The organism is Pantoea sp. PGP6 (genome assembly GCF_053474785.1).
On record NZ_JBQBMA010000001.1, the window covers coordinates 2,172,792 to 2,395,945 of the forward strand.

225 protein-coding genes, 1 tRNA gene and 5 pseudogenes (2 of these 231 cut by a window edge) are annotated in these 223,154 nt (G+C 56.9%); 104 read left to right on the forward strand and 127 right to left on the reverse strand.

The annotated features are described in order from the left end of the window. Window positions 1-82, reverse strand: partial view of an FNR family transcription factor gene (locus ACLIBF_RS10490; RefSeq protein ID WP_009090088.1) — the 5' end (the start) only. 671 nt of this gene lie to the left of the window's left edge; the window shows 82 of its 753 coding nt (coding positions 1-82); it begins with the start codon at window positions 80-82; its stop codon lies beyond the left edge, outside the window. A 313-nt stretch (window positions 83-395) separates the two neighbouring features. Between ACLIBF_RS10490 and smrA the strand changes: the two genes are divergently transcribed. Beyond that, window positions 396-962, forward strand: coding sequence for a DNA endonuclease SmrA (gene smrA / locus ACLIBF_RS10495; protein ID WP_031376766.1), 567 nt, complete (start codon window positions 396-398; stop codon window positions 960-962). On the opposite strand, the gene ACLIBF_RS10500 is transcribed toward smrA, so the two are convergent. After that, entirely contained in the window at window positions 959-1,879 is a 921-nt protein-coding gene (locus tag ACLIBF_RS10500) for a LysR substrate-binding domain-containing protein (protein WP_031376765.1), read from the reverse strand. The two genes, smrA and ACLIBF_RS10500, sit on opposite strands and share 4 nt — an antisense overlap. A gap of 323 nt (window positions 1,880-2,202) precedes the next feature. Between ACLIBF_RS10500 and ACLIBF_RS10505 the strand changes: the two genes are divergently transcribed. The 4 genes from ACLIBF_RS10505 (at window position 2,203) to ACLIBF_RS10520 (ending at window position 8,847) form a co-directional block, all read left to right on the forward strand. Further along, window positions 2,203-3,537 (forward strand): MFS transporter, encoded by a 1,335-nt coding sequence (locus ACLIBF_RS10505; protein WP_448309723.1) that lies wholly within the window; start codon window positions 2,203-2,205, stop codon window positions 3,535-3,537. 67 nt (window positions 3,538-3,604) lie between these two features. Then, window positions 3,605-4,948, forward strand: a complete 1,344-nt coding sequence (hglS, locus tag ACLIBF_RS10510; RefSeq protein ID WP_448309724.1) for a 2-oxoadipate dioxygenase/decarboxylase HglS — start codon at window positions 3,605-3,607, stop codon at window positions 4,946-4,948. 507 nt (window positions 4,949-5,455) lie between these two features. Continuing rightward, complete coding sequence (locus ACLIBF_RS10515) at window positions 5,456-6,976, forward strand: carboxylesterase/lipase family protein (RefSeq protein ID WP_279809826.1); 1,521 nt, start codon at window positions 5,456-5,458, stop codon at window positions 6,974-6,976. 203 nt (window positions 6,977-7,179) lie between these two features. Then, window positions 7,180-8,847, forward strand: a complete 1,668-nt coding sequence (locus ACLIBF_RS10520; RefSeq protein WP_031376761.1) for a methyl-accepting chemotaxis protein — start codon at window positions 7,180-7,182, stop codon at window positions 8,845-8,847. Here the strand turns inward: ACLIBF_RS10520 and ACLIBF_RS10525 are convergent. After that, on the reverse strand, window positions 8,805-9,686 hold the full coding sequence (locus ACLIBF_RS10525) for a LysR substrate-binding domain-containing protein (protein ID WP_279809828.1): 882 nt from the start codon (window positions 9,684-9,686) through the stop codon (window positions 8,805-8,807). The genes ACLIBF_RS10520 and ACLIBF_RS10525 overlap by 43 nt on opposite strands. A gap of 125 nt (window positions 9,687-9,811) precedes the next feature. On the opposite strand from ACLIBF_RS10525, the gene ACLIBF_RS10530 reads away from it, so the two are divergent. Both ACLIBF_RS10530 and ACLIBF_RS10535 read left to right on the forward strand, forming a co-directional pair. Continuing rightward, on the forward strand, window positions 9,812-10,978 hold the full coding sequence (locus tag ACLIBF_RS10530; RefSeq protein ID WP_069728354.1) for a methionine aminotransferase: 1,167 nt from the start codon (window positions 9,812-9,814) through the stop codon (window positions 10,976-10,978). Window positions 10,979-11,063: 85 nt separating this feature from the next. Continuing rightward, window positions 11,064-11,840, forward strand: a complete 777-nt coding sequence (locus tag ACLIBF_RS10535) for a transporter substrate-binding domain-containing protein (protein WP_031376758.1) — start codon at window positions 11,064-11,066, stop codon at window positions 11,838-11,840. Between the two features lie 36 nt (window positions 11,841-11,876). Here ACLIBF_RS10535 and pepT read toward each other — a convergent pair whose 3' ends face one another. After that, window positions 11,877-13,103 carry a peptidase T gene (gene pepT, locus ACLIBF_RS10540; protein ID WP_279809829.1) on the reverse strand — a complete coding sequence of 409 codons (1,227 nt, stop codon included), beginning with the start codon at window positions 13,101-13,103 and terminating at the stop codon, window positions 11,877-11,879. Between the two features lie 127 nt (window positions 13,104-13,230). Here pepT and ACLIBF_RS10545 point away from each other — a divergent pair, with 127 nt between their 5' ends. After that, window positions 13,231-14,826, forward strand: a complete 1,596-nt coding sequence (locus tag ACLIBF_RS10545) for an ABC transporter substrate-binding protein (RefSeq protein WP_089561583.1) — start codon at window positions 13,231-13,233, stop codon at window positions 14,824-14,826. Between the two features lie 54 nt (window positions 14,827-14,880). Here ACLIBF_RS10545 and ACLIBF_RS10550 read toward each other — a convergent pair. After that, window positions 14,881-15,801 (reverse strand): annotated as a pseudogene (locus tag ACLIBF_RS10550) (LysR family transcriptional regulator). A 164-nt stretch (window positions 15,802-15,965) separates the two neighbouring features. Here ACLIBF_RS10550 and ACLIBF_RS10555 point away from each other — a divergent pair. Both ACLIBF_RS10555 and ACLIBF_RS10560 read left to right on the forward strand, forming a co-directional pair. After that, on the forward strand, window positions 15,966-17,387 hold the full coding sequence (locus ACLIBF_RS10555) for a M20 family metallopeptidase (RefSeq protein WP_448309727.1): 1,422 nt from the start codon (window positions 15,966-15,968) through the stop codon (window positions 17,385-17,387). Further along, entirely contained in the window at window positions 17,384-18,652 is a 1,269-nt protein-coding gene (locus ACLIBF_RS10560; RefSeq protein WP_279809832.1) for an MFS transporter, read from the forward strand. The genes ACLIBF_RS10555 and ACLIBF_RS10560 overlap by 4 nt, the downstream gene beginning before the upstream one ends. Before the next feature lie 35 nt (window positions 18,653-18,687). On the opposite strand, the gene aldA is transcribed toward ACLIBF_RS10560, so the two are convergent. After that, entirely contained in the window at window positions 18,688-20,124 is a 1,437-nt protein-coding gene (aldA, locus tag ACLIBF_RS10565) for an aldehyde dehydrogenase (RefSeq protein ID WP_279809833.1), read from the reverse strand. Window positions 20,125-20,320: 196 nt separating this feature from the next. Here aldA and ACLIBF_RS10570 point away from each other — a divergent pair, with 196 nt between their 5' ends. Then, window positions 20,321-20,587 carry a DksA/TraR family C4-type zinc finger protein gene (locus ACLIBF_RS10570; protein ID WP_031376754.1) on the forward strand — a complete coding sequence of 89 codons (267 nt, stop codon included), beginning with the start codon at window positions 20,321-20,323 and terminating at the stop codon, window positions 20,585-20,587. Window positions 20,588-20,590: 3 nt separating this feature from the next. Here the strand turns inward: ACLIBF_RS10570 and ACLIBF_RS10575 are convergent, their stop codons facing one another. Together ACLIBF_RS10575 and ACLIBF_RS10580 are read right to left on the reverse strand one after the other, a co-directional pair. Continuing rightward, the gene (locus ACLIBF_RS10575) at window positions 20,591-20,689 is read right to left on the reverse strand and encodes a YoaK family small membrane protein (RefSeq protein ID WP_008925225.1); all 99 of its coding nucleotides are present in this window, start codon (window positions 20,687-20,689) and stop codon (window positions 20,591-20,593) included. 46 nt (window positions 20,690-20,735) lie between these two features. Continuing rightward, complete coding sequence (locus tag ACLIBF_RS10580; RefSeq protein WP_031376753.1) at window positions 20,736-21,059, reverse strand: hypothetical protein; 324 nt, start codon at window positions 21,057-21,059, stop codon at window positions 20,736-20,738. Between the two features lie 360 nt (window positions 21,060-21,419). Between ACLIBF_RS10580 and rhaT the strand changes: the two genes are divergently transcribed. Continuing rightward, window positions 21,420-22,454 (forward strand): L-rhamnose/proton symporter RhaT, encoded by a 1,035-nt coding sequence (rhaT, locus tag ACLIBF_RS10585; RefSeq protein ID WP_046288307.1) that lies wholly within the window; start codon window positions 21,420-21,422, stop codon window positions 22,452-22,454. A gap of 49 nt (window positions 22,455-22,503) precedes the next feature. On the opposite strand, the gene rhaR is transcribed toward rhaT, so the two are convergent. Both rhaR and rhaS read right to left on the reverse strand, forming a co-directional pair. After that, window positions 22,504-23,376, reverse strand: coding sequence for an HTH-type transcriptional activator RhaR (gene rhaR / locus ACLIBF_RS10590; protein WP_031376751.1), 873 nt, complete (start codon window positions 23,374-23,376; stop codon window positions 22,504-22,506). A gap of 11 nt (window positions 23,377-23,387) precedes the next feature. Further along, window positions 23,388-24,209, reverse strand: a complete 822-nt coding sequence (rhaS, locus tag ACLIBF_RS10595; RefSeq protein WP_031376750.1) for an HTH-type transcriptional activator RhaS — start codon at window positions 24,207-24,209, stop codon at window positions 23,388-23,390. Between the two features lie 295 nt (window positions 24,210-24,504). Here rhaS and rhaB point away from each other — a divergent pair, with 295 nt between their 5' ends. Genes rhaB through rhaM form a run of 4 tightly spaced genes read left to right on the forward strand, consistent with a single transcriptional unit; the run spans window position 24,505 to window position 28,383 of the window. Further along, window positions 24,505-25,977 (forward strand): rhamnulokinase, encoded by a 1,473-nt coding sequence (gene rhaB / locus ACLIBF_RS10600; protein WP_279809834.1) that lies wholly within the window; start codon window positions 24,505-24,507, stop codon window positions 25,975-25,977. Continuing rightward, entirely contained in the window at window positions 25,970-27,226 is a 1,257-nt protein-coding gene (locus ACLIBF_RS10605) for an L-rhamnose isomerase (RefSeq protein ID WP_279809835.1), read from the forward strand. The genes rhaB and ACLIBF_RS10605 overlap by 8 nt, the downstream gene beginning before the upstream one ends. 10 nt (window positions 27,227-27,236) lie before the next feature. Next, window positions 27,237-28,079 (forward strand): rhamnulose-1-phosphate aldolase, encoded by an 843-nt coding sequence (gene rhaD, locus ACLIBF_RS10610; RefSeq protein WP_031376747.1) that lies wholly within the window; start codon window positions 27,237-27,239, stop codon window positions 28,077-28,079. Further along, window positions 28,069-28,383: an L-rhamnose mutarotase gene (rhaM, locus tag ACLIBF_RS10615; RefSeq protein WP_448309732.1), complete on the forward strand. Its 315-nt coding sequence runs from the start codon at window positions 28,069-28,071 to the stop codon at window positions 28,381-28,383. The genes rhaD and rhaM overlap by 11 nt, the downstream gene beginning before the upstream one ends. A 48-nt stretch (window positions 28,384-28,431) precedes the next feature. Here rhaM and ACLIBF_RS10620 read toward each other — a convergent pair whose 3' ends face one another. Continuing rightward, entirely contained in the window at window positions 28,432-29,082 is a 651-nt protein-coding gene (locus tag ACLIBF_RS10620) for a TetR/AcrR family transcriptional regulator (RefSeq protein WP_069728344.1), read from the reverse strand. 298 nt (window positions 29,083-29,380) lie between these two features. Between ACLIBF_RS10620 and bhsA (ACLIBF_RS10625) the strand changes: the two genes are divergently transcribed. Beyond that, window positions 29,381-29,638: a multiple stress resistance protein BhsA gene (bhsA, locus tag ACLIBF_RS10625; RefSeq protein ID WP_031376744.1), complete on the forward strand. Its 258-nt coding sequence runs from the start codon at window positions 29,381-29,383 to the stop codon at window positions 29,636-29,638. A 24-nt stretch (window positions 29,639-29,662) separates the two neighbouring features. Beyond that, the gene (gene bhsA, locus ACLIBF_RS10630) at window positions 29,663-29,920 is read left to right on the forward strand and encodes a multiple stress resistance protein BhsA (RefSeq protein WP_031376743.1); all 258 of its coding nucleotides are present in this window, start codon (window positions 29,663-29,665) and stop codon (window positions 29,918-29,920) included. 64 nt (window positions 29,921-29,984) lie between these two features. Here the strand turns inward: bhsA (ACLIBF_RS10630) and ACLIBF_RS10635 are convergent, their stop codons facing one another. The 4 genes from ACLIBF_RS10635 to ACLIBF_RS10650 all read right to left on the reverse strand — a co-directional run bounded on the left by ACLIBF_RS10635 (window position 29,985) and on the right by ACLIBF_RS10650 (window position 33,613). Beyond that, window positions 29,985-31,169, reverse strand: a complete 1,185-nt coding sequence (locus ACLIBF_RS10635; protein ID WP_031376742.1) for a sugar transporter — start codon at window positions 31,167-31,169, stop codon at window positions 29,985-29,987. Window positions 31,170-31,344: 175 nt separating this feature from the next. Next, entirely contained in the window at window positions 31,345-31,887 is a 543-nt protein-coding gene (gene cybB, locus ACLIBF_RS10640) for a cytochrome b561 (protein ID WP_279809837.1), read from the reverse strand. Between the two features lie 102 nt (window positions 31,888-31,989). After that, entirely contained in the window at window positions 31,990-32,250 is a 261-nt protein-coding gene (locus tag ACLIBF_RS10645; protein ID WP_069728341.1) for a hypothetical protein, read from the reverse strand. Between the two features lie 172 nt (window positions 32,251-32,422). Continuing rightward, on the reverse strand, window positions 32,423-33,613 hold the full coding sequence (locus ACLIBF_RS10650; protein WP_181955990.1) for an MFS transporter: 1,191 nt from the start codon (window positions 33,611-33,613) through the stop codon (window positions 32,423-32,425). A 158-nt stretch (window positions 33,614-33,771) separates the two neighbouring features. On the opposite strand from ACLIBF_RS10650, the gene ACLIBF_RS10655 reads away from it, so the two are divergent. The 4 genes from ACLIBF_RS10655 to ACLIBF_RS10670 all read left to right on the forward strand — a co-directional run bounded on the left by ACLIBF_RS10655 (window position 33,772) and on the right by ACLIBF_RS10670 (window position 38,396). Beyond that, a complete protein-coding gene (locus ACLIBF_RS10655) occupies window positions 33,772-34,665 on the forward strand; it encodes a LysR family transcriptional regulator (protein WP_159222958.1) in 894 nt (297 codons plus the stop codon). 130 nt (window positions 34,666-34,795) lie between these two features. Next, window positions 34,796-36,013: a sugar metabolism global transcriptional regulator Mlc gene (mlc, locus tag ACLIBF_RS10660; RefSeq protein ID WP_069728338.1), complete on the forward strand. Its 1,218-nt coding sequence runs from the start codon at window positions 34,796-34,798 to the stop codon at window positions 36,011-36,013. Window positions 36,014-36,127: 114 nt separating this feature from the next. Next, window positions 36,128-36,826, forward strand: a complete 699-nt coding sequence (bioD, locus tag ACLIBF_RS10665; RefSeq protein ID WP_031376736.1) for a dethiobiotin synthase — start codon at window positions 36,128-36,130, stop codon at window positions 36,824-36,826. A gap of 181 nt (window positions 36,827-37,007) precedes the next feature. Then, window positions 37,008-38,396, forward strand: a complete 1,389-nt coding sequence (locus ACLIBF_RS10670; protein ID WP_279809838.1) for a nucleobase:cation symporter-2 family protein — start codon at window positions 37,008-37,010, stop codon at window positions 38,394-38,396. Window positions 38,397-38,440: 44 nt separating this feature from the next. Here the strand turns inward: ACLIBF_RS10670 and osmV are convergent, their stop codons facing one another. From osmV to ACLIBF_RS10690, 4 genes are read right to left on the reverse strand one after another with little or no spacing between them, the layout of a single operon-like run. Next, window positions 38,441-39,577 carry an osmoprotectant ABC transporter ATP-binding protein OsmV gene (gene osmV / locus ACLIBF_RS10675; RefSeq protein WP_069728336.1) on the reverse strand — a complete coding sequence of 379 codons (1,137 nt, stop codon included), beginning with the start codon at window positions 39,575-39,577 and terminating at the stop codon, window positions 38,441-38,443. Further along, window positions 39,577-40,224, reverse strand: coding sequence for an osmoprotectant ABC transporter permease OsmW (gene osmW / locus ACLIBF_RS10680; protein ID WP_069728335.1), 648 nt, complete (start codon window positions 40,222-40,224; stop codon window positions 39,577-39,579). Before osmW ends, osmV begins: the two co-directional genes overlap by 1 nt. Before the next feature lie 9 nt (window positions 40,225-40,233). Next, entirely contained in the window at window positions 40,234-41,145 is a 912-nt protein-coding gene (locus ACLIBF_RS10685; protein ID WP_448309736.1) for a glycine betaine ABC transporter substrate-binding protein, read from the reverse strand. Window positions 41,146-41,162: 17 nt separating this feature from the next. Then, on the reverse strand, window positions 41,163-41,879 hold the full coding sequence (locus ACLIBF_RS10690) for an ABC transporter permease (RefSeq protein WP_031376732.1): 717 nt from the start codon (window positions 41,877-41,879) through the stop codon (window positions 41,163-41,165). A gap of 391 nt (window positions 41,880-42,270) precedes the next feature. Between ACLIBF_RS10690 and ACLIBF_RS10695 the strand changes: the two genes are divergently transcribed. Continuing rightward, window positions 42,271-43,737 carry an MDR family MFS transporter gene (locus ACLIBF_RS10695; protein WP_069728333.1) on the forward strand — a complete coding sequence of 489 codons (1,467 nt, stop codon included), beginning with the start codon at window positions 42,271-42,273 and terminating at the stop codon, window positions 43,735-43,737. 34 nt (window positions 43,738-43,771) lie between these two features. Here the strand turns inward: ACLIBF_RS10695 and ACLIBF_RS10700 are convergent, their stop codons facing one another. Together ACLIBF_RS10700 and ACLIBF_RS10705 are read right to left on the reverse strand one after the other, a co-directional pair. Further along, window positions 43,772-44,068, reverse strand: a complete 297-nt coding sequence (locus ACLIBF_RS10700) for a DUF1161 domain-containing protein (protein ID WP_279809839.1) — start codon at window positions 44,066-44,068, stop codon at window positions 43,772-43,774. Window positions 44,069-44,113: 45 nt separating this feature from the next. Then, on the reverse strand, window positions 44,114-44,437 hold the full coding sequence (locus ACLIBF_RS10705; protein ID WP_031376730.1) for a DUF1283 family protein: 324 nt from the start codon (window positions 44,435-44,437) through the stop codon (window positions 44,114-44,116). A gap of 133 nt (window positions 44,438-44,570) precedes the next feature. Between ACLIBF_RS10705 and ACLIBF_RS10710 the strand changes: the two genes are divergently transcribed. After that, complete coding sequence (locus tag ACLIBF_RS10710; protein WP_031376729.1) at window positions 44,571-44,897, forward strand: YnfA family protein; 327 nt, start codon at window positions 44,571-44,573, stop codon at window positions 44,895-44,897. A gap of 28 nt (window positions 44,898-44,925) precedes the next feature. Here the strand turns inward: ACLIBF_RS10710 and ydfG are convergent, their stop codons facing one another. Continuing rightward, window positions 44,926-45,672, reverse strand: a complete 747-nt coding sequence (gene ydfG, locus ACLIBF_RS10715; RefSeq protein ID WP_031376728.1) for a bifunctional NADP-dependent 3-hydroxy acid dehydrogenase/3-hydroxypropionate dehydrogenase YdfG — start codon at window positions 45,670-45,672, stop codon at window positions 44,926-44,928. 410 nt (window positions 45,673-46,082) lie between these two features. On the opposite strand from ydfG, the gene guaD reads away from it, so the two are divergent. From guaD to dcp, 5 genes are all read left to right on the forward strand, one after another. Next, window positions 46,083-47,411: a guanine deaminase gene (gene guaD, locus ACLIBF_RS10720; protein WP_448309737.1), complete on the forward strand. Its 1,329-nt coding sequence runs from the start codon at window positions 46,083-46,085 to the stop codon at window positions 47,409-47,411. Then, a complete protein-coding gene (gene xdhA / locus ACLIBF_RS10725) occupies window positions 47,408-48,850 on the forward strand; it encodes a xanthine dehydrogenase small subunit (RefSeq protein WP_448309738.1) in 1,443 nt (480 codons plus the stop codon). The genes guaD and xdhA overlap by 4 nt, the downstream gene beginning before the upstream one ends. Continuing rightward, window positions 48,840-51,206 carry a xanthine dehydrogenase molybdopterin binding subunit gene (gene xdhB, locus ACLIBF_RS10730; RefSeq protein ID WP_448309739.1) on the forward strand — a complete coding sequence of 789 codons (2,367 nt, stop codon included), beginning with the start codon at window positions 48,840-48,842 and terminating at the stop codon, window positions 51,204-51,206. Before xdhA ends, xdhB begins: the two co-directional genes overlap by 11 nt. Next, complete coding sequence (xdhC, locus tag ACLIBF_RS10735) at window positions 51,193-51,969, forward strand: xanthine dehydrogenase accessory protein XdhC (protein WP_069728330.1); 777 nt, start codon at window positions 51,193-51,195, stop codon at window positions 51,967-51,969. The genes xdhB and xdhC overlap by 14 nt, the downstream gene beginning before the upstream one ends. A 61-nt stretch (window positions 51,970-52,030) precedes the next feature. Then, entirely contained in the window at window positions 52,031-54,073 is a 2,043-nt protein-coding gene (gene dcp, locus ACLIBF_RS10740) for a peptidyl-dipeptidase Dcp (protein ID WP_448309740.1), read from the forward strand. 51 nt (window positions 54,074-54,124) lie between these two features. Here dcp and hpxO read toward each other — a convergent pair whose 3' ends face one another. Together hpxO and ACLIBF_RS10750 are read right to left on the reverse strand one after the other, a co-directional pair. Further along, entirely contained in the window at window positions 54,125-55,282 is a 1,158-nt protein-coding gene (gene hpxO / locus ACLIBF_RS10745; RefSeq protein ID WP_279809844.1) for an FAD-dependent urate hydroxylase HpxO, read from the reverse strand. A 413-nt stretch (window positions 55,283-55,695) separates the two neighbouring features. Continuing rightward, the gene (locus tag ACLIBF_RS10750) at window positions 55,696-55,884 is read right to left on the reverse strand and encodes a hypothetical protein (RefSeq protein ID WP_279809845.1); all 189 of its coding nucleotides are present in this window, start codon (window positions 55,882-55,884) and stop codon (window positions 55,696-55,698) included. 41 nt (window positions 55,885-55,925) lie between these two features. On the opposite strand from ACLIBF_RS10750, the gene ACLIBF_RS10755 reads away from it, so the two are divergent. From ACLIBF_RS10755 to ACLIBF_RS10775, 5 genes are all read left to right on the forward strand, one after another. Further along, the gene (locus ACLIBF_RS10755; protein ID WP_089561568.1) at window positions 55,926-57,113 is read left to right on the forward strand and encodes a glycosyltransferase family 4 protein; all 1,188 of its coding nucleotides are present in this window, start codon (window positions 55,926-55,928) and stop codon (window positions 57,111-57,113) included. A 67-nt stretch (window positions 57,114-57,180) separates the two neighbouring features. Then, the gene (locus tag ACLIBF_RS10760; protein WP_031376720.1) at window positions 57,181-57,426 is read left to right on the forward strand and encodes a hypothetical protein; all 246 of its coding nucleotides are present in this window, start codon (window positions 57,181-57,183) and stop codon (window positions 57,424-57,426) included. A 31-nt stretch (window positions 57,427-57,457) separates the two neighbouring features. Beyond that, window positions 57,458-58,597, forward strand: a complete 1,140-nt coding sequence (ampC, locus tag ACLIBF_RS10765; RefSeq protein ID WP_094106451.1) for a class C beta-lactamase — start codon at window positions 57,458-57,460, stop codon at window positions 58,595-58,597. Window positions 58,598-58,804: 207 nt separating this feature from the next. Continuing rightward, entirely contained in the window at window positions 58,805-59,257 is a 453-nt protein-coding gene (parS, locus tag ACLIBF_RS10770; RefSeq protein WP_031376718.1) for a type II RES/Xre toxin-antitoxin system antitoxin, read from the forward strand. Next, window positions 59,257-59,730: an RES family NAD+ phosphorylase gene (locus ACLIBF_RS10775; RefSeq protein WP_031376717.1), complete on the forward strand. Its 474-nt coding sequence runs from the start codon at window positions 59,257-59,259 to the stop codon at window positions 59,728-59,730. The genes parS and ACLIBF_RS10775 overlap by 1 nt, the downstream gene beginning before the upstream one ends. 24 nt (window positions 59,731-59,754) lie before the next feature. Here the strand turns inward: ACLIBF_RS10775 and ACLIBF_RS10780 are convergent, their stop codons facing one another. From ACLIBF_RS10780 to ACLIBF_RS10790, 3 genes are all read right to left on the reverse strand, one after another. Then, window positions 59,755-61,578, reverse strand: a complete 1,824-nt coding sequence (locus ACLIBF_RS10780; protein WP_069728325.1) for a glycoside hydrolase family 15 protein — start codon at window positions 61,576-61,578, stop codon at window positions 59,755-59,757. Between the two features lie 92 nt (window positions 61,579-61,670). Then, entirely contained in the window at window positions 61,671-62,564 is an 894-nt protein-coding gene (locus ACLIBF_RS10785) for an SDR family oxidoreductase (protein WP_448309742.1), read from the reverse strand. Window positions 62,565-62,829: 265 nt separating this feature from the next. Then, the gene (locus ACLIBF_RS10790; protein ID WP_046288311.1) at window positions 62,830-63,864 is read right to left on the reverse strand and encodes a LacI family DNA-binding transcriptional regulator; all 1,035 of its coding nucleotides are present in this window, start codon (window positions 63,862-63,864) and stop codon (window positions 62,830-62,832) included. 213 nt (window positions 63,865-64,077) lie between these two features. Here ACLIBF_RS10790 and ACLIBF_RS10795 point away from each other — a divergent pair, with 213 nt between their 5' ends. The 4 genes from ACLIBF_RS10795 to ACLIBF_RS10810 all read left to right on the forward strand — a co-directional run bounded on the left by ACLIBF_RS10795 (window position 64,078) and on the right by ACLIBF_RS10810 (window position 69,291). Next, a complete protein-coding gene (locus ACLIBF_RS10795) occupies window positions 64,078-65,106 on the forward strand; it encodes an ABC transporter substrate-binding protein (protein ID WP_069728324.1) in 1,029 nt (342 codons plus the stop codon). A gap of 88 nt (window positions 65,107-65,194) precedes the next feature. Further along, complete coding sequence (locus ACLIBF_RS10800) at window positions 65,195-67,414, forward strand: ABC transporter permease (RefSeq protein ID WP_279809846.1); 2,220 nt, start codon at window positions 65,195-65,197, stop codon at window positions 67,412-67,414. Beyond that, window positions 67,411-68,472, forward strand: a complete 1,062-nt coding sequence (locus ACLIBF_RS10805; protein WP_279809847.1) for an ABC transporter ATP-binding protein — start codon at window positions 67,411-67,413, stop codon at window positions 68,470-68,472. Before ACLIBF_RS10800 ends, ACLIBF_RS10805 begins: the two co-directional genes overlap by 4 nt. 24 nt (window positions 68,473-68,496) lie before the next feature. Then, window positions 68,497-69,291: an inositol monophosphatase family protein gene (locus ACLIBF_RS10810; protein ID WP_279809848.1), complete on the forward strand. Its 795-nt coding sequence runs from the start codon at window positions 68,497-68,499 to the stop codon at window positions 69,289-69,291. Between the two features lie 48 nt (window positions 69,292-69,339). Here ACLIBF_RS10810 and ACLIBF_RS10815 read toward each other — a convergent pair whose 3' ends face one another. Next, a complete protein-coding gene (locus ACLIBF_RS10815; RefSeq protein WP_279809849.1) occupies window positions 69,340-69,774 on the reverse strand; it encodes a GNAT family N-acetyltransferase in 435 nt (144 codons plus the stop codon). A gap of 188 nt (window positions 69,775-69,962) precedes the next feature. Between ACLIBF_RS10815 and hipB the strand changes: the two genes are divergently transcribed. From hipB to ACLIBF_RS10840, 5 genes are all read left to right on the forward strand, one after another. After that, the gene (gene hipB / locus ACLIBF_RS10820) at window positions 69,963-70,211 is read left to right on the forward strand and encodes a type II toxin-antitoxin system antitoxin HipB (protein WP_031376882.1); all 249 of its coding nucleotides are present in this window, start codon (window positions 69,963-69,965) and stop codon (window positions 70,209-70,211) included. Next, window positions 70,211-71,524: a type II toxin-antitoxin system HipA family toxin gene (locus tag ACLIBF_RS10825; protein WP_448309744.1), complete on the forward strand. Its 1,314-nt coding sequence runs from the start codon at window positions 70,211-70,213 to the stop codon at window positions 71,522-71,524. Before hipB ends, ACLIBF_RS10825 begins: the two co-directional genes overlap by 1 nt. A 67-nt stretch (window positions 71,525-71,591) precedes the next feature. After that, complete coding sequence (locus ACLIBF_RS10830; RefSeq protein ID WP_448309746.1) at window positions 71,592-72,992, forward strand: M24 family metallopeptidase; 1,401 nt, start codon at window positions 71,592-71,594, stop codon at window positions 72,990-72,992. A 62-nt stretch (window positions 72,993-73,054) separates the two neighbouring features. After that, complete coding sequence (locus tag ACLIBF_RS10835; protein WP_279809851.1) at window positions 73,055-73,696, forward strand: LysE family translocator; 642 nt, start codon at window positions 73,055-73,057, stop codon at window positions 73,694-73,696. A gap of 146 nt (window positions 73,697-73,842) precedes the next feature. Then, complete coding sequence (locus ACLIBF_RS10840) at window positions 73,843-75,888, forward strand: FUSC family protein (RefSeq protein WP_031376886.1); 2,046 nt, start codon at window positions 73,843-73,845, stop codon at window positions 75,886-75,888. A 65-nt stretch (window positions 75,889-75,953) separates the two neighbouring features. Here ACLIBF_RS10840 and ACLIBF_RS10845 read toward each other — a convergent pair whose 3' ends face one another. Next, a complete protein-coding gene (locus ACLIBF_RS10845; RefSeq protein WP_031376887.1) occupies window positions 75,954-77,333 on the reverse strand; it encodes an MFS transporter in 1,380 nt (459 codons plus the stop codon). Between the two features lie 240 nt (window positions 77,334-77,573). Next, a complete protein-coding gene (locus ACLIBF_RS10850) occupies window positions 77,574-78,800 on the reverse strand; it encodes a LysR family transcriptional regulator (RefSeq protein ID WP_031376888.1) in 1,227 nt (408 codons plus the stop codon). A gap of 129 nt (window positions 78,801-78,929) precedes the next feature. Between ACLIBF_RS10850 and ACLIBF_RS10855 the strand changes: the two genes are divergently transcribed. The 5 genes from ACLIBF_RS10855 (at window position 78,930) to ACLIBF_RS10875 (ending at window position 83,494) form a co-directional block, all read left to right on the forward strand. Then, complete coding sequence (locus tag ACLIBF_RS10855; protein ID WP_425028393.1) at window positions 78,930-79,667, forward strand: PIG-L deacetylase family protein; 738 nt, start codon at window positions 78,930-78,932, stop codon at window positions 79,665-79,667. After that, window positions 79,664-80,386, forward strand: coding sequence for a 4-carboxy-4-hydroxy-2-oxoadipate aldolase/oxaloacetate decarboxylase (locus ACLIBF_RS10860; RefSeq protein WP_069728314.1), 723 nt, complete (start codon window positions 79,664-79,666; stop codon window positions 80,384-80,386). Before ACLIBF_RS10855 ends, ACLIBF_RS10860 begins: the two co-directional genes overlap by 4 nt. After that, entirely contained in the window at window positions 80,383-81,471 is a 1,089-nt protein-coding gene (locus tag ACLIBF_RS10865) for a 4-oxalomesaconate tautomerase (protein ID WP_279809852.1), read from the forward strand. Before ACLIBF_RS10860 ends, ACLIBF_RS10865 begins: the two co-directional genes overlap by 4 nt. 7 nt (window positions 81,472-81,478) lie before the next feature. Next, window positions 81,479-82,348, forward strand: a complete 870-nt coding sequence (locus tag ACLIBF_RS10870; RefSeq protein WP_046288315.1) for an NAD(P)-dependent oxidoreductase — start codon at window positions 81,479-81,481, stop codon at window positions 82,346-82,348. 177 nt (window positions 82,349-82,525) lie between these two features. Next, window positions 82,526-83,494 (forward strand): VOC family protein, encoded by a 969-nt coding sequence (locus tag ACLIBF_RS10875; RefSeq protein ID WP_279809853.1) that lies wholly within the window; start codon window positions 82,526-82,528, stop codon window positions 83,492-83,494. A gap of 341 nt (window positions 83,495-83,835) precedes the next feature. On the opposite strand, the gene ACLIBF_RS10880 is transcribed toward ACLIBF_RS10875, so the two are convergent. The 4 genes from ACLIBF_RS10880 to ACLIBF_RS10895 form a co-directional block, all read right to left on the reverse strand. Next, complete coding sequence (locus ACLIBF_RS10880) at window positions 83,836-84,171, reverse strand: gamma-glutamylcyclotransferase family protein (RefSeq protein ID WP_031376892.1); 336 nt, start codon at window positions 84,169-84,171, stop codon at window positions 83,836-83,838. Window positions 84,172-85,111: 940 nt separating this feature from the next. Continuing rightward, on the reverse strand, window positions 85,112-86,125 hold the full coding sequence (locus tag ACLIBF_RS10885; RefSeq protein WP_084227789.1) for a hypothetical protein: 1,014 nt from the start codon (window positions 86,123-86,125) through the stop codon (window positions 85,112-85,114). Window positions 86,126-86,149: 24 nt separating this feature from the next. Next, a complete protein-coding gene (locus ACLIBF_RS10890) occupies window positions 86,150-86,320 on the reverse strand; it encodes a hypothetical protein (RefSeq protein ID WP_158087049.1) in 171 nt (56 codons plus the stop codon). Window positions 86,321-86,727: 407 nt separating this feature from the next. Further along, the gene (locus ACLIBF_RS10895; RefSeq protein WP_159222974.1) at window positions 86,728-87,747 is read right to left on the reverse strand and encodes an alpha/beta hydrolase; all 1,020 of its coding nucleotides are present in this window, start codon (window positions 87,745-87,747) and stop codon (window positions 86,728-86,730) included. A gap of 432 nt (window positions 87,748-88,179) precedes the next feature. Between ACLIBF_RS10895 and uraH the strand changes: the two are divergent. Further along, a pseudogene (gene uraH, locus ACLIBF_RS10900) lies at window positions 88,180-88,386 on the forward strand (hydroxyisourate hydrolase); the annotation flags it as partial. 37 nt (window positions 88,387-88,423) lie between these two features. Here uraH and ACLIBF_RS10905 read toward each other — a convergent pair. Further along, window positions 88,424-89,335 carry a LysR family transcriptional regulator gene (locus tag ACLIBF_RS10905; protein WP_279809854.1) on the reverse strand — a complete coding sequence of 304 codons (912 nt, stop codon included), beginning with the start codon at window positions 89,333-89,335 and terminating at the stop codon, window positions 88,424-88,426. A gap of 153 nt (window positions 89,336-89,488) precedes the next feature. Here ACLIBF_RS10905 and ACLIBF_RS10910 point away from each other — a divergent pair, with 153 nt between their 5' ends. Both ACLIBF_RS10910 and ACLIBF_RS10915 read left to right on the forward strand, forming a co-directional pair. Next, window positions 89,489-90,238 (forward strand): glucose 1-dehydrogenase, encoded by a 750-nt coding sequence (locus ACLIBF_RS10910; RefSeq protein WP_069728307.1) that lies wholly within the window; start codon window positions 89,489-89,491, stop codon window positions 90,236-90,238. 255 nt (window positions 90,239-90,493) lie between these two features. Then, window positions 90,494-91,597, forward strand: coding sequence for an NADH:flavin oxidoreductase/NADH oxidase (locus tag ACLIBF_RS10915; protein ID WP_279809855.1), 1,104 nt, complete (start codon window positions 90,494-90,496; stop codon window positions 91,595-91,597). A 43-nt stretch (window positions 91,598-91,640) separates the two neighbouring features. On the opposite strand, the gene ACLIBF_RS10920 is transcribed toward ACLIBF_RS10915, so the two are convergent. Then, window positions 91,641-92,225 carry an NUDIX domain-containing protein gene (locus ACLIBF_RS10920; protein WP_031376899.1) on the reverse strand — a complete coding sequence of 195 codons (585 nt, stop codon included), beginning with the start codon at window positions 92,223-92,225 and terminating at the stop codon, window positions 91,641-91,643. An 82-nt stretch (window positions 92,226-92,307) separates the two neighbouring features. On the opposite strand from ACLIBF_RS10920, the gene ACLIBF_RS10925 reads away from it, so the two are divergent. Continuing rightward, window positions 92,308-93,057: a DeoR/GlpR family DNA-binding transcription regulator gene (locus ACLIBF_RS10925; protein WP_279809856.1), complete on the forward strand. Its 750-nt coding sequence runs from the start codon at window positions 92,308-92,310 to the stop codon at window positions 93,055-93,057. On the opposite strand, the gene ACLIBF_RS10930 is transcribed toward ACLIBF_RS10925, so the two are convergent. Next, complete coding sequence (locus ACLIBF_RS10930) at window positions 93,050-93,679, reverse strand: glutamate racemase (protein WP_371316225.1); 630 nt, start codon at window positions 93,677-93,679, stop codon at window positions 93,050-93,052. The two genes, ACLIBF_RS10925 and ACLIBF_RS10930, sit on opposite strands and share 8 nt — an antisense overlap. A gap of 57 nt (window positions 93,680-93,736) precedes the next feature. Further along, window positions 93,737-94,645, reverse strand: a complete 909-nt coding sequence (locus ACLIBF_RS10935) for a LysR family transcriptional regulator (RefSeq protein ID WP_031376902.1) — start codon at window positions 94,643-94,645, stop codon at window positions 93,737-93,739. A gap of 110 nt (window positions 94,646-94,755) precedes the next feature. Between ACLIBF_RS10935 and ACLIBF_RS10940 the strand changes: the two genes are divergently transcribed. Both ACLIBF_RS10940 and ACLIBF_RS10945 read left to right on the forward strand, forming a co-directional pair. After that, on the forward strand, window positions 94,756-96,132 hold the full coding sequence (locus tag ACLIBF_RS10940; protein ID WP_279809857.1) for an MFS transporter: 1,377 nt from the start codon (window positions 94,756-94,758) through the stop codon (window positions 96,130-96,132). Further along, a complete protein-coding gene (locus ACLIBF_RS10945) occupies window positions 96,129-96,503 on the forward strand; it encodes a DUF4440 domain-containing protein (protein WP_031376904.1) in 375 nt (124 codons plus the stop codon). Before ACLIBF_RS10940 ends, ACLIBF_RS10945 begins: the two co-directional genes overlap by 4 nt. Here the strand turns inward: ACLIBF_RS10945 and ACLIBF_RS10950 are convergent, their stop codons facing one another. Beyond that, window positions 96,504-96,896 (reverse strand): VOC family protein, encoded by a 393-nt coding sequence (locus ACLIBF_RS10950; RefSeq protein ID WP_279809858.1) that lies wholly within the window; start codon window positions 96,894-96,896, stop codon window positions 96,504-96,506. 95 nt (window positions 96,897-96,991) lie between these two features. Here ACLIBF_RS10950 and ACLIBF_RS10955 point away from each other — a divergent pair, with 95 nt between their 5' ends. Then, on the forward strand, window positions 96,992-97,525 hold the full coding sequence (locus tag ACLIBF_RS10955; protein ID WP_279809859.1) for a GNAT family N-acetyltransferase: 534 nt from the start codon (window positions 96,992-96,994) through the stop codon (window positions 97,523-97,525). Between the two features lie 126 nt (window positions 97,526-97,651). Beyond that, window positions 97,652-98,290, forward strand: coding sequence for a LysE family translocator (locus ACLIBF_RS10960; RefSeq protein ID WP_279809860.1), 639 nt, complete (start codon window positions 97,652-97,654; stop codon window positions 98,288-98,290). Here ACLIBF_RS10960 and ACLIBF_RS10965 read toward each other — a convergent pair. Continuing rightward, the gene (locus ACLIBF_RS10965) at window positions 98,266-99,078 is read right to left on the reverse strand and encodes an AraC family transcriptional regulator (RefSeq protein WP_279809861.1); all 813 of its coding nucleotides are present in this window, start codon (window positions 99,076-99,078) and stop codon (window positions 98,266-98,268) included. The genes ACLIBF_RS10960 and ACLIBF_RS10965 overlap by 25 nt on opposite strands. A gap of 249 nt (window positions 99,079-99,327) precedes the next feature. Between ACLIBF_RS10965 and ACLIBF_RS10970 the strand changes: the two genes are divergently transcribed. Beyond that, the gene (locus ACLIBF_RS10970; protein WP_279809862.1) at window positions 99,328-100,359 is read left to right on the forward strand and encodes an NADP-dependent oxidoreductase; all 1,032 of its coding nucleotides are present in this window, start codon (window positions 99,328-99,330) and stop codon (window positions 100,357-100,359) included. Window positions 100,360-100,399: 40 nt separating this feature from the next. On the opposite strand, the gene ACLIBF_RS10975 is transcribed toward ACLIBF_RS10970, so the two are convergent. The 7 genes from ACLIBF_RS10975 to ACLIBF_RS11005 all read right to left on the reverse strand — a co-directional run bounded on the left by ACLIBF_RS10975 (window position 100,400) and on the right by ACLIBF_RS11005 (window position 109,398). Beyond that, window positions 100,400-101,260 carry a PfkB family carbohydrate kinase gene (locus ACLIBF_RS10975; protein WP_279809863.1) on the reverse strand — a complete coding sequence of 287 codons (861 nt, stop codon included), beginning with the start codon at window positions 101,258-101,260 and terminating at the stop codon, window positions 100,400-100,402. A 2-nt stretch (window positions 101,261-101,262) separates the two neighbouring features. After that, window positions 101,263-102,120, reverse strand: coding sequence for a MurR/RpiR family transcriptional regulator (locus tag ACLIBF_RS10980; protein WP_031376910.1), 858 nt, complete (start codon window positions 102,118-102,120; stop codon window positions 101,263-101,265). Continuing rightward, on the reverse strand, window positions 102,120-103,091 hold the full coding sequence (locus ACLIBF_RS10985; protein ID WP_046288319.1) for an ABC transporter permease: 972 nt from the start codon (window positions 103,089-103,091) through the stop codon (window positions 102,120-102,122). Before ACLIBF_RS10985 ends, ACLIBF_RS10980 begins: the two co-directional genes overlap by 1 nt. 44 nt (window positions 103,092-103,135) lie before the next feature. Next, complete coding sequence (locus tag ACLIBF_RS10990; RefSeq protein ID WP_069728300.1) at window positions 103,136-104,626, reverse strand: sugar ABC transporter ATP-binding protein; 1,491 nt, start codon at window positions 104,624-104,626, stop codon at window positions 103,136-103,138. Window positions 104,627-104,642: 16 nt separating this feature from the next. Then, entirely contained in the window at window positions 104,643-105,683 is a 1,041-nt protein-coding gene (locus ACLIBF_RS10995; RefSeq protein ID WP_069728299.1) for a sugar ABC transporter substrate-binding protein, read from the reverse strand. A gap of 62 nt (window positions 105,684-105,745) precedes the next feature. Continuing rightward, window positions 105,746-106,726, reverse strand: coding sequence for a TIM barrel protein (locus ACLIBF_RS11000; protein ID WP_046288320.1), 981 nt, complete (start codon window positions 106,724-106,726; stop codon window positions 105,746-105,748). A 314-nt stretch (window positions 106,727-107,040) separates the two neighbouring features. Continuing rightward, window positions 107,041-109,398 (reverse strand): membrane-bound PQQ-dependent dehydrogenase, glucose/quinate/shikimate family, encoded by a 2,358-nt coding sequence (locus ACLIBF_RS11005; RefSeq protein WP_448309754.1) that lies wholly within the window; start codon window positions 109,396-109,398, stop codon window positions 107,041-107,043. 689 nt (window positions 109,399-110,087) lie between these two features. On the opposite strand from ACLIBF_RS11005, the gene ACLIBF_RS11010 reads away from it, so the two are divergent. Together ACLIBF_RS11010 and ACLIBF_RS11015 are read left to right on the forward strand one after the other, a co-directional pair. After that, on the forward strand, window positions 110,088-111,068 hold the full coding sequence (locus tag ACLIBF_RS11010) for a GT-D fold domain-containing glycosyltransferase (protein ID WP_031377396.1): 981 nt from the start codon (window positions 110,088-110,090) through the stop codon (window positions 111,066-111,068). 207 nt (window positions 111,069-111,275) lie between these two features. Then, window positions 111,276-112,601, forward strand: a complete 1,326-nt coding sequence (locus tag ACLIBF_RS11015; protein ID WP_031377395.1) for an MFS transporter — start codon at window positions 111,276-111,278, stop codon at window positions 112,599-112,601. Between the two features lie 33 nt (window positions 112,602-112,634). On the opposite strand, the gene ACLIBF_RS11020 is transcribed toward ACLIBF_RS11015, so the two are convergent. The 4 genes from ACLIBF_RS11020 to ACLIBF_RS11035 form a co-directional block, all read right to left on the reverse strand. Then, window positions 112,635-113,276, reverse strand: a complete 642-nt coding sequence (locus ACLIBF_RS11020; protein ID WP_279809867.1) for a DapH/DapD/GlmU-related protein — start codon at window positions 113,274-113,276, stop codon at window positions 112,635-112,637. A 612-nt stretch (window positions 113,277-113,888) separates the two neighbouring features. Next, complete coding sequence (locus tag ACLIBF_RS11025; protein WP_031377393.1) at window positions 113,889-115,190, reverse strand: PQQ-dependent sugar dehydrogenase; 1,302 nt, start codon at window positions 115,188-115,190, stop codon at window positions 113,889-113,891. Between the two features lie 12 nt (window positions 115,191-115,202). Continuing rightward, window positions 115,203-115,610 carry a DUF2231 domain-containing protein gene (locus ACLIBF_RS11030; protein WP_031377392.1) on the reverse strand — a complete coding sequence of 136 codons (408 nt, stop codon included), beginning with the start codon at window positions 115,608-115,610 and terminating at the stop codon, window positions 115,203-115,205. A gap of 165 nt (window positions 115,611-115,775) precedes the next feature. Continuing rightward, window positions 115,776-116,891: an ABC transporter substrate-binding protein gene (locus tag ACLIBF_RS11035; protein WP_279809868.1), complete on the reverse strand. Its 1,116-nt coding sequence runs from the start codon at window positions 116,889-116,891 to the stop codon at window positions 115,776-115,778. Between the two features lie 470 nt (window positions 116,892-117,361). On the opposite strand from ACLIBF_RS11035, the gene ACLIBF_RS11040 reads away from it, so the two are divergent. The 6 genes from ACLIBF_RS11040 to ACLIBF_RS11065 all read left to right on the forward strand — a co-directional run bounded on the left by ACLIBF_RS11040 (window position 117,362) and on the right by ACLIBF_RS11065 (window position 123,826). Next, window positions 117,362-118,516, forward strand: a complete 1,155-nt coding sequence (locus ACLIBF_RS11040; RefSeq protein WP_031377389.1) for a mandelate racemase family protein — start codon at window positions 117,362-117,364, stop codon at window positions 118,514-118,516. Between the two features lie 136 nt (window positions 118,517-118,652). Continuing rightward, a complete protein-coding gene (locus tag ACLIBF_RS11045; protein ID WP_046288323.1) occupies window positions 118,653-120,284 on the forward strand; it encodes an ABC transporter substrate-binding protein in 1,632 nt (543 codons plus the stop codon). After that, on the forward strand, window positions 120,281-121,312 hold the full coding sequence (locus tag ACLIBF_RS11050; RefSeq protein ID WP_069728294.1) for an ABC transporter permease: 1,032 nt from the start codon (window positions 120,281-120,283) through the stop codon (window positions 121,310-121,312). Before ACLIBF_RS11045 ends, ACLIBF_RS11050 begins: the two co-directional genes overlap by 4 nt. Further along, window positions 121,309-122,214, forward strand: a complete 906-nt coding sequence (locus ACLIBF_RS11055; RefSeq protein ID WP_046288324.1) for an ABC transporter permease — start codon at window positions 121,309-121,311, stop codon at window positions 122,212-122,214. The genes ACLIBF_RS11050 and ACLIBF_RS11055 overlap by 4 nt, the downstream gene beginning before the upstream one ends. Next, entirely contained in the window at window positions 122,186-123,052 is an 867-nt protein-coding gene (locus ACLIBF_RS11060) for an ABC transporter ATP-binding protein (protein ID WP_089561588.1), read from the forward strand. Before ACLIBF_RS11055 ends, ACLIBF_RS11060 begins: the two co-directional genes overlap by 29 nt. Before the next feature lie 9 nt (window positions 123,053-123,061). Next, window positions 123,062-123,826, forward strand: coding sequence for an ABC transporter ATP-binding protein (locus ACLIBF_RS11065; RefSeq protein WP_279809869.1), 765 nt, complete (start codon window positions 123,062-123,064; stop codon window positions 123,824-123,826). Window positions 123,827-124,072: 246 nt separating this feature from the next. Here the strand turns inward: ACLIBF_RS11065 and ACLIBF_RS11070 are convergent, their stop codons facing one another. Together ACLIBF_RS11070 and ACLIBF_RS11075 are read right to left on the reverse strand one after the other, a co-directional pair. After that, window positions 124,073-125,893 (reverse strand): methyl-accepting chemotaxis protein, encoded by a 1,821-nt coding sequence (locus ACLIBF_RS11070; RefSeq protein WP_448309756.1) that lies wholly within the window; start codon window positions 125,891-125,893, stop codon window positions 124,073-124,075. A gap of 569 nt (window positions 125,894-126,462) precedes the next feature. Next, window positions 126,463-127,101, reverse strand: coding sequence for an RpiB/LacA/LacB family sugar-phosphate isomerase (locus ACLIBF_RS11075; protein WP_031377996.1), 639 nt, complete (start codon window positions 127,099-127,101; stop codon window positions 126,463-126,465). A 139-nt stretch (window positions 127,102-127,240) separates the two neighbouring features. Between ACLIBF_RS11075 and ACLIBF_RS11080 the strand changes: the two genes are divergently transcribed. The 3 genes from ACLIBF_RS11080 (at window position 127,241) to ACLIBF_RS11090 (ending at window position 129,006) form a co-directional block, all read left to right on the forward strand. Continuing rightward, window positions 127,241-127,570 (forward strand): cupin domain-containing protein, encoded by a 330-nt coding sequence (locus tag ACLIBF_RS11080; protein WP_031377997.1) that lies wholly within the window; start codon window positions 127,241-127,243, stop codon window positions 127,568-127,570. A 390-nt stretch (window positions 127,571-127,960) separates the two neighbouring features. Continuing rightward, window positions 127,961-128,194, forward strand: a complete 234-nt coding sequence (locus tag ACLIBF_RS11085; RefSeq protein WP_031377998.1) for a hypothetical protein — start codon at window positions 127,961-127,963, stop codon at window positions 128,192-128,194. Between the two features lie 314 nt (window positions 128,195-128,508). Further along, window positions 128,509-129,006, forward strand: coding sequence for an AAA family ATPase (locus ACLIBF_RS11090; RefSeq protein ID WP_031377999.1), 498 nt, complete (start codon window positions 128,509-128,511; stop codon window positions 129,004-129,006). A gap of 121 nt (window positions 129,007-129,127) precedes the next feature. On the opposite strand, the gene ACLIBF_RS11095 is transcribed toward ACLIBF_RS11090, so the two are convergent. Beyond that, window positions 129,128-130,021 (reverse strand): dihydrodipicolinate synthase family protein, encoded by an 894-nt coding sequence (locus ACLIBF_RS11095; RefSeq protein ID WP_448309760.1) that lies wholly within the window; start codon window positions 130,019-130,021, stop codon window positions 129,128-129,130. 127 nt (window positions 130,022-130,148) lie between these two features. On the opposite strand from ACLIBF_RS11095, the gene ACLIBF_RS11100 reads away from it, so the two are divergent. The 5 genes from ACLIBF_RS11100 (at window position 130,149) to ACLIBF_RS11120 (ending at window position 133,975) form a co-directional block, all read left to right on the forward strand. Then, entirely contained in the window at window positions 130,149-130,463 is a 315-nt protein-coding gene (locus tag ACLIBF_RS11100; RefSeq protein WP_031378238.1) for an antibiotic biosynthesis monooxygenase family protein, read from the forward strand. A gap of 1 nt (window position 130,464) precedes the next feature. Beyond that, window positions 130,465-130,875, forward strand: coding sequence for an amino acid-binding protein (locus tag ACLIBF_RS11105; protein WP_031378239.1), 411 nt, complete (start codon window positions 130,465-130,467; stop codon window positions 130,873-130,875). After that, window positions 130,853-131,563: an ArsR/SmtB family transcription factor gene (locus tag ACLIBF_RS11110; protein WP_448309761.1), complete on the forward strand. Its 711-nt coding sequence runs from the start codon at window positions 130,853-130,855 to the stop codon at window positions 131,561-131,563. Before ACLIBF_RS11105 ends, ACLIBF_RS11110 begins: the two co-directional genes overlap by 23 nt. Before the next feature lie 269 nt (window positions 131,564-131,832). Then, on the forward strand, window positions 131,833-133,143 hold the full coding sequence (gene tcuC / locus ACLIBF_RS11115; RefSeq protein ID WP_089561543.1) for an MFS transporter: 1,311 nt from the start codon (window positions 131,833-131,835) through the stop codon (window positions 133,141-133,143). Between the two features lie 10 nt (window positions 133,144-133,153). After that, window positions 133,154-133,975: a molybdate ABC transporter substrate-binding protein gene (locus tag ACLIBF_RS11120; RefSeq protein WP_201306399.1), complete on the forward strand. Its 822-nt coding sequence runs from the start codon at window positions 133,154-133,156 to the stop codon at window positions 133,973-133,975. On the opposite strand, the gene ACLIBF_RS11125 is transcribed toward ACLIBF_RS11120, so the two are convergent. Together ACLIBF_RS11125 and ACLIBF_RS11130 are read right to left on the reverse strand one after the other, a co-directional pair. Next, entirely contained in the window at window positions 133,950-134,846 is an 897-nt protein-coding gene (locus ACLIBF_RS11125; protein WP_448309764.1) for a LysR family transcriptional regulator, read from the reverse strand. The genes ACLIBF_RS11120 and ACLIBF_RS11125 overlap by 26 nt on opposite strands. A 24-nt stretch (window positions 134,847-134,870) precedes the next feature. Next, the gene (locus ACLIBF_RS11130; protein ID WP_046288327.1) at window positions 134,871-135,356 is read right to left on the reverse strand and encodes a MarR family winged helix-turn-helix transcriptional regulator; all 486 of its coding nucleotides are present in this window, start codon (window positions 135,354-135,356) and stop codon (window positions 134,871-134,873) included. 72 nt (window positions 135,357-135,428) lie between these two features. On the opposite strand from ACLIBF_RS11130, the gene ACLIBF_RS11135 reads away from it, so the two are divergent. After that, on the forward strand, window positions 135,429-136,364 hold the full coding sequence (locus ACLIBF_RS11135) for a quinone oxidoreductase family protein (protein ID WP_448309765.1): 936 nt from the start codon (window positions 135,429-135,431) through the stop codon (window positions 136,362-136,364). A 14-nt stretch (window positions 136,365-136,378) separates the two neighbouring features. On the opposite strand, the gene ACLIBF_RS11140 is transcribed toward ACLIBF_RS11135, so the two are convergent. The 8 genes from ACLIBF_RS11140 to ACLIBF_RS11175 form a co-directional block, all read right to left on the reverse strand. Continuing rightward, window positions 136,379-136,819 carry a thiol-disulfide oxidoreductase DCC family protein gene (locus tag ACLIBF_RS11140; RefSeq protein WP_448309766.1) on the reverse strand — a complete coding sequence of 147 codons (441 nt, stop codon included), beginning with the start codon at window positions 136,817-136,819 and terminating at the stop codon, window positions 136,379-136,381. Beyond that, window positions 136,788-137,411, reverse strand: coding sequence for an AAA family ATPase (locus tag ACLIBF_RS11145; protein WP_046288328.1), 624 nt, complete (start codon window positions 137,409-137,411; stop codon window positions 136,788-136,790). The genes ACLIBF_RS11140 and ACLIBF_RS11145 overlap by 32 nt, the downstream gene beginning before the upstream one ends. Beyond that, window positions 137,408-137,845: a PTS sugar transporter subunit IIA gene (locus tag ACLIBF_RS11150; RefSeq protein WP_031377541.1), complete on the reverse strand. Its 438-nt coding sequence runs from the start codon at window positions 137,843-137,845 to the stop codon at window positions 137,408-137,410. Before ACLIBF_RS11150 ends, ACLIBF_RS11145 begins: the two co-directional genes overlap by 4 nt. A gap of 9 nt (window positions 137,846-137,854) precedes the next feature. Next, the gene (locus tag ACLIBF_RS11155; protein ID WP_031377540.1) at window positions 137,855-138,124 is read right to left on the reverse strand and encodes a hypothetical protein; all 270 of its coding nucleotides are present in this window, start codon (window positions 138,122-138,124) and stop codon (window positions 137,855-137,857) included. Between the two features lie 116 nt (window positions 138,125-138,240). Continuing rightward, window positions 138,241-139,083, reverse strand: coding sequence for a class II fructose-bisphosphate aldolase (locus ACLIBF_RS11160; RefSeq protein WP_031377539.1), 843 nt, complete (start codon window positions 139,081-139,083; stop codon window positions 138,241-138,243). Next, window positions 139,070-140,437 carry a PTS sugar transporter subunit IIC gene (locus ACLIBF_RS11165; RefSeq protein WP_031377538.1) on the reverse strand — a complete coding sequence of 456 codons (1,368 nt, stop codon included), beginning with the start codon at window positions 140,435-140,437 and terminating at the stop codon, window positions 139,070-139,072. The genes ACLIBF_RS11160 and ACLIBF_RS11165 overlap by 14 nt, the downstream gene beginning before the upstream one ends. Continuing rightward, complete coding sequence (locus ACLIBF_RS11170; protein ID WP_031377537.1) at window positions 140,430-140,744, reverse strand: PTS sugar transporter subunit IIB; 315 nt, start codon at window positions 140,742-140,744, stop codon at window positions 140,430-140,432. Before ACLIBF_RS11170 ends, ACLIBF_RS11165 begins: the two co-directional genes overlap by 8 nt. 10 nt (window positions 140,745-140,754) lie before the next feature. Next, window positions 140,755-141,735 (reverse strand): 6-phosphofructokinase, encoded by a 981-nt coding sequence (locus ACLIBF_RS11175; protein WP_069728280.1) that lies wholly within the window; start codon window positions 141,733-141,735, stop codon window positions 140,755-140,757. A 458-nt stretch (window positions 141,736-142,193) separates the two neighbouring features. Between ACLIBF_RS11175 and dld the strand changes: the two genes are divergently transcribed. Next, entirely contained in the window at window positions 142,194-143,891 is a 1,698-nt protein-coding gene (gene dld / locus ACLIBF_RS11180) for a D-lactate dehydrogenase (protein WP_046288329.1), read from the forward strand. 44 nt (window positions 143,892-143,935) lie between these two features. Here dld and ACLIBF_RS11185 read toward each other — a convergent pair whose 3' ends face one another. From ACLIBF_RS11185 to ACLIBF_RS11220, 8 genes are all read right to left on the reverse strand, one after another. Further along, window positions 143,936-144,520, reverse strand: coding sequence for a YceI family protein (locus ACLIBF_RS11185; protein WP_069728278.1), 585 nt, complete (start codon window positions 144,518-144,520; stop codon window positions 143,936-143,938). A gap of 119 nt (window positions 144,521-144,639) precedes the next feature. After that, complete coding sequence (gene pqqF / locus ACLIBF_RS11190) at window positions 144,640-147,003, reverse strand: pyrroloquinoline quinone biosynthesis protein PqqF (protein ID WP_448309769.1); 2,364 nt, start codon at window positions 147,001-147,003, stop codon at window positions 144,640-144,642. 2 nt (window positions 147,004-147,005) lie between these two features. Then, entirely contained in the window at window positions 147,006-148,148 is a 1,143-nt protein-coding gene (gene pqqE, locus ACLIBF_RS11195) for a pyrroloquinoline quinone biosynthesis protein PqqE (protein WP_031377895.1), read from the reverse strand. Then, window positions 148,135-148,413, reverse strand: coding sequence for a pyrroloquinoline quinone biosynthesis peptide chaperone PqqD (gene pqqD, locus ACLIBF_RS11200; RefSeq protein WP_031377894.1), 279 nt, complete (start codon window positions 148,411-148,413; stop codon window positions 148,135-148,137). Before pqqD ends, pqqE begins: the two co-directional genes overlap by 14 nt. Before the next feature lie 3 nt (window positions 148,414-148,416). Next, the gene (gene pqqC, locus ACLIBF_RS11205; protein WP_031377893.1) at window positions 148,417-149,172 is read right to left on the reverse strand and encodes a pyrroloquinoline-quinone synthase PqqC; all 756 of its coding nucleotides are present in this window, start codon (window positions 149,170-149,172) and stop codon (window positions 148,417-148,419) included. Between the two features lie 3 nt (window positions 149,173-149,175). After that, window positions 149,176-150,093, reverse strand: coding sequence for a pyrroloquinoline quinone biosynthesis protein PqqB (gene pqqB / locus ACLIBF_RS11210; protein WP_046288331.1), 918 nt, complete (start codon window positions 150,091-150,093; stop codon window positions 149,176-149,178). A 54-nt stretch (window positions 150,094-150,147) separates the two neighbouring features. Beyond that, complete coding sequence (gene pqqA / locus ACLIBF_RS11215; protein ID WP_009090272.1) at window positions 150,148-150,219, reverse strand: pyrroloquinoline quinone precursor peptide PqqA; 72 nt, start codon at window positions 150,217-150,219, stop codon at window positions 150,148-150,150. Window positions 150,220-150,365: 146 nt separating this feature from the next. Then, window positions 150,366-151,382: a dipeptidase gene (locus ACLIBF_RS11220; RefSeq protein WP_448309771.1), complete on the reverse strand. Its 1,017-nt coding sequence runs from the start codon at window positions 151,380-151,382 to the stop codon at window positions 150,366-150,368. A gap of 208 nt (window positions 151,383-151,590) precedes the next feature. Between ACLIBF_RS11220 and leuA the strand changes: the two genes are divergently transcribed. Continuing rightward, window positions 151,591-153,306 carry a 2-isopropylmalate synthase gene (gene leuA / locus ACLIBF_RS11225; RefSeq protein ID WP_448310391.1) on the forward strand — a complete coding sequence of 572 codons (1,716 nt, stop codon included), beginning with the start codon at window positions 151,591-151,593 and terminating at the stop codon, window positions 153,304-153,306. On the opposite strand, the gene ACLIBF_RS11230 is transcribed toward leuA, so the two are convergent. Both ACLIBF_RS11230 and ACLIBF_RS11235 read right to left on the reverse strand, forming a co-directional pair. After that, window positions 153,227-154,009 (reverse strand): AraC family transcriptional regulator, encoded by a 783-nt coding sequence (locus ACLIBF_RS11230; RefSeq protein ID WP_316553080.1) that lies wholly within the window; start codon window positions 154,007-154,009, stop codon window positions 153,227-153,229. The two genes, leuA and ACLIBF_RS11230, sit on opposite strands and share 80 nt — an antisense overlap. Continuing rightward, window positions 154,006-154,869 (reverse strand): NAD(P)-dependent oxidoreductase, encoded by an 864-nt coding sequence (locus tag ACLIBF_RS11235; protein WP_031377889.1) that lies wholly within the window; start codon window positions 154,867-154,869, stop codon window positions 154,006-154,008. The genes ACLIBF_RS11230 and ACLIBF_RS11235 overlap by 4 nt, the downstream gene beginning before the upstream one ends. A 327-nt stretch (window positions 154,870-155,196) precedes the next feature. On the opposite strand from ACLIBF_RS11235, the gene ACLIBF_RS11240 reads away from it, so the two are divergent. From ACLIBF_RS11240 to pqqA (ACLIBF_RS11250), 3 genes and pseudogenes are all read left to right on the forward strand, one after another. Then, entirely contained in the window at window positions 155,197-155,775 is a 579-nt protein-coding gene (locus ACLIBF_RS11240; protein WP_069728274.1) for a diguanylate cyclase, read from the forward strand. A 228-nt stretch (window positions 155,776-156,003) separates the two neighbouring features. Next, window positions 156,004-156,267, forward strand: a pseudogene (locus tag ACLIBF_RS11245) (TonB-dependent receptor plug domain-containing protein); the annotation flags it as partial. Window positions 156,268-156,433: 166 nt separating this feature from the next. After that, window positions 156,434-156,505, forward strand: coding sequence for a pyrroloquinoline quinone precursor peptide PqqA (pqqA, locus tag ACLIBF_RS11250; protein WP_010617686.1), 72 nt, complete (start codon window positions 156,434-156,436; stop codon window positions 156,503-156,505). A gap of 431 nt (window positions 156,506-156,936) precedes the next feature. Here pqqA (ACLIBF_RS11250) and ACLIBF_RS11255 read toward each other — a convergent pair whose 3' ends face one another. The 40 genes and pseudogenes from ACLIBF_RS11255 to ACLIBF_RS11450 all read right to left on the reverse strand — a co-directional run bounded on the left by ACLIBF_RS11255 (window position 156,937) and on the right by ACLIBF_RS11450 (window position 188,520). Continuing rightward, window positions 156,937-158,115 (reverse strand): phage tail fiber protein, encoded by a 1,179-nt coding sequence (locus tag ACLIBF_RS11255; protein ID WP_448309650.1) that lies wholly within the window; start codon window positions 158,113-158,115, stop codon window positions 156,937-156,939. Window positions 158,116-158,176: 61 nt separating this feature from the next. Next, window positions 158,177-158,461, reverse strand: a complete 285-nt coding sequence (locus tag ACLIBF_RS11260) for a TonB family protein (protein WP_448309774.1) — start codon at window positions 158,459-158,461, stop codon at window positions 158,177-158,179. Window positions 158,462-158,543: 82 nt separating this feature from the next. Continuing rightward, window positions 158,544-159,194, reverse strand: coding sequence for a hypothetical protein (locus tag ACLIBF_RS11265; RefSeq protein WP_448309775.1), 651 nt, complete (start codon window positions 159,192-159,194; stop codon window positions 158,544-158,546). A 311-nt stretch (window positions 159,195-159,505) separates the two neighbouring features. Beyond that, a complete protein-coding gene (locus tag ACLIBF_RS11270; RefSeq protein WP_448309777.1) occupies window positions 159,506-162,709 on the reverse strand; it encodes a host specificity protein J in 3,204 nt (1,067 codons plus the stop codon). Between the two features lie 56 nt (window positions 162,710-162,765). Continuing rightward, entirely contained in the window at window positions 162,766-163,383 is a 618-nt protein-coding gene (locus ACLIBF_RS11275) for a tail assembly protein (RefSeq protein ID WP_448310393.1), read from the reverse strand. Further along, complete coding sequence (locus ACLIBF_RS11280) at window positions 163,376-164,095, reverse strand: C40 family peptidase (protein WP_448309779.1); 720 nt, start codon at window positions 164,093-164,095, stop codon at window positions 163,376-163,378. The genes ACLIBF_RS11275 and ACLIBF_RS11280 overlap by 8 nt, the downstream gene beginning before the upstream one ends. Before the next feature lie 2 nt (window positions 164,096-164,097). After that, the gene (locus ACLIBF_RS11285; RefSeq protein ID WP_448309781.1) at window positions 164,098-164,841 is read right to left on the reverse strand and encodes a phage minor tail protein L; all 744 of its coding nucleotides are present in this window, start codon (window positions 164,839-164,841) and stop codon (window positions 164,098-164,100) included. Window positions 164,842-164,893: 52 nt separating this feature from the next. Then, complete coding sequence (locus ACLIBF_RS11290) at window positions 164,894-165,235, reverse strand: phage tail protein (protein WP_448309782.1); 342 nt, start codon at window positions 165,233-165,235, stop codon at window positions 164,894-164,896. A 9-nt stretch (window positions 165,236-165,244) separates the two neighbouring features. Then, window positions 165,245-168,520, reverse strand: coding sequence for a phage tail tape measure protein (locus ACLIBF_RS11295; protein WP_448309783.1), 3,276 nt, complete (start codon window positions 168,518-168,520; stop codon window positions 165,245-165,247). A gap of 34 nt (window positions 168,521-168,554) precedes the next feature. After that, a complete protein-coding gene (locus ACLIBF_RS11300; RefSeq protein ID WP_448309785.1) occupies window positions 168,555-168,818 on the reverse strand; it encodes a phage tail assembly protein T in 264 nt (87 codons plus the stop codon). A 23-nt stretch (window positions 168,819-168,841) separates the two neighbouring features. Beyond that, window positions 168,842-169,252 (reverse strand): phage tail assembly chaperone, encoded by a 411-nt coding sequence (locus tag ACLIBF_RS11305; RefSeq protein WP_448309787.1) that lies wholly within the window; start codon window positions 169,250-169,252, stop codon window positions 168,842-168,844. Window positions 169,253-169,325: 73 nt separating this feature from the next. Next, a complete protein-coding gene (locus ACLIBF_RS11310) occupies window positions 169,326-169,796 on the reverse strand; it encodes a phage tail protein (protein WP_448309789.1) in 471 nt (156 codons plus the stop codon). Window positions 169,797-169,856: 60 nt separating this feature from the next. Beyond that, a complete protein-coding gene (locus ACLIBF_RS11315; protein ID WP_448309790.1) occupies window positions 169,857-170,204 on the reverse strand; it encodes a DUF3168 domain-containing protein in 348 nt (115 codons plus the stop codon). Beyond that, a complete protein-coding gene (locus ACLIBF_RS11320) occupies window positions 170,201-170,647 on the reverse strand; it encodes an HK97-gp10 family putative phage morphogenesis protein (RefSeq protein ID WP_448309792.1) in 447 nt (148 codons plus the stop codon). Before ACLIBF_RS11320 ends, ACLIBF_RS11315 begins: the two co-directional genes overlap by 4 nt. Next, entirely contained in the window at window positions 170,644-170,982 is a 339-nt protein-coding gene (locus tag ACLIBF_RS11325) for a phage head closure protein (RefSeq protein ID WP_448309794.1), read from the reverse strand. Before ACLIBF_RS11325 ends, ACLIBF_RS11320 begins: the two co-directional genes overlap by 4 nt. A 9-nt stretch (window positions 170,983-170,991) precedes the next feature. Beyond that, entirely contained in the window at window positions 170,992-171,318 is a 327-nt protein-coding gene (locus ACLIBF_RS11330) for a head-tail connector protein (RefSeq protein WP_448309796.1), read from the reverse strand. Window positions 171,319-171,371: 53 nt separating this feature from the next. Next, the gene (locus ACLIBF_RS11335; RefSeq protein WP_346545232.1) at window positions 171,372-172,580 is read right to left on the reverse strand and encodes a phage major capsid protein; all 1,209 of its coding nucleotides are present in this window, start codon (window positions 172,578-172,580) and stop codon (window positions 171,372-171,374) included. 9 nt (window positions 172,581-172,589) lie between these two features. Next, complete coding sequence (locus ACLIBF_RS11340) at window positions 172,590-173,441, reverse strand: head maturation protease, ClpP-related (RefSeq protein WP_448309798.1); 852 nt, start codon at window positions 173,439-173,441, stop codon at window positions 172,590-172,592. Between the two features lie 8 nt (window positions 173,442-173,449). Then, a pseudogene (locus ACLIBF_RS11345) lies at window positions 173,450-174,752 on the reverse strand (phage portal protein). After that, complete coding sequence (locus ACLIBF_RS11350; RefSeq protein WP_448309799.1) at window positions 174,752-176,482, reverse strand: terminase large subunit; 1,731 nt, start codon at window positions 176,480-176,482, stop codon at window positions 174,752-174,754. Before ACLIBF_RS11350 ends, ACLIBF_RS11345 begins: the two are co-directional and overlap by 1 nt. 3 nt (window positions 176,483-176,485) lie before the next feature. Further along, window positions 176,486-176,983 carry a phage terminase small subunit P27 family gene (locus ACLIBF_RS11355; protein WP_084937878.1) on the reverse strand — a complete coding sequence of 166 codons (498 nt, stop codon included), beginning with the start codon at window positions 176,981-176,983 and terminating at the stop codon, window positions 176,486-176,488. 199 nt (window positions 176,984-177,182) lie between these two features. Further along, the gene (locus tag ACLIBF_RS11360; RefSeq protein WP_448309800.1) at window positions 177,183-177,533 is read right to left on the reverse strand and encodes an HNH endonuclease; all 351 of its coding nucleotides are present in this window, start codon (window positions 177,531-177,533) and stop codon (window positions 177,183-177,185) included. Between the two features lie 2 nt (window positions 177,534-177,535). Beyond that, on the reverse strand, window positions 177,536-177,730 hold the full coding sequence (locus ACLIBF_RS11365) for a hypothetical protein (RefSeq protein WP_448309802.1): 195 nt from the start codon (window positions 177,728-177,730) through the stop codon (window positions 177,536-177,538). Continuing rightward, on the reverse strand, window positions 177,727-178,314 hold the full coding sequence (locus tag ACLIBF_RS11370) for a hypothetical protein (RefSeq protein WP_448309804.1): 588 nt from the start codon (window positions 178,312-178,314) through the stop codon (window positions 177,727-177,729). The genes ACLIBF_RS11365 and ACLIBF_RS11370 overlap by 4 nt, the downstream gene beginning before the upstream one ends. A 96-nt stretch (window positions 178,315-178,410) precedes the next feature. Next, entirely contained in the window at window positions 178,411-178,614 is a 204-nt protein-coding gene (locus ACLIBF_RS11375; RefSeq protein WP_448309806.1) for a hypothetical protein, read from the reverse strand. A gap of 100 nt (window positions 178,615-178,714) precedes the next feature. Continuing rightward, window positions 178,715-180,172 (reverse strand): glycosyltransferase family 2 protein, encoded by a 1,458-nt coding sequence (locus ACLIBF_RS11380; protein ID WP_448310395.1) that lies wholly within the window; start codon window positions 180,170-180,172, stop codon window positions 178,715-178,717. 32 nt (window positions 180,173-180,204) lie between these two features. Continuing rightward, a complete protein-coding gene (locus tag ACLIBF_RS11385; protein ID WP_448309807.1) occupies window positions 180,205-180,864 on the reverse strand; it encodes a hypothetical protein in 660 nt (219 codons plus the stop codon). A 144-nt stretch (window positions 180,865-181,008) separates the two neighbouring features. Further along, window positions 181,009-181,281, reverse strand: a complete 273-nt coding sequence (locus tag ACLIBF_RS11390; RefSeq protein WP_448309809.1) for a hypothetical protein — start codon at window positions 181,279-181,281, stop codon at window positions 181,009-181,011. Between the two features lie 123 nt (window positions 181,282-181,404). After that, the gene (gene lysC / locus ACLIBF_RS11395) at window positions 181,405-181,641 is read right to left on the reverse strand and encodes an Rz1-like lysis system protein LysC (protein WP_448309811.1); all 237 of its coding nucleotides are present in this window, start codon (window positions 181,639-181,641) and stop codon (window positions 181,405-181,407) included. Next, window positions 181,538-181,993, reverse strand: a complete 456-nt coding sequence (locus tag ACLIBF_RS11400) for an Rz lytic protein (RefSeq protein WP_448309813.1) — start codon at window positions 181,991-181,993, stop codon at window positions 181,538-181,540. Before ACLIBF_RS11400 ends, lysC begins: the two co-directional genes overlap by 104 nt. Beyond that, window positions 181,981-182,613 (reverse strand): glycoside hydrolase family 19 protein, encoded by a 633-nt coding sequence (locus ACLIBF_RS11405; RefSeq protein ID WP_448309815.1) that lies wholly within the window; start codon window positions 182,611-182,613, stop codon window positions 181,981-181,983. The genes ACLIBF_RS11400 and ACLIBF_RS11405 overlap by 13 nt, the downstream gene beginning before the upstream one ends. Further along, window positions 182,597-182,950 carry a phage holin, lambda family gene (locus tag ACLIBF_RS11410; RefSeq protein ID WP_448309816.1) on the reverse strand — a complete coding sequence of 118 codons (354 nt, stop codon included), beginning with the start codon at window positions 182,948-182,950 and terminating at the stop codon, window positions 182,597-182,599. Before ACLIBF_RS11410 ends, ACLIBF_RS11405 begins: the two co-directional genes overlap by 17 nt. A gap of 206 nt (window positions 182,951-183,156) precedes the next feature. Next, complete coding sequence (locus tag ACLIBF_RS11415; protein ID WP_448309818.1) at window positions 183,157-183,285, reverse strand: DUF3927 family protein; 129 nt, start codon at window positions 183,283-183,285, stop codon at window positions 183,157-183,159. Next, the gene (locus ACLIBF_RS11420; RefSeq protein ID WP_089561478.1) at window positions 183,285-183,716 is read right to left on the reverse strand and encodes a tellurite resistance TerB family protein; all 432 of its coding nucleotides are present in this window, start codon (window positions 183,714-183,716) and stop codon (window positions 183,285-183,287) included. Before ACLIBF_RS11420 ends, ACLIBF_RS11415 begins: the two co-directional genes overlap by 1 nt. Window positions 183,717-184,169: 453 nt before the next feature. Next, a tRNA-Asn gene (locus ACLIBF_RS11425) sits at window positions 184,170-184,244 on the reverse strand. A gap of 115 nt (window positions 184,245-184,359) precedes the next feature. Then, window positions 184,360-185,139, reverse strand: a complete 780-nt coding sequence (locus ACLIBF_RS11430; protein WP_448309821.1) for an antitermination protein Q — start codon at window positions 185,137-185,139, stop codon at window positions 184,360-184,362. Beyond that, window positions 185,136-186,509 carry a replicative DNA helicase gene (locus ACLIBF_RS11435; RefSeq protein ID WP_448309823.1) on the reverse strand — a complete coding sequence of 458 codons (1,374 nt, stop codon included), beginning with the start codon at window positions 186,507-186,509 and terminating at the stop codon, window positions 185,136-185,138. Before ACLIBF_RS11435 ends, ACLIBF_RS11430 begins: the two co-directional genes overlap by 4 nt. Beyond that, window positions 186,506-187,387 carry an ATP-binding protein gene (locus ACLIBF_RS11440; RefSeq protein ID WP_448309824.1) on the reverse strand — a complete coding sequence of 294 codons (882 nt, stop codon included), beginning with the start codon at window positions 187,385-187,387 and terminating at the stop codon, window positions 186,506-186,508. The genes ACLIBF_RS11435 and ACLIBF_RS11440 overlap by 4 nt, the downstream gene beginning before the upstream one ends. Continuing rightward, window positions 187,384-188,235: a helix-turn-helix domain-containing protein gene (locus ACLIBF_RS11445; RefSeq protein ID WP_448310396.1), complete on the reverse strand. Its 852-nt coding sequence runs from the start codon at window positions 188,233-188,235 to the stop codon at window positions 187,384-187,386. The genes ACLIBF_RS11440 and ACLIBF_RS11445 overlap by 4 nt, the downstream gene beginning before the upstream one ends. Before the next feature lie 39 nt (window positions 188,236-188,274). Further along, window positions 188,275-188,520 carry a transcriptional regulator gene (locus ACLIBF_RS11450; RefSeq protein ID WP_089561472.1) on the reverse strand — a complete coding sequence of 82 codons (246 nt, stop codon included), beginning with the start codon at window positions 188,518-188,520 and terminating at the stop codon, window positions 188,275-188,277. A gap of 105 nt (window positions 188,521-188,625) precedes the next feature. On the opposite strand from ACLIBF_RS11450, the gene ACLIBF_RS11455 reads away from it, so the two are divergent. From ACLIBF_RS11455 to ACLIBF_RS11525, 15 genes are all read left to right on the forward strand, one after another. Beyond that, window positions 188,626-189,291 carry a LexA family protein gene (locus ACLIBF_RS11455; RefSeq protein ID WP_089561506.1) on the forward strand — a complete coding sequence of 222 codons (666 nt, stop codon included), beginning with the start codon at window positions 188,626-188,628 and terminating at the stop codon, window positions 189,289-189,291. Between the two features lie 487 nt (window positions 189,292-189,778). Then, complete coding sequence (locus ACLIBF_RS11460; protein WP_448309825.1) at window positions 189,779-190,036, forward strand: hypothetical protein; 258 nt, start codon at window positions 189,779-189,781, stop codon at window positions 190,034-190,036. A 109-nt stretch (window positions 190,037-190,145) separates the two neighbouring features. Next, window positions 190,146-190,364: a hypothetical protein gene (locus ACLIBF_RS11465; RefSeq protein WP_448309827.1), complete on the forward strand. Its 219-nt coding sequence runs from the start codon at window positions 190,146-190,148 to the stop codon at window positions 190,362-190,364. Continuing rightward, entirely contained in the window at window positions 190,348-190,692 is a 345-nt protein-coding gene (locus tag ACLIBF_RS11470; RefSeq protein ID WP_448309828.1) for a hypothetical protein, read from the forward strand. Before ACLIBF_RS11465 ends, ACLIBF_RS11470 begins: the two co-directional genes overlap by 17 nt. Next, window positions 190,689-190,910, forward strand: a complete 222-nt coding sequence (locus tag ACLIBF_RS11475; RefSeq protein WP_448309668.1) for a ParE family toxin-like protein — start codon at window positions 190,689-190,691, stop codon at window positions 190,908-190,910. The genes ACLIBF_RS11470 and ACLIBF_RS11475 overlap by 4 nt, the downstream gene beginning before the upstream one ends. Beyond that, window positions 190,907-191,299: a hypothetical protein gene (locus ACLIBF_RS11480; RefSeq protein WP_448309830.1), complete on the forward strand. Its 393-nt coding sequence runs from the start codon at window positions 190,907-190,909 to the stop codon at window positions 191,297-191,299. The genes ACLIBF_RS11475 and ACLIBF_RS11480 overlap by 4 nt, the downstream gene beginning before the upstream one ends. Window positions 191,300-191,309: 10 nt before the next feature. Then, the gene (locus tag ACLIBF_RS11485; protein ID WP_448309832.1) at window positions 191,310-191,885 is read left to right on the forward strand and encodes a hypothetical protein; all 576 of its coding nucleotides are present in this window, start codon (window positions 191,310-191,312) and stop codon (window positions 191,883-191,885) included. 15 nt (window positions 191,886-191,900) lie between these two features. Further along, window positions 191,901-192,728, forward strand: coding sequence for a hypothetical protein (locus tag ACLIBF_RS11490; protein WP_448309834.1), 828 nt, complete (start codon window positions 191,901-191,903; stop codon window positions 192,726-192,728). Window positions 192,729-192,732: 4 nt separating this feature from the next. After that, entirely contained in the window at window positions 192,733-193,152 is a 420-nt protein-coding gene (locus ACLIBF_RS11495; RefSeq protein ID WP_448309835.1) for a hypothetical protein, read from the forward strand. Then, on the forward strand, window positions 193,142-193,363 hold the full coding sequence (locus ACLIBF_RS11500) for a hypothetical protein (protein ID WP_448309837.1): 222 nt from the start codon (window positions 193,142-193,144) through the stop codon (window positions 193,361-193,363). Before ACLIBF_RS11495 ends, ACLIBF_RS11500 begins: the two co-directional genes overlap by 11 nt. Beyond that, window positions 193,360-193,761, forward strand: coding sequence for a hypothetical protein (locus tag ACLIBF_RS11505; protein WP_448309839.1), 402 nt, complete (start codon window positions 193,360-193,362; stop codon window positions 193,759-193,761). Before ACLIBF_RS11500 ends, ACLIBF_RS11505 begins: the two co-directional genes overlap by 4 nt. After that, window positions 193,754-193,996: a hypothetical protein gene (locus tag ACLIBF_RS11510; protein ID WP_448309840.1), complete on the forward strand. Its 243-nt coding sequence runs from the start codon at window positions 193,754-193,756 to the stop codon at window positions 193,994-193,996. The genes ACLIBF_RS11505 and ACLIBF_RS11510 overlap by 8 nt, the downstream gene beginning before the upstream one ends. Continuing rightward, window positions 193,996-194,352 (forward strand): hypothetical protein, encoded by a 357-nt coding sequence (locus ACLIBF_RS11515; protein WP_448309841.1) that lies wholly within the window; start codon window positions 193,996-193,998, stop codon window positions 194,350-194,352. The genes ACLIBF_RS11510 and ACLIBF_RS11515 overlap by 1 nt, the downstream gene beginning before the upstream one ends. Beyond that, on the forward strand, window positions 194,349-194,690 hold the full coding sequence (locus ACLIBF_RS11520; RefSeq protein WP_448309842.1) for a phage protein NinX family protein: 342 nt from the start codon (window positions 194,349-194,351) through the stop codon (window positions 194,688-194,690). Before ACLIBF_RS11515 ends, ACLIBF_RS11520 begins: the two co-directional genes overlap by 4 nt. Next, on the forward strand, window positions 194,683-194,874 hold the full coding sequence (locus ACLIBF_RS11525; protein ID WP_448309844.1) for a helix-turn-helix transcriptional regulator: 192 nt from the start codon (window positions 194,683-194,685) through the stop codon (window positions 194,872-194,874). Before ACLIBF_RS11520 ends, ACLIBF_RS11525 begins: the two co-directional genes overlap by 8 nt. Here ACLIBF_RS11525 and ACLIBF_RS11530 read toward each other — a convergent pair. Continuing rightward, the gene (locus ACLIBF_RS11530) at window positions 194,855-196,033 is read right to left on the reverse strand and encodes a tyrosine-type recombinase/integrase (RefSeq protein WP_448309845.1); all 1,179 of its coding nucleotides are present in this window, start codon (window positions 196,031-196,033) and stop codon (window positions 194,855-194,857) included. The genes ACLIBF_RS11525 and ACLIBF_RS11530 overlap by 20 nt on opposite strands. A gap of 210 nt (window positions 196,034-196,243) precedes the next feature. Here ACLIBF_RS11530 and pqqU point away from each other — a divergent pair. After that, window positions 196,244-198,121: pseudogene (pqqU, locus tag ACLIBF_RS11535) on the forward strand (TonB-dependent receptor PqqU); the annotation flags it as partial. 51 nt (window positions 198,122-198,172) lie between these two features. On the opposite strand, the gene ACLIBF_RS11540 reads toward pqqU, so the two are convergent. The 3 genes from ACLIBF_RS11540 to ACLIBF_RS11550 all read right to left on the reverse strand — a co-directional run bounded on the left by ACLIBF_RS11540 (window position 198,173) and on the right by ACLIBF_RS11550 (window position 199,798). Then, a complete protein-coding gene (locus ACLIBF_RS11540) occupies window positions 198,173-198,733 on the reverse strand; it encodes an isochorismatase family protein (RefSeq protein ID WP_316553085.1) in 561 nt (186 codons plus the stop codon). Window positions 198,734-198,744: 11 nt separating this feature from the next. Continuing rightward, window positions 198,745-199,176 (reverse strand): MarR family winged helix-turn-helix transcriptional regulator, encoded by a 432-nt coding sequence (locus tag ACLIBF_RS11545; RefSeq protein ID WP_031377886.1) that lies wholly within the window; start codon window positions 199,174-199,176, stop codon window positions 198,745-198,747. A gap of 67 nt (window positions 199,177-199,243) precedes the next feature. Continuing rightward, window positions 199,244-199,798, reverse strand: coding sequence for a helix-turn-helix domain-containing protein (locus ACLIBF_RS11550; RefSeq protein WP_031377885.1), 555 nt, complete (start codon window positions 199,796-199,798; stop codon window positions 199,244-199,246). A 119-nt stretch (window positions 199,799-199,917) separates the two neighbouring features. Here ACLIBF_RS11550 and ACLIBF_RS11555 point away from each other — a divergent pair, with 119 nt between their 5' ends. From ACLIBF_RS11555 to ACLIBF_RS11570, 4 genes are all read left to right on the forward strand, one after another. Then, complete coding sequence (locus ACLIBF_RS11555; RefSeq protein ID WP_152659087.1) at window positions 199,918-201,096, forward strand: benzoate/H(+) symporter BenE family transporter; 1,179 nt, start codon at window positions 199,918-199,920, stop codon at window positions 201,094-201,096. Between the two features lie 157 nt (window positions 201,097-201,253). Next, entirely contained in the window at window positions 201,254-202,570 is a 1,317-nt protein-coding gene (locus tag ACLIBF_RS11560) for an SrfA family protein (protein WP_069728271.1), read from the forward strand. Between the two features lie 2 nt (window positions 202,571-202,572). Next, window positions 202,573-205,536, forward strand: coding sequence for a virulence factor SrfB (locus ACLIBF_RS11565; RefSeq protein WP_089561528.1), 2,964 nt, complete (start codon window positions 202,573-202,575; stop codon window positions 205,534-205,536). Further along, complete coding sequence (locus ACLIBF_RS11570; RefSeq protein ID WP_089561527.1) at window positions 205,533-207,899, forward strand: virulence factor SrfC family protein; 2,367 nt, start codon at window positions 205,533-205,535, stop codon at window positions 207,897-207,899. Before ACLIBF_RS11565 ends, ACLIBF_RS11570 begins: the two co-directional genes overlap by 4 nt. Here ACLIBF_RS11570 and ACLIBF_RS11575 read toward each other — a convergent pair. The 3 genes from ACLIBF_RS11575 to ACLIBF_RS11585 all read right to left on the reverse strand — a co-directional run bounded on the left by ACLIBF_RS11575 (window position 207,896) and on the right by ACLIBF_RS11585 (window position 209,027). Further along, on the reverse strand, window positions 207,896-208,162 hold the full coding sequence (locus ACLIBF_RS11575; RefSeq protein ID WP_031377981.1) for a barstar family protein: 267 nt from the start codon (window positions 208,160-208,162) through the stop codon (window positions 207,896-207,898). The two genes, ACLIBF_RS11570 and ACLIBF_RS11575, sit on opposite strands and share 4 nt — an antisense overlap. A gap of 2 nt (window positions 208,163-208,164) precedes the next feature. Beyond that, the gene (locus ACLIBF_RS11580) at window positions 208,165-208,599 is read right to left on the reverse strand and encodes a ribonuclease domain-containing protein (protein WP_031377980.1); all 435 of its coding nucleotides are present in this window, start codon (window positions 208,597-208,599) and stop codon (window positions 208,165-208,167) included. An 86-nt stretch (window positions 208,600-208,685) separates the two neighbouring features. After that, entirely contained in the window at window positions 208,686-209,027 is a 342-nt protein-coding gene (locus ACLIBF_RS11585; protein ID WP_009090299.1) for a helix-turn-helix domain-containing protein, read from the reverse strand. Between the two features lie 299 nt (window positions 209,028-209,326). Here ACLIBF_RS11585 and ACLIBF_RS11590 point away from each other — a divergent pair, with 299 nt between their 5' ends. Together ACLIBF_RS11590 and oqxB are read left to right on the forward strand one after the other, a co-directional pair. Further along, a complete protein-coding gene (locus ACLIBF_RS11590) occupies window positions 209,327-210,481 on the forward strand; it encodes an efflux RND transporter periplasmic adaptor subunit (protein ID WP_046288335.1) in 1,155 nt (384 codons plus the stop codon). Between the two features lie 12 nt (window positions 210,482-210,493). After that, a complete protein-coding gene (oqxB, locus tag ACLIBF_RS11595) occupies window positions 210,494-213,646 on the forward strand; it encodes a multidrug efflux RND transporter permease subunit OqxB (protein ID WP_031377624.1) in 3,153 nt (1,050 codons plus the stop codon). Between the two features lie 206 nt (window positions 213,647-213,852). Here oqxB and ACLIBF_RS11600 read toward each other — a convergent pair whose 3' ends face one another. The 4 genes from ACLIBF_RS11600 to ACLIBF_RS11615 form a co-directional block, all read right to left on the reverse strand. Then, the gene (locus ACLIBF_RS11600; RefSeq protein ID WP_279810286.1) at window positions 213,853-214,278 is read right to left on the reverse strand and encodes a hypothetical protein; all 426 of its coding nucleotides are present in this window, start codon (window positions 214,276-214,278) and stop codon (window positions 213,853-213,855) included. 24 nt (window positions 214,279-214,302) lie between these two features. Further along, on the reverse strand, window positions 214,303-214,485 hold the full coding sequence (locus ACLIBF_RS11605) for a type II toxin-antitoxin system HicA family toxin (RefSeq protein ID WP_031377622.1): 183 nt from the start codon (window positions 214,483-214,485) through the stop codon (window positions 214,303-214,305). A 137-nt stretch (window positions 214,486-214,622) separates the two neighbouring features. After that, a complete protein-coding gene (locus ACLIBF_RS11610) occupies window positions 214,623-215,117 on the reverse strand; it encodes an RrF2 family transcriptional regulator (protein WP_031377621.1) in 495 nt (164 codons plus the stop codon). A 207-nt stretch (window positions 215,118-215,324) separates the two neighbouring features. Continuing rightward, window positions 215,325-216,509: an MFS transporter gene (locus tag ACLIBF_RS11615; protein ID WP_069728264.1), complete on the reverse strand. Its 1,185-nt coding sequence runs from the start codon at window positions 216,507-216,509 to the stop codon at window positions 215,325-215,327. A 204-nt stretch (window positions 216,510-216,713) separates the two neighbouring features. Here ACLIBF_RS11615 and tus point away from each other — a divergent pair, with 204 nt between their 5' ends. Continuing rightward, window positions 216,714-217,643, forward strand: a complete 930-nt coding sequence (gene tus / locus ACLIBF_RS11620) for a DNA replication terminus site-binding protein (protein ID WP_046288336.1) — start codon at window positions 216,714-216,716, stop codon at window positions 217,641-217,643. 57 nt (window positions 217,644-217,700) lie between these two features. On the opposite strand, the gene fumC is transcribed toward tus, so the two are convergent. Further along, window positions 217,701-219,098, reverse strand: a complete 1,398-nt coding sequence (gene fumC / locus ACLIBF_RS11625; RefSeq protein WP_448309851.1) for a class II fumarate hydratase — start codon at window positions 219,096-219,098, stop codon at window positions 217,701-217,703. A 200-nt stretch (window positions 219,099-219,298) separates the two neighbouring features. Here fumC and manA point away from each other — a divergent pair, with 200 nt between their 5' ends. After that, on the forward strand, window positions 219,299-220,474 hold the full coding sequence (gene manA / locus ACLIBF_RS11630) for a mannose-6-phosphate isomerase (RefSeq protein WP_069728262.1): 1,176 nt from the start codon (window positions 219,299-219,301) through the stop codon (window positions 220,472-220,474). 134 nt (window positions 220,475-220,608) lie between these two features. Next, complete coding sequence (locus ACLIBF_RS11635) at window positions 220,609-222,108, forward strand: YdgA family protein (protein ID WP_031377618.1); 1,500 nt, start codon at window positions 220,609-220,611, stop codon at window positions 222,106-222,108. A gap of 55 nt (window positions 222,109-222,163) precedes the next feature. Here the strand turns inward: ACLIBF_RS11635 and malI are convergent, their stop codons facing one another. Further along, window positions 222,164-223,154, reverse strand: partial view of a Mal regulon transcriptional regulator MalI gene (gene malI, locus ACLIBF_RS11640; protein WP_279810283.1) — the 3' portion only. Its footprint extends 35 nt past the window's final position; only the last 991 of its 1,026 coding nucleotides appear in the window; the start codon falls outside the window, past its right edge — the gene reads right to left on this strand; it ends in the stop codon at window positions 222,164-222,166.

The following is a 223,154-nucleotide window of genomic DNA, read 5'->3' on the forward strand; positions in this document are numbered from 1 at the left end:
GCTGACTGATGCTGCAATCCTGGCAGTGAATGGCACAACCGCCCGACTGAATACGACGAATGCTGCGTTTTTCAGGGATCATAATGGTTTGCTCGACGATAATTGACTGGTGTCAATTTTAACATTTTTTGTGCTGAAGGGAACTCATCCGAGCAGTTTTAGGCGCACAAAAAGTATGGACGTCAGACCGGGCACCAAAGATAGCTGTGACGGGCTTCTCAGAATGCCAAAATGGCTACTGTCACGAAAACTTGCCGCTTTTTGATCTAAAACCTGAATTGTCTGATACAAAAAATCACCAAAAACAGGGTTAGCGCAGTGCCGTTAGCTTTTGCTACGCTTTCACCCTAAGCCTGTTTTGCCCTCCATCAATTTTAATCAGGTGTGAGAAAACCATGAACCTTGATGATAACGATCTTTTTCGAGACGCCATGGGAGATGTCACTCCGTTAAAAGACACTACCAGCACCTTATGGCTCAAATCGCCCTCAACCAAAGCGCCGCGCCATCCACCGCGCGATCCTGAACAGGAGAATTTCCTGACCCGTGGCTATCTGGATATCGTGCCGCTGAACACGCCGCTGGAATACAAGGCTGATGGCATACAGCAGGGCGTGCTGGATAAACTGCGCAAAGGGGAGTACCGGCTGGATGCCAGCCTGAATCTGCTGCGGCAGCCGGTGGAAACATGCCGCCAGGCGCTGTTCAATTTTATGGTGCAGGCGCACAAGCAGGGATTGCGCAATCTGCTGATCATTCACGGCAAAGGCCGCGACGATGAGTCGCATGCCAATATTGTGCGCAGCTATCTGGCGCGCTGGCTGACCCAGTTTGACGATGTACAGACCTTCTGCGCCGCCCAGGCGCAACATGGCGGCGCGGGGGCGCTGTATGTTGGCCTGCGTAAAACCGATAAAGCGCGGCTGGATAACCGTGAGCGGCATGCTAAACGCAGCCGCTAGCTGTGGAATTTGCGCATGGTTGACATCAGCACTTCGGCGCTCAGGCTGAGCTGACTGCCGGTGCGGGTAATAATCCCTACCGGCTCGCCCGGACCGGATGAGTTAATCGGCAGAGCGCAGACCGCATTGTGGCTAAGGTCTTCTTTAATTGCGCCGGAAGGCACAAACCAGATGTAGTCGTAACGCAACGCCAGTTGCCGCGCCAGCGAGGTCGAAGAGGTCTCAATACAGTGGGGCGGCAGCGAACAACCCTGTTCGTCGAGCATCTGCTGCGCTATACGGCGCGGTGCGGTGCCTTCAGGCGAAATCACCACCGGCCACTGCATGGCGCGCGACAGGGTGACGTTGTCACTTAAGAGCGGGTGTTCCGGACGCACCACCAGCTTGAGCGATTCAAGAAACAGCAGTTCATAGGTCAGCCCGGTCATCATTTCACTGTCGGCCATCCGGCCAACGCCAATATCGAACTCACCGGCCCGTAATCCCGCCAGCAGCACATTATTATGTAAGGTCGCCACCTGAATGGTGGTATTGGGTTGCAGTTGATGAAACCGGTCCAGGATCTGCGGCAACATGCCCATTGCGGCGGTGGTCAGCGCGCCCAGCCGGATAATGGCCGGCTGATCGGCAGGCTGCTCATTAAAGCTTTGTCCGGCGTGGTTGAGCGCGTCAAGTACCCGCACCGCATGCGTCAGGAACTGTTCACCCATTGTGGTGAGTTGCGCGCCGAGCCGGCCACGCTCAAACAGCCTGACGCCGGTCAGCTCTTCCAGTTCATTAAGGGTTTTTGACAGGGCAGGCTGGCTCAGGCTAAGCGTTTCGGCCGCCCGGCCCAGCGTGCCTTGCTGCGCGACCGCAACAAAGGTATGTAAATGGCGCAAGCGAATGCGCTGATTGAAAAGGATATTTTTTTCCATCCCTTAAACTTAATGAGGATCACCGGTAACAGGCAACCATTTAAAATGGATTTTGTTAACTTAGCTGCAAAATTATATTAACAAATATCGCGGTGCAACCATCTCGCCAGGTAAGCCGCTGAAAAGAAACGTGTCATATGGGAATGCGGCCAGCAGGCCAGCCAGCAGGGCAACCGCAGATCAACGGGTTAGCGATTAAAAGTTGAATAATTCTCAATATCATATAAAAATCTGACGTCTTAACGTTAACGATCGGCTATCATTGGCGCCGTTTTTTTTACTAAATCTGATGTCCGATGGCGGGTGCCCGAGAGGAGTTTTCATTGACCAGCGTAGAGGCGGTAGATGTACGCCAGCTCATTAACCAGCAGGCGCTGAGTCGCTGGCAAAAGCGGTTAATCGCGCTCTGCTTTATTGTGGTGGCGCTTGATGGCATGGACATCGCTATTATGGGCTTTATTGCGCCGACCCTCAAAACCGCGTGGGGCGTCAGCAACCATCAGCTGGGGATGGTGATCAGTGCCGCACTGATTGGCCTGGCGCTCGGCGCGATGGTAGCCGGCCCGCTAGCCGACCGCTACGGCCGGCGGATGATGATTATTCTTAGCGTCTTCTTTTTTGGCCTCTGGATGCTGGCAACCGCGCTGTCTCAAAACATCGAACAGATGATGCTGTTCCGCTTCCTCACCGGGCTGGGGCTGGGCGCAGCGATGCCAAACGTCGGCACGCTGGTGGCTGAATACGCGCCAGAACGACGTCGGGCGTTCATCATCACCGTGGTATTTTGCGGCTTTACCTTTGGCGCGGCCAGCGGGGGATTTGCTGCCTCGTGGCTGTTACCGCGTTACAACTGGCACTCAGTGCTGCTGCTCGGCGGGATCCTGCCGCTGCTGGTCCTGCCGTGTTTGATCCGCGGGCTGCCGGAATCGGTGCGCTTCCTGATTAGCCGCGGCGCGCCTGCGGCACGAATTCACGCTATCGTTGACCGGATGATGCCGGGCGTCACGCAGCCGGATAGCGCGTTTCATGCGCCTGAAGCCAGCGTTGCCACGCGCGGGGCGATCGCGACCGTGCTGTCGCGTAGCTACCTGTTTGGCAGCACTATGCTGTGGGGCGGCTACTTCATGGGGCTGTTTCTGGTCTACCTGATTGGCAGCTGGCTGCCGTCGCTGGTCAATACGCTGGGGATGTCGGTTACTGAAGCCGCGATTATCACCGCGATGTATCAGGCTGGCGGGACGCTGGGTTCGCTGTTTGCCGGCTGGCTGATGGATCGCTTTAATGCCAACCTGGCACTGGCGGCGATCTACTTTTGTGGCGGGCTGTTTATCGTCGCGCTGGGGTACTCTCCGGCGGAAGTGGGCATCATGAGCGGCATCGCCTTCTGTAGCGGCTTCTGTTTCAACGGTGCCAATACCGGGATGAATGCGCTGTCGGCCAGCTATTATCCGACGCATGCCCGCGCCACCGGCTCTAGCTGGATGCATGGCGTCGGCCGCGTCGGCGCAATTCTTAGCGCATTTGTCGGAGCAGAAATGCTGTCACTCGGCTGGTCGTTCAGCTTTATTTTTCTGCTGCTGGCCATTCCGGCGGTGATCACTACCCTGATGCTGCTGCTAAAAAACCGCTACGGCTTTAAGCCGATCACAAATTCGTGATTTTTTCCGCTGGCGCCAATCCGTTGCATTACATTAGCAGCAACGCTCACGGTGTCAGGTGGAACAGATGGACAACTTTCTCACTGCGGATGCAATCCGCACCCGCTTCTCTCAGGCGATGTCCGCCATGTATCAGCAGGAAGTGCCGCAATACGGCATGCTGATGCAGTTGGTGATGGCGGTTAACGACCGCACGCTGGAATCAGAACCCGCACTGAAAGATCGTCTGGCAGCGGCAGATGAACTCAGCCGGCTCAATATTGAACGTCACGGTGCCATCCGGGTCGGCAGCGCCAGCGAACTCGCCACGCTGCGGCAGATGTTTGCGGTGATGGGGATGTATCCGGTCGGCTATTACGATCTCTCCCAGGCCGGCGTGCCGGTGCATTCCACCGCGTTCCGGCCGGTCGACGAAGCTGCCCTGCGGCGTAATCCTTTCCGCGTCTTTACCTCACTGTTACGACTGGAGCTGATAGAAGAGCCTGAGCTGCGTGAAAGGGCGGCGGCGATTCTGGCGGCGCGCGATATCTTCACGCCGCGCTGTCGGCAACTGCTGCAGCTACATCAGCAGCAGGGTGGATTCACCGCCCCGCAGGCGGCGGAGTTTGTCACCGAAGCACTGGAAACTTTCCGCTGGCACGCCCACAGCAGCGTCGATAGCCAGACCTATCAGGCATTGAATCAGCAGCACCGGCTGATTGCTGACGTGGTCTGTTTCTCCGGCTGTCACATTAACCATCTCACTCCCCGCACGCTGGATATCGATCGGGTGCAGCAACTGATGCCGTCGCGCGGAATCGAACCGAAAACCCTGATTGAAGGACCACCGCGTCGTCAGGTGCCAATTCTGTTACGCCAGACCAGTTTCAAGGCGCTGGAGGAAGCGATCACCTTTCGGGATGGTCATAAGGGCACCCACACCGCGCGCTTTGGTGAAATCGAGCAGCGCGGTGCGGCGCTGACGCCGAAGGGCCGGGCGCTGTATGACCGTTTGCTGCATCAGGCGGGCAGCGGTCAGGATAACCAGCAGCATCAGCAGCATCTGAGCGATGTGTTCCGGGATTTTCCAGACGATGAGCAGACGCTGCGTCAGCAGGAGCTGGCGTGGTTCCATTACCGGCTCAGCGAAAAGGGGATGGCGAGCCCGCCAGCACGTGGTGAGACGCTCGACAGCCTGATTGCTGAGGGACGAATCATTGCAGAACCGATTATCTATGAGGATTTTTTGCCGGTCAGCGCCGCGGGCATCTTTCAGTCAAACCTTGGCGATCACGCACAGGTCTGGTCGGCAGGCCAGGCCAGCCGGGAAGCGTTTGAAACGGCGCTGGGCAGTGCGGTGGTGGACGAGATGGCACTGTATGCGGAGCGTCAGCAACGCTCGCTGGCACGCTGTGGCGTGGTGACTTTATAGCCCATGCCGTCGCAACAGGACAATTATCCCGCCAGGGTAGCAGCCTCCTTCAGCGGCGATTATATTATCGCCGCTGAAGGGTGTTAGTACGAAACGGGATAGAATTACGTGCGCGCCGGGCTTAATAAGCTGAGCCGGACTGGCGCGCAGTAATCGAAGAGGTGTTCCCTGATGCTGGTGCGAAACTAATAAAATAATATTAACGATACGGTCGATGAACAGCAGAAGAGGATCTGCGCTACGCCGTTATGATTTGTTGTAATTATCTGTGTGCAGTCTTCTTTTTTGCTGTCTTCCCACAGGGTAAACGAGCCGGCAGGTGCCGGTGCAGGCTGGAAAGCATAAGCAAATATAATCAAAAACCCTCCTGTTGCCTATTCAAACCTTTTGATGAAGTTGTTCAGTCCTTTGCTACAACCTTCGGCATAATCTGCAAATCCGTCTCAGACATAGACATTGTCTCAAGGCCTGCAAATAATGGAGTGTCGTTAGAACAGGGATACAGGAATGAAAAACGAAACAGGTCTGCGGATTATGACTGCAGAGGGTGAGTTACGTGGATGCATGGATGATGACCTTTTCGTATTCAAAGGCATACCTTATGCCGCCGCCCCGGAAGGGCCACTACGCTGGCGTCCGCCGCAGCCGGTCACGCCGTGGAACGATCTGCGTGATGCCACACAATTTTCAGCATCAGCCTGGCAAAACCGCGATTATTGCCGGGCAGTTGGCGGTGGCGATCCCGGCGAATTTAGTGAAGATTGCCTTTACCTTAATGTCTGGACCCCGGATGTCGAACCGACAAAACCGCTGCCGGTGATGGTCTGGTTACACGGCGGCGGCTACACCATCGGCGCGGGCGGTCTGGCGCCCTACAGCGGTAAACCGCTGGCCTCGCGTGGCGCGGTGGTGGTCACCATCAACTACCGACTCGGCCATCTCGGTTTCTTCTCCCATCCGGCTTTAGATGCGCAATATCCTGTTGCCAGCACCATAAATAATTTTGGTCTGCTCGATCAAATTGCGGCCCTGCAGTGGGTACAGCGCAACATCCCGGCCTTTGGCGGAGACCGCCGCAATGTCACGCTGTTTGGCGAATCATCCGGCGCGCGCAGCGTGCTGTCGCTCTGCTGTTCGCCGCTGGCCGAAGGGCTGTTTCACAAGGGGATTGTGCAGAGCGCCTACAGCTTACCGGATACGCCGCTGAAAAAAGCGCGTCAGCAGGGCATGGCGGTTGCACAGCATCTGGGGCTGCCGCCCGACGCCAGTGCCGATGCGTTGCGTGCTTTACCCGCCGACGCCTTCTGGTCGCTGGATGGCCCGCTGTCGATCCAACCGGTGCCGATTTCCGGCGATGCGGTGCTGCCGGAACCGATGCTGAAAACCTTCCTCGCGGCCCGACAGCACCGTCTGCCGCTAATGGCGGGCAGCAACAGTGATGAAGCCAGCGTGCTGGACTATTTTGGCGTTGATGCCACCGCGGTGCTGCATCAGTTGCGCGACAAAAATCGGGTGATCTATCGGATGCTAAAATGGATGTATGACATCCATGACGATCAGCGCCTCGGTCGTGCGGTGGCGCGCGACATGGCGTTCAGCGTGGTGCCGTGGCTGGTGATGCGCGCCCAGCATAATGTTGGCATGCCGGGCTGGCGCTACTGGTTTGATTATGTCTCTGAGAATGCGCGCGATCTCTATCCTGACGGGACCTGGCATGGCAATGAAGTGCCATATGTCCTTAACACCCTGAGCCAGATGCCGGATCCGAATGAAAACCGGCCTTTCAGCGACGCCGATCGGGCATTTGCCTCGCGCGTCAGCGACTACTGGTTCAGATTCGCCTGCGATGCCAGCGAATACAAGCAGCAGCTGGAAGGCGAAGTGGTATGGCCCGCGTGGCATCCAGGCGACGATGTGACAATGTCACTCGGTGATCATCGCCAGAGTGGTTTAGTCCTGAAACGGAACTTTATGCGCGCCCGAATGCGCCTGTTCCGCCTGCTGATGAGTAAAATGGTGCGTCTTTAATTAGTCCGCTAATCATCAAATTGCGCGAATGGAATTACTGGAGCCATTCGCGCATACTCCATTGAATATACAACTAATTCCCACCGGCTCCCACTAATGACGCTGTAAAACTATAGCTAACAAAAGTGTTACATCTTCACTATTCGCTGCCGATAGATCTCCTATGCCCGATACTTACGGGTCAACGTGTATAGGATTTTTGTATGGGAATGCTCAAAAATTTCACCATTCGCGCTGTGATGCTCACTATTCTGGGCCTGTTCTGCTTACTCTGGAGCGGAGTCGGGCTATTCAGCATTCATTCTCTTGGCGCGCTGAGCGAAGGGAATGATGTTGACCGCCATCTGGTAGAGCAAATGACGGTGCTGAGTAAAGGCAACGACCAATATTTCCGGGTTATTACCCGGCTGTCGCGTGTGATGGACAGCAAAGCCGGTGGCAAAACGCTAACCGACGACGCTTATGCGCCGGTTCAGCAGGCGCTGGATAACATGACCCAGCAGCTGGCGGCTTTTAAACAGCTGGCTCCGGGTCCGATGAATCCGGACATGGTCGACAGCGTGATTCAGAGCTGGCAGAAATTGCTGGATGAAGGTGTGACGCCGCAGCTGCGGCTGGCCCGACAGGATTCAGCGGACGCCTATCGTCAGCAGGCCAACAATGTGACGCCGCAGCTCAGTCGGGCATTTGGTGCCAGCGCCGAAAAATTCAATCAGGGGGCCGCGCTGATCCTCGATCATACCCGGGTTGAAGTTGACCGCTTAACCGCACTGACCAGGATGATTATCACCGTGACGGTAATTATCGGCCTGCTTATTCTGCTGTTTACCGATCGCTACCTGGTGGCGATGCTGGTGCGGCCGCTGGAAACCATCCGCAACCATTTCGCCACTATCGCTACCGGCGATCTGAGTCAGCCGGTGGCGGACTTTGGCCGCAACTGCGTCGGTAAACTGGTACCGTTGCTGAGCGCGATGCAGGAGAGTTTACGTGAAGCGGTGAGCGCGATCCGCAGCGGTACCGAGAATATCTCGCGCGGTGCCGCAGAGATTTCGGCCGGTAACAACGATCTCTCTTCGCGTACTGAAGAGCAGGCGGCCGCGCTGGAGCAGACCGCTGCCAGTATGGAGCAGCTGACCGCCACGGTGAAATTTAACGCCGACAATGCGCGTCAGGCCAGCCTGCTGGCTGAAACCGCCACCACCACCGCGCAACAGGGCGGCCAGCTGGTGAGTGAAGTGGTCAGCACCATGAACGGGATTTCCGGCAGTTCGAAGAAAATTGCTGAGATCACTAATGTGATTAATGGTATCGCCTTCCAGACCAACATCCTGGCGCTGAACGCGGCGGTTGAAGCCGCTCGCGCCGGTGAACAGGGACGCGGTTTTGCTGTGGTGGCCTCAGAAGTGCGTAATCTGGCCCAGCGCAGCGCCAACGCCGCCAAAGAGATTGCCACCCTGATTGAAGATTCCGTTCAGCGGGTCGGAAAAGGAGCGGAGCTGGTGGGCACCACCGGCGGCACCATGAATAATATTCTGAAATCGGTGCAGGATGTCGACGCGATCATGAAGCAGATTGCTGCCGCATCGGAAGAGCAGAGTAAAGGCATCTCCCAGGTCGGCGCAGCGGTGACCGAAATGGATAGCGTGACCCAGCAAAACGCCTCACTGGTCGAAGAAGTCTCCGCCGCCGCCAACGCGCTGGCGTTGCAGACCGAAGCGTTACAGGCCTCAGTGGCGAAGTTCCGCCTCTCCGGCAAGGGGACAGCAATCTCGCCGGCTGCACCTGTCAAGCCGAACGCGCCAAAAGCACCAGGCCGGGCGGGTGGTCAGGCTACGCCAGCTGACAACGGTGACTGGGTAACGTTCTGATCCTGACTCAGCCACGCCACCAGCGCCGCCAGCAACGGTGGCGCATCGGCGGGCGATCGCTGCAGTAAGCTGTAGGTCGCCCCGGTTTTTACCTCTCCAGCGAACGGTTTAATCAGCCTGCCGCTGGCAATATCACTCTCCACCAGATTGCTGTCAGCAATCGCCACGCCAAAACCCTGAATCGCTGCGCTAATCGCCAGGTCCATGGTGGCAAAGTGCTGGTTGCGTTGCATCGTAACCGCCACGCCTTGCCCTTTCAGCCAGCATTGCCAGTCGCGCATATCGTCGGTGGGATGCAGAAAAGTCATGCCCGCCAGGTTTTGCGGCGACGCGGGGATCGGCTGCCCGGTAGCCATTACCGGCGTCAGCGACTCTTCAAACAGCGTCAGTGCGTCAGTACGCGGTTTGCCATAGACGATGGCAGCATCAAAATTGTCGAGCTGTGTGGCGTGATCCAGCGTGGTAGTGAGCGCCACATGCAGTTCTGGCCGCAGCTGCTCCAGTGTCACCAGGCGCGGCACCAGCCAGCGCATCGCACAGGTCGGCGCTTTCAGGCGGATACTGGCCTGAGTGCGACGCGCTTTTTCGCTGGCCTGCGCCATCAGTTCATAGCCCTGACGCAGTTCTGGCAGCAGCGCCGCGCCCTGCGGTGTCAGACGCAAACCACGGGCGTGTCGATCAAACAGCGTCAGGCCGAGCCAGTGCTCCAGCGCAGCAATTTTGCGGCTGACTGCGCCCTGGGTAATGCACAGTTCCCGGGCCGCATGGGTCAGATTAAGGTGACGGGCCGTCACCAGAAAAGCGTGAATCGCATTGAGCGGCAGGGTTGTACGTGACACAGAGCACCTCAGCTATGCATTTTAATCATGGCTATTATGACGACATTTCGCTTGCCGACTCAAGTCACAGCCCGTTGAATAGCTCTTAATTGCATTCAGCTCGCTATGTCACTGACGGAGAGAACATGTCCCTGAAAACGCCTGTCGCAGTCACCTCGAAGTTGCCCGATGTCGGCACCACCATTTTCAGCGTTATCGGACAGCTTTCGGCGCAGCATCAGGCGATCAATCTGTCGCAGGGCGCACCGAATTTCCCCTGCGATCCGTTGCTGGTTGAAAGTGTCAGCCAGGCGATGCGCGACGGCCATAACCAGTACGCGTCGATGACCGGCTTGCCGGCACTACGGGAAATTTTAGCCAGTAAGGTCGAATCGCTCTACGGCCAGAAATACGATCCGGCCAGTGAAGTGCTGATCACCGGCAGCGCCAGTCAGGGCATTTACATGGCGATTTCCGCGCTGGTGCATCCGGGGGATGAGGTCATTTTCTTTGAACCGGCATTCGACAGCTACGCACCGGTGGTCCGGTTACAGGGCGGCAAGCCGATTGGCCTGAAGCTGCAGGTGCCGGCTTTCGCCATCGACTGGCAGCAGTTGCGCGCCGCCATTACGCCGCGTACCCGGATGATCATCATCAATACGCCGCATAACCCCAGTGCCCAGGTGCTGACGCCGGACGATCTCAATCAGCTGGCGGCCCTGACCCGCAACACTGACATCGTGGTGTTATCCGACGAGGTGTATGAACATATTCTGTTTGATGGCCGTCCGCACTGCGGCATGGCGACCCATCCGGAGCTGGCGGCGCGCAGCGTCATCGTCTCTTCGTTTGGCAAAACTTTCCACGTCACCGGCTGGCGGGTGGGTTACTGCCTGGCACCGGCGGAACTGATGACCGAGCTGGTGAAAGTGCATCAGTTTATGATGTACGCCGCAGATACGCCGATGCAGGTGGGATTCGCCCATTATCTGCAGACGCCGCAACACTATCTGTCACTGTCATCTTTCTACCAGCAAAAGCGCGATCGGCTGATTGCGCTGATGCAGGATTCACCGTTTAAGCTGCTGCCGTGCGCCGGCTCGTTCTTTATGCTGGCCAGCTACGGACATTTCAGTGACGAACCGGACAGCGAGATGGTAAAACGTCTTATCGTCGATCACGGGGTGGCGACCATCCCGCTGTCGGCGTTTTATATGGATGGCACCGACAACAAACTGATCCGTCTTTCCTTTGCCAAAGACGAGGCAACATTAGAGGCTGGCGCCGCTGCGCTGTCGGCGTTCCGGCAGTAAGCGACTGGCGGACGCAAGGTTGCCCGACTGACGCACGGTAAAGCAGGGCAGCGATCGGTTAAAAACAATAATTTCGGGGTAAATGATGAAAAAACGCAACGCACTGTTTCTGGCACTCGGCATGATGACGTCGGTATCGGCGCTGGCGCAGGATTTACGTTATGGCCTGGAGTCACAGTATCCGCCGTTTGAAAGCCGCAACGCTCAGGGGGAACTGGAAGGTTTTGATATCGAACTGGGTAACGCGATCTGCCAGGCCGGTAAGTTTAACTGCCACTGGGTGGAGAGCAGCTTCGACGCGCTGATCCCGGCGCTGCAGGCGAAGAAGTTTGATGCGATCAACTCGGCGATGAATATCACCGAAGCGCGGGCGAAAAGCATCGGCTTCACCCAGCCGATCTACCGTATTCCGACCATGCTGGTGGCGAAAACCGGCCAGAAGCTGGCACCCACGGCCGACGCGCTGAAGGGCAAAAATATCGGGGTATTGCAGGGATCGATTCAGGAAACCTACGCCAAAAAACACTGGGAGTCGCAGGGCGTTACCGTGACCTCGTATCAGGATCAGAACCAGGTCTATAACGACATGGTCGCCGGGCGTCTGGACGGTACATTGGTGATGTCAGCCGCCGGTCAGTCGGGCTTCCTCGACAAACCACAGGGTAAAGGCTTCGGCTTTATCGGTAAGCCGGTCGAGGATGATGCGATTCTCGGGTCGGGTATCGGCTTTGGCCTGCGTAAAGATGATACGCAGCTCAAACAGTCGCTGGATACGGCGATCGCCAAAGTGCAGACCGATGGCACCGTGAAGAAGCTGGCTGAGAAATATTTCCCGGGCATTGATGTCAGCGTGAAGCCATAACTGACAATCGGGCGCGTGCTGCGCCCGATTTAATCGTTATTCCGCTGCCAGGTAGCAGAGTTTTTCCGTCACCTGATAGGATTTCACAAACGACGGCAGCGGTAAGAACTCAAAGCGCGAATGGAAGTTATGCGCACCGGTGAAAAAGTTCGGCGTCAGTAAGCCCTTAGCCGACAGCGCTGCACCGTCAGTGCCGCCCCGCATCGGAATCACCTTTGGTTCGATATCCAGCGCGCGGAACGCTTTGAAAATCAGGTCGATCGCCCGACGATCCTCGCCCAGCGCATTGCTGATATTGCTGTAGATATCGGTAATGGTGATCTCAACCTTGCCGGTCGGGTAGCGGGCAGCAATTGCCTGCGCCTGCTGCTGTAGTTGCTGCTTACGCTCGGCAAAACTGGCCAGATCAAAATCACGGATAGAGGCTTTCAGGATCGCCTGGCTGGCGTTGGCCTGGATCTCATTGAACCAGATATAGCCTTCACGGCCCTCGGTCTGTTCCGGGGTCTGCTGACGATCAAACTGGCTGATGTAGTCATGCGCCATCAGCAGCGGGTTAACCAGCACCCCTTTACCCGACATCGGATGCGCCGGTACGCCGGTAAAGCGGATTTCGGCGGCGGCACCATTGAAGTTCTCATACACCACTTCGCCCAGTTCGCAGCAGTCGATGGTCCAGGCGAAGTCCACATTAAATCGCGTTTCCAGATCGAGCGCTTTGGCTCCGCGCAGGCCAATCTCTTCATCGGGCACAAACGCCACCACGATATCGCCGTGGTCGCCGTTAAGGTTCTCCATCAGCGTCATTACCACCGTCACTGCCGCTTTGTTATCAGCGCCCAGTACGCTGGTACCGTCGCTGAAAATCACCTGCTGACCGATATAGGGAGCGATCTCCGGATGCTGATCGCGGCGTAGCCAGATATCCTGGTCGGCATTCAGGCAGAGATCCTGATCCTCCCAGCGCAGAATCTGCGGTTTGATATCGGGTGACAGACCGACGTCAACGGTATCGATATGGGTGATAAAGCCGATACGCGGCGCAGCGGGACGATTACCCGGTTTCACCGCCGTTACCGTCGCATGCTGGTCAATCACCACCTGTTCCAGCCCCAGCGCACGCAGCTCGGCCGCCAGCAGTTCCGCCATCGCGTGCTGGCTCGGGGTACTGGGCAGAGTGGTCGATTTCGCATCACTCTGACTGCTGACGGCGAGGTAACGGAAAAAGCGCTCGGTAAGTTGCGTCTCAAGTTTGTCGGTCATCACTATTCCTTATTAGTCAGCCACGGGCAGGGTTCGCTATGGTGCCGAATCGTGCTATCAATGAAGCATCTGAATGATTCATTTAGGTATTCTGATCACCGGAAGTCAATACAAAGCGAGGATGATAATGAAAATGAAGATAGCCACCTTAGCGCTTGTTACGGCTGGGATGACGCTGGCGGCCAGCGTGAACGCCAAAACGCTGGTCTACTGCTCAGAAGGATCGCCAGAGAATTTCAACCCGCAACTCTATACCTCGGGCACCAGCGTAGACGCCAGCGCGGTGCCGGTATTTAACCGCCTGGTGGACTTTAAGGCCGGTACTACTGAACTGGTCCCCAGCCTGGCGGAAAGCTGGGAGATCAGCCCCGACGGCACGGTTTATACCTTCCATCTGCGTAAAAACGTCAAATTCCAGAGCAACAAACAGTTTAAACCGACGCGCGACTTCAACGCAGACGATGTCATCTTCTCTTTTATGCGCCAGATGGACCCGAAAAATCCCTACCACAACGTCTCGGGCGGCACCTATTCCAACTTCGAAAGCCTGGAGCTGTCGACACTGATTAAACAGATTGAACGGGTGGATGACCATACGGTGCGCTTCACGCTGTCGCACCCGGAAGCGCCGTTTCTGGCCGATCTTGGCTGGTACTTTGCCTCGATTCATTCGGCTGAATATGCCGATAGCATGCTGAAAGCCGGTACGCCGGAGAAGGTCGACATGAACCCTATCGGCACCGGGCCGTTTGAGCTGGTGCAGTACCAGAAGGACTCACGCATTCTCTACAAGGCCTTCCCACAATACTGGCAGGGCAAGGCAAAGCTGGATCGGCTGGTGTTCAGCATCACCCCGGATGCCTCGGTGCGTTATGCCAAGCTGGAGAAGAACGAATGCCAGGTGATGCCGTTCCCCAATCCGGCCGATCTGGAAAAAATGCGCGCCAACCCGGATATCACCCTGGAACAGAAAGCCGGGCTGAATACCGGTTTCCTGGCGTTTAATACCACCAAAGCGCCAACCGACAAGGTGGAAGTCCGTCAGGCACTGGCGATGGCGATCAACAAACCGGCGATCATCGAGGCGATTTTTAAAGGTACCGGCACGGTAGCAAAAAACATTCTGCCGCCGGGCGTCTGGAGCGCCGACAAAGATCTGAAAGATTACGACTACGATCCGGAAAAAGCCAAAGCGTTACTGCAACAGGCCGGGGTCAAACCGGGTACCGAGATTGCGCTGTGGGCGATGCCGGTGCAGCGGCCCTACAATCCCAATGCCCGCCGCATGGCCGAGATGATCCAGTCAGACTGGGCGAAAGTCGGTATTAAAGCCAATATTGTCAGCTATGAGTGGGGCGAATACCTGAAACGGGTCCGCAGCGGTGAGCATCAGGCGGCATTAATGGGCTGGACCACCGCCACCGGCGACCCGGACAACTTCTTTGGCCCGCTCTACAGCTGCACCTCGGCGCAGGGCGGATCGAACTCGTCAAAATGGTGCTATCAGCCGTTTGAGAAGTTAATCACCGCCGCCCGCGCCGAACCGGATCAGGGCAAGCGCACCGCGATGTATCTGCAGGCGCAGCAGATAATGCACGATCAAATGCCGGCAGTGATGATTGCCCACTCGACCATTTTTGAGCCGGTGCGCAAATCGGTCAGCGGCTATCAGGTTGATCCGTTTGGCAAACACATTTTCTACCAGGTCGATATCAAACAGTAAGAAGCTACGGCCCGGCTCTGCAACGTAACGCCCGCCAGTGGGGGCGTTACGGCCTCAGCCGCCGATCCCACGCAGTTGCTGATCGATTTCAGTTAACCGCTGCTGTAAAAACTCCACAAACAGCGTCAGCGCAGCGGTGCGCTGACGACCCGACACCGTCTGCAGTTGCAGCGTCCGCTGGCTGAGCTGATCGACGTCCATCGACCGCAGCACCAGGTTCTGTGCCTGGTGTTCAAACAGCAGGGTAAAGGCGCTACAAATCGTCACCGCCTGCGGCGTGCGCAGCAAAAAATGATACAGCGTGGCGAAGTAATCGCAGGTCAGCACCGGCTCGACCACGCAACCGCTCATCTGACAGGAGAGATCAAACAGTTGCCGCACCGTGGTGTGCTGGCCCGGCAGTGCCAGCGGCCAGCGTGGCAGATCGGCCAGCGTAACCTGGCGTGACGCCAGCGGGTGACTCTGATGCATCGCCAGCAGCACCGGCGCGGGCCATGAGCCGAGCACTTCAACACTTCGCTCCGGATGCAGGCTGAACTGCAACGCAACGTCGCATTCACCAGCCCGCACCGCTTCGGCCACGCCCTACGAGTGGGTCACATTCAGGGCAAACAGCACGCCAGGATTCGCCTGCCGAAAATCGGACAGCAGGCCCGGCAGCAGGCTGAACGCCATGCCATCGGTACAGGCGATATGGATCCGGGTGCGGCGCACCGCTTTCAGTCCCTTAATCTCCGCCAGTGCATATTCCATATCCAGCTGACTCTTGCGCACATGATGCGCAAAAATTTCACCAGCTTCATTCAGCACCATTCCGCGCGCATGCCGCTCAAACAGCGGCACGCCCACCTGCGCCTCCAGCCGCTGAATCTGACGGCTGATGGCCGATACCGCGACAAACAGCTGTTCACTGGCGGCGCTGAGCGATCCGCAATTCACCACCGCCAGAAAATAGCGGATTTCACTGCTCAACATGGAGACTCCTCCGCCACAGGGACGCATTAAAAAGGGGCATGCCTCAGGATCGGGCAGAACTTTGTTGCTTTAAAAGCAAAGCTAACTCGATAAATTGATAATTGTGGCAAAGGCCGAAGTTTGTCAAAGATAACTGACGATTAAAAAAAACAAACAGGGCAAACATGACAGAGCAAAAGGCGGTAGACCAGGCGATGAACTATTTCGACAGCGGGGCGTTTCAGCAGCTGCTGGCCCGACGCATCGCCTGTGTAACGGAGAGTCAGCATCCGCAGCGTCAGGGCGGGCTGCAACACTATCTGCAGGCTGAGATTGGACCGCAGCTTGAGGCGCTGGGTTTTACGCTGCATCCTTTCGATAATCCCCAGCCGGGCAGTCCGCCGTTTCTGATTGCGGTGCGTATCGAGGACCCGACGCAGCCGACGCTGCTCTGTTACGGGCATGGCGATGTGGTGTATGGCGATGAGGAGAACTGGCGTCCCGGACTGTCTCCGTGGCAGCTGACTGCGGAAGGCGATCGCTGGTATGGCCGTGGCAGCGCAGACAACAAAGGCCAGCACTGTATCAACCTGGCGGCGCTGGAACAGGTGATGGCGGCGCGGGGCGGCAGGCTGGGCTTTAACTGCAAAATTCTGTTTGAGATGGGTGAAGAGATCAGCTCGCCGGGGCTGGTGCAGATTTGTCAGCAGCAGCAGGCGCTGCTGGCGGCCGATCTGTTTATCGCTTCGGACGGCCCGCGGCTCAACGCCGTGCGGCCGACGCTGTTCCTCGGTTCACGCGGCGCGGCCAACTTTCGCCTGACCATTACCGCGCGCGACAACGCCTACCACTCAGGTAACTGGGGCGGGCTGTTAAGCAACCCCGGCACCCAGCTGGCGAATGCGCTGGCATGTCTGGTAAATGCGCAGGGCGTGTTGCAGGTGGCGGCGCTGAAACCTGACTCCCTGACCCCGGCAGTGCGCGACATCCTCAGCGATATCGACGTCGGCGGCATGCCTGGCGATCCGGCGCTGGCCGAAAACTGGGGTGAACCCGGTTTAACCGCGGCTGAACGGTTGTATGGCTGGAACACGCTGGAAGTCCTGGCGTTTGAAACCGGGAATCCGGCGCAGCCGATGAATGCGATTCCCGGCCGCGCCACGGCGGTCTGCCAGCTGCGCTTTGTGGTCGGCACCGACTGGCAGAACCTGGTGCAGCACGTTGAACAGCATCTGCGCCAGCACGGTTTCGACAATGTCAGCGTAGAGTTTCTGCGTGGTTCGCTGGCCACCCGGCTCAATCCGCAGGACCCGCTGGTGGAGTGGGCGCTCAACAGTCTGGCCCGCAGCAGCGGCAAAAAACCGGCGCTGCTGCCTAACCTTGGCGGATCGCTGCCCAATGAGGTGTTTGCCGATATCCTTGGTCTGCCAACTCTATGGGTGCCGCACTCCTATCCGGCCTGTGGCCAGCACGGCGTCAATGAACACATGCTGACCTCGATTGCCCGCGAAGGACTGGCGATCATGACCCGGCTGTTCTGGCAGCTGGGTGAAGAGGGCCAGCAACTGCTCGCCCGCCACCGCAACTGGCAGGAGAGTGGACAATGAGCAGCATCGCGCAAAGCCGTCCACAGCTCAGGCCGAGCCTGCATAAAACGCTGTTTGCCACCTGTATCGGTAACGCACTGGAGTGGTTTGATATCGCCGTCTATGGCTTTTTCGCCAGTTACATCGCCCACGCATTCTTTCCGGTCAGCGATCCGTCGGTTTCACTGCTGCTGACCTTTGGCAGCTTCGGCATCGCCTTTCTCATCCGTCCGCTGGGAGCGCTGGTGTTAGGAAACTACGCCGATCGTCATGGCCGTAAAAAGGCGCTGCTGCTGTCGATCAATCTGATGATGCTGGGTGGGGCGATCATTACCTTTATGCCGGGTTACGCCACGATCGGACTGGCCGCGCCGCTACTGATCATCCTGGCGCGGCTGATTCAGGGTTTCTCCGCCGGCGGCGAATTTGGCAGTTCCACCGCTTTTCTGGTGGAGCATTTCCCGGAGCGTAAGGCGTTTATTGCCAGCTGGCAGTTCGCCACGCAGGGAGCCAGCACGCTGATGGCGTCGGCATTTGGCCTCGGCCTGACGCAGTGGCTCAGCGAAAGTGAAATTCAGGCGTGGGGCTGGCGCATTCCGTTCGCCTTTGGCTTGTTGATTGGTCCGCTGGGGGTCTATATTCGCCGCCACGTGCACGAGCCCGCCAGTTTCGTCGCACAGGAGAAACATGCCGCGCCGCTGAAGACTCTGTTTGGCCGCCAGAAGGCGCTGATCACCCTGGCGATTGGGCTGATGGTCATTTCGACCGCCATCAACTACCTGCTGAACTACATCCCGACCTATGCCACCAAAACGCTGCATTTATCGGGCTCGGTGGCGTTTACCGCAACCCTGGTGGCCGGGATTATCCTGACGGTCGTCACCCCGATAATGGGATTGTGGGCCGAGCGTGTAGGGCGATTGCCCCTGATGTGGGGATCGCTGTTACTGCTGATGGTCACCATCTATCCGGCGTTTAAAGCGATGATCGATCACACCACACCGACCACGCTGATTTTGCTGGTGGCGTGGATGGCGCTGCTGAAGTCGGTTTACTTCTCGACGGTGCCGTCGGTGATGGCCGATCTGTTTCCTGCCACCACCCGGGCCAGCGGCATGGCGATCAGTTATAACGTGGCGGTGACGGTATTCGGCGGCTTTGCACCGTTGATTTGTAGCCTGCTGATCCAGGTCACTGGCAGCAGCCTGGCACCGGGCTATTACCTGATGGCCGTCGCGGTGCTGAGTGGAATTGCGCTGTTACGCAGCAGTAAGCGGCTGGGATAACAAAACGGGCCGTCACTGCGGCCCGTTTTACCGGCTTAGCTGAACTGCAGATAGGCAACGTGGGTCTGCAGGAACTCTTCCAGCCCATGTTTGCCGTCGGCCCCGCCAACGCCTGATTTACGCCAGCCAGCATGAAAGCCCTGCATCGCCTCGAAGTTTTCGCGGTTAACGTAGGTTTCGCCAAACTTCAGCTGACGCAGCGCCTTCATGGTGGTGTTGATATCCCGGGTATAGAGCGAAGAGGTCAGGCCATACTGGCAGTCGTTAGCCAGCGCGATCGCCTCGTCCAGCGTTTTGAAGCGCATCACCGGCAACACCGGACCAAAAATCTCCTCCTGCATGATCTCCATCTCCTGACGTACCCCGGTGATCAGCGTCGGCTCAAAAAAGAAGCCCTGATCGCCGACCCGTTTGCCGCCCAGTACCACCGTTGCGCCAGCCGCAACCGCATTGGCCACTTTCTGTTCGACACGCTGCAGGGCCGCGGCGTTAATCAGCGGTCCCATATCAATATCGCTGTGCTGAGCCGGATCGCCCAGTTTCACCTGCCGGAAGGCGGCGGTCAGCGCGGCGATAAAGCGATCGTAAATGCCGTCCTGCACATAGACGCGCTCCGCACAGTTACACACCTGGCCGCTGTTGATCATCCTTGAGCTGACGATTGCCCGCACCGCCAGGTCGATATCAGCATCATCCATCACAATCGCCGGGGCTTTCCCTCCCAGCTCCAGCGACACTTTGGTCACATTTTTGGCCGCAGCCTGCATGGTGGCAACGCCAGCACCGACGCTGCCGGTCAGGCTGACCAGGCCGACCTTAGGATTCGCCGCCAGCTCCTGTCCGACTTCCGGACCGTAGCCATAAACGAAATTGATCACCCCGGCTGGCAGGCCCAGGGTGTGTAAAATATCGGCGAATATCGCGGCGTTATTTGGCGTCAGTTCGCTGGGTTTGATCACAATAGTATTGCCGGTAATCAGTGCCGGTGCCGCTTTGCGTGCAATCAGGAAGAACGGGAAGTTCCACGGTAAAATGCCGGTGGTGACGCCGATGGCCTTTTTAAACAGGAAGATATTTTCGTTTGGCCGATCGCTGTTGATGATTTCACCCTCATAGCGTCGCGCCCACTCAGCCATATAGTCGAGGTAATCCGCGGTAAACAGCACTTCGGTCTGCGCCAGCCCCTGGGTTTTGCCACCTTCAGCCACAATGGTGGCCGTCAGTTGCGGTTCACGTGCGCGGATCGCCGTGGCGATTTTGTGCAGCCAGACGCCACGTTCAACCGCAGGCAACGCTTCCCACTGCGGCTGCGCCGCTTCGGCGGCGAGGATCGCGCGTTGTGCATCTGCGGCGCTGCCCTGCGGAATACGCGACAGCAGCGCTTCGGTGGCCGGATTAATCACCTCAATCCACTTATCGTTGTGATCGGCGACAAACTCGCCATTAATGTAATGTTGATGATGTGTTGTCATTCGCAGGTCTCTCCGCTATCGGTGCGTTGCAATAATGTAATTAAAGAGTGAGGCAGATCCGGCGGAGCGACCTTTAGCTGATTGCCAGCAGCGTAAGGCGGCTGGCAACCAATCACAGATATCGGCGCGTTTTACGGCAAAAACGGCAAATTGTTGTAGATTTAACAGAGCGAAGAGGTAAAAAGAGGGGGACATCATGGCAAACGGATGGGCGTCTGAAGGCGCCGTGCAGGAGCAGATCGACAGCACCGTTAACGACGGCATCGAACGTGTCCGGCAATCAATCGGCCACGGCGAAAGCGCCACCGAATGTGAACTCTGTGGCGAACCGATTCCCGAGGCGCGCCGTAAGGCGCTGAAAGGCGTGCGCTACTGCGTGTCCTGTCAGGAGAAAATCGACAAACAGCAGCAGAACAGCAGTTTATATAACCGTCGTGGCAGTAAAGATAGCCAGTTACGTTAGATGTCAGGACCCTGGCATCGCCAGACCGCTGCCAATAAACCACGCCAGAAAGCCGACGCCCGCCACGATGATGGCGATAGGAAAGAGGATTCCAATTCTCATGATTTTCCTGCTGCAAACAGAGGGGAGTGTAAGGCGGGCGATCTTATCACGACAGGTGCAAGACTGCGCGGTGGGTTTTCAGCAGGGTAAAGAGCTGGAACTGGGTCGCGTCATTCACCTCACGCAGCAGTTCACCCTTGTTGAACACGATGTGGTGAATGTGACCCAGCTGACGCCACACCACAATCGCTGAGGCGATCAACGCGCAGTGCTGTTCCGCCTGAATACATTCAAGGGTCGCGTACTGCGCATCCTCCAGCCCATTCACAAATACCTTTATCGCCTCGGCCGGCAGAATCGCCCGCAGGTCATCCAGCATCACCTGACTGACTGAACGTGAAAGAAACAGTGTTAACCACTTAGTCGTCATCCCAATCCCTGAATTCGATCAATTTTCCCCAGTTTATACGACCCTGGCCGCCGTAAGGAAAGGCTTCTTTGTTGTTTTGCCAAAATGATCGTGCGCATGGCAGCCAGATCGATAATGTGCTGCGCCACACAGCAAAAACACAAAAAACATAGAATAATAAACCACTTAAGCGGAAAGCCATCCGGCACTCTGACAAAGATGAATTTGTGATCCTTAACGGGAATAACGCGGAGATTTTGCCAACAGGCGGCGGCATCCGGCATTCATTCAAAGGCTGAGGAATTCCTGCAAACCGTAGACTGCCTGCTAAGCGGAAATCGTTGGGTTTCCGTCAGGCCTCAACCTAACCAGGAAAAAACAATGAACAGTGCCATTATTGCCGGCATCTTCTGGCATTTTGTCGGAGCTGCCAGTGCCGCGTGTTTCTACGCGCCGTTTAAACAGGTGAAAAGATGGTCATGGGAAACCATGTGGTCGGTCGGTGGCCTGATGTCGTGGCTGATCCTGCCGTGGGTGGTGAGTGCGATTTTGCTGCCCGACTTCCGCGCTTATTACAGCAGCTTTAGTCTGGCGCAGCTGCTGCCGGTGTTTCTGTTCGGCGCCATGTGGGGCGTGGGCAACATCAACTACGGCCTGACCATGCGCTATCTCGGCATGTCGATGGGGATTGGCATCGCCATTGGCATCACGCTGGTGGTCGGCACCCTGATGACGCCGCTGCTGCAGGGCCGCTTTGGTGAGCTGTTTGCCTCTGCCGGTGGACGCTTAACTCTGCTGGGCGTGCTGGTGGCGCTGGTTGGCGTGGCGATCGTCTCGCGTGCTGGCCTGCTGAAAGAGCGGGCGCTGGGGATTAACGCGCAGGAATTTAATCTGAAGAAAGGGCTGGTGCTGGCGGTGATGTGCGGTATTTTCTCTGCCGGGATGTCATTCGCTATGGATGCGGCGAAACCGATGCACCAGGCGGCGGCGCAGCTGGGTATCGATCCGCTGTATGTCGCGCTACCGAGCTACGTGGTGATTATGGGCGGCGGGGCGCTGGTCAACCTGGCCTTCTGTTTCTACCGGCTGGCAACCCGGCCAGAGCTGTCAGTGCGCAAGGATCTCTCGGTGGCGAAACCGCTGCTGCTGGCGAACGTCGCCTTTGCCGTGCTCGGCGGCACCATGTGGTATCTGCAATTCTTCTTCTACGCCTGGGGCCATGCGCGTATTCCGGCGCAGTATGATTACGTCAGCTGGATGCTGCACATGAGTCTTTACGTGCTGTGCGGCGGGCTGGTCGGCTTACTGATGAAAGAGTGGAAGTCAGTGGGGCGTCGGCCGGTCGGGGTGTTATCGATTGGTTGTGTGGTGATCATTATCGCAGCCAACATCGTTGGGCTCGGCATGGCCGCCTGATCGGATCAGCGGAAAACTGCGCAATGCGAGCCTGCATCCCAGGCTCGCATTATTGCGATTCGGTGTCGGTGTTTTTCAGCGTCTGCCCGGATGAGATAAAACGCTGACGCCAGGCGCTGGGGGTCAGGCCGGTATCGCGGGTAAACACCACCGAAAAATAGTTACTGTCATCAAAGCCGCAGCGGGCGGCCACTTCACCAATCAGACAATCCTGGGTGCGCAGCAAATACTTCGCCTGACAGAGCTGGAGCTGACGCAGATAATGTCCGATCGTCATGCCGGTCTGCTGACGAAATAGCTGCCTGAGCGCCCGCTCGTTCAGCTGATTATGCTGGCAAAATTCGGCCAGATCAAACGGACGGGCAATCGCGCCCTGTAATGCCGACATCAGCAAATCTAACTGTTCACCTTCCGGCAACGCCCACGGGCGATCGGCGGCATAGCCATGACGGCGCAGGATCAGCGCCAGCTGCAAAAACAGTGCTTCTGATAGCTGCACCGACAGCGGATCGCTTTTGCGGCTTTCACGCTCCAGCTGACCAATCACCCCGCGCGCCAGCGCCATGCCGCGCGTGGTCAGACGCCAGCAGCCGGGTGCATCAGCGCCTTGCGGCGGCAACAGCTGATTCCAGTCGAGCCCGAGGCTAAAGCGGTCACGGCAGTAGAGGATATTATCCAGCACCAGATCGTTGACGCTGTCATAGCTGTGGCAGTCACTGTCGCGGATATAAAAAACGTCGCCACAGGTAATCAGCCACGGGCGATCGTTGAGGACGTGCAGGCCGTTGCCGCGCCAGACAATCACGATTTCGCTGAATTCGTGTCGGTGCGGCGGGAAAGAAGGTTGGGGCATCCGTTCGGCTACCGCCACCGGTAAGCTGGTGGCAGGAAAATAATCATCCCGGCTGAGTATCAACGCCATACTGTGCTCCTTTACCCCATCTGCTGGCGCTCCGCTCGCGGCGCGCAACCAAATTCGCGCCTGAACAGGGTGGAGAAGTGGTTGCTGTCACCAAATCCACACTGAAAGGCGATATCCGTAATGCGTATATCACTGTGACGCAGTAAATGCCGCGCCTGCAACAACCGCAACCGGTTCAGATAACGCTGCGGTGTGCTGCCGGTTTGTTGCTTCATCTGCCGATGCAGCGTGCGCAGCGACAGGGAAAAACGGTCGGCCAGCTGATCCCAGACGATCTCATCACTGTAATGATCGTTCAGCCAGTCAAGCAAGCGATGCAGTCGCGCTTCCTGATCCTGGCTCTGCTCGTCACGACACGCTTCACGTAACAGCACCAGCAGTTGTAAAAACAGCTGCTCCTGGCGTGCCTGCTTCTCCAGCGACCAGGTATCATCCTGGCGCATCTGGCTTGCCACGCTCAGCGCCTGACTCATCACTTTATGATTGATGCGCCAGTGCGACGCATACTGTCCATCCTTGTCACAGGGCAGCAGCGCCTGTAGTCCGGAAAGAAAACGGAAAGCGCCGGGGCTGCGGTACAGCACGTTAGTCAGGCAGAGATTCTCGGTCTGCTCATACAGATGACGGTCGTGGTCGCGGACAAAACAGACGCAGCCGGCGCACAGTGTTTGCGGCTGACCGTTAAACACATGAATGCCCGACCCGTGCTCAACCAGCACAATTTCATGAAAATCATGATGATGCTCCGGGAAGGCCTGCTGCGGGACGCGCGGCTCAATGGCTATCGCGTAATCGCCTTCAGGGAAAAAATCCGCACTGTGCAAAATGGTCATCGTCGCCTCTCGCTACTGTTAACAAAGCTGTAACGGAGTCTAAACAGGACGTGGCTACCTTACCTTGAATTTTCCGCTCATCTCAGCAGGAATCCTGCTGATTATTCAAGAAATCCTCAGCAGTTAATAAATTTGCGGCAGGGGTCACATCGCCCCGGCTGCCGTCTCTGTGATCTCTCTCACGAAGTTCTTTGCAAGTCTGCCAGCGGAGGGGGGCTGCTGGCACTGTCGGGAAGGTGGCAGCCCGCCAGGATTTCTACTCTGTGACCATCAAATCACAGGAAAAAATGCTGCCATGACCACGCGAAATATTGTTGCTATCGATCTCGGCGCATCCAGCGGACGGGTAATGCTCGCACACTGGGATGCCGCACAGCGCCACCTCAGTCTGCGGCAGGTCCGGCGTTTCGCAAATACCCGTCAGCGCCGTGCCGGCTATGACTGCTGGGATGTGGCGCTGCTGGAGCAGGAAATCCGTGCCGGTCTGGCGCAGCTGGATGCAGAAAGCGTGGTGCCGGACAGCATCGGGATTGATACCTGGGGCGTGGATATGGTGCTGCTGGATGCCTGTGGCGAGCAGGTCGGCGAAGCCGTCAGCTACCGTGATGCCCGTACCCACGGCCTGATGGAGCAGGCGCAGCGCGATCTGAGCCACAGCGCGATCTATGCCCGCACCGGCATTCAGTTCCTGCCGTTTAATACGCTGTATCAGATGCGCGCACTGCATCAGCAGCAGCCCGACTGGCAGGCCCGCGTCGCACACGCACTGATGATCCCGGACTATCTGCACTATCGCCTGACCGGTAATCTCAACTGGGAATATACCAACGCCACTACCACGCAGATGCTGAATATCGACAGCGGCGAATGGGATCGCGAGCTGCTGGGCTGGGCCGGTGTTGATGCGGCCTGGTTCGGCCAGCCACGGGCACCCGGCAACACGGTCGGCCACTGGCATAACGCCCACGGCGCGGCGATTCCGGTGATTGCCGTCGCCACCCACGACACCGCCAGCGCGGTGGTGGCGACGCCGCTGATGCAGGAAGATGCCGCCTATCTCAGTTCCGGCACCTGGTCGTTAATGGGCTTTGAAAGCCTGCAACCTTACGCGTCGGAGGCGGCGTTACGGGCCAACATTACCAATGAAGGCGGCGCTGAAGGCTACCGCGTGCTGAAGAACATCATGGGATTATGGTTGCTGCAGCGCGTCTGTGATGAGCTACATATCGACGATCTCAGCCAGCTGATCGACCAAACCGAACGGCAACCGGCCTGCGTGTCGCTGATCAGCCCGAACGATGCGCGCTTCATCAATCCGGACAGCATGGTCAATGAAATCCAGAACGCCTGTGCAGAGCAGGGCATGCCGGTGCCGCAATCCGCCGCCGCGCTGGCACGCTGCATTTTTGACAGCCTGGCGCTGCTCTACCGTGAAGTGATCGCCGAACTGGCGCAGCTGCGCGGTAAACCTTTCCGGCAACTGCATGTGGTCGGCGGCGGCAGCCAGAACCACTTTCTCAATCAACTGTGCGCCGATGCCTGTCAGATTCCGGTGCTGGCCGGACCGATTGAAGCCTCAACCCTCGGCAACGTGGGATGTCAGCTGATCGCGCTCGGCGAACTGACCGATGTGGCCGATTTCCGCTGCTGCGTGGTCAACAATTTTCCGCTCAAAACCTTTGAACCGCAAACAAATAGCGCCTTTGGTGCCAGTCAGGCACGTTTCACGGCGCTGAGCCAACCCGCTAAGGAACTCGCTTATGACTAAGCAGATTGAACAGGCTTTTGAACTGGCTAAACAACGCTACGCCGACATTGGGGTGGATGTTGAACAGGCCATCCGTCAGCTGGATGCGATTCCGGTCTCAATGCACTGCTGGCAGGGGGATGATGTGCGGGGCTTCGAAAACCCGCAGGGCGCATTAACCGGCGGTATTCAGGCGACCGGCAACTATCCGGGACGCGCCCGTAATGCCGGTGAACTGCGTAACGATATCGACAAAGCGATGTCGCTGATCCCCGGCGCGAAACGTCTCAATCTGCACGCCATCTATCTGGAAAGTGACAAACCGGTGGCGCGTGATGAGATTGAGCCGGAACACTTTGCCAACTGGGTCAGCTGGGCCAAAGAGCATAAGCTGGGACTCGACTTCAATCCCAGCTGCTTTTCACATCCGCTGAGTGCCGACGGTTTTACCCTGTCACATGCTGATAAAACCGTTCGTCAGTTCTGGATCGATCACTGTAAAGCCAGCCGCCGGGTTTCCGCCTCGTTTGGTGAGCAGCTGGGCACCCCGTCGGTGATGAATATCTGGGTGCCCGACGGCATGAAAGATATCACCATCGATCGGCTGGCACCGCGCCAGCGACTGATGAGCGCGCTGGATGAAATCATCGCCGAAAAACTGAATCCGCAACATCACATCGATGCGGTGGAGAGCAAGCTGTTTGGTATCGGCGCTGAAAGCTACACCGTGGGCTCCAACGAGTTTTTCCTCGGTTACGCGGCCAGCCGTCAGACCGCGCTGACGCTGGATGCCGGCCACTTCCATCCGACTGAAGTGATCTCCGATAAAATCTCCGCCGCCATGCTCTACGTGCCGCGTCTGTTGTTGCACGTCAGCCGGCCGGTGCGCTGGGACAGCGATCACGTGGTGCTGCTCGATGATGAGACCCAGGCGATCGCCAGTGAGATTGTTCGCCATCAGCTGTTTGACAAAGTGCACATCGGGCTCGACTTCTTTGATGCCTCCATCAACCGCATTGCAGCCTGGGTCATCGGCACCCGCAACGCCAAAAAAGCGCTGCTGCGCGCCCTGCTGGAACCGACCGATCGCCTGCGCCAGGTCGAAGCGGCAGGCGATTACACCGCCCGACTGGCGCTGCTGGAAGAGCAGAAATCACTGCCGTGGCAGGCGATCTGGGAAGTGTGGTGCCTGCGCCACGACGTGCCAGCCGATGCCAGCTGGCTGAGCGATGTCCGTCACTACGAACAACACATCTTGAGCCAACGTTAAGGAATTCACTATGCAAAGCATTCTTTCTTCCTGGTTTGTTAAGGGAATGGTCAAAGCCACCAGTGATATGTGGCTGAAGGGCTGGGATGAGCGTAACGGTGGGAACGTCAGTCTGCGTCTGCTGGAGGAGGAGGTGAAACCTTTTGCGGCCGATTTCTATCCGGAGCCGCGCTGCATTGAACTGACACAGCCGGCGCCTGCGCTGGCAAACTGCTGGTTCCTGGTGACCGGATCGGGCAAGTTCTTCCGCAACGTGCAACTCGATCCCGCCGATTGCCTGGCGCTGCTGCAGGTCGATGACAAAGGACTCTCATTCAAAATTCACTGGGGGCTGTCGAATGGCGGCCTGCCAACCTCTGAACTCGCCTCACACTTCCAGTCGCACGGCGTGCGTAAAGCGGTCAGCAACGGCGCTGATCGGGTGATCATGCATTGCCACGCCACCCATTTTATGGCGTTAAGTTATGTGGTTGAACTGGATTCGGCGCGTTTTACCCGCTTGCTGTGGGAAGGCAGCACGGAATGTCTGGTGGTATTCCCGGATGGCGTCGGCATTCTGCCGTGGATGGTGCCCGGCACTGACGGTATCGGGGCCGCCACGGCGGAGCAGATGCAGTCGCATAGCCTGGTAATGTGGCCGTTCCACGGCATCTTTGGCAGCGGGCCGACCCTGGATGAAACCTTTGGCCTGATCGATACCGCCGAAAAATCCTCTGAAGTGATCGTCAAGGTGCTGTCGATGGGTGGCATCCGCCAGAGTATCACTACCGAACAACTGGTGGCGCTGGGTGAACGCTTCGGGGTCAATCCGTGGCAGGCTGCGCTGGATGTGGGGCCTGCCAATGCTTCGTAGAGCCTTTGTGATGCAGGTGATTGCGGATTGCCACGCCGAATATCAGCGACGCCACTCGCCGATCTGGCCGGAGCTGGCAGAAACGCTGAAGGCGCACGGGGCGCACAACTATGCTATCTGGCTGGATGCGGAGCGTAATCTGCTGTTTGCCAGCGTTGAGATTGAGTCGGAAGCGCGCTGGGAGGCGGTTGCCCGCACCGAAGTATGTCAGCGCTGGTGGGCATCAATGAAAGACCTGATGCCGTCAAATCAGGACAACAGTCCGGTCAGTCAGCCGTTAAAGCCGGTTTTCTTCCTCAAATGAGGACGGCCTGAAAAGCAACAAGGGCGGCAATCGCCGCCCTGATTTTATTTACGCTTTATGCTGACAGAGTCCGGTCAGCGTCGGCCACATCGCCATCAGTGTATCAATGATGCTGTCGAGATCGTCCCGCTGCACCCCTTCACGCGCCCGCACCGACATGCCTTGCAGCATACAGCCCAGATAGCGCGCGAGCGCCGCGATATTCACTGATTCGCTCAGTTCACCACGCTGCTGGCGGGTCAGCAGAAAGTCGCTAAGCGTACTCTCCTGCGACTGATGCTGCTGCTGCAACATGCTGGCGATCTCGGCAGAAGCCGCTGACAGGGTGGTGGAGGTGCAGATAAAGAAACAGCCGCCGGGCGAATCGCGATCGGTAAAGCAGGCGGCGGTTGCACGGAAATAACCCTCGATCGCCTGATCGACCGGCAACGCATCATTGCCGAGCGCCGCGTCACGCCAGGCACTGAATTTCTCCACGTAGCGCTCCATCGCGGCCCGGAACAACCCCTCTTTATTGACAAACTCGGCGTAGAGCGTGGGCGCTTTCGCCCCGGTTGCCGCTACCAGATCGGCCAGCGAGGTCCCCTCATAACCGTGGGTCCAGAACAGGGTAAGCGCTTTATCGAGCGCAGCTTCACGGTCGAAAACTTTTGGCCGACCGCGGCACTTCTTCACATCGCAATCCTGAACCTGGCTCATATATCCTCACGGGTTGTGAAACACCCTATTAAATTACCGATCATTAATAAATTGTGCAAGGGCTGGCGCATTCTGCGCTGAAGGCGGTTGCCATTTTGTGCGACGGCGCGCGGATATCGCCCCTAAGGTTAAGTGAAAAAGGGGGCTGAAGCCCATAATCACGCCACTTCGCGAATAAAATAACGCTCATTAAATAAATATTGACGGCTGACCATAATCGGGCCTATCATTTAGTTAATGATCGTTAATTAAATAACGACACACATTTTTCCACTACCGAATATTGAGAGAGCAACCTATGAAAAGCATCAAACTGAGTCTGGCCGCACTGGCACTTTCTACCCTGACATTTGGCGCATTCGCCGCTGATCAGGTCAGCAGCGACCCAATCAACCAGCAGCCGGTTGGCACCATTTCTGTCCAGGGCGGCAGCAACCTCAATTCCCTTGAAGCGCAGCTAAATGCCAAAGCGGATGAAGCGGGTGCCAAATCATTCCGTATCACCTCAACCAGTGGTCAGAACAAATTGCACGGCACCGCCGTGATTTATCAGTAATTAACTGTTGAGAAGGGGTTCGTTATGAAAAGTATCAGTATGATGGTGGTGGCTGCGCTACTCGGCAGCCTCTCCTTTGCCAGCGTGGCGGCTCAGCAGGTCACTCAATCGCCGCTCGATCAGCAAAAAATTGGCGTGATCAGCGCGACAGGTAGCACCAACCTGACCTCGCTGGAACAGCAACTGTCAGACCGGGCCAGCGATGTCGGTGCAAAGTCTTTCCGCATCACTTCGACCTCTGGCAACAACAACCTGCATGGCACCGCAGTCATTTATAAGTAAACCGCAGTCATTTATAAATAAGATGAAACAGGCTTCAGATAACCACTTATCTGAAGCCTTTTTTCTAGCCGTTACTGCGTAATTGCGGGTAGCGGCGGAAGATATAGACACACCACAACAGCGCGACCAGACCGATCATCCCACCGACATTGCCCACATCCGCCATCTGCAGATGCAGACTGACCTGATTACCCAACAGCGCACCTGCGCCAATGCCGATATTATAAATACCCGACATCAGCGACATCGCAACGTCTGTGGCATCAGGCGCCAGTGATAGCACCCGTACCTGCATGCCCAGGCCAATCATCATCATCGCCATTCCCCAGATCACACACAGGGTGGAGATTGCAGCAGGACGGACCGCAGCAAAAATCAGCAGTCCCATGCAAAGTGTAATCAGCGCGATGGCGGCGATCAGCAGACCAGAGGGGAATTTATTACCCAGCGAACTGAACAGTACGCTGCCGATAATGCCGGCCGATCCGAACAGCAGCAGCAATAGGGTGGTGAAGTTCTCACCCGAGTGGGCCACCGCCTGCATAAAGGGTTCGATATAGCTATAAGCGGTGTAGTGCGCGGTCACCACCAGCGTCACCAGCAGATACATACTGACTAACGCCGGACGACGGAACAGCATCGGCACGCTGCTCAGTGAACCGGTATGTTCACTCGGCAGACGCGGCAGGATCCGCACCAGCATAATCATCAGCACCAGCGCCGAGAGGCCAATGGCACCAAAGGTGGTACGCCAGCCGAGATACTGACCCACCACGCGGCCAATTGGCACGCCCAGCACCATCGCAAGCGCCGTACCGGTTGCCAGCATGCTCAGCGCCTGGGTTTTCTTGCCCGCCGGGGCGACGCGGATCGCCAGCGATGCGGTGATCGACCAGAACACCGCGTGCGACAGCGCGATACCGATACGCGAGACGATCAGCGAACGGAAGTCCCACGCCACGGTTGACAGCACATGGCTGATGATAAAAATCAGGAACAGCACGCCGAGCAGCATTCGTCGCTCAATATTGCGGGTCAGCAGCATCAGCGGCAGCGAGAGCAGCGCCACCACCCAGGCATAGATGGTGAGCATAATGCCGACATCAGCGGTCTGCATCGAGAAATCAGCTGCGATATCCGATAGCAGGCCAACCGGCACAAATTCGGTGGTGTTGAAAACAAAAGCGGCAATAGCCAGCAACACCACGCGAAGCCAGGCAGTTTTACGTGAAACAGTCGTTGATTGCATGAGGAGTCAAATCAGTCAGAACAGCGAATTCGGATGTGGCAGAAACATCCAGCGAAAGTGACCTGCGTCACAAATTACTGACTATTGTAGTGAATAAACCGGGAAGAGGAACCTTATAAACCGTTTTTAATCCTGAATATTTTTTATCGCCCTGTGGCAGGGCGATAGCCTGAGGTTATTGACCGCGTCGCCGTGCCGGCATCATGCGCATCAGGGTGTTGTCTTTCAGCAGATAATGATGAAACAGCGCCGCCGCCGCGTGCAGTCCGATTAACCAGTATCCAAGCGGAGCCAGCGTCTCATGCCAGCCAATCAGCATATCCGCCAGATCAAAATTGGGTTCCGCCGCCACCGGCATGCTGATGCCAAACAGCCACCATTCACGGCCTTTCAGATAGCGTGATGTCAGACCGAGTATCGGCAGAGTAATAAACAGCGCATAGATAAGGGTGTGAGTCAGATGTGCCAGCCCGGTCTGCCAGCGTCGGGCGGCAGGAACAATCGGCGGAGAACGATGCCGGGTACGCAGCACCAGACGAGCAATCATCAACACCAGCACCGACGCGCCCGCGCTGAAATGGGTGATGATCATCGCATAACCCTGCCATGAACCGCGCTGAGCAAAACCGCGCAGTTCAATGGTGGCGTAGGCCGTCGCCACCAGTAAAAAGGTCAGCCAGTGAAGGGCGATCTGAGAGCCCGCAAACTTTTCCCGCATGGTAAAACCCGTTAAAGAGAATCAGGAGTTCTAACATAACGGAAAATGGCGGAAAATCTTAACAAATTAGCGCAGCGCGAGCCTTGCTCAATCGCGGTCAGGCTAACGTGAGGTCAGGGTATGTTTCAGGGCCACACCAGGCTGTGGATCAGCATCGGAATGGCGAGGGGATGGACAGCAGGTTTCACAGCCCATCGCGCCAGAATAATACTTTTTGGCCTGCAGGATAGCCGCATTGACGTGGTAAAAACTGCCGAGAAACAGCCGGTCAGCCGGCGCGGGCAGGAAGGGGCAGCCCGCAGCATGCACCACATGGTTATGGTTGTAACCTGATTGTTTGTTCACGTAATAGTAGAGAGCCACAGGCGGTCCTTTTTTGCTGTGTTAAGCGACAGAAGTAAGCAAATGTCACAATCAGACCGATTATAGCGGGAAAAGCACATTATGTTCCGGCTGGCCCTGAAAGTTGTCTCAACAGCGCAGATAAAATCGCCCGGCGCAGTGGCCGGGCCAGCAATTCAGAGGGAACAGGGGATCAAAGCTTTTTACACTGCAACCGCCAGGCCACCAGCAGAGCCAGCAGTAGCAGGGCGCTGATAAACAGCGTGATACCCATCCAGCCATAGTTATGCCAGAACACCCCGCCCAGCGTCCCGGCCACGCTGGACCCGACGTAATAGCTGAACAGATAGAGTGAAGAAGCCTGACCGCGCGCACGGCGGGCTCGTGGACCAATCCAGCTGCTGGCAACCGCATGGGCGGCAAAAAAACCGGCGGTGAACAGCATCATGCCGGGCAAAATCAGCCACAGCGAATTAAAGGCAGTGAACAACAGGCCAGCCAGCATAATCGCGGTAGCGCCGAGCATCACCGGCCCCCGTCCCAGCCGGCTGGTTAACGCACCCGCTTTCGGCGAACTCCATGAGCCGGTGAGGTAGACCACCGACAGCAGACCCACCACTGCCTGGCTGAGATGCCAGGGCGCATCCAGTAAACGGTAGCCGATGTAGTTAAACAACGTGACAAAGGCTCCCATCAGCAGAAAGCCTTCTGCAAACAGCCACGGCAGCCCTTCATCGCGCCAGTGCAGACGAAAATTAATCAGCAGGTTACGGGGGCGCAGAGAGGTGGCGCGGAAATGGCGCGACGCCGGCAGGATTTTCCAGAACATCACCGCTGAAGCCAGGGAAAAGCAGCCGATAACCGCAATCGCCACCCGCCATGAGAAAAAGTCGGTCAGCACCCCGCTCAGCAGGCGGCCACTCATGCCGCCGATGGAATTACCGCTGATGTACAGCCCCATTGAGAACGCCACCACCCGCGGGTCCATCTCTTCACTCAGATAGGTCATGCCGACTGCGGCGACCCCGCTCAGCGCCAGGCCCATCAATGCGCGCATGATCAGAATGCCGTGCCAGCTGGTCATGGTGGCGGAGATCAGGGTACAGAGGGCGGCCAGCATCAGCGCGGTGACCATTACAGACTTGCGTCCGACCGCATCAGACAGCGGGCCGGTCACCAGCAGGCCCAGCGCCATCAGTCCGGTGGAGATGGAGAGTGACAGGCTGCTGGTCGCGGGCGACACGCCAAACTGCTGCGACAGCACCGGCAATATTGGCTGGACACAGTAGAGCAGGGCAAAGGTGGCGAGACCGGCTGAAAACAGGGCCAGCGTGACGCGCATAAACTGCGGCGTTCCGCGGGTAATCCAGCCCGATGCAGCCAGCGATTCTGGCGATCTGCATCCTGCGTCATCCGCAACGGTTCCTGCATGAGTAGTGCGACCCACAATCTTTCCTTAGTGATAAAAAACCTGTCGTCAGCTTAGAAAAGGCTGATTATGATGTCTAATATATTAATAATCTCAAATAAGACGTTAAAGATATGAATATCGAGCTGCGCCATCTGCGCTATTTCATTGCGGTCGCCGAAGAATTGCATTTTGGCCGGGCGGCGCTGCGGCTGAATATTTCTCAGCCGCCGCTCAGTCAACAGATTATTCAGCTTGAGACTGAAACCGGTGCCCGGCTGTTTAATCGTACCAACCGCAGCGTGCAGCTCACGGCCGCCGGTCAGCAGTTACTGCAGGATGCGCGCACCATTCTGTTGCAGGTGGAACAGGCGGCTGACCGGGCGGCGCGGCTGCATCGTGGCGAAGAGGGAGAGCTGCGTATCGGCTTTACCTCCTCAGCGCCGTTTACCGCGGTGGTGTCCGATGCGCTGTACCAGTTTCGCCAGCGCTGGCCGCAGGTGCATATTCAGATGCAGGAGATCAACACCCGCCAGCAGCTGGCCCCGCTGCATGACGGGCGGCTCGATCTCGGCGTGATGCGCAACACGCCGCTGCCGGCAGATTTGCGCCACCAGCTGCTGTTGAGTGAACCGCTGTATGCGGTGGTGCACTGGGCGCATCCGCTGGCCACGGCAGACAGGATTTCGGTCAGTGCGCTGGCGGCTGAGCCGTTTGTGTTTTTCGATCCGCAGGTCGGGACCGCACTCTACAGCGACATCCTGGCGCTGCTTCACCGCTACCAGATTAAGCCCTACATCACCCAGGAAGTGGGTGAGGCGATGACCATTCTCGGTCTGGTGGCGACCGGGCTGGGCGTGTCAATTTTGCCCGCCTCATTTCGCCGGGCGCAGCTGGCTGATGTCATCTGGCTGCCGCTGGCAGAAAGTGATGCTATTTCTGAACTGTGGTTAGTCTGGTCCGCAGAGCGCGAAATAAATGAGCAGATGCGCCATATGATGACGTTACTGCAGCAAAAAAAGGCGTAACTCTGGCCGGTCCCGACGACAATGTGTGCGATAAATCACATTTCTAATCAAATATTTGACGCTGCCGCCTGATCTGCCTCACCATGACGCATGTTTATTTAGAAGCGCGAAAATAACCGGGAGCAGGGTTGTGAATCTGGACAGTCAACCTGGCCATATTGACCAAATTAAGCAAACCAATGCAGGCGTCGTTTATCGATTAATTGATCAATTCGGTCCTATTTCGCGTATCGAACTTTCCCGACGCGCCCAGCTCGCGCCAGCCAGCATCACTAAAATCGTGCGTGAAATGCTGGATGCCCATCTGGTGCAGGAGACGGAGTTTCAGGAGCCAGGCAGCCGCGGCCGTCCGGCGATTGGGCTGATCCTCGACACTGACGCCTGGCACTATCTGGCGATTCGCCTGCACCGTGGCGCCATGACCTTTACCCTGCGCGACCTTAGCAGCCGGGAACTGGTGGAGGATAGCCTGCCGCTGCCGGATGAATCGGCTCAGCCGCTGCTGACCGCACTAATCGACCAGGTTGACGCCTTCTTTATTCGTCACCAGCAGCAGCTGGAACGCCTGACCGCCATCGCCGTGACCCTGCCAGGATTGATTAATGCCGCTTCTGGCGTGGTGCACCGTTTGCCCGGATATCAGGTACGCGACATGCCGCTCGGCGATGCGCTGGCGGCCCGCACCGGGGTACCGGTATTTGTTCAGCATGATATTTCCGCCTGGACGCTGGCAGAATCGCTGTTTGGTGCCTCACGCGGCGCAGAAGATGTGATTCAGATTGTGATTGATGAAACGGTCGGGGCTGGCGTGATCAGCGGCGGGCAACTGCTGCATAAACGCGGCCGGGCGCTGGTGGAAATCGGCCATACCCAGATCGATCCCTACGGCCAGCAGTGCTATTGCGGCAACCACGGCTGCCTCGAGACGGTGGCCAGCATCGGCAGTCTGCTGGCGCTGGCCGCTCAGCGTCTGCCGACCCAGCCTGACAGCCTGCTGCACAATCAGCCGCTGACGCTGGCATCACTCTGTGCGGCGGCGCAGTCCGGCGATCGACTGGCGCGCGACACCATTGCCAGCGTTGGTCATCATGTGGGCCGCATCCTGGCGATGATGGTGAATATCTTTAATCCGCAACATATTCTTATCGGTTCACCGCTCAATGCCGCGGCAGACGTGCTGTTTCCGGCGGTCAGCAACACCATTCTGCAACAGTCGCTGCCCGCTTACAGTGCCAGTATTCAGCTGGCACCCACTGCGTTTAGCGAGCCGGGAACGCTGGGCGGCGCGGCGCTGATCAAAGATGCACTCTATAGCGGTTACCTGTTAGTGAAGCTATTGCAAGGTTAAGCCTGACTAATCTTGCGCTAACGCAATCTGTTCTCATCTTCCATTCCTTAAAATGCGGATTATTAGTAGGGTTAATCGCCGATTAGCCGTAACCGGTTTGAGAGGAGAAGTAGAGTGAAGAGACTATTTGTTACCGGCACCGACACCGCAGTCGGTAAAACCGTGGTATCGCGTGCGCTGCTACAAAGTTTTATCAAAGCAAACCTCAGCGCAGTCGGATACAAACCCGTGGCGCGCTGCGCAGTAAAAACCGCTGACGGCCTGCGCAATAAAGATGCGCAGGTGCTGCAAAGTGCCTCTTCTGTTGCGCTGCCGTATCAGGCCATCAATCCACTGCTGTTTGAGGAACAGGAGATCGCTACCCATAGCGGTCAGGTGATCCACTACGAATTACTGACGCAGGGGCTGAATAGCCTGACGGAGCAGGCAGATCGGGTGGTAGTGGAGGGCACCGGCGGCTGGCGCAGCCTGATGAATGATGCGCGTCCACTCTCTGGCTGGGTGATTGAGCAGCAGTTACCGGTAGTGCTGGTGGTGGGGATTCAGTCTGGCTGTATCAGCCATGCGTTGCTCACGGCTGAAGCTATCCGGCAGGATGGATTGCCGCTGGTTGGATGGGTTGCCAACCGCATCAATCCGGGCCTGGCGCAATACAGCGATATCATCGAAGTGCTGCGTGAAAAAATCCCGGCACCGCTGCTGGGTGAACTGCCGTACCTGCCGCGTGCCGAACAACGCGATCTGACCGCCTACATCGATATCTCACTGCTGGATCGGCCCAGCCTGCATCATGTGAGTGCAAAGATCGCCTGATCATGAAACAAAACAAGTCATCTTCCCCGGTGGTGAACGTAAAGTTGCAGGTTCGCCACCGGCCACATCAGGAAATTTTATCCCGATTTTTCAGTTACCTGGCCTGAGAGGCGAGATGACGCTGAGGTAATGGCGCAAAAAATGCATTAATCCGGCTAATCACTGTTGCCGGAGCACCGTCATGTCGCAATCACACGAGCAAAGTTTGTTATATGGGCTGGATGCCCGTATTGGTCCCGTCCCGGCGTTTTTCGCCGCCCTGCAGCATCTGCTGGCCAGCGTGGTTGGCATCATCACTCCGCCGCTGATTATCGGTTCGGTATTGGGGCTACAGGCCTATATTCCCTACCTGATCAGCATGTCACTGTTGGTCTCGGGCCTTGGCACGTTTTTACAGGCCCGGCGCTTTTTCGGCGTCGGAGCCGGGATGATCTGCCTGCAGGGAACCAGCTTCGCCTTTCTGGGGGTGCTGCTGTCAGGCGGCCTGATGGTGAAGGCGCGCGGCGGATCGCCAGAAGAGATCATGGCGATGCTGTTCGGCTGCAATCTGGTGGCAGCGCTGATCCCAATTCTGATTAGCCGCTGCGTCGGTCCGTTACGCAAAGTGCTGACCCCGGTGGTGACCGGCACGGTCATTACCCTGATTGGTATCAGCCTGATCAAAGTCAGTATCACCGACTGGGCTGGCGGTCACAACGCCCGTGATTTTGGTGCTCCCGGCAATCTGGCGCTGGGCGCGCTGACGCTGCTGGTGATCGTGGCGCTCAATCGTGCGCGTAACCGCTGGACCAGACTGGTGGCGGTCGTGGCCGGAATTGTAGTGGGCTGCATCGCGGCAGCGTTAACCGGCCATCTGCAACTGAAAGCGCCGGACCACAGCGCGGCGCTGGTGCTGCCTGCGCTGTTTAAGTTCGGCTTTGCCTTTGACTGGACCATTTTCTTGCCGATTGCGCTGGTGTCGGTGATCGCGGTGATTGAAGCGGTGGGCGATCTCACCGCCAATTGCCTGATATCACAACAGCCGATCGGCGGCACCGCGTTCCAGCAGCGTCTGCAGGGCGGCATTATGGCTGACGGCGTCAGCTGTCTGCTGGCAGCCATTTTCTCGGCATTCCCGAACACCACCTTTGCGCAAAACAATGGGGTGATCCAGATGACCGGCGTGGCCAGCCGCTATGTCGGAATGGTGCTGGGGTTGATGCTGGTGCTGCTTGGTCTGTTCCCGGCGGTCGGCTCTCTGTTACAGCAAATTCCGCCGCCGGTGCTGGGCGGGGCCACCATCGTGATGTTCGGCAGCGTAGTTGCCGCCGGCATCCGGGTGATGACGCAAACGCCTTTAGGACGCCGTGAGATGCTGATCGTCGCGGTTTCTTTCGGCGTCGGCCTGGGCGTTGAAGCGGTGCCGGAAGTGCTGAAACAGTTACCACCGCTGATCAACACCCTGTTTGGTCATGCGGTCACTACCGGCGGTTTGCTGGCCATTCTGCTGAATATGGTATTACCTGAGGAAGCGCGCGCCGTCTCTGTCGTACCGGCCAAAGCGCTGAGCGGCAGCGAAGAGCAGGCATAAAAAAAGGGCCATTACGGCCCTTTTTCACTTAGCGGTGAGAGCGATTACGGGTTCAGGCGGCGGCGGGTGCGGCCTGAGCTGAGGTAATCGGCGATGTAATCCTGTGAGATCTCACCGCTGTAGCGACCCTCTTCATCGACAATCGGCATCCAGACGGTGTTGTGCTCATACAGTTTTGACAGCACGACGCGCAGGTTCTCTTCCGCTTTGCCGGTCACCTTAAAGGTGTGCAGGCGCTCTTCACAGCGGCCGCTGGCGTTACGCGCCTCACGCCGTTTCACAAAGCCGAGCGGCTTGCCATCTTCATCCACCACGGTAATTGAGCGCATATCATTGTCATCCATGGTGCCGAAGGCTTCTTCCAGTGAGGTTGATCGCTGTACGGTGATGGTGGGCTGCTGATCGGTGACGTCACCCGCCTGCACCAGCAGCAGGCGTTTCAGCGTCCGGTCCTGACCGACAAACGATCCGACAAAGTCGTTGGCTGGTGTTGCCAGCAGCTCGTCCGGGCTGGCGCACTGCACAATTTTACCCTGACCAAACACCGCGATTCGGTCACCGAGCTTCAGTGCTTCATCGATGTCATGACTCACCAGCATCACGGTTTTCTTCAGCTGACGCTGCATATCAAGAAATTCGTTCTGGATGACTTCACGGTTGATCGGGTCGACCGCACCAAAAGGCTCATCCATCAGCAGCACCGGAGGATCAGCCGCCAGCGCGCGGATCACCCCAATACGCTGCTGCTGGCCACCCGACATTTCACGCGGGTAGCGATGCAGGAACTTGCTCGGATCCAGCGCCACCATGCTCATCAACTCGGTGGCGCGCTCCCGGCAGCGTTTCTTATCCCAGCCCAGCATGCGCGGCACCACGGTAATGTTCTCTTCGATGGTCATGTTGGGAAACAGGCCAATCTGCTGGATCACATAGCCGATGTTACGGCGCAGCGTGGTGGTGTCCTGAGTGCTGGTATCTTCGCCATTGATCAGGATGCGGCCGCTGGTGGCGGGGATCAGGCGGTTAATCATCTTCAGAGTCGTGGTTTTGCCGCAGCCCGATGGCCCCAGGAGCACGCACATCTCACCGGCTGGCACTTCCAGGCTAACGTTATCCACCGCTTTCATGGTGGTGCCGTTTTTCTGGGTAAAGGTTTTCGTCAGGTTTTCCAGTGTAATCATTATCGAATTCCCTTAGGAGTCAGCGCCTGCTGCAAACGGTGCAGCAGCCAGTCAAGAACAATCGCCAGCAGGCAAATCATTAACGCCCCGGCTATCAACATACGAATATCACTGCCGCTGATGCCGTCGAGCAACAGCTGACCCAGGCCACCGGCACCAATCACCGCGGCAATCGCCATGACGCCGACGTTCATCACTACCGCGGTGCGGATACCGCCGAAAATCACCGGCAGGGCCATCGGAATTTCCACCCAGCGTAATCGCTGCCAGAAGGTCATGCCGATGCCGCGACCGGCTTCGCGCAGGCCGTCGGGCAGGTTCTCCAGCGCGGTATGGGTATTACGCACAATCGGCAGCAGCGAGTAGAGAAACACCGCGGTAATCGCCGGCAGGGCGCCAATGCCCTGACCGATGATTGAAAACAGCGGGATCATCAGGCCAAATAGCGCGATGGTCGGAATGGTCAGCACCACGGTGGCGATACCGAGGATCGGCGTCGCCAGCCAGCGGACCCGGACAATCAGAATGCCAAGCGGCACGCCAATCACAATCGCCAGCCCAACCGCGACCAGCACCAGCCAGGTGTGCTGCCAGCTAAGCGTCAGCAGGCTGTTCCAGTTATCCATGATGTAGTGAAGGGTATCCACAGTGCCTCCTTACAGCATGTTTTTGGATTTAAGGAAATCACGCGCCACCTGTTCCGGTGACTGGTGATCGATATCGACCCGCTTATTCATTTCGGTGATCGACTCATCGGTAATCAGCTGTGAAAGCTCATTCAGCGCCGCTTCCAGTCCCGGATGGCTCTCCAGCACATCTTTGCGCACCACCGGCGTGACGTTATAGCTCGGGAAGAAGTGCTTATCATCCTCCAGCACTTTCAGGTCGAACCCTTTCACCCGGCCGTCGGTGGTATAGATCAGACCGGCATCGACGAAGCCATCACGAATAGCGTTATAGACCAGTCCGGGGTCCATCTGACGGATCTGCGGTCGATCCAGCGCCATGTTGTAGGTCTTCTGCAACGGCTTCATGCCGTCTGAGCGGCCGGAGAATTCCAGATCCAGCCCCAGTCGCCAGTTGTGTTCCGGGTCCTGTTTACGCACCTGCTCCAGCTTCGTCACCAGCTGCGACAGGGTGGTGATCCCCTCTTTTTCCGCCCGCTGCCGGGTCATGGCAAAGGCGTAGGTATTGTTCATCGGAGCCGGGTTCAGCCATACCAGCCCCAGCTTCGCATCAAGTTTCTTCACCGTTTCATACGCCTGCTCAGAAGACATCGGCTGGCTGATATGGTTAAAGATGATCAACGACGTACCGGTATATTCCCAGGTCATGTCGATCTGCTTGTTCAGCAGCGCATTACGGCCGATGGTGGTGGCGATATTGCGCTTCGGGATCACCTCAAAGCCCTTTTTCTCTAACCACATCACCGTCATTGCCGACAGGATATGCTGCTCGGTAAAGCTCTTGGTCGCCATCACCAGCGGGGCGGCGGCCTGTACAGTCTGGCTCAGGGCCAGCGTCGCCATCACGGCAAGTGCACTCTGTTTAATCCAGCGCGTTAGCATCGCAAAGTTCCTTATCGTTATGCCGCAGCGTGCGGACTGAGAAAGCGGCCCAGTGCGGCCAGCAGCATATCCAGCACCAGTGCCACCAGTGCCGTTGCCACCGCGCCGAGAATCAGCGTCGGGAAGTCATTGAGGTAGATACCGGGAAAGATCAGCTCGCCGAAGCTGCTGGCACCAATCAGAAACGCCAGCGGCGCGGTGCCGACATTGATGGCAGTGGCGATGCGCACGCCGGTCAGGATAACCGGCAGTGCATTCGGGATTTCGACCTGGCGCAGACGCTGCATTTTGGTCATGCCGATGCCGTTGGCGGCTTCGATCAGCGAGGCGGGCACTGCGCTCAGACCGGAGAAGGTGTTACGCACGATAGGCAGCAGAGAAGCGAGAAACAGCGCGATCAGCGCCGGACGGTCGCCGATGCCGATAATCACCATCGCTAATGCCAGCACCGCCAGCGGTGGCAGGGTATTGCCGACGTTAAAAATCTGCATCACATATTCAGCCCAGCGACGGGCAAAAGGGCGGCTGAGGATGATGCCGCTGGGAATACCGACCAGCAGGGCGAACAGCATCGACCAGAAGACTAAAAACAGATGTTGTTGTCCGAGATAGAGCAGATCGACCTTTCTGGCGACCAGCTGGTCCCAGCCGAGGCCCCAGATTAGCGCGCCGATCACCGCAGCCACCGCCAGCAGTGCCAGACCGGCACGGCGGACCAGTGAAGCATTTTGCATAAGGGAGTCTCCCTGATAACGATCTCAATTGTTATAACAACCAATAACAGCCCGACAGAAGCAGCAAAAACGGCCACGGCTCCCAATACCGAAACTGCGATAAAATGTAGATAAAATGACTGTTTATCTACGCTTTTTCAGTGAATACTGAGAAAGAAGCCTTATTGCTATAGCAGCCTGAAGCGAAGCGCGCTAGCTTTTTAGCCTTAAATCAGGGGATTAAAAACTGGTTAAAATAGTGTTAAAGCCGCGTGGTGATTGGGCTGATGCATCAATGAAAAATTTTCATCGACTTTGGGTGACAACGTCACAGAAGCGACCAATGATGCGCACTGACGGGAAACTGCACTGGCGGATTTTCAGCTACGCTTGCAGCTAAAAAAGGAACCCTATGACTGAAAGCGCACAACTCCAGACCGGACACCGACACTGGATTTTAATTGCCTGTATGCTGGCGATGTTTATGGCGGCAATTGAAGTCACCATCGTTGCCACCGCTATGCCCACCATCATTGCCGAACTGGGCGGTTTTTCGCAGTTTGGCTGGGTATTTTCCATCTATCTGCTGACCCAGGCGGTCAGCGTGCCGCTCTATGGACGTCTGGCGGATCTGTACGGCCGTAAGATGATGTTTTTTATCGGCACCGCGATTTTTCTTATTGGCTCAGTGCTGTGCGGTTTCGCCCACAGCATGACCTGGCTGATCCTGTTCCGCGCCTTTCAGGGATTGGGGGCCGGTGCCATCATGCCGCTCAGCTCGACTATCGTGGCGGACATCTACTCACCGCGCGAGCGCGCCAGCGTACAGGGCTGGCTCTCCAGCGTCTGGGGCGTTGCGGCCATCGTCGGTCCGCTGACCGGTGCCTGGCTGGTGCAGCACTTTAGCTGGTCGGTAATTTTCTGGGTCAATCTGCCAATAGGGCTGATCAGCATGCTGATGCTGGCGCGCTGGTTGCCGGCTCATCAGCAGGAACAGCAGCGACAGTCGCTGAACCTGGCCGGCAGTGGCTGGCTGATGCTGTGCGTCAGCGCATTGCTGGTTGCGCTGCTGCAGGCAGAACAGCTCGGCTTATGGCTAATCCCGTTCCTGCTGTTTTCGCTGTTTGCCGGCTGGATGCTGAAACGTCATGAGCAGCGGGCCGACGCGCCGTTGTTTCCGCTGATTATCTGGCGCAGCCGACTGATTATTGCCGGTAACGCCGGCAACCTGATTATCGGGGCCGCCATGATGGGGATCAGCGCTTTCCTGCCGACCTGGATTCAGGGCATTGGTGGCGGCTCGCCGCTGCAGGCGGGCAGCGCCCTGGCAATGATGTCGATTGGCTGGCCGCTGGCCAGTACCCTGAGCGGAAGGCTGATGCTGCGCACCTCTTATCGCTTTACCGCCCAGTCAGGGGCGCTGTTGCTGATTAGCGGCAGTGCCTTATTGCTGCTGTTGCGGCCCGACAGTTCGCTGTATCAGGCTGGTTTTACCGCCTTTGTCATCGGGACCGGAATGGGAATGACCAGCACCACGTTTCTGGTTTCGGTGCAGAATCAGGCGGATTACGAAATTCGCGGCATCTGTACCGCCTCGATCATGTTCAGCCGGATGATCGGCTCAGCGATTGGCACCGCCATCATGGGCGCCGTACTGAACCTTAATTTACACTGGCGGTTGCCGCAGGCGCAGGACCCGGTGCAGCAGATTATGGCCGATGAGAGTCGCCGTCAGCTGACGCCGGAGACGCTACAGCAGATGGTGCAGGCGATTGCTGCTTCACTGCATTGGGTATTTGTGGTGGCACTGGTGATTGCGCTGTTTGCGCTGGGAGTGGCATGGATGATGCCGCGTCAACGGCCGGAGCATGCGGAGTAGCGAGCAGGGCGACAGGACGTCGCCCTGCTGTTATTTACTGTGCGGGCGCGTCTTGTGAACTGCCGGCACTGTCTGGCACGCTGGTGTCATCGTCACGCCCCGTGCGCTTGTAAACAATCTTTTGTGTGTCGTTCTCACAATGTCCCACCACCTGACCGCCGGCCTGATCAACCTGATCGTTAGCGACGATGTCGAGACTAAAACCCGATTCGGGCACACCGTTCTGAATAATTTTCTGGCTGATCTCGGTTTTGACCGATTCACAGGATGCCTGTGCCAGCACGGGCAGCGCGAACAACGTCGCCGTTAACAAAACCCTCTGTAGCTTCATCACGTATTCCTTATGTTAGTCGTCCGTCATTACTATAGCTGAAAATCAGGGCGTAACAGGCCGGCCGGAGCGGCGATCCAGACAACGCAGGGTATTCGGCTCCCAGTAAGCATTAAGGTTCAGGCTCTGCTCACACTTGTCGCGGGTATCAAACGCGCGGTCGGTCTTATCAAACTCTTTCTCAACGCGGCTGTTCACCTTATTACGCAGCATCCGCGTGTCATTCCACTGCTCTTTATCCTGACGCGCTGCTTCGTTACTGGCGGCGCTGCTGCCATCTTCAATAATCAGGCGATTAGTGGTAGCACTGGCATTAAAGGCTGCCGCTGACAGCAGGCTGACCAGCAGGACCGGGATCAATTTTTTCATTGCGCTTTCCTTCAGTTAACGCAGACATCGCCAATGGTAACGGCTGTTGCCGCGGGTAGGCTTAGTATATCATCGCCGTTTCTTTGCTCACCAGTGGTGAGTCGTTTGTTTACGTTTGTGAGAGAAAAGGATGCTGATTAAAACCGCCTTGCTGTTTTTTATCACCGCGCTGGCGGAAATTATCGGCTGCTTTTTGCCGTGGCTGTGGCTGAAAAAAGGCGGCTCCGTCTGGCTACTGTTGCCGGCAGCTGCCAGCCTGGCGCTGTTTGTCTGGCTGCTGACGCTGCATCCTGCCGCCAGCGGACGGGTGTATGCCGCTTATGGCGGAGTCTATGTGCTGACCGCACTGCTGTGGTTGCGGGTGGTCGACGGCGTGAAGCTCAGCGCCTGGGACTGGAGCGGGGCGATTGTCGCCTTTAGCGGCATGTTAATCATCGTGCTGGGCTGGGGACGGGGCTAGAGCCAGCCGAAAAGGCTGGCTCTGAGGCTTACGGCTTGTGCACCTTCAGACCGGCCACTGTCTGGCTGACAGGCATCATCTCAAGCGTGTTGATGTTGACATGCTTAGGCAGCGTGGCGACCCAGTAGACCGCTTCAGTCACATCGTCCGGGGTTAGTGCGGTGGCGCCTTCATACACCTGACCCGCTTTATCATCGTCGCCTTTGAAACGGACGTTGGAGAACTCGGTACCGCCCACCAGGCCTGGTTCGATGTCGGTAACGCGCAGCGCGGTGCCGTGCAGATCGGTTCGCAGATTAAGGCTGAACTGACGGACAAAGGCTTTGGTCGCGCCATAGACGTTGCCGCCCGCATAGGGCCAGCTGCCGGCGATCGACCCGATATTTATCACGTGCCCGACGTTACGCTCCACCATCTGCGGCAGCAGGGCGCGCGTCATATAGACCAGACCCTTGGTGTTGGTGTCGATCATATTCTCCCAGTCTTCAACGTTGGCGCGGTGGGCTGGCTCAATCCCCAGCGCCAGACCGGCGTTATTGACCAGCACATCGATTTCGCGCCACTCCGCCGGCAACTGATTTACCGCCTCTTCAATGGCTGCCCGGTTACGCACATCAAGCTGCACGGTATACAGGTTATCGCCCAGCTCATCTTTCAGCGCTTTCAGGCGCTCGGCCCGGCGTCCGCTGGCGATCACTTTATGGCCGGTTGCGATAAAGCGACGGGTGATGCTTTCACCAAAACCGGCGGTCGCGCCGGTGACAAAAATAATCATCTCACTGTTCCTTATGCCATTTTCACAATCGATGGCTTCACCATAGCATTTCATTTCCGCTTGCGCCCGCCGAAAAAGCGATTGGGCTGTAAGGGGATTTTACCGCCCCGGCGGCTGCGCTGTTTTGGGGCGTGATGCACGCTAACGGGGCAGCGTAGCTGCGGATTCAGCCGGTAAAAATTATCCAATTTCAAAGCAGCGCCACAAGCAACCGATTGCTAACGGCAGGCAAACGGTTGCGGAGCAACGCTGCCTGCAGAAAGTTGCGCAACAGCCGGAATTTAATTTAATTAGCTGATAATTATAGAAAAATAGTCATTACCGATCTGGCACGGCAGTTGCAACGTGGCATTAAGGCAATCATCTGCATAATTAAAAGAAGGCCGCAGTGCTTTCAGAAAGGAAAAGCCATGTCATCAGCGGCAGATACGGCGATACGCGCCAGTTTTTTTGACTTCAAATCGGTGGCAGACCAGCCCGACGCGCTGCTCTCTGCGGCGCGCTATCTGGAAGATGGGGTGCTACGGCTTCGCGACGGACGGGTGATCGGCTTAGCGCCGTGGGAGGAGTGCAGCGCCGAACTGGCTGGTCAGCCGGTGGTTGATCTGCGCGGAAAACTGATCGTACCGGGCTTCATCGATACCCACATTCACTATCCACAGACCGAAATGATCGGCGCGTTCGGCGAGCAACTGCTGGAATGGCTGAATCACTATACCTTCCCGGTCGAGGCGCAATATCACTGCCCGGACCACGCTGCGCGTATGTCAGCTTTCTTCCTGCATCAGCTGCTGTCGAACGGCACCACCAGCGCGCTGGTGTTTGGCACCGTGCATCCGCAGTCGGTCGAGGCGCTGTTCAGCGCGGCGGAAGCGCTGAATATGCGACTGATTGCCGGCAAAGTGATGATGGATCGTAATGCGCCAGACAACCTGATCGAAACGCCGGAACAGAGCTATCAGCAGACCCGCGCACTGATTGAACGCTGGCACCAGCGCGGACGGCTGAGCTACGCGCTGACGCCGCGTTTCGCGCCAACCTCGTCACCGCAGCTGCTGGCAAAGGTGCAGCAGCTGCGTCAGGAGTTTCCCGATACCTGGCTGCATACTCACCTGAGCGAAAATCCGCAGGAGGTCGCCTGGGTGAAACAGCTGTTTCCTGAGCGCGCCGGCTATCTTGACGTTTACCACCACTATCAGCTGACCGGGCGTCGCAGCGTGTTTGCGCACTGCGTGCATCTCGACGACAGCGAATGGCAATGCCTGCACGACACCGATTCGACTATCGCTTTCTGTCCGACCTCAAACCTGTTTCTCGGCAGCGGACTGTTTAACCTGAAACGCAGCTGGCAGCAGGGCGTCAAAGTCGGCATTGGCACCGATGTCGGGGCCGGTACCACCTTCAGCATGCTGCAAACGCTGGGCGAAGCCTACAAAGTGGGTCAGCTGCAGCAGTATAAGCTGAGCGCCGCCGAAGCCTTTTACCACGCCACGCTGGGCGGCGCGCGGGCGCTGGATCTCGATCACGCCATCGGCAATTTTAATCCGGGCAAAGAGGCGGATTTTGTGGTGCTTGATCCGGCCGTCTCGGCCTTACAGACCTTACGCATCGGCAACAGCAAAGATATCTGGGAAAAATTGTTTGTCTTAATGACGCTGGGCGATGACCGCAATATTGCCCAGACCTGGGTAAACGGCCGTCCGGTATGGCAGCGCGACGCGGGAGATCAAGCCGCATGATCCAGTTCCTGTTAAATAACCAACTGATTACCGAAGAGGCGTTAGATCCTAATCTGACGGTGCTCAACTATCTGCGTGGCCATCAGCACCGCACCGGCACCAAAGAGGGCTGCGCCTCGGGAGACTGCGGCGCCTGTAGCGTCACGCTGGGTAAAGCGGTCGATGGGGAAATGCAGTATGAAACGGTCAACAGCTGTCTGACGCTGGTATCGACGCTGCAGGGTAAGCAGCTGATTACCGTTGAGGATCTGCGTCATGGCCGTGCTCTGCATCCGGCGCAGCAGGCGATGGTTGACTGCCACGGTTCACAATGTGGTTTTTGTACGCCGGGCTTTGTGATGTCGCTGTTCAGCCTGCAAAAATCGGCCAGCGGCTGGGATCGCCATCAGGCGGAGAGTGCGCTGGCGGGCAATCTGTGTCGCTGCACCGGCTACCGGCCGATCATGGCGGCCGCGCAGCAGCTCTGTTCACAGCCGGTCAGCGACCAGTTCGATCACCATGCTGCCAGCGTGGTGCAGCGGCTGGAAGCGCTGGCGAATAATCAGATGCAGCAGTTGAGCGGAGATGGGCGGCGCTGTTATCTGCCCAAAACTCCGGCCCAGCTGGCGCAAATCTATCTGGCCCATCCAGAGGCCACGCTGATTGCCGGTGGCACCGATCTGAGCCTGACGATCACCCAGCAGCATAAGCGAATACCGCTGCTGATCGCGCTGGAGCAGGTTACTGCGCTCAGGGTATGCAGTGAATTTGACGATCACTATCTGCTGGGTGCCGCCGCCTCGCTGCAGCAGATTACCGATTTCCTCGCCGACCGTATTCCGGGCGTCAGTGAGATGCTGCACCGTTTTGCCTCGCTACAAATCCGCCTGCAGGGCACGCTGGGCGGCAATATCGCCAATGCCTCGCCGATTGGTGATGCGTCACCGATGCTGCTGGCGCTGAATGCCAGCCTGCTGTTGCAGCACGGCGAGCAGCAGCGCAGCCTGCCGCTCGATCGGTTTTTCACCGGCTATCGACAGACCTGTTTACAGCCGGGCGAGTTTATCCGCGCTATCCGCATCGATAAAGTGACGGTGTCACCAGATTTTGTCGCGTGGAAAGTCTCTAAGCGGCTTGATGATGACATTTCTGCGGTATTCGCCGCCTTTAATCTTGAGATTGAGCAGGGCCATGTCCGCGCAGTACGCATCGCGTTTGGCGGGATGGCCGCAACGCCGAAAAGGGCCACACACTGCGAACAGGCCCTGCTGGATCAACCGTTTAACTCCGTGACGGTGTCACGTGCTGCCGCCGCGCTGGCGGAAGATTTCCAGCCGCTGTCCGACTTCCGCGCCAGCGCCAGCTACCGTTTGCAGGTCGCGCGTAACCTGCTGCGGCGTTATTACCATCGCTACAACGGCGAATTACCCTGTGTTGAGGTGGCCCGCTATGTCTCATAACCGTCCTGAATTAAATGAACAGGTAATCAAGGCGCAGCATGCTGCCGCGATACAGAGCGGCGTTGGCCGCAGCAACAAACACGAAAGCGCGGAAAAGCACGTTTCCGGTGAGGCGCGCTTTATCGACGATAAGCCTGAACTGCCCGGTTTACTGCACCTCTGCCCGCGGCTGAGTGAGCACGCCCATGCACGCATCACCCGGATTGATGTCGGGCCGTGTTACGCCATTCCCGGCGTGGTCAGCGTGCTGACCTGGCAGGATGTGCCCGGTATCAATGATGTCGGTCCGCTGGCCCCAGGCGATCCGCTGCTGGCGCACGACAAGGTGGAGTATCTCGGTCAGATTGTGATTGTGGTGGCGGCCGGGTCACCGGATGCTGCGCGAGCCGGCGCTGCTGCTGCCGTAATTGAATATGAGGTGCTGGAGCCGTTACTCGACGTCGAACAGGCACTGGCGCAGAACAGTTTTGTTCAGGAGCCGCATGTTCATCAGCGCGGCGACGTCGAGGCTGCGCTGGCACGGGCACCACACCGCATCACCGGTTCCTTTCACATTGGCGGACAGGAGCACTTTTATCTGGAAACCCAGACCGCGCTGGTGATCCCCGGCGAAGATCAGCAGCTACAGGTCTTTTCCTCGACCCAGAATCCCACCGAAGTACAGAAACTGGTGGCCGAGGTGATGGGTATCAGCATGAATCAGGTCACCATTGATATGCGGCGTATGGGCGGCGGATTTGGCGGCAAAGAGACCCAGGCTGCGGGCGTCGCCTGCCTGTGCGCCATCGTCGCCCGCCAGACCGGCCGGGCAGCGAAGATGCGGCTTTCACGCCGTGACGACATGCGCATTACCGGCAAACGGCATCCGTTCTTTGTCCGCTACGAGGTTGGCGTTGAGGATGATGGGCTGCTGTGCGGGGTAAAGATCGATCTGGCAGGCAACTGCGGTTATTCACTGGATCTCAGCGGGTCTATCGTCGATCGGGCGATGTTCCATGCGGATAACGCCTATTACCTTGGCGATGCGCGCATTACCGGTTACCGCTGTCGCACCAATACGGCCTCAAATACCGCTTATCGCGGCTTTGGCGGCCCGCAGGGCATGGTGGCGATTGAGCAGATCATGGACCACATCGCGCGTGAACGCGGCCTTGATCCGCTGGCGCTGCGTAAACGCAACTATTACGGCAAGCAGAATCGCAACATTACCCATTATCATCAGCAGGTTGAAGACAATCTGCTGGACGAGATCACCGAACAGCTGGAGCAGAGCAGCGATTATCAGGCCCGCCGGGCGGAGATCAGCGCGTTTAATGCCCGCAGCCCGCTGCTGAAGCGCGGTCTGGCGCTGACGCCGGTTAAATTCGGCATCTCGTTTACCTCCAACTTTCTCAACCAGGCGGGCGCACTGATTCTGATTTACACCGACGGCACGGTGCAACTCAACCACGGCGGCACCGAGATGGGCCAGGGACTCAATACCAAAATCATCCAGATCGTTGCCGAAGTGCTGCAGATTGAAGTTGATAAGATTCAGATCACCGCCACTGATACCGGCAAAGTGCCGAACACCTCGCCGACGGCGGCTTCCAGCGGGGCCGATCTGAACGGTAAGGCGGCGCAGAACGCAGCGGAGATCCTGCGCGATCGCATGACGCAGATGCTGTGTCAGCTCCATCAGTGCGATGCCTCCGAGGTCAGTTTTCGCAACGGCATCGTGCGCGCCGGTGAAAAACATTACACCTTCGCGGACGTGGCCCAGCTGGCGTGGCTTAACCAGGTGCCGCTGTCTGCCAACGGTTACTACCGCGTGCCGGGCATTCATTACGACCGGCTGGCGGGGCGCGGCCAGCCTTTTTACTACTTCGCCTACGGCGCGGCCTGCTGTGAAGTGGTGATCGATACCTTAACCGGTGAGTATCGCCTGCTGCGCGCAGACATTCTGCACGACGTGGGCGCCTCGCTGAATCCGGCAATCGACATCGGCCAGGTTGAGGGCGGATTTGTCCAGGGCGTTGGCTGGCTGACCTGTGAAGAACTGGTGTGGAGCGAAAAAGGGCAATTGCTGACCGACGGCCCGGCCAGCTACAAAATCCCGGCCATCAGTGACGTTCCAGCCGATCTGCGGGTGACGCTGGTGGAGAACCGTAAAAATCCGCAGGATACGGTCTTTCACTCGAAAGCCGTCGGGGAGCCGCCGTTTATGCTGGGTATCGCCGCCTGGTGCGCGCTGCAGGATGCGGTGGCCAGCGTTGGCGGTTATGCCCGGCATCCGCAGCTGGATGCGCCCGCCACGCCAGAGCGGGTATTGAATGGTGTGCTGCAACTGGCAGGAGCCTGTGATGATCTACCATGACTGGATAACCGTGCTGCACCAGCTGCGTGAAAAGCGCCAGAGCTGCGTATTAATTACCGTGCTCAGTGAACACGGTTCGGTGCCACGCGACAGCGGCAGTAAAATGGTGGTAACACCGCAGCAGAGCTATCTGACCATCGGCGGTGGCCAGCTGGAATTTCAGTGCATTGCTCAGGCACGCGCCATGTTGCAGAGCGGGGCCAGCGCGCCGCACACCGAGGATTACAGTCTCGGCGCGCGGCTGGGACAGTGCTGCGGCGGTAAAACCACGCTGCTATTTGAGCCGCTGTTGCAGAACCAGCCGGAAATTCTGCTATTCGGTGCCGGTCACGTTGGGCAGGCGCTGGTTAACCTGCTGTCAACGTTACCCTGTCACATTCGCTGGATCGACAGTCGCCCGGATCAGTTTACGCAGGTCCCGCCCGGCGTGGTCACTCTGCAACCGGAGGACCCGCTGGACTGTGTGGCGCAGGCTGCACCGGACAGCTATTTCATCATAATGACCCATCATCATCCGCTCGATTTCGACCTGTGCGAGGCGGTGCTGAAGCGCGGAGATTTTCGCTATGCAGGCGTGATTGGCTCGCAGACCAAAAGCCAGCGTTTCCGCTACCGGCTGGCGGGCAAGGGGGCGCAGGCCGATCGGCTGGCGCGGCTGCGTTGTCCGATCGGCCTGCCGGATGTAAAAGGCAAGCTGCCGGCAGAGATTGCGGTGGCGATTGCCGGTGAAATAATCAGCGTTTATCAGCAGCATCTGACCTGAGTTGTTCAACCGCCGGCAACCTGCCAGGATAAGACTTTGCGATGCCCATCAGGAGCGAATCATGAACGCCCGTCAGAATCCTTTCTTTAGCGTCAGCACCTTGCCTTATCAGGCACCGCCGTTCGATCAGATCGAGGAGCAGGATTTCCTGCCCGCGTTACAGGCGGGCATTGAAGAGAAACGCCGCGAAGTCGAGGCGATTGCCACCAGCAGCGATGCGCCAACCTTTCTGAATACCTATGAGGCGCTGGAGAAGAGTGGGCAGTTGCTGAACCGGGTGAATCTGGTGTTCAGCGCTATGACGTCGGCGCACACCAGCCCGTATCTGCAGCAGGTCGATGAAGAGATCTCCCCGCAGCTTACCGCACTCAACGACGATATTATGCTCAACCGGCCGCTGTTCTCGCGGCTGGATGCGGTGTATCTGCAGCGCGCCCAGCTCGACGCTGAATCAAAACGGCTGGTCGAGGTGATCTGGCAGCGCTTTCAGCTGGCGGGTGCCAATCTGCCGGAAACGCAGAAACACCAGCTCAAAGCTCTGAATCAGGAGGCGGCGCGCCTCAGCACCCGCTTCACCAATAAGCTGCTGGCGGCCACCAAGGCGGGCGGTCTGGTGGTGGATGAGGCTCAGAAACTGGCGGGCCTCGCGGCGGCCGATTTAGCGGTCGCTCAGGCAGAAGCCCGCGCGCGCGGACTGGAAAATGCCTGGCTGCTGGTGCTGCAAAACACCACTCAGCAACCGGCGCTGCAGAGTCTGAGCGATCGCCAGACCCGCGAAGCGCTGTTCGATGCTGGCATGACCCGCACCGAAAAAGGCGATGAGAATGACACCCGCGAGCTGGTGCTGCGTCTGGCGCAGGTGCGGGCGGAGCAGGCCCGGCTGCTGGGCTTTACGAGTTATGCCGACTGGAAGCTGCAGGATCAGATGGCAAAAACCCCGGATGCTGCTTTTGCTTTTATGCGCAATATCGTGCCTGCTGCACGGGCGCGGGCTGAACGGGAAGCGGCAGCCATCCAGCAGACCATCGATCGCCAGCAGGGCAATTTCACCCTGCGCGCCTGGGACTGGAACTTCTATGCCGAACAGGTGCGCCATGCGCAGTACGATCTGGATGAGAGTCAGATCAAACCTTACTTTGAACTGAACAGCGTGCTGCAGAATGGGGTGTTCTGGGCGGCGACTCAGCTCTACGGCATTCAGTTTACGCCACGCCAGGATCTACCGGTTTACCATCCCGACGTGCAGGTATATGAGATTTTTGATGCCGACCAGACGCCGCTGGCGCTGTTCTACACCGACTTCTTCAAGCGTGACAGCAAAGGCGGTGGGGCGTGGATGAGCAACTTCGTCAACCAGTCGACGCTGCTTGAGAGTAAGCCGGTGATCTATAACGTCTGCAACTTCACCAAACCGCCGGCCGGTGAGCCTGCCTTGCTGAGCTGGGATGAGGTCATCACCGTGTTTCACGAGTTTGGTCACGCACTGCACGGCCTGTTTGCCAGCCAGCGCTATCCGAGCCTGTCAGGCACCGAAACTCCGCGTGATTTTGTGGAGTTTCCGTCGCAGATCAACGAGCACTGGGCCAGTGAGCCGCAGGTGTTCCGCCAGTTCGCCCGCCATTATCAGAGCGGAGAGCCGATGCCCGCCACGCTGCATGAAAAGATTGTCCGCGCCGGTAAATTCAACAAAGGCTATGAGATGAGTGAGCTGCTGGCTGCGGCGTTACTGGATCTGCACTGGCACAGCCTGACCGGCGATCAGGCTCCGCAAAGCGTCGACGGCTTTGAACAGCAGGCCCTGCAGAGCGACAACCTGGCGTTAGCGGCGGTGCCGCCGCGCTATCGCTCCAGCTATTTCCAGCACATCTGGGGCGGAGGCTATGCCGCCGGTTACTACGCCTATATCTGGACCCAGATGCTGGCCGATGATGGCTACCAGTGGTTTGTCGAACAGGGCGGCCTGACGCGGGAGAATGGCGATATTTTCCGTCAGAAAATTCTGTCGCGCGGTAACAGCAGCGATCTGAAAACCCTGTATGAAAGCTGGCGCGGCGGTCCGCCGCAGCTGGAGCCGATGCTGAAGAATCGCGGTCTGGCGGAGTAATGCACTCAGCGGGCGGCCATGTCGCCCGCTGGATGAAGAGGGGCGGCCGGACTAACCCAGCGGGCCGCCTTCAATGGTTTCACACATTCCGGCCAGCACCCGCTCGCCGGTTTCGCTTTTCAGTGAACGATACCATTCCTCGGTCACCGCCGGATCTTTGGCGTGGGTGACGTCACAACGCTTACGCGCTTTCAGCACCAGATCCCTGACCCGCTCAACCCGGCGCGCCTGATAGCGCAGCAGGGCATCCTCAATACCCAGCGAATGCGATGCCAGCGTCGAAGCCAGCACAATAGCGTCTTCCATTGCCGCGCAGCCGCCCTGGCCGATATCCGGTGTGGTGCTGTGGGCCGCATCACCGAGCAGCGCAACGCGCCCTTTAACAAAGCGGCTGAACGGTTCAATATCGTGTATCTCAACCCGATTGGTGGTCTCGGGATTGATCGCCGCAATCAGCTGCTGCACCGGTGCGGCCCAGCCAGCAAAATAGCCGCTCAGATCGGCTTTGACCGTGGAGCGATCCTGCGGCAATCCTTTCGGCAGCGGCACGTCGAAGAAGAAGTAGAAGCGGTTGTCGCTTACCGGCATCAGCGATACGCGCTTGCCGTCACCAACGAACGTGGTCCACTGATCGGCGGGCGCGATGCTCTCATCAATCTCCACCAGACCGTTCCAGTTGACGTAACCGGCATAACGCCGCTCCAGCGCCTGTTCCAGCACATATTCACGGATCACCGAATGGGTGCCGTCAGCCGCAATCAGAAAGTCACCGCTCGCCTGGCTGTTATCGGCAAAGGTGGCAATTACGCCGTTATCACTCTGTTCAACCTGAATGACCCGCTTACCGAAATTGACCCGCTGGCGGCCAAAAGTATCAATCAGCATCGCCTGCAGTTCGGCGCGCGCCACCGGATAGGGAAACTCACCGACCTGCTGCACCAGCGGCGCCATACTGAAACGGGTTAGCGCGGCACCGGTCACTGCATCGTGATAAGCCATATAGGCCATGTTGCCACCCAGTGCACGCAGCGCTGCCTTCATGCCGAGGGCATTCAGGCATTTAACGCCGTTCGGCCAGATTGAAATCGCCGCTCCGACCGGCTTCATCTCCTTCACCGCTTCGAACACCTCAACCTCAATACCCGCTTTTTCCAGCGCAATGGCGCTGCTCATCCCGCCAATGCCGCCACCAATAACGATCGCTTTCATGTTTATCTCCTGTCTGTCTGATGCTGTTGTTGCAACTTTTGTACCAGTGCGCAGTTCAGCGGGTGATGCGTTGCTGTTTTCATTAGAATCAGTTAGTTATGAAGCTAACAGGCGCGGCGGGGCGAACGGGAGACGGCGTAGACGCACGGTTATGTTGCAGACTGGCGCGCTAAAACAGTGCATTACCGGCGCTAAAAATCCGCCGCTGTATCATTAGTTTCACCAGCAGGCCTGGCTGTTGACCGCCCGGATTAAGATTATCTATACGCTTCTCAGTACGTCAGCCTTCAGGTCAGTGTAATAAAACTGATTAGTTGAATTGTTATCAACTAATTGCTGACAGGCTGGCATGGTTTATTTTTAACAAATATTTAAACTTACACATAATTATTGGCGCGCCGGTTGTTGTCAGATCATTCTTCATGGGGAATCAGTGGGTTATCGCCGGAAGAAAAGACACGGATGTAAATAATCTGCATTAATTTTTTAGCTGGTCGGGCAAACCAGGAATAAACCGCCCTGGGCAATGATAAATATTTCTGCCAGTGGGCGGTGAAAACGGTTTTTAGGATATTACGCAGGCGCAGCTTGTCAGATCGCATGATATAGATTATCCGGGACTCAAGGACTCTGGAATACGATCATGAAAATCGGAATCACTAATAACCACTATCCGGAGCAGCGCAATATTTTGGTTAATCCGGAAAACGAATATATTAATCTCAAAAAGTACAATCTGTTTTACTTTATTAACCCATTACGGACGCGCTTACTCAAAAAAAATAAAGCTTTTGTTTTTCTGCCCGTGCCATTTTCACCCGCATCGCGGCCCGACATCCTGCATCTGTTTAATGAAGTCGCCATAACCCGTCAGAAATGGGTTGCCTCGTTTGAAACTGAATTACCCCGGGTGTTGCCGGTGCCGGGCGTGGCGAAGCAGGATAATCCCGAACTGCAGCGGCTGATCCCCCATCTGCTGAAAGATAACTGCCTGGGGCTGATTGCCATTTCAGACGCGACGCTGAATATTCAGATGAAACTGTTCCCCTCCGGGGGCGGCGTTGCGCAGCAAATCAGACGTAAAACGGTGGTATTGCATCCGCCACAAACCCTGTTCACAGCGCATAAAGCGCCACGTCAGCCGGGCGTGTTCCGCCTGGTGTTCGCCGGCAATGAGTTCTACCGTAAAGGCGGCGCCGAAGTGGTGCTGGCAGTGAGCGAGCTGATTGAAGAACGAAAGCTGGATGAGTCGCAGCTGGAGGTGCAGTTAATTGGCGATCTCACCAAACGTCACAACGTGGCACACCGGCAACATCAGGATGACGAGGCGTTCTATCGGTCAATTGAGAGCCGCATTGGCCGCTATCGCTGCTTCACGCATTTGGCGCGGCTGGAAAACGCGGCGCTGCTGCAGCTGTTCCGCCGCAGCGATGTCGGCTTACTGCCGACCTGGCAGGAGACGTACGGCTTTTCAGTACTGGAAATGCAGGCCAGCGGCTGCCCGGTGATTACCAGCAACGTGCGCGCCTTACCGGAAATTAATCCGGCCAGCGCTGGCTGGGTGATTGGCGGTACGTTGAATGGCGATCGTGAATACAGCATCACTACGCCACAGCAGAAAGCGCAGCTGCGCCAGGCGCTGGTGGACGGGCTGAAGCAGACGCTGCTTGCCATCGTTGAACGGCCAGAAATGCTGCATGAGAAAGGGGAGGCGGCGATCCTGCGCATTAAAGATCAGCACGATCCGCAGCGCTATATTGTCCGGCTGCATGATATTTATCGCCGCGGCGTGATCAACGTCACTCAACACCCACCTGTCCTGCCAATTTGATAAGATTTCTCAGACGACGCGTGCCAGAGTAGTCATACTTAGGGCAGCGTTCATCTGGAGATCAATCATGAAAATACTCATCAGCCTGCTGCTGTCCGGACTGTTGGGCAGCAGCGCCTTCGCTCAACCGGCACCCCAGTTTCCGGCGCGTGCGCCGCTGCCTCAGCTGACGCCTGCCGCCGCGCGATGCGACGTCTCCGCCTGTCAGACCAACTGTTATGTCGAACGATCCCATTGTAATACCCGTGATACCGGGGCGTGCAGCTCACAAGCGCAGATCTGTGTGCAAGCCTGCGCCGATCAGTGCAAATAAATCGATTCAGTGAAGAAACCGTTAATTGCCAATGAAAAAGTCTTTGTCTTACCTTGTTTTGTGGTCCCTTTCTGCCAGCTGTGTTGCCGCCGATCTTAGCTCACAGCAGGTCACTTCTCTGGTTAAAGCCGCTATCGAACCGCTGATGGAGCAGCAGGAAATTCCCGGTATGTCGGTGGCGATACTCTATAAAGGCCGGGCCCAGTTCATTAACGCCGGTGTGGCTGATCTGGCGTCCGGCCGCCGCGTCACCGAAAACACCCTGTTTGAACTCGGCTCGGTCAGTAAAACCTTCACCGGCGTGCTGGCCGGGGTGATGATCCGTAACGGTGACATCGCCCTCAACGATCCGGTGCAGAAGTACTGGCCGCAGCTGACCGGCACGCAGTGGCATCACATCCGGATGCTGCATCTGGCGACCTACACCGCAGGTGGCCTGCCGCTGCAGTTGCCGGATGAGGTGACCGATCAGGCTTCGCTGCTCAACTATTATCAGCAGTGGCAACCGCAGGCTGCGCCGGGCACGCTGCGTCAGTACTCCAATGCCAGTATCGGTCTGTTTGGCGCGCTGATGGTGAAGGGCGATTACCAGCAGGCGATGGAGAAAAACGTGTTTCAGCCGCTGCGTCTGACGCGCACTTACATCACCGTGCCGCCCTCAATGATGCTGGACTACGCCTGGGGTTATAAAAACGGGCAGCCGGTGCGGGTGTCGCCCGGCATGCTGGATGCGGAAGCGTATGGGGTGAAATCTACCGCCCGCGATATGCTGACCTTTATGCAGGCCAATGCCGATCCTAACCGCTTATCGTCAGGCAATACCGTGCTGCGCAATGCGATTCGTACCGCCCAGTCACGCTATTTCAAAGTGCGTGATTTCTATCAGGGGCTGGGCTGGGAGATTTACGACTGGCCGGCCAGTGCCGCCGCGATAATCGCTGACAGCGAAAGCAGCGTCGCGCTTAAACCTCAGCCGGCGACGCTACTGAATCCCGCCGTGCCATCGCAACGCGCCAGCTGGGTGCATAAAACCGGCGCCACCAACGGCTTTGGTGCCTACGTTGCGTTTATTCCCGAGCAGAACACCGGCATTGTGATGCTTGCGAACAAGAACTACCCCAATCCGCTACGGATAAAAACCGCCTGGAAAATCCTGGAAGCGTTGCAGTAATCCGGGACGCCACCGCCCGCTGGCCTTGCCATCTCAGGGTCAGCGGAAAGGGCGGATCACCTCGCAGCCGTTGAGCGGCGCAAAGTCGGGCTGTTGCTCTTTGATCGCCTCACCGGGCTGACGCCAGCGCGCAATCGCCAGGGGTAAAGCTGGCGCACCATGTTCATTTGCGCTAAAATAAAAATCAAATGAACAGAGGGCCGTGCTATGTCAATTGCCATTTATACGCCCGCCAGCAGTCGCCGCAACAGCTCGCTGTTGCATGCGCTGAACCTGCCGGAAACCCTGCCGGATGCGCATCAGCGGATTGCCGTCGGCTTCAGCAGCGGGGTGCTGAAACGCACCGCGTCGTTATCCGCCTTCGATGAAATCTGGCTCTGCCGCCTGGCAGGCATCGATCGCAGTACCTACAACCGCAAAGTCAAAGATCCTCAGCAGACCTTTTCGCCCGATCAGAGCGGACGGATTTACATGCTGATCCGCGTCCTGTCCGCTGCCAGCACGCTGCTGCGTGACGATCCGGCGCGACTGGTGCAGTGGCTGGAGACCCCAGCCAAGGCGCTGGGTGGCAGGAAACCGGCAGAGATGACCACCACCGTTGCCGGGGCGGAAGCGGTGCTCAACCTGATTGGTCAGCTTGAACATGGCGTGATCACCTGATGGCGGCGGTGCGCTTTTTCCGGCTGGTGAAAAGCGAATATGCGATGACCGCCTTTGACGGTTTTGGCGCCCGCACCTACGGCGGCCGCTGGAATTCAGTCGGTATCGGCTGTGTCTATCTTGGATCAAGCCGGGCGCTGTGCGTGCTGGAGGCGCTGGTGCATCTCAGCATTCAGGATCTGGCGCACGACTATTCGATGCTGTCGATCAGCGTTCCTGAAACGCTGATCACCGAGCTGTCGCTGGCGGCGCTCCCCGCCGACTGGCAGACCGATCCCGCACCGCCATCGACCCGGGAGATTGGGGATGGCTGGCTCGCCAGCGCCGATCACGGGCTGATCCTCAAGGTTCCGAGTACCCTGACCGGAGAGTGGAACGCGCTATTTAATCCCGCGCATCCGGCCGCCGCTGCGATTATCAGCAACGTGGTGGTCGAGCCTTTTTTCTTTGATCCACGCTTCAGGCTGCAATAGCTGCTGGCCCGACAGCGCCGCAGGTCAGCCGGCAGCCTTCGATTCTGAAATAGCCTGTGCCGCACAAATCAGTGCCAGATGACTGAGGCCCTGCGGCATATTCCCGCGCCAGCTCTGACTGCGGACATCAAACATTTCGTTAAAAATATCCACGTTGCCGTGCTGATCGAGCGTCGCGAGGATCTGCTGCATCGTCTGTTCCGCCTGGTCGACGTCGCCCATTTCCGCCCAGGCTTCCGCCAGCCAGAACGCGCAGGCGAGGAAGGTACTCTCTTCAACCTCGACGCCACTGTAGCGATAGAGCATGGCGCTGCCGTTGCCCAGCGCCTGATGAATAGCGCGATAGGTTGACAGCATCCGCTGTGGATTGACCGCGTTGCCGTAGCTGTGGACCAGCGCCAGCGAGGCGTCGAGACGGTCCTCACTGCCGACATAAAACAGATAAGCCTGTTTCTGTTCGGACCAGCAGTGCGTCTCAATCCAGTCACGAATGCGGTCACGTTCCCGTTGCCAGCGGCCGAGCCAGGTAGGTTCGATGTGCTGGTTTTCGGCCAGCGCGACCGCCCGGTCCAGCGCCACCCAGCAGGCCATTTTAGAATGGGTATAGTGCTGCAGGTCCGGCAACTCCCAGATACCGCAATCCTTTTGCCGCCAGTGATCGGCACAGCAGTTAGCCAGCTCACCCAGCATGCGCGAGGTGGTGATATCCAGCACGTGGCCGGCCTCGATAAACAGCTGCGCGGTGGCCAGCATATCGCCATACATGCTGAGCTGTATCTGATCACGGGCATTATTGCCGACCCGCACCGGCTGGGAATCCTGATAGCCGCTTAACGGCGGAAAACGTTCTTCCGGCACTTCATCGCCATTCAGCGCATAGCAGGCGCGCAGCCTGACGCCGTGCCGCAGGATGGTCTGCGACAACCACGAAAAGGCCGCTTTACAATCTTCCAGTGCCCCGAGATAGACGAAGGCTTTAATGATCAGGCAGGCGTCCCGCACCCAGGCGTAGCGATAATCATAATTCTTCTCGCCGCCGATCCCTTCCGGCAGCGAGGTGGTGGCTGCGGCCGCCAGCGCACCGGTCGGTGAGTACCAGAGAAACTTCAGTGACAGGGCAGAGCGCTTTACCAGCGCCGGATAGCTGCCGTCATAGCTCAGGCTCTCCACCCAGCTGGTCCAGCCGGTGTGGCTGGTTTCGATTCGCTGATCGATGGCGGACAGCTCAGGGACAGCCAGCGGCTCGTTCTCGGTGATCAGCAGTGCGCAGAGTGAGCGCGAACCGGCCGAAGTCCGCAGCGTGGCGCAGACCTGCTCATCATCCAGCAGCGTGATGTGGATATCGTCGCTGGTACGGAACATCGCCATCACGTCGGCGATGTGGAACACCTTGCCTTTTTCGGTGTCGGCAATCCACGGCGAACGGGTTTCAGCGGCGGTGCCGAATCGCAGGATAATCTGCAACTCCACTTCGCCGCTGACTCCTTCAATCCGGCGCGCCAGTTCGCCCCACGGCAATCTTCCCGCCAGCGTACTGTTGATCGATTCGGTCAGCAGCACGCTGCCGCTGTCGGTGTCAAAACGGGTTTCCAGCACGTTGCTGTTATCGCGATAGCGCCGCGTCACCCGATAGGGATCGCGCGGCACGATTTGAAAGAAGCCGCCGATACCGGCATCCAGCAGGCGGTCAAACAGCGGTTTAGCATCCAGGTTCGGGGCGCACCACCAGTCGATCGCGCCATCCGGCGCAATCAGCGCCACTGAACGCCCCTCGCCAATGGCGGCATAATCACCCAGACCCGCAAAGCCATTGTCTCGGGCAGGCTGATGGAAGATCTGGTTTTCCATGGTTTTCTTCCTTGTTTCACTGTGACGACTGACAAATCGGGCGCAGGCAGGACAAAAAAGTGGCCGCATTATGCGGCCACCGGGGAAGGTGATTACAGGGTGCCGGTGCCGCCATCGGAGCACCAGACCTGACCGGAGGAGTAACTGCTCTCCGTCGAGGCCAGCGTGACGTAGAGCGGAGCGATTTCGACCGGCTGGCCAGGGCGGCCCATCGGTGAATCGGCACCAAACTGCTTCACTTTTTCCTGTGGCTGGCCGCCGCTGGATTGCAGCACGGTCCAGTATGGGCCAGGCGCGACCGCGTTAACCCGGATGCCTTCGCCGCCCAGCTGTTTCGCCAGTGACTTGGTAAAGGCAACAATCGCCGCTTTGGTCTGGGCATAATCCAGCAGAATATCGCTGGGTTTAAAGGCCTGCACCGACGAGGTATTAATAATCGACGCGCCGCGTGGCAGATATTCCAGCGCCGCTTTGGTGATCCAGAACATGGCATAAACGTTGGTTTTAAACGTCGCGTCAAAATCTTCGGTACTCAGGGTACGGATGGACTCATTAAACTGCTGGCGTCCGGCGTTATTAACCAGAATATCCAGGCCGCCTAATTTATCCACCGCCTGTTTCACCAGCTGCTGACAAAATTCTTCAGAACGAATATCACCCGGAATAGCGAAGACTTTACGGCCTTCCGCTTCGATTAATTTAATCACTTCATCGGCGTCGGGCTGTTCTTCTGGCAGATAGTTGATCACTACATCCGCACCTTCGCGGGCATAAGCGATGGCCACCGCACGGCCAATACCGGAATCGCCGCCGGTAATCAGCGCTTTACGTCCGGTCAGCCGGCCGGTACCGCGGTAGCTGGTTTCGCCGTGATCGGGAACCGGGATCATTTTGCTGGCTAAGCCAGGTGCCTGTTGCGGTTGTTCCTCAAAAGGAGGCTTAGGAAATTGATCGAGATCGAGCGTCTTGTTCGTTGGTATCGTCATTGTAAGCTCCTTGAACGTCATTATCTGAGTGATTAAGCCTGGCACAAATGTGATATTTGTCACATCTGACTGCTTATTCATTGAGCAGTGAAGCGCCGGACAAATTAATAATGCTGATCAAGGATAGACAGAAAATCGGGATGCTGCGCCGCCGCAGGGTGATAATTTGCGGCAATCAGTCGGCTTATTTAAAGCGAAGCGTAAAGCAGGGAAAGGACTATTTTAGTGGCACAAACGCAGCGGCGATAAAATTAAATCGGGCGGTTTACCCGCCGCGTACTGAACCCCGCCAGACCACATCAGCCTGATATATCCGCCGATCGCTTTGCTGTTCGGCGGCGGGCTGTAATTCATCCTGCTGCGCCTCGGTTTCGGTCAGCCAGCGTATCGCGTCACGGGCAAACTGTTCCACCGGCTGGGCAAAAGTGGTGAGGTTGTAGGAGGACCAGCCCGATTGCGGAATATTGTCGTGGCCGACGATGCACAGATCCTCCGGAATGCGCAGCGCAAAGCGGTGGCGTGCCTCATCCATAAAGCCACACGCCAGTAAATCGGTGGCGCAGAACACCGCGTCAGGCCGGATTTTGCGGGTCAGCAGCCGCTGCGCCAGGATCTGACCGCTTTCATAGGAGGTCGAGCCAAAGTGCTCAACCTGAACGCTGACTCCGGCTCTCTCCGCCGCCGCCAGAAAATCCCGCTCGCGTTTCAGCAGGCTCGGGGTGCCGGCCAGTGAATTAACAAACGCGATGCGCTGACAGCCGGCACGGACAAAGGCATTGACCGCCATCTCGGCTGCCGGACGCGAGTCGAGATTAATGCTGAGGGAGCCGGGCAGGGACTCATCACGGTTAATCAGCACCAGATGCTGGCCGTGTTTGTAACAGAGCCGGGTTATCGCGCTGTCAGGCATACCGGAGAGGATGATTGACGCATCGGCGCGGAAGTTAATCGCCTGCTGTAAGGCGGCAGAGACCCGTTCATCTGAGCGGTCGGTATTAATCAGCATCGCTACTTTTCCCGCTTCCTGCAGATACTGTGTCATCCAGCGAACCAGGCTGGCGCGGTAAGGCGTATCCACTTCAGAAGCGATCAGGCAGACAATGCCGCTGCGGTTGCGTACCAGCCCGCGCGCCAGATGATTAACGTGATAGCCCAGCTCTTCGGCGGCTTTCATCACCCGCGCCCGCGTGGCATCCGACACGCTGGCACCCGGCGTAAAGGTGCGCGACACCGCAGAGCGGGAGACGCCCGCCCGGTCAGCGACATCCTGCGCACTGACGACTGCCTTAAGTTGATGCATGGTTTTCTCCGCTGCTGCCGTTATCCGCTTTGAGTCTGCCTGAAGTTGCAAGGCTGTGCAAAAGGTATTGGCGATAAAATGTACCAAATTTGTGACAGCACCTTACAATTGCTTAACATGCTGATTGACACGTCCTGAGGGTCGCCTTACTACTTTGCACAGCAGTGCAAAAAAGCGCGATCAGGCGCAATCCCCGCCTTCAAGGAGAACACCATGCGTTACTCATCTCTGCTCGCTGCGGTTATCGTCAGTTGTCCGGCCTTACCGTTTGCGGCGGCTGCGGCCGGTAATCTCAACATGATCTGCTCTGCGGATGTGGTGGTCTGTGAACAGATGACCCGCCAGTTCAGCACGTCTCATCCCGACATCAATCTCAGCATGGTGCGGCTGTCAGCCGGGGAGGCCTATGCACGTATCCGCAGCGAGGCGCGCAATCCGCGGACCGATATCTGGTGGGCCGGCACCGGTGATCCGCATATGCAGGCCGCCGAAGAGGGCTTAACTCAGGTATATAAATCGCCGCTGCTCGACCAGCAGCAGCCGTGGTCGCAAAAAGTGGCGGAGATCTCCGGTTACCGTACCGTGGGCGTTTATGCCGGTGCGCTGGGCTGGGGTTACAACACCCGACTGCTGGCGGAGAAAAAGCTGAAGGTACCGGCCTGCTGGGCCGATCTGCTCGATCCGGGCTTTAAAGGTGAAATCCAGATTGCCAATCCGAACTCCTCCGGCACCGCCTATAACACCCTGGCGACGCTGGTGCAGATCATGGGTGAAGACCAGGCTTTTGATTACCTGAAAAAACTCAACGCCAACGTTTCGCAATACACCAAGTCGGGTTCAGCGCCGGTGAAAGCCGCTGCCCGCGGCGAAACCACCCTCGGCATCGTCTTTATGCACGATGCGGTTGCGATGGAGGTCGATGGCTTCCCGATCAAACCGGTCGCCCCCTGTGAAGGCACCGGCTATGAGATTGGTTCCATGTCGATCATTAAAGGGGCGCGTAACCTGGCGAATGCCAAAAGCTGGTACGACTGGGCGCTGAGTGCCGACGCGCAGTCGCACATGAAAGAGGCGAAATCGTTCCAGCTGCCGTCGAACCGCAAGGCGGAGATCTCCGAATACGCGCCACGCTTTGAGAATATCAAGCTGATCGATTACGACTTCAAAACCTACGGTGACGCGGCGAAACGCAAAGCGCTGCTCGGACGCTGGGATAAAGAGATCGGTGCCAGCGCACAATAAAACTGATTTCCGTCCGGCGCAGTGATGCCGGGTCCATGCTGAAACGCGGTGGCGCAAGCCTGGTGTCCGCAGCAGATCGAGGTGATTCATGAATGCGCACAATCGCCGCTTAACCGGCGCGTTAGTTGCCGGCGCGCTGGCCCTGATGGTGTTGCCCTGGTACAGCCTGGAGCAGGGGTTCTTCTCTGGCCACTGGCTGATCAGCTTATGGCAGGATGAGAATAGCGCGCCAGCACTGTGGCAACTGATGCAGCACGGCTGGCTGACTGTCGCCGTAGCGCTGTGGCTCGCTTCTGCCGCCTGCCTCTTGCTGCCACCGGGGCGTATCCGTAGCGGCCTGCTGCTGCTGCTCAGCGTCTGCGGCATTCTGTTCCTGGTGCTGGAAGGGCATGCCATCGGGTTTAGCGGCTGGAACTGGCGGTGGCTGGAGAACCTGGCCGGCCCGCTCGCGCTGGGCCAGCCGGCGATGGGCGCGGGCGCGTTACTGCTGCTGACGGTTTTCCTGCTGATTTTTTCCTTTGCGCTGGCCGAACGCGGCGTGCTGAAAGGCGATGCGTTTGTGGTGTCGGCGATCGTACTGCTGGTAGCACTGGTGACCACCTTTGTGCTCTATCCGGTACTGAGCCTGTTTGTCGCCTCGGTGCAGGACATCGATGGCAGCTTTAAGCCGGATGGTCTGATCGCCAATCTGCAGGACCCGGCTATCTGGAGCGTCGCCTGTGTGACCGGCGGCACCTGCGGGACGGCGTGGCGCACGCTGGGACTGGCGCTGATGACCGCCAGCGGCTCGACGCTGCTGGGACTGGCGTTTGCGCTGGCGGCGACCCGCACCTCGCTGCCGTGCAAAAAAGCGCTGCGGATGCTGACTATCCTGCCAATCATTACGCCGCCGTTTGTTATCGGGCTGGCGCTGATTCTGCTGTTTGGCCGTTCTGGCGTGATCACCACCTCGCTGGCGACGCTGTTTGGCGTCGAGCCGGGCCGCTGGCTGTATGGCCTGACCGGCATCTGGATCGCCCAGGTGCTCTCTTTTACGCCGATTGCGTTTCTGGTGCTGATTGGGGTGGTTGAGGGCGTCAGCCCGTCGCTGGAAGAGGCGTCTCAGACCCTGCGCGCCAGCCGCTGGCGTACTTTCTCGCGTATCTCCCTGCCGCTGATGGCACCCGGACTGGCTAACGCCTTTCTGATCAGCTTTATCGAAAGCATGGCGGACTTCGGCAACCCGATGGTGCTGGGCGGCAGTCACGGCGTGCTGTCGACCGAAATCTTCTTCTCGGTGGTCGGCGCGCAGAACGATCCAAGCCGTGCGGCGGTGCTGGCGATGATCCTGCTGGGCTTCACGCTGGCGGCGTTTCTGCTGCAGCGGGTCTGGCTGTCGGGCAAAAGCTTCGCCACGGTAACCGGCAAAGGCGACGGCGGTCGTCACGTGCAGCTGCCGCGTCCGGTGCGCTACAGCGTTTATGGCCTGGTGATCCCGTGGGGACTGTTTACCCTGGTGATCTACGGCATGATCATGATTGGCGGCTTTGTGCAGTCGTGGGGGCTGAATAACGCGCTGACGCTCGACCACTATATCCGCGCCTTTAGCGTCAGCCTGAATCAGGGACAGCTGGTGTGGAGCGGCGTCGCCTGGAACTCTTTCTGGACCACGCTGGAGATCGCCCTGATTGCCGCGCCGCTGACTGCGGTGGTTGGCCTGCTGACCGCCTGGCTGATTGTGCGGCAGAAATTTGCCGGACGGCAGACCTTTGAGTTCATGCTGATGCTGAGTTTCGCCATTCCGGGCACCGTGATCGGCGTGAGCTACGTGATGGCGTATAACCTGCCGCCGCTGGAGATCACCGGCACCGCGATGATCCTGATCGCCTGCTTTGTGTTCCGCAATATGCCGGTCGGAGTGCGTGGCGGTATTGCGGCGATGAGCCAGCTTGATAAGAGTCTGGATGAAGCCTCACTGACCCTCGGTGCCAACAGTTTCCGCACCTTACGTAAAGTGGTGCTGCCGCTGCTCAAACCGGCGATCAGCGCCGCGCTGGTCTACGCCTTTGTGCGCGCTATTACCTCAATCAGTGCGGTGATTTTTCTGGTCAGCGCGCAATACAACATGGCGACGTCTTACATCGTCGGGCTGGTGGAGAACGGTGAGTATGGCGTCGCGATTGCCTACTCGTCGGTACTGATCGTGGTGATGTTAGCCATTATCGGTCTGTTCCAGCTGCTGGTGGGTGAACGCCGCCTGCGCCGTGTTACTCAACCAGCGGCCGCGGCCGCTGCTGTCGCCACTCTGACTCAGGAGAGAGCCGTATGACCCCCATCAACGCGGGATCGGTTGTGTTTGAACATGTTGCTAAACACTTTGCCGGTTTTACGGCGCTGCCGGATCTGTCGTTAACCGTCGAGCCTGGCACGCTGGTGACGCTGCTCGGTCCCTCCGGCTGCGGCAAAACCACCACGCTGCGCCTGCTGGCCGGGCTGGAGCATCCTACTGCTGGCCGCATTCTGATCGGCGGTAAAGATGTCACTCATCTGCCGGCCAATGAGCGCGACGTGGCGATGGTGTTTCAGTCATACGCGCTGTTTCCCCATATGAATGCTCTCGACAATATCCTGTATGGGCTGCTGTCGTCGGGGATGAACAAACGGGAGGCGCTGGATCGGGCGCGGGAAGGGCTGAGGCTGGTCGGGCTGGAAAGCCAGGGCGAGCGGCTGCCGTCTGAACTTTCCGGTGGACAGCAGCAGCGTATTGCGGTCGCCCGCGCGCTGGTGCTGGAACCGCAGGTGTTGCTGCTGGATGAGCCGTTGTCGAATCTGGACGAACGTTTACGGCGACGGGTGCGGACGGATATTCGCGATCTGCAACAGCGGCTGGGTTTTACCGCAGTCTATGTGACGCACGACCAGGAAGAGGCGCTGGCGGTCTCCGATAAAATTATTGTCATGAAAGAGGGGGATATTGCGCAGCAGGGCGCGCCGGAAACGCTTTACCATGCGCCCAATTCGGTGTTTATCGCCGACTTTATGGGCGAAGCCAATATTCTGCCGTGCGACGTTGAGCAGGCCGAAGGCGGTGAGGCGCTGATCCGCGTCGGTAACCAGCGCTTCCGGGTGCGTGGCGATGGAGCGAAAACCGGCAGCGGACAGCTGGCGGTGCGGCCGCAGTTTATCACCCTGTCTGGCGACGGTCAGGGTGCCCTGCAGGGTGAGATTATTCACAGCACCTGGCTGGGTGACCATATCGAATATGAAGTGACTACCGAACTGGGATCGCTGTTCATCATCGATCCCCACATGGAACAGCGTCTGCCGCTGGCCGCCCGGGTCGGCGTTAACTTCAAGCCGCAGGGTCTGGCCCTGATTGCCCGCTAAACTGCTTAACCGCAAGGAGTCTCAATGGAACTGCACGATGAAATGATGTCGCGTCTGGCGCTGGCTGAAGCTGTCGCCCGCGCTGGCGGTGCCACGGCCTTATCTTACTTTTCCCGCCGCGACACGCTGGTGGTGGAAACCAAATATGATCTGCAGGATGTGGTGTCGATTGCCGATCGCGAAGTAGAACAGACGATCGCCGACCGCATCCGTGAAGCGTTCCCTGATGATGGCTTTCTCGGTGAGGAGAGCGGCCTGCAGCCGGGCCGGAGCGCCTACACCTGGGTGGTCGATCCGATTGATGGCACCAGTCCGTTTCTCAACGGCATGCCAAACTGGTGCGTATCGGTTGCCGTACTGCGCGACGACGTGCCGGTCATCGGGGTGATTTTTGCGCCAACCTTTGAGGAGTGCTATGTGGCAGCGCTGGGTGAGGGCGCTACCCTTAATGGCCGACGCTTGCAGGTCGATCCGGCGCGCACCCTGCAGAATCACGTGACCGGCTTTGGTGCCAACAGCTACGTCAGTCCGCAGCAGGTTGGCGAGATTGTGGCGGCCTTGCTGGCAGCCGGCGGTAACTTTATCCGCATCGGCTCAGGCGCACTGATGCTGGCGTGGGTGGCGGCCGGCCGGGTCGTCGGTTACTACGAACCTTATATGCACGCCTGGGATTGTCTGGCCGGTTACTGTCTGGTGAAGGAGGCGGGCGGTTGGGTACATCCGTTTAACACCGACGGCGATCGCATCACCAAAGGGGCGCAGGTGCTGGCGGTGGCTCCTGGTGCCGAAGCAGATTTGCGTCGCATCGCCGGTCTGTGACCCTGTCACGACGCGCAGGTCAGTACAGCCACCTCAGCGTCGTGACCTTTAGCCCTTCAGCGTTTTGGTCAGGTAGTAACGCTGCATACCGGTTTGCGGAAAGTCGGGCAGGGACATCTGCTGTTGATAACCCTGTTTCAGATAAAACGGCAGCGCCTGAAAACTGAAGGTATCTACCAGCGCCTGCTGACAGCCGTAAGCTATCGCCTGCTGTTCTGCTGCCCGCAGTAAGGCACTGCCCAGACCGGTGCCGCGCAGCGTATCGTCCACCCACAGATAATCGATACAGAGCCAGTTCCCCTTACGTGAGGCCATTACGCCACCCCGCAACTTACCGTCTGCGTCATGATCAAATACCGCCAGCGGTCCCCGGTTTTCACTGCCGATAAACTGCCGGTTGTAACTGCCGAGCCCGGCAAATAACGCCTCCCGGTCTTTGTCCTCTGGCTGCTCCGTCACGGTAAAACCCGCGCTTAATCTCATGATTTTTCTCCTGTTATGCGACGCCACGAGGTTGAATATCCGCGTAAAGGGATAATAGATCATTTATCCCTTGAAAGGTATAAATAGTTATTTATCCCCGATCGGGTATAATGCATCGATTATCCTCTTTCGGGGATAATCGGAATGCGCTATGCTGATCGTCTGCCGACCCCGGAGGAACAGAGACCATGATATACAGTCCGCTGCAGCTGGCTAACCGGCTGAAACTTATCCGTCAGCGTAATGGCTGGACCCAGAGCGAGCTGGCCAAAAAGGTTGGCCTGAAACAGGCGACCATTTCGCATTTTGAAAATGCGCCGGACAACACCTCGCTGGCGACGCTGTTTAAGCTGTTACAGTCGCTGGAGCTGAGTCTTGAGGTGCAGGAGAAAACGGCCGCCGCACCGCCACCGATCAATGACGAGGATGACTGGTAATGCAGAAGCTGATTGCGTGGATGAACGGCGAGCGGGTCGGCGTGCTGACCCGTCAGCGCAACGGTGCGCACGAATTTCAGTACGACAAAGCGTGGCTGAACAATCCGCTCGCCAGGCCGCTGTCACTCTCGATGCCGTTGCAGGTTCCGGCCATCACCTCCCACGCGGTAATTAACTTTTTCGATAATCTGTTGCCGGATAGCCCGTTGATTCGTGACCGGATTGTGGCGCGCTACCAGATAAAATCCCGTCAGCCGTTTGATCTGTTGCAGGAAGTGGGACGTGACAGCGTCGGTGCGACCATGCTGTTGCCGCCTGAGATGCCGCTGCCGCCGTTACAGGTGCGCTATGAGCTGCTGGACGAGGCGCGTCTGGAAAGCGTGCTGTCAGCCTATCAGTCCGACATTCCGCTCGGGATGCTGCGTGAAGAGACCGACTTTCGTATTTCGGTGGCGGGCGCGCAGGAGAAAACGGCGCTGCTGCACACTGAGCAGGGCTGGAGCATTCCTGCGGGAGCCACGCCAACGTCACACATTATCAAACTGCCGATCGGGGAAATTAAGCAGCCGACGGCGACGCTGGACATGCGGGAAAGCGTTGAAAATGAGTATCTCTGTCTGGCGCTGGCCAGAGCGCTGGGAATGAAGGTGCCTGAAGCAACCCTTATCCGCGCCGGCGCGATGCGTGCGCTGGCCGTCGAGCGCTTCGACCGGCGCTGGTCACGCGACAGAAGCCGGCTTATTCGTCTGCCACAGGAGGATTTCTGTCAGGCGCTGGGGCTGCCGTCATCGACGAAATATGAGTCTGACGGCGGGCCGGGCATTGCGGAGATTATGCAGTTGCTGATGGGATCGAGTAACGCAATAGAGGATCGTTATCACTTCATGATGTTCCAGGTGTTTCAGTGGCTGATTGGGGCGACTGACGGCCACGCCAAGAACTTCTCGCTGTTTATTGAGCGCGGCGGCAGCTTCCGGCTGACCCCCTTCTACGATGTGATTTCCGCCTATCCGGTACTGGGCGGCACCGGCCTGAATAAGCGGGCGCTGAAGCTGGCGATGGGGCTGCGGGCCAGTAAAGGCAAAAAAACCGAAATCGATAAGATATTCCCGCGTCATTTCTTCGCCACTGCAAAAAGCGTCAATTTTGATAGCGGTAGCCTGCAACAGATCTTCGACTTCTTTATCCGCGCTTTTCCACCAGCGGTTATCGCGGTGCGTGATGCGTTGCCCGCTGGATTTCCGCAGCACATTGCCGATGCCATTTTCAGTCATTCACTGATTATGCTGGAGCGGTTACGGCAGAAAGATTGAGGCAGGCAGCAACAGACTGGCCCGGCAACGGCCAGACTGCTGTTTTCCTGTTTAACCGGAGTCTGTTATGAATCGCGCTCGCTACGCACTGGAATCGATCCCGTCGCCACCCACTTTTCCCGGCGTGGCCAGTCACGTGATGGCGGATGAAACCCTGCATCACCGGCTGGCGGCGATTGTTCAGCGCATGAAACAGCATCAGATTGCGCAGCTGATCATCTATGCGGATAAAGAGCACGGCAGTAACTTTGAGTATCTGGCGGGCTTTATTCCGCGCTTCGAAGAGGCGCTGCTGGTGGTTAATCAGCAGGGCGAACTGGCCTACATCATGGGCAACGAAAACCTCAAGCTGGTGCCCTTTGCCCGTAATCCCGGCAGATGTCTGCACGCGGCACTCTTTTCGCTGCCTAATCAGCCGATGAGTGGTGAGACATCGCTGTCCCGGCTGCTGAGCCAGGCGGGGATCGTCGCGGGGACGCGCACCGGGCTGGTGGGCTGGAAGTTGTTCAGCCGCGCACAGCAGACCCTGTTTGATCTGCCGCAGTTTATCTGCGCGGCGGCGGCCGACGCGGCAGGTGGCGTCTCGCAGCTGGTAAATGCCACCGGGCTGTTTATCTCACCCGATGAGGGAGTTCGCTGCATTAACAGCGCCGATGAGGTGGCATTTTACGAGGCGGGAGCGAATCGTGCCTCAACCGCCATGCTGGCGGCGCTGAACAGCGTGACGGCAGGCGTAAGCGAGAAGCACATTGGCGCGCGTCTTAATGCCGACGGCCAGCCAAATAGCGTGATGACCATTGCCGCCACCGGCGATCGCTTTGCTAAGGCACAGCTTTATCCCAGCGACAAAACGATTAAGGTCGGCGATAAGCTGTCATTAACCGTTGGCTATAAAGGCGGGTTAAGCAGCCGCGCTGCTTATGTAGTCAGTCAGGCGTCTAAGTTACCCTGTCACGTTTCAGACTGGCTGCCCCGGCTGGCGATCCCGTATTATCACGCGGTGGTCAGCTGGCTGGAGCAGTTACGCATCGGCATCACCGGTGGCGAACTGTATGCGTTAATCGAAGCGGCATTACCCAAAGCGCAGTATGGCTGGCACCTTAATCCGGGGCATCTGGTGGCTGACGAAGAGTGGCTAAGTTCGCCGATCTGGCCCGATTCAGCCATCCCCCTGAAAAGCGGCATGCTGTTGCAGATCGACATTATTCCTTCGGTAGCCGGCTACGGCGGATGCAGTATTGAGGACACCGTCGGTCTGGCGGATGCGGCGTTGCGTGCCCAGCTGGCGGCTGAATTCCCGGCGGTCTGGCAGCGGATGACCGAGCGCAAAGCCTGGCTGAGCGACGTCCTGCGGCTGAAACTGGCCGATGAGGTGATCCTGCTGTCGAACACCGTAGGCTATCTGCGTCCGTTTTTACTGGATCAACAGCGGGCACTGGTGCGGCAACCGCTGAGCGACGGGGTTTAAAAAAACGCGGTCGGCTGTTAGGTTAATCACTCATTAACCCCGAATAAAGGTCAGGAGCCGTGATGTCCGATATCGTGCATTTCCCGCTGTTTGTTGCTTCCGTTGTGCTGCTTTGTATTACGCCGGGTCCCGATCTGGCCTATGTGGTGGGACAAAGCGTTGCCAGGGGACGACGTGCCGGTATCCTGTCAGCCGCCGGGGTTGCGCTGGGCAGTTGTACCCATGCCGTTGTCAGTGCGCTCGGGCTAACTGCGCTGATTGCCGCCTCGCCGCTGCTGTTCACGCTGATTAAGTATCTCGGGGCGGCATACCTGATCTACCTTGGAGCCAGAATGATCGGGTCAACCTTTATCGCATCCGCAGCAGCGGAGACCGCGCCGCCGCCGCGCGCACTGACCGGCACCCGCTTACTGCTGCTGCGCGGTTTCATCACCTCAATCACCAATCCCAAAGTGCTGCTGTTTTTTATCGCCTTCTTCCCGCAGTTTGTGGTGATCGGCAGTCAGTATCACGCCAGCGCCTTCCTGCTGCTGGGGATGACCTATGCGCTGATCGGCCTGATGACCGACGTGATGTTTGCGCTGCTGGCGGGTGGGGCCGCAGGCGCGGTGGCGAACAATAAGAGGTTACAGAAAGTGCTGGATCGGCTGGTCGGTGCCACCTTTATCGGCCTGGGGATCCGTCTGGCGCTGACCCGTCGCTGAGCCAAATCTGACGCTGCCGGCCCGGTCAGCCGCAGCCTGAACCGGTCAGGGATGGCCGGTAATAATTTGTATAATTTAACTGAGAGTAAAACGCTGACGCTTCTGTCAGGATACGCGCCACAGAAGTATTTCGGTCCTCTCATTCGATGAAATGGTTTACCAAAAACGCGGTTTTGTTTGCCTGCAAAACCTCCCTGGCCGCGTTTATCGCGTTATCAGTTGCTCTGATCCTTAACTTTGAAAAACCTGCCTGGGCGCTGACCACCGTTTTTGTCACATCCCAGCTTTATGCCGCTTCAACCGTCTCGAAATCGCTGTTCCGTCTGATCGGAACCGTGCTGGGAGGGGTGTTTATCCTGCTGATCTATCCGGAAACGGTGCAGTCGCCACTGCTGTTCAGCCTGTGCGTCTCGCTGTGGGTGACGTTTTGCCTCTATCTGTCGCTGCATGACCGCACGCCCAAAAGCTACGTCTTCATGCTGGCAGGCTATAGCGCGGCGATCATGGGTTTTCCGGAGGTGAACACGCCGTCGGCGATTACCAATACGGTGATTTCGCGTATCGAGGAGATCACCCTTGGCATTTTGTGCAGCACGCTGGTACACCGGCTGGTTTTTCCGGTATCGATGCACCATCTGCTCGGGCAGAGCGTCGACCGCTGGTTTCAGAATGCGCGTAAATTGTGTAATGAGCTGGTCAGCGGCATGGCGAACAACAAGTCCCTCGAGCGGGAAGATATTCTGATCCAGATGGCGGGCTATCCGCTGAATGTCGAAACGCTGCTGACGCACTGTGTTTATGAAGGGGAAGCGGCGCGCAATGTGATCCGTCTGGTCAGCGTGCAGTATCAGCATCTGACCTACCTGCTGCCGACGCTGACGGCGATTGAATCGCGGCTTGGGGTGCTGGCAGAACTGAATATACGCTTTCCGCTGTGTGTCACCTCGGTGTTCCAGCAATTTCTGCTGTGGCTCAATCATGATCGGGTTAACGATATCGAAGGATTGCGTAACGCCATCGCTGCGGGTCAGGCGACGCTGGAAGCGGACTGGCAGGCGGGAAAGCTGGCTACTGAAGAGAGCCTGCTGCTGATTGGCTTACTGGAGCGGCTGGCTAACTTTGTCCGTATCGCCGATGCGTATCAGAACGTCAGCGCCCGAGCCGGCGATCTCTACAGTCATGGCGACGGGGCGGCGATCAGGAACATCCGCGAGCATCGCCACATTGATAACGGACTGCTGAGCCTGTCGGTGCTGACAGCCTTTCTGGCGACCTTTCTTTCCAGTCTGTTCTGGATTGGCAGCGGCTGGGCCGATGGGGCCAATGCACCGCTGATGGCGGCGATTATCAGTTCGTTTTTTGCCGGGGTGGATTCGCCGGTTACGCCGATGAAGCTGTTCGTTAAAGGGGTGATGATTGCGCTGGTGGTCAGCCTGTTTTATATCGCGTTTCTGATCCCGCAGGCCAACACCCTGCAGGCGTTAATGATCTGCCTGCTGCCGGGGCTGATGCTGCTGAGCCTGGTGATTGCCAATCCGACCACCAATCTGATAGGTCTGAGCGTGGCGATCCAGATTCCAGGCTTTATCGGGCTGAGTCACCACTATGTGCCCGATCTGATCGTCACCCTGAACGCCGCAATCTCGTCGCTGGTGGGGATCATGTTTGCGGTGGTGCTGACGGCGCTGATCCGCAATAAGCGTCCCTCGTGGATTGCCCGCAGGGCGGTGCTGCGGGGGCTGCGCGACCTGCTGAGCTTTATTAAAAAGGTCGAACGCAATTCCGCCACGCTGTTATCACGCCAGCAGTTTATTGCGCGCATGCTGGACCGGGTGAACATTATTCTGCCGCGTAAACGGCTCGATCCGGTGCCGGATATCGTGGTCGGTGGCTATCTGATCAGTGAAACCTGGCTCGGCGCTAACTGCTATGACTTTTATGCCCGCTATCGGGAGGTGCTGGAGGCGCACCGCATCGACAGCGGCCAGATGTTCCACGAACTGGGTCTCTATCTGAAGCGTAAAATGAAGTCGCTTCAGCTGCTGCCGCATCAGGATCTGCTGGAGGAGCTGGATCAGCTGCTGCTCCGGCTGGAGAAGATTGCGCTGCAGGAGAGTGCGGCGGTAGCTCCGCTGGTTCACCTGTTTAACATTCGCGTCTCGCTGTTCCCGCAACAGCGCTGGCCGGGCTGAGTGTGCTATAAAGGTTGCCGCGCTATTTCAGGGGGAGAAAAACCGATCTCAGCCTGCTTACGCCGCTATCGGTTGTTCAGATTTTGCGATAAGGCAGGAATATCGCCGAGTTCCGCTCCTTTAACCTTCAGGGTAAGTTCGACATTGCGGTGTAAAATAATACTGACCGCCGCCAGTAGCGCCGGCAGGGCAAGAATGTAGAAAATAGCCGACTGTGCCGGGAACACGCCCATCAGCACGCCACCTAAAGACGAACTCAGAATGGCGCCCATCCGGCCGATGCCATGCATCCAGCTGACGCCGGTTGCGCGGATCTCGGTCGGATAGTAGGCCGGCGAATAGACCTGAAGTCCGTTCTGCGCACCGTTGATGCACATGCCGGTGATAAAAATAATCACACCCAACCACACGCCGCTCAGCCCAAGCAAACCCTGGGTGATCAAACAGGCACAGCCGATTAAATAGACCACGCCAATCACCCATCTGGCGTGCAGCTTATCCATTAAGCCGCCAACGATGATGCCGCCGACCGGTCCGCCCAGCTGGAACAGTCCGGCGACAATCGCCGCCTGCTCAAGAGAAATGCCGCCTGAACGCATAATGGTAGGCAGCCAGCCGTTCAGCAGATAAATAACGAACAGCCCCATGAAATAGGTCAGCCAGAGGATTACGGTACCGCGGGCGAAGCCGTGGCGAAACAGCTCTGCAATGGTGCTGTTGCGCTTTACGCCAGGTGAACTCAGGATAAATGCCGTATCCGGGCTAAAATCACCGCCCATTTTATTCAGCAGCGAGGCGATGATTGCGCGTGGCGCTTTACGCACCACCAGGTTAAGCACCGATTCCGGTAACAGCCAGGCAATCACCGGCAGCAGCAGCAGGGGAAGCGCGCCACCAAACACCAGGACCGCAGACCAGTTAAAGCGTGCCAGCAGCCCGGCGGCAATGAATCCACCCAGTCCCGAGCCGATATTAAATCCGCTGAACATCAGGGTAATCATGATGCCTTTGCGGCGCTCGGGCATGTATTCAGACAGCAGCGTCACGCAGTTTGGCATTACCGCGCCCAGCCCCAGACCGGCGATAAAGCGTAATAATGCCATTTGTGTCGGCGAAGCGGCGAAAGCACAGGCGAGGCTGAAGGCTGAGAAGATCAGTACTGACACCAGAATGACCCGCTTGCGGCCAATCCGATCGGACATCGGACCGGCGATCAGCGCGCCGAGCGCCACGCCCGCCATGGCCGCGCCGAGGATCGGGCCCATCGCTGAGCGGCTGATGCCCCAGTGTTCGATCAGCGCCGGCGCGATAAAGCCCATTACGGCTGCATCGTAACCATCAAACATAATGATGATCAGACACAGCACCAGTACGCGCCATTGGAAAGAAGAGACCGGGCGTGCATCAATCCACTGTTTTACATTAATCAGGTTATTCGCTGTCATCGGGTACGCTCTCTGCTTTGCTACCAGCGGCAGCCGTCGTTGTGGTGAGAGAAAGGTAACAATCCGATAACACGGTAAGCGGGGCACCTGACGGTGTCTGTCAAAAAAGGCTTTTAGCGATATGAGTTAGCTTTATAGTGTGATGCGTCTGGCATTGTCATTGCGGGACCAAACGGCTGTGGTAAGGCAGGCCGGGCCTGCACGGGTAACGGGTGACATCCTTATCGCTATGAGTTTCATTTAGGCTGTCCGGGTCAGCGTCTCATCAATGCAGCGCAGTAGCGCCTGAGTAGCAGGCGAATGCAGCGCCCCCAGACGAAAGGTCAGTCCTATCTCACGGCGGGTATCGGGCAGGTTCAGCGCCAGCGGCGTCAGGATTCCGGCCTGCAACTCATATTCAAGCTGATGCGAAGAGACCACCGCCACCATATCCGAATTCAGCAGCAGTCCGCGCACTATCGCCAGATCGCCACTTTCTACCACCGGCTGAGGCGCAGTCAGCGCTGCGGCCTGAAACGCGCGGTCCAGCAGATGACGGGCAGGAGAGTTCTCACGCGGCAGGATCCATTGCACCTGCTGCAGATCTTCCGGTTTGACGGCACGCCCGCTCAGTGGGTGCTGCGGACGCGTCAGCAGAATCAGTTCTTCATCGAACAGCAGCTGGTTCTGGATATCGGACGCGCTGTGATGCTGACGCAGCGCACCGAGAATAAAATCAATATCTCCGGCGCGCAGTTCTTTAATCAGCGCATCAAAGGCGCTCTCGTTGGTCACCACTTTTATTCCGGGATAGCGCGCCACCAGACGGGTGATCGCCAGCGGTAACAGGCTACTGCGGCACAGCGGGAGCGCACCGACATGCACCGTCCCGGTCAGAATGCCGCGCTGTGCGGCGAGGTCTTCCGGGATATGCCGTATCTCATTGAGGGCACGGCTGATAAACGGGGCGATCTCCTGTCCCGCTGACGTTGGCATCATGCCTTTTGGCGTGCGCTGAAACAGCGGCAGCCCGGCCCCTTTTTCCAGCACCTTCAACGCCGCGCTCACCGCTGGCTGACTGATACCCAGCAACGTCGCCACGCTTTGAGTGTGATGAAGCCGGTCCAGCGCTAAAAAAATTTGCAGCCGTCGCAGGTTAAATAACCAGATCGGTTCCGCCTCTTCACGGCCGTTATCCCGCCGCCGCATTTTGCTGAGGATCGGCGGGATCGCGTGCAGTTCGGTAATGGCTCGCCGGGCGCGCGGCAGGGCACATTTGCCCATCTCGGTCAGCAGCATCCCGCTGGCATGCCGTTCAAACAGCGGCGTCTGTAAACTGTGTTCCAGATCACGCAGCGAACGGGTGATCGCCGACTGGGTACGAAATAAATTTATCGACGCTTCGGAAATCGTGCCGCAGTCCGCAATCATACAAAAAGCGCGTATTTGCATGATTTTAATGTCAAATTCCTGTCTGCCGTTTTCCATTTTTCTTACGCCAGCGATGAGCCCTGAATCACAACATAAATAAAAGTCATAACGCATGCAATGAAAGACATTATCCAGCCGCAGTGCTGCATGCCAGGATGAAAAAAACGGCAAAGGCAGGATGAGATAATGGAAAAGATGAGTAAAAAGAGTGCGTTAGTTGTCAGCGCCCATTCAGCTGATTTTGTCTGGCGTGCGGGGGGGGCCATTGCGCTGCATGCATCGCGGGGTTATGAGGTGCATGTGGTATGCCTCTCTTATGGCGAGCGGGGCGAATCGGCGAAGCTGTGGCGCAGCGGCAACATGACCGAGGCGAAGGTAAAGCAGAGTCGTCAGGAAGAGGCCGAGGCGGCTGCCCGCATTCTCGGGGCGACTATTAGCTTTATGGATCTGGGTGATTATCCGCTGCGCGCTGATAAAGAGACGCTATTCCGGCTGGCGGACATATTCCGTCAGGTGCAGCCGCACTTCGTCCTGACGCATTCGGTTAACGATCCCTATAACTACGATCATCCGCTGGCTGCGCATCTGACGCAGGAAGCGCGGATCATTGCGCAGGCCGAAGGCTATCGTCCTGGTGAAACCATTATCGGCGCGCCGCCGGTCTATAGCTTTGAGCCGCATCAGCCTGAGCAGTGCAACTGGAAACCTGACGTGCTGCTTGATATCAGCGCGGTCTGGGACAAGAAATATGCGGCCATCCAGTGCATGGCGGGTCAGGAACACCTGTGGGAATACTATACGCGGGTAGCTTTGCAGCGGGGCGTTCAGGCCAAACGTAACGTCGGGATCGGCACATCGAAAGTGATCAGCCACGCTGAAGGTTATCAGAGCCTGTTGCCACGGGTGACGGAGGATCTGTCATGAGTCTGGTGAATAAAAAAGGTATCGTTGTGCGCAACATTGCGCGTGCTGATGCCGCGCTGGTGGCCGGTTTTGCCCGTTACGGCGTGGCGACCACCCATGAAGCTCAGGGACGCAGTGGTCTGCTCGACGCTGGTATTCGTCCCATCCAGCAGAACTGCGCGGTAGCCGGCAGCGCGGTGACCGTGCTGGTTTCGCCCGGCGATAACTGGATGTTTCATGTGGCGGTTGAGCAGTGCCAGCCCGGTGACATCCTGCTGGTGGCCCCGACTTCAGCCTGTCACGATGGTTATTTTGGCGATTTGCTGGCGACCTCTTTACAGGCGCACGGCGTGGTGGCGCTGGTGGGGGATATCGGGATTCGTGACAGCCAGACGCTGAGAGATATGCAGTTTCCGGTCTGGTCACGGGCGGTTTACGCGCAGGGCACGGTGAAAGAGACGCTGGGTTCAGTTAACGTGCCGGTCATCTGTGCCGGGCAGCTGATCCATCCGGGAGACATCGTGGTCGCGGATGATGATGGCGTGGTGATTGTGCCGCGTCTGCAGGCCGAATCGGTCGCGGTCGCTGCACAGAAACGTGAAGCACTGGAACAGAGCAAACGTCAGCGGCTGGCTGCCGGTGAGTATGGCCTCGATATTTATCAGATGCGTTCGCAACTGGCTGAAAAGGGGCTGCGCTACGTTGACTCACTTGATCAACTGCAGCAGAGCGGCGTATGAAACAGACCCTGATCCCCTGCATGCTGATGCGCGGCGGAACGTCAAAAGCCGCCTGCTTTCTGGCGACGGATCTGCCGGCAGACAGCGCCACGCGCGATCGCGTCCTGCTGGCGGCGATGGGTTCGCCTGATGCCCGACAGATTGACGGTATCGGTGGTGCCGATTCACTGACCAGTAAAGTGGCGATTATCTCTCCTTCATCGCGTCCGGATGCCGACGTAGACTACCTGTTCGCTCAGGTTAGCGTGGAACAAGCCGTGGTTGATTACGGACAGAACTGCGGAAATATTCTTGCCGCAGTCGGGCCGTTTGCGATTGAAAAAGGGCTGGTAACGGTAACCGGTGCGCTGACAACAGTGCGCATTTATATGGTCAATACCGGCCAGCTTGCTGAAGCGGCCATCGCTACGCCGGAGGGCTGCGTTGAGTATCAGGGCGATACCCGCATTGACGGCGTGCCGGGTTACGCCGCGCAACAAATCCTGAATTTCCAGGACATCGCCGGATCAAGCTGCGGCGCATTGCTGCCGACCGGTAATGCGCGCGACAGCATTGACGGCATTGAGGTGACCTGCATCGATAATGGTATGCCGGTTGTGGTAATCCGTGCCGCCGATTTGCAGCGCAGCGGACGCGAAACGCCGGATCAGTTGAATAAAGATGAGGCGCTGAAAGCACGGCTGGAGTCGATTCGCTTACAGGCGGGACGGTTGATGCATCTGGGCGATGTAGCGCAGCGCAGCGTGCCGAAAATGACGCTGATCTCCGCACCGGTCGACAACGGTTCGATCACCACCCGGACCTTTATTCCTCACCGCTGTCACGCCGCGATTGGCGTGTTAGGCGCGGTCAGTGTCGCTACGGCCTGTCTGGTTGCCGGTTCGGTGGCTCAAGGGCTGGCAAAAATCAGCGCGGCTGCTGAACAACGTCTGATTGTCGAACATCCCAGCGGCGAGTTTAGCGTGATGCTGACGCGTGATGCGGCGGGACATGTGATTAACAGTGGATTGATCCGCACTGCGCGCCTGCTGTTTGACGGGCGCGTGGCCATTCCGGGTTCAGTCTGGTCACGGCAGGAGGGATAAGACAGTTATGCAGATAGCCATTATCGGATTTGGCGAGGCGGGACAAATTTATGCTCACGATCTGGCAAGTGTGGCGCAGGTGCGGGTCTGGGATAAAAAATTCTGCGGGCAGCAGGCTTCTGGCCTGCGGGATGTGGCTCAGCAGTCTGGCGTGCAGCCGGCGGATTCCGTTGCTGAAGCACTGGATGGCGCAGACTGGGTGATATCGCTGGTTACCGCATCAAACGCACTCTGCGTTGCGCGCGAGGTTGCTCCGCTGCTGGCGAACGGCCAGCAACTGCTGGACTTTAATTCGGTTTCACCCGAGACAAAACGTGCCGCCTCGCAAGCAATCGCTGGCGGCGCGGGGACGTATCTGGATGTGGCGGTCATGGCACCGGTGCCGCCCAAACGGCTGGGCACACCGCTGTTAATCGGCGGACCGGCAGCAGACAACGTCGCGGCCCGGTTGAATCATCTGGGCATTAACGCCACGGCGGCCAGCGATCGTATTGGCGATGTCTCAGCCATTAAAATGTGTCGCAGCGTAATGATTAAAGGACTGGAAGCGCTGACCACTGAATGCCTCAGCGCGGCGCAGCAATACGGGGTGGAAGAGGCGGTACTCGCCTCGCTGCACGCCAGTTTTCCTGCGCTGGGTTGGAACCACCACTTGCCGCATTATCTGATCAGTCGGGTGGCCGAGCATGGCGTCCGGCGGGCAGAGGAGATGGCTGAAGTGGTCAAAACCTTGCATGATGTGGCTGTGGCGGGCGTCATGAGCCAGGCGACTCAGCAGGTACAGGCCGATTTACCGGCCCGGATGGCGGCGCTGGGGATTGCTTACCGCGATCTCAGTCCCTTTATCTGGCAGGAGGCTCTGCAACGATTGAGATAACGTTTTCCGGCTCACCGGCTGAGATTTGCTGGCCGCAACCGGCTGGTAACGTCATCACAGAAACAAGGAAACTCATCGCTTAGCGGCTAAAACTCCCTGATTTTCAGCCAGAAAGATCGGTAACGTCTGACCCTTAAATAAAAAAATTAGTACGCCTACACCAATAAGGAGGTCTTCATGACCACAGCGCATTCTGAGCCCTGTCATGATATTGCACATCTTGCACATGTTGAGATTTATACCGACAAATTCGAGGAGAGTCTTGCCTTTTTCGTCGACGTTTATGGTCTTACGGTCTCGGCCAGGGACCATGATCACGCGTGGTTACGTGCCTGGGACGATTATGAATTTCACACCTTAAAACTGACGCGTCATACCACCACCGGAGTCGGACATATCGCTTACCGGGCCAGTTCGCAGGCGGCATTGATGCGGCGCGTCGCGGCCATTGAGGCAAGTGGATATGAAGTGATTGGCTGGAGAGAGGACGATCAGGGTCACGGGCGCGCATTCCGTTTTGCCGATCCCTTTGGACATGTGTTTGAGATTTACTACGATACCGTTCGCTATCAGGCTGAAGCCAATGAGCGGCCTTCGTTAAAAAATATGGCTCAACGCTATCACGGACGTGGCGCGTCTCCCCGTCGTCTCGATCACCTTAATCTGCTGGCGGAGGATGTCAGAGAGTTCAAACGCTTCATGGAAGTCTGCCTCGGTTCACGGCTCACCGAGATGATCGCGCTGGATAATGGCCGGATTGGCGGCTGCTGGTTCACCATCAATAACAAAACTTACGATCTGGCCTGCACTGAAGAGCAGGGAGGCGGCAGGGGCCGTTTGCATCACATCACCTATGCCACCGACACCCGGGAAGATATCCTGCGCGCCGCCGATATTTTTCTGGAAAACGGGGTACACATCGAAACCGGCCCGCATAAACACGCCATTCAGGGCACTTTTTTCCTCTATGTCTGGGAGCCGGCCGGCAATCGAGTTGAGCTGGCTAACTCAGGCGCGCGGCTGATTCTGGCACCAGACTGGCAGCCAATTATCTGGACCGAAGCGGAGCGCAAAAAAGGCCAGGCGTGGGGCCTGAAGACGATTGAAACCTTCCACACGCACGGTACGCCACCCGTCGCGAAGTGAACATCGGCAGTCAGATGACGAAATCGTCAAACCGGTCATCTGGCTGTTGTTAAAACAGAGAAAAGTCGGATCGATAACGGGTATTAGTTACATCATACATTGGTTGTTCCGTTAATAAGTCATCAAACATTGTGCCTGTTGGTTTTTGCGAATCAGCATGAGAGGTCGATATAAAGGGGGCTTCGGGGTAACCGATTAATCAAAGCGGCTGGCATTACCGCGCTGCACGCTGGCCCGATACACAATCGGCATCATCCACAGGATCGGCATCAATACCGGCGATAAAAACGCTAAAAGAGCAGGGCGTGCGCAGGGCAAACCGGCCGGGGATGGCTGCGCCGTCAGGCTGATAATGGCGGCTGCAGCTGGTAAATCCAGGCGGTTAACTGCTGATTGTTGCCGGTGTTAACCGTCACTTCAACCCGATCGTAGCCATCTTCAAATTCATCCAGCATCGGCCAGTGCTCGTCGAGCCGATCGGAGATAAACAGATAACCCGGCACGGGTGACGCCTGGTCATCCAGAATGATGCCGGGGAAATCAGCCGCCGCACCCCAGCCACGCGGGTAGAAAATGCCGGTCACCGAACCGGGCAGCCATTCACCGCCAATCTGTTCCAGGATATGGGCATTCTCACGGCCAGGGCAAAGCGTGCCATAAACAAATAAGCGTTTCATTTTTCCTCATCAGGATCACAGCCGAAGCCGGCAACTTTAACCTGCCTGAAAGCCGTTGTCATGTCAGCCGGGTTTTATCATCGGACGCTAATTCAGCCAGCGATAAAATGACGCGCTGTGATAAATTCTGCGGCCCAGTAGTCACGCGGCAGGCGCAGAATTCACGTAGCGTTGTCAAAATCGCGGGGTGTTTCAGCCGTTTTATCCTGATTGGCCGGTAAAGGAAGCAGACAATCTTCATCGGGCAATGCCAGTGACTTAGCGTGTTTGCAGTAGCAAAGGCCGGTTTAGTAGGCATTAGCTGGCAGGAAGACAGCAACGACAAAGCCCGGTACAGTGCGGTTTATCTGGCAGCGCGACAATCAGTAACGATGTCGAGCCGTTTAATAACAATGGTGCAGGAGATTGTTTGCCGCTGCGTCTGGTGTGGCCAACCGAACGTGCCGTTGCAGAAGTACGGTTGCCGCAAAGCATACGGAAGCAAGACGTGATGAATCAAAGGATGAGGCCGCAAAGCATGTTGAGCGAGAACGATGTCGCACGGGAAAGTTGTCGCAAAGAGGATTGCAGAATGATCGCTGGAGTTACGGCGTTCCTGACACAGAGGAAAGCGGTTTATGCCAGCGAACGCAGAAAGAGAATCCGGGGAATGATCTATAGGTTGGTCTGAGAGTAAAGAAGGTATTGAGCCAGTCAGGATCATGGGTCGAACGAGAGTAAACGGCAGAATCAAGCGATGTCCGGCCATCATAATCAGGCGGTTATCTAAAGGCGCATAATGTATATTATGTTAAATAAGGTATTAACACGGCAATATCTGACTCAGCCACAGCGATCATATTATCCCCTTTCCTCTGCCTTCCCGATTTTATCCCTCGCCTATGAGGTCCGCATCTGTGCCGTCGACAGTAAGCCATTTCAACGCTCCTCGTTACGCGTTTCACTTCTTATTGCCACGCATCTCTTTTTGCCGTTGTTGTTCAGCACGGCGCTGCTTATCCCGACCAATTCTGGCTACATTATTTTTCAGCGCCGCGGCTTTGATCGGCAACTCTTTAGTCCAGAAAGCTTGCGGCACGTAGTAACTTTCTGGCTCAGCTTCAAATACCGCAGCAAGCTGCTCCAGAATTAGATGCAGGCTTATGTTGTGCTCGACCTGAACACGTATATTTGTTTCCTGCATGGATATCCGGAAGAACTCGTCGAGGTAGGCTTTCATCTCACGAAACCTGACTGGACACCTTTCCGCTTCATCAGCGGGATCGGTGACTGCATCAAATTTCTCCAGTAAAAAGTAGACAACAGGAAGCATCATCGCTTTGATACGAGCGACTTCTATTGCCGGATTACGTTTCAAATCGCTAAGATTGCTTAACCTTGCACGGATACAAGCGATCGGATTGATGATCCTGATAAGTTCGTGTGATTCTGCAGATGTGGCGCTATCTTGCTCAATCATAAACCTCTCAGTGTTTAACTGCAGTCTATCGCCGGAAAAGTCTTTGTAGCTGAATCCTGATGGAAAATCGATAACATCCACCGTGTTTGGACGTTCAGGACTATCCGGGTCTGCAAAGAATCGGCCATCAACGTTTTTAATCTGTTGTGTTTTAAGGTCAACCAGGGCAAATCGTGCCAGTGATGGTGGCTGTCCTTGTTCATTCATATTCGGATCCACACCGAGAGCTGCAGCTATTGCAGCGACATCATGGCGTCGGGCGGCGTAATCGACATCTACGGAGGTAACAAGACGGGCATCTGGCAGAGCATCTCTGTAAAGCTCCCGGTAATAAGCAACCCAGTACTGAATGGCTTGTCCGCCCACGGTTATTACGGGATCAGATAAAGTATTAGCCTTATCAATCAATTTCTTATTGAGAATATAGGCTTGTTCAAAAGGCGGGATGACAGGATCAGGTGACATAAAAAAACCATCTGCTGGAAGATGGTTCATTTTGCTTTGCCTTATCAGACAGCATCAGGAAAAGCTGACGATATGCTTAGATGAAAGTTTACAGGATTTACTGTAGCGCGATTTCTCGGCAGGTTTATATCCGTCTTCACCCCGGACAATGGCTGCCGCTTTTTCATCATAACGCTTGTGTTGTGCTTCTTTGATTTCAGACGGAGTCATTTTAAGAAACCACATTACCTTTCAGTAAACAATACTACAAATTTATACCCTTTCGTCTGACCATTCCAGTGTTTCGAACGACAAAACTCGTCTGCCGGCTGATTTAGCCTCGGCCAGCCCATGATGCTTAAACAGAGAAGATGACTACACTGACAAACTGCCGATGTAATTTCAAAAATGAAAATCAATTAATCTGATTGAGATTTTATTATTGTAAATCAATAAGTAACCACCCTTTCCTCTCGGCTTCATTTGCTCGCAGAAACCTCCGGGAAACATTATCTCAACAGCTTGCGCTGGCCTGAAGTCCACCGGTATAAGGTTAGTGTTGCGATGTTAACGGTTGCTGAAGCACTCATGCGGTGAAAATGCCGTATTGGTGAAACGTAATTCGGGCGGCATCATGATACCGCCCGGCCTGCTTATTTCAGATGTGACCGCAGCTCTTCACCGGCCTGGCTGATAGCCGTTCTGACCGTTGGTTCCTGGCTTAATGCGTTCAGCAAACCGTAATCATGAATCATGCCGTTATAACGCGTCACGGTAACCGGTACGCCCGCTGCATCCAGCTTACGACCAAACGCTTCACCTTCATCACGTAACACGTCCAGTTCTGCGGTCTGAATCAGCGTCGGTGGCAACCCTTTCAGCTGTGCGGTCGTTGCCCGCAACGGCGACGCCAGGATGTTATTACGATCTTTTTCTGATGTGGTGTAGTTATCCCAGAACCACTTCATCATGTTCTTCGTCAGGAAATGTCCGTCAGCAAACCGATCATAGGACGCGGTATCAAACCGCGCATCGGTAACCGGCCACAGCATCACGTCATAACGAATGGCTGGGGTTTTAAACTGTTTCGCCTGCAAAGCAACCGCAGCCACCATGTTACCGCCAACGCTGTTGCCAACCAGCGCCAGACGTTTACCGTCAACGCCAATTTCAGCGCCGTGTTCGGCAACCCATTTAGTGGCTTCATAAGCCTGAGTAATCGCCACCGGGAAATGCGCTTCTGGCGACGGCTGATAATTGACAAATACCGCAGCTGCGCCGGAAGCATTCACTATGTCACGTACCAGCCGCTCATGGGTCGGAAAATCACCCAGCACCCAGCCGCCGCCGTGAAAGAACATGAACACCGGCAATGTACCGCTGGCGTGCTCAGGCTTAACGATGGTCAGCGTCAGTGGCTGGCCCAGTACAGTAATGGTCTTTTGTGAAACCTGTGCCGGCGGCAGTTCTGCGCCCTTCTGCGCGCCAGTCAACACCGCTCGGGCGTCTTTAACCGACAGCTGCTCAATCGGTTTGCCACCGCCGCTGTTCAGCGCTGTCAGAAAAGCGGCAACGCCGGCGGTCGGTTGTGGGCTGTTTTCAGTCGGTGCAGCAAACGCGGTACTCATCTGGCTGGCTAACAATAATGCACTGGCGGTCAGTTTCATTTTCATCACAGGATCTCCATTAATTTGCTATTAAGTAGTGCGCTATCTGGTTGGCAAGACAATGACACGCCAGAGCTGAATTGTAAACTATCAAATAGTGCGCTATTTAAATGATGCGTTCACGCTGTCATGCATTCTTCGCCTTTAACCGCCAACCTTGCGGCTATCTGCATCAATTATCTGCCACTAAGCACCCTTTCTGAGAAGTTTAAAAAAATCAAAACTTAGGTAAAGACCCTGCTTTTCTGACTGTTCAGCCATTACAATCCGCACACTGCCTGATGACTGTAAGTTGAAAGAGTAAATGTATGATGTAACTAAGTAGAGTTCTGGCTCATGGCTTCTGACGGATGCGCCTCGGAAATTTCACATTTTCCGCCGCAAATTGTCGCTCTGTCGCCAACCGCTCTACTATTGCTGCAAATAAACCCCGTCAATATCAGCGCCCTGTTCCCGCAGGATAAAACCGCCAGCGCGGGCAGCTACCGCGTAGTGTTCAAAACCGGTGACTTCTATAAAAAGAACAACCAGAAAACCTTCTTCCCGGAAATCCCGGTTGAGTTCAACATGGAGGCCAGTGGCGAGCATTACCACATTCCGCTGTTGCTGAGCCCGTTCGGTTACTCAACCTATCGCGGTAACTAAGCCTGTTGAACGCATCCGGCACGCTGACCGTGCCGGATTAACCCTCTCCCGCCACCCGCGCCGGAAAACACTCCGCCAGCCAGTCGATAAACACCCGCAACCGATGCGTAACGTGACGATTCTGCGGATAGACCAGATGAAACGGATAGCCCGCTGGCCGCCAGTCGCGCAGTATTTCCACCAGTTCCCCCTGTTGCAGAAGTGCCCCAAGGCTGTAGCTGAAGGTCTGGATAATCCCCAGCCCGGCCAGTCCCGCCGCCAGATGCGCATTACTTTCATTTACGCCAATCCGATGCGCACTCTTGATCTCGATTTTCTCGCCGTTGCGTTCAAAACGCAGTGGAAACGGCCTGCCGCTCTGCGGTGACAGATAGCTGACCAGCCGGTGACCATTGCGCAATTCATCCGGATACGCCGGCACGCCAAAGGCTTTCAGATAGGCAGGCGTGGCGCAGGTAATCAGCGTGGCGTACCCCATATTACGGGCAATAAGTGAAGAATCGACCAGCGGTCCGCCGCGTATCACACAGTCAACGTTATCGCTGACCAGGTCGATCGGTCGATCGGCCACCCCGAGATCCAGCGTGATGTCGGGATAACGAGCAAAGAAATCAGGCAGCAGCGGGATCAGTACCTCCCGGGCGGTGGAACCGCCGATATCGATGCGTAAATGCCCGCGCGGTTTACTGCGCAGCACGTTAAACGAAGCATCGATATCGTCGAGATCGTGCAGGATACGCAGCGATTTTTCATAATATTCCCGCCCTTCTGAGGTTACCGTCACCCGCCGGGTGGTGCGCTGGAGCAGCCTGACCGACAGATGGGTTTCCAGCTGCTGGACCAGCTTGCTGAGGGTCGCTTTCGGCATATTCAGCAAGTCAGCCGCACGGGTAAAACTGCCGCTCTCCACCACCCGAGCGAAGGCTTTGATAGCCAGTAACTGATCCATTTTCTCCCCCTTATTATCCATCACCGTGGATAGTTATTTTCATTTTACCCGATTTATCTGCCAATCCTGCCGCTCTACAGTAGCCATCAGTCGGGCAACGTAACGGCCCGGGACACATCGGCTTTATAACCTACCTTATCCGGAGAGCAACAGATGAACCCATCACTGGCAGGAAAGATTGCACTGATCACCGGCGGCACCAGCGGAATTGGTCTGGCGACGGCTATCGAACTGGCATCACAGGGCGCGCAGGTCTTTATCACCGGCCGACGCCAGGCTGAACTGGATGCCGCCGTCGCGGAAATCGGCAGCGCCGCCACCGGCATCCGCGCCGATGCTTCGCAATTGCATGACCTTGATACGGTTTACGCCCGCATCGCCAGTCAGGCTGGACGGCTTGATATTCTGTTCGCCAACGCCGGCGGCGGTGACATGATGCCATTGGGGGCAATCACCGAAGAGCATGTTGATCGCATCTTCGGCACCAACGTGCGTGGCGTGCTGTTTACCGTGCAGAAAGCTTTGCCACTGCTGGTCGATGGCGCATCTATTATTCTGACCGGCTCCACCACCTCGATTCAGGGCACCGCGGCCTTTAGCGTTTACAGCGCCAGCAAAGCCGCCGTGCGTAACTTCGCCCGTTCGTGGGCACTGGATCTGAAAGAGCGTGGCATTCGCGTCAACGTCGTCAGCCCCGGCCCGGTCCGCACGCCTGGCCTTGGCGGGTTGGTGAGTGAAGATCAGCAACAGGGACTGTTTGATGCGCTGGCGGCTCAGATCCCGCTCGGTCGGCTGGGCAAACCCGAAGAGGTTGCCAAAACGGTGGCGTTTCTCGCCTCGGATGCAGCCAGCTTTATCAACGGCACCGAACTGTTTGTTGATGGCGGCATGGCGCAGGTCTGACTTTCATCCCGCGACGGATCAGCAAGAACGGTGCAGTCAGGCCGTTCTCTTTGCGGATAACCGGTGCGGAAAATCATCGCCACACCGGATAGATACACTCAGCGTCTGACTCCCTGGCAAGCCCCTTAAGCGCGGCGGCAATCCGCAGCAACCCTGCCCGCTGTCATAAAATGTCACGTTGCGCCGCCCCCAATCCGCCTAATCCCCCGCTATAGTTATTCCCTGTCACGTTAGTCATAAAACCATGGAGATAACATGAGCCAACTTTTTTCACCTGTCTCACTGGGCGAACTTGCGCTGGAAAACCGCATTGTGATTGCGCCGATGTGCCAGTATTCAGCCGAAGCCGGCAATGCCTCCGCCTGGCACCGAATCCACCTTGGCCAGCTGGCTTTTTCCGGCGCCGGTTTGCTGATTATTGAAGCCACCGCCGTCGAAGATATCGGCCGTATCTCTCCCGGTGATTTAGGGCTGTGGAATGATGACAATGAAGCAGCGCTGAAGTCAGTGCTGGAGGATGTCCGTCGCTACTCGTCGATTCCGATTGGCATTCAGCTGGGACACGCCGGACGCAAAGCGTCATGCGCAGTGCCGTGGGAAGGCGGCAAACAGATTGCGCCTGATGCAGCAGAGGGCTGGCAAACCGTGGCACCTTCGGCGCTGAGCTACAGCGAAGATGAAGCCAAACCGCTGGCGATGGACGCCGACGCGCTGGCGCGGGTAAAACAGGCGTTTGTCGACAGCGCCCGCCGGTCAGTAAAGCTTGGCATTGAGCTGATTGAGGTGCACGCCGCACACGGCTATCTGCTGCACCAGTTCCTCTCGCCGCTGTCGAACCAGCGCAGCGATGAGTACGGTGGCTCGCTGGAAAACCGGATGCGCTTCCCGCTGGAGGTGTTCCAGGCGGTGCGTGATGCGGTGCCAGCGTCAGTACCGGTTGGCGTGCGCATTTCGGCGACGGATTGGGTTGAGGGTGGCTGGGAAGTAAATCAGTCGATCGCCTTCTCCCGCGAGCTGGAAGCGCGCAACTGCGCCTATATTCACGTCTCCAGCGGTGGTTTGTCTGACAAGCAAAAAATCAGCGTCGGCCCGAATTACCAGGTACCGTTTGCCCGCGATATTCGTGAGCAGGTATCCATTCCGGTGATTGCGGTTGGTCTGATCACCGAGCCACAGCAGGCAGAAGATCTGTTGCAGCAGGGTGAAGCCGATCTGGTGGCACTGGCACGCGGTATTCTCTACGATCCGCGCTGGCCGTGGCACGCAGCGGCCGCGCTGGACGGTAAAGTCCGGGTTCCGCCGCAGTATCTGCGATCAGAACCGCACGACGTCAAAGGCATCCTGACCCGCGACGAATAAGCACACTGGCAGGCCGTCGTGAGGCGGCCTGCCAGCCAGATTGCTAAAGAATGCCCTTCAGACGCAGATGTTGCAGCAGCATGATGGTTTTCGCATCCATGATGTCACCGTCCGTAATCGCCTGCAGCGCCTGGTCAAAATCCATCTCCAGTACCTCAATATCTTCCCCCTCCTCAGCGATACCGCCGCCCTCACCGTTGCGCTGCTGATCGGCATATTCAGCGATAAAGAAGTAGAGCTTTTCGGTAACCGATCCGGGACTCATAAAGGCTTCAAACACCTTCTCGACCCGCGTGACGCGAAAACCGGTCTCCTCTTCGGCTTCGGCAACAATGCGCGTCTCCGGCGAGGCGTTATCCAGTAGTCCCGCCGCCGCTTCAATCAGGAAGCCGTCGTGCCCGTTAAGGTAGATTGGAAAACGGAACTGGCGCGTCAGCACCACGCTTTTTTTGTCACGGTTATACAGCAGGACCACCGCACCGTTGCCGCGGTCATAGGCTTCCCGGCTCTGCTCCTGCCATTGCCCATCACGCCGTAACAGCGAAAAGGTGTATTTCTTCAGGGTGTACCAGTTATCCGACAGCAACTGCTCGCTGATGATGCGCACACGGTCACGGTTCTGCTGCATAGTGATCTCCTCAATGAGTGGACAGCGGTCACGCTATCATGCACAATCGTGCAATATCAAGAAAAAACAGGCAGAAAAACTGATGTTATCAGGACAACGTAAACAGGCGATCCTCGCCCTGCTCGCCAGCGAAAAGCAGGTGCAGTCGCGCGACCTCAGCCAGCGATTTGGTGTCTCAGAGGACTCTGTACGACGGGATTTGCGTGAAATGGCGGCCGAAGGACTGTTGCAGCGGGTCCATGGCGGTGCCCTGCCGGTTTCCGCTGCGCTGGCGGGATTTGAAACACGCAAAAACGTGCAAACCGACTCAAAACGGGCGATTGCGCAGAAAGCCGTTGCGCTGATTCAGCCCGGACAGATCGTTCTGATCGATGGCGGGACCACCAGCGCTGAACTGGTGCGACTGTTGCCCGCGACGCTGGATTTTACCGCAGTGACTCACAGTCCGAGCGTGGCGCTGGCGTTGGCCGATCATCCGCGCGTCGAGGTGATCCTGATTGGCGGCCAGCTTTATAAACACTCAGTAGTGGCGGTCGGCGCGGCGATGCTGGAATCGATCAACCGCATCAATGCCGATCTGTTTTTCATGGGGGTTACCGGTGTGCATCCGGCCGCAGGCTTTACCACCGGTAATTTTGAAGAGGCTACGGTAAAACGCGCGCTGGCCGGTCGGGCGGCGGAAACCGTGGTTATGGCCTCAGCCGAGAAACTCAATTCCGCTTCAGCCTTTGCGATTGGCGATCTCTCGCTGGCCAGTACGCTGGTGATCGATACGCCGCCGGGCGAGCCGCTGCGTCAGGCACTGACCGCCCACGGCGTCACCCTTATCTGAGGGCGTAACAGGCCTGTAAAGCCAGATGCGGCGCGGTCAGCGGCCGCTGGCTGACAGCAAACTGCTGCGCCACTGGTGTCATCGAGCTTTGCGCCAGTGCCACCTGACCTGCGCCCTGCTGATAAGCCTGCTGCGCCGCTTCTGCAATCAGGGCAAAATAACCCGCACTATCACCGGCTTTAAAGGCTGCCCAGGCGCCCTCCACCAGCCGGACCTCAACCTCGCTCCCTGCCCGGCAAAACAATGATCGGGTCGCTTCCAGCGTCGATTCCGCAGCACAAAGCGCAACCGAGGGTCCCTGATGACGCTGCAGCGCTTCGGCCAGCATTTTATCGCTACGCAGCACCCAGCCATGCTGACCGGCAGCGACAAAATCATCGGCGACCGGTGCCAGGGTTGAGCAGGTAATCACAATCGCATCCATCTGCGGCAGCAAGGCATCAATCAGCCGGGCGATCCGGGCGCGTAATTCCGCCGTCATGCCGCCACTGCGCTCCGCCTCTGCCAGCCAGTCGGGCATCACCAGGTGGTTAAGCGGCGGTGTAGTGGTAGACAGCGAGGCGGCAGCGTCGTCAAAAATGGCGATATTACTGGCCGCAGTATGAAGGCAGAGCAGGTTCATGGTTCTCTCCGGGCTGGGTGATGTGAGATGAGTGAGCAGCTAACAGACTTTACCCGTTTAGCTGCCCTGTCCAGCGCTTAAGGCGATCCGCTGACGTAAAAAGTCGATAAAGCCGCGCACCTTTTCCGCAACGTGTCGGGTATCCGGATAGACGGCATAAATGCCCTGCATCGGAAAAGCGTAATCCGGCAGCAGATGACACAGACTGCCGCGTTCAATCGCCTCACTCACCAGCCACGCCGGCAGCAGCGCGACCCCATTACCCTGCAGCGCAAATGCCATCAGTGCCGCCGCGCTGTCCGCTGAAAACCTGACCGGCCGGGTTATCTCAAACGGTACCCGCTGACCGTCCGGACCGCTAAGCTGCCAGCGCAGCGGGTCGGTAAGCCGGTTATGCACAATCCAGTCGGCCTGCGCCAGCGCGCTCAGCGAGTCAACCGGATGGTGGTTCAGCCATTCAGGTGAGGCCACCGGCAGTATCGCAAATCGATCCAGCAGCGCCGCCCGATGAGTGGAATCCGCTAACCGGCCCAACCGGATAGCCACATCAAAACGGCCGGAAATCAGATCGTCGGTCGCGGTCGAAGCGACGTGCCGGATACGCAAATCGGGATGTCGCCGCTGAAAGGCAGTAAGCGCCGGAATAATCATCTGCACCCCATATTCCGGCGTACTGGTGATATGCAGCTCGCCGGTTAATCCACGGTGATCGCGCTGCACGTCGTCAAGCATTCCCTGCGCATCCTGCAACAGCGTTACGCTGCGCCGGTAAAAGGTGTCGCCTGCCGCGGTCAACGCCAGCCGCCGGGTGGTACGCAGCAGCAGGCTCACGCCCAGTTCCGCTTCAAGCTGCCGCAGGCTGAAACTTACTGCCGCTTTAGTCTGGCCAAGCGAGGCCGCGGCGGCGGTAAAACTGCCGCTCTCCACCACCGCCACAAACATCGCCACCCGCTGTAGATTGAGCATCGGCATCATCCTTATTGTCAAAAAAGCGTTGACAGTATATCGCTGAATCCGGGGTTTATCTGACATTCTGCCGCGCCTAAAGTGTGCTCATCGTTCCGGAGAGCCCACTTATGACCTATCGCAGTAAAGTCGCCACGGTATTCCTGCTCGGCTTTTTTATCGACCTGATCACCCTGTTTATCGGCAGCGTCGCCTATCCGACTATCGGTCACAGCCTGCATGCCTCGGTGGCAGAGCTGGCCTGGGTGAGCAACGGCTATATTCTTGGCCTGACCTTAGTCATCCCTGTTAGCGCCTGGTTAAGCCAGCGTATCGGCGCGCGACGGGTATTTCTGATCTCCTTACTGTTGTTCAGCGTAGCAACCGCTGGCGCAGGACTGGCACCCAGCCTGGCGGCATTGATCGGCTGGCGGGTCGTTCAGGGCATCGGCGGCGGCCTGATTATCCCGGTCGGCCAGGCGCTGACCTGGCGTCTCTATCCGCCACAGCAACGCGCCAGACTGTCAGCGGCGGTGATGCTGGTCGGCCTGTTAGCGCCGGCGTTATCACCCTCGCTGGGCGGCCTGCTGGTGACAACGCTTAGCTGGCGCGGCATCTTCATGGTCAGCCTGCCCGTCTCACTGCTGACGCTGTTACTGGCCGCCTGCTGGATCAAACGCGAGCCACTGCCCGCCATCCGGCCGCCGCTGCATGTGACTGGCCTGCTCAGCGGCTGTGGCGCGCTGGCCGCACTGTTACTGGGATTAACCTGGATCAGCGAGCCGGCCCGACGGCCGCAGGCAGTGGCGCTGCTGCTGACCGGCGGGCTGCTGGCTGCCCTGTTTATCCGCAGTAGCCGTCGCCATGCCCATCCGCTGCTGCCGATGCATCCCGGTCAGCTGATGCGCTTCGCCATGACGGTCTATCAGTGCGTTCCGGGCATGTTTATCGGTATCAGCCTGATCGCCATGTTCTATCTGCAGGCGCAGCTCGGGTTGACGCCGGTGGCGTGCGGCATGCTGATGCTACCGTGGTCACTGGCGTCGGGACTGGCGATCGTGCTGACCGGTAAACGATTCAATCACATCGGCCCGCGCCCGCTGATCGTCACCGGCTGTCTGCTTCAGGCACTGGGAATAGGCGTACTGGCGCAGGTCACCGCCCCGGTTCCGCTGCCCGGACTGATGCTGGCCTTTGCCCTGATGGGGGCTGGCGGCAGCCTGTGCAGCAGCACCGCTCAGAGCAGCGCATTTCTTGAGACCGACGACGACGCGCTGCCGCACGCCAGCGCCCTGTGGACGGTTAACCGCCAGCTGAGCTTTTGCTTTGGCGTGGCGCTGCTGAGCCTGTTGCTTAATTTGCTCTCCGCCCATCTGGCGTTATCTCTGGCTTACCAGCTGACCTTTTACAGCGCCGCGCTGATCAGCCTGTTGCCAATTCTGGCCAGCTTTGGCCTTGATAACCGTGCCATCGTCCGGCGTTTATCCCCCCACAAGGAGTCTGTATGAACCGTTATTTTCGTGAAGTCATCGACGCGCATCAGGCGATTGAAGCCTGGCTGAGTGAAGGCAGCGGCGACGCGTTGCTGAGCCGTTTTGATGCTGAATTCTCTATGATTACCCTCGGCGGCACCGCCATTGATTACGCCGCGCTGAGCGCGATGTTCAGCAGCCAGCGCGGCGCCCGGCCAGGCTTGCAGATTACGCTCGATCGGCTGACCTTACTGGCGGAATGGCCGCAGGGCGCGGTGGTGTTATACCGTGAGCATCACCACCAGCCGGGCCAGACGCCCATTGTCCGCTGGTCCAGCGTGCTGTTTACGCTCCAGGGTGAGCGGCTGCTGTGGCGGCACCTGCACGAGACGCGCCAGCCAGAGTAGTCAGGGTTGCCAGGCGGCGTGCTGCAACACCACCCGATAGCCATCGGCATCCAGGAAGGTTACTCCCTGCCGATCCCAGTACGGATTAAAGGCCGGCCGCCGCTGGAATCCCGCCTGATCCATCCGCTGACAGTGGGTCAGCCACTGTTCTCGGGCCGGAATATAGAGCACCAGCAGGTCGTCGTCGGAAACCTGCGGCGTCAGCGGATGCGCATCACAGCGGGTAAATTCCAGATGCCAGTTTAAATCGACCCGACCCAGCATCACGCCGCTGAATCCCTGATGCTGATCAAACGCGCCAATCGGGCTGAGCGCCAGGCCGTGACAATACATCCTGCTGCTTCGGTTCAGATCGGCCACCGGCCGCGCGATACGCAGTTGTTGAATATTCATCGCTTTCTCTCCTTCGGGTTTACTGTTATTTATCACAGCATCCTGATCTCCCCGTTACGCCGGGTGCGCAACCGCATCCCGCCGAGGCTGATAACATGCTGCACACTGAACGTTTACTGCTACGGCCGGTCCGGCCAGAAGATGAAGCCGACCTGTGGCGAATCTATGGCGATCCGGCCACCAACACCTTTAATCCGGCCGGTCCGTTGCGCGATCGCCAGCAGGCCCATGACGTACTACAGGCATGGCTACAGGGCTGGCAGGATGACGGCTTCGGCCGCTGGGCGATTGCCCGTCAGGCGCATCCCGATAAGCCGATTGGTTTTGGCGGCCTGAGCGTGCACCTGCAGGATGAACGGCGGATGAATAATCTCGGATACCGCTTTGAAACCGCCGCCTGGGGCCAGGGATACGCCACGGAATTCGCCTGCTTCACCGTCGGTTATGGCTTTACGGCGCTGGCGTTAAGTACCATTGAAGCGCGGGTCAGAAAACACCATCAGGCGTCGATTAAAGTGCTGGAGAAAGTCGGACTGCGCTATATCAGTGAGATTCAGGACGTCGCCGATGCTGCACCGAGCCAGCTTTATGCGCTGTCGCGCGCAGCGTGGCTGGCCCGGCCGGAGTGAATCCGCAATTTTTTCCAATATGCCTCTCGCCCGCCGGTGATGAAATCGGGTTTCCTTTTTACTGCTAACAGGAAGCCTGATGCCAGCCTTACTCCTCACCCTATTCACCCTGCCGGGCGGTGCCGCATGATGCCGTTTTCTAATGGCTTTCTGCTGAGCCTGTCGCTGTGCCTCGATATCGGTATCGCGAACATCGCGATGATTACCCTGGCGATGCAGCGCGGCTATTTCCAGGGTTTCTGGCTGGGCATCGGGACCTGCGTCGGCGATCTGGTGTACGCGCTGCTGGCGCTCTCCGGCATGGCGGTGCTGTTGCAGTTCAGTGCGGTACGCTGGGTGTTGTGGATTGGCGGCAGCGTTATGCTGCTGTGGTTCGCGGTCAAAATGGCGATTGCCGCCGCACGTCCCGCTGCGCCGGTCGGTCTGGAGACAGCCGCGCCGCCGCGTCCGCTGAAGCGTGAATTTTCCCGTGGCGTGCTGCTGGCGCTCTCCTCGCCGAGTGCAATTCTGTGGTTCGCCACCGTTGGCGGTGCGCTGATTTCCCGCATCGGTCAGCAGAGCGCGGCCACCTCATCCGCTTTTCTCGGCGGCTTCTTCATCGCTGGCCTACTCTGGACCTGCGCGTTGTGCCTGGTCGGGCATCTGGGCGGCCGGGCACTGGGTCAGCGCTTACTGAAATATTGCGCCATCGCCTCGGCCATCATCTTCAGCTATTTCGCTGTCTACGTGATCGTCTCTGGCTATCGGGAATTTATGCTGCCGTAAGCGGTGTGCCGGGCGTAGTCGTGCGGCGTCACGCCCATCACTTTCCGGAAGGCATTGATGAAATGGCTCTGATCGTAAAAGCCCAGCGCCAGCGCCGCCTCCAGCGGATGGACCCGGTTACGCAGCAGCTGACGGGCCCGGTGCAGACGTAGCTGCATATGATATTGCAACGGCGGCAGACCGGTATGGCGGCTAAAGCAGCGTACCAGGTGATACTTGCTCACACCCGCCTGGCGGGCCAGATGGTCGAGCGAAGGTTTGCTATCAAGCACCGCATTCAGTTGCGCTTTGACCGCGGCCACCAGCCGATGCTCCGCCGGATCAGCGGGCTGTTCGGGTTGCAGCAGTTCACCACACAGCGACAGCAGCCGCTGTTGCTGATCCGCCAGGTCATCTTCCCGGCTCGCCCCGGCGAAGGCACATAAGGCGTTAAACAGACGCGGTTCATCCAGCACCCCTTCACGTAACGCCGGAGCCTGCTGGTGACTGTTGAGGTTGTGCGCGCGGGCAAGGCTCTGAAGCAGCGACTGTGGCAGATGCACACTGATGAAGCTCACTCCGTGGCGATCAAAGCGCGAGGCCTGCAGCGTGGCCGGATTGTATACGGTGACCTGCCCGGCCTTCACCTCGGCGGTTTTGCCTGCCAGCCAGATCTGTTCAACGCCGGTCAGGTTGGCGCTGATCACATACTCATCATGCAGATGACGTGGAAAAACCGCGTCGCGGGCGCTGACCTGCGAGCATTCAATGCCGTTAAAACTGAACCACGCTGAGGAATGTAGCGCCATTCTGCCGTCCCTTTTTTGCCAGCGGCTGTCTCTGTCACGATGATTCATCACACCATTTTGCCGTCGCTAATGCAATCGGTCCGCCGCCGTTCGCGCCGCGCCGGGCAAGCATCAGCGGGCATTCTGCTGCCGAAGCCAGCGCCCTTACCGCCCACAGCGCTAAACGCAGCCCGTCAGATATCATCTACACTTGGTCGACGTTCACCCGGCAATGCAACGCGCATTGCCCAGCCATAAAAGGATGACAGCATGACTGAACACGCGAATCAGAATCACGCCTGGTTACTGGCTTCTCGCCCCCACGGCGAGCCGACCAAAGAGAATTTCCGCTATGTGACGCAGCCAATCCCGCAGCTGAAAGACGGTGAAGTGCTGCTGCGCACCGTTTACCTGTCGCTCGACCCTTACATGCGTGGCCGCATGGATGACGGTAAATCCTACGCCGCGCCGGCCGAGCTGGATCAGCCGATGGTTGGCGGGACCGTTTGTCAGGTTGCCGAATCAAAAAACAGTGATTTCCAGACCGGTGACTGGGTACTGGCACAAAGCGGCTGGCAGGAATATGCGGTCTCGAATGGCAAAGAGATTGCGAAGCTGGGCAACGATCTGCCGCACCCGTCATGGGCGCTGGGCATTCTCGGGATGCCAGGCTTCACCGCCTACATGGGCCTGATGGATATCGGTCAGCCGAAAGCCGGTGAAACCCTGGTCGTCGCAGCGGCGACCGGACCGGTCGGGGCGACGGTTGGCCAGTTAGGCAAACAGCATGGCTGCCGGGTAGTTGGGGTTGCCGGTGGCGAAGAGAAGTGCCGTTACGCCGTGGAAACGCTGGGCTTTGACGCCTGTCTCGATCACCACAGCGCCGATTTTGAACAGCAGCTGAAAAATGCCTGTCCGGACGGCATTGATATCTACTTTGAGAACGTGGGTGGCAAAGTGTTCGATGCGGTGTTCCCGCTGCTGAATACGGCGGCGCGCGTGCCGGTCTGTGGTCTGGTCTCTGCCTACAGCCAGCGTGAGCTGCCGCCCGGCCCGGACCGCACTTCGCTGATCATGGCGGGCATTCTTAAACGCCGGATCCGCATGCAGGGCTTTATCATCTTCCAGGATTACGGCGATCGTTATCCGGAATTCCTTGAGGCGATGCGTCCGCTGGTGGAAAGCAAAAAAATCCACTATCGCGAGCATCTGATTGAGGGACTGGAGAAGGCGCCACAGGCGTTTATCGATATGCTGAACGGCAAAAACTTCGGTAAAACGGTGGTAAAAGTCGCGTCGTAAGGTAAAGCGTGCAGCGTCACTGACGTTGCACGCTGGCTAATCAGTGCGGCAGTCGCGAAACGTGCTCTGCCGCCGCCTGGTTCGCCTCATGAACCGCCGCCGACAGCGTTGCCCCGTCGCTTAAGCGCTGACACAACACCCCGACAAAGCAATCGCCCGCGCCATGCGTGCTGACCAGCGTCACTTTCTGCGCCGCCAGACTCGCGCTGTGGCCCGCCTCGCTATACGCCACGCCATGTTCACCAGCGGTGACCACCACCCGCGCAAAACGTCTGCCCAGCGCCTCGGCTGCGGCCCGCGCAGAAGCCAGATCCTGCACGCCGATCTGACACATATCGCGCGCTTCAATCGCATTCACCACCAGCAGATCGATACAGCGTTCAAACTCCGCCGACAGCGTTCTGGCCGGCGCAGCATTGACGCACACCGCAATGCCACGCGATCGGGCCGCCTGCGCCGCCCGCAGATTGACCGATTCCGGCACTTCATTTTGCAGCACCAGCATCGTCACATCCTGCCAGAAGCCCGGCTGGTCAAACGCCGACAGCGCAATGTGCTGATTGGCGTTAGAGACCACCACCGCGCCATAGTCACCTTCGGCATCGGTAATCGCCACGCTCATGCCCGACGGCAGATGATCGAGGGTGGTAACCGCGGCGCAATCCACGCCCGCCTGAAGCAGCTGCTCAAGCAGAAAGCGGCCCTGCGGATCGCTGCCTACCGCTCCGGCAAAGCGCACCGCTGCGCCAGCGCGGGCTGCCGCTACCGCCTGATTCCCGCCCTTGCCGCCAAACTTATAGTGACAGGCGCTGCCCATCACCGTTTCGCCTTTCTCCGGACGATGTGGCGCGTCCAGCATAATGTCGTAATGAAGACTGCCGGTGACTGCAATTTTGCTCATAGCTAGAATTCCCGCAGATCCTGAACCGCATGCTGGGTTTTCATCAGGTTTTTCTCCGCCCGCTTTAAATCTTTTTTCGCGATAGCGACAAACAGCGCATCCAGAATATTCAGCTGGGCGATGCGTGACGCGGCGTTTTCACCTAACAGATGCGATCCCTGAGACGTTGAATTGAGGACCACGTGCGCGCTGCGGGCAATCGGTGATTCGGCATAATTGGTAATGGCGATCACCTTCGCGCCATTCCGTCCCGCCAGTTTCACCGGATCGTTCACGGCACGCGTGGCACCCGAATGACTGATGGCGATAACCACATCGTCATCAGATAACACCGCGGCGGACATCAGCATAATGTGGGCGTCATCATAGGCGGTCGACTTAATGCCTATCTTAAGCATCTTGTGTGAGAGATCGCGCGCAACCGCCGCCGATCCTCCCACCGCATACAGATCGATATGACGCGCTTTAAAGATAATGTCTGCCGCGCGATTAAATTCAGAGACATCCAGAATCGACAGCGTTTCTTCGATTGCCTGAATAGAGGTTCTGAATACTTTTGCCAGCAATTGTTCCGACGAGTCATCCGGCTCAATTTCCGCATGCAGTCCCGCCACCTCAGACTGATTGTAATAAATCAGGCTGCTTCTGAAATGCCGGAAGCCGGTGAAGTTAAGCTTTTTAGTGATCTTAACGATCATCGCCTCAGAGACATTATTCTCACCGGCAATCTCTTTTAATGACGACTGCTCGGTAATATCAGTTCTGGCGATAATCGCTTCAGCAACACGGCGTTCTAGCGGCGTCAGCTGGGGCAAACGCATACGAATCTGAGCACCAATGGCTCGCGGATCTTGCTTCATTACTTGCCTCGGGTCGCCCGGTCAATCAACATCGCTATGATAATAATAAGGCCGGTAGCGAGCAATTGATAAAAGGCCTGAATGTTCAGTAAGGTCAAGCCATTACGTAACACGCCGAGGATAATCACGCCAATCAGGGTACCAAACACGCTGCCTTTACCGCCCATTAGCGAGGCACCGCCAATCGCCGCCGCCGCGATAGCATCCAGCTCCCACAGGTTACCGATGGTGGGCTCCGCCGCGCCCAGTCGGCCAATCAGGATCAGCGAAGCCAGTGAGGCCAGCAGACCAGAGAAGATATAGACCGTGACTTTGGTGCGCTTCACCGGTACCCCGGCGACCCGCGCCGCCTCTTCGTTGCCACCGATGGCCAGAATGTATTCGCCCAGCGGAGTTTTGTTCATCACCGTCCACAGCAGCAGCGCAATCACCGCCACCACCACAATCGGCATCGGAACCCCGAACAGGGTGCTGTTAACCACGCTGCGAAACGACAGTGGAATCCCGAAGATCGGATTGCCGCCGGTGTAAATCAGCGCGATGGCCCGGAACAGCGACAGTCCGCCAAGCGTGACGATAAAGGGTTGCAGACCGGCATAGGCAATCAGCGTGCCGCTGAACAGGCCACACAGCGCCCCGACGCCCAGCGTAGCGAGGATCGCCAGCGGCACCGGCACTCCCGCCACCATCAGGGTCGCGCCCAGCACCGCCGACAGCGCCGCGGTCGGACCGACCGAGAGGTCGATACCGCCGGAGATAATCACCAGCGTCATCCCCAGCGCGATTAAGGCGTTAATCGAGGACTGCTGCAAAATATTCAGCAGGTTAGGCAGGGTAAAAAATACCGGCGACAGAAATGAAAATGTCACCACGATAATTAATAATCCAATTAAGGTACCGGCGTCACGCAGATTAAATTTCAGCAGTGCGGGCATGCGCACACCCGCCTGGGGAGTCGTCTGAGTCATCATAGTTATAACCTTCAATAGGGTCCGATAAGAGGTCAGGCAGTCGGTTAAATCTGTTTAATGGCAAAGCGGGCAATATTCTCTTCGGTGATCGCGCTGCCGGTTAATTCCTGGGTAATCCGCCCTTCACGCATCACCAGCACCCGGTCGGCGATCCGCATGATTTCGGTCATTTCAGACGAGACCACCACAATGGCTTTGCCCGCCTGAGCCAGTTTTTCAATTAAATGGTAAATTTCGGACTTGGCACCGATATCAATACCGCGGGTCGGTTCATCAAATAAAAACACGCTGGCATCCGCCGCCACCCAGCGACCAATAATCACTTTTTGCTGATTACCGCCGCTCAGCGTGCCGATGCTTTTCCCGATATCCAGCGGTCGCAGTTTCAGATCGCCCATCACCGTCTGCGCTTTGCGGTTCAGCCGCGCCTGGCTGAGCAAGCCGCCGACGGTGAAATGGTGCATCGAGGGCAGCGCCATATTCATCTTCACCGCCCGCTCTTTAATGATGCCCTCTTTTTTGCGGTCTTCCGGCACCAGACCGATGCCGGCTTTGATGGCGGCACGCACGTTATGGTTCTTTACCGGATTGCCGTTCACGCTCACCGTACCACTGGTGCGTTTGTCGATGCCGGCAATCAGCTTCAGCAGCTCAGTACGGCCAGCGCCGACCAGCCCGGCAATGCCCAGTACTTCACCGGCCCGCACGCTGAAGTTCGCCGCCACGACCTGATTGCCGCGTCCGAGGTTCTCCACCCGCAGCACTTCGCGGTCGCTGACGAACGCCTGGTGATCGAGCTTGTCGATCTTACGCCCGACCATTTTGGCAACGATGCTCTCTTCATCCTCATCACAGATATTGACCACCCCAACCTGCCTGCCATCACGCATGATGGTGGCCCGATCGCAGACCCGGAAAATCTCATTCATCTTGTGTGACACGTAGATCAGGGAGACGCCGGTCGACTTGAGGTCGGCAATCAGCTCGGCCAGCCGGTCAAACTCGGTCGGCGTCAGGCTGGAGGTCGGCTCATCCATGGCGATGATTTTGGCGTCATCGAGCAGCGCGCGGGCAATTTCAACGATCTGCTGCTGCGACACCTTGAGATTCTTAATCGGCGTGCTGGGATCGATGCTCGGGTCCAGCGTTTTCAGGATCAGCGTCGCTCGTGCCAGCTGGGCGCTTTTATCCACCCAGCAGCCGCCGGCTCGGGTCAGCGGACGACCGAGAAACATATTCTGCGCCACCGAAAGTTCCGGAACGTGCTGCAGCTCCTGATGAATCATCGCGATACCGGCGTGGCGGGCGCTGAGCGGATTCTTCATCTGCACCGCCTGCCCGTTGACGCTGATTTCGCCACTGTCCGCCGCCCGCACGCCGGAGAGAATGTTGAGCAGCGTTGATTTGCCGGCCCCGTTCTCACCAATCAGGGCATGCACTTCGCCGGGCCGCACTGAAAAATCAACGTTCTGCAGTGCGGCGGCGTTGCCGTAGGTTTTACTGATGCCACGCATCATTAAACGATTCTGTTCCATGGGCGCTCCGCCTGGCTTACTGCTGAGTCAGCAGCTGACGTAACCGGGTGTTGTCTTTGGTCGAAAAGGCCTCGACGTTCTCTTTAGTGATCAGCGCCTGCGGAGTTGAAATCACCCGTGAAAGTTTCTGGCCGTTGATCAGGCGAATCATCACATCCATCGCCACTTCGCCGGTCAGCACCGGGAAACTGTCCACCGTGCCGGTCAGTTCGCCGCGCTTGATCGAGGCGTAGGCGTCAGAGATACCGTCGGTACCAAAAATCGCTACCTGCGCCGCTTTGTTCTGCGCCCGTACCGCTTCCACCACGCCAAGCGCCATGGTGTCGTTGTTGGCGTAGAACCCGATCAGATCCGGGTGCTGTTGCAGAATGGTCGAGGCGGCGTTAAACGCCTGCTCGCGACTCCAGTTGGCCGGTACGCTGGCGGCAAGGGTGAATTTGCCGTTGGCCTGCAACGTCTCTTTGAAACCACGGGTACGCTGTCCGGCGGCGTAGACGCCCGGCTGCCCTTCAATCACCGCCACTTTGCCGCCCTGCGGATGATGCTCAATAAACCATTTGGCTACCCGCACGCCGTTGTCTTTCTGCACGTTACCCACGTAATACTGCGCATTGGGCATCACCGCATCGTTAACGTTAACCACCGGGATATGTTTGCTGTTGGCGGTCTCCAGTGCCGGTTCGAGGTTGATGTCGGTCTGCGGCGAGACCAGCAGGCCGTTAAAACCCTGCGAGATCAGGGTCTCGGCGATCGACAGCTGGCCGAGCTGATCGTCTTCATTGGCTGCCGCCTGATAGGCAACGGTGAAGCCATATTTTTTCGCCACGTTCTGATAACCCTGGCCGAGCGAGCGCCAGTATTCATTGGTCAGGGTTTTCGATACCCCACCAATTTTCAGCGATTTGTCCGCTTTGGGCAGAGCGCCATATTTGGTATCAAGCTGGGTCCAGTCAGTGCGATCCGGTTCAGTGTCGGACTGCAGCGGAGCCAGTTCCGCCGCATAGACGGTGCTGCACAGCAGTGAGGAAGCGATGACGGCGAGCAGGAGTTTCTTCATACAATGGCCTTTTCTTCTCGGGTGTTGGGTAGAGGTTTTTTGTTTTATCGGCGCTGAAGCCGTTAGCGCGCCAGCATGATGTCATTGACGATCTGCTGTGACGCGACTGCATCCTGGCGATCGATTGCCGCCTGTAATGCCGCGTTATCATCCAGCTGCTGACACAATCTCAGTAAGCGGGTGACGGTGGCGATATTGCTTTCCGCTTCACGAATCGGGTCAAGGCCGCTGGCATCCGGGAAGGTATCGAAGTAGTAGGCTCCGCTGTATCCGTCACGCTGCATCTGCCAGAGAAATTCCAGCGTGGCGCGTGGATTGACCGAACCCACCATCAGTCCGTCATCGCGTTTGCCCCAGCCGTCGTTCAGGTCGAGCCCCAGCAGGCGGGAACGGCGTGCCACCATTGCCGCAGCGTAAGCCGGGATCTCATTGGCAAACAGCACGTGGGCGAAATCGAGCGTAATGCCAAGGTTCGGGCAGCCCGCCTCTTCCACCGCCAGCAGGCAGGTGGTGGCGTTAGGGAAAATGCTGTACGCCCGAGGCTCGTTGGGTTTGTATTCAATGCTGACGTCAACGTCCGGCGCATATTCCGCCACTTCACGTACCGCGCTGACCGCGTCTTCCCAGATCTTCTTGTAATCCGCCTGGAAGCAGTAATCGAAACCATCCTGCCCCATCCACAGCGTCATCAGCCGTGAGCCAAACTCCCGGCCGGTATCAATGCCGCGCTTGGTCAGCTCAATCGCTTCACGGCGTATCTTCGCATCCGGATGGGTAAAGGCGCCGATTTTGAACTGCGGCGCATCCCAGCGCATCTGCATGCCGTTAACGGCCAGACCGGCGTCGGCAATCGCCTGACGCAGCGTCGGGATGTCACTGGTGAGGTGCTGTGGGTAATTGAGATCGAGATGGGTTAAGCCCTTCACCTTACCCGCACGGGCAATCATCTGCAGCACCGACGGCTTGCCCGGTAAATCGGGCCAGTAGAGATGAGCGCCCGAGGCGAAGGAGTTAAGACGGGTGGCGAATTTCAGTTCGGACATGGGGATCAATCCTTCAGATAGCGACTTGTGATGTACTTTCCATATTCACGGTTATTTGTGAAGTTATGCATTAATCTACTCTCTGTGCCCGGCTGCGCAAGCGTCACAGCGGTGCTGAATCTCTGAACTGAGAGAGCCATCACGAAATAGTTTCACAGGGTGATTAGATAACGCGCCGGAACAGGTAGCGGAAAAAACAGCCACAACAAGGGCTTACATCTGGAAAGGGGCTGACGGGATGAAGATGAAAAAAACGGTGCGGGATCAGGAAGGAAAAAAGCTGAGCGCCAGCCAGCGGCGCTCAGCCTGTCAGGTTACTTCAGGCGGAAAGCGACGACGCTGTCGCCCGCCGTGGTGCCGAGCGAACCGTGTCCGCCGGCTGCAATGACCACGTACTGCTTACCATCTTTACCCATAAAGGTGGATGGCGTGGCCTGCGCGCCAGCGCTCAGTTCGGTCTGCCACAGCAGCTCGCCGGTGGTGCTGTCATAGGCACGGAAGAAGTTATCCGCCGTCGCACCGTGGAACACCAGATCGCCAGCGGTCAGTAACGGACCACCGTGTGCCACCATCCCCATCGGGAAGCCGATTGGGAAACGGCCCGGCAGGAAGCTGGTTTTCAGGTTTTTGGTGTTACCAACCCGACGCAGCCATTCGGTTTTGCCGGTTTTCAGATCGACACCGACCATACGTCCCCACGGTGGCGCGATGCACGGAATGCCGAGGCCAGAGGCCAGCTGCTGGATGTGAATCGCATAGTCGCCGTGGAAGTTTTCATTCCAGTACGGCGCACCATCTTTGGTGAAGGTACGCTGGGTTTCGGTTTCCGGCGTGCGCTTGATCAGATTGTATTTGTAGGCCAGACGGACTGGCGCAGCAATCAGCATTTGACGCTGCGGGTCAACGGCCACCGAGCCCCAGTTGAACACCCCGATGTTGCCCGGGAAGATCAGCGAGCCTTTCTCAGTTGGCGGCGTCCACGGATTACCGTCGTAACGCAGCTCACGGAAATCGGCCCGGCAGCTCATCTGGTCAAACGGCGTGATGCCCCACATCGACTTTTCAGTCAGCGGCTGTGGAATGAAGTTAAGGCTGGAAACCGGCTGAGTGGCGGCATACTGCTCGCCTTTGATGCCGTCAGTTGAGACCTTAACCTGCTCCACCGGATACACCGGTTCGCCGGTCAGACGGTTCAGCACAAACAGGTTGCCGGTTTTGGTCGGCAGGATTACCGCCGGTTGTGACTTGCCCTGATAGTCGATATCAATCAGCGAAGGCTGTGACGGATTGTCACGGTCCCACAGATCGTGGTTTGAACTCTGATAACGCCATTTGAAGGCACCGGTTTTCAGATCCAGTGCCACCAGCGCATCGCGGAACTTCTCGGTATTGCTGTTTGGGTCACGCTCAATGCCAACTTCATCCGGCGAGGCGTTGCCAAACGGCACGTACACCAGGCCATTTTTCAGGTCAGCGCTCAGGGTCGCCCAGGCAACCGGGGTATCCTGCGGATAGGTGGCGGCGGCTTCTACCGGCGCGGTCTTCTCCGGATTGGCCGGATCGAAGTTCCACACCAGACGACCGGTGATCGCATCGTAAGCACGGATCACGCCAGACGGGTTACCGGTGTTGAAACCGTTATCCATCACGGAGCCACCGACAATCACCAGATTGCCAGCAACCAGTGGCGCAGCGGTCTGCATCAGCGCATGAGGACGTACATCGCCCATGTTAGCGCGCAGGTTCACCACACCGTTATCACCGAAGTCGGCGCAGGCTTTACCGGTATCGGCATCCAGCGCAATCAGGCGGGCATCGGTGGTGGCGTTGAAGATACGCTTGCGGCACAGGGCCGGCTGTGCGCTGCTCTGCGGCTGCGCTGACTGGCCCGCGTCGAAGTAGCTGACGCCGCGACAGGTCTGGTGCTGCTGCAGATAAGAGCGGTTTTTATCCGGCGCAGTCTTCCACTTCACCGCACCGGTTTCCGGGTCGAGCGCGTGGACTTCGTTATGCGGAGTACAGAAGTAAAGCATGCCGTTGGCTTTCAGCGGCGTCGCTTCAAAAGTGTACTCGGTGGCATCATCACCCTGACGCAGATCGCCGGTATGATAGGTCCACGCGACTTCCAGATCTTTCACGTTGTCTTTAGTGATCTGATTCAGCGCCGAGAAGCGCTGGCCGTCAGTGGTCCCGCCGTAGGCGCTCCACTCATCGGCAGCACCGTCAGTGGCTGATGGCGTGCGTGCGTTGCTGATAGTGCGGTGCTGCGGAACCGGATCGTAGAAGCACAGACCGATCACCAGCAGCACCATCAGGATAACCGTACCACCCAAAAACGGATGGAAACGACGCTGTCCCTGATAGAGCGAACGGACCACCCACGGCAGTGCCAGCCAGACGCCCAGCACGCCAAACAGGTCGCCGCGCGGGATCCACTGCCACTTATCGAAGCCCACTTCCCAGATAATCCAGAACAGGGTGATCCACATCAGCAGCGCATAGAGCGTCAGCGCGCTGCGCTTGTTCATAAACAGCAGGATAGCGCTGAGCAGAACGCCCACGCCGATTAGCGCATAGAATGCACTGCCTCCCACCAGCAGGAGTTGTCCTCCCATGTAAATCAGGGCGATAGCAAATATCGCCATGATTACACTGGTAATTTTGTTAATCATGATCCATCCTCGGGTCATTAGCGGCGGTAGAAAATCAAATTAGAAAACATAAAATCAACGGGATTTTAACTAACGTAAGAAATATGTAAAAACATGTCGAAAGGTAAGACATTAGTCGGACTTATTAATATCCCTCCCCTCAATAGCCTAATCGCCGGTTTTTTTACTTTCCGAAGCGGTAAAACCGCGACATTCATCACAAAAAATTAACCAATCGGCTGAATGAATCGCACCTTTTGTTCAAAGCTGTGGATTTAATAGACAAGTTACGCTTCAGCAATGCGGCGCGGCAAAGTCGCTTAAGCCTTTTTCAACTGACAAAATATCGTAATCAGAAATCACGGGGCTGACTGCAATAAGTCTTAACCCAGCCACAGAATAAGCAGCGCTTATTTTCATATTTAGCTAACACGGCCTGAAATATAGCCTCTGAACAACAGGTTAACTCTGCCCGACCCGCGCTCCTTTAATTGAACGCCATTTTTCTGTTTAAAACGTTTGTTTATCCCGCACCCGATAAACCTGATTAAATATTAACAATGCTGTTAACTCATCGCGCTAAATAGCTTTAAGATATTCCTCATCCTGGCAACTTTTAGGCGATGTGATATAGATCAGGCACAGCTTTAATTCCGTTAATGCGGGCGCAGCTCATTTATCGCCGGCAAAATAAAACAGGCAGGCTAATCATGTCGGCAGTAAATGCGATTTATCGTAAGATTCGTTTTCCCTTTAAATTTATCAATGCAGCGCTTCGCTATCCGGCCGCCCAGGCCAGAGTTAAATCTTATTCAGTCATGTCGATAGAAGAGACTATTGATCGGCTATTAAGCGATCCGCAGTTATCGCTGGCCCGCTACGGCGATGGTGAGCTGGAGATGACCTATTATAAGAACATCGGTTTTCAGCCCTTTGATCCGCGCCTCTCGGCCAGGCTTAAGGCGCTATTACAGCAGGGCCCGCAGGCCAATCCGCACTGCCTGCTCTGCCTCCCGGACGCCTTTCGCACTACGCGAAATATGCGCAATGGATCGGCCCTGTTCTGGTTCTTTCACAAGTCGTTTTATTTTAAATATTATCACTCTCTGCTGAATAAGCAGTACCAGTACGGTAATACCTCGGTAACCCGACCTTATCACGATTATAAAACCAAGCAGTTATCCCGTACCATTTTTGATAAATTTAAACTGCTGTATAAAGACCGGCGGGTATTAATTGTCGAGGGCAGCGGAACGCGGCTGGGATTAGGCAATGATTTACTGGCGGGCGCGCGTGAGGTTAAACGGATCACCACGTTAAACCGTAACGCCTTTTCAATTTATGACCGCCTGTATGCCGCCGTTTTATCCCACGCGGCTGATTTTGATCTGGTCTTAATTTCACTCGGTCCAACCGCAACGGTACTGGCTTACGATCTCAGCCAGCAGGGCATTCGCTGTATTGATAGTGGTCACGTTGATATTGAATATGAATGGATGCTGGCCAGTGCCACCGATAAAATTAAAGTGGCGGGCAAAAACGTTAATGAAGCTGGCGTGCTGTTGAGCGAACAGAGTGCGGTGGCCGATGCCGGTTATCAGCTACAGGTACTGCAACATGTCGGCGAACTGGCCGAGCCGCCGCAAATGCCGCTGCCTCACGCCAGTCGGGCGCAGCACAACGCGGCCTGAGCCAGAGCGCTCCCTGTTATCAGGCATTCGCTGCACCGGATTGATGCGCAGGCGAATAATTAGCCGGGTAATTCTTCATCACGGCTCGCCAGTCAGGCGGGCCGCAGCGCCTGCTCCCGCGGCTCCCTCCGCCTTTTCAGCCCTGTCCGCGTTTCCGGCACTCATTTTGCTTCATCGATCCTGTTAACCCCATTCAGGAGAAGTGAGATGAAGGCCAGCCGTTACCGTTACACCATATTTTCACTGTTGTTCCTGATCGCCCTGATCAACTACATCGACCGCGGCGCGCTGTCGTTTGCCGCCAACGCGATTGCCACCGAGTACCACTTCAGTAAAGTTCAGCTGGGTGCTGTGCTGGGCTACTTTGGCTTCGGCTATCTGTTTGGTTCACTGTGCGGCGGCTTTCTTGCCGATCGTATCGGCACCAAAAAGGTCTGGTTACTGGCGGGCGTACTCTGGTCGCTGCTGGAAATCGCTACCGCCTGGGCCGGTGAGCTGGGTATGGCGCTGTTTGGCGGTTCCGCCATTATGGGCTTTGCCGCCCTGCGCATCCTGTTTGGCTTCTCGGAAGGTCCCGCTTACGCGCTGATGAACAAGGCGATTGCGCACTGGGCACCGGATAACGAACGCGGCTTTGCGCTCGGCATTGGCCTGCTCTCGACCCAGGTTGGCGCGTTGCTGACCGCGCCAATTGCGGTCGGGCTGCTGCTGCTGACCGGTGACTGGCGGATGATGTTTATTCTGCTGGGCGTGTTTTCGCTGCTGGCGATGGCGCTGTTTGCCCGCACCTTCAGTGACGGTCCGGAGAGCAGTCCCGCCACCAGCGCCGCAGAACGCAAGCTGATCCTTGACGGCCAGCGTCAGCGTGCGGCCGATGGCGTGGCGCTGCCGTGGTGGCGCTTCTTCACCAGCCGCACTCTGGTATGCAACGCGCTGGGCTACTTCTCCTTCCTCTACATCACCTTTACCCTGGTGACGTGGATGCCAAAATACCTGCAGGATAATTTCCATTACGACCTGCATTCGCTGTGGTACGTGGCGATGATCCCGTGGAGTGGTGCCTGCCTGACCGTGCTGCTGGGCGGGCGCATCGCCGATACCCTGCTGGCCCGTTTCAATAACCTGCGGCTGGCGCGCAACCTGTTCGCCGCGGTCACGCTGTGCGGCACCGCCTGTTGCTTTATGGCGATCCCTTACGTGTCATCAGCCGCCGGGATTATTGCCCTGATGACGCTGGGTAATGCGCTCAACGCGCTGGTGAATAACGTCTACTGGTCAGTGGTGATTGACGTCACCCCGAAAGCTTCGGTCGGCACCTACAGCGGCATGACGCTGGCGATTGCCAATCTGGCCGCGATTATCTCGCCGATGTTATGCGGCTGGCTGGCGGAATATTACGGCTACAACGCGATGTTTACCGTCACCGCGCTGATTGCGTTTGGCAGTATGCTGGCGATGACTCTGCTGCAACCGGAAAAACCGCTGGTCGCTGATACCGCGTCGTCTGAGGTGGCGGAGACGTCGGTGGCGTGATCGTCGTCGCCCCGGTTCGCGCCGGGGCGATCGTTATGCGCTCCGCAAATCGTGACGATCGCAGAACAGTTCAATATCGCCCTGCTGAAAATCCGCCAGGTTAGCCAGCAGTTTCTCCAGTGGCCAGTTCCACCAGGCAATACGCTGCAGCCGGGCGGCAATCGCCGGGGTAAACCGCAGCCGCAGCGGCCTGGCCGGTACGCCGCCGACCACGCTGTAAGCCGCCACATCCTTGGTCACCACCGCACCTGCCGCCAGTACCGCCCCATCGCCAATGGTGACACCGGGCAGCACGATAACCCCGTGGCCAATCCAGACATCGTGACCGATGGTCACCCGATCGGCACGCCGCGCGGCAAAGAAACCGCCATCGCGCTGGGCGTCAGGGTGGTAATACTCCGGGCAGTAGGTGAAGCGATGCTGAGAAGCGCGATCCATCGGATGATTGGGCGCGCCGATGCGCACCTGATTAGCGATGGCGCAGAAGCGGCCAATCTGGCTATCGGCGATGCTGCAATGTTCTCCGACGTATGAGAAGTCCCCCAGCTCGCAATATTCCAGCGTGCTGTGGGCCAGAATTTCACACTGCTGGCCGATGCGGGTTTCACGCAGGCGCACACTCTCATCAATCCGGGTGTGCTGGAGTCTGGCGGGTATAAGGGTGGCAACTGACATAACACTCCCAATCGCGAAAGGTAACGCCAGGCTGGCGTCACGCTGTCGCGCCACTCTACCCGGCCAGCATGACAGGCAATTGACAGCGAAAAAAGGCGGAGTGGTTAGCTCCGCCTTGATTCAAGTTCCGGTTAACCTGCGTGACCGGTCAGTTGCATAAGGGCAACGATGATCTGCAAGATGACCCGGATGAGATCCAGAATCAGCTTAGTCAGTTCCATCACTTTCCTTCTCCTTTAACAGGAGCGCGCTGTTCGGCAACCGAGGCTTTGACTCTACCCGCCGGGCGCCTAAGCACATCTTTGTGGAGAGGGCTGAGCGGCACTCATGGTTAAAGCCACAGGCCAGCACCACCTGATGCCTGCCGGGATTTTGGAAACCGTGCCCCTGGGAGCGGCCAGTCGACAATGAGGCTTCGCTCAACACCCAACACATGTATAAACATACAGTATTTTGGCGAAACTTGAAATCCTTAGCCGCACATTTTACAATCTGCTGTGTGGAGAGTGCTGAGCACCTCGTTCGCAGCGCGGTTACCAGCCGGGTAGCGAACAAAAAAATAAAGGATTTGGCATTGCGCCAAATCCTTTTTTTATGCCCGTCATAAACCGGTTAGTTGGCGGCGCTGATCCGCCAGACGGTATTGCCGGCATCATCGGCGATTAATACGCCGCCCTGCTGATCGCTGGCCAGGCCAACCGGCAGACCCCGCACCTGCTTCTCATCCTCCGTCAGAAAACCTGATACCACTGTCTGCGGCTGCCCGACCGGCTTGCCGTTTTCAAACTTCACCCACACCACTTTGTAGCCGTTGAGCGGCGTGCGGTTCCAGCTGCCGTGCTCACTGATAAAGGCACCCCCGCGGTACTGCGGCATGTTATCGGCGCTGTAAAACAGCAGTCCGAGCGGCGCGACGTGCGAGCTGAGCGCGTAATCCGGTTTTATCGCCTGCTCAACCAGGTCAGGACGCTGCGGTTCGGCACGGGTATCGACATGCTGACCATAGTAGCTGTAGGGCCAGCCGTAGAAGCCTTTATCCTGCACCGAGGTCAGATAGTCTGGCACCAGATCGGAACCGATTTCGTCACGTTCGTTGACAATGGCCCACAGTTTGCCGCTTTGCGGCTCCCACTGTAAGCCGGTCGGATTGCGCAGCCCGCTGGCGTAGATACGACTGGCACCGCTGGCAGCGTCCACTTCCAGCACCGCTGCCCGCCGGTATTCGGCCCCGATGCCGTTTTCGGTAACGTTACTGTTGGAGCCAACGCCGACGTACAGTTTGCTGCCGTCCGGGCTGGCTAACAGCGATTTAGTCCAGTGGTGGTTAATCGGCCCGCCCGGCAGTTCGGTCACCTCTTCCGGCGCGGTGCGGATCTCGGTTTCCCCTTCGCGATACGGGAATTTCACCAGGCTATCAGCATTGGCGACGTAGAGCGTGTTACCAATCAGCTGCATACCAAACGGCGAATGCAGGTTTTCGATAAAGCGATGCTGCTCCCATTTACCGTTGACGTTACGCAGCAGCGTGATGCGGTTGCCACCGGCACCGCCTTTGCCTGAGGCTTTCTGCACGATGCCCATAATCAGCTGTTTAGGTCGGGTGGTTGGCTTTGCCGGCCCGTTTGATTCCGCTACCAGCACATCGTTATTCGGTAACACATAGACCTGGCGCGGATGCTGCAGATTCTCGGCGATTTTCTCGATTTTCAGCCCCTGCGCCACTTTTGGCATTTCGCCCGCTTTCCACGGCGTGCCTTCCGGCACCTGCATTGGCGGCATAAAGAAGTTCTGCGCCTGCGGCAGTTCCGGGTTGGGTCCAATCTGCTTCTGCGGATCGACCAGCGCGCCATCATCACAGCCCACCAGCAGGGCTGTCAGGGTGAGCGCCAGGATAGATTTATGCTGCATTTTCATGGTGGCTCCTCCTTAAGCGCTACGCTGACGTAACGCAAGTTGCACATTCGCCAGCAGCAGCAGCGCCACCACCAGCGTGGAAAGCGTTACGCCAAGCGGGATCACAGCGGCAGCGTCGCGACTGTGGATAAACGCATTGACGATAGCGATGACAATCGCCACCAGCCACAGCCAGAAATGGCTCTTTTCTGCACTGTCGCTGCCGCGGAACAGATAAACCAGCGCGATGAGTCGCGGCACAATAGCCAGCACCAGCCCCAGCGCGATCAGCCAGCCGGCGGCGTCGGTCCAGAACTGGACAAAGGTCTGGCTATAGAGGATATCGAACAGCCAGGCCGCGACAAAAAAGCCCAGCGGCACCGGCTCCAGCAGAGCGTACAGCGTCACGGCGAATGCCGATCTTCCCGAGGTATTGCGCATGTTTCTCTCCATTTCAATGATGAATGTGGATCAGGCCAGACGTCAGGCTGCCAGTAGCAACCGATCTCGCGCCTGTAAAAGATTAGTAAACATGAAGAAAAGCGAAGGGTTAATTCGGCATGAAGTGAAAATCAGGGCGGTGACCGCCGGGTCACCGCCTGGGGATCAGGACTTATCGGCGGGCAGCGTCACCCAGTAGCCGGGCTGATACGGCAGCGGCAGGAACTGCTGATGAAACTCACGGAAGGTCGCGTCCGGATCGAGATCGGCAAACAGATCGGGATGCAGCCATTTGGCCAGCGCCTGAATCGCAACAAACTGATACGGGCTGTCATAGAACTGATGCCAGATGGCGTGCGCGTTGCCGTTGTGCGCCACCGGCAGGGTTTTGAACGCGTCCCGCATCATCAGGGCTTTCAGCCGTGCGCTGGCGTCTGTCAGGTTGGCACCCGGACCGACGCCGACCCACTTACCGACGGTGTTGTAGTTCTTCCAGTTGGCACCGGTCACCACCACCACATCCGGCTGGCTGGCAATGATCTGCTCCGGGTTAACCGTGCCAAACGTACCGGGGATCAGATCCTTCGCGATGTTGCGTCCGCCGGCCATCTCCACCATCTGACCAAAGTTTTCATTACCAAAGGACATGCAGCACTCATCGCTGTAGCCGCCGGCCCGATCAATCATCACTTTTGGCCGATAGCCGCTAAAGTTCGCCAGCTTCGAGGTCACCCGGTCAATCTGCTGCTGACGAAAACGGATAATCGCCTGCCCCCGCTCCGGCTTGTTCAGCAGTTCGCCCATGATGTGGATGCTTTTCTCTGCGTTAACAAACGGCGATTCACGGAAATCGATAAACACCACCGGGACGCCAACAGCCTGAAGCTTCTCGATCAGCTTGCCTTCGTCAGTTGCCGCTTTCGATTCGAGGTTCATCAGCACCAGATCGGGCTTCAGGGTGAGCGCCTGCTCAACGTTGAAAGTGCCATCTTTTGCGCCGCCAAAGGTCGGCAACTGTTTAATCTGCGGATAGCGCTGCTCATAAGCCTGGTAACCGTCCCAGTCCGCTTTAGGAAAATCATCGCGCCAGCCGATCACCCGCTTAAACGGCGCATCGGTATCAAACGCTGCCAGCAGGTAAATCTGCCGTCCCTCACCCAGAATGATGCGTTTTGCCTCCTGCGGCACCTCGACCTGGCGTCCGGCCACATCGGTAATGGTTTTGGCCGAAGCCATCCCTGTCAGCGTGATTAGCCCCAGCGCTAAAAGCCATTTTTTCATAGTCAGAGTCCACAGTAATGATAATGAGAATTATTAATATAAAGCGGCGTTACTATCACCTAAAAACAGAATCGGGGGAAGTGATGGCGCGAAATGTTTTTCCGCTGGGTCGCAGCGCAGCAGAGCCTGCGCAATCGCCGGGTTTGAGGTTTGAGGTTTGAGGTTTGAGGTTTGAGGTTTGAGGTTTGAGGTTTGAGGTTTGAGGTTTGGGTTTGGGTTTGAGGTTTGGGATTTGAGCTTCGCACAGAGCTATCGACAAGCACGCTACGACCTGCGGCAAGCGGCTGTGTTACTGCTCACAAAATGGTCAACATTCGTGAATATGCTCACAACGCCCTGGGCGATTGCACACATATTAGCCAGCAAGATGCGCCCTTTGGCTAATGCGTTAATAAAATGTTACGGCTAGATTGAAAAATGAAACGACGTTTTAATATTTTGTCAGGATAGTCAGCCACAGGAGCTTAGCCGTGAAGATTAGCGCGATTGATGTCACTCTCTTTACCTATCCGACCCAACGCTGTAGCGACAGCGCCGGGCATTCCCATCCCGGTCCGGAAAATGAGGCGCAGATGGCGCTGCTCACCCTGACCAGCGAGGACGGTGACTGCGGTTACGCCTTTGCCCCGCCCGAAGTCATCCGTTCGCACGTGGTTAATGCCTTCTTCCGTAAAGTGCTGATCGGCCAGAACGCCTTTGATCGTGAGCGTTTATGGCAGGATCTGGTGCACTGGCAGCGCGGCAGCGCCCATCAGCTTACCGAACGGGCGCTCTCAGCGGTGGAACAGGCGCTGTGGGACCTGATTGGCCGCAAACTTAACCAGCCGGTACATAAGCTGCTGGGCGGCTATCGCGAAAAGATCCCGGCCTACGGCAGCACCATGTGCGGCGATGAGCTGCATGGCGGACTCTCAACCCCGGATGAATATGCGCAGTTCGCTGAAAAACTGGTGGCGCGCGGTTATCAGGCGATAAAGCTGCACACCTGGATGCCGCCCGTGTCGTTTGCGCCCAGCCCGGCGATGGATATCAAAGCCTGCGCCGCAGTGCGCGAAGCGGTGGGTCCGGATATCGCGCTGATGCTGGATGGCTATCACTGGTACAGCCGCAGCGATGCGCTGACCATTGGCAAGGCGCTGGAGAAGCTCAACTTCGCCTGGTTTGAAGAGCCGATGGAGGAGGAAAGCATGGCCTCTTACGCCTGGCTGGCGGACAACCTGTCGATTGACGTGCTCGGCCCGGAGAGTCTCGGCGGCAAGCATCACAGCCGCGCTGACTGGGTGCGAGCCGGAGCCTGCGACATTCTGCGTGCCGGGGCCAACGGCGTCGGCGGCATCTCAGCCACCCTCAAAGTGGCTAACCTCGCCGAGGCGTTCGGCATGGACTGTGAAGTTCACGGCAACGGCGCTGCCAGCCTGGCGGTGGTCGGGGCGATCCGTAACTGCCGCTGGTATGAGCGCGGTCTGCTGCATCCTTTCCTCGATTACGACACGCCGCCAGCCTATCTCAACAGCCTGGTCGACCCAATGGACCCACAGGGTTTTGTCACCCTGCCGACCCGCGCCGGACTTGGCGAGGACATTAACTTTAGCTGGATCGAGACCCATACGCTGAATCGCTGGTAAGTCGCGATCGTCCCCTACAGCAAACGATAATAATTCCGAATCGCCACCGGCTTAACGCCACCCTGACCGCCCTGCGGTCAGCGGGCAGACAGGCTGAAAGACGATCGGGCAACCTCTGACCTGCCGGACCCGACTTATGAAACTGTTTCAATCGTGTGGCAGCTGGCTGATCGCGCTGCTGCTGCTGACGGGCAGCCCCGCGCTGCAGGCACAAACCCCTGACGATCAGCTGATCGTCGGTATGAACATGAATAATCTGCTCACCCTTGATCCGGCCGCCATGACCGGCAATGAGGTAGTGGGCATCGTGGTCAACCTGTATGACGGACTGGTTGAACTCAACCCGAAAAAGCTGACCGAGGTACGTCCGGCGCTGGCTGAACGCTGGGCAGTCAGTGCGGATAACAGCACCCTGACCTTTCATCTGCGTGACAATGTCACCTTCCATTCCGGCAATCCGCTGACCAGCGAGGATGTGATCTGGTCAATGCGGCGGGTGCTGCACCTCAACCTGGCGCAGGCCTCGGTGTGGAAATCCTACGGTTTCAGCCGCGACAACGTTGACCGGATGATCACCGCTCCCGACGCCCGCACTGTCGTGATCACTCTGCCAAAACCCAACGATCCACAGCTGGTGATCTACTCGCTGGCGGCGCTTGGCAGCATGGTGGTGCTGGATCGCAAAACGGTGCAGCAGCATGAGGTCAACGGTGACTGGGGCAACCGCTGGCTCAGCACCCACGAAGCCGGTTCAGGCCCGTTCCGGCTGGATATCTGGCAGGCCAAAGATGTGCTGCGCATGAGCCGCTCGGCCGGCTACTGGCGCGGTGAAGCGAAAATGTCGCGGGTGGTGTTCCGCCATCTGCAGGAGTCGCAGACCCTGCGCCTGATGATGGAGAAAGGCGACCTCGATATCGCCAGCAACATGTCGATTCCCGACGTGCGCGCGCTGCGCCACGATCCCGACCTCACCATTGATGCAGTGCGGCGAGGCACGATCTACTACCTGGCGATGAGCATGAAGGACCCGCATTTTAACGACAGCCGGGTACGTGAAGCGGTGCGCTATCTGGTCGATTATCAGGGGATCAATAAGAGCCTGATGACCGGCTATGGCGAACTGCATCAGCGGCCAATTCAGGCGGGGATGCCCGCCACGCTGCCTGATCCCGGTTACCGGCTGGACGTGCCACGCGCCCGGGCGCTGCTGGCCGAGGCGGGCTATCCGGACGGCTTCGACACCTCGCTGCGGGTGCTGGCCGATCAGCCGTTCCTGAATATCGCCATCGCCATTCAGTCGACGCTGCTGCAGGCCGGCATTCGCGCCCGCATCATCACCGGCACCGGTAACCAGATCTACGGTGCGATGCGTGACCGTCAGTTCAGCCTGCTGGTCGGACGCGGCGGTAGCGGCGTGGAGCCCCATCCTCATTCCAGCCTGCGCTCGCTGGTCTATAACCCGAACAATGCCGACAGCGCCCGTCTGACTAATTTCCAGGGCTGGCGCACCGGTTTTTACGATGCGCAGCTCAACAGCATGATCGATCGCGCGCTGGTGGAACGCGACAGCGCCAGACAACAGCAGGCTTACTTCGCTATTCAGCAACGCTACGACCAGCTGGTACCGGCGTTGATGCCGATCTCCCAGATGCTTGATTCGGTGGTGGTTAACAACCGGGTGCAGGATTATCAGCCACACCCTTCGGCAACCACCTTTCTGCGCGACGTCTGGAAAACGCCGGATAGCCTGGCAGGAGGACCCCAATGACCCTGACGCTTACCCGCAGCCACTGTCGCCGCATCAGCAAACGCGGCTTGCAGGTGCTGATCACCCTCGCAGGTCTGCTGATGCTGACCTTCTTTATCGGGCGGGTTATGCCGCTCGATCCGGTGCTGGCGATTGTCGGGCCAGATGCCGATCAGGCCACCTATCAGCAGGTTTACCACCAGCTCGGTTTTGATAAGCCGCTGTGGGTGCAGTTTGGCCTCTACCTTAATGCGCTGCTGCACGGCGATCTCGGCCATGCGCTGCTGACCGGCCAGCCGGTGGTCAACGATATCCTGCGCGTCTTCCCGGCGACGGTGGAACTGGCAACGCTGGCAATTGTGATCGGAGCCGGTCTCGGCGTGCCGCTCGGGGTGCTGGCTGCTGCCCGCCGCAACAGCGTGATCGATTATCTGGTGCGGATGATCAGCCTGGCCGGTTATTCAACGCCGATTTTCTGGGTCGGGATGATGGGTCTGCTGCTGTTTTATGCCCATCTCGGCTGGGTGGGCGGCGCGGGCCGGGTGGATTTCAGCCTTGATGGCATCGTGCCACGCCGCAGCGGCTTTATGCTGATCGACGCGCTGCTGGCCGGTAACAGTCAGGTGTTCTGGAATGCGCTGAATCACCTGGTGTTGCCCGCTTCCCTGCTGGGCTTTCATTCGCTGGCCTACATCAGCCGCATGACGCGCAGCTTTATGCTGGCGCAGCTGTCACAGGAGTTCATCCTCACCGCCCGGGTAAAAGGTTTAACCGAGTGGCAGGTGATCTGGCAGCACGCCTTCCGCAATATTCTGGTGCAGCTGCTGACCGTGGTGGCGCTGGCCTACGGTTCGCTGCTGGAGGGCGCGGTGCTGATTGAAACCGTCTTCTCATGGCCGGGCTTTGGTTCCTATCTGACCGGCAGCCTGATGCTGGGCGATATGAACGCGGTGATGGGCTGCGTACTGGTGGTTGGCCTGATTTTCGTGCTGCTTAACCTGCTCTCCGACCTGCTCTATCAGGTGTTCGATCCGAGGACCAAAGTATGACCCTTTCCTTTGATGCACCGGCTGCCAGCCCCACCCGTGAGCGACTGGCGCGCTGTCGCCGTTTCGCTGCCCGCAGCGGTCACTTTATCTGGCGCATGGCCCGTAATCCGCTGACCGCCATCGGCGGCGGCATTGTGTTGCTGCTCTGCATTGTGGCGCTGTTTGCCCCGTGGATCGCACCGTATCATCCACTGATTCAGGATCTGAATAATGCGCTCTCGCCGCCGGGTGCCGCCCACTGGTTCGGTACCGATGAGTTTGGCCGCGACATCTTCAGCCGTCTGGTGTGGGGCGCTCGCATCACTCTGTATATCGTGCTGCTGGTGTCGGTGACCGTCGGACCGCTCGGCCTGCTGCTCGGCGTCACCGCCGGCTATTTTGGCGGCTGGGTGGACAGCGTGCTGATGCGGGTCACCGACATTTTTATCTCGTTTCCCAGCCTGGTACTGGCGCTGGCGTTTGTCGCCGCGCTGGGGCCGGGACTGGAACATGTGGTGATCGCCATTACCCTCACCGCCTGGCCGCCGATTGCCCGTCTGGCGCGGGCAGAAACCCTGTCGCTGCGTCAGGCTGACTTTATCTCTGCGGTGCGTTTACAGGGTGCCTCGCCGTTGCGGGTGCTGTGGAAGCACATCATCCCGCTCTGCCTGCCGTCGGTGATTATCCGCATCACCATGAACATGGCGGGCATTATCCTCACCGCCGCCGGACTCGGCTTTCTCGGGCTGGGCGCGCAGCCGCCCGATCCGGAATGGGGCGCGATGATCGCCAGCGGCCGCACCTACATGCTGGAGTGCTGGTGGGTGGTTACCGTACCTGGTCTGGCGATTCTGATTAACAGTCTGGCATTCAACTTTTTAGGAGATGGCCTACGTGACCTGCTCGATCCCCGCAGTGAGTAACGCCACGCCGTTGCTCGACGTGCGCGATTTGCACGTAAATTTTGTTAACGGACGCCAGAGCACCCCGGCAGTACGCGGCGTCTCGTTTCAGCTTGGTCAGGAGAAGCTGGCGATAGTCGGTGAATCCGGCTCCGGTAAATCTACCGTCGGTCGGGCGCTGCTGCAGTTACTGCCGTCGAAGGCGCGGGTTGAAGCCAGCCGGATGCAGTTTGGCACTGTCGATTTGTTACACGCCAGCCCGGCCCGGATGCGTGAAATCCGCGGCAAACGGATCTCGATGATCATGCAGGACCCGAAATATTCGCTTAATCCGGTGGTGCGGGTCGGTGAACAGATCGCCGAGGCGTGGCGCAGCCACCATCGCGGCCAGCATGCCGCCGCCCGTCAGCGGGCGCTGGCGATGCTGGAGGAGGTGCAGATCCGCGATCCTGAGCGGGTTTATCAGCTCTATCCGCATGAAATTTCCGGTGGTCAGGGGCAGCGCGTGATGATTGCCATGATGCTGATTACCGAGCCGGAACTGGTGATAGCCGATGAACCGACCTCGGCACTGGATGTTTCGGTGCGGCTGCAGGTGCTGACGCTGCTGGATGAGCTGGTGAAGGCGCGCGGGCTGGGGCTGATTTTTATCAGCCACGATATCAACCTGGTGCGCAGTTTTTGCGACCGGGTGCTGGTGATGTATGCCGGTCGGGTGGTGGAGTCGCTGGCCGCCAGTGAACTGGATCGTGCGCAGCATCCCTACACCCAGGGCCTGATGGCCGCGCTGCCCGACATCGATCACCGTCGCAGTCGCCTGCCGGTGTTACAACGTCACGCAAGCTGGTTAACCGAATAAGGAGTGACGATGATTGAAGTGAACAACCTTAACCTCAGTTTTGGCGACGAGAACGCCCGTAATCAGGTGCTGTTCGACGTTAATCTCCGGGTCAACCCGGGCGAAATTTTTGGCCTGGTCGGCGAGTCAGGTTCGGGCAAAACCACGGTGCTGAAGTGCCTGGCCGGCCTGTTTAATCACTGGCAAGGTTCGCTGTCGATTGATGGCGAGCCGCTGGCGCATCGCATTAATCGGGCGCGCTGCCGACGGGTGCAGATGGTCTTTCAGGACCCTTACGGGTCGCTGCATCCGCGTCACACCATCGGCGACATTCTGGAAGAACCGCTACAGATTCAGGGCATCGGTCAGCGCCAGCAGCGGGTGATTGCCATGCTGGAAAAGGTTGGCCTGAACCGTGCCTGGCTGACCCGCTATCCCCATCAGTTGTCGGGCGGACAGCGTCAGCGGGTGGCGATCGCCAGGGCGCTGATACTGCAGCCGACGGTGCTGCTGCTGGATGAACCGACCTCGGCGCTCGACGTTTCGGTGCAGGCGGAGATCCTCAACCTGCTGAGCGATCTGCAGCAGCAGGACAACCTGACCTATCTGATGGTGACGCATGATCTGGGCGTGGTGGCACATCTATGCCATCGCGTTGCGGTGATGCAACAGGGAAAAGTGCTGGAGACGCTGGATGTGCCAACGCTGGTGGGCAATCAGGCGAGCGTGGCCTATACCCGGATGCTGGTGGAGGCCAGCCGACACGCAGCGCCAGCGCGGGTGCAGGCGCACTAAATGGGTGTTAACGCCGGATACGCCGCAGCGTTTCCAGACCGCACAACCGATCACGACCTAAACGCTAGCGCGGCAAAATTAACACGCCGCGTTGCGTTGCGTTAAGTAGACGATGTTGCGGGCAGTCCCTGCACCTGAGGCGCGTTGCCGGGACGATCGCGGGCAGTAATTATGCCTGCACCACTTAACGCGCCTGGCCCGGACAGAGGCCGGGACATTTATCCGGGCCAGACGCTATTCCGCCGCTTATTCAACGATAAACTTGTCCACCAGACTGCTCATCGCTTCGGATTGGTCATGCAGCCGATGACTGCTGGTCGCTGCCTCGGCAACCATACTCACATTCTGAACGGTCACCTGGCCCATCTGGTTTAGCGCCAGATGAATTTGCGCAATGCCAGACGACTGTTCAGCCGAGGCATTCGCAATATCATCAATAAATTGCTTCATCTGCTCCGCATTTCCCACCACGCTACGCAGAATCTGCTCAGAGGAAAGTACCCTTTCCGCGCCCTCTTCAATCTTATTGATATTCTGAGCGATCAGTTTCTGAATCATATCGGCTTCATTTGCGCACAGCCGCGATAAGTTGCGGACTTCGGCGGCAACCACGGTAAACCCCTTCCCTAAGTCACCCGCCCGGGCTGCTTCGACGGCGGCGTTTAACGCCAGCAGGTTGGTCTGGGAAGAGATGTTGTTGATGGACGATACAATCCCGGCAATCTGCTCACTGAAGGTCCGAATCTCCTGCATAGAAAGGTTAGCCTCGCCTACACTCTTACTGGCCGACTCAACATGGTCGACCATATTCCTGGCTAACGTTTCTACACGTCGGGCGTTATCCGAGTTTTGCTCTATGGCGGTAGAAATCTGCTCGATACTGGCCGCCGTCTCTGTCAGAGAAGCCGCCTGCTCTTCGGTTCGCTTGGCCAGCTCATCATTTCCTGAGGCTATTTCTGAACTGACCTGGCGCACAACCGCTGCATTATTTTTAATTTCCAGCACCATCGACTGAATATTTTCAATCGAATGATTATAAAACTTATTTAATAGCGATATTTCATCGGTTCCCCGGACTGCCAGACGCTGGGTCAAATCGCCGTCCATATTCTCAATAATATTAATGGCAGAGCGCAGCTGTGAATTGATGGTCCGAATAACCAGCCATGCCACCAGCGCCGACGTGAGAAAAGCCGTCAGGCAGATAAATAAAAATACCATCTCCTCACGACTGGCCTGTTTATAGTTGTCGCGCGCCGCGTATTTAATATCCCTGTTAATGCTTTTTTCAATATCGTGCAGTGCTTCAATACGCTGTGATTGCGCCTCGTACCACTCTCTTGGGCTAATCTGCCAATCGCCACTCTCCGCCTGATTCAGCGCGGTGTTGCGCAGCGATAACGCCTGAGTGAAATTCGGGGAAAGCGAGGTCTGGGTAAACAGTGCTGCCTGTTCCGGGGTGGCTTTCATCAGAAAATAGTGCTGCCAGACCGCCTGGCCCGCTACCAGCGCGTTCAGCGCCGCTAACTGCCCGGGCTGAAAGCGGTTCAGCACAAAGACGCCGGACATAAACGCCCGCTCGCTGCCCATCATCTCTTTTAAATTCAACAGAGCGTAATAAGCGCCAAGCTGGCGGGCAATTCCGCCGTTCTGAACCAGCCTGTCGCTTTTACCAATAACGTCAAGCAGCGTGCTGATAGACTCATTGTAAAATTTTATGCCGGCGGCAGCGGAGACGCGGAAATTAAGCACATCCTCACGCACCGTTTTCAGCTGCTGCGATCGTTGCTCATTATAATCAAGTAACGCAAGTTTTTGCCGGGCCAGGTCCGTGCGCTTTTTTTGCTCCTCCAGGTCGGCGGAAAACTCTTTTCCTTTACTCACCAGAAATCCCGAGGTTAATCCCCGCTCTTTTTGCAATTCATTAATTAATCCGCCGACCGCCTGTGCTAGCTGTACCTGTTGTTCAACCGCCCACATCTGCTTTTTTAGTTGATATTTCCCATAAACACTGCTGTAACTCAGCCATATTGTCGTGACGACCAGCGGTAATAATAACAGCAGCAACTTCTGTTTAAGCGAGGTCCGATATAACAAGCACATATGGGTTATCCCTTTGTTTAGTATATTAAATAATATAATCGGTCGGAACCGCGATCGCTTAATACCTCTAAAGAGGTATGCCACATGAGGGCTTTTCCCATTTATCAATCAGTTACTGCTCACTAAAAACTCACAGCCCGGTGCTGGCGGGCATCACAGCCATAACGCCGCAATCACCGTTAGCCGAAACCGGTTAACACTCTTTTGAGATTTTTTTATATCGGTTGCGGTAAAAAGCCGCGATCAGCGGGGAAACAGGCAGTGAAGCATTGGTGGGATAACGGGCGCAGTCAGGGCCAGACAGAGGCAACAGAGGCAACATAGGCAACATAGGCAAGGCTAACGCTAAGCCGGGGATAATTTGCGCGGGGTTATTAATTCTCCTCACCTACGCGATGTAAAGAGGGTCGTGAGTCTGGCATCGCCCGCGCAGCGGGCTGTTATTTCGGGGCTGTTATTTCGGGGAAATAATTCTGCGCAGCATGGGCAATAAAAAGGCCAGGTTTCCCTGGCCTCGCGTCACGCTTGCGTGATTACTGCGTCAGCTGGCGTACAAAGGAGACGATCTCCTGGTTCTGCCCGTGCTCAAACAAACATTGCTGGAAGCGCGGGCCGCTGACCGCGGTTTGCACCAGCTCAGGATCGATGGCGCGCAGCGTGTCGAGATAGTTCTCTTTAATCACGGCGGCTTTAACCTGATTCAGCAGGCCGGCATTACGCACCTGCGGCTCTTTACGCTCTGGCGGATAGCCCATGCCTTTTTCGCCGGTAAAGGCTTTTTCAAAGATAAAGCGCAGGTTGAGTTCAGCACCCCAGCCGAAGCCTTTAGCAAACGGCAGCGCCAGGGCATTACCGTTGTTGATCTGGGCGAACAGGTAAGCATCGGCGGGATCGATACAGTAACCGCAGTTGACGCCAGGATGAATGTTGAGCGACATCAGCGCGCCCTGCCCGGTGCCACAACCGGCCACCACGAAATCAACCGCCTTGCTGTTCAGCAGCAGGCTGGCCTGAATACCGAGGTGAATATAGGTCAGATGGTGATCCTGTTCGTCGCTCATTCCGACGTTGAAGACCTGATGGCCCAGCGGCTGCGCCACGCCTTCCAGTTCTTTCAATACGATAGCGTTTTTAGCCGCCTGGCTGTTTTCCATCATTAACGCGATTTTCATGATCTGCCCTTAGAATTTAATTGAAACACCGTTTCATTTTAATGAAAAACCACTAAAGTGCATGGACTAATTCACCTTTGCGCTGTGAGTAGCGTCACAAAACGACTACCCTGGCGTCCAACCACACACCGGAGATGAGATGTTTATCTATAAAAAAGAGCGTCCACTGGAGGATTTAGGTCAGGGTGTCACCCGTCGGGTTCTGGCTTACGGCGGCACGATGATGGCGGTCGAAGTCAGCTTCGAAAAAGGCGCCATCGGCCCGTTACATCACCATCCACATGAACAGTTAACCTACGTGCTAAGCGGCCGTTTCGCCTTCACCATCGGGGACGAGACGCGTGAGGTCGGCGCTGGCGATACCCTCTATAAAGCGCCCGATGTGGTACACGGCTGCGTCTGCCTTGAAGCCGGTATGCTGCTGGATACCTTCACCCCGCAGCGCGAAGATTTCCTGCCTGCCCGCTAACCCCCGATCCTGACGCCGCCGTGTTGCCGATCAGCACGGCGGCCGTTCGATCGCCGCGCACGTCAGCCAGAAATAGCCGACCTCAGCACCACTCTGGCTATCGCTGGCTGGCAGGCCGGCTATTTTTTCAAAAAATTTTCACCTGCCGGTAGTTCGCTAACCAAATGATTAGCAGGCTTTTAGTCAATAGCGGCTACCTGTTAACTGGCTGGCACCGCGCTGCAACCCGCGCCAACCGGGCCTGGCTCAACTATTCTTAATTTGTTCACTCATCCCCTTACGCCCGACTCAGCGAAAAAAGAAGCCCGCCAAAACTGTACAAAATCCACTTTCGTGTATAAGTTTAAATCATCTACCAGGTCATTTTTTAACCCAACACAGGATAATTCTATGAATCACTCAGAGAGCGCCACCCTGGCCGTGAAGGAAAATGTCCACCTGATCAATCCGGCGTTTCACGCCACCGAGCGGGAAAAAATGAATTTTCTGGTTGAGGAGCTGATGGAAGCGGGCAAAGAGCACAGTTGCATGGCGCTGCTGCGTCATCTGGCGGCCGCAGACAGTGCTGAAGAAGAGGCGTGCTGCCGGGAACTGCTGACGTTACTGATGGCGAAACAGGCATAATGGCGACACCCTGCGGCGAGGTGGTGGTCCGGTGAGCTGGCAGCTTACTGACAACTGACACCACCGCGCCCGCACATCCCGCATTGTGCTGCACCCGGGCTTATTTCGCCGCCAGCCCAGCCACAGATTTGCGGATAGCACGACAATATTCTGCTGGATAATCCCGCCCACTTTGCTAGTCTCACCGGATGAACCGATACGCAGCTTGCCAGCCAGAGATGATTATTAACACCGTCTGTTTCGCGGTGGGATAAGCTGTCTCTTTTCCCGCCGGTAAGGCGGGCCTTACCGGTGTTAAATCGTTAAGGACGCCTATGCATCATCACACCGTTACCCCTGCTACCCTGCATCTGCTGTGCGGTAAAATCGCCTCCGGCAAATCCACCCTTGCTGCCCGGCTGGGCGCCGAACCGGGCTGCATCATCCTGAGTGAAGATCAGTGGCTGGCGGCACTCTATCCGGATCAGCTGCACTCGGTCGCCGACTATGTGCGCTGTGCCGCGCTGCTGAAAAATGCCGTCACTCCGCACCTGCTGGCGCTGCTCACGGCGGGCGTTTCGGTGGTGCTCGATTTTCCTGCCAATACCCAGGCGAATCGCGGCTGGATGATGTCGTTGATCACACGCTCGGCGGCACAGCATCAGCTGCATTATCTCGACCTGCCGGATGATTGCTGTAAAGCCCGCCTGCATGCCCGCAATCAGTCGGGTGAACACCTCTTCGCCGCCACCGAACAACAGTTCGATTTAATTACCCGCTACTTTGAGCCACCGCAGGCAAGCGAAGGCTTTAACCTGGTCTACCACCGCTGAGGCTGTTGACGGCAGAGAAACGCCGGCACGGCACGGGGTCAATGCCGGGCGGAGTCGATGGCCACCGCAGCAGGCCACCGGCGTTGCAGCAGGCAGGTTATGACCCGCCTGCCCGCGCCGGCTACGCCAGCTCCAGCGCGGTCACAACCTCAGCGATCTGCTGATAATCGGCCCCGGAGAGCGATAACAGCGGGCGCGGCAGATTGTCTGCTGCTGTCAGGCCCAGGATGGCGGCCGCCGCCGCCATCACCCGCAGGCTGCCGCCATGCTGACGGAACAGCGCCCACAAGGGTTGCAGTTGCGCATCCAGCATCGTGACGCGCCGATCATCGCCCGCCTGCGCCGCCTCAGCGATCGCCTTCGCTACCCGCGGAAACAGCCCGCCACAGACCGAGTACCAGCCATCACAGCCCGCCAGCAGGCCGGTTGCGGCAAACGCATCGCCGCTGACGCCGATTGAGACAGTTTCAGGCAGCAAGGCCCGCAGTTGGGCGATGCGCTGAACAGCCGCCGGCAATTCTGCCGGTACACCGGGAATTTTTATTGAGGCGATGCCAGGCAGCGCGGCGATGCGGCCGATCAGCGCATCTGAAAAGGTAAAATGGGTGGTGCCCGGATTGTCGTAGACGCAGATCGGCACCGAAGCGTGACGCGCAACCGTCTGGTAGAGGGTGAACACCTCTTCATCCCGCAGCGCCTGATAGCCAAGCGGCGGCATTAGCAGCGCCGATGCGCCCGCCTGCTGGGCATCTTCCGCCAGATGCAGCACCTCAGCACTGCTGACCGCACCGATACCGATCATCACCGGGACAGCGCCAGCATGGGCGACCGCCAGTTCGGCGATACGCCTGCGCTGCGTGCGGGTCAGGTAAGCGTAACTGCCGGTAGAGCCCAGCACGCCAAGCGAGTCCACTCCGGCCTCAGTCAGCCGCTGCAACAGCCGTAAAAATGCCGCTTCATCCGGCTTGTCAGCCGTAAACGGGGTAAGGGGAAACGCACTCAGTCCGGTGAACATATTACCTGCTCCATGATAGTGAAATGATGGTCTGGTTGATTAGCCGTACAGGCATATTTCGTAGCAGGCCGAAGCATCACGCCGCCCCGCCCGCTACTGTGCTGCTGACACCCTAAGGAGACAACCGATGATCGCTGTACTGTTTGAAGCCCAGGCCCGACCCGAACACCAGGCTCGCTACCTGCATCTGGCCGCAGAACTCAAACCGCTGCTGGCGCAGGTCGACGGTTTTATCGCGATTGAGCGCTTTCAAAGCCTGACCGATGAGAAAAAGATCCTCTCGCTGTCCTGGTGGCGCGATGAAGCGGCAGTGCTGGCCTGGAAAAACAATCCACAGCATCAGGCTGCCCAACGCGAAGGCCGTGAGACCCTTTTCGCCGGTTACTCGCTGCGCATTGCGACGCTGGTCAGAGAGTATGCATCGAAACCGGAGACAAATTAAGATGTTCGATATTCATGTGATCCTGCAAAATAGTGCTGGCACCCTTTCCCGTCTCACCGGTCTGCTGGGCCAGCACGGTATTGGACTGGAAGGCGGCGGCCTGTTCTCGGCTGGCGCGCAGAGCCACGCGCATTTTCTGGTGGTGGAGGGCGAGCGGGCGCGGGCCGTGCTGGAGGCGGAAGGAATCGCAGTACAGGCGGTGACCGCTCCGCTGATCCGCAAATTACCCCAGCAGCGCCCCGGTGAACTGGCTGAGATAACGGCGCGGCTGGCCAGCGCCGGCATTAATATTCTGGTGCAATACAGCGACCACGCTAACCAGCTGATCCTGATCACCGACGACAATCACTCAGCCGCGAGGCTGACAACCGCATGGGCAGTCCCGGCAGATGGCAAAATCACAACCGCATGAATGCCCCGACGACAGCGTCGCCCTTGAGGCGGCGATTGTCGCGGTCGCCGCCGCCATGGCCGACACCTCGCGCGTGAGGATGCTGTCAGCGCTGATGGATGGCCGCGCCTGGACCGCCACGGAACTCAGCGCCGTCACCGACGTTGCGCCTTCGACTGCCAGAGCGCACCTCAATCGTTTAATTAACAGCGGGCTTATCGTCTGCCTGGCGCAGGGCCGCCACCGTTATTACCGGCTGACCGGCAGTGACATCGCCGATCTGATTGAAAGCATGATGGGCGTGTCGTGGCGGCGGGTTGCTGCCCCGGACAGTCGCACGCCGGCAGCGCTGCGTACCGCCCGCACCTGTTACGATCATCTGGCGGGCGAAATTGCAGTGCAGATCTATGCTGCAATGCAGCAGCAGGGATGGATAACGGCGGACGGCAGCGCCATCACGCGTTCTGGCCAGCAGCAGTTTGCGGCGTTACAGATCGATCTCTCTCAGCCGGGACGGCGCAAAGCCTGCTGCGGCTGTCTGGACTGGAGCGAGCGCCGCTTTCACCTCGGCGGGTATGCCGGTGCGGCGCTGCTGAGCGCCTTCGAACAGCAGGGCTGGCTTACGCGCAACCCCGGCTACCGTGAAGTGCAGTTCAGCGCGGCCGGTTTACAGCGGCTGCAACAGACGTTTGGCGTGACGCGCTCCTGACCTGCCGGCCAGCGCCGCAGCGGCGCTGTTACACAGTTATGAATTCTGTCACATTTCCGCAAACTCGTGGCGCGGGTCAGCCGCAACGCCGCCGCCCGCACCTTTACGCTAACGCGCTGATATTAATCGACTTAACCCACAAGCTTCGCCGAGTCATGCAGGCCACGCATCAATCCATGCCCTTTTTGCACTTATTAACCGCCGGTCGCTGATCCACTCTTCAGTCACAGGCGCGGCAAAAAGCGTCAATCACCGACTGGAGCTCACTGATGCAGACCCCCTCACCTACTACGCTTTCCACCCGCGCCCGGATCGGCGCGATATTCCGTGTGACCTCAGGCAATTTTCTCGAGCAGTTTGATTTTTTCCTGTTTGGATTTTATGCCACCTACATCGCTCACACCTTCTTTCCGGCCAGCAGCGAGTTCGCCTCGCTGATGATGACCTTTGCGGTATTCGGTGCCGGTTTCCTGATGCGCCCGATCGGCGCGGTGGTGCTCGGCGCTTACATTGACAAAGTGGGCCGCCGCAAAGGCTTAATTGTGACGCTGTCGATCATGGCGGCAGGCACCTTCATGATTGTGCTGATCCCTTCTTATCAGAGCATTGGCCTGTGGGCACCGCTGCTGGTGCTGACCGGACGCTTGCTGCAGGGCTTTTCGGCGGGAGCCGAACTGGGCGGCGTGTCGGTTTATCTGGCCGAAATCGCCACCCCAGGCCGCAAAGGTTTTTATACCAGCTGGCAGTCAGGTAGCCAGCAGGTGGCGATCATGGTGGCCGCAGCGATGGGCTTTATCCTGAATGCGCTGCTGGCCGAGAGCGCTATCCGCGAATGGGGCTGGCGGATTCCGTTCCTGTTCGGCTGCATGATCGTGCCGTTTATCTTCGTGCTGCGCCGCAAACTGGAAGAGACGGCGGAATTCAGCGCCCGACGCAACCCGCCCGCGCTGAAACAGGTATTTAAAATTTTGCTGGCTAACTGGCAGGTGGTGATCGCCGGAATGCTGATGGTGGCGATGACCACGACCGCCTTCTACCTGATCACCGTTTATGCCCCGACCTTTGGCAAAAAAGTGCTGATGCTCAGCGCCTCTGACAGCCTGCTGGTGACCCTGCTGGTGGCGGTGTCGAATTTCATCTGGCTGCCGATTGGCGGCGCACTGTCGGATCGCTTCGGCCGCAAGCCGCTGCTGATCGCCATGACGCTGCTGGCGCTGACCACCAGCTACCCGGCGCTGAGCCTGCTGGCGGCGGCCCCCAGCTTTTCGATGATGCTCGGGGTCCTGCTGTGGCTGTCACTGATTTACGGCCTGTATAACGGCGCGATGATCCCGGCGCTGACCGAAATTATGCCGGGTGAAGTGCGGGTTGCCGGCTTCTCGCTGGCCTACAGCCTGGCCACCGCGCTGTTCGGCGGTTTCACGCCGGTGATGTCGACCGGACTGATTGAACTGACCGGCGATAAAGCGTCGCCCGGTTACTGGATGAGTTTTGCTGCCGTCTGCGCCCTGCTGGCGACGCTCTACCTCTACCGCCGGACCGGCAATCCGTTGCCTGTCGCCAATAATGCCGTGAGCTAAGGAGATTGATATGAAACGCTATTCTCTGTTGGTCGCTCTGCTTATCAGCGTGGCGGGCAGTGCCAGCGCCCAGACCCGGGAGCTGACCGTGATGATCTCGGGCGGCTTTAAAGCGGCGTGGGACCAGTTATCTCCTCGCTATGCGGCGCGGGAAGGGATCCGCATCAATACGGTGGCCGGTCCGTCGATGGGCAAAACGCCGCAGGCGATCCCGGCCCGGCTGGCGCGGGGCGAACGCGCCGATCTGCTGATTATGGTGGGCGATGCGCTGGGCAATCTGGAACAACAGGGCCGCACGCTGCCGGGTTCGCGGGTTGAACTGGCCGATTCACGCATCGGGGCGGTGATCAAACAAGGCGCAACGCCGGTCGCCATCGACAGCGAAAGTGCCCTGCGCGCCACCCTGCTCAGCGCCCGCTCGATAGCCTACTCCGACAGTGCCAGCGGTCAGTACATCAGCAGCCAGTTGTTCACCCGGCTGGGCATCGCGGATCGGGTCAACGCAAAGGCGTTTAAAGTAGAGCGGATTCCGGTCGCCTCACAAGTCGCGGCCGGCAAATATGCGATCGGGTTCCAGCAGGTCAGTGAACTGTTGCCGGTGCCCGGCGTTACCTTTGTTGGCGAGTTACCTGACAGCCTGCAATACACCACCCGCTTTGCCGGCGCGGTGGTACGGCAGTCAGCGCAGCCCGATGAAGCGCGCCGGCTACTGCGCTGGCTCGCCTCGTCCGAGGTCCAACAGGTGGTACGTCAAACCGGGCTGCACCCGATCGGCCAGCCTCAACCGGCTGGCGCGTCACAGCCAATCAGACAGACTGATACCGTTCAATAATCAGCGCTTCCAGCTCACCGGCGACGTGTGACAGCGTGCGGCCGTTTTTTCGCAGCAGACCCACCGTGCGTTTCACCGCCGGGTCGGTCAGCGGCACTGCCGTCAGCGCGGAGTGACCGGCGGTCGGCATCGACATAGCGGGCACGGCAGCAATGCCGAGGCCCGCTTCAACCATGCCGAGCATCGTGGTGACATGCCGGGTTTCACAGATGCAGGCTTTCTCCGGCACGATATGCTCCAGCGCCTGATCGAGCAGATTGCGGTTGCCGGAGGTCTTGTCCAGCCCCACCCACTCCTGCTGATAAAACTCCCGCCAGCTCAGGCTCTGTTTTGCCGCGATCGGATGTTCATGCCGACAGGCCGCCACGTAGGGATCGTCGATCAGCGGCAGAAAATGGACATCGGGCTGCGCCCGGCCGGAAAAGCTAAGGCCGAAATCGGCCTGACCGCCAATCACCGCGTCATAGACATTGGCGCTGCTGTCGATTAACTTGACCCGCACCCGTGGATAGCGCGCCTGAAACAGCCGGATGATGTTGGGCATAAAATAATAGGCGGCGGAGGGCACACAGGCGACGGTGATCAGCCCGGTCCGCGCCAGACTGACCTCACTCAGATCGGCCATCACCTCTTCAAAATCCACCAGCAGCTTGTCTGACCGTTCGGCAAAGGCGTGGCCTTTTAGCGTCAGGGTGACCCGGCGGGTGGTGCGCTCAAACAAACGGATCCCCAGCGCCGTCTCCAGCTTGTCTATTCTGCGGCTCAGCGCCGACTGTGACAGGCAGATTGAGTCCGCCGCGAGACGAAAATTGCCATACTCCACCAGCGCGCGAAACGCATAGAGATCGTTGAGATCGATATTAACCGGCATGGTTGCGTCCTCCTGTCACCTGCATCACGCGTCGTCCCTCTCATCGCCCTGCAAAGCGCTAAAGTCGCTCACAAATTGCTGCAACAACTGTTCCAGTGTGGCACGATCGCTCTGCGGCCAGTGGTCGAACACCCGCTGGTAGATCTGCGCCCGTTGCGCATCGATTTTATCGGTCATCGCTTTACCGGCCTGGGTAATTGCCGCCTCGTTGATCCGCTTATCCGCGGCATTTTTTTGTCGCTGCACCAGGCCAGTCTCTTCCAGCTTCGCCACCTGTCGGCTGACGGTGGTGTAATCACGCCCGACCCGATCGGCGAGCTCCCCGACCCCGATCGGTCCGAACCGGCCAACCTGCACCAGCAGCGGGAACAGGGCGCGATCAAGCTCAATACCCGCGCCTCTGATCATCGCCAGATCGCGCTGTGGCCGGTTAAAGGCAGCCACAATAGTGAGTAAGCTGTTATGCAGCGCATCGAACGATGAATTATGTGTATTTTGCACTTTTTTCATTGACGCCATCCAGAGGCAGGAATAATGTGTGTACTCTACACCTATTTAACCGCAGACAGAAGGCCGCAATCCATGAAAGCAGCAATAATCGATCGGGCAGGCGCAACACCCTACTACGGTGATTTTCCCGAACCGCAGGCAGCAGCAGGCCAGCAGCGGGTGACGGTGAAAGCCGCCGCCATCAGCCAGCTGGCAAAATCACGCGCGGCTGGCACCCATTACAGTGGCGCGGCAGGCTATCCGTTGATTCCCGGTATTGATGGCACCGGCTACCTCGATAACGGCGATGCGGTCTATTTTCTGGCGTTCGACCCAGGCTGGGGCAGCATGGCGCAGCGCACCCTGGTGCGAAGCGAGTGCCTGATTGCGCTGCCGCCAACGCTTGATCCGGTGGTCGCTGCGGCTATCGCCAATCCGGGGATGTCATCCTGGACCGCACTGACCCGTCGGGCGGCGCTGCGGCCCGGTGAAACGGTGCTGATTAACGGCGCGACCGGCACCTCTGGCCGGCTGGCGATCCGCATTGCCCTCAGTCTGGGCGCGGGAAAAATCATTGCCACCGGCCGCAACAGTGAAACGCTGCAACAGCTGCAGCAGGAAGGAGCCGATATCACCCTGACGCTGGCGGCGCTGGCGACCGACCTGCCCGCCCTGATGGCAGAAGGCATTGATGTGGTGCTGGATTACCTGTGGGGAGAGAGCGCGCTGGCGATCATGACGGCCGCAGTCAGCGGCGGCGACAAGGTGGTGCGTTTTGTGCAGATTGGGTCGCTGAGCGGTCAGGAGATTCCGCTGCACAGCAAATTGCTGCGCGCCTCCGGGCTGACGCTGATGGGCAGCGGCCTTGGCAGCGTCGCCGACAGCGAGCTGATCGCCTCAATCGGCGAAATGCTGCAGGCCGCCGGGCCTCACCACTTTTCGGTGCCCTTCCGGGCGCGTCCGTTAAGCGAGGTTGCGCAGGCGTGGGATGAAGACGACAGCCGCTGCCGGACGGTGTTTACCCTGTAATGTGCCTGGCCGCTTCAGCGCGACGGGTCCAGCGGATGCAAAAAGCGCTCTGGATAATCGGGGGTAATTGCCTGCTGACTGTCGTAACGGCCAAACAGCTTGTAGCGATTCAGGGCGATACGATCGTAGGCAAAATTACTGATGGCATCCGGAAAATGGCGCAACACGCTGAGGCCGCGCCACGGTGCCGGCATATGCTGCATCACGCGGAATACCGCCTGCGCCCGCAGCCAGTGCTGATTATTGGCGATATAGACAATGGTGCTGACGTTCTCCTGCGGTAATCCGGCCCAGCGCAGCAGCGCCTTGCCCTGCTCGCTCTGTACCGCCGCAAAACGAACCTGCCGCGCCAGTCGATGGCGCAGCAGGAACCGGACCCAGCCATTGCACAGCTTACAGACGCCGTCATACAGCACGGCGCTCTCACCGGTTTGCAGATAAGGGGGTGATGACATGCTGCAACTCCTCACTCGTCGGACATTGAGGTGAAGTGTAGCTGTTTCTCTCCAGCTGTTGCTGTAACCAGCGGGCCACCGCCAGCTCATCCTGCGCACTGGCGTTGACCCGCAGCACCGGCCCCAGCGCCATTGGCTCTGCCTGTTGCGCCAGCTGGCGCAGTTCGGGCAGATATTCCGCGCCGGGATGGCCGGGCAGCCGCTGCGATAGCCGTGCCTGATAACGCGCCACTGCCGCCTCCGGGGCGATCTGCATCCACAGCTCCAGCACCGCGCCGACGCCAGCCTGCTGCAGGCCCTGTTCCAGCACCGCGCGTGACTGAAAGCCAAACCAGGCGTCAATCAGCCAGATCTGACTGGCCGGTGCCTGACCGACAATGTTCCAGATCGCCTGATAGGCAGCGCAGCCGAGCTGCCGGTTACGCTGCCGGTCGACCGGCGCAAAGCAGGCCATAAAGGGTTCCTTCAGGCTGTCGAGCGTCAGCACCGGCCAGCCGAAGCGGTGCGACAGCGCACGTGTCAGGGTACTTTTTCCCGAGGCCGGGATTCCGTTCACCAGCACCACGCGTTTTAACGGGGTTGTTGTCGTCATAAGATATCAATGACCTCCGCGGCGCTGCGGGCCTGACGTAATCTGACCAGCGTCTCTTCATCTTCCAGCAGCGAGACAATGGCGCGGATGCCCTCTTCGATATGCGCATTACTGTCGCGCGCGCCGAACATAATCACGATGTCCGCTTTTTCACTGCCGGCAAACGAGATCGGCTGCGCCAGTACAATCAGGCTGAAGCAGTCGCGGATCACACCGGCTTCCGGCCGGGCATGCGGCATGGCGATGCCTTCGTCAAACACGTAATACGCGCCGTGGGTTAGCGTATTGGCGATCACCTCTGCCGGATAGCGCGCCTCAAGGTAGCCGCCGCTGACCAGCGGTTCGGCGGCCAGCGCGATCACCTGACGCCAGTCCGTGGCATCAATTCCGACCTGAATCGCGTTAGCTTGTTGCAATAGCTGCTTAATGCTCATCCACTCTCCTTAAATCGACTGGCGAACCACATTGCGTAATTCATCGATTTTGACAAACAGCGCATCAATTTCATTTCGGTAGCGACGGCTTTTGGCAAATAAGCTTAATGCCCGGTTATATTCCAGCATTAATTGCTTCTGCGTCTCGCCATCACGCGGATTGGCAGCCAGTTTATTTTCCAGTTCGGTAATTTTCTCGCGGCTGGCTTGCGCCTGCTGGTCCTGCTGTTCCGCATCCGGCTGTTCAGCTGGCGGCGACTTTTTTAAGAATCCAAACATAGCGTCTCCTGCCCCGACCGGCGCCGGGGCACCTCAGGTTAATACTTAATAAAGAACCAGATTCAACAGATCGACTGACCGCTGATTCAGGTCGGCCGCGCCCTCAGACCGGGCGATTAACGGAACAACTGCATCTTCTCAACCAGCACGCTGGTCACCGCATCATTGGCCGGTACCAGGAAATTACGCACGCTGTCGTTGACCTTGCCTTTTTCAAAGCTGGTTTTGCATTGTGCGACCCACTGCACATTCATTTCCGTGCCGACGTTGACCTTTTCAATGCCGCTGCGCACCGCTAAACGCATATCTTCGTCACTGACGCCGGTCCCGCCGTGCAGTACCAGCGGCGTGTGGGTGGCGGCGGTAATGTCCGCCAGCCGCTGATGCTGAATATGCGCTTTACCGGTATACAGGCCATGCACCGTGCCGATCGAAATCGCCAGCATATCGACGCCGGTCTCCTCCACGAAGCGTCTGGCATCCTCTACCGGGGTGAAGGCAATTGCCTCCATTTCGACGCATTTGCCATCTTCTGAACCGCCAATCGCCCCAAGCTCCGCCTCTACCGAGACGTTGTGCGGCCGCGCCATGTCGATGACCCGACGGGTGTTGGCGATATTCTCCTCAATCGGCAGATGGGATCCGTCATACATCACCGAGCTAAAACCGGCGTCGATGGCGGTCTGAATCGCCGCCAGGTCGGAACAGTGATCAAGGTGCAGACAGGTCGGGACGCCGGTGCTTTCTGACAATGATTTAATCGCATCGACCAGCAGTTTATGACCCAGGTATTTCGCCGTACCGGTGGAGATCTGAATCATTAACGGGCTGTTGGTTTTTTCCGCCGCTTTAAAATAGGCCGGCAGCATCTCCAGGCAGTGCAGGTTAAACGAGCCGACCGCTTTAAAATCGCGTTGCTTAGCCAGCTGTAACAGATCGGCGAAATTATAAAGTTTCATGGATTTTTTCCTCTTGTGGCTTAGTGGATTTCCCGTTAACAAACCAGGCGAGTGCAGTAACGAAAGCGATAAACAGGGCGACAAACAGCCAGTTGTTCTGGAAGGCGTGGCCGAGTACCAGACCGGTGCTGATCACGTCGGAATCGCTGAAGGTCACGCCGGTGAAGCCGTAGCTCTCCAGCATCGGAACCAGAATTGCCGGCAGCAGCGTGATGAACAGGCCGTGGACAAAGCCGCCAATCATCGCCCCGCGCCGTCCGCCGATGGCGTTACCAAACACCCCGGCGGTGCCGCCCGCGAAGAAGTTGGTCAGCAGCCCGGGCAGGATCATCGCCAGGCCAAACATCGGGAAGACCAGCATGCCGACGATGGAGCCGAGCGTGGTGGCAAGGAAGCCGACAATCACCGCGTTTGGCGCGTAGGGAAACATCACCGGGCAGTCGAGCGCCGGTTTAGCGTCCGGTACCACCCGCATCGCAATCCCACGGAAAGCCGGCACCAGCTCGTTAAGCAGCAGACGCACCCCGCTGTAGAGCACGAACACCCCGGCGACGAACTGAATCGCCTGCATAAAGGCGTACATCAGGTAGTTCATGCCGTTGCTGTACTGGGCAATAAACGCCGGGCCGGCCGCCAGCGCCGGGATCAGGTACATCGGTACCATCACCAGCGCCATCGACAGATAGGTGTCCTGCAGGAACTTAAAGTTATCCGGCAGCTTCAGGTCTTCGGTTGAGCGCGACCCTTTACCGACCACCTTCGCCACCGCTGCCGTCACCAGATACCCGATGGTGCAGAAGTGGCCCAGCGCGACGTCATCAGAGTCGGTAATCCGCCGCACCACCGGCTGCGCCAGTGCAGGCATCACCACCGCCATAATCCCGCCGAAAATGCCGCCGGTCAGGATCAGCGGCAGACCGCTCAGCCCCGCCTTGTAGCCAATCACCGCACCAATCGTTGCCATCCACAGCAGCGCCTGGCCGGTGAGGAAGATGTACTTAAACGGCGTCAGGCGAGCGATGATGATGTTGACGATAAAAATCACCAGCAGGGTCAACGCCACCTCCGATCCCAGTTCACGGTTGGCCAGCCCGGCAATCGCCGCCACATCGGTGATATAGCCCTGCATCCCGAAGCCGTGGGTAAATATGGTGTTAAGGAAGGTCAGCGTGCCGACAATAATATTGATACCGGCCATCATAATTAAAAAGCCCAGCAGGGTTTTAAAGGTGCCTTCCACCACCTTGCCGGCCGATTTTTTCTGCAGCAGCAGACCAATCAGGGCAATAAAGGCGATCAGAATCGACGCCTGCCCTAATAAGTCTTTTACCAGGAAGTCGATCACACTATTCATGGGCAGCGACCTTCATGTTGCGTTCTTTTAAAAAGGCCACGATCTTTTGCTCAATTTCCGCTTTATCGGTAAGCTTGTTGAGAATAATGACCCGTTTAATCTGTTCCGGACTGGCATCGGCATTTAATACATCGGCAAACGCTTTTTGCGTCAGGATCATGTCTGATTTAAACGCGTTGGCTTCAGAAATGGTGGTGTGGTCAATATCCGCGTCAATTTCCAGTTTCTTTAATACCGCTTTTGCGCTCATCTCAATCGCAAAACTGGATCCTAATCCGCAGCCACAGACACATAAAATTTTCAGCATGGTTTTCTCCTCACAGAATTTGCAGTTGTTTAGCGAGCTTGTAATGATGCCCGTCGGTATCGACCAGGCGTTTTTGCATGCTTATTAAATCAATCGGAATCGGTTTATTACTGCCATTAATAATCACCGCTTTATTGCGCATTCCTGACTGAATACAACGCACCACTTCACTGGCCATAATGGTGCCCTGATAAATTTCCTCGCAGGTGGGTTCACCATTACGCAGCCCGTAACCGAGAATGGTTTTGCGGATGCGGACGCCAATTAACGGTTCAAGCTGTTTAATTAAGGTATCGATCGCCCCCTGAAAACCGGGTGAATATTCACGGGTGTAGCCCTCTGAGCAGAGGATCACCACGCTGTTCTGCTGCGCCAGCCGCTGAGTGATGCGTTGTGCCAGCTGCGGCAGTGGGATCTGACACTCCGGGATCAGCGCAAAATCGGCATTGGATTTTAACGCCGACTGCAGGGTTAACTCGCCGCAATAGCCACCGAGCAACTCCAGCATAAAGACCCGTCCGGGTAATGCCCGGCCGGTATTACGCAGCTTCGCCACCTCTTTTAATACCTGCTCGCAGGCGGTGGAAAAACCGAGCGTATAATCACTGCCAAATACATCGTTATCAATCGTCATTCCGACGCCAAAACAATTGACGCCAGATTCCGACAGGGTATGCAGAAATTGCAGCGACCCGTCACCGCCCGCCATGATTAATACTTCAATCCGTGCGCTCTTTAGCTGGCGGGCAATCATTTCATATTCACTGCGCAGCAATTTTTTTTGCGTCCGTCCCGATTGCATCACCGGGATCGGGGCGATAGAAAAGTCGAGCAGATCACGCTGACTAATATCCCGATGGCAATGGTTTAATAAACCGGGTATGCCGCCGTCAAATATCACGATCTCTGCCTGGGTCAGTCGGCCGACCTGAAAAACAAAATTATTAATGCCGCTGACATCGCCACCGCTGATCACTATTCCGATTCGCATTAATTCCCCCCGCTGGCTTAATTGGTGCCGGGTTTCATTGTTCCGGGATAAGGCGTTGTTATTTGCAACGGAGATCACAGTTACGAGCGGTATTTTCCAGGTGTGATGATTGACAGCGCTTTATTACTGAGCTTATTTGTGATCGTTATCACAATTAACATCGCTGGCAGGCTCGACGTGAATCCTGATATATCAGCGGGTTAGCTAACGGAGCCGGGGAATATGGTGGCCGGCAATCGATCTGCCGATCGACTGGCGATCTGTCATAACAAATCTGTGATTTTCACCTCATTTTTTACGGTTCGGCGGCTATTTCCGTCGGGTCTCCGGGGTGAATAGCCGATTAAAAACGCCGCAACCGCCGCTATTTTTGTTATTTCGATGGCGATCAATGATTGACAGTGGAATGTCGCTGGCTGTCCAATGAGACCCCTTGTTAACCAAAATAATGAGATGAAATGACCTCCTCGCAGCTCATGCTCCGCCAGCTTGGCGAACGGGTCGGTGTGAAAAATCTGCTCACCGAACGGGATGATAAAGCCTGGTACACCAAAGGATTTCGGGTCGGTCGGGGTGAAGCGCTGGCCGTGGTGCTGCCGCAGACGCTGCTGCAGCTGTGGCAGGTCCTGCAAATCTGCTGCGCCAGCAACGCCATTGTGCTGATGCAGGCAGCCAATACCGGAGTGACCGGTGGCTCGACGCCGGATGGCAATGATTACGATCGCGAGGTGGTGATTGTCAGTACCCGTCGGTTGAAAGGCGTACAGGTGATCGACCAGGCGCGTCAGGTGATCGCCTTTCCGGGTGCCACCCTGACCGAGCTGGAGAACATTCTCGCCCCGCTGGGCCGGGAACCCCATTCGGTGATCGGCTCCTCCTGTATCGGCGCATCGGTGATTGGCGGTATCTGTAATAACTCCGGCGGATCGCTGATCCGGCGCGGTCCGGCCTTTACCGAAAAGTCGCTGTTTGCCCGTTTGCATGACGATGGGCGGCTGGAGATGGTGAATCATCTGGGTATCGATCTGGGAGAGAGCCCGGAAGAGATGTTACAGCGGCTGGAACAGCAGAACTACACCACCGGCGACCGGCCTGACTGGGCGGGGAAGATCTGGGCTGACGACTACGCCAGCCAGCTGCGGGACACGGCGGCGGACAGCCCGTCGCGCTTTAATGGCGATCGGCGTTATCTGCATGAAAGCGCTGGCAGCGCCGGTAAGGTGGTGGTGTTTGCGGTGCGTCTGCCGACTTTTGAAGCCAGTCCGCAGACCCGGACCTTCTATATTGGCAGCGACGATGAGCAGCAGCTGGTGGCGCTGCGGCGGGTGCTGCTGGCAGAGATGCAGGCGCTGCCGATTCAGGCTGAATATATCCATCGCAACGCCTTTGATCTCACGGTGCGCTACAGCAAGCATATGATGCTGGCGATTGGCAAACTCGGTCCGCAGGCGCTGCCTGGACTGATGGCGAAGAAAGCTCGCTGGGATGTGCGGGTCAGCCATCTGCCGTTTTTACCGCGTAACAGTGTCGATCGACTGCTGCAGTTCTTTAATCAGATCACCCCGCGCGGTGTGGCGCCGCGCATTATGGCCTACCGCGACCGGTTTGAGCATCATCTGATGATCAAAGTGGAAGCACAGCAGACCGCAGAGCTGGAGGGCCTGCTGACCCGCTTCTTCAGTCAGGGTCAGGGCGATTTTTTCCTGTGTAACCAGCGGGAAGCGCGCGATGCGTTTTTGGTGCGCTTCGGCGTTGGCGGCTGCACCATCTCTTACTGTGATTATCTCGGCTACGACCCCGATCAGCGGCTGGTGGCATTTGACGTGGCGTTACGGCGTAACGATCGGGCGTGGCGCATTGAACTGCCGCCCGAGCTGGCGGAACAGGTGCAGGTCGACTCCTGCTGTGGCCATTTTTTCTGTTACGTCAATCATCAGGATTATGTGCTGAAACCGGGCGTGGATGCGAAGGCGTTTAAGCAGGCGGTGATTGCGGTGCTGGAGCAGCGCGGTGCGAAGTATCCGGCGGAACACAATGTCGGCCATCTCTATCGCGCGTCAGACGAACACGCAGCGCACTGGCGGATGCTGGACCCGAGCAACAGTTTTAATCCGGGGATCGGTAAAACCAGTAAGAAGAAATTCTGGGCGCAGTAAGCGATACGCAATAAGGGCGGCGGCCCTTATTGCGTGGCCCGCAGTTATTTAGCGTAGGCTTCAGTCGACAGGGTCAGCGCAACCTCATCACCTACCGCCGGAACATATTTATCCAGCTTAAAGTCGGAGCGCTTGATGGTGCCGGTGGCATCAAAACCAATCGCCTGCTTCTTCACCATCGGATGCTCACCCTGCTTGTTCAGCGTGGCGTGCAGCGTCACCGGTTTGGTGATGCCTTTCAGCGTCAGATTACCTTCAACGTCAAAACGGTTATCGCCCTTCGCCACCACTTTGGTGCTGTGGAAGGTCGCGGTCGGGTATTTTGCGGTGTCGAAATAGTCTGCACCGTTAAATTCTTTGGTCAGCGCCGCAACGTGGCTGTCGATTTTGCTGACCGGCAGCGTTACATCAACACGTGACTGCTCAGGATGATCTTTATCGAACACCAGCGTGCCGCTGGCATCCGGGATATCGGCGGTCGGGTGTGAGAAACCGAAATGATTCCAGCTGACCACCACCGAGGTGTGCTCAGGATTGAGCTGGTAGTGCATCGCTTCTGCCTGAGAGACAGGAACATACAGGCTGGCAACGGCTAACAGGGGCAGCGCAATACGCTTGAGGTTCTTCACGATAAATTCCTTGTACAACTCAAAAATGTAAACTGAGTGTGGTGCAATTCGACCGGAATAAACAGTGAAGAGATTTGTCGGTAATTTTCAAATAAATTCAGCAACCTTGCTGCTGCAACTCAGGTCGCACCACCGGTGGTAAATAATACCCGCCAGCGGCGCCGCGCCTGAATCAGGTCGTGGTGCAGTTGCTGCAAGCTGACAACGTCCAGCGCCTCTATCGCCGCCGCATCCGGGTCGGTCAGGCCATTTAACTGGCGTAACCGGGCCAGCGGTGTATCAAGCCGTTCGCGATGCAGACTGGCCTTCAGTGCCACCAGATCGCAGCCTGCCAGCGCCTCATTCAGTGAACGCAGAAAATTACGGCAGTAGCGCAGCAGCGACAGCGCGCTGTAATCGGGCGACTGCAGCGCGAACAGCACGCCATCCTGATCGGCGCAGCGCAGATAGCGGCTGCTGACCACATACCCTATCTGCTGTTCTACCCGGTAACGCTGGAAGAAACGCGGCTCATACAGCAGCGCCAGCGCCCGCAGCGCAGCCAGCTGTTGCGCCTGCTGGGGCGAAGCGCGTGACGCCTGGTGCAGCGGAATAAACAGCAGCAAGGCGTTATCGCGGCTGGCGTGCGGTAGCGCGATCATGCCGCTCGGTGCGGTCATCCGCATCGGCGGTGCTGCCGGATTGACCGGCAGCGGCAGCGCGCTCAGTCGGTGGGCAATCAGCGTCTGCAGCGCCGGGCTGCCGCCGGTGAGCAGCGCCCGCCAGCAGGCTGGTGAAAAGGTTGATGTCAGCTGATAAGGCAACTGCTGCAACAGTGCGCGGATGGCAATAGTGTCGGGCGGCGGTAGCGGTTCGTCGTCGACCGGTGGCGTCAGCGCCTGCACCAGCTGATGCAGCGCCCAGTCCGCCACCGCCAGGTCGTGGGGCAGTTGCAGCGTCAGTTGCCACACGCCCTCCACTTCCTGCCATTCGCCCTGGCCACCTGAGTGACGCAAGGCGGCGAACAACGGACGCAGCCGGCGACCATAAGCGTGACCCACGGCCGCGCTGAAGGTTGAAAAAAACTCCGGCCGCAGCAGGAGCGTGGCGGTTTTATTGCTGGCCGGGTCGGCGTCGGGGCCCGCCTCAGCGGTCGGACTGTCAGCCTCGCCGTGGCCGGTCGGTTCCGCAGCAGAATAATGCGGCAACGGCACCGCCTGCGACGGCAGCGGCTGATGGGTCAGCGGTGCCGCCAGCGGATAGAAAGCGAATTCTGCCGCACTGCTGGCGGCAGGCAGCACCGGCTGCCACGGGTGAAATGCCAGACTGAAGCCCTGGGTGTGGCAATTTTCCTCAGCCGCCTGCGGGCTACACACCAGCGTGGTGCCGGGCGCATCCGCCAGCGTGGCCAGCCATGACGCAAACGCGCCGACCCCGGCTTGCGGGGCAAAGCCAAAGGCGCGCTCACGCAGCTGATCGAGCGGCGTCAGCGCCGCAAAACGCTGTTGCGCCAGCTGAAGATAATGCTGTTGCTGCGGCTGACGGGTCTGCTTCAGTGCGGCTAACCAGCGCCCGAACAGTGCGTTAACCGCTTCAGGCTGATCGGTGTCGATGCTCAGCGCCAGCCACACCGCGTTATCCGCCTGGTAGAGCCACTTCAGGCTCAGCCGATCGGCCAGTCGCTGCTGGCGCAGTGTGGCCAGCAGCGAGCCCGGCGCTTCATCCAGCAGAAATTCGCGCCATAACGTGACACCGTCACTGCTGTCCAGCAGCCAGCTGCGCCACAGCGCAGCCGGTGTGCTGTTGGCAAGCCGCAATCCGGCACTGACCGACAGCGTGGGCCGCGGCGTCTCCTGCTGCCACTGCCCGTCCGGCAGCGCGGCGGCAAAGGTGCGCGCCAGCTGCTCAAGCTGGTCCAGCGACTGCGGTCCCTGTAGCCAGAGCTGCATATTAGCGGCATAAAAATGGCGCTGATGGAACTGACGCAGCGCCTGTTGCAGCGCGGTCATCTCTTCGCCAAAGCTGGCGCGACTGCCAATCTGAAAGCGCCGAAACGCCGGTGGTGAGGTGGCGGCATGCAGCAGCGCGGCTTCGGTACGGGAGGGTTGATGCTGCTGGATCAGCTGATATTCAGCCTCAATCACCGCGATTTCCTGACGGATTGCCTGATGGTCGAGCAGCGGATGGCACAGCATATCCTGCAGGCGCGCCAGTCCGTCAGCCAGCTGCGGCGGCGCAACCTCAAAAAACCAGGCGCTGCGCCGGGCCAGCGTGGTGGCGTTGACCCGACCACCCTGCGCGGCAATCCAGCTCATCAGTCGCCCGTCGTCCGGCCAGCCAGCGCTGCCGGTGAACAGCAGATGCTCCAGCAGGTGCGCCAGCCCCGGCCAGCGGTCCGGCTCATCATGGCTGCCGGCGCCGACCTGAATTAACGCTGCGGCCTGGCGCGCATCAGGCTGATGCACCAGTTCCACCCGCAGGCCGTTAATCTCCAGGCGGCGCACGGTTACAGGTTCCGGGTCTTGTAGATCAGCTGAGAATTGCTGCGATTGCGGAACTGCAGCTGTCCAATTTTGATGTCGCTGCAATCGGCTTCGCGGCGTGCGGCGAGGATCGTGTCGTGATGCGGCGATTTGCTGCAGACCGGATCGGCGTTGTCGGCATTGCCGGTCAGCATGTAAGCCTGACAGCGACAGCCGCCAAAGTCCTTCTCTTTCTCGTCGCAGGAGCGGCACGGCTCCGGCATCCAGTCGTAACCGCGATAACGGTTAAAACCAAACGAGTGATACCAGATGTCATCCAGCCGCTGATCCAGCACCGACGGAAACTCCACCGGCAGCTGGCGCGCACTGTGGCACGGCAGCGCGGTGCCTTCCGGCGTGACGCTGAGGAAAATCGCGCCCCAGCCGCCCATGCAGCCTTTCGGACGCTCTTCATAATAGTCAGGCGTGACGAACAGCAGGTTGGTCAGGTTACCGCTGGCGCTCATCCGCTCACGGTAACGGCTGACCACCGCTTCGGCGCGGGCAATCTGTTCGCGGGTCGGCAGCAGCCCTTCACGGTTGAGCTGCGCCCAGCCATAAAACTGGCAGGTCGCCAGCTCCACATCATCCGCTTCCAGCTCGATGCAGAGATCGATGATTTTATCGATCTGGTCGATGTTATGGCGGTGCAGCACGAAGTTCAGCACCATCGGATAGCCGTGCGCCTTAACCGCCTTCGCCATTTCCAGCTTCTGCTGGAAGGCTTTTTTCGATCCGGCCAGCGCGGCGTTCAGGGTTTCATCACTGGCCTGAAAGCTGATCTGAATATGATCCAGCCCGGCTTCGCTGAACGCATCCAGCTTTTTCTCGGTCAGGCCAATGCCGGAGGTGATCAGATTGGTGTAGAAGCCGAGGTCACGCGCCGCTTTGATCAGCTCCGGCAGATCCTTACGCACCAGCGGCTCACCGCCGGAAAAACCGAGCTGTACGCTGCCCATGGCGCGCGCCTGGCGAAACACCTCGATCCACTGCTCAGTGGTCAGCTCTTTTTCCTGCTGGGCAAAATCGAGCGGATTTGAGCAGTACGGGCACTGCAGCGGGCAGCGATAGGTCAGCTCCGCCAGCAGCCAGAGCGGCGGATTTACGCCAGGTTTACTCGGGGTCACGGAACTGTATCCACTTCTGTTCATAGGCTGATTGCAGGAACTCTTTCACATCGTCGCCGACGCCGCCGGCTTCCGGGAAGCGGCTGTCGAGCGTGGCAATAATGGCGGCGATATCCTGTTTGCCGTCCACCAGCGCAAGGATGGCCGCGGCGGTTTCGTTGAGCTTCGCCATCCCTTCCGGATAGAGCACCACGTGGCTATCCTGCGCGGCTTCCCACTGCATGCGGTAGCCGCGACGGAACGCGGCAATCAAGTTTTCATTCATCTGTTATACCAGTCGGGTGGTGTGCCACGCCGCCTTGTCGGTGACGGTGTGGTAAGGCGGACGCTTAAGCTCATAGGCCATGGTCATCGCGTCGAGCATGCTCCACAAAATATCGAGCTTAAACTGCAAAATTTCCAGCATCCGGTTCTGCTTTTCAGCGGTGGTGCAGAATTCCAGCGCCAGCGCCAGGCCATGTTCCACATCGCGGTTCGCCTGGCTCAGGCGGCTGCGGAAGTAGAAATAGCCCTCTTCTTTGATCCACGGATAGTGCTGTGGCCAGCTGTCGAGGCGCGACTGATGGATCTGCGGCGCAAACAGCTCGGTCAGCGAGCTGCAGGCTGCTTCCTGCCAGTTGGCGCGACGGGCAAAGTTGACGTAGGCGTCAACCGCAAAACGCACGCCTGGCAGCACGTGCCGCTCGGAGATCAGTTCTTCACGCGTTAGCCCGACCGCTTCGCCGAGCTGCAGCCAGGCTTCAATTCCGCCTTCTGCGCCATTGCTGCCGTCGTGATCGAGGATTCGCTGCACCCATTTACGCCGGGTCGCCGGATCGGGACAGTTAGCCATAATGGCAGCATCTTTCAGCGGAATGGTGGTCTGGTAGTAAAAGCGATTCGCCACCCATCCCTGAATCTGCTCGCGCGTCGCCTGACCGTTATGCATCGCGATGTGATACGGATGATGAATATGGTAGTAAGCGCCTTTGTCGCGCAGGGCCTGTTCAAAAGCCTGCGGCGACAGCGTGTCAGTGATCTGCATGATTTAGTCCTGAAGGTGGATCGCCATTCCGTCCCAGCTCACCTCAATCCCTTGCTGCGTCAGGAACTGACGCTGAGGGGACTGCTCGTTGAGAATCGGATTGGTGTTGTTAATGTGAATCAGAATTTTGCGTTTTGCCGGCAGCGAGGCCAGCAGCGCCATCAGCCCCTGCTCTTCGGCCAGCGCCAGGTGACCCATCGCTTTGCCGGTATTTTTACCGACGCCGGTGGTCAGCAGTTCATCATCCTGCCAGACCGTGCCGTCGATCAGCAGGCAGTCGGCTTTTTGCAGCCACGGCAGGATCACCGCATCCGGTTCGCCGAGGCCCGGCGCATACAGCAGCGTCTTGCCGCTGGTGCGATTTTCGATAAACAGCGCCACGTTGTGGCCCGGCAGTGGCCGATCGCGGTAAGGCGAATAGGGCGGCGCGTTGCTGAGAATCGGAATCGCGGTGAATTGCAGATCGCGGCAGACATCGACGCTGAACGGCGTCAGCGGAGCGATCGGCCGGTGCTGCAAACCGCCGTTCCAGTGGGTCAGCATCGGAAAGATCGGGAAGCCGCTGCTGAGGTCGTGATGCACTTCCGGCGTACACCACACCTGATGTGGGCAGCCTTCACGCAGGCTGAGCAGCCCGGTGGTGTGGTCGATCTGGCTGTCGGTCAGAATAATCGCGCCGATCGCCGTGCCGCGCAGCACCCCGTGACGGGTTAATTCAGGCGTATGCAGAATCTGCTGACTGATGTCGGGCGAGGCGTTACATAACACCCAGTCTTCGCCATTATCGCTGAGGATAATCGACGATTGGGTACGTGCACTGGCCTGAATGGTGCCGGTACGCACGCCATGACAGTTAGCGCAGTTACAGTTCCACTGCGGAAATCCGCCACCAGCGGCTGAGCCGAGGACTTTAATAAACATGAAGGAAAACCAGAAGTTGAAACAAAATGCCCGCGCAGATGGCGGGCAGAATTATTAACGGTTGGAGATGTACAGAGTCACTTCCAGGCCGAGACGCAGATCAACGAAAGTTGGCTTTTTCCACATGATTTATTTCCTCTTGAGTAACAGTAAATTAGCGGCCAGAAAATCTGGCGACCGGGTGTGAAACGCGATCCCAGTCACAAATTTGCCGACAGATGTTGCGCCAATGGCGCGTCGAGATCAACCCGAAAGAAGTAAGGAAATTGTTATCACAGACCGGTTTGCGCTAAAACCCGCTGCCAGTTTCCCCACGCCAGCTTCTCTGTCAGTGTTTGATCATAGCCCGCTTCCCGCAAAGCGGCGAGCAGACGCGGTAATCCGCTGACATCGCCCAGCGCCTCCGGCGGGGTTATACCGTCGAAATCGGAGCCAAACGCCACATGGTCGCTGCCCATTATCCTCAACAGATGATCACAATGCTTAACAATTTCTGTCAACGGAGTGTTACTGTCGCGCTGACCATCGGCGCGCAAAAAGGCGTTGCCGAAATTAATCCCGATCAGTCCGCCGCTGTCGCGGATCGCCACCAGTTGGGCATCGGTCAGGTTACGCGGCTGGGGACAGAGCGCATGCGCATTGGAATGGCTGGCGACCAGCGGCGCATCAGAGAGTCGCGCGGTATCCCGGAACGCTTTTTCATTCATGTGCGATACGTCGATCATCATTCGCAGCGCATTAGCCTGCTTAATCAGCGCCTCGCCCGCCGCCGTCAGCCCCGGACCGGTATCGGGCGAGCCGGGAAAGCTGCCGCTAACCCCCTGACCAAACCGGTTAGGCAGATTCCAGAAGGGCCCGATGCTGCGCACCCCGGCCTGCCAGAACGCCTGTAATGCCTCGCCGTCGCCGTCCAGCGCATCGGCGCCCTCGATATGTGCCACCATCGCCAGCACGCCTGCGGCGCGGCAGGCCGCAATCTCGTCATGGCTGCGGCAGATGCGCGCCCGTCCACCTGACGCATCGGCCAGCTGCTGCAGAATTTCGAGCTGTTGCCACATAATCTGCAGTGGTTCATATGGCTCCTCGGCGCGTGCCGGAACGGTGCGGGCAATGTACTCCTGCGGGGGCACAAAGATCGCAAACAACCCGCCGCCGAGTCCGCCCTGCTGAATGCGAGGAAAATCGAGGTGGCCTCGTTCAATACCCTGATAAAACGCCTGCGCGGGCGCATCGCGATGATGCAGCCACAGATTAAGCAGCAGATCGTTGTGACCATCAAAAATCAACATAAGCGTCCACCCGAATAAACAGGCGACCATGCTACCCCTGCCCGGCGGATTCATCAAACCGCAGCGCACCCAGGGTTCAGTGCGCGGCGCGGCTCAACGCCCGTCAGCCCGCCGGTTGTCACTTTTGCACATCAGGTTGTCAGCATTGCGCGCGCGCCGCTGGCCCGCTGCCGCCAGACTGGAAAAAAACCACCTGGAGAGAATGATGATGCTGACCGATCCCGCTGAGAAATACCGCCCATCCCCGCTGATTACCCTGCCCGATCGCCAGTGGCCTGCGCGCCAGCTCAGCCACGCACCGCGCTGGCTGTCAACCGATCTGCGTGACGGTAATCAGGCGCTGGCCGAACCGATGGATCGCGATCGCAAAATGGAATTCTGGGCGCTGTTGCTGCGCTGCGGCTTTAAAGAAATTGAGGTCGCCTTTCCCTCCGCCTCGCAGACCGACTTCGACTTTGTGCGCGATCTGATAGAGCAGCACCGCATTCCTGATGACGTGACGCTGCAGGTGCTGACCCAGGCGCGCCACGATCTGATTGAGCGCACCTTCATCGCCTTGCAGGGCGCACCGCGGGCGATTGTGCATCTGTATAACGCCACCGCCCCGCTGTTCCGCGAGCGGGTTTTCAAACAGAGCAAAGCGGAGATCGTGGCGCTGGCAACGGCCGCTGCGCAGCAGATCCGCACCGCCTGTGAGGCGCAGCCCGAAACGGCGTGGACCTTTGAGTACTCGCCGGAAACCTTCTGTTTTACCGAAATGGCGTTTGTGCTGGAGATTTGTGAAGCGGTCGCCGACGTCTGGCAGCCTGACGCCAGCCGTCCGATGATCATCAACCTGCCCGCCACGGTGGAGGTCAACACGCCCAACGTCTATGCCGATCAGATTGAGCTGTTCTGCCGCCAGTTCAGCCGCCGGCAGGCAGTCTGCATCAGCGTCCATCCACATAACGATCGCGGCACCGGTGTCGCCTGCGCTGAACTGGCGCTGCTGGCGGGGGCGGATCGGGTCGAAGGCTGTCTGTTTGGCAACGGCGAGCGCACCGGCAATGTCGACCTGGTCACCCTGGCGCTGAATCTCTACACCCAGGGTGTCGCCCCGCAGCTGGATTTCAGCCAGATGAGCGAAGTGCTTGAGGTGGTGACCCGTTGTAATCAACTGCCGGTCCACCCGCGCCATCCTTATGCCGGTGAGCTGGTGTTTACCGCCTTCTCCGGCTCGCATCAGGATGCGATTCGCAAGGGTTTTGCCTGGCGCGCCAGCCAGCAGGAAACGCACTGGCAGATGCCCTATCTGCCGCTCGATCCGGCCGATATTGGCTGCAGCTATGAAGCGGTAATTCGGGTGAACAGCCAGTCAGGCAAAAGCGGTGCCGCATGGCTGCTGGAGCAAAACCACGGCTTGCAGCTGCCGCGCGCGCTGCAGCAGGATTTCAGCCGCTGCGTACAGCAGCACACTGACCATCATGGCGGCGAAATGACCCATTACGCGCTGTGGCAGCTGTTTTGTCGTCAGTATGGCGTGGACCAGCCAACGCTGCAGTTGCTGAAGGCCAGCAGCCAGAGCGATAACCACGGCCAGACCACGCTTAACGCCAGCGTCAGCTATCAGTCGCGCACCCTCAGCTTACAGGGCAGCGGCAACGGCTGGTTGTCGGCCGGGGTGAATGCCCTGCGCCACGCGTTCGACCTGGCGCTGACCATTGAGGATTACCATGAACACACGCTGGGTAAACGCAGTGAGAGTCGCTCGGTCGCCTATATCAGCTGTCTGGATGCCAGTGGCAACCGCTACTGGGGCGTGAGCATCGATAATGATACGGCGCGCGCCGCGCTGCAGGCGCTGTTTAACGCGGCGAGTCGCTTTCCTGCGCGGGAAAATAATCCGTCGGCGCCACGCCCAGCAAGCGACGAAACATCGCGCTGAAGGCGCTGGGACTTTCATAGCCGAGATCCAGCGCTACCCGCAGCACCGAATCGCCCTGCGCCAGTCGCGTCAGGGCGATGGCGAGGCGGGCGCGACGGACCCAGTCGCTGAATTGTAAGCCGGTTTCACGGCTGAAGTGACGCGCCAGCGTGCGCCCCGAGACGTTGAGGCTGGCGCTGGCACGCAGCAGGGTCCAGCTTTCGCCCGGCGTCTGCTGAATACGCTGGCAAAGCGCCTGTAACCGGGCGCTGTGCGGTGCGGGCAGCGCAAACGGCAACACGTCCATGCCGCGGATTTCATCCAGAATCAGTTCCACGATCCGTTCGGCACGACTGTCAGCCAGATAGGCGGCCGGCAACGTCAGCGCGCTGACAATCAGCTCACGCAGCAGCGGCGTAATCTGCACCACCTGACAACTGGCTGGCAGATCGGCGCGCGCCAGCGGATGGATAAACAGCGTTCGTGCCGCCACCGTGCCGGTGATCTGTAGCGCATGCCGGGTAAACGCCGGTAACCAGACACCGCGACTCGGCGGCACCGTCCAGCTGCCAAATTCGGTCTCCACCCGCACCACGCCACTCAGCGTGTGGATCAGCTGCGCGCAGTCATGCTGATGCCACGGCTCGCTGGCACCGTGGGCGTAATCATGCGCCAGCGGCACCAGCGGCCGGTGGCTGAAGTCAAAGCCGGCCGGACAACTCATTGCGCGTTCAGATAGCGGTAGACCACTGCCAGATCCTGTTCACCCAGGCCGTCATCAACCGCCTGCTGCCAGAAATCAGCAATATTTGCCAGCGCCGGCAGCGGAATATCAGACGCCTCAAGGGCCAGTCGGGCATCTTTCAGCGCCCAGACCAGATTCATCTGCGGGGTGTAGTCGTCGCTGGCGATCATCCCCAGCTTCATTTTTGCGTACGGGGCCGCCAGTGGGCCGCCCTCCAGCACCTGCCAGAGATCGTCGGTCGAAAAACCAAACTGCGCCGCCAGCTGGGTGCTCTCCGCCAGGCTCTGCATCATGCCAATCAGCCAGCTGTTGATCACCAGCTTCATGCGTGAACTTTTGCCCGCCTCGCCCAGCCACTGCGTGCCCTTGCCAATCGCGGCAAATACCGTTTCGGCCGCGGCGGCGCGGCTGCGATCGCCGCTGGCTAATACCAGAATCTGGCCATTTTCTGCTGGCGCTTTGGTGCCGGAGACCGGCGCGTCAATAAACAGCACGTCGCTGCGCGCGCCGGCGAACAGGGCGATCAGCGTGTCGGTTTTTTCCACGCCGATGGTGCCCATCTGACATAAAATGGCGCCCGGTTTAAATGCCTCCTGACTCTGCTGCAGCACCTGCTCAGTGGTCTCGCCGTCCGACAGCATCGCAATCACCACATCTGCCTGACGCACCGCCTCGGCGGGCGAATCGGCCAGTTGCAAACCGGCATCCAGCAGATCCTCGCCGCGTGCGCGGGTCCGGTTCCAGCCGTGGACCTTAAAGCCTTTCTTCAGCAGGTTAGCGGCGAACGCGTGGCCCATTGCACCCAATCCCAGAACCGCCACTTCAGGTTGTTGACTCATGCTGACTCCCTTTGATCAATGTGGAAATGATGCGCCGCGACCCGACTGGCCCCGACGCATAAGGCTTAAAAAAGGCTCTCTTCAGCCTGACGGCAAACGGCCAAAAAATCCAGCCCAACGCGATGAGGCAGCCGGCAATGTCCTGTCCCGGCACGCTCGCTGTCGGCGCGCTAATATTCCGGCCGCCCGCGCCAGTTAGCGATCCTGCGGCGCTAATCCCCTCTCTGCCTGATTCAACAATAAACAGTACGCCTGCCGCTGCCGCATTTTGCGTCTCTTCCTGCCAGGTCTATGCTTTATTCACTTTCATTCCGCAGAGGCTGTGTAATGCATCAATTTGATCCGCAAATGCTGCTGTTACTTTATTTCGTTTTACCGGTCTGGCTTATTGCTGGTTTCGCTGACTGGATCTGTCATCGGGCGACCGATATTGAAAACACCACCGGCCTGAAAGAAACCTGGATTCATATTCTGATGTTTTTAGAGATGGGACTGCCGTTATTGTCGGCCCTGTTTTTAGAGGTGAATGCGCTGGTGATCGCCTTTATGATTGTGCTTTTTTTCTGTCACGAAGCCACCGCACTGTGGGATGTCAGCTACGCGGTGACGGCGCGTGAGGTCAAGCCGATCGAGCAGCATGTTCACAGTTTTCTTGAGATGGTGCCGCTGATGGCGCTGCTGCTGGTTATTTCACGGCACTGGCCGCAGTTCCAGGCGTTATTTGGTTTCGGCGATGAGCCGCCCCGTTTTGAGCTGATGTGGCGCGCCGATCCCCTGCCGACCGGTTATATCATTTTTGTTCTGTCGGCTATTTTCCTGCTGGAGATGCTGCCCTATCTGGAAGAGTACTGGCGCGGCAAAAAAGCGCGTAAGCGTGCCGCGAATAAAGCCGCAGCCGGCGATTAATTCTGCAGCCTGCTGACGGTGGTTATTTGCGCACGGCAGTCGAGCAGAAAATAAAATAACCGCTGTCGGCCGCAGAACCGATAAAACAGAGGCTGCGACTGCGCGGCGTCGGGTGAACGGAATAAGCCTGACGACACGTAAAGATCTATACCAGAACCCGGCAAAGCATTACCATACGCGCCAATTGTTCCAGCTGGTTCATTATTCATCTTTTTCAGGCCGCTAAAAATGAAAATAACGTTACTGCGTCAGGCGACGCTGCCGCTGTTGATCCTGCCCACCCTGTTTCCGCTATCGCTGCTGGCAGAAGAGAATGACAACACCCTGGTGGTCAGCGCGACCCCGTCCGAGAGCGGCCTGAATGTGCTCGACACGCCCGCCGCGGTCAGTGTGGTCAGCGGTGATGAGATGCGTCAGGCCGCACCACGCGTCAATCTGTCGGAAAATCTCAGCAGCGTGCCGGGCTTACAAATCCAGAACAGGCAAAACTACGGGATTTAAACCATGAAAAACACGGCTGATCTCAGGCCACTCCTGGGTTTGCCGAGAGTTGCGTGAAATGAGCCATGAATAATTGTGTACTCATTTATGTACTCAATTTACCTTCTGTTTTTGAGGTATAATTGAGAGGTGTTTAACTCATCAGGAGGGAATTGCTATGTGGAAGAAGCCAGAATTTGTTGATCTGCGCCTCGGTCTGGAAGTGACTCTGTACATTTCTAACCGCTAAACACTCTGCCCGCCATCGTGCGGGCTTTTACATTGTAGAGGTATGCCAAGTGCCACATGTCTAATAAGTTCAGTGTTGACGCTTACAACTCATCTAACGATACTGTATAAAAGAACAGTATCAAGTGTGAGGGTTAATATGAAGCATGAAGAAAATGTCGGAAGGATGCCTGAGCTCACGGGGTTCGACACGATTTATAGCGCGGTAGGCCGGCTTCTCGTCGTTGACCTCACAATGAAGGATTCAATGACCGGTCACATTGTAGATCCCCACCATTTCCCCGACCTGCATCTTAGCATCAGAGCCGACATGGCGAGAGAGCTAGCCATGGAACTTCTAAGGTGCGTTGACGCTATTGAGGCGGGTATGCAGCATCCGTCACTCAAATACTTAGATTGAACGAAAAGGAACTGCCCCGTCGCCGGGCTTTTTTAGGGCTTTACCTCTCCTGACTGAGAAGCTTGTATTTGACTGGCAGCTTTCTGATGTCTGACGTTGTAAATTGATGTTGAAGGCATCTCTAACCGTACATCAACCCAGCGCCCATCTGGAATATCATACTTCTCACCGGCAACTATGCCTCCCGTCTCAAGGTCAAGTTTTGGCTTGAATACTTTAATCAGAATGCCGGTTAGCCCCTCGGTGACCTCAACGAAGCACAACCGGTTACCATTGATGTCTTTTGGAACCTCTATCTGCCACCCGTCTTTTGCAAGGCCATCGGAACCAGAAATGCGATAATTACCTTCACCAAGTTTTTCGACTATAACTCCCTCGGCCTCTTCATTGACCGCGCCGCTGCCAGCAATATTGAAATTGTCAGTAAATTCATCACTCATAATTTCTACGCTTGCCGTCAGACGCACAATTGGTGATGCGCGCTTAATAAAACCAGATCCGTCCACCGTAGTGTTTTTCGTAGTCCAGACGCGGTAAGCTCCAAAGAATGTATTATTGATGTTTGCAGCAATTGTGAAATTACCCAATGTATCAATTTGAATATAGCTATACCAACGCCCTTCAGCCCCATTCCCGCTTACATCCTGATTTGATAGCGTAAGAACTGTTCCCCACTGGCTAGGGCTTCCCCACAAATTGTTATTATATGTGGCTACGCCTGGGTAAGCCCAATTATCTCCGGGATTTACGAAGGCAGAAGTAAAGAGTTTACGTAGCGTTGCTGAGTCTGTTGATAGTTTACCATTAACCTGCCCAGCTAAATAACCCCAACTTGGACCCGTGAAACTACTCATGCCTGGCAGGGTCACGGTAACGGACGGATCATTGCTATAAATCTTTTGCCAGTTCGCCTTATCGAGATTAAGTCCGCGAATGGCTTTGGCAACATCAGCTGCTACCTGAGCAGTAATCCCAACCAGTGCCGCATTAGGAACAGCCGTCCATGCCAGCCCTGACGTTGTCGGGCCGTTATATGCCGTAGTCAGTGTCACGCTTGTGGCTGAGTTAACTGACTGCACGCCAAGTGTGTAAGTCACGCCGCCCACAATGGCTACCAGGAAATCGTTAGCCTTCAGCTCAGAGGAAAAATTAGTGCCTGAGCCGGTAACTGCGGTTGAGTTGTTAGTTAGTGCAATAGTGCCTGCTGGCATAGATTTCTCCGGGCAATAAAAAACCCGGCTCGGTGGCCGGGTTCTCATGATTTAGATTTCGTCAATTCGCTTTAAAAACGACTCTCAAAGCAACGTCTTTCTGTGGTTCATTTTGAGGGTAACGCCATGTCGATATCTGTTTTTTCACTTCACGGTCAAATATATACTTAGGATTAACGCTTATGACCCTAATATTTTCCGTTTTGCCTTCAGTGGATATGTCATAGACCACATTAACCTCTCCACCGATCCGAAGCATTTCGGCCCTTTCAGGATAAGCAATTTTATTACCTGCATGTACGACAATTGAAAAAACAAAGAGTAAAGCAGTCAGAAATTTGCGCATAAGTGCCTCCATAATTGAAAGCATATCAACTCTATATTGAAGTAATATCAAGTCGAAAAAATGATCGTTTAGATCAATACTTTTAACTAAGATTCGAAAGTATTCCGTATGGTATGCGCATTCCGTATGGCTTCAGCGTACTAGCCCAAGTCTGCTGAAGCTGGTTTACCCACTGGCACTGCAAAGTCCCGTTAGAAAATTTGAAGAAAGGTCCAGAGTATCCCGTTGCGGCACCATCATCGGAGATATTCCCTCCAGGCACTGAGCTAATAAGAAACCATGTGTTGGTTCCTATGTACTGAGAATAAACGGCATTATCTAAGTCAAAGTTAGCCGGCACATCGAAGAAACCCAGTATACGTGGTATTTTTGCCGCCATCACAGCAGACCAGACAAGTTGCCCCGCTGAATTGAAGACATCTCTGTAACCGCTTTCCACGGGCATGTCGCTACGTGTCCGCGCCATTGAACCAGCATTGGCAGTCATCCAATCTGGGCCGGTGAAAAACATTTTCGCGTTATTATTTGGTTTGAACCAGCGCAGGTTGTCATCCAGCGGAACACTGGCGCTCACGTGCCCCATGTCAGTTGAGTTACCTAACTGGCAGGAGATGTTGTAGTAACCGATATCTGTGATGCCTGCGTAATTAACCGTATCCCGGTAATAGGTGCCCTTAAAATCCGAATCAATTACAAGGGCCCCCGCCGAGTTCCATACCTGATATCCACTCATATAAATGCATACATATCCAAAGTGAGAGTGACAGCAGCCGTGTAGCTCGATAACTTGAAAACACGAAAGCCTCCATCGTATGAACGAGCTGCAAAATTAGATGGTGTGAAAAACGAACTACTCGAAGCAGAGACAACGACGACAAACGATCCTGATGCAGTTAGCCCGGGAAATGACCCCGTTACGAGATTAGTGTTTGCCGCCATCGTCACTGTCGTTCTTCCGAGGTACCGAGTGTTATAGTCGCCAATATCGACGATCAGCTTCCCGTTTGCGTCCCAGCATTGAAGCCCCCCAGCCATTTAAACTCCTTACCAAAGACCGTCTCTGATTCGTAATGTGCCATTAGAGTCATATACCTGCCGCAACGTGCCAGTATCTATAACTCTTCCCGAGCCGTTTGCTGCATTGCGCTCAAACGTCCCATCTTTACCAAGTCGCCAGCCGGCAGTATTTGGCACGTAGTTAGTAGACTGGATGTATGCAGCGATCATTGCGCTCGTAATCGTCGCATCACCAATAAAGGCTGAATTGATAATGGTCTGGCCGTTCTGAATCGCAAAGAAAGTTTGAGGAGTAGCTCCCACCTGAGACATAACCGCAAAACGGTCAGCCAGAAACAGCACCTGCGTCTGCATGCCGGACGGACTGTTCTCAACACCAATACCCATGCCTGCAGCGTACTGACGCCCGTTACTGTCTACGGCAACTTTCACTGAATACTGCGCTGAAAGCTTTCCATTGGTGTCAGCTAAAGCGGTTGATGTTTGCTGGATTGCTGCCACGTTGTCACCCACCGCGGCCTGCACCTGCTCAAACTTCTGCGCATAGGCCTGGTCATTAGTCGCGATCGTCTGTTTGACCGACAGAATATCGGCGCGGTTTTTACCGGCCTCCGCCATCTGGTGATCAACGGTTGCGTCAAGGTTGAGCGCGTTCTGCAGCATGGCATCGATGTTGGTATCAACTTTGGCTATGAGCTGCTTACCGGCATCGGTTTTAAGAACCTGTTCGGTAATGTCGCCCAGTAACGCGGTTGCATCTACGCTGCTTGCGCCCTCAACATACGTCGTCCAGTCGCCTGTGTTGCCGATACGGTCCACCAGCCGCGCGCGGTACCAGCGGCGAACGCCCGCTGGCATCGGGCCGTGCTGATAGCTGACGCCCGGATAAGGTACGTATGCGAGGAACTGTGGGTTTTGCCCGTCTGACGTGGTGGCTACCTGAATTTCCGTATAAGCAGTATCTCCAGAGCCATCAGGGAAAGCCCAGGTTACATCGATTGCCCACACTACGTTATCCGTCGCTTTCAGGTTGACCGGCGTGCCGGGCTTGCCTGCTTTGCCACTAAGAGAAGTAGAATCGGCGTAACCATACGGTGAGGAAACCTCAGCCGCGTTAACCGCGCGTACCCGTACGTCATAAACGCCGGTATAGATACCCTGAATGCTGAAACCCTGTGCGCTGGTCTGGCTGACGTTAATCCAGTCCCCTTTGTCTTTGCGCCACTGAGCCACGTAGCTGATGGCGCCCTCAACACGATCCCATGTGACCTGCATCGAGGAGACAGAAAGTCCCTGCTCAACAAAGCTGACTTCAGTGATTTTGATGTTGGCCGGCGCTTTCAGAACGCTGATTGGCGTAACCGTAATTGGCGCGGGCTCAATGCGCACACCATCGTCAATGTAGCGGTACTTATTTGGGTCATGTTCCACGCCAGCGATGGTAAAAGTGCCGTCATCGTTGGATGAAATCGAGGTCACCCGATAGTACTGAATTGCCAGGCTGTCGCTATCGATAGCCCATACAGCGCCCGCCACCGGGGTGATACGGAATGAGGTGCTTACACTTACCGTTTTCTTATCGGCGCTGATGCTGGCAATGGTCCGCGTCTGTGCAGTACCATCCGGCAGGTTAACAACAAGGCGATCCCCTGCAGCATAATCAATAGCGCGATCAAGCGTGACGCGCAGGCCGTTTACCGAACTTATACGCCCGCCGTTCTGCTTGCCGCTGCGGAACGGGTCTGCAACCCCAATAATTTCTGCCGGGATCGGGATGTAACCATCCAGCCCCACCCCGAATGAAATTGTTCCATCTTTGGCATTTGACAGCAGCGCCCAGCGGCCGCGACGGTGTGCTTCGCTCTGCGACGTGCAGCCAATTGCCGTCAGGCTCATCTCCCGCACATCATAGCGTTGCACCAGATCAGAATCGTATACGCCCTCAACGGTATCCGAATAATGATTTATTGGGTCGGACCAGCTCACCTGACAGGATGAATAGCGGTTTTTATAACTGCCTCCCGCATAGGTAGGGAACCCGTCAATGATGTTTGAGGCGTGATAGACATAATCCACGTCAATGTTGCCGTCAGAATCGACCTGCGGCACATCGGCATTCACAAATATCTGGCTGTTACCCCAGAACGTGATGCCACGAAATATGGCCGCTATGTCCTTCATTACGGTGTAAGCGTCCTGCTGGCTCTGGATGAAGACGTTACAGGTAAAGCGCGGCTCTGTGCCGCCAGCGCCGTCCGGCACCATCTGATCGCAATACTGTGCGATGCTATAAAGTTCCCACTTATCGATCATGGTGGCATCGACACGCGTACCCATACCAAATATTTTATCCAGCACCAGGTCATAGAAAATCCATGCCGGGTTATTGGTGTAGGCGTATTTGAAATCACCCTGCCATGTTCCGGCATATGTGCGGGAAACTGGATCATAGGTTGTCGGTACGCGGACCAGCTTGCCCTTGGGCTTACAGGTGACCTTTGGCGCTTGGCCGTTAAACTGGGAGGCATCCACTTCGATGTAAAGCAGCGCGGTGTTTGGATAGCGAAGTTTGCTGTCGATGATTTCAGCGAAGGAGAACACCTTAAACGCATTGAGCAGTTTAGAAGATGTAGAGTCTGCGGTGATGCGGCGCACCCGGATAGACCAGCCTGTGGTTGCTCTGGGCAGGTCTATCCTATGGTCACGCTGATACTCTGAAGTGGTTTTACCGTTGAAGCTGCCATCCACCACCGTGACCCATGCCCCACCGTCCGTCGACAGGTCAACCGCGTACTGCGTGATAGTGCCGACCATATCGCCATTATCTTTGTACTGATACTGCACCGGCAGGCTCAATTTGATTCGTATCGCGTCCAGTGATAGGTCGGTGTACTGCCGGGTCCAGGGTACGGACTGCGTGACGGTAACGCCCACTGACTTCTCGTTATCGACTTCCGGCATACCCTGAATATAGGTCTGGTCCTGCGTGCCTTTGCGCCAGTCCCAGATTACGCCGGTGAAGTTGTAGGTGCCGTCATCATTAGCCAACTGCGTGTCGTTCAGGTAAATCTGCTGAGCAGTTAAATCGCCCTGAATCTCACCCTCTGAGATAGCCAGCAGCATTTTTAATTTTGCGATTGAAAGCAGATCATCAGCCTGCTCTACCGGGGTGTGAGCGCTGCCGCCTCCGCCTTTATTGCCCTGAATTGTGGCACCTTCAAGAAGTCGCATATTTCACCCATAAAAAAAGCCACCCGAAGGTGGCCTGAAAAATTAATCCGGTTTGCTTACTGCTGGTCGCTGGTAAAGCTGCCCGCGCTGATGATCGCCCCGCCGATTTCCCGCTGCCCATACAGGACAGGAACGGGATAACCCATTGCCACGGTATTCACCGGTGATCCAAACGCGTAGTTAGGCTTGTTATCAGTGCTGGATGATGCGCCGACGTTGTACTTTGGTTGGGGTGTAAGCATCTGGATGACGCCGCCTAGCATCATGCTGATGCCAAGCCCGGTCAGCGCGGTAGTTGTTGCGGCGGCTGTGGCCGCACTTATCCCTGCAAACGCCGCGAATGATGCCCCCGCAGTGAAGAACGCGGCAACGAGTGCCACTGCGCCGATAATGATCTGCAGCGTGCCACCGCGCTTTGACCCTTCCAGAATCGGCTCCATTTCAAACTCTGTGGCGCCGGATGACATATCAAACTCCAGCAGGCCGATGTTTTCTTTCCCGCTGAAGAAGGCAAAGCGAATACCGTTCAGGTGAGCATTAGAAACGTATTTTTTAAAGCCAGGCACCTGTGAGCACATTGCCCTGATGAGTTCACGCAGATCGGCAACGTGGTACTGATGTACGCTCCCGAATTTTTTCGCCATCTGCCCCTTCAGCCGCATAGTTTTAATCACTGATAAGCTCCTTTCTCCGGACCACACGAACGGTGCGGTTGCGCCAGTAATCGCCATATGGAACTCGAGTAGAAAGATTTCCCTGGTTGTGATGTAACATCAGGTTATTACCAAGGTAAATGGCGGCATGGTTGGTCACCGGCGACTGGATGCGCATCATGATCATGTCGCCTTCCCGCATCGCTGCCGGCGGAACTTCGATGAACCCCTCAGCCACCCAGTTATCGTCATAGCGATTTTCTTTGCCATCCAGCCACCACTCGTAATCCACAGACCAGTTGTTGAGGATGATGCCGTGCTCCTGCCGGTAATAGTCCATGATGAGCGTCCAGCAATCAGCAAAGCCCAGCACCCACTGCCGCCCCACAAGCTCGCGATCGCCTCGCGGGCTGATAGTACAGAAATCGCCGTCCGGCCATGACATGATCCCCCATTCAACGCCGGAATAATCGCACTGTATCCGGTCACGTTCTGACGGGATAAGTTGCGGCACGTCAGGATGCGAATGAATGACCATCAGAATGTCACCCTCTTTCTCCGCTGCCCGCTTATCCTCCGGAGACAGAATGAAATGCTCTTTTGGTTCATCTGAAATGTTGCGGCAGGGAAAATACTTCTGTGCCCTACCGGACTGGATAACCAGCCCGCACGCCTCCTGCGGATATTCGGCAGCAACGTGCTCACGGATCGCCTCAAGAATTTTTTTTCGCATGGTTATTTGCCCTGAAGGTTAGCCGCCGGAAAGCCCCCAAACGACAATGGCTGATCCTCCCCGAACCGGGCCTTGCAGTCTGCCATTCGCCCGCCACAAATATCTTTTGACGGGTCATCTGTGGGAGTGCCATCTTTCGCAAAGTACCGGCTACCGGCGTAATCACAACCGGTGCCAGTGCGATACCAGCCACGCATGCACCAGGTGCATACCGGCGTAATCTGGCGTGACGGCAACTGAAGGCTCTGGATGTCGAACGGTGAGCACAACTCAAAGTCAACCTGTACACGTGTCTCCGCGGTTTTGGCGTTGACGTAAAAAAGCTGCACCCTTTCTTCCTGCGGATTAGCCGTCGGATTACCCTGCATCCAGTTTGCTGCGTCGAGGTATTTCGCCATTGTGGTGTGAATACGGACTTTGGCTTTCACCAGGTCGTCAAACTGCAGGCACAGCGCGGTGACATGATTTCCCACGTTCCCCACAGAAAGCTTTGGTGTTGGCTGCGAACCGGAGCTGCTCATTTCAAGGCCAGTCAACTCATAAGGATGCGGGTCGTATTCATTGCCCTGCCAGATGATTGATGGCAGGTTTTCAGCTGCAAATGACGCCCAATTTTCTTTTTCTGTAGGTATGTTATAGGCATGAAACCTCAGCACGGTATCCATCCCAAAATCGCTCCCATCGACCTCAATCAGTTGCACCAGACTTCCCGGCTCGAGCTGCTGAATATCCTGCGTAAAACTCATATTTCACCCAATAAAAAAGGGCGCTGGGCGCCCTGATGATTATCGTGACATGTCACGGTGCGAAAGCCTGTTCGAATGTGAAAGCAATTTCAGCAAATTCACCGTTTACGAATCGCGGGTTGATAGAATCTGACTTGACGCGATAAAGCTTTTTCTCTCCCCATGGGTTAATCCACCAGAATGAGGCGGTAACGTGCGCCCGAAGAAAAGCCCTGACCTCAGCCATGACGTTTATTTTCCCGTTACACGCAAGTGACCAGGTTTCTGCCTGATCGTTTATTCCACGCCCCGCAATCTGTTTGTAACCGTCCCCGAACTGAGCCTGCAGTACTGACACGGTTACCTGTTCACTGGCCTCAACACGCACACACCAGCCGAATGTATCTGTAGCCATTTTTTACCTTCAGGTTGTTCTGTAGAGCAGCCCGCCGGGCGATATCTCTTTTCTAAGTCGCTCAGTAAGGGTTGTTTCGACAATGGATTTCAGCTGCTTAGCTGCGCTGTTGGTACCCGCGGCTGATGCATCTCCGGCGCCGTCACCCTGAACAATACTGACGGGCGCATCAACCTGAATAATCGTATTGCCACTCCCCGTGGCGCGATTAACACCGGAGGCGTAAGCACGCTGACCTGGCATTTCACCAACATAGCCCCCATCTGCATACCCGCGCATCAAATCATAAAGGTTTGAAACGCCAATTCGCTCAGTTGCTTCTTTCGTGAAAACGAACTCGCCTTTATGAACCACCCCGGCAGGATCGTGCTTCCCGCCACTTCCCGTAAAGCCACCATCAGAGTAGGCCTGGAAACTGGTACTCATTCCCATAGCACCTGTACTGCCTGCAGCCGCGGCGCCGGAACCGGCCGCCCCTGCAAAGGCGCCCCCTAGACTGCCAGCAACAGACCCGAAAATGCCGCTGACCGTGTTGATAACAGCCATTTGTAATGCGACCTTAGCAATCGTCTGCAATACAGACAGCCCCCAGCTTTTCCAGTCCGCCTTACTGCTGACAAGCATCTGCGACATATTGTCCATTGCGCTATCAAGCGTGGAAGTTACGCCGGTTGATACGGCACCGGAGATGTTACTGGCACCCTCGAGCCAGTTTTCATACCCTTTCGATAACCCATTGAGCCAGTTGGCTTCAGCTGCATCAATAGCCTGATATTTCTTATCCAATTCATCGAGGGCCTGTTTGCGGGCGGCAATGGCGGCAGAGCCTTTATCGGTCTTATCAAATACCCGGTCAATCTGTTGCTGCTCATCGTAACGGCCGCGCTGCCGGTCACTCATCCCCGCGGTCTCGGTTGTCTGTACGGCTTCGTCCCGGTATTTACGCGCCGCGTCCGTCAGGTCTTTCAGCGCATCAGCCTGCTCGCGCTGCTTCTTCACATTTGCGTCAGCAAGATGCGTCCATTTCTCGAGTTCAGTTGAATTATCGCGGATTGCTTTGCGCTGCTCTTCGGTCCACTTTGTGCCAGCCTGGTGAGAGGCGGCGTAAAGCTCTGCTGCTTTCTCACCATCCGTTGCCCTGACCTTCTGGACCTCTATCGCAACGCTTAGATCTGCAATTTTCCGCGCATAGTTTTCAGCCTGAGTTGCCGCTTCACGTTCCGCTTTGTTCTGCGCATTGGTCGCTGCCGTACCGGATTTTTTGGCTTCAGCCGCGGCGGCATCTTTTTTGGCGGCCTGATCTTTGTTGTAAACGTACTGGGTGTAGAGTGCGCCAGTCAGTTTAAGATCATCAGCTTCATACTTATGCTGAGCGTGCAGCTTCTGCAATCCGCTCAGGCTGGAAAGCTCGTTATCGCGGCGGGCCTTTTCAAGTGCCGCTTGCTGCTGCGGAGTGGCGCTGGCAACGTTAACAACCGGCCCTGCATACTGAGGCGGCTTTGCGCCGGCAGTGGCAGACATTGAACGGTTCAGAAGGTCATAGGCACCCTTCAGTATCGAAACCGCGCCCGCCTGCTCAACAGCCTTCTGCGTTGCCAGATCGCTCGCATCGTTGACCAGCTTTTGCGTGCTGGCGACTTTTGCCGCGGCCTGCTCACGCTGATACTCCAGCCTGTTCAGCTTATCGGTGAGTTCCACGTTCTTAGCCGTGATATCGGCCTGGTCCATGAACGTGTTGATGTAGGTCAGCGTCGGATGCTTGTTGTAATCCTGCTGAATCTGGTCAAGACCACTTAAACTGCTTTTAACCTTCTGAATCTGCGTATCGAGATCGCTTAGATCCTGCTTCTGCGCCTGCAGGGATGTGCGGGCATCAGCTGCAGTGGATTTCAGGCCCAGCACGGACATCTGCTGGAGCTTGCCGTTAATCTCATCGAGGTTATTGGCAAAGCTAACCGCTTCTTTATGGACCTGCTGTGTATGCTGATAGAGACCGTACATTGCAGTTCCGGCGCCAATAATCACGCCCGGCCAGCCGCCAAGGATTCCAAGCACACCACTACCTAAGCGTGACATAACAGAGGCAGTATTGGTGAGGTTGTTGATGGCCGAAGTTCTGCCGGCGATAGCGTTATTGAGTCCAGACTGAGCAGCGGTCAGGTTGCGCTCTGCCAAAATCTGCGCCTCAATCGACGCGGCAGCGGCTTTGGCCTGTTGAGCGCGATAGAGCGTCTGACGCGCTGCAGCAACACTGACCTGAGCACCCCGCACCTGAGCCTGTGCAAGCGCCACCTCTGCTGCAGTACTTGAAACGACTGCGGCAGTTGATTGTGCAACGTTGCCAACCATATTACCGAAGTAACGGGCAAGCCCGATCCCGACCAGAACGCCAGCGGCGTTTGCAACGTTATCAATATTTTTTGCCAGGCTATCCAGAACACCCGCCAGAGATGACGAAGCGCCAACCGCGCTATCTGCACCACCTACCCATGCAAGGAAGGCATTTTGCACCTTCTGCGCCGATCCGCTTACAGAGGCAGGCAGGCTCTCAAACTCTTTGCGGAGCACTTCGACATTCGTCAGAAGCGGCACAATCTTGTCTGTTGTCAGCTGGCCGTTATTAGCCATATTTCGCAGACCGCCGACCGTAACACCTAAGCCATCAGCCAGAAGCTTAGCCAGCCGGCCGCCGTTTTCCATAATGGCGTTAAACTCTTCGCCACGTAAGACACCTGAGCCCAAAGCCTGACTGAGCTGAGTGATAACCGAACTGGCTTCCTCTGTGCTCGCACCGGAAAGCTTCAGTGAGGTGGCGACCGTCTCAGTTACCCTGGCAACATCAGAAGATGCATAGCCAGCAGCTCGCAGTGACTGTGCAATACGGCTGTAGAGCGTGGAGTTTGCCTCAAGGGAAGTGCCGGTACGCTGGCTGATTTCCATCAAAGTGCGCTGTGCTGTAGCAAAATCATCCGTGGATGTGGACGCCAGTTTCAGGCGCCCGTTCATCTGATTCCACGTATCCGCAAATTCAATCAGCTGATGAGTAGCAAACGCACCAGCCCATGCGCCGGCGAGACCAGCTGCCGATGATTTTACTGTTGCCAGCTCTGAATTCAGCTCTGAAAGCGATCGCCGGGTTTCACGCGTGGCCGCCGCCGCCTTTTTGCCTCCCTGCTCCATTGTTTTGTAATAATCGGCACCCATTCGTGAGGCGCGGGAAATTTCAGACTGAAAAGAACTGGAATTGGCGGAGATTTTGATAATCAGTTCGCGCAGCGTTGCCATATGTCACCTGTTGAAACCCCGCCGGCGCGGGTTATTAAAGACCACCCATCCATTCTTCAAGGCCGCTGATTTCTGCCTCTTCGTCTTTCTCACCCCATTTCAGGAGCATTTCACTGATGGTCGCTTTACCACCCTGAGCGTTCAGGATGGCGGTTGATACCTGAGCTGCCTGAATATCACCGCGCCAGTCACCGATCGGACTCAGGCGGTCATAGGCGATCCACATTTTCAGTTCAGACGCGGAAAGGGTTTCGCGAATTTCGTGAAAGGTGCGCCCCAGCCGAAGGGCCAGCGTCATAAGGAAGAAGGTCAGCGGCTCTTTTACTTTGCTTCAGCGGCTTCCTGTGACATGCCAAGGTTCAGGGCCTGAGAAAGCAGCCGGGAATGAACCGGTCCGTAAATTTCAGACACTGTAGCTTCGTCCTGATCGCTAAAGACGCGATTGCCGTCTTCATCCAGAAGTACATCCATAAACATCACTACGTCCGCTTTTTTATTACGAAGGTAGGTTTCCTGCTGGGTCAGCTTTGGCGCTTCTTCGCCTTCAGCCAGATCTGGGGTCATGATTTCCCGGAAACGCAGCCATGCTTCACCAGAAGGCTCGCGAAGCATGACTTTTGCCCCGTCCCACTCAGGCACCTCAATTACTTTTGAGCGAAATCCGGACGATGGAGCAAGCGCCAGATCGCGAAGTGCAGACGGTGATGTTTTGGTTTTTTTAGTTGGCGACATTTCATGATCTCTGTGGTCTGTAATAACAGAGTGACCATAGGCCACTCAGTGAAAGAAAAGCGGCCGTAGCCGCTTATGAACCTGACGCAACGATGCGCTTAGGTTTGCCACGCACGCGCAGCGAGTAAGTGGCGCTGACAACAGATGAAGTGGCCGCACCCCACGAGCTCTGGCGTACTTCCACCAATACGTAGAAGCCATTGCCAGACGGGAATTTGATTCTCAGGGCTCGCAGCTCATCATTGTTATAAGCCGTCTCCAGCGCATCCTGTGCTTCTTCATCGCCCACCCAGTTACGGCTGATGCTCATCTCAGCTGGCGCAGCAAGACCGTTGGTTTGCTCTTGCTCAGTAGAGCAAAGCGTGGTGACATCGATGTCACCTTTCTGACCGCCGGTAAAGGTGATCTCTTTAGTTGCACAGGCCGCCTCAAGCCAGTTAACACTGGCGGTTGGAAAGCCCGCTGCCGCAAAATCATCAGCCGTCACCGGCGCGTCAGAGACGGCAAACGTCATCCCCTTTGTTACTTCGTATTTACTGGTCATGTTTTCTCCAGACGAAAAAAAACCGCCTTGTGGCGGTGGTGATATTGATGAGGGAGGCGATTACTGCTGGCTCTGAACTTCCAGCGTTGCACGAAATAAACCTGTGTCGGATTCGTAGCCGTTGGTTTTGTTCAATTGCGTAAAACTAAGCGGTGAGAGTGCAGCAGCAGCCTGTTCCCTGATGGATCGCGCCTCATCAGGTGTCGATGCATACACATCTACTTGCAGCGTACCGCTCTCCTCTGCCGGACCACAGAGCGTATCCCCATACACCTCGCTGACTACGGTGAACACCAGCCATGGAGGTGAAACAGACGGTGTCCCCTGCGGGTTTAACGGCACCACGTAGGGGTAAACCTGCCCGCCAGACAGCTCACTGAGCAGAGGATAAATCTGTGATTCCGTCATTTTGTTAGCGCCTCATCAATGGCCTGATTGGCACGGGCAAACGCGGCATTTGCGGCCTCTTCTTGCCTGGCATCATAAGCTGGCCGAACAAAAGGGATAGCCGGCATATTCGACGTGCCTAACTCAACAAACCGCCAGTAAAAAGCGTTCCGTGAGTCTTTGGTTTTCAGTTTGCTGTCGCTGTTGCCTGTGCGCGGATTCGTGCCTCGAATGTGAACGCCAGAGGAAATGTCGCCGTTACGCGTCCGCTGGGTCATTACAACGATATTCTTTTTCAGCTTGCCCGTTCTGACCGGGGCCCGCTTGATAACTTCGTCCTGAAAAACCGTGGCAGCGGCGCGGGTTGCATCACGCATGACCTTACGGTTTTCGGCTTTACTGAGCGCCTTGAGGTCATCGCTCAAATCTAATAAGCCTGCAAAATCCAGTTTGGTATCGATCACGTCTTCACCCCCTGTTTACAGAGAATTTCGAGCTGAGTCGTTCTGGCGTCCGGTATGGGATCTCCGGTCACATCAAGAACCATTCCCTTAAACGGACCCGTAATGCATTTCAGCCGGGAAGCAGCTGTAACGTCAGTCCTGAAGCGAATCCAGACGCGTATCGTTGCCTCTGGTTTTTCTGCGCCTGAGGTCATGATCTCCCGACTGCTGATGCCTTTAACTTCAGCCCACACCGTCATGCCATCAACCCAGACGTTTTGCGGCTGACCTGATGGCAGGCGTGTTGATGTGAAATTCTGAATCGTCACTTTGTGACGCAGTCTTCCTGCCTGCATGAACCCACCTCACAGACCGTAAATTCGGTATGGCTGTAACAGAGCCTCAACCGCCAGTGGTACCTCGCTGGTAATATTACCGTTGTTCACTGCCTCTCGGTTTGAGTACCAGTGCCCGACAAGCAACAACACTGCCGTCCGCACGTCATCATCCAGCAAAAGGCGGTCTTCAGCGGTATCGAAACCGGGATCGGCATTGGTCTCGTACAGCTTTCTGCGGGTCCAAGTTTCAACATAACGCTTTGCGGCACCGGTATAGATGCTCAGCAAAGAATCTTCACTGGTGTCATCTTCATCAATACGGCAGTGCTCCCTGACCGTGGAAAGCTCAATCATCGTGGTTACCATAATCAGTTAAAAAAAAGCGGCCCGGAGGCCGCTGGCATTTTTTAGCTGCCTGAACCGCTCAGGCTTCCCCATACGAACGCTTCCGGACGATAGACCGCAAGCGCAACGCGTTCTTCGCAGCGGATTGAGATCATGTTCTTCTCAAAGTCATCGGCGTTTTCGCTTGAGATAACCACGTTGGCATCCTCGCGATCAAACAACTGAGCACCGGAGTTAAACGCGCCAGTCAGGAATTTACCCAGGAACTGCGCGGCTTCAGTTGCCACCACCGGCAGGCCCCAGAGTGTTGGGGTAGTAAGCTGAGCAGGATTCGCCAGGATGTAGCGGCCCAGTTCATCTTTCGACAATTCAATACGTGCCCAGTCGGTAAAGTGCAGGACGTGGCCTGATGCCGGGAAACGAGCCAGTTGCGCCTGCAGCATTGCCAGTCGCAGCACATCAATACCGGTTTCTTTCTCCACGGCAAAAGCCGCATTGAATGCCGTAGCCTGCGGGATGATGCCTTTCAGATGAGCACCGGTACCGTCACCAAACAGGATTTCCTGCTCTTCAACGTACTTCAGGCCATAGCGCATTTCAGCATCAACCGTTGACTGAAGCTGTGCGAAGTCATCCAGAATCTGCTTTGAGGCTTTGAACATGTGGGCAATCGTGCGCACAGGGGTGGTTTCTTCAGCAAATTCAATATCGCTGTAAGGCTTAGCGGTATTTTCCGGTACGACCGCTGCTTTATTGGTAAAGCCCGTCTGCTTCACGTAATAAATAGTGTTGGACTGAGTGCGGCCCGGCGCGATCAGATCACGAATGAACAGGCGCTGTTTCGGTGTCTGGTCGATACCCGGCAGTCGCTGTGGCGCTACGATCTGGCCCGGAACATCGACGGTAGTAAGTGCGGCATTCACCGGTACGCTGATACGCTTGCCACCTTCAAGGCTGGCGCGAATATCCTTCATCGCTTCAGCTGAAACGAACTGCTGACCCACGCTCTGAATAACATCTTTCGCTGCATTCAGCGGCATCTGAGCAACATGCTGCTCAAGGTTGCCAACAGATGCCTGAATGGTTTTCAGAGCTTCATTCAGGGCGTTGTGCTCAGTCGCAATTTTATCAACGGCGTTTTTGGTTTCAGTGGACAGCTTTCCTGAAGCCTGCGCCTCTTTAATAGCCTCCTCCGCCTTTTTACTGAAATCGGCAGAGACTTTTTCTACTTTGGCGGAAACATCTTTAAGCAGTTGGTTTACATCAGACATTGGGATTCCTTATTCGCCGAGCGAAGCCAGCGCATTTTTAAGATTCAGAAGTGATTCAGGGTTAATTTCATCGGTAGCGCCCGGCTTACCGTTTTCTTCAGGAGCAGCGCCCGGCATGCCACCCAAAGCTTTGAGGTGCTTACGGCGCTCAGAGCGGGGCATTCCGCCTTTAGCCAGGAAAGCATCAATTTTTCTCAGCGCCGCTGATGGGCTTTCATCGTCGCTGGTAATTTCATCTGCAGACAGGAGGGCGTCCGCAAGTCCCTTCTCAACGGATTCGCTGCCACCGATAAATGACTCTTTATCCATCAGTGACTGCACTTCAGCGATATCAATACCGGAACGAGCTGCGTAGATATCCGCCATTGCCCTGTCAAAGGGCTCGAGATAGTCGGCGTATTCGCGGAAATCGTTCCGGTTACCTGCGGCCATAATCCAGGCGTTATGAATCATCAGGAAGGCACCACGCCCGATCTGAATTTCATCACCGGCCATTGCAATTACTGACGCCGCGGACGCAGCCAGGCCGAGAATTTTCACTGTCACCTTGCCGCTGTACTCGCGAAGAAGGTTGTAGATCGCAACACCCTCAAACATGTCGCCGCCAGGGGAGTTGATATAAACAGTGACATCGTCCCCGTTCAGTGAACGAAGCACGCCAGCGATGCGGCTGGCGCTTACACCGTCACCCCACCAGTCCTCACCGATAACATCAAAAATGGTGATGCTGTTTTCACCAGCTGATGAGGAGGCGCGAATGCTGCCATCCCAGCGATCAATTGCGGCGGCGGGCAAATCACGTTTTCCAGACGCAAAAGGCCGCCCCTCCGGCGCTGCCGGAAGGTTTTTTAACTTCGTCATTGGTTCTCCTAAGCCGCGCGTTTTAGCGGTGACTGTTCCTGTGGAACGTCTGGGAAGAGGAAAGCGTGAAGCTTCATGATATTGCTGGCCTGAGCACCAATGTTATTGTTTTTCAGGTCTTCCAGCGGGGTCAGGTTAAGCTGGACCGTATATATCACCACCTTCGATAGGTGGCATATTCTCCAGTCGGCGCACATCGTTTCGTGACATCCAGCCATTCTGAAGGGCTGTTGTGTAATATGCCGAGCGGCCTACGCTGTCGGCGCGAAGCAGGCCCTCTACCGAGAACTCAGCAAAATAATCTTCATCGCCATCGAGCAGGCAGCGTGCAATTTCCTGCTCGATATTGACCAGCAACGGTCGCAGCGTATTAGTCAGGAACTGAAGGTTCATACCCTCGACACTCGATGCCCAGCTGCTCTGTTTATCTGCATGACCGACCATGAACGGAGGAATACGGAACCATCGGCAAATCTCTTCAATACTGAATGACCTGCTTTCAAGCATTTGCGCTGCTTCAGGGTTCATTGTTACGCCCTGATATGACATGTCGCCTTCCAGAACCATGACCTTACCGGCATTTTTGGAGCCGACGAAGTCTGACAGATTCTTTTTCAGCCTGGCCCGCTGCTCCGGATTGATATCAGATTTCGAACTGATGAAACCGGAATTCTGAATGCCGTTTTCAAAAATCTTTGCCGCGGACTCTTCCACCGCCATCGCCGACCCAATCACGTCACGACCGATCATCATGGGCATCATGCCGCAGACGCCATCAAGCCCGAAGCCACGGATGTGCATGATTTTATCGACGGGAATAATGCGTTCACCGCGACTATCGGTATAAGTGTACTCAAGCATCCCGTTGTCTAAACGCTTCACCACCATGTTCTGCGGCAACAGAGGGTTCAAACCGACGAGCTTTTTGCCGATCATCATCTTTTCTATGAAAGCATTTCCGCGCAGACAGATACTCGCCACCAGCATCAGCATAAACCGGGATGGCGTCATTTCTGCATTTGGCTGCTTACACAGAACGCGATAAGCCGGATGCTGCTGCGCCAGCGTTCGTGACCCGTCTTTTTCTCGCTTATAGACCTTGAGGGGAAGCGTCGAAACAGACTCACTGAGAAGGCGCGCACACGCCCAGACTGCAGAAAGCATGATCGCTTTATCAACCGAGACTGTCTTTCCGCTGCTGCTTTTGCCGAACCATTCCTCCCAGAATGTGCCTGTAGTCAGGCTGATGGGCACACCAAGCCAGTTCAGGAGGGCGCTTTTGATTGCCCCCGGCTTCTTTTTAGATTTCATCAGACACCTATCATTATCGGATCATCGAAGAACGCGGTCAGGTCCTGCTTATCACCGCCGCCATTCACTATCAGCCGGCTCTTGGCGGTGAACAGCGCGACAGGTCCGTCAATTTTGTTTTCTGGTGTGGATTTATTGGGGAACACGTTGTCATTTTTGTCAGGTTTGACGGTGACGTTTGACATCATCCAGGTCATTACGGGGTTACCGTCATGATGAAACTTGCCCCCATAGATATCTGCCTGCACAGTCTTCATAGACTCAGATAGATTTTTTACCGTCTGCGCCACCTCAACCATTGGCAGCCCTTCTTCCGCCAGCGCTAAGCTGAACTGCGTTGCACTCCAGGGATCGAATGCAATTTCACGGAGATCCTCTCCTTTTACCCAGGCTTCAACTTCTGCCTTTATGTAGGCATGATCGATAACGTCGCCATCGGTTAACTCAAGATGTCCGGCATCAGACCATTTACGATAAAGCTCGGAAATATGGTTGGGTGCGGTTTCAAGTCGCCCTTCAGGTATCCAGAATTTATAGGCTGAGTAGGTATGACCCTCCGGGGAAAGCCATGTTTTTGCTGCTGCGCAGATATCAATCTTGTTGGCAAGGTCAATGCCAACCCATACAGGCCAGCTCTTCAGCTTGTCGCTTTCAGGAAGGCCCTCGCATTTTGCCCAGCGATCCATGTCCATCCAGGCGCTTTCTGCTGTAACCCAGATATTCAGGTGCTTTGTGAAAAAGTTTGGGCGTGCTGCGACCTGCTCTTTTGCCTTTTTTGCAAGGCGGCGCATATCGTCCCATCGCTTGCAGACACCGAGACCAGGGTTTGCTTTAGGCCAGTTCGCCTCATCAAAAGGATCGTCACCCTCATCTAACGTATAGATAAGAGCAAAATAGGTATCGTCCTCCACTACGCCACGCAAAACCTTTATGGCGTAGTCTCGCTGTTCATAACAAATGCCGTCCTTATTGGTGCCGGCGGTAGTTATCGCAAACAGAAGTGACTGGAGGCGCGCTCCTGTCGCAGTTTCAAGCACATCCCACACATCACGGGTCCGGTGTGCATGCAGCTCATCAACAATCCCGCAATGAATATTCAGGCCGTCAAGGTTATTAGCATCGCTGGAAAGCGGCTCAAACTTAGACGCTGAACGCTCCTGGTGAATATTGAGCTTCACATGTCCAAAGAGACGACCCAGAGTGCGGGGCGCTTTCTTGATCATGTTTTTCGCATCATCAAACACAATACGTGCCTGATCGCGGGTAGTGGCCGCTGAGTAAACTTCGGCCCCTCCCTCGCCATCAGCACCCGTCATATAGAGACCGATGCCGGATGAAAGCGTGGATTTCGCGTTTTTTCGCGCGACCTCGTCATAAGCGGTACGGAAGCGGCGCACCATTACGATGTCGCCATCTTCATCAAGCACCGCTCTGCCCGTCATCTCATCAATGAGAGGCACGACGAAGCCAAAAATATTGATGAGTATGAATACATGCCAGGGCATCAACTCGATCGGCTTTCCGGCCAGTGCGCCTTTGACATGCGGAACAAAATTATAGAAATCGAGAATGTGCTGGGCGCGGTCCTCATTGAAGTAGATACCGCGTTCCGGCCCATGCTCTAAATCATTGAGGAAGCGCTGGCACGCCAAACGCACCAGTTCGCCAGCAACGATCTCGCCAGACAGCACGCGCTCTGCGTACTGAATACCAGCCTGAACAGTTGCCATTCATCATTTGCGCTTTTTAAGAAATTCATCCAGAGGGTCGACTTCAGCAGCACCTTTGGCACCAACCTTCGTGCGGCTGGCAGGCGTCATGCCAAATTCACCGAGCATTGCCCGAATACGCTTCCACGCATCAGCTTTCATCACTGCTGCGGGGTGAGGCTTGATCATCCTGATCTCTCTTTCCTTGCCTTCATCCGGCTCTTCTTCGCTGAAAACAGCGTAGGTGTACCCTTCCCGGTCCAGCGTGTCACAGTGATGACGGTACTCAGTGTAAGCCTCAACGAGCAACTCAAGCGCTCGCGCATCAAGTTGCGTGATAACCCCAATCGCGTCCAGCTCATCGGCGATGCGTTTAAACCAGTACTTCCCCTGTTTATCGAAATGCTTGGGAATTGGGGGTACCCCTGAAGGGGGTTTTGGCTCATTTTTATTTAATGCGCGTTTAGATGGGTTCCCCTTCACCAAAGCCAGATGTGTCGGGGTTTTCGGTGGTCCTGGCATAATCGAAAACTCCTATTATTGCTTGGTGGGGTAACCCCAAAAAAAAGTTTTCTAACCTGCGGCGGTGTGAAAAAGGCTTAGGCGGCGGTCCTACAGGCGCAAGGCCCTGAACTTTCGACCCGCCCTCCCCTTATGATGATAATCGTTCTCATTTGGGGCGATAAAGTTGCATTTGCAACTAATTTGTTGATATTGATTATCATTTGAGGCGTTCACGTGCGGTTTTGCTCTTGTGGCATGGCCAGCAGAGGGCCTCAAGGTTTGAATCCTCATCGGTACCCCCATGTGCCTTTGGCTTGATATGGTCGACAGTCTTTGCTGCCGCTGCTCTGCCATTGCGCTTACAGTTCTGGCAGAGATGCTTGTCACGCTTCAGTATACGTGCCCGCCTCACATCCCATTCGCTGCCATAGCCGCGCTGATGCCTGCTGAGCCCGTTCTGGTGCTGCTGCCATCCTTCATTGAGATGATCGGCGCAGTAGCCAGAGCGGTCTGTGGTTGTCTTAGCGCAGCCGTGTTTACGACACGCTCTCGGTATTCTGGCAGGCATCGTTAAACCTGAATCCGTATAGCATTCTCTACCTGTTCATCTTTCAGATAGAAGGTAGGAACGATTGTTGGTAACTCGGTGCCAGTGGATTCAATGGTCGTGCAAACCTGCTGATCCAGTAGCTCACCGTCTACAGCAATACCAAAACCTTTGAACAAATCGCCATGATAAATCTTCGCGAGTTGAATCTTCTTCATGAGGCCAGCCTCCAGGCTTTGCGTCGTTCTGTGCGTGGTGAGTTATCAGGGTGCCGCTCGACAGCACCGCTATCCAGGTGATCCACCAGCGAGTAACACGGATAGATGACCGAGCCACCACATGCATCACCAACTGCATAGTCCGCAGGTGACCGATGATTCCAGCGACTGATCACCTGCTTTAGCTTGTGCAGCGGCACGCTGTAACAGACACCATGAACTAACCGGTTGATGGTGATGTAATCAGCCTGACGCCTGTCTGCATCAATAAGCTTTGTCGCTATCTCCAGCTGATACTGGGGCGGACGGCCGGTGCCGAGATAGAAGCTGATAAGCTCTTCGGGGAACCGGCTGAGCCAGGCTGTGACCTTCTCAGTGAAGCCGTTAACCAGAACCGCATCATCCTCAAGTATCACTACCCGACAATCCTGCTGGCTGGCCCACTCAATAGCTCGTCGATGATTCCAGTTCGCGCCGTGCCAGCCTTCATCAATAAGCAGGCATGCGTTAAGCGACTCTGCTAGCTGTTCGGCTTGGTGCCTGCGTGAGTAGTGACCGACAACGACGAACTTGATATCAATCATAATTGACCTTTTCGCAGGCAATAAAAAAGGCCGCCTACTGGCAGCCTGTAATAAAACAATAGAGTTTAAAGTTCAGACTTAGCGACTCGTTTTATGCTATTCACCAAAGCAGCCCATCATCACAGCAGCCTCATGAAACTTTTGGGCCTCTGCCTGTGCTACATCAGGTAAAACAGGGAATCGAGAGTTCTTTATTTTTTCAAGTGGCACGAATAAATCACGGGACAATGTCTCTTCACCGCTCTCATTAATAATGGTGAATGATATTCTAACGGTATTCTTTGGTTTTGGTATGTTCATACCAACCTCGTCTAGTTGCTCGTCATGTTATCAGTGGCAGGCGGTGACGATGCCGCTTTTCGGGAGCTACCCTAGCCACTTACATTATGCCATGCTCTCGCTATTTATGGCGAAACCAGGCAAACTCCTTACCGATGCCATCTGACTTGAACACTGTGTGGATGCGCGGACCGGTAACAACACGATCACCGAAAGACTTCGCAGCCATACCGAAAGCGCCCATGTCCACCAAAGTGGCGGGGGCCGTCTCCATCTTCCAGAAGCGGTGGCTTTCGATGAGATAATGTTGCCTGATAATCCGGTGAGCAAATTCCATTACATCTTCACGACTGCCACCCAGCAGCCCAGCATTGAGCAGAGGATCATCACGGTGCTGTGCGAGAAACTCGCTATACACTTTCCCGTGGTGATTTGCCTTCATCCATTGCTCGGCGTATGTCTTGTGCTCAGAGCCTACATAGATTTTGCCTGACTCCATCTCTTCCCACGGTGCATGCAGCATCTCAACGTCTGTGCCATCGGTACACCAGACCCGTCGATACTCTGGGTGAGCACGGAGGTACTGGTAGATATGGAGCCAGCGGGCGAAATAGGGACTCATCTGAAGCGCAGGTACATGAATCAGACATGCATCGCCCGGAGCAGTGGTTAGCTCATCGGCCAGAACAACAGTATCAGCACCGCGGACTGACGCAGCCCACGCCTGCAACAAATCGGCAGCGGGAGCAAGTTTAGTCCCGCGCTGTGGATCAGGCTGGCTGGTCAGCAGTGTGGTGATAACAACATCTCGCTGCTGCCGGAATGGTACATAAGCCGTGTAACCGCTGTCGCGCCGGGCGCTGTAGATAACAGCATTAGCCTTTGCCAGTGCTTCACGCTCAGGACGTGGAATAGAGCGCGTACCTTCTTCGTGCTCATCCATAGAGTGGATCAGCTTTTCCGAGCCAACCACATCAGCAAAGGCCCAGGTGGTTAATCCTGCATTGTGAATGCGTAACGCTAAATCTGGATGCTCGTACATGCCGCGACCATATACCGGATCGAAGCCACCCAACTGCTCAATTGCGCTGCGGTGGTAATAGAGCATCACGCCGCGCTGACCGGTATACGCGATGTGATTATCATCACGGTACAGTACCGTCATATCGTTCAGCTTATTTCGGCCAGCCAGGTCGAGGAACTGATACGCCAGATGTGGCTCAGGCGATTCGATGTATGGCTGTTCCCAGCCACCAGCAATCGGCCAGGCATCATCGTCCCACAGGAAGAGATGCTCACACCCGGCATTAATCAGCGCCTCAAGGCTCGAATTTTTAGCGGCCACGATACCGCGTGAAACGTCGTGACGAATAACCCTGACGCCTTCCGGCACAGTCACTGGTTTGGCTGAACCGTCATCAATAACAACCACCAGCGCGCCGGCCGGCAGAAACTTCAGATGGTGATCCAGTGCGCGGGAAAGCACGTCATGGCGGTTATGGGTGCTGATGGCGATACCAATATTCGATGCCCGCTCAGTTACCGGTGCGTACCGCACACCATCAATCATAACGTCCATATTCACCCCAATAAAAAACCGCCCGAAGGAGGTTATCGTTTGTGAAGCAGGCCGCCTGGCTGACTCTCTGCCTTAATGCGCTGGCGAACCTGCTCGCTGATGAGTGTTGCCAGCCGGTTATAGTCATTTTCTTTCTCAATAAATGACTTCAGTTCTGCCACCAGCTCATCTTCATATTCGGACGCTTGGCCATACAGGTACTTCGAAACAATGGCGCGGATTTTATCGGCTGTGCTGGCTACTTTTTTGGTATCCACATGGATACGAACGCTCGCGGCGTAAGTGGTGGTGCCAGGCTTAACCAAGGCATCGTTGATATATACCTTACCTTCTCCGCTAATTTTGAATGGCTCATTGCCGGATTCAATCGCTTCAATATGAACAGGCAAGCTTTCCCATGAAATAGCACAGCCTTCACTATCTACGGGTAAAGCAATCAATTGATAGCCATCAGGTAGTAGCACTTTTACAGCCCGAGAGTATGCCGAGGTGGAAAAACCAGTAAAGAAGGTAGTGCCTACCAGCAGAGTCTCCGGAACGACACTCCCTTTATCCCAACCAGGCTGAACGGCCAGAAGATGAACTCGCAATGATTCACCTTTACGAATGATGTTGCCTGCGTGATCACTTACTGTTTTGCCCAAAGAGGAGATCGTAACGATGGCGTTTACAATATTGGCATCGATGGTCATCAGAGTTTCCTGCTGGCTGGATGTTATAAATGGTCGGCAATGGTGAGACCACCAGCCGATGATTCATTGTGTTTATGCTGAAAAGTGAACTCATTGAATGCAGTTTTCAGCACAAAATAAAGACCGCCCGCAGGCGGCTTTAATTCACTGGGGAATTGAAGTAATTTCGGCTTCTGATAAGTCTCTTCGTAGGGAAAATGAATGCTCCGCAGTCGTGAAAAGTTCAAATTGACCTAGAGAAACGCGTGATTCAGAAACTTCTATACCCGCTGATTTCCCTAAATTTTTGAAAACTCGCGCGCTTATATCTTCACCATTGAAATACAGGTAAAGCTCCTTACTCCCCTCATCGTAAAACTTACGCGCCTCTATAGGCCCTGAAAACAGCCCGGCTATTTGGACAAAACACGCTTGCATAACCTTGCTCCTCATGAGTAAACCAGAACTCAGGTTAGACAAATAAAATAAACATGTAAAGCACTGTTTTTATTGACGAATCCGTCAATCCAGCTTCGCGACACTTCACAGCGTGGCTGACCGTTATCCCTTGTCGGAGGATTCGATGCGGCGAATTGCAGCCCGGTCGATATTGCACTGCCCGAGCGCGCCATAAAGTTCTGCATTAAGCCCAACGCTGTCTCCGAAGCTCATCGGATCAGGAACGGCCGGCACATCAATTGGCGTGGTCAGTTCCGCTGGCAGGCTTAGCCGCGGCTCTTTGATTGTCCGGTACTCCACCAGCGGTTTTTGCTGCATCCCGCAACCGGTCAACAGCATCAGCAGGGACAGGAGCAACAGCGCATTTGTCTGCCGCGAGGTAACGCTTAATTTCATTCTGGAGCTTCCGGTTCTGCTGCGCTGTCACGGCGCGCTGTTCGGCTACCTGGCTCATCACGGAGTTTTGCTGATTTACCGCTTTCACCAGGTCGTTCACGCTGCCGGCCAGATCGTCATTCTTCGAGCGCAGATCGTTTATCTGTTCGTCTTTGCTGTTCGAAAGCTTTTCAAGCCGGTCGTTAGTGGCGCTCAGCTGCGAATTGCGGGCGTTAAGCCCCCAGAGGCAGACGCAGATAAGGCCGATGATGATGAGATGAGAGTAATTTCGGATAAAGCCGATTACGTTGAACATAGAATCCCCTTAGCTTTGATTAAGCGGGATTTCCTGTCGTCCAGACCGTTAATGCCACCGTTGATGATTCTGGTGATGCGGGTAACATCATCAGAATCAGCCAGCTCGTTTAATCCGTGATTCTTCCACCATGCCGCCGCTGACAATGCAGCAAAGCGATACCCCAGCAATAAGTCGGGTTCCTCCACTACGTCAGCGCCAAGCTGCTTTACCAGTGCCGCATAGTTGGCTTTGCCCGTTATCTGAATCAGACCCCGACCGCGATATCGATAACCATCACCTGAATCAACATTCCCATTACCGTTACGGTTTGCGTAAATAATGCTGGCGATCATCTTCTGATTGGCCGGGTGCTCAGCGTTACGCCCATATGCTCGGGCCTGCTCAGCGGTGATGCGCCTGCCGAACATCGCTGTTAGAGCGTTTTCGCTGTAATTCAGCCCCTCTTCAACCTTCAGGAACCCAGCGGATTCATGCCCTGTCTGCGCCAGAAAATGAGCCTGACGCAATGGCGTGCTGATCTGGAATGCAGAGAGGCTGGCGACAATGTGTGGATACCAGGCATCACGCAGTGCGCTAGTGACGCCGGTTGCGCGCTGAAAATCACTGGGTGTCAGCATTACCATCTCCCAATCTTTTATCAATCAGCCTGCGCAATTTGGACGAAAGCCAGTCCACACCGAGAAATCCGAGAAATACCGCAACAACCCGCGTAGTGTCGTCGCTGAAATTCCAGTTAAATACAGAGCCGATCACCTGCAGCGTCGGCTGAAGGAAAAATGCAAATACACTGCACATCGCTGCATCGAGCAGGCGCCGGGGCCATGTGTCTTTCCCGATATAAGTCGCGCGAAGGATTGCCATCACGCCAGCCAGCCCGGCATAACCGGATTCATTTTTGTGGGCATAAAGCCAGGCAAGTAGGCTTGCCCAGAAGCCCGGATCTTTTTCTGGCATGCGTTTCATCCTCACCTCCCAATGGGTCGGTGCCGTTCGTAGTCAAAGAAAAGTGGCGAACCTCCCCACACAGCCACGGGGAAATCTCAAAGTTTTCGGGAGGACGCCAAAAGAGGACCGGGAATTCCGGCTAATTAGAATTCTTTCTGTCAAAGGCACCCGTAGATGCCTTTTGCACAAAGCTATTTGGTGGCTTTAACCAGCGGCTAGAGAAGAGCAGTCACTACACAGATGATTGCGCCGTCAGCCAGCACAGACATCATTCGACTTGTGAAGTCGATGGCGACAACCAGAAACAGCAGTACAGCTATCGCCAGCCAGCGCAGTCGGGCCATCAGAGATGATTTTCCAGACGCAGACCGAGAACATTGGCAATTTGCTCAAGAACCTTCTGCTCTTCCGGCTCCAGCTCGCCATCAGCCATTGCGATGGTTACTGCCACATCGAGTACATCTTCACATTCACGCTGATCGCCTTTTACATCTTCGATTTCACGCAAGGCAGCACGACGACCAATACGAATATCAGTGTCCAGCTGAGCAATGATGCGAGTGGAGATATCGTTGATTTCACCGCTGAATGCCGAAAGCGTCGGGTTTGAGCGCAATACCTGCTCAATCTTTGCTTTCTCAGACGGCTCACATTCACCATCGGCATAGGCCACCAGATAAGCAGCGTTTACTACAGCCTGTGCGAGATCGCGCTTCTCAAACTTTTTGATATCGCTGACAGCACGGCGGGCATTCTTTTTGAACATACCGAACATAGTGACTTTCCTTTTAGGGGGTGAGCCAGCGCTCAGAAATGGTCAGCCCACAGAGATAGTCACACCGACCATCACTCTGGCTCACCTTCTGAAAGGCTCTGTGGTGTAATGCGCCGAGCGTGGCGCGGAAATAAAAAAAGGCCGCCGATAGGCGACCTATTGTGATTCTGTTATGTGTGGAGATAAGGCGTAATAGTTGCGCCGACTGGAGAAGCTAAGATGACTTTTAACTAGTCACTGGCCGGCTTATCGCCATGCCCATCTTTGAAATAGGCAGTCTGAATAACAGCTTTGCATGCCAGAAGACAACTAACGCCAATAAATGCGAGAAGTAAGATAACCGCAATCATTTTTAACCCTCAGAACATTAGAGTTCGCCGAAACAAGCCTATTGAATAAGCGCCCCGACGCATGCAGCGGTAAATGCCTGGCTCGTCAGCCACGGAGCTAATTTGGCGGGCAAGGCAGGATTCGAACCTGCGACCAATCGGTTAACAGCCGAACGCACAACCTCTGTGCTTCTCACCCTGAATATGAGACATAAAAAAACCCCGCCGAAGCGAGGTTTAGAATTCATTTAGTGGCGTATGCGTATAAATCTCCCACTATTTGGCTAGAATACGCCAGTTTTATGCAAAGTCAATTATTTTGTTACCTTTCTGAACATTGCATCAGCATGACTTTCCTCGATCTCACACTTAGCTACCAGCTTTTCAAAGAATGGCTTCCAGTTACGCGACCATGAGGACTGAGTCAGATCCGGCACCAGTACGTTGATAGCCCTGAATGCAGTGCTCGATGGCATCCGGCGATAACCACGCCCGGTGCAGCGCTCACACTCTTTATCGACCGGCGCTCCCCGGCGGGCTGATTCCGCCAAATCCCGCACCCGGCCTGTTCCATTACAGCGGCAACGTGATGAAACCCTCCCCTTACCATGGCAGTGCTGGCATGTCGCCCGCACTATCTGCATTTCAGTGCGTGGCGCAATCACCTGCTCACCTGACGCGCTGAATTTCCCGGCGTACTTAACCATTTCCGCTTCTGATTCGATGAATCCGGTGCCGTTGCAGTGCTCGCATGACTCTGTTGTAGCGGCAGAACGTACATACTCATCAAAGGCCAGCTTCGACAGAATTACCAGACAGCTTCCCAGCTTTGGACCAGCCGCTTTACGGAGCAGCTTTGGCGCGTTGCGGTTAGCGTACTGCATCAGCTGCTGAACTGTCCTGATGGTGTCCTGCTCACTGTTGCCCGTCTTTGCCATCACTGCAGAAATGCCGAAAGGCGATTTTGACTGGCAGAATCCGATGGCACCCATCAGATCAGTTCCGGTCAGTGATTCGCTTCCTGTTGCGCGCGAAGAGTCGGTGAAGCTCTGGCTTTTCGGATTGAAATACTTCAATGCTGATTCAATTTTCACGCTGCACGCCCCTTCGAATAACGCTTATTGCCAGTGTGTGATTCTTCCCGTTCCGTGCTGCGGGCTCGGGCTTCTTCCTGGTCGATATGGTGGAAATGGCCGTTCCAGAACCGGCGATAAACGGTACCCAGTGGTCCGTTACGGTTCTTGGTGATGTTAATTTCAGCTATGCCCGCCGCTGGCGACTCCGGGTTATAAACCTCATCGCGGTACAACATCATGATGATATCGGCGTCGGCTTCGATTTCGCCTGAGTCCTTAAGGTCAGCGTTTACCGGGCGTTTGTTCGGGCGACTCTCCACGCTGCGAGAAAGCTGGCTGAGTGCCACTACAGGCACCCGGTTAGCCTTAGCCAGAGATTTCAGCCCCTTTGATACCTCGCCCACTGCCAGATCGTGACGGCTGGCGCTCTGCAGCTTAATCAGGCGCAGATAGTCGATAGCCACCAGCGCGGTCTCAGGATGCTGCTGAATGTGTCGGGTCGCGATATGCTGAATCTGGTCAACGGTCAGGTTATTGGCGTCCACAATCCAGATATGGCGCCCGGTCATCTGGCCGATCCCGTTACTGATTCGCGCCCAGTCCTCATCCTTCAGTTTGTCTGGTGACTTAAGGCGTGAGGCTGAGATACCGCCCGCTGCGGCAACGTGACGCTCGGCGATCTGGATATCGCTCATTTCCATGCTGAAGAACAGCACCCCGGCACCGGTGGCAGTCAGGTTTTCGGTGATATCCAGAATCATTTCCGTTTTCCCCATCGATGGCCGCGCTGCCAGCAGGATCAGGTCGGTCTGGTCAAAGCCGCCCGTCACCTCATCCAGCTCCTCGATCCCGGTCATAACCGAACGTCCAGCGCTGCCGGATTCCATGCGCTCGTCAATCCTGTTGATGATGGTGGGAAGCAGCTCATCGATTGAAACGGGACGGATGGCATCAGATTCAGTCTGTATCGCCCCCACAGCTGCTTTCACCTCCTCCAGAATGCGAATCCCCGCATCGCTGTTAGGTGCTGCTTGGAGGCTGCTGAGGGCGCCAGAGAGGGCATGGAAAGCATCACGAATAGCCGCGTTGCGAACCAGCTGCTGTGAGTAGGACTTTAGTGAAGACCTCGCCCACGCAATCCGTCCTGTCGCGTCGATAAGCGCCTGGTGCTGCGGAAGCTGCTCCCCCACCAGAATCGGGTCGATAACACCTTTGCCACGCGCCTGTGCAGCGACAGCCCGGTAGATTTCCCGGTACTGCTGGAAGTTAAACGCCGTGTCCGGCAGCGAGGAAATGACCTCCATCACCTCAGCCTCAGCGCCGCGCAGGAACATCGCCCCCAGCACGGCCGCCTCCATGTCCTGGTCCCGCCACAGTGCATCACTCATACAGCCGTTACTCCCTTCTGGCTGCGATAGCTGGGCCAGTCGAACACCAGCGTTGCCCCGCCACCCTCAACCATTCGATCTGTCAGGCGGTCACTGATGACCTGAGAAATCTGAGGCAGCGACAGGTTGCTGATGAGTACCGTTGGCAGCATGCGTTCATAGCGGGTGTTCATGATGTCGAACAGGATGATCATCTCGGACTCAGAACCGTATTGGATGCCAATCTCATCGATAATCAGCAGGTCCACGCCGGTGTAATGGGCAATAACTTCCTCTTCGCTGCGTTCGCTGCCCTTCTCCCAGGTGCGGCGAACGGCGCGGATGATGCGCATCACGGAGGTCAGCAACACTGTTGCCTGATGGTGCTCAATGATGCTTTTCGCCAGCGCCACCGCCAGATGGTTTTTACCGGTGCCCGGCCTGCCTGTCAGAATGAGGCTCGTTCCGGCGTCGAGCATCTGCGGCCACGCGCTGGCGTAGTCGCGAAGGATCGACAGATTGTTTTGAGCGGATTTGTTCACGGCCTGATAGTTTTCGAAGCTGCAGCCCGCGAACCGCTCAGGGATGTTCGCACGCTCGGTCAGCATTTCGGTCTGGATAGCACGCAATTTGTTCTGTGCGGCTTCCAGCTCAGCGGCAATGCATTTCGGGCAGCGGGAAAACTTTTCAGCCACGCGACCACTGTATTCAGTCCAGATGCGCTGCTGCTGAAAATTACCGTGCGTCTCACAGATGCCGGCAACAGTTTCCTGTCGGTCAAAGCAGCGGTCCAGCATAGAGACCTTGCCACCAGCAAAGCTCAGTTCTTCCTGAAGCGCTGAGATAGTGGTTTTCAGTGACTGAATATTTGCGCCGCGCTGTGTAGGTACATAGCTCATTCTGCTGCTCCTTTTGCCCAGGATGGTTTGGTGGTGGTGCCGTAGTCGCGCTCTGAGAATCCGCTATGGCGGCTCTGTGCTGGCGAATTGCGCTGCGAGCTGGCGGGTGCAACCCAGCTTTCAGCAAAGTGGTGATCAGGACCAAAGAACGTCGCTGCCTGCTTCACGTACTCGCTGTTTGCTTTGCCTGTTGCAGTGATGTAGGCCGCATATCGCTGTACGCCTGCCAGCATGTCAGCGGGTTTAACGCCTTCACGGATGCGGGCAGACCAACTCTTCCATGCTGAAGGCTTAGGATTGCCACCAGCACGCTTCGGATATGCCTGCCAGGCTTCTTCAAATTCAGATGAGTAATCCTGCTTAGCATTACGTGACGGCTCAGCGGCTTTAGCCGATGTGCCAATAGATTTAGATTCATTGACTGGTTCAATGACTGGTTCTAAAGAGTGACTGATTCTGGGGTCAGCTCCTGCCCCACCCCCTAGGTCAGCTCCTGCCCCACCCTCGGTCAGCTCCTGCCCCACCTCAGTCACCTGCTGACCTAGGTCAGCTCCTGCCCCACCCTTTGAAGGCTGCTTGTATTCTTTTTCATCAAGGCGCAAATGAAATAAATTGGACTGATTCAGCTCGCCCTTGCGACGATATTCCCGGCGTAGCATCCCCATTTCTTCCAGTGCACGAACATGACCTTTAACAGTCGATCTTCCGATTTCACACTGGTCAGCGATGTGCTGATATGACGGCCAGCATTCACCCTGGTCGTTAGCGTTATCGGCCAGTTTCAGAAGAACCAGTTTGCGTAGCGGATTGCCGACTTTCAGCCTCATGGCTTTTACCATCAATTCCATACTCATTCTGAAACCCTCCGAAGAAGCTGATGCAATGATTTACTGGGCTGCACGGTCGGACACCTCAAGCTCAGGCCAAATCTTGCTCCAGTTGGACGGGCGTAGTGACTTTCGGGTTACTTGTCCGCCGCTGTGAACCTCAATCTGCGCACACAGCTCAGGCCCGATCGGCTTTCCGGTGCTCATGACCTTGCGGAGATAATTGATGGTTGTTCCACACTTGATTGCGAATTGCTTTTTTTCTTCTGGCGAAAGCTCAGACATAAAGGCGTTTAAGGTTTTCATGATGCCCCCTGTATAAATATCAGCATTGATATTACCCATAGGTAACAGGATAATCAATACCCACAGGGCATTTACCGACAGGTAACAAAGATTAAAATGGCAGGCATGGACAAATACGAAAAACGTCGTTTACGACTCATCCAGTTGCGGGATGACTTTTGCAATGGCAACGCATCAGAACTCGCTCGTAAAATCGATCGAGAACCTTCTTATGTATCAAGAATGTTATGGCCGGAGGGTAAGTCAGGCAGAAAAAGAATTGCTGACGATATGATGGAAGTTATTGAAAAGTCTTTCAAACTTCCTAGAGGCTGGATGGATGGGATTGCATCAGAGAATTCTAATGTTGAACTAATGCAGCAACCAATTTTAAGGAAGAAATATCCCGTGATTAGTTGGGTTAGCGCAGGAGCATGGGCTGAGGCATTAGAACCATATAGCCTTGATGACGTTGAAGAATGGTGTGAATCAGATGCACATGTAGAGGGTGAAGGCTTTTGGCTCAGGATTAAAGGCGACTCGATGACGTCACCGTCAGGGTTGAGCATTCCCGAAGGTATGATGGTGCTTTTTGATACAGGAAAAGAGTGGTGCCATGGTGCGCTGGTGCTAGCAAAGCTGGTAGATGCCAATGAGGCCACCTTCAAAAAGCTCATAGTTGATGGTGGCGATCATTACCTGAAACCCCTCAATCCATCCTATCCGCTACTCCCGATAGATGGGAACTGTAAGATTATCGGTGTAGCAGTTGAAGCTCGCATGAAACTCTGATTTCCCCCCCCCAAATTATTTAACCCGCCTCGGCGGGTTTTTTTATACCTGCAATCAAAGACATAAAATAAAAACCAAAATATTTGTACCCATAGGTATTGACGAGACTTATTACCCACGGGTATCCTCAGCTCATCGGCAAACATGGAGCCATAGAGATGAGTATCTTTTGCATTCACACCAAACTTAAAGAGCAGCAAAGCTCGATTACTTATTTATTCATCGCAAGTGACCGCGAGAGTGACGTTAAAAACAAGCTCATAACTTCATATGATCAAAATGACAATATGGAGCACGCGCTTTATAAGCGAGATGGCCAGTACTTTATCTTGGTTGACTTTTTTAAGGAAATTTCCGAAGCATGCCCAGAAGCCGTGAATATTATTAAGAACTCCCGATTCAGAAATCAATTCTTTTAATTTAATCCCAAATATACACAGCGCCCGCGCTGGGTCTAAACACATCCAGATAATCTTTGAGGTGAATTATGAGTCAGGTAATAGCTTTATCAGATAGCAAGATTTCCACTACCAAAGAAGTTGCCGGAATTAGCATTTCTAACTCTTCTGACACCTCAAAGGCGGCGCTGAGGTATGCCGAACAGCTACAGCGGGAATACCTTGAGTTGCTGCATAGCCCGCTGGCCCGCGTGGATGCCAGCGTTGCTGGTCGATTCCACTCTCTGATTAATGAGTTGGCATTCATGGTCGAACGAACAGAAAAAAACGTAGAGGCGGGCCGCTAATGTCTCCTTCAATTAATAAACAAAAGTTTCGTCAGGCTTTGCTAATGCGAGACAGTGGCCAGTGGCATCTGGCTGTTTTATTCCTCAAGGCTGCTTATGGGGTGGTGTGATGAAGTCTGAAATGATTATTTGCGAAGCGTCTGAATTGTCGGGCCAGCTAACATCGTTGCTTGAGCTTTTATATGAAAAAGGAACCGGAACTGGTCTTCCAGTTAATGACAACGTAATTGGGCTTGCTTACAGCATGGCTACAAGAGTCAGAATCTTCTTAATGGAAGAAGAGAAGAAGCAGGATGAAGAGGAATTAAAAAATGCCAAGCCTCGTTGAAATTAACCGCACCCGCCTGGTGAATATTTATCTTGCAAATAAAGTCGCCAAAACAGGCGTGATGATGACGACCGCCAAATTACCGGACGGCTCAATCACTACCGTGCAGCTGGATGCCGAAATACTGAATAAGGCGCTTATTAAATTATTCGAAACCGCAGTGCGTAAAGTAACTCCTGCCGCAGCTGCTGACCGGGAAATAGCCGAGACGTATGGCGACTGCGTGAAGATTAAATCCGGGAAGCTATCGCACATCGGTGAGGGGTTTATGGAGGAGCTGGTTTCCAACTTGGTCGAACAGGCATTTGATCGGAGGGGTGTGAAATGACGCTGACAGCGCTCCGCGCTCCTGAATGGGTGATCGGCCAGGCAACACGAAAGCTGGCGCAGTACCGCAAGCGCCGAATCTATCCCTGCCGCATCCGTGGCACCGGCTATCTGAGCCTGAAGGTTAACCCGCGCTGGCGTCTGCTTTCGCAGAACGGCGGCAAAGACTGGCAGTTAATGACGCATGAGCGGTACAACGCCGCAAAGGATGGAAAATGAAACTCAGTGTAATTCGTGAAGACGCTCTGGATGAATCGTTCCACGTCGTGCAGTCCCCGGTATTTGTCGTGACACGCCACGGACGTAACCGCCGATTCCTTAGCCGAAGTGCTGCGATCAATAACTTGGTGCATTTCATGGTGACCGGCACCTTCGATAAAGCAGGAATTCCGACGCATAGCGAAACGCGCCAGGCATGGAACGAGAGTTTAGGCGCAATGGTTCACAAGCGGGGTGAACTGACCGAGCAGTACTGGAATGCGCATCACCGCACCTATCGCCGTCTTCAGAAACTGATGGCCCGCCGCCGTGAAATTGCAAAGTGGCAGAAAGGCTATGACGCAGCCGCCAACAGAATCGCAGGCCTGCTCAGCCAGAAACCCTACTGAAGGAATGACCATGCAAAAGATCACGTCAGCAGTTGCCACGCCATCAGGTGTGAGTTTCGGCATCAGAACCATAGGGTTTTCAGGAGTTATCCGGCAACTGGACGCGGGAAAATACGACAAGCCTATCTCAGATGGTCTTCACGTTTTGTCCTGCATCCAGGATGCCATGGCAGCGGGTTGGCTGAGCCTGGCAGTAGAAAAAGAGATCGTCATCTGGCGCTGGCTGGTTGTCGCCACCTTCATCATTGAGGAGAAAGCGAAGAATGGCACCGTCGACGTTCAAAACGAGGATGGAGGTGTTGATCAGGCGGTCATTTACCGGGGTGTGAAAGGCAGCATGAGCATCTATCCAGGTCCAGAGCGCGTTGCTCTTATCACCAACATGGAGATGCCAGCCATAACGAAATACGGCGTAAAAAATGGCCTGCCTCTCTTACTTCAGATGTACAAGCAAATGTTAACGATGTGCCCTCAGCGCGGATTCAGAATCTCTGAGATGGGTAGAACAGGTTTAAACATGCTGCACGATGACTTTATTGAAGAATTGAACACGAATGGCATGCCTGCCATGCCGGTTATGCACTGAGGAAAAATGATGACTATGCATAAAGGAATCACCCTGGCTGAACCGCTATCTGCATCGCCTGCTTCTGCTCTGACTATCGACAGTCAGTACCTGCTGCAAATGGTGAATGATGCCCGTGAGTCAAATGGAGAGAAGCCGATCCGTAACAATGACTTTGTGGCTCGCATCAAAGATGAGTTGGAAGGTGAGTATTACGAAACTTTCGTAAAACCCTCAGGAACTAACGGTGGGCGCCCGACCGAAGTTATCGACATGCAAATTAAGCAGGCGCTTCGCGTGGCCGCGCGTGAGTCAAAAGCTGTGCGTCGCTCCCTCGTCGATAAACTGGAGGGCATGCAAAGCCCTGCACCTGCAGATGCTATGCGGATGCTGAGCGACCCGGCAACACTACGCGGACTCCTGATGAATTACTCAGAGGATAATCAGCGCCTGACCGGTGAAAACCAGTTGCTTACTGCCACTGTCGGCAGCCTTGAGAAACACTTCACCAAAGGCATGACGATCCCAGCGTTCTGCAAAGGCCTGAACGGCGTCAACGTCAGCAAAATGATGTGGTGGGCTTTCGAGCGTGACTGGGTTTACAACGAGCAACGTGATCCAGAAAAAGACCCGCGCTGGCGAGTTGCCAGCTATGCCCGGGATAAGTATCTCACAGAGGATCAGACGCAAGTCACGCCACACGGCATGGAAACCTTCACCCGTTACTCTCCTGTTCTGCTGGAGAAGGGTTGCCACCGGCTTTATCAGCTTTACATGAAAGGCGAACTGCCAATGAAAAAATCATGGAACGGCGAGTATAGCCACGACAAAGCCACTTACACGCCGGAGGCAAGCCGTGGATAACCGCATGACTTACTCATTCAGCCAGTGTATTGAGCAGTCCCACCAGCAGGCACTGCGATGGCTGGCCGACGCTTACCTGTTTCATCTGGTGAGCGTGCATCGTCGTCCGGTGTACCGTCATCAGTACGGTGACATATCGCTGAGCCAGCACGCGGTGCAGGGTTTTATTGATACGCACCTGGCAGAAAAGCGCATGACTATCCGTGAACGCCGCAATCGCTATATCACCCTTCTGGATATGGATGCTTTTGCAGTACGCGGCAACTCAGATTTTGTTGACTGGGGAACAGTGCCGCAACTTAAGCCACGAGGCATCCGCTGGATGAATGCCTGCTTCAATCGTTACGGTGAAATGGTCCAGGGCATGGGCGGGCAGGATGCAGTTGAGGCGATGATTAAAAAGGAGCTGGCTGATGAAATTTGAATTTAAGGATCACGGTGCCGTGGCAACGCTGACCATCACCAGCAGCCTGTTTGAGCTGCGCAAACACACCCGGGCAGTTGATGCTGCCCTTCTTTCCGCTGATGTGGTTGCCAGAACGTCAGGCATCTTCATCCGTAAAACAGTAATCAGCGGACCAATTAAACGTGGGCTGCGTGCATATCGCGCGGCCACCAGCGAGGCAGCGAAATGAGCAATATTCAACTGGAAAACGGGCGCATCAACCATGAAGGTCTGAACGGCATTGCTGACCACCTCAGGGCGCTGGCAATTGCTAATAAAACTATCGATAGCATCAAGACGCGCTTAGCTGGGATTGATGAGTCGGATATTGGCCCGTACCGCAGAACGCATGATGCTCTCAGGTCGTGGAGGAAATCCCAGCGCCGGATCACCGAAAGCCTCTCAGTCTTGCGCCGTGAAGAAAAGGAGCTCAACAGAATGCGCTTCAAGTTTGAGAATGAAGAGCTGTTGAAACTCCTGAGCGCTGAAGTGAGTAAATCAGACCTGCAGGTGCTCCGAGTTATGGCCCAGGCAAAAGCAGAGCAACGTTTGCAGGGAATTTTGGAAGAGGCGGTGAGCAATGGCTAATCACGCAATGGCAGACCTCAACGACGCGCTGGTACAGGCCAGCGTCAAAATCGATGACGGGTGCGACCACACACAGCGAATCGTGTGGCAGATGAACCAGAAGCGCTATATGCGTAATGGTCAAAGCCCTGCCCGGCCACCAGCACTGCAGGTAGCGCCGGTGAAGATTGAGCCGAAGAAGAAGCCACGCAAGCGCGGTTACAAAATTGTCCAGCAAGCGATAGGAGCGGTGTGATGGAAAAGCTTAATAACGCGGTGGCGATTCAAAAGACATTCGATCTGCCAGAGGTTGAGAAGTGGCGTTCCCCCGAAGCTGTACGGGCGCAAATGGCGTACAGGAATCTGGTTGAGAAAGCGATTGCCACCGAGGCAGCCGTGCCGGTAGCAGCTCCTGATGGCTGGAGGTTGGTACCGATGGAGCCGACAAAAGAGATGATAGTGGCTGGGCAAGACAAGTTTGAGGAGTGTATCGATTCTGGTTTCGATAGCGGTGAAGATGGCTCAACGCACGAATACAGCAAAATATCATCGGATGCACCTTACCTGGTTTACCTCGCCATGTTGGCAGCAGCACCGGAGGTGGGGAAATGAACTACAGCAAGATGACAGATGGTGAAATCAGTGTGCTGGTCTGCAGGCTGGAAAATCCAAAGTACGAGGCGGAGGTGCACCCCCATAATCCAAAGGGTGCTCAGTACACGCGGAGCTTCGGCAGCATCAGCCATAAGTACACCTTCTGCCCGTGCTCACGAAGTGAAGATGGATTTCAGATTGCAGTGCGGAACCGGATCGCTATTGCGCCGGCATCAAAAACAACGTGGGAAGCGAGACACGAAAGCGGCGCGACAGCCCGTCACAAAAACCCGCTAAGAGCAGCGATGATCGTGTATCTGATGGTGAATAATGAGCAGGAGGTGATTAATGGCTGATACAGAGATGATTTCTGAAAAAGATGTAATGGAAAAGCTGAAGGTGTCATCGCGCATGACGATTTGGACATACACCCACAAAATGGGTTTCCCTAAGCCAGTTAGAAGCCGTCCTAAGCTTTACTTACTGGCTGAGGTGGATAGATGGATACTGAACGGAGGGGTTAACCAGAAATCAGCTTAATTTGCTCGAAAATCTTTTCAGCATAAAGCTCATATGCCGCCTTCTGTTCTGCTAACCAGTCGTGCTTGTTATAAACGGCAAGCACGCCCCCTAAATCATGACCAAGCATCTTCTCGATCACATGAGGTGCAACGCCTTCCTCTGAAAGCCTGGTCGCCAGCGTTCGCCTGAAGTCATGGGCCGTAAAGTCCCCGATGCTCAACTGATCACGCAATAGCCGGATATAACGTGTCGCTGAGCCAATCGACAAGGGGGTATCGCGATCGTAAGCGCCGGGGAAAAGAATTTCCTTTCCTGATGCTTTAGCCTCCTTTAGCAGTGGCAGGGCATGTTTGAATATTGGACGCCTGATTATTTTATCTGTTTTGCTCTTTGCCGCCGGCAACGTCCAAATGTTTTCGTCAAAGTCAAAATCTTGTTTGAGAGCCTCACGCATCTCACTGTTTCGGGCACCATAAAGGATGAGCAATTTAACCAAGCGCTTAGAGGATGCGGTTGCCGTAGTTTTTTCATTTTCCAGCCAAATCTGGGCTAACTGACGATAGGTTAAGACTGTTTCCCCTACCCTTGGTTTTTTACCGAAGTCTTTGGGATCAAGGCGCAGCAGTGTTGGTCCCTCAATGTATTGCCTCCTGGCGCACCAGTCTAAAGCCCCCCGGAGATGCACGAGCAGCTTTCTGGCTTTGATCGGGTTAGCCTGTTCTTGCTTGGTGAAGTAATCTACCCAAGTGCTGACATTTATATCCTCTATTGGAATACCCTCAAACACACCCTCCATCTCATTAAGAACAATGCGCTTATAAACCTCTTGGGTACTTTTCCTTAACGACTGCAGGACATAGTTATTCCACCAGTAGTTGATGCAATCCTGAAGTGTGGGGCGAAATTTAACCTGTGGCTTATGGTGCTTAGGGTCTTTACCTTCTCCTAGCGACTCTTTGAATTCCCCTACTTTTATTCTGGCATCCCTCAGCGATATTTCCGGGTATCGACCAATGCCGAGGCGATGCTGCTTGCCATTAAACCGGTATCTGTACTGAAAGCTGATAATGCCCTTAGGCGTAATACGAATTCCCAGGCCATCTGCGTCAGTTAACTCAGGCGGTCCGCCATAGGGCTTGCCGTGCAAGCCTCTCAGCTTTGTGTCACTGATAGCCATATATGTACTCATCTAATTTTATTGGTACTCACATTGTACTTGATCATCACTGGACAAAGGAATACCCGAAGATACGCACAAAGACGGAGGAGTACATAGGGACCATGATAATCACATATTTTTCAATTAGTTAATTACATACTTAGCCGTATAAATACGTAAAGATACCTATAAATACACTCAAGATAGAACCGGCAAAACTCTAAACATAACAGGCAAAACTACGCTCAGGACCTGCAGCTGTCGATCCGTGGCTTTGGCTCACGCTCGACCTATGGCGTGCGCGGTTTACGCATCTACGTCGACGGCATTCCGGCCACCATGCCGGACGGCCAGGCGCAAACCTCAAATATCGATATCGGTTCAATCGATCACGTTGAAGTCCTGCGCGGGCCGTTTTCCGCGCTGTACGGCAATTCCTCTGGCGGGGTGGTGAATGTCACTACTCAGGCCGGGCAACAGCCGCCCACGCTGGAGGCCAGCAGCTGGTACGGCAGCTATGGTAGCTGGCGCAACAGCGTCAAAGCCAGCGGCGCGACCGGTGATGGCAGCCACGCCGGGGATGTGAACTACACCGTTTCCGCCTCACGCTTTACCACTCACGGCTATCGTGATCACAGTTCGGCGCAGAAAAACCTCGGCAATGCGCGGCTCGGGGTGCGCATTGATGATGTCAGTACCTTAACCCTGCTGTTTAACAGCGTGCATATTGATGCGCAGGACCCGGGCGGGCTGACGCCGTCCCAGTGGCGCGACAATCCGCGTCAGGTAGTAAGCAACGTTTCGCTCTACAATACCCGTAAAACTGTCGATCAGACCCAGGGCGGCCTGCACTACCAGCGCCAGATGAGCGACAACGACGATCTCAGCGTGATGGTCTACGCCGGGGTACGGGAAACCACCCAGTTTCAGTCGATTCCCGCCAGCGTACAGACCAATCCCAGCCATCCCGGCGGGGTGATCGACCTGACCCGCCATTATCAGGGGATCGATACCCGCTGGACGCACCGCGACACGCTGCTGTCGATTCCGGTGACCCTGACCGGCGGTCTCGACTACGAGACCATGACCGAACGGCGTAAAGGCTATGAGAACTTCACCGTCAGCAACGGCGTGACGCATTACGGCGATCAGGGCAACCTGCGCCGCAATGAGCGTAATCTGATGTGGAACCTCGACCCCTATCTGCAGACGGCCTGGCAGCTGACCGATAAGCTGTCGCTGGATGCGGGCGTGCGCTTCAGCACCGTCAACTTCGACTCCAATGACTTCTACGTTGTCAACGGCAACGGTGACGACAGCGGCAATGCCCGTTATCACAAATGGCTGCCAGCGGCGTCGCTGAAATATGCGTTTGATCCGAGCTGGAACGCCTATCTTTCGGCCGGTCGCGGCTTTGAAACCCCGACCATCAATGAGCTTTCTTACCGTTCTGATGGTCAGTCGGGCCTGAATCTCGGCCTGAAACCGGCCACCAGCGACACGCTGGAGATCGGCAGCAAAAAACGGATTGGCAATGGGCTGGTCAGTGCGGCGCTGTTCCAGACCGATACCCAGGATGAAATTGTCGCTGACGCCAGCAGTGGCGGACGCACCACCTATAAAAATGCCGGGGAGACCCGCCGCCGCGGACTGGAGCTGGCGTTAGATCAGCAGTTTGGCTGGGACTGGCAGCTTAAAATGGCCTACACCCTGCTGGATGCGCGCTATCGCAGCAACGCCTGTGGCAGCGACAGCTGTGACGGCAACCGCATTCCGGGCATCGCCCGCAATATGCTGTACGCCGGACTGGGCTATGTGCCGGAACAGGGATTCTATGCCGGGGCTGAAATGCGTTATCTGAGTCAGATCGCCGCTGACGATCAGAATGATGTCAAAACGCCGTCCTACACCGTGGTTGGCCTGAACAGTGGTTATAAGTGGCAGGTCAGCGACTGGACGCTGGATCTGTTTGGACGGGTCGACAACCTGTTTGACCGCGAGTACGTCGGATCGGTGATCGTCAATGAGAGCAATGGTCGCTACTTTGAATCAGCACCCGGCCGCAATTACAGCGTCGGGTTAACCCTCGGCTACGCCTTCCGCTAAAACAAGTCGGGCCACCATCGCGGTGGCCCGACTGTTAAGATCACACGCTAATCAGGCGCGCGAACTCAGCTGCGCCAGAATATCCTCACAGCTGCCGGTTTCGCCTAACCGTGGGAAGATCAGGTTGACGCTGTTGTTGTGAGTATTGATGTCTAAATCGGTCATTGCGTCAGTGGCCAGCGTGACATTGTAACCTAATTCATACGCCTGGCGTGCGGTCGATTCGACCCCAATGCTGGTGGCGATGCCGCAAATCACCACCTGAGTAATGCCGCGCTGCTGCAGCTGCTGGTGCAGTGGCGTAGCGTGAAAAGCACCCCAGGTCTTTTTAGTGATGGTCAGGTCGTCCTGCTGCGGCGTCATTTCCGGCACCAGGGTGGCCCAGTCGGCCGGCAGTTCGCCGCCATGCCGTGCCTGTTCAGTACGTCCCGGCGCACCGCCCGCCACGTTAACCAGTACCACTGGCAGATCGCTGGCACGAAACGCCTGTGCCAGGCGCGCGCACTGCTCAATCACCGGCTGCGGCTGATGGACCAGCGGCAGCGCAACGATGCCGTGCTGCAGGTCGATGACAATCAGCGCCGTTTTCGCATCAAGTGTGGTTACAGCCATCTTTAGTCCTCTCAGGGTTCATGTTCAGTCAGTCGTTGAAGTAAAGGGATGGCGTCAATCAGCTGCTGTCGCTCGGCCGGGGTAAGTCGCGCCTCAAATGCCTCAATCAGCCAGTCGTCACGCCGGGCACGGCTGGCGGCGATCACCGCCAGGCATGCGTCCGTGGGACGGTAACGGGTTTTGCGTCCGTCATGCGGATCGGGTTCACCGGTCACCATGCCAGCCTCCAGCAGCGTCGCCACGGTGGCCCCCATCGACTGGCTGCGCACACCTTCCGCCGCCGCCAGTTCGGTTACCGTCATCGCTCCGTCGCGCACCAGGTAGCCCAGCACCGCCACCTGCGACCAGGTAAGTTCACCTGGTGGCGCAGACTCACGCAGTTTGCGGCCCAGCTTGCCCACCAGCATACGCAGCTTGGCAGCAGGTTCGCTTAAATCGCACATCGCCCTCTCCTCAGGTTTGACGGTCAGTATAGAGATACGAAGGTAAACTGTGTAGTTTGTCCTGGTATCAATTTGTAATTTCCGGCCGTTGCAGATAGTGGATCAGGCTGTGAAAGCGCAGCGGCGTGCTGAGCGGGTTGCGGTAGCTGTGCGTGACATCGGCGCGAAACTGAAATGCCGCGCCGCGCGGCAGACGCCGCCACAGATCGCCGACCCCGAGCAGCAACTCCCCCTCAATCACCACCACCTGCTCGATGCAGCCCGCCTCATGCGGCGAAGAGATGCTCTGCGCACCGGCGGCCAGCTCAACTGCCAGCAGGTCGAAGCGCAGCTGCGGATCGTAGGGTAACAGCGGCTGGACCGACATCTCGGCGTTGGGCTGGCTGAAGGCGGCGGGACTGCCTGGTGCGGGCCCGCCCTCAATGAAAAACGAAAACGGCACGTTAAAGCCGGTGGCGATTTTCCACAGTGTCGCCACCGTCGGGCTGGATTCGCCGCGCTCGATCTGGCCGAGCATCGCTTTACTGACGCCGGTGCGTTCGGCGGTCAGCGTCAGGCTCCAGCCGTTGGCCTGACGTAACTGTCTGAGTGCGCTGCTCAGATGGTGTTGAAGATTCCCCATTGCTACTCCCGATGCTGTCGTCAGCCTGTTCGCTGACCTGATGGCGGCAGTGTAGCACTTGTGCGTTATAGCGCATCATGCGACCATGTGCGTTATAACGCACAATTGTGGATAATCAGATGTCTGAAGTCGCCGTACAACCCCGGTTTACCCTGCCGATGCTGGTGTCGGGCTTTGTCGCCGTGCTGGTGGGATACAGCAGCACCGGTGCAATTGTTTACCAGGCTTTTCAGGCAGCTGGCGCGTCGCCCGGTCAAATTGGCGGCTGGCTGGCAGTACTGGGAATTGCGCTGGGCATTGCCTCGCTGGGGCTGTCGCTGCGCTATCGCATGCCGGTGCTGGCCGCATGGTCAACGCCGGGCGCGGCGCTGCTGGCGACCAGCTTTCATGGCATCTCCATCAATGAAGCGGTCGGGGTATTCGTTTTCGCTAACCTGCTGATTGTGCTCTCTGGCGTGACCGGCCTGTTTGCCCGCCTGATGAATTACATTCCCGCCTCGCTGGCGGCGGCAATGCTGGCCGGTATTTTGCTGCGCTTTGGCCTGCAGACCTTTGCCGATTTACAGACCAACTTTGTTCTGTGCGGCAGCATGTGTCTGACCTGGCTGCTGGCCCGTCGCTGGCTGGCGCGTTACGCCATCCTGCTGACCCTGCTGATCGGCGTGGCGGTGGCGCTGGCACAGCGGGCGATCCACTTTCCGCCGCAGCCGATTATGCTGGTGCTGCCGCAGCCGGTGATGCCGCACTTTACCCTGACCACGCTGATCGGCATCGGGCTGCCCTATTTTCTGGTCACCATGGCGTCGCAGAATGCGCCCGGCATCGCCACGCTGCAGGCGCACGGTTATCGTCCGCCGGTTTCAGCGCTGATTGGCTGGACCGGTTTTATCGCGCTGTTACTGGCGCCTTTTGGCGGTTTTTCGGTCTGTGTCGCCGCGATAACCGCAGCGATCTGCATGAGTGACGAGGTGGATGCCGATCCGCAGCGACGCTGGCGGGCGGCGGCGCTGGCCGGCCTGTTTTATCTGCTGGCGGGCGCGTCCGGCGCGCTGATCGCGGTGTTGTTCAGTGCGCTGCCTGCGGTACTGATCCAGGCGCTGGCCGGGCTGGCGTTGCTGGCTACGCTGGGCGGCAGTCTGCAGCGTGCGCTGGAGCAGCCGGCCGAGCGCGACAGTGCGTTAATCACCTTTCTGATGACCGCCTCCGGCGTCTCGCTGCTCGGCATCGGACCGGCCTTCTGGGGACTGGTCGGCGGCGTTATCGCCCACCTGCTGCTGGTGCGTAAGCGCGCCAGTTAGCACTCAGTGCGGTTGTTTTTGCAGCAGCCGGTGAAAAAACCGCTGCATTTGCCCCCTTTTCCGCCGTTTGATTTGTCATTGTCCCGCGTAAAATCAACCCAATCGTCGATAACACGCGATTTTCTGCCTCAGACAACGACCGATAAGGGCCCAACAGGTGGCAAAAACTTTTCTGCGCAGCGGTAATTTAGATGCGGTTCTGGCGTTAGGTGAAAATGGCCAGCCGGTCTATGCCTCAGCGTTACAAATTCGCGAGACCCTGCGTCTGCGCCGTCAGGGCGCACTGGCAGATTGTCTGGCCATTCCGCAGGCCAATGACCGGGGCGATCGCCTCGACTGGTATGCGCCCTTCAGCGGCCGGATGAAATCCTGGCTGGCGGCCAGCGATCATGAGCGTCGTGCCGCCCTGCAACATCTCACCGCCTGCCAGCAGGATATGCAGGCGCTCAGTACGCGCGCGCGCGCGGCAGAGAATCCGGCCATGCGCCTGTTCGGCGCGCTGCTCAGCAAAAGCCTGCAGTTTCCCGATCAGCAGTATGTTTACCTGGTCGATGGCAAACCGGTGATCACCTTCTGGGGCTTTGTCGATGCGCAGGCACGCAGCCGCGATGACGCCCTGGCCTGCCTGCGCGATACGCTGGAAGAGAGCCTGCCGCCCCTGCTGGTCGAGCCACCGCCTGCGCCGGTCGCCGAGCCGGTCAGCATCGAACCGGTGCCGGCCGAGCCGCTGCCGGTCGAGCCGGAACCGGAAGCCGAACCGGTTATCGTGCCTGCTGCACCGGCTGCCGTTACGCCCGCCGCGCCCGCTGCGGCTGGTCGTTTTCGCGTCTGGATGATTGTGCCGCCGCTGGCGATTGCCGCCGCCGTGGTAGTGGCGGTACTGCTGCACCGTCCGCAACCCGTCAGCATTCCGGCCGCTCCGTCGGCGACGCTGGCTGCCGTGCCGGCCGTCAGACCGCCAGCCGTGGTCAACGCCGCTGAGAAACTGGCGGCCACACTGCCGCAAAAACCGGCCACGGTTAGCGCCGCCGCCGCTGCACCTGCCGCCGCGTCTGCTACCCTTGCCAGTGTGGTGACCCCGGCAGTGCCGGCCCGGCCAGACGATCTGATTGTTACCCCGGATGCGGTGCGCGACGGCCAGGTTGAGGTGATTGATGGCCGCTGGCGCGTCACGCTCGGTTCAATGCCGACCGCAACCGGCAAGCCGGCAGTGATGCATTTTCAGTTTAAAAATGGCAAAGGCAGCGTACAGATCGCCCAGGACCATACCCGCTGTAAGGCGGACGTCAGCGCGGCGATGACCAGCGCCGGCAATCTGGTGATCGAAAGCCGCTACACCGCTAAATGCGAGAATAAATCCCGCTATCGCATGCCGCTGCTGATTTGCCATGCCAGCATCGGTGCGGCGGTGTGCGAAGCACAATATGCTGATGACCGGGTCTTCCCGATGACGATTAAGCGTGAGAGTAAATAAACATGCTGGCTCCCCTGATCGATGACAAACAAAAAATCTCGCTGATTGAAAACAGCGGTGTGCAATTTCTGGATTTTGGTCTGCAACTCTCTGCGACCCAGGCGCGCCGTCAGTTCGTGCGCCAGACTGCCAACGGCCCGCTGCTGCGGCTGAATGTTGATGGCAACAGCGGTAAGTTTCTGCTCTACCCGGAAGATGGTGGCGCACCGGAAGTGGTGCGTCCGGAGTCGGACATCGCGCTGGCTGATTCGCTGACCCTGCTCTCCGCCTGCTGGCTGCCGCTGCCGATGCTGCGTTGCGCCAGCGGACGGCGGTTTATTGGCGGACCGGAAAACTGGGCGCGGATGCGTCTGGTGGCGCTGGAGACGCCTGACGCGGCGGGCAATACCCATCGCGTCAGCCTGGCCTTTGATACCCGCTGCGTGGCGGAACAGGATGGCGGAGAGAAGCTGGGCCTGTCGGCAGCCGATGCGCAGAATGGCGTGACCTTTACGCTGGCCTGGCACAACTACGAGCTGGGTGAGTTTCTCGACCACACCTGGGTCGATGGCTGGCTGCGTGAAACCTTTACCGATCGGGTCTCTGACCGCCGCGAGCAGGCGATAAACCAGGCGCTGCGTGAGTTTGAATATCAGGCACACTACCTCAATCTGCTGGAGCTGCTGGGCGAACAGCTGAACCTCAGCGAGATCCACATTCAGGCCGCCACGCTGCAAACCCCCGCGGTTAACGTCGATATCATTCTGGACGTCGGCAATTCGCATACCTGCGGCATTCTGGTGGAAGATCATCCGGAAGAGAGCAACGGACTGAAGCAGACCTATGAGCTGCAGCTGCGTGATTTATCTCAGCCGCATCAGGTCTATAACGAACTGTTTGACAGCCGGCTGGAGTTTGCCGAAACCCGTTTCGGCAAAGAGAACTTCTCGCTGGAAAGCGGCCGCGAACAGGCCTTTATGTGGCCGTCGCTGACCCGCGTTGGTCGCGAAGCGAGCCGTCTGGCCCTGCAGCGCGTCGGCCTGGAAGGCAGTACCGGCCTCTCCAGCCCACGCCGCTATTTATGGGACGAAGCGCGCTACCAGCCAGGCTGGCGCTTTAATAATCCTGGTGCGCAGTCTGAACCGCTGGCCTGTGCCGCGCCCTTTACCACCCTGCTGAACGATGAAGGCCAGCCGCTCTATACGCTGCCGCTGGACGATCGTCTGCCGGTGTTTTCACCGCACTACAGCCGCAGTTCACTGATGACCTTTATGCTGTGCGAGCTGCTGGCCCAGGCCCTGATGCAGATGAACAGCGCCGCCCAGCGTCAGCGGATGCCGCAAAGCCACGCGCCGCGTCAGCTGCGGCATGTGATCCTGACGCTGCCTTCAGCGATGCCAAAACCGGAACGTGAAATTTTCCGCCGCCGGATGCAGGAGGCGATTGCGCTGGTGTGGAAAGCCGAAGGCTGGCTGAGCGACGACGAAGATGTCGCCCCGGCAGGCCCGCGCCACAGCCCGAAACCGTTGCCGGATGTGCAGATGGAGTGGGATGAGGCAACCTGTGGTCAGATGGTCTGGCTGTTTAATGAAACCCAGGTGAACTTTGCCGGTCGCGCCGAAGACTTTTTCAGCAGCATGGCCCGACCGGATCGCCCGCGTGAAGTGGATGAGCTGCCGGGTAAAAGTCTGCGTATCGCCTCAATTGATATCGGTGGCGGCACCACCGATCTGGCTATCACCCAGTACCGGCTGGATGATGGGCTCGGCAATAACGTGAAAATCACCCCGCGTCTGCTGTTCCGTGAAGGCTTCAAAGTGGCCGGTGACGATATCCTGCTGGATGTGATCCAGCTGTGGATCCTGCCGGCGCTGCAACAGCATCTGCACAAAGCCGGACTGACGCTGGCTGAGCCGCTGATGAACAAGCTGTTCGGTCACGACAGCCGGATGGACGGTCAGGCCACCTTACGCCAGCAGGTTACGCTGCAGCTGTTTATTCCCCTGGCGCAGGCGGTGCTTGAGCGCTACGAAAACTGGGATCCGCTGGAGAGTCACGCCGAGATCAACGCGCTGTTTGGCGAACTGGTAGAGCAGTCCCCTGGCGAGGCGGTGCTGGCGTTCGTTAACGGTGAAATTCAGCGTGAACTGGGCGTCAACAGCCGCTTCGACCTGTTGCAGGTGCCGCTGGTGGTCAGCCTGACGCAGCTGCACGGCGAGTTCATGCAGCACCGGATGGCGATTATTCCGGCGCTGCGCTCAATGTGCGAAGTGGTGTCGCTCTATCAGTGCGATGTGCTGCTGCTGACCGGCCGGCCGTCGCGCTTCCCCGGCATTCAGGCGCTGGTCCGCCATCTGCAACCGCTGCCGGGCAGCCGTATTCTGTCGCTGGAAGGCTATCACACCAGCGACTGGTATCCGTTTAACAAGCATGGCCGCATTGATAACCCGAAATCGACCGCCGCCGTCGGCGCGATGCTCTGCCTGCTGGCACTGGACCTGCGCCTCAGCAGTTTCTGGTTCCGCGCCGGTGATTTTGAACCTTATTCCACCATCCGCTACCTCGGTATGCTGGATGAAAACCAGGCCCTGACCGACGAAAATCTCTGCTACAGCGAGATCGACCTCGACGACGCCGGCTTTGCGCTGGATAAGAAAAGCAGCTTCCGCATTCGCGGCAACGTCTGTCTCGGCTTCCGCCAGCTGGATAACGATCGCTGGCCTGCCTCACCGCTCTACAGCCTGACGCTGAACGATGCGACTCTGGCGCGTAAAGTGGCCGGTGAAAGCGTGTTGCGCATCAAGCTGGCGGTGAAAGATGGCCCGGATGCGCCCGGTCCGGAAACGCTGGTGCTGAGCGATGCGCGGCTGGATGATGGCACCCGCGTGCCGCTGGAGCAACTGAGTCTGAAACTGAATACCCTGTCAGCCACCGGCAACGCTAATGCGCAGTACTGGATTGACAGCGGGAGCGTATGTAAACGATGAAAGTCCTGAAACCCCGCCAGCCGCAGACGCTGGCTAAACGCCTTAACCTGCTGCAGGACGCCCTGAGCAACAGCCTGGCCTGGATTGAAACCACCCGCGAACAGTCGCCACGACTGGCGCTGGAAGCGGAAACCCTGTCCCTGCAACTGCGTCAGGCGCGGGTGCAGACCCAGGCGCTGGCACAGCAGGTGGTGCGGCCGGTGACGCTGGCGCTGTTTGGTCAGTCGCAGGCCGGTAAAGCCTGGCTGCTGAACGAGATGGTGGCCGATGCGCAGGGCCAGCTGGTAACCCGGCTGGGCGACAAATCGCTCAACTATTTTCAGCACATTAACCCCGGCAACCTCGATTTTGCGACCGCGACCCGCTTCTGTCATCAGCGTGAGCCGCTGTCGGGCGAATGGCCGGTCGAACTGACGCTGCTGACGGAAGCGGAAATCATCCGGCTGGTGATCGCCAGCGCACCCGATAGCGTGCCGCCGGATGTGGCGCTGATAGACAGTGGCTTACAGCGTTTGCAACGCCATTGCCTGACCAGCCCGCTGCCCGGTCTGGAGAGCGATGCGCTGGTGACGCTGTGGTCATGGTGCCGCCGCCGTCAGCATTATGACGCGCGCCTCGATCGTCACTTCTGGCCGCAGGCGGTTGAACTGGCACCGTGGCTGAGCGTCGACGATCGGGTACAGCTGTTTTCGCTGCTGTGGCCGAATCAACCGGCGCTCAACGATACCCTGCGCAGCCTGCTGCATTTACGCCACCAGCTGCGCAACAGCAGCCGGGTGCTGGCTCCGCTCAGCCTGCTGACTGACGCCGCTCTGCTGCCGGCCGAGCAGCTGATTGTGCCAGCCAGCGAGCAGGATCTGCAGCAGCCAATCGACGTCTGCCCGACCAACGGCAACCGCATCGGCAAGCCGCAAAGCGTGGCGCTGGGGTTACTGGCGTTGCTGACGCTGGAGGTGGTGATCCCGCTGAGCTCGACGCCGCGCACCGCGCTGTATGATGAGGCCGATATGCTCGAGCTGCCCGCACCGGGCCAGCCGAATGATGAGGCCGCCGCGGAAGATCGCCTGCGCCTGCAACAGCGCGATCCGCTGCGCGCAGCGCTGCTGGAACAGAAACGCGCCCTGCTGCCCGGCCTGTATGCCGCGCGTCAGGCCATCGACCTGCTGCTGGTCTGTACCGCCGCCAGCCAGCGTCAGGATGCCGATCGCGTCAGCCAGTCGCTGCGTGAATGGCAGCGTCTGCAACCGACGCTGGAAGCGGTGGAAAAACCCCGGCTGATCTGGGCTATCACGCCGCATGACGCCCGTCATCAACAGATTAACGTCGATGAAGCGGTGCAACGTCAGATGGGACAACCGGGACGACACTGGGGATCGATGCTGGCGCTGGATCGGGCGGGCGTCGATCGCATGGCGAGCTGGTTACAGGATGAGATGCAGCCGGAAGCCCGTCGCGATCTGCTGCTGAGCCAGCTGGTACAGATTCAGCACACCGTGGTTGAGCGGCGTTTACTGCCGTGGACCGAGGCGGGTGCCAGCCCGGAGCAGGCAGCGCGCAAACAGAATATCGCCGATACCCTGCTGAAATGTTTACAGCACCGTACCGGCCTGCATGGCGAACTGCTGGAACGTCTGCAGCCGCCGCGTGAAGCGCTGCGCCAGCTGTGGCTCAATCAGTCGAGCCTGAGCAGCAGCACGCCGCATCCGCAGGCACCGGAAAATCAGTTCGGCATTGGTTTTGAATTTGATCTGTTCAGCCAGTCAGAGCCGGAGGTGCCGGTTCAGCCGCGTCAGAGCGGGCACGGCGCACAACATTTTCCGCGCCAGGTGCTGCTGTTGTGGCTCGACCACCTGCGTCAGCTGCCGGAAAATCGCAGCCTGCTGGCGTTGCTGAATATTGATAAGGCGACCATGGAGTGGCTGGTGGAAGAGCTGATTACCGCCAGTTTCCGCATCGACATGACGCAAAAACTGCAGCAGGCGCTGCATGAGCCTGACAGCCACAGCATCACACATGAGTCGCGTGCCGATCGTCAGGTAACCCGGGCCATGACGGTGCTGGGTGACTTTGTTGCCTGGCTCGGGTTTTTGCAGCGTCCGGAGGCGGAGCGTCCGGCCAGCCGCGTTAATCGCGGTCAGGCAATCTTTACCCGTCCGCCGGCCCCGAGCGTCAACTTCAGCGCCGGTCAGCGGCTGACTAAACTGTCAGCGGCCCCGGCCAACCACACCGCCTATTACATCTACGACTGGCTGGTGGGCCTGAATCAGGTGATTATCGAAAACAACGGCTATACCGGCGGCGGCGATTTACCGCTGGCGGCGCGCGAGGCGCTGATCGCCCTGCTTAAACCGCTGCGCGTTTAATCCTTCACCAGGCGCAGTTCGCCGTTCAGCGACTGCGCCGCCTCTTCCAGTAACGCCAGCACCGGAGCCAGATCGGCATGATGTTCGGCGTAATGCTGCAGCCGCACTTCCGCCGGCAAGGCAATACCGCCGGTCAGCCAGTCCCACAGCGCATCCAGGTTGTTGCCAAAATAAGCAGGCGTACCGCCGCTCTGTGCGGCAAACTGCTGGTAGAATGCCGCGCGGCTGGTCAGCTGGCGCAGATCAAATTGCAGGATCAGCATTATCAGGGTACCTGTCGGAAGCTGCGATAGTGATCGGTGGAGAGCAGCACCAGCCCGTCGGAAGAGTAGACCAGCCGGTCGGCGTCGCGGCGTCCGCAGCGATAGTTGACGTCCGCTTCATACCACTGGCGGCCCGCCCGTTGCGGCAGGCGTTTCTCACGGTTGGCGAAGCGATCGCCGCCGATGGCTTTACCGGGCAGCACCTCGCACAGATTGCCTTTGGCCGGATTCCAGCCGCGCTTGCGGGCTTCGCTTTTGGTCAGGTAGTAGTCCGGCAGCTGCTGATGTTGCAGCACCCAGCGCGCCACCGTATGGGCGTCGGTCAGCGTGGCGATGTCTGCCTGAGCAGGTGCCACAGAGGAGTTCAGATAAGGTTTAAGGCCGTAGAAAGCGGCCGCGAGGACCAGGAAAAGTCCAATCCAGAGTTTTTTTGACATGATGGCATCCGTGACGACAGGATGCAGATGATACCAGTTTTGCGCGCCGAAAAAAGCGCGGGCCAGACAGGCTGGCCCTGGCGAGGTTATGCAGCGTGCGAGTCACCGCTGTGTCGACGCCATGCACCCGGTGCGACACCGTACTGACGTTTGAAGCTGCGATTAAACGACTGCTGCGAATCGAAACCTAATGAAATCGCCACGTTAAGGATCGGTTCATCGGTACTGGTCAGGCGATCGGCTGATTTTTTCAGCTTCTTCACCCGGATATATTCACCCAATGGATAGCCGGTGTGCTCTTTGAACATCCGTTGCAGGTGCCATTTAGAATAGCCCGCGCGCTCTGAGACGGTGTCCAGATCCAGCCGTGCTTCGATGTTGTTATCAATCCAGTCGATTAAATCGTGAATAAAGGCGTCACTCATCATTCCAGTCTCTCCCGTCGCCGTGGCGAACAGTATTAGTATCAGTTGCAGTTACACTTAAAGGGTGACTGACTATGTCATTTAATGCAAGTTTTATTAGTACATTAAATGCCGCACATTTCTTAGGGTCTTTTGCCAGCCGCTTAGCTTTTAACCTAGCGACAACAAACCGCACATAAAGTGTATCTGTTATTCTTGCAGTTGCCAGCGACGCAAGCCTACACTCCTCGCGATTAATTGCAATCTTAAAAGTTGCAAATATTGGCCTGCGGGTCGGTTTCACTTATCGCGGAATAACAACAATGATTACCAACTGGGTTCGTCAGGGTTTTACCCTTTTAGGGATGGTACTGCTCATCAGCCAGCTAAGCGGTTGCGATGACGGTGTGGCACAAAACGCCCCGCCGCCGCCGCCCGAGGTCAGTGCCGCACCGGTGCTGATCAAGCCGGTCAGCCAGTGGGACAGTTTCAATGGCCGGGTTGAGGCGGTGCAGAGCGTGCAACTGCGTCCGCGCGTCTCAGGCTACATTGAGTCGGTTAATTATCGCGAAGGCGATGAGGTGAAGAAAGGTCAGGTGCTGTTTACCATCGACGACCGCAGCTATCGCGCGGCGCTGGAGCAGGCCAAAGCGGAATTAGCCCGCGCCCGCAGCCAGGCAAGCCTGGCCCGCAGCGAGTCGGGACGCAGCGAAAAGCTGATTGGCAGCCAGGCGATTTCGCGTGAAGCGTGGGAGCAGCGCCGTTCGGCCGCCAGCCAGGCGCAGGCGGATGTACTGGCCGCTGAAGCCGCCGTCGATATGGCGCAGCTGAATCTCGATTTTACCCGCGTTACCGCGCCGATTGATGGCCGCGCCAGCCGGGCGATGATCACCGCCGGCAATCTGGTGACCGCCGGCGATAGCGCCAGCGTACTGACCACGCTGGTCTCGCAGCAGAGCATGTATGTCTATTTCGACATCGATGAAAACACCTTCCTGCACTATCAGGCGATGGCGCGTCAGGGCCAGCAGCGCCATGCGTTGCCGGTTGAAATCGCGCTGGTCGGCGAACAGGGCTATCCGCATCAGGGCAAAGTGGACTTCCTGGATAACCAGCTGACCGCCAGCACCGGCACCATTCGTATGCGCGCCCTGCTCGACAATCAGCAGCGTCAGTTTACGCCAGGCCTGTTTGCCCGGGTCCGTCTGCCCGGCAGCGCGCAGTTTGAGGCGGTGCTGATTGATGACAAAGCGGTGTTAACCGACCAGGACCGTAAGTATGTCTACGTGGTAGACAGCGCAGGCAAAGCTCAGCGCCGTGATATCGATCCTGGCGCGATGGTGGACGGTCTGCGCATCGTCAAATCGGGCCTGAAATCGGGCGATCGGGTGATCATCGCCGGTCTGCAAAAAGTGTTTATGCCCGGCATGCCGGTCACTGCTCAGCAGGTCGCCATGCGTGCGGCAACCGCTCAATAATCTGAGGCCGTTATGGACTTTTCCCGCTTTTTTATCGACCGGCCGATCTTTGCGGCGGTGTTATCGATTCTGATCTTTGTCACCGGGCTAATCTCTATTCCGCTGCTGCCGATCAGTGAATATCCCGATGTGGTGCCGCCCAGCGTGCAGGTGCGTGCCGAATATCCGGGCGCGAACCCGAAAGTGATTGCTGATTCGGTGGCGACGCCACTGGAAGAGGCGATCAACGGGGTCGAAAACATGATGTACATGAAATCGGTGGCCGGTTCTGACGGCGTGCTGGTGACCACCGTCACCTTCCGTCCTGGCACCGATCCCGACCAGGCTCAGGTTCAGGTGCAGAACCGCGTGGCGCAGGCGGAAGCGCGGCTGCCGGAAGATGTGCGTCGGCTGGGTATCACTACCCAGAAGATGTCACCGACCCTGACGCTGGTGGTGCACATGTTCTCGCCCAACAACACTTACGATTCGCTCTATCTGCGTAACTACGCCACGTTGAAGGTGAAAGATGAGCTGGCGCGTCTGCCGGGTGTCGGCCAGATTCAGATTTTCGGTGCCGGTGAGTATGCGATGCGCGTCTGGCTCGATCCGAATAAAGTGGCGGCGCGTGGCCTGACCGCCTCTGATGTCGTCACCGCGATGCAGGAGCAGAACGTGCAGGTTTCTGCCGGTCAGCTGGGTGCCGAGCCGCTGAAAAAGCAGAGCGATTTTCTGCTGTCGATCAATACGCAGGGGCGGCTGGAGAGCGAACAGCAGTTTGGCGACATCATCTTAAAGACTTCTGAAGATGGTTCACTGGTGCGGCTGCGCGACGTGGCACGTATCGAAATGGGCTCCGGCAGCTATGCCCTGCGCTCGCAGCTGAATAACAAAGATGCGGTCGGTATCGGCATCTTCCAGGCGCCCGGCGCTAACGCCATTGACCTCTCCAATGCGGTGCGCGCCAAAATGGATGAGCTGGCGACCCGCTTCCCCAATGACGTGAAATGGGCCGCACCTTACGATCCGACCGTCTTCGTGCGTGATTCGATTAAAGCGGTGGTGCAGACCCTGCTGGAAGCGGTGGTGCTGGTCGTACTGGTGGTGATCCTGTTCCTGCAAACCTGGCGCGCCTCGATTATCCCGTTGCTGGCAGTGCCGGTTTCGGTGGTTGGTACCTTTAGCGTGCTCTATCTGCTCGGCTTCTCGCTGAATACCCTGAGCCTGTTTGGTCTGGTGCTGGCCATCGGGATTGTGGTGGATGACGCCATCGTGGTGGTGGAAAACGTCGAGCGTAACATTGAGATGGGGCTGACGCCGCGGGCGGCGGCGCATCAGGCGATGCGAGAGGTCTCCGGACCGATCATCGCCATCGCACTGGTGCTGTGTGCGGTGTTTGTGCCGATGGCGTTTTTGTCAGGCGTGACCGGTCAGTTCTACAAGCAGTTCGCCACGACCATCGCCATTTCAACGGTGATCTCAGCGATTAACTCGCTGACGCTCTCTCCGGCGCTGGCGGCGATGCTGCTGAAAGATCATCATGCGGCCAAAGATATGCCGACCCGGATTATCGACCGGCTGTTTGGCTGGCTGTTCCGGCCGTTTAACCGCTTCTTCCAGCGCAGCGCCCACGGCTATGAAACCATGGTCGGTAAAACCCTGCGTCGGCGTGGTGCGGTATTTGGCGTCTATGTGCTGCTGCTGGCGGGTGCCGGTTTCATGTTCCACAGCGTGCCGGGCGGCTTTATTCCGACCCAGGATAAGCTCTACCTGATCGGCGGCGTTAAGATGCCGGAAGGCTCGTCACTGGCGCGCACCGATGAAGTGATTCGTAAGATGAGCGAAATCGGCATGCAGACCGAAGGCGTGGCGTATGCGGTGGCGTTTCCTGGCCTGAATGCGTTGCAGTTTACCAATACCCCGAATAGCGGCACGGTGTTCTTCGGCCTGAAACCGTTCAATCAACGCACCCACACCGCGGCGGAGATCAACGCCGAGATTAACGCCAAAATCGCCCGGATTCAGCAGGGCTTCGGCTTCTCGATCATGCCGCCGCCGATTCTGGGACTGGGCCAGGGTTCGGGCTATTCGCTCTATGTGCAGGACCGCGCGGGCCTCGGTTATGGTGCGCTGCAGACCGCCATCAACACCATGTCGGGTGCCATTATGCAGACGCCGGGTATGCACTTCCCTATCTCCTCGTATCAGGCGAACGTTCCGCAGCTGGATGTGCAGGTTGACCGGGATAAAGCCAAAGCCCAGGGCGTGTCGCTGACCGATCTGTTCAGCACTTTGCAGACCTATCTCGGTTCGTCTTACGTCAATGACTTCAACCGTTTTGGTCGCACCTGGCGCGTGATGGCCCAGGCTGACGGTGATTTCCGCGACAGCGTGGAAGATATCGCCAACCTGCGGACCCGTAACGATCGCGGCGAGATGGTGCCGATTGGCAGCATGGTGACCATTTCGACCACCTACGGTCCCGACCCGGTGATTCGCTACAATGGCTATCCGGCCGCCGACCTGATTGGCGATGCCGATCCCCGGGTGCTCTCATCAGCCCAGGCGATGGCTCAGCTGGAAACGATGTCCGGTCAGCTGTTACCCAACGGCATGAACATCGAATGGACCGATCTGAGTTATCAGCAATCGACCCAGGGCAATACGGCGCTGATTGTGTTCCCGATGGCGGTGTTGCTGGCTTTCCTGGTGCTGGCCGCGCTGTATGAGAGCTGGACCCTGCCGCTGGCGGTGATCCTGATTGTGCCAATGACCATGCTCTCTGCGCTGGTAGGCGTCTGGCTGACCGGCGGCGATAACAATGTGTTTGTGCAGGTCGGACTGGTGGTGCTGATGGGGCTGGCCTGTAAGAACGCGATTCTGATCGTTGAGTTCGCCCGCGAGCTGGAAATGCAGGGCAAAGGGATTGTCGAGGCGGCGCTGGAAGCCTGTCGCCTGCGTCTGCGTCCGATCGTGATGACCTCCATTGCCTTTATCGCCGGAACAATTCCGCTGATTCTTGGCGAAGGTGCAGGTGCGGAAGTCCGCGGCGTGACCGGTATTACGGTGTTCTCCGGCATGCTCGGCGTTACGCTGTTCGGGCTGTTCCTGACGCCGGTGTTCTACGTCACCTTACGTAAGCTGGTGACGCGGAAAGCGAGCAAAACCGCGTTACAGACGGTATAAACTGCAAAAGGGCGACCGCAGGGTCGCCCTTTTTTTGGCTGTCGTTGCGAGCCACTGAATCTGCTCTCGCGGCTGCTGAAGATGGCAGGCAAGATAATTCGCCGTTATTCATCGCCGTGTTGAGCCGGAGATTGACACTAAAAAGCCCGCCAGGGCGGGCTTCAGACACCGGTTCACTGCCATGCGCTTTGCGGGCAACAACGGCGTTAAGTATGGATTTGGATTTGCGCTTTGCGTCCCAGTTGGGCCAGCGCCAGTTCCACTTTTTCGACTTTTGACGAGTGTTCAACATCCAGCAGGCGATCAACCTGAGGGCCATTCACGCCCAGTCGACGTGCCAGATCGGCTTTTCGGGTTCCTGTTTCGATCATGGCGTTATATAAGGCGGCTTTCATCGCCACCAACACCGGCAGATAAACCACATATTCGCCCGGCTGCGGTTCGCTGGCTGACGGGATGGGACGGCGCATATCCATTTCAAGCGAGATTGCGGTGACAATTCCATCTTCCGCTTCTAACAGCGCGCCATCAATCGTGTCGCCTACCGAATGCATTAACGGTAAATCCCGGCATGACACTTCATAACAGCCACTTTGTGCATCATGGTTTAATCTGACTGCGTAATTAAACATACCCTTACCTCATCAATCTCAGGATTACAGCCCCAGATCCTTTAAAATTTTTTTGCGGGTTCCCTCGGGCATTTCCTTTGCACCGTGATCGGGAAAAACAGACTGCCTCGCGCCCAAAAACACTTTGAAATGGCTGCTTCCGCTACGGTGCTTTATTAAAATGGCGCCCTGTTGTAACAGCCAGCGCCGAAATTCACTGTATTTCATCGCGATCCCTCGCTTCAGTTCAACCGTCACTAATCATAACAACAGTGATGCCTTATACAACACTTATGTTTATTTTGTCTGTTTTTCAATCATAACTGACCGGAATAAATGATTTTGCAGGCATAAAAAAAGCCGCATCAGCGGCCTTTTTTACACAGATCATCAATCTCATCGGGCTCCGGTTCCGGAACCGCCGTGCAGTTGCTGGTGTCGCGTTTCTTCAGCTCATTAAGCGCATCTGCGACGGTGCGTTTCGCCAGCACGTCCAGCGACGCCTGCTCGGCTTCATCGGCAATCGATTTGAAGTACCAGCAGAGATTGGCGCTGACCAGGCAACGTGGCGCGACATCGGGACGCGCCGCCCAGATTTTTTTGTCTTCAATGACCGAGACGTAGATGTCACGCAGGGTAATCTCTGCTGCGGGGCGACCCAGATGGATCGAACCGGTACGACCCAGCGTCGAGACGATAATGCCGTCACGGGTCAGCGGGACCATTAATTTTCGAATGAAACTGGGATTCGCTTCCAACCCGTAGGCCAGAATCGCGCTGGTAGAGCGTTTTCCCATTTGCTCCGCCATCGCTACGCTCAGAACCATTTGCAAAGCTGTCGGGAAGCGGTAATCAAGCATTTCTTTATCCTGAGTTGCGGTGCATCTTATTGTTTTATTGCCGCATAAGTGAACAATCAATGAGCAATAAATATAACAAACACTGTTGCTTTTTAGAAGCAAGCCAGCGGTGACAAGGCACGTATTCACCAAAGCCGGCAGCCTGATAGCACAAGGTGCTTAGCCTGCTAACAGCCCGCGTCATCGGCGTTCCGCGCAGTCAGCATGCTACGCGATGTCGGCTGGCGCGGCGGGTAACCGGTGTTTCAGTATCATCACCAACACCACGTTAAAGATTGCTAACGCGCAAAGCAACCACAGTGTTGCTGAACCCCCCATCCTTTCAAATACATAGCCGCCGATCAACGGCGTCAGCGCCTGTCCCATCAACGCCGGGCGGGCCATCCGGCCCACCACAATCGCATAAGACTCTGGTTTGACCATCGCCAGCGGTAAAGTTCCGCGCACAATGGCACGTAAACCATTTCCTGCGCCGTAAAGCACCATGCTCAGCAGCGCCATCTGCGGTGCCAGTGCCAGCAACAGCAAGCCAAGCGCCACCAGGCCGACCGAGAAAAAAGTGGTGCGAATCGGATGGCTGCGCTTAAAGGCGACATCGACAATCCGCGCCCCCACCTGACACGGTCCCAGCACCGCGCTGATTGCCAGTGCCGAGGTCAGCGTGTGGCCACTGGCCTGCAACAGGGTAATCAGCTGCACGGAAATGGCGGTCATGATTACCGATGCCAGGGTGAAGATGGCGCACAGCAGCCAGAACAGGCCTGGGGCAATTTCAGCGGAGGACGATTGCGGGCTACGGGTGTTAACCGGCCTTACCGCCCGCGTTGCCGGTAAAGCATACAGATACGCTGGCAGCACGCAGAGCGTTAACAGCCCGGCAATCGCCAGACAGGCGCCCCGCCAGCCGAGGGCGTGAATCAACAGCGCCGTGCCCGGCCATACCAGGGTGGTACAGAAGCCGGAAATCAGGGTAATGCCGGTAATCGCTGCGCGCGCCTGAGCGCCATAACAGGTGCCGAGGGTAGCAAACAGCGCATCATACAGCCCCATCGCCATCCCGACGCCGATAATCACCCAGGCGAACAGCAACAGCGGCAGATGATAGCTGAAAGCCATGATCACCAGCCCCAGCGCCATCACCGCCCCACTCATTGCCAGCAGCAGGCGGCCACCGGTGCGGGCAATAATCCGGCCGCTGAGCGGCGCCAGCAGTCCTGACACCAGAATGCCGGTCGACAGCGCGCCATAAATCCACTGCTGCGACCAGCCGGTTTCCATGGCGATCGGGTTCGCCATCACCGCCATCAGATAGAACGATCCGCCCCACGACAGTATCTGTATCGCGCCGAGCGTAATAATGGCGGCGACGCCGGGTTTGTTGGTCTGGTTCACATCAGCTATCCGTTAGCGGGCAAACCATTTTTATAACATGTTCTGAGATAAGGAAAAATGCATGCCGCCTTTTGCGCCTGCTTACGCCCGGATGGCGGCACGGTTGTTAACGGTATTACTAATAGTATGTTGTAACTAGTGTCGCTATTGCGTCCAGTCACCGCTTCTGCCACATTATGTACGTTGTAACTATGGAGGCTCAACATGGCGCGCTACGACTTAGTGTCAGATATGCATCAATGCGTAAACGATTTAGAACAGGCGCTGGGCGAGCTGCGCCAGCAGATTGAGGCCCAGCCGTTGCTGATTGCCCGGGTATTCAGCCTGCCGCCGATAGTGAAAGGCCGTGAGCATGAGGCGATTACTCAAATCGCGGTGGAGCAGCATCTGGGGCAGCATGCCTTAACGCTGGCGCTGAACCACTACTGCCGTCTGTTCATGCAGCATCAGTCAGAGCAGCTCAGCACCAAGGCGGCGGTCCGACTGCCGGGTGCGCTGTGCATTGAATGCGATGAGCAGCGTGAGGCGGAAATCAGCGCGCTGGTCGACAGCATCAATCAGCTTAAAGCGCGACTGGAGCAGCTGATTACGGTTGAGTCCGGCTTGCCAAGCGAGGCACGCTTCGAATTTGTCCACCAGCATCTGCGCGGGCTGATTACCCTGAATGCCTATCGCACTATCACCCTGCTCAGCGCACCGGACAGCCTGCGTTTTGGCTGGGCGAATAAGCACATCATCAAAAATATGCAGCGTGAAGAGGTGATCGCTCAGCTGGAAAAAAGCCTGAAGGCCGGGCGGGCGCAGGCGCCGTGGTCACGCGAACAGTGGGCAGAAAAAGTGCAGGAGGAGTTAGCCAGCGTGCGCGCCCTGCCCGCCTCGGCCCGGCTGAAAATTAAGCGACCGGTGAAAGTCCAGCCGGTGGCACGGGTCTGGCGTGCCGAACAGAAAAAGCAGACGCAGCTGGCCTGTCCATCGCCGATTCTGGTGATCTGCCGCGACCGCAGCCAGGTGCCGGTGCTGGGTGAACTGCTGAATTACGATGCCGATAACATTACCTATCGCCATAAGCCAGCCGCCGAGCCGCTTAACCTGCTGATCCCGCGGCTGCATCTGTGGGTCGACTGCCCGATTTAAGCCATAAAAAAGGCCAGCACGCGCTGGCCTTTTTACAGCAGATGTACAGCAGAAGGCTTACGACTTCATGCTGCCAACCATCTCTTCCGGACGCACCCAGGCATCAAACTGCTCTTCGGTCAGATAGCCCAGCTTCAGCGCCGCGCCTTTCAGCGTCAGCCCCTCTTTATGGGCTTTCTTGGCGATTTCGGCCGCTTTGTCATAACCGATATGGGTATTCAGCGCCGTCACCAGCATCAGTGACTCATTCAGCAGCTGTTCGATACGCTCGCGAACCGGTTCAATGCCAATCGCGCAGTGATGATTGAAGCTATCCATACCGTCCGCCAGCAGACGAATCGACTGCAGGAAGTTATGGATCACCATCGGACGGAACACGTTCAGCTCAAAGTTGCCGGACGCGCCGCCCATATTGATTGCCACGTCATTGCCCATCACCTGACAGCAGAGCATGGTCATCGCTTCGCACTGGGTCGGGTTGACTTTACCTGGCATGATCGAGCTGCCTGGTTCGTTTTCCGGAATGGCGATTTCACCAATGCCGCAGCGCGGACCGGAGGAGAGCCAGCGCACGTCGTTGGCGATTTTCATCAGCGAGGCCGCCAGCCCTTTCAGTGCACCGTGAGCATGAACCAGCGCATCACAGGTTGCCAGCGCTTCAAACTTATTCGGCGCGGTGACAAACGGTTGCTGAGTCAGATCGGCCAGCGCTTGCGCCACCCGGACCGCATACTCCGGATGGGTGTTCAGGCCGGTGCCGACGGCGGTGCCGCCCAGCGCCAGTTCCGCCACGTGTGGAATGCTCTGCTCGATGTGCTTCAGGTTATGTTCGAGCATCGCCACCCAGCCGGAAATCTCCTGGCCGAGCGTCAGCGGCGTGGCGTCCTGCAGATGAGTACGGCCAATTTTGACGATATCTTTGAACGCCTCTGACTTCTCGCTCAGGGTCTTTTTTAATACCTGAATCTGCGGGATCAGCTGCTCACGCAGGGCGATGACCGCGGCCACGTGCATCGCGGTCGGGAAGACGTCATTCGAACTCTGACTCTTGTTAACATCATCATTCGGATGGACCAGGCGCGACATGCCACGCTCTCCGCCCAGAATTTCGCTGGCGCGGTTGGCCAGCACTTCATTCATGTTCATGTTGGTCTGGGTGCCGGACCCGGTCTGCCAGATGGCTAACGGGAACTCGTCGCTGTGCTTATCGGCCAGCACCTCGTCCGCCGCGTTAATGATCGCTTCGGCGCGCTCGGCCGGCAGCAGCCCCAGGTCGCGGTTAACGGCGGCAGCGGCGCGTTTGGTCAGCGCCAGCGCGTGAACCAGCGCGGTCGGCATTTTTTCTGTTGAGATGCGGAAGTGTTCCAGCGAGCGCTGCGTTTGCGCGCCCCACAGTTTATCAGCCGGTACATCAATGGGGCCCATTGAATCTTTCTCAATGCGGTTGGCTGCCATGAATACGTCTCCTTCGCTCTGTTTGAAGTGAATGCCCGCCCAACGCATCGTCCTGTGGGCGACATTCGGGCGGGCAAGATAATGACATACAATAATTTAACATTATGAGAGCTTAGCGTCCTTTTGCACTTGATATGTATTTTCCCTGGCACTTTCTGCTTTAATAGCGCCAATAACATCCCGTGATGAAGGGTTATATAATGCAAAAAATGAACAATTCGCTGCAGAATTACGCGTGGGGTAGCAAAACAGCCTTAACCGAACTGTATGGCATTGCGAATCCGCAAGGGTTACCGATGGCCGAGCTGTGGATGGGGGCGCACCCGAAGAGTCCGTCTACCGTTGACGACCAGGGGAGTTCGCGCTCGCTGCGCGAGGTGATTGACGCCAACCCGACCGCCACCCTGGGCGATGCGGTGGCACAACGCTTCGGTGAACTGCCTTTCCTGTTCAAAGTGCTGTGCGCCGATCAGCCGCTGTCGATTCAGGTTCATCCCAGCAAAAGCGCCGCTGAAGCCGGTTTTGCGCGTGAGAATGCCGCCGGCATTCCGCTGGGCGCCGCCGAACGCAACTATAAAGATGCCAACCATAAACCCGAGCTGGTCTATGCCCTGACGCCCTTCCAGGCGATGAACGGTTTCCGCCCGCTGACCGAAATGGTTTCGCTGCTTGAGCCGGTTGCCGGTGCGCATCCGCAGATTGCCCATTTCCTGCAGCATCCCGATCGGGATAATCTGGCGACCCTGTTTTCTACCCTGCTGTCGCTCGACGGCGAGGCCAAATCGCTGGCGCTTGGGGTACTGAAATCGGTGCTCGGTCACCAGCAGGGCGAACCCTGGCAGACCATTAGCGTAATCGCTGCCGACTACCCGGACGACAGCGGCCTGTTTTCACCGCTGCTGCTCAACGTGATTACCCTGCAGCCGGGCGAAGCGATGTTCCTCTATGCTGAAACGCCGCACGCCTACCTGAAAGGCGTGGCGCTGGAAGTGATGGCGAACTCCGATAACGTGCTGCGGGCCGGCTTAACGCCGAAATATATCGATATCCCGGAACTGATGGCCAACCTCAAATTTGACGAGAAGCCCGCCAGCGCGCTGCTGACGCAGCCGGAGCAGCATGGCAGCACCCTGCTTTTTCCGATTCCGGTCGACGATTTCGCCTTTGCTATCCATACCCTGAGTGCGCAACCGCAGGCGCTGGATCAGCAGAGCGCGGCGCTGTTGTTCTGCATCGAAGGACAGGCGGTGGTGGCAAAAGACCAGCAGCAGCTGACGCTGCAACCGGGCGAATCCTGTTTTGTTGCCGCCAGCGAAGCCCCGGTGACGGTGGCCGGAACCGGCCGGCTGGCGCGGGTATTTAACGAGTTAGGGTGATGCGGCTGACGGACCTGCGGTTAACTGCTATTATTTCAACCTATTAGCTTTTAAAACGCCTGCGGGCGTTTTTTCTTCAGTCGTCGGGTCAAACCTGCGGCGTAAGCGGACTCAAGGATAAGGACGAATCAGCAATGAAAAAGACCAACGTTGCCGTGGGCGTGATCATCGCGCTGGGCGTAATCTGGACCGGCGCGGCATGGTTCACCGGCAAGCAGCTCGAAAAACACATGGACCAGCTGGTGCAGAACGCCAATACCCAGCTGAATGCTTACGCCCCGAACAGCCGACTGAAGATCAGCTACCAGGACTATCAGCGCGGCGTCTTCAGCAGCAAAGCCAACCTGGTGATTCAGGCCAGCTCGCAGACGGAAGATAACGCCCTGCTGAAGCCGGGTCAGAGCGTGATCCTGAACGAAACCATCGATCACGGCCCGTTCCCGTTTGCGCAGCTGAAGCACTTCAATCTGATCCCGAGCATGGCCTCGGTGCACAGCGAACTGGCCAACACCGATGCGGTGAAGAAGCTGTTTGAACTGACGCAAAATAAATCGCTGATCAATGCCGATACCCGCATTGGCTACAGCGGCGCGACCGATACCGCGCTGCGTATTCTGCCGATCGACTATCAGAATGCACAAACCGGCGAGCGTCTGGCGACCAATGGCGGCACGCTTAACGTCAGCGCCGACAATAAAGGCGATAAAGTCTCGCTGGAAAGTGACGTTGATAGCCTGGCGCTGACCAGCAAAAATGAGATGGGTCAGCCGGTGCTGTTCACCGTCAATGGCCTGAAGCTCAACGGCAATACCCATCTGAGTCCGGAAGGCGTGCGGGTCGGCGATCAGTCGATCGATGTTGAGAAGGTCAACGCCAGCATTAACGGTCAGGATGCCCTGACGCTGCACAAGATGAAGGGCTCCTCTTCGTTCGATAACAGTGCCGGTAAGATCGGCGGCAACATTGATTACAAAGTCGACAGCGTTCAGCTGCAGAAACAGGACTTTGGTCAGGCGGCACTGAAGATGAAGCTGTCGCAGTTCGATGCGCAGGCGGTAAAAGCCTTCTCCGATCGCTACAACGCCCAGATGCAGGATCTCACCAGCCAGAAAGGCCTGGCGGACGATCCGATTCGCTACCAGGCGGGCGTCAACGCTATCCTGATGAGCAACCTGCCGGTTCTGCTGAAAGGATCGCCGTCGATCAGCATCGCCCCGCTGAGCTGGAAGAATGATAAAGGTGAAAGCACCTTTAATCTGACGGCGAATTTTAACGATCCCGCTACCGTGACCGGCGAACCGCAAACGCTGAACGCCATGGTTGACCGGGTGCTGAAAACGCTGGATGCGAAACTGATCATCAACATGCCGATGGCGACCGAAACCATGCACAAAGTGGGTCTGGCGGAAGGTTATCAGGCAGATGATGCACAGAAACTGGCCGATCAGCAGGTTAAAGGTCTGGCGGCGATGGGACAGATGTTCCGTCTGACCCAGCAGCAGGATAACAACATCGTCACCAGCCTGCAGTACGCTAACGGCCAGGTGAATATGAACGGCGACAAGATGACGCTGGAGCAGTTTATGTCACGCTACATGCTGGGTATGCCGACCAGCGAAGGCATGCCGCAGTAACGGCTGAGCGGTGATAACAAGGCGACGCCAGGGTTAATGCTGGCGTCGCCTTTTTTTATGCTGAGCCGCGAATAATCAGCTGCGGCGGCATAATCACATTCTGCTGTGCGGCATCCGGTTGCGCCAGACGTTGCAGGATGCGTTCTGCCGCCACGCGGCCAATCTCGCGCGCCGAACTGGTGACAACCGTCAGCGGCGGATCGGTCAGCTCAGCCTGCGGTTCATCGCCAAACCCCATCAGCGCCAGCTGTTGCCCATAGTAGCTGTCGACCGCGCCGCGGGCGAACGTCCGGCCGGTGCGCAGCAGACCAAAATAGCAGCCCAGCGCCGTGCTGGCATTGTAGGCCAGTATCGCCGTCAGCCGGGGATGCTGTTGCAGCAGCTGGACCGCCGCCTCGGCTGATTCTTTTTGCGTATTGCCGCACTCAATAATCCACTCGGGCCGGAACGGCAAACCATATTGCAGCAGCGTGGCGCAATAGCCGCCAAGACGTTCTGCCCGGGTTAACGATGCGCTATGGCCGCCCAGCCAGGCGATGCGCTGATGACCCTGGCGGATCAGATATTCGGTGGCAAGACGCGCGGCCTGGGCGTTATCCGGTCGGATCGCATCCACCTCTTCCAGGCTGCTGGCACGTGCGGCGCAGACCAGCGCAATGTTCAGCTCACGGGCGCGGGCCACTATTTTGTCGGCCTTATCCGCCCCGCCGCCCAGCACCACGCCATCAACCCCCTGCGCCACCAGCGACTCGAAGCAGCGCTCCAGCTGCTGGCCCTGGCGGCCGCTCTGGGTCAGAAACAACAATTTGCCCTGCTTTTCCAGCGCGTCACTGAGTCCGGCGGTCATTTCCGCGTAAAACGGCTGGCTGAGATCGCGGACGATCAGTCCTATCACTCCGCTTTCACCGCCGCGCAGCATGGTCGCCGAGCGGTTGCGCACAAAGCCCAGTTGCTCAATGGTCTGGTTAACCCGCGCCATGGTTTCAGCAGAAATCCGCCCTTTGCCGGAGAGCACCAGAGAGACGGTGGTGACCGAAACGCCTGCA

What these genes read in the sequence shown, in the direction of transcription:
- ACLIBF_RS10965 (WP_279809861.1), bottom strand. Translation starts at nt 99,078, where the DNA reads ATGGCGCTACATTCCTCAGCGTGGTTCAGTTTTAACGGCATTGAATGC.
- ACLIBF_RS10500 (WP_031376765.1), bottom strand. Translation starts at nt 1,879, where the DNA reads ATGGAAAAAAATATCCTTTTCAATCAGCGCATTCGCTTGCGCCATTTA.
- ACLIBF_RS11105 (WP_031378239.1), top strand. Translation starts at nt 130,465, where the DNA reads ATGTTCGATATTCATGTGATCCTGCAAAATAGTGCTGGCACCCTTTCC.
- ACLIBF_RS11240 (WP_069728274.1), top strand. Translation starts at nt 155,197, where the DNA reads ATGCATCAATTTGATCCGCAAATGCTGCTGTTACTTTATTTCGTTTTA.
- ACLIBF_RS10815 (WP_279809849.1), bottom strand. Translation starts at nt 69,774, where the DNA reads ATGAGATTAAGCGCGGGTTTTACCGTGACGGAGCAGCCAGAGGACAAA.
- ACLIBF_RS11530 (WP_448309845.1), bottom strand. Translation starts at nt 196,033, where the DNA reads ATGGCTATCAGTGACACAAAGCTGAGAGGCTTGCACGGCAAGCCCTAT.
- ACLIBF_RS11235 (WP_031377889.1), bottom strand. Translation starts at nt 154,869, where the DNA reads ATGAGTCAACAACCTGAAGTGGCGGTTCTGGGATTGGGTGCAATGGGC.
- parS (WP_031376718.1), top strand. Translation starts at nt 58,805, where the DNA reads ATGTCAATTGCCATTTATACGCCCGCCAGCAGTCGCCGCAACAGCTCG.
- ACLIBF_RS11355 (WP_084937878.1), bottom strand. Translation starts at nt 176,983, where the DNA reads ATGCCAGGACCACCGAAAACCCCGACACATCTGGCTTTGGTGAAGGGG.
- ACLIBF_RS11080 (WP_031377997.1), top strand. Translation starts at nt 127,241, where the DNA reads ATGTTTATCTATAAAAAAGAGCGTCCACTGGAGGATTTAGGTCAGGGT.
- hglS (WP_448309724.1), top strand. Translation starts at nt 3,605, where the DNA reads ATGGACAACTTTCTCACTGCGGATGCAATCCGCACCCGCTTCTCTCAG.
- ACLIBF_RS10670 (WP_279809838.1), top strand. Translation starts at nt 37,008, where the DNA reads ATGTCGCAATCACACGAGCAAAGTTTGTTATATGGGCTGGATGCCCGT.
- ACLIBF_RS11545 (WP_031377886.1), bottom strand. Translation starts at nt 199,176, where the DNA reads ATGTGCGATTTAAGCGAACCTGCTGCCAAGCTGCGTATGCTGGTGGGC.
- ACLIBF_RS11520 (WP_448309842.1), top strand. Translation starts at nt 194,349, where the DNA reads ATGAACTACAGCAAGATGACAGATGGTGAAATCAGTGTGCTGGTCTGC.
- ACLIBF_RS10985 (WP_046288319.1), bottom strand. Translation starts at nt 103,091, where the DNA reads ATGATGACTCAGACGACTCCCCAGGCGGGTGTGCGCATGCCCGCACTG.
- ACLIBF_RS11485 (WP_448309832.1), top strand. Translation starts at nt 191,310, where the DNA reads ATGCAAAAGATCACGTCAGCAGTTGCCACGCCATCAGGTGTGAGTTTC.
- xdhB (WP_448309739.1), top strand. Translation starts at nt 48,840, where the DNA reads ATGTCTCATAACCGTCCTGAATTAAATGAACAGGTAATCAAGGCGCAG.
- ACLIBF_RS11405 (WP_448309815.1), bottom strand. Translation starts at nt 182,613, where the DNA reads ATGCTGACACCCAGTGATTTTCAGCGCGCAACCGGCGTCACTAGCGCA.
- ACLIBF_RS11335 (WP_346545232.1), bottom strand. Translation starts at nt 172,580, where the DNA reads ATGTCTGATGTAAACCAACTGCTTAAAGATGTTTCCGCCAAAGTAGAA.
- ACLIBF_RS11340 (WP_448309798.1), bottom strand. Translation starts at nt 173,441, where the DNA reads ATGACGAAGTTAAAAAACCTTCCGGCAGCGCCGGAGGGGCGGCCTTTT.
- ACLIBF_RS11065 (WP_279809869.1), top strand. Translation starts at nt 123,062, where the DNA reads ATGATTGAAGTGAACAACCTTAACCTCAGTTTTGGCGACGAGAACGCC.
- ACLIBF_RS10980 (WP_031376910.1), bottom strand. Translation starts at nt 102,120, where the DNA reads ATGAAGCAAGATCCGCGAGCCATTGGTGCTCAGATTCGTATGCGTTTG.
- pqqC (WP_031377893.1), bottom strand. Translation starts at nt 149,172, where the DNA reads ATGCAGATCACTGACACGCTGTCGCCGCAGGCTTTTGAACAGGCCCTG.
- ACLIBF_RS11450 (WP_089561472.1), bottom strand. Translation starts at nt 188,520, where the DNA reads ATGAAAACCTTAAACGCCTTTATGTCTGAGCTTTCGCCAGAAGAAAAA.
- ACLIBF_RS10690 (WP_031376732.1), bottom strand. Translation starts at nt 41,879, where the DNA reads ATGCAAAATGCTTCACTGGTCCGCCGTGCCGGTCTGGCACTGCTGGCG.
- ACLIBF_RS10530 (WP_069728354.1), top strand. Translation starts at nt 9,812, where the DNA reads ATGTCCCTGAAAACGCCTGTCGCAGTCACCTCGAAGTTGCCCGATGTC.
- oqxB (WP_031377624.1), top strand. Translation starts at nt 210,494, where the DNA reads ATGGACTTTTCCCGCTTTTTTATCGACCGGCCGATCTTTGCGGCGGTG.
- ACLIBF_RS11130 (WP_046288327.1), bottom strand. Translation starts at nt 135,356, where the DNA reads ATGAAAAAAGTGCAAAATACACATAATTCATCGTTCGATGCGCTGCAT.
- ACLIBF_RS11435 (WP_448309823.1), bottom strand. Translation starts at nt 186,509, where the DNA reads ATGAGTGATGCACTGTGGCGGGACCAGGACATGGAGGCGGCCGTGCTG.
- ACLIBF_RS10950 (WP_279809858.1), bottom strand. Translation starts at nt 96,896, where the DNA reads ATGAATATTCAACAACTGCGTATCGCGCGGCCGGTGGCCGATCTGAAC.
- ACLIBF_RS10705 (WP_031376730.1), bottom strand. Translation starts at nt 44,437, where the DNA reads ATGAAAAAATTGATCCCGGTCCTGCTGGTCAGCCTGCTGTCAGCGGCA.
- bhsA (WP_031376743.1), top strand. Translation starts at nt 29,663, where the DNA reads ATGAAAAGTATCAGTATGATGGTGGTGGCTGCGCTACTCGGCAGCCTC.
- rhaS (WP_031376750.1), bottom strand. Translation starts at nt 24,209, where the DNA reads ATGACCATTTTGCACAGTGCGGATTTTTTCCCTGAAGGCGATTACGCG.
- ACLIBF_RS11140 (WP_448309766.1), bottom strand. Translation starts at nt 136,819, where the DNA reads ATGTCATCACCCCCTTATCTGCAAACCGGTGAGAGCGCCGTGCTGTAT.
- ACLIBF_RS10775 (WP_031376717.1), top strand. Translation starts at nt 59,257, where the DNA reads ATGGCGGCGGTGCGCTTTTTCCGGCTGGTGAAAAGCGAATATGCGATG.
- ACLIBF_RS11300 (WP_448309785.1), bottom strand. Translation starts at nt 168,818, where the DNA reads ATGACGCTGGCCCTTCGGCTGGGGCGCACCTTTCACGAAATTCGCGAA.
- ACLIBF_RS10755 (WP_089561568.1), top strand. Translation starts at nt 55,926, where the DNA reads ATGAAAATCGGAATCACTAATAACCACTATCCGGAGCAGCGCAATATT.
- ACLIBF_RS11125 (WP_448309764.1), bottom strand. Translation starts at nt 134,846, where the DNA reads ATGCCGGTTAATATCGATCTCAACGATCTCTATGCGTTTCGCGCGCTG.
- ACLIBF_RS11555 (WP_152659087.1), top strand. Translation starts at nt 199,918, where the DNA reads ATGTCTGAAGTCGCCGTACAACCCCGGTTTACCCTGCCGATGCTGGTG.
- ACLIBF_RS10895 (WP_159222974.1), bottom strand. Translation starts at nt 87,747, where the DNA reads ATGAAAATGAAACTGACCGCCAGTGCATTATTGTTAGCCAGCCAGATG.
- ACLIBF_RS10780 (WP_069728325.1), bottom strand. Translation starts at nt 61,578, where the DNA reads ATGGAAAACCAGATCTTCCATCAGCCTGCCCGAGACAATGGCTTTGCG.
- ACLIBF_RS10920 (WP_031376899.1), bottom strand. Translation starts at nt 92,225, where the DNA reads ATGCAGCAGAACCGTGACCGTGTGCGCATCATCAGCGAGCAGTTGCTG.
- ACLIBF_RS11270 (WP_448309777.1), bottom strand. Translation starts at nt 162,709, where the DNA reads ATGCGACTTCTTGAAGGTGCCACAATTCAGGGCAATAAAGGCGGAGGC.
- ACLIBF_RS10880 (WP_031376892.1), bottom strand. Translation starts at nt 84,171, where the DNA reads ATGAAACGCTTATTTGTTTATGGCACGCTTTGCCCTGGCCGTGAGAAT.
- ACLIBF_RS10620 (WP_069728344.1), bottom strand. Translation starts at nt 29,082, where the DNA reads ATGAGCCAGGTTCAGGATTGCGATGTGAAGAAGTGCCGCGGTCGGCCA.
- ACLIBF_RS11030 (WP_031377392.1), bottom strand. Translation starts at nt 115,610, where the DNA reads ATGCGCAATACCTCGGGAAGATCGGCATTCGCCGTGACGCTGTACGCT.
- ACLIBF_RS11360 (WP_448309800.1), bottom strand. Translation starts at nt 177,533, where the DNA reads ATGCCTGCCAGAATACCGAGAGCGTGTCGTAAACACGGCTGCGCTAAG.
- ACLIBF_RS11505 (WP_448309839.1), top strand. Translation starts at nt 193,360, where the DNA reads ATGAGCAATATTCAACTGGAAAACGGGCGCATCAACCATGAAGGTCTG.
- ACLIBF_RS11020 (WP_279809867.1), bottom strand. Translation starts at nt 113,276, where the DNA reads ATGTCAGTTGCCACCCTTATACCCGCCAGACTCCAGCACACCCGGATT.
- ACLIBF_RS11490 (WP_448309834.1), top strand. Translation starts at nt 191,901, where the DNA reads ATGCATAAAGGAATCACCCTGGCTGAACCGCTATCTGCATCGCCTGCT.
- ACLIBF_RS10940 (WP_279809857.1), top strand. Translation starts at nt 94,756, where the DNA reads ATGACCTATCGCAGTAAAGTCGCCACGGTATTCCTGCTCGGCTTTTTT.
- ACLIBF_RS11465 (WP_448309827.1), top strand. Translation starts at nt 190,146, where the DNA reads ATGAAGTCTGAAATGATTATTTGCGAAGCGTCTGAATTGTCGGGCCAG.
- ACLIBF_RS10810 (WP_279809848.1), top strand. Translation starts at nt 68,497, where the DNA reads ATGGAACTGCACGATGAAATGATGTCGCGTCTGGCGCTGGCTGAAGCT.
- tcuC (WP_089561543.1), top strand. Translation starts at nt 131,833, where the DNA reads ATGCAGACCCCCTCACCTACTACGCTTTCCACCCGCGCCCGGATCGGC.
- ACLIBF_RS11385 (WP_448309807.1), bottom strand. Translation starts at nt 180,864, where the DNA reads ATGACCATCGATGCCAATATTGTAAACGCCATCGTTACGATCTCCTCT.
- ACLIBF_RS11575 (WP_031377981.1), bottom strand. Translation starts at nt 208,162, where the DNA reads ATGCTGATCCTGCAATTTGATCTGCGCCAGCTGACCAGCCGCGCGGCA.
- ACLIBF_RS11310 (WP_448309789.1), bottom strand. Translation starts at nt 169,796, where the DNA reads ATGACCAGTAAATACGAAGTAACAAAGGGGATGACGTTTGCCGTCTCT.
- ACLIBF_RS11110 (WP_448309761.1), top strand. Translation starts at nt 130,853, where the DNA reads ATGGCAAAATCACAACCGCATGAATGCCCCGACGACAGCGTCGCCCTT.
- ACLIBF_RS10750 (WP_279809845.1), bottom strand. Translation starts at nt 55,884, where the DNA reads ATGCGATCTGACAAGCTGCGCCTGCGTAATATCCTAAAAACCGTTTTC.
- ACLIBF_RS11325 (WP_448309794.1), bottom strand. Translation starts at nt 170,982, where the DNA reads ATGCAGGCAGGAAGACTGCGTCACAAAGTGACGATTCAGAATTTCACA.
- ACLIBF_RS11495 (WP_448309835.1), top strand. Translation starts at nt 192,733, where the DNA reads ATGACTTACTCATTCAGCCAGTGTATTGAGCAGTCCCACCAGCAGGCA.
- ACLIBF_RS11515 (WP_448309841.1), top strand. Translation starts at nt 193,996, where the DNA reads ATGGAAAAGCTTAATAACGCGGTGGCGATTCAAAAGACATTCGATCTG.
- fumC (WP_448309851.1), bottom strand. Translation starts at nt 219,098, where the DNA reads ATGGCAGCCAACCGCATTGAGAAAGATTCAATGGGCCCCATTGATGTA.
- ACLIBF_RS10905 (WP_279809854.1), bottom strand. Translation starts at nt 89,335, where the DNA reads ATGGATCAGTTACTGGCTATCAAAGCCTTCGCTCGGGTGGTGGAGAGC.
- ACLIBF_RS10545 (WP_089561583.1), top strand. Translation starts at nt 13,231, where the DNA reads ATGAAAATGAAGATAGCCACCTTAGCGCTTGTTACGGCTGGGATGACG.
- ACLIBF_RS11290 (WP_448309782.1), bottom strand. Translation starts at nt 165,235, where the DNA reads ATGGCTACAGATACATTCGGCTGGTGTGTGCGTGTTGAGGCCAGTGAA.
- ACLIBF_RS10990 (WP_069728300.1), bottom strand. Translation starts at nt 104,626, where the DNA reads ATGGAACAGAATCGTTTAATGATGCGTGGCATCAGTAAAACCTACGGC.
- ACLIBF_RS10840 (WP_031376886.1), top strand. Translation starts at nt 73,843, where the DNA reads ATGAAATGGTTTACCAAAAACGCGGTTTTGTTTGCCTGCAAAACCTCC.
- ACLIBF_RS11285 (WP_448309781.1), bottom strand. Translation starts at nt 164,841, where the DNA reads ATGAGTTTTACGCAGGATATTCAGCAGCTCGAGCCGGGAAGTCTGGTG.
- ACLIBF_RS10795 (WP_069728324.1), top strand. Translation starts at nt 64,078, where the DNA reads ATGCGTTACTCATCTCTGCTCGCTGCGGTTATCGTCAGTTGTCCGGCC.
- ACLIBF_RS10885 (WP_084227789.1), bottom strand. Translation starts at nt 86,125, where the DNA reads ATGAACCATCTTCCAGCAGATGGTTTTTTTATGTCACCTGATCCTGTC.
- ACLIBF_RS11090 (WP_031377999.1), top strand. Translation starts at nt 128,509, where the DNA reads ATGCATCATCACACCGTTACCCCTGCTACCCTGCATCTGCTGTGCGGT.
- guaD (WP_448309737.1), top strand. Translation starts at nt 46,083, where the DNA reads ATGTCATCAGCGGCAGATACGGCGATACGCGCCAGTTTTTTTGACTTC.
- ACLIBF_RS11075 (WP_031377996.1), bottom strand. Translation starts at nt 127,101, where the DNA reads ATGAAAATCGCGTTAATGATGGAAAACAGCCAGGCGGCTAAAAACGCT.
- ACLIBF_RS11170 (WP_031377537.1), bottom strand. Translation starts at nt 140,744, where the DNA reads ATGCTGAAAATTTTATGTGTCTGTGGCTGCGGATTAGGATCCAGTTTT.
- ACLIBF_RS10910 (WP_069728307.1), top strand. Translation starts at nt 89,489, where the DNA reads ATGAACCCATCACTGGCAGGAAAGATTGCACTGATCACCGGCGGCACC.
- ACLIBF_RS10560 (WP_279809832.1), top strand. Translation starts at nt 17,384, where the DNA reads ATGAGCAGCATCGCGCAAAGCCGTCCACAGCTCAGGCCGAGCCTGCAT.
- ACLIBF_RS10805 (WP_279809847.1), top strand. Translation starts at nt 67,411, where the DNA reads ATGACCCCCATCAACGCGGGATCGGTTGTGTTTGAACATGTTGCTAAA.
- ACLIBF_RS11095 (WP_448309760.1), bottom strand. Translation starts at nt 130,021, where the DNA reads ATGTTCACCGGACTGAGTGCGTTTCCCCTTACCCCGTTTACGGCTGAC.
- ACLIBF_RS11415 (WP_448309818.1), bottom strand. Translation starts at nt 183,285, where the DNA reads ATGGCCCGACTGCGCTGGCTGGCGATAGCTGTACTGCTGTTTCTGGTT.
- ACLIBF_RS11000 (WP_046288320.1), bottom strand. Translation starts at nt 106,726, where the DNA reads ATGTCCGAACTGAAATTCGCCACCCGTCTTAACTCCTTCGCCTCGGGC.
- ACLIBF_RS11100 (WP_031378238.1), top strand. Translation starts at nt 130,149, where the DNA reads ATGATCGCTGTACTGTTTGAAGCCCAGGCCCGACCCGAACACCAGGCT.
- ACLIBF_RS10875 (WP_279809853.1), top strand. Translation starts at nt 82,526, where the DNA reads ATGACCACAGCGCATTCTGAGCCCTGTCATGATATTGCACATCTTGCA.
- dcp (WP_448309740.1), top strand. Translation starts at nt 52,031, where the DNA reads ATGAACGCCCGTCAGAATCCTTTCTTTAGCGTCAGCACCTTGCCTTAT.
- smrA (WP_031376766.1), top strand. Translation starts at nt 396, where the DNA reads ATGAACCTTGATGATAACGATCTTTTTCGAGACGCCATGGGAGATGTC.
- ACLIBF_RS11420 (WP_089561478.1), bottom strand. Translation starts at nt 183,716, where the DNA reads ATGTTCGGTATGTTCAAAAAGAATGCCCGCCGTGCTGTCAGCGATATC.
- ACLIBF_RS11375 (WP_448309806.1), bottom strand. Translation starts at nt 178,614, where the DNA reads ATGAACATACCAAAACCAAAGAATACCGTTAGAATATCATTCACCATT.
- ACLIBF_RS10960 (WP_279809860.1), top strand. Translation starts at nt 97,652, where the DNA reads ATGATGCCGTTTTCTAATGGCTTTCTGCTGAGCCTGTCGCTGTGCCTC.
- xdhC (WP_069728330.1), top strand. Translation starts at nt 51,193, where the DNA reads ATGATCTACCATGACTGGATAACCGTGCTGCACCAGCTGCGTGAAAAG.
- ACLIBF_RS11010 (WP_031377396.1), top strand. Translation starts at nt 110,088, where the DNA reads ATGTCGGCAGTAAATGCGATTTATCGTAAGATTCGTTTTCCCTTTAAA.
- ACLIBF_RS10830 (WP_448309746.1), top strand. Translation starts at nt 71,592, where the DNA reads ATGAATCGCGCTCGCTACGCACTGGAATCGATCCCGTCGCCACCCACT.
- pepT (WP_279809829.1), bottom strand. Translation starts at nt 13,103, where the DNA reads ATGACCGACAAACTTGAGACGCAACTTACCGAGCGCTTTTTCCGTTAC.
- ACLIBF_RS11400 (WP_448309813.1), bottom strand. Translation starts at nt 181,993, where the DNA reads ATGTTCAACGTAATCGGCTTTATCCGAAATTACTCTCATCTCATCATC.
- ydfG (WP_031376728.1), bottom strand. Translation starts at nt 45,672, where the DNA reads ATGATTATTTTTGTCACCGGCGCGACCGCCGGTTTTGGTGAAAGCATC.
- ACLIBF_RS11550 (WP_031377885.1), bottom strand. Translation starts at nt 199,798, where the DNA reads ATGGGGAATCTTCAACACCATCTGAGCAGCGCACTCAGACAGTTACGT.
- ACLIBF_RS11500 (WP_448309837.1), top strand. Translation starts at nt 193,142, where the DNA reads ATGAAATTTGAATTTAAGGATCACGGTGCCGTGGCAACGCTGACCATC.
- ACLIBF_RS11050 (WP_069728294.1), top strand. Translation starts at nt 120,281, where the DNA reads ATGACCCTGACGCTTACCCGCAGCCACTGTCGCCGCATCAGCAAACGC.
- ACLIBF_RS10760 (WP_031376720.1), top strand. Translation starts at nt 57,181, where the DNA reads ATGAAAATACTCATCAGCCTGCTGCTGTCCGGACTGTTGGGCAGCAGC.
- ACLIBF_RS10580 (WP_031376753.1), bottom strand. Translation starts at nt 21,059, where the DNA reads ATGACGACTAAGTGGTTAACACTGTTTCTTTCACGTTCAGTCAGTCAG.
- ACLIBF_RS11570 (WP_089561527.1), top strand. Translation starts at nt 205,533, where the DNA reads ATGAAAGTCCTGAAACCCCGCCAGCCGCAGACGCTGGCTAAACGCCTT.
- ACLIBF_RS10945 (WP_031376904.1), top strand. Translation starts at nt 96,129, where the DNA reads ATGAACCGTTATTTTCGTGAAGTCATCGACGCGCATCAGGCGATTGAA.
- ACLIBF_RS10865 (WP_279809852.1), top strand. Translation starts at nt 80,383, where the DNA reads ATGAAACAGACCCTGATCCCCTGCATGCTGATGCGCGGCGGAACGTCA.
- bhsA (WP_031376744.1), top strand. Translation starts at nt 29,381, where the DNA reads ATGAAAAGCATCAAACTGAGTCTGGCCGCACTGGCACTTTCTACCCTG.
- rhaT (WP_046288307.1), top strand. Translation starts at nt 21,420, where the DNA reads ATGAACAGTGCCATTATTGCCGGCATCTTCTGGCATTTTGTCGGAGCT.
- ACLIBF_RS11165 (WP_031377538.1), bottom strand. Translation starts at nt 140,437, where the DNA reads ATGAATAGTGTGATCGACTTCCTGGTAAAAGACTTATTAGGGCAGGCG.
- ACLIBF_RS10515 (WP_279809826.1), top strand. Translation starts at nt 5,456, where the DNA reads ATGAAAAACGAAACAGGTCTGCGGATTATGACTGCAGAGGGTGAGTTA.
- ACLIBF_RS11175 (WP_069728280.1), bottom strand. Translation starts at nt 141,735, where the DNA reads ATGCGAATCGGAATAGTGATCAGCGGTGGCGATGTCAGCGGCATTAAT.
- ACLIBF_RS10955 (WP_279809859.1), top strand. Translation starts at nt 96,992, where the DNA reads ATGCTGCACACTGAACGTTTACTGCTACGGCCGGTCCGGCCAGAAGAT.
- osmV (WP_069728336.1), bottom strand. Translation starts at nt 39,577, where the DNA reads ATGATTACACTGGAAAACCTGACGAAAACCTTTACCCAGAAAAACGGC.
- ACLIBF_RS10635 (WP_031376742.1), bottom strand. Translation starts at nt 31,169, where the DNA reads ATGCAATCAACGACTGTTTCACGTAAAACTGCCTGGCTTCGCGTGGTG.
- ACLIBF_RS10655 (WP_159222958.1), top strand. Translation starts at nt 33,772, where the DNA reads ATGAATATCGAGCTGCGCCATCTGCGCTATTTCATTGCGGTCGCCGAA.
- ACLIBF_RS11155 (WP_031377540.1), bottom strand. Translation starts at nt 138,124, where the DNA reads ATGTTTGGATTCTTAAAAAAGTCGCCGCCAGCTGAACAGCCGGATGCG.
- ACLIBF_RS11605 (WP_031377622.1), bottom strand. Translation starts at nt 214,485, where the DNA reads ATGAAATACAGTGAATTTCGGCGCTGGCTGTTACAACAGGGCGCCATT.
- ACLIBF_RS11150 (WP_031377541.1), bottom strand. Translation starts at nt 137,845, where the DNA reads ATGAGCATTAAGCAGCTATTGCAACAAGCTAACGCGATTCAGGTCGGA.
- ACLIBF_RS10855 (WP_425028393.1), top strand. Translation starts at nt 78,930, where the DNA reads ATGGAAAAGATGAGTAAAAAGAGTGCGTTAGTTGTCAGCGCCCATTCA.
- ACLIBF_RS10930 (WP_371316225.1), bottom strand. Translation starts at nt 93,679, where the DNA reads ATGAACCTGCTCTGCCTTCATACTGCGGCCAGTAATATCGCCATTTTT.
- ACLIBF_RS11585 (WP_009090299.1), bottom strand. Translation starts at nt 209,027, where the DNA reads ATGATGAGTGACGCCTTTATTCACGATTTAATCGACTGGATTGATAAC.
- ACLIBF_RS11590 (WP_046288335.1), top strand. Translation starts at nt 209,327, where the DNA reads ATGATTACCAACTGGGTTCGTCAGGGTTTTACCCTTTTAGGGATGGTA.
- ACLIBF_RS10925 (WP_279809856.1), top strand. Translation starts at nt 92,308, where the DNA reads ATGTTATCAGGACAACGTAAACAGGCGATCCTCGCCCTGCTCGCCAGC.
- ACLIBF_RS10790 (WP_046288311.1), bottom strand. Translation starts at nt 63,864, where the DNA reads ATGCATCAACTTAAGGCAGTCGTCAGTGCGCAGGATGTCGCTGACCGG.
- ACLIBF_RS10835 (WP_279809851.1), top strand. Translation starts at nt 73,055, where the DNA reads ATGTCCGATATCGTGCATTTCCCGCTGTTTGTTGCTTCCGTTGTGCTG.
- lysC (WP_448309811.1), bottom strand. Translation starts at nt 181,641, where the DNA reads ATGCTGTTGACCGGTTGCGGGATGCAGCAAAAACCGCTGGTGGAGTAC.
- ACLIBF_RS11610 (WP_031377621.1), bottom strand. Translation starts at nt 215,117, where the DNA reads ATGCTTGATTACCGCTTCCCGACAGCTTTGCAAATGGTTCTGAGCGTA.
- ACLIBF_RS11445 (WP_448310396.1), bottom strand. Translation starts at nt 188,235, where the DNA reads ATGGAATTGATGGTAAAAGCCATGAGGCTGAAAGTCGGCAATCCGCTA.
- ACLIBF_RS10975 (WP_279809863.1), bottom strand. Translation starts at nt 101,260, where the DNA reads ATGAGCAAAATTGCAGTCACCGGCAGTCTTCATTACGACATTATGCTG.
- ACLIBF_RS11315 (WP_448309790.1), bottom strand. Translation starts at nt 170,204, where the DNA reads ATGACGGAATCACAGATTTATCCTCTGCTCAGTGAGCTGTCTGGCGGG.
- dld (WP_046288329.1), top strand. Translation starts at nt 142,194, where the DNA reads ATGACCTCCTCGCAGCTCATGCTCCGCCAGCTTGGCGAACGGGTCGGT.
- ACLIBF_RS10685 (WP_448309736.1), bottom strand. Translation starts at nt 41,145, where the DNA reads ATGCTAACGCGCTGGATTAAACAGAGTGCACTTGCCGTGATGGCGACG.
- ACLIBF_RS11330 (WP_448309796.1), bottom strand. Translation starts at nt 171,318, where the DNA reads ATGATTGAGCTTTCCACGGTCAGGGAGCACTGCCGTATTGATGAAGAT.
- ACLIBF_RS11565 (WP_089561528.1), top strand. Translation starts at nt 202,573, where the DNA reads ATGCTGGCTCCCCTGATCGATGACAAACAAAAAATCTCGCTGATTGAA.
- leuA (WP_448310391.1), top strand. Translation starts at nt 151,591, where the DNA reads ATGCTGACCGATCCCGCTGAGAAATACCGCCCATCCCCGCTGATTACC.
- ACLIBF_RS10555 (WP_448309727.1), top strand. Translation starts at nt 15,966, where the DNA reads ATGACAGAGCAAAAGGCGGTAGACCAGGCGATGAACTATTTCGACAGC.
- ACLIBF_RS11600 (WP_279810286.1), bottom strand. Translation starts at nt 214,278, where the DNA reads ATGTTTAATTACGCAGTCAGATTAAACCATGATGCACAAAGTGGCTGT.
- ACLIBF_RS11265 (WP_448309775.1), bottom strand. Translation starts at nt 159,194, where the DNA reads ATGAGTGGATATCAGGTATGGAACTCGGCGGGGGCCCTTGTAATTGAT.
- xdhA (WP_448309738.1), top strand. Translation starts at nt 47,408, where the DNA reads ATGATCCAGTTCCTGTTAAATAACCAACTGATTACCGAAGAGGCGTTA.
- ACLIBF_RS10890 (WP_158087049.1), bottom strand. Translation starts at nt 86,320, where the DNA reads ATGTGGTTTCTTAAAATGACTCCGTCTGAAATCAAAGAAGCACAACAC.
- ACLIBF_RS10575 (WP_008925225.1), bottom strand. Translation starts at nt 20,689, where the DNA reads ATGAGAATTGGAATCCTCTTTCCTATCGCCATCATCGTGGCGGGCGTC.
- ACLIBF_RS11230 (WP_316553080.1), bottom strand. Translation starts at nt 154,009, where the DNA reads ATGAGTTGTCCGGCCGGCTTTGACTTCAGCCACCGGCCGCTGGTGCCG.
- ACLIBF_RS10605 (WP_279809835.1), top strand. Translation starts at nt 25,970, where the DNA reads ATGACTAAGCAGATTGAACAGGCTTTTGAACTGGCTAAACAACGCTAC.
- ACLIBF_RS10825 (WP_448309744.1), top strand. Translation starts at nt 70,211, where the DNA reads ATGCAGAAGCTGATTGCGTGGATGAACGGCGAGCGGGTCGGCGTGCTG.
- ACLIBF_RS10695 (WP_069728333.1), top strand. Translation starts at nt 42,271, where the DNA reads ATGACTGAAAGCGCACAACTCCAGACCGGACACCGACACTGGATTTTA.
- pqqB (WP_046288331.1), bottom strand. Translation starts at nt 150,093, where the DNA reads ATGTTTATTAAAGTCCTCGGCTCAGCCGCTGGTGGCGGATTTCCGCAG.
- ACLIBF_RS11380 (WP_448310395.1), bottom strand. Translation starts at nt 180,172, where the DNA reads ATGGACGTTATGATTGATGGTGTGCGGTACGCACCGGTAACTGAGCGG.
- ACLIBF_RS11480 (WP_448309830.1), top strand. Translation starts at nt 190,907, where the DNA reads ATGAAACTCAGTGTAATTCGTGAAGACGCTCTGGATGAATCGTTCCAC.
- ACLIBF_RS10850 (WP_031376888.1), bottom strand. Translation starts at nt 78,800, where the DNA reads ATGGAAAACGGCAGACAGGAATTTGACATTAAAATCATGCAAATACGC.
- ACLIBF_RS11015 (WP_031377395.1), top strand. Translation starts at nt 111,276, where the DNA reads ATGAAGGCCAGCCGTTACCGTTACACCATATTTTCACTGTTGTTCCTG.
- rhaD (WP_031376747.1), top strand. Translation starts at nt 27,237, where the DNA reads ATGCAAAGCATTCTTTCTTCCTGGTTTGTTAAGGGAATGGTCAAAGCC.
- ACLIBF_RS10800 (WP_279809846.1), top strand. Translation starts at nt 65,195, where the DNA reads ATGAATGCGCACAATCGCCGCTTAACCGGCGCGTTAGTTGCCGGCGCG.
- rhaM (WP_448309732.1), top strand. Translation starts at nt 28,069, where the DNA reads ATGCTTCGTAGAGCCTTTGTGATGCAGGTGATTGCGGATTGCCACGCC.
- ACLIBF_RS11260 (WP_448309774.1), bottom strand. Translation starts at nt 158,461, where the DNA reads ATGCGCAAATTTCTGACTGCTTTACTCTTTGTTTTTTCAATTGTCGTA.
- manA (WP_069728262.1), top strand. Translation starts at nt 219,299, where the DNA reads ATGCAAAAAATGAACAATTCGCTGCAGAATTACGCGTGGGGTAGCAAA.
- aldA (WP_279809833.1), bottom strand. Translation starts at nt 20,124, where the DNA reads ATGACAACACATCATCAACATTACATTAATGGCGAGTTTGTCGCCGAT.
- ACLIBF_RS11255 (WP_448309650.1), bottom strand. Translation starts at nt 158,115, where the DNA reads ATGCCAGCAGGCACTATTGCACTAACTAACAACTCAACCGCAGTTACC.
- ACLIBF_RS11045 (WP_046288323.1), top strand. Translation starts at nt 118,653, where the DNA reads ATGAAACTGTTTCAATCGTGTGGCAGCTGGCTGATCGCGCTGCTGCTG.
- ACLIBF_RS11350 (WP_448309799.1), bottom strand. Translation starts at nt 176,482, where the DNA reads ATGGCAACTGTTCAGGCTGGTATTCAGTACGCAGAGCGCGTGCTGTCT.
- ACLIBF_RS10870 (WP_046288315.1), top strand. Translation starts at nt 81,479, where the DNA reads ATGCAGATAGCCATTATCGGATTTGGCGAGGCGGGACAAATTTATGCT.
- ACLIBF_RS11120 (WP_201306399.1), top strand. Translation starts at nt 133,154, where the DNA reads ATGAAACGCTATTCTCTGTTGGTCGCTCTGCTTATCAGCGTGGCGGGC.
- ACLIBF_RS11085 (WP_031377998.1), top strand. Translation starts at nt 127,961, where the DNA reads ATGAATCACTCAGAGAGCGCCACCCTGGCCGTGAAGGAAAATGTCCAC.
- tus (WP_046288336.1), top strand. Translation starts at nt 216,714, where the DNA reads ATGGCGCGCTACGACTTAGTGTCAGATATGCATCAATGCGTAAACGAT.
- ACLIBF_RS11305 (WP_448309787.1), bottom strand. Translation starts at nt 169,252, where the DNA reads ATGTCGCCAACTAAAAAAACCAAAACATCACCGTCTGCACTTCGCGAT.
- ACLIBF_RS11635 (WP_031377618.1), top strand. Translation starts at nt 220,609, where the DNA reads ATGAAAAAGACCAACGTTGCCGTGGGCGTGATCATCGCGCTGGGCGTA.
- ACLIBF_RS10995 (WP_069728299.1), bottom strand. Translation starts at nt 105,683, where the DNA reads ATGAAGAAACTCCTGCTCGCCGTCATCGCTTCCTCACTGCTGTGCAGC.
- ACLIBF_RS11475 (WP_448309668.1), top strand. Translation starts at nt 190,689, where the DNA reads ATGACGCTGACAGCGCTCCGCGCTCCTGAATGGGTGATCGGCCAGGCA.
- ACLIBF_RS11160 (WP_031377539.1), bottom strand. Translation starts at nt 139,083, where the DNA reads ATGAAACTTTATAATTTCGCCGATCTGTTACAGCTGGCTAAGCAACGC.
- ACLIBF_RS11440 (WP_448309824.1), bottom strand. Translation starts at nt 187,387, where the DNA reads ATGAGCTATGTACCTACACAGCGCGGCGCAAATATTCAGTCACTGAAA.
- ACLIBF_RS11035 (WP_279809868.1), bottom strand. Translation starts at nt 116,891, where the DNA reads ATGAAAAAATGGCTTTTAGCGCTGGGGCTAATCACGCTGACAGGGATG.
- hpxO (WP_279809844.1), bottom strand. Translation starts at nt 55,282, where the DNA reads ATGAAAGCGATCGTTATTGGTGGCGGCATTGGCGGGATGAGCAGCGCC.
- rhaR (WP_031376751.1), bottom strand. Translation starts at nt 23,376, where the DNA reads ATGGCGTTGATACTCAGCCGGGATGATTATTTTCCTGCCACCAGCTTA.
- ACLIBF_RS11470 (WP_448309828.1), top strand. Translation starts at nt 190,348, where the DNA reads ATGCCAAGCCTCGTTGAAATTAACCGCACCCGCCTGGTGAATATTTAT.
- ACLIBF_RS10520 (WP_031376761.1), top strand. Translation starts at nt 7,180, where the DNA reads ATGGGAATGCTCAAAAATTTCACCATTCGCGCTGTGATGCTCACTATT.
- pqqD (WP_031377894.1), bottom strand. Translation starts at nt 148,413, where the DNA reads ATGAATGAAAACTTGATTGCCGCGTTCCGTCGCGGCTACCGCATGCAG.
- ACLIBF_RS10915 (WP_279809855.1), top strand. Translation starts at nt 90,494, where the DNA reads ATGAGCCAACTTTTTTCACCTGTCTCACTGGGCGAACTTGCGCTGGAA.
- ACLIBF_RS11455 (WP_089561506.1), top strand. Translation starts at nt 188,626, where the DNA reads ATGGACAAATACGAAAAACGTCGTTTACGACTCATCCAGTTGCGGGAT.
- ACLIBF_RS10845 (WP_031376887.1), bottom strand. Translation starts at nt 77,333, where the DNA reads ATGACAGCGAATAACCTGATTAATGTAAAACAGTGGATTGATGCACGC.
- ACLIBF_RS10970 (WP_279809862.1), top strand. Translation starts at nt 99,328, where the DNA reads ATGACTGAACACGCGAATCAGAATCACGCCTGGTTACTGGCTTCTCGC.
- ACLIBF_RS10935 (WP_031376902.1), bottom strand. Translation starts at nt 94,645, where the DNA reads ATGCTCAATCTACAGCGGGTGGCGATGTTTGTGGCGGTGGTGGAGAGC.
- ACLIBF_RS10570 (WP_031376754.1), top strand. Translation starts at nt 20,321, where the DNA reads ATGGCAAACGGATGGGCGTCTGAAGGCGCCGTGCAGGAGCAGATCGAC.
- ACLIBF_RS11220 (WP_448309771.1), bottom strand. Translation starts at nt 151,382, where the DNA reads ATGTTGATTTTTGATGGTCACAACGATCTGCTGCTTAATCTGTGGCTG.
- ACLIBF_RS11525 (WP_448309844.1), top strand. Translation starts at nt 194,683, where the DNA reads ATGGCTGATACAGAGATGATTTCTGAAAAAGATGTAATGGAAAAGCTG.
- ACLIBF_RS10860 (WP_069728314.1), top strand. Translation starts at nt 79,664, where the DNA reads ATGAGTCTGGTGAATAAAAAAGGTATCGTTGTGCGCAACATTGCGCGT.
- ACLIBF_RS11145 (WP_046288328.1), bottom strand. Translation starts at nt 137,411, where the DNA reads ATGACGACAACAACCCCGTTAAAACGCGTGGTGCTGGTGAACGGAATC.
- ampC (WP_094106451.1), top strand. Translation starts at nt 57,458, where the DNA reads ATGAAAAAGTCTTTGTCTTACCTTGTTTTGTGGTCCCTTTCTGCCAGC.
- ACLIBF_RS11370 (WP_448309804.1), bottom strand. Translation starts at nt 178,314, where the DNA reads ATGATTGATATCAAGTTCGTCGTTGTCGGTCACTACTCACGCAGGCAC.
- ACLIBF_RS11540 (WP_316553085.1), bottom strand. Translation starts at nt 198,733, where the DNA reads ATGGCTGTAACCACACTTGATGCGAAAACGGCGCTGATTGTCATCGAC.
- ACLIBF_RS10785 (WP_448309742.1), bottom strand. Translation starts at nt 62,564, where the DNA reads ATGACGATACCAACGAACAAGACGCTCGATCTCGATCAATTTCCTAAG.
- ACLIBF_RS11135 (WP_448309765.1), top strand. Translation starts at nt 135,429, where the DNA reads ATGAAAGCAGCAATAATCGATCGGGCAGGCGCAACACCCTACTACGGT.
- ACLIBF_RS11025 (WP_031377393.1), bottom strand. Translation starts at nt 115,190, where the DNA reads ATGAAAATGCAGCATAAATCTATCCTGGCGCTCACCCTGACAGCCCTG.
- hipB (WP_031376882.1), top strand. Translation starts at nt 69,963, where the DNA reads ATGATATACAGTCCGCTGCAGCTGGCTAACCGGCTGAAACTTATCCGT.
- ACLIBF_RS10535 (WP_031376758.1), top strand. Translation starts at nt 11,064, where the DNA reads ATGAAAAAACGCAACGCACTGTTTCTGGCACTCGGCATGATGACGTCG.
- ACLIBF_RS11410 (WP_448309816.1), bottom strand. Translation starts at nt 182,950, where the DNA reads ATGCCAGAAAAAGATCCGGGCTTCTGGGCAAGCCTACTTGCCTGGCTT.
- ACLIBF_RS11280 (WP_448309779.1), bottom strand. Translation starts at nt 164,095, where the DNA reads ATGCGAAAAAAAATTCTTGAGGCGATCCGTGAGCACGTTGCTGCCGAA.
- cybB (WP_279809837.1), bottom strand. Translation starts at nt 31,887, where the DNA reads ATGCGGGAAAAGTTTGCGGGCTCTCAGATCGCCCTTCACTGGCTGACC.
- rhaB (WP_279809834.1), top strand. Translation starts at nt 24,505, where the DNA reads ATGACCACGCGAAATATTGTTGCTATCGATCTCGGCGCATCCAGCGGA.
- ACLIBF_RS11390 (WP_448309809.1), bottom strand. Translation starts at nt 181,281, where the DNA reads ATGCAAGCGTGTTTTGTCCAAATAGCCGGGCTGTTTTCAGGGCCTATA.
- ACLIBF_RS11295 (WP_448309783.1), bottom strand. Translation starts at nt 168,520, where the DNA reads ATGGCAACGCTGCGCGAACTGATTATCAAAATCTCCGCCAATTCCAGT.
- ACLIBF_RS11580 (WP_031377980.1), bottom strand. Translation starts at nt 208,599, where the DNA reads ATGTCAAAAAAACTCTGGATTGGACTTTTCCTGGTCCTCGCGGCCGCT.
- ACLIBF_RS11055 (WP_046288324.1), top strand. Translation starts at nt 121,309, where the DNA reads ATGACCCTTTCCTTTGATGCACCGGCTGCCAGCCCCACCCGTGAGCGA.
- ACLIBF_RS11460 (WP_448309825.1), top strand. Translation starts at nt 189,779, where the DNA reads ATGAGTCAGGTAATAGCTTTATCAGATAGCAAGATTTCCACTACCAAA.
- ACLIBF_RS10700 (WP_279809839.1), bottom strand. Translation starts at nt 44,068, where the DNA reads ATGAAGCTACAGAGGGTTTTGTTAACGGCGACGTTGTTCGCGCTGCCC.
- ACLIBF_RS11365 (WP_448309802.1), bottom strand. Translation starts at nt 177,730, where the DNA reads ATGAAGAAGATTCAACTCGCGAAGATTTATCATGGCGATTTGTTCAAA.
- ACLIBF_RS11510 (WP_448309840.1), top strand. Translation starts at nt 193,754, where the DNA reads ATGGCTAATCACGCAATGGCAGACCTCAACGACGCGCTGGTACAGGCC.
- ACLIBF_RS11005 (WP_448309754.1), bottom strand. Translation starts at nt 109,398, where the DNA reads ATGATTAACAAAATTACCAGTGTAATCATGGCGATATTTGCTATCGCC.